This is a genomic window from Paraburkholderia sabiae (genome assembly GCF_030412785.1).
In the GTDB taxonomy this organism is placed as follows: domain Bacteria; phylum Pseudomonadota; class Gammaproteobacteria; order Burkholderiales; family Burkholderiaceae; genus Paraburkholderia; species Paraburkholderia sabiae.
This window is the reverse complement of record NZ_CP125296.1, coordinates 1,379,664-1,610,349: the sequence shown is the minus strand read 5'-3', so window position 1 is coordinate 1,610,349 and position 230,686 is coordinate 1,379,664. Positions and strand designations below refer to the sequence as shown.

At 60.3% G+C, this 230,686-nt stretch carries 195 protein-coding genes and 6 pseudogenes (1 of these 201 running past the window's edge); 129 read left to right on the top strand and 72 right to left on the bottom strand.

The genetic code is table 11. The features are described from left to right. The 5 genes from QEN71_RS36670 to QEN71_RS36650 all read left to right on the top strand — a co-directional run. On the top strand, nt 1-428 hold the end of the coding sequence (locus tag QEN71_RS36670) for a four-carbon acid sugar kinase family protein (RefSeq protein WP_201655105.1). It extends 832 nt beyond the left edge of the window; the window shows 428 of its 1,260 coding nt (coding positions 833-1,260); the start codon falls outside the window, past its left edge; it ends in the stop codon at nt 426-428. Nucleotides 429-466: 38 nt separating this feature from the next. Beyond that, complete coding sequence (gene pdxA, locus QEN71_RS36665; RefSeq protein ID WP_201655108.1) at nt 467-1,465, top strand: 4-hydroxythreonine-4-phosphate dehydrogenase PdxA; 999 nt, start codon at nt 467-469, stop codon at nt 1,463-1,465. Nucleotides 1,466-1,529: 64 nt separating this feature from the next. Beyond that, nucleotides 1,530-2,300 carry a DeoR/GlpR family DNA-binding transcription regulator gene (locus tag QEN71_RS36660; protein WP_201655111.1) on the top strand — a complete coding sequence of 257 codons (771 nt, stop codon included), beginning with the start codon at nt 1,530-1,532 and terminating at the stop codon, nt 2,298-2,300. Between the two features lie 141 nt (nt 2,301-2,441). Beyond that, nucleotides 2,442-3,416, top strand: coding sequence for a cysteine synthase A (locus QEN71_RS36655; RefSeq protein WP_201655114.1), 975 nt, complete (start codon nt 2,442-2,444; stop codon nt 3,414-3,416). Between the two features lie 111 nt (nt 3,417-3,527). After that, a complete protein-coding gene (locus QEN71_RS36650) occupies nt 3,528-4,013 on the top strand; it encodes an aminoacyl-tRNA deacylase (RefSeq protein WP_201655117.1) in 486 nt (161 codons plus the stop codon). A 14-nt stretch (nt 4,014-4,027) separates the two neighbouring features. Here the strand turns inward: QEN71_RS36650 and QEN71_RS36645 are convergent, their stop codons facing one another. Both QEN71_RS36645 and QEN71_RS36640 read right to left on the bottom strand, forming a co-directional pair. Beyond that, nucleotides 4,028-4,813 carry an aldolase gene (locus QEN71_RS36645; protein WP_201655120.1) on the bottom strand — a complete coding sequence of 262 codons (786 nt, stop codon included), beginning with the start codon at nt 4,811-4,813 and terminating at the stop codon, nt 4,028-4,030. A 19-nt stretch (nt 4,814-4,832) separates the two neighbouring features. Then, nucleotides 4,833-5,537 (bottom strand): haloacid dehalogenase type II, encoded by a 705-nt coding sequence (locus QEN71_RS36640; RefSeq protein ID WP_201655123.1) that lies wholly within the window; start codon nt 5,535-5,537, stop codon nt 4,833-4,835. 116 nt (nt 5,538-5,653) lie between these two features. On the opposite strand from QEN71_RS36640, the gene QEN71_RS36635 reads away from it, so the two are divergent. Then, a complete protein-coding gene (locus QEN71_RS36635; protein ID WP_201655126.1) occupies nt 5,654-6,502 on the top strand; it encodes a LysR substrate-binding domain-containing protein in 849 nt (282 codons plus the stop codon). On the opposite strand, the gene QEN71_RS36630 is transcribed toward QEN71_RS36635, so the two are convergent. Further along, complete coding sequence (locus QEN71_RS36630) at nt 6,499-7,839, bottom strand: LLM class flavin-dependent oxidoreductase (protein WP_201655130.1); 1,341 nt, start codon at nt 7,837-7,839, stop codon at nt 6,499-6,501. The two genes, QEN71_RS36635 and QEN71_RS36630, sit on opposite strands and share 4 nt — an antisense overlap. Before the next feature lie 342 nt (nt 7,840-8,181). Here QEN71_RS36630 and QEN71_RS36625 point away from each other — a divergent pair, with 342 nt between their 5' ends. The 3 genes from QEN71_RS36625 to QEN71_RS36615 all read left to right on the top strand — a co-directional run bounded on the left by QEN71_RS36625 (nt 8,182) and on the right by QEN71_RS36615 (nt 11,155). Next, entirely contained in the window at nt 8,182-8,451 is a 270-nt protein-coding gene (locus QEN71_RS36625) for a hypothetical protein (RefSeq protein ID WP_201655133.1), read from the top strand. Between the two features lie 208 nt (nt 8,452-8,659). Beyond that, nucleotides 8,660-9,634: a LysR family transcriptional regulator gene (locus tag QEN71_RS36620; RefSeq protein WP_201655137.1), complete on the top strand. Its 975-nt coding sequence runs from the start codon at nt 8,660-8,662 to the stop codon at nt 9,632-9,634. Nucleotides 9,635-9,784: 150 nt separating this feature from the next. Further along, nucleotides 9,785-11,155: an MFS transporter gene (locus QEN71_RS36615; protein WP_201655140.1), complete on the top strand. Its 1,371-nt coding sequence runs from the start codon at nt 9,785-9,787 to the stop codon at nt 11,153-11,155. 77 nt (nt 11,156-11,232) lie between these two features. Here the strand turns inward: QEN71_RS36615 and QEN71_RS36610 are convergent, their stop codons facing one another. The 6 genes from QEN71_RS36610 to QEN71_RS36585 all read right to left on the bottom strand — a co-directional run bounded on the left by QEN71_RS36610 (nt 11,233) and on the right by QEN71_RS36585 (nt 20,148). Beyond that, the gene (locus tag QEN71_RS36610) at nt 11,233-13,656 is read right to left on the bottom strand and encodes a beta-galactosidase (protein WP_201655143.1); all 2,424 of its coding nucleotides are present in this window, start codon (nt 13,654-13,656) and stop codon (nt 11,233-11,235) included. Then, nucleotides 13,653-15,626, bottom strand: a complete 1,974-nt coding sequence (locus QEN71_RS36605) for a beta-galactosidase (RefSeq protein WP_201655146.1) — start codon at nt 15,624-15,626, stop codon at nt 13,653-13,655. Before QEN71_RS36605 ends, QEN71_RS36610 begins: the two co-directional genes overlap by 4 nt. A 44-nt stretch (nt 15,627-15,670) precedes the next feature. Continuing rightward, nucleotides 15,671-16,522, bottom strand: a complete 852-nt coding sequence (locus QEN71_RS36600; protein WP_201655149.1) for a carbohydrate ABC transporter permease — start codon at nt 16,520-16,522, stop codon at nt 15,671-15,673. Nucleotides 16,523-16,551: 29 nt separating this feature from the next. Beyond that, nucleotides 16,552-17,454: a carbohydrate ABC transporter permease gene (locus tag QEN71_RS36595; RefSeq protein WP_201655152.1), complete on the bottom strand. Its 903-nt coding sequence runs from the start codon at nt 17,452-17,454 to the stop codon at nt 16,552-16,554. A gap of 116 nt (nt 17,455-17,570) precedes the next feature. Next, entirely contained in the window at nt 17,571-18,854 is a 1,284-nt protein-coding gene (locus tag QEN71_RS36590) for an ABC transporter substrate-binding protein (protein ID WP_201655155.1), read from the bottom strand. Between the two features lie 142 nt (nt 18,855-18,996). Then, nucleotides 18,997-20,148: an ABC transporter ATP-binding protein gene (locus tag QEN71_RS36585; RefSeq protein ID WP_201655158.1), complete on the bottom strand. Its 1,152-nt coding sequence runs from the start codon at nt 20,146-20,148 to the stop codon at nt 18,997-18,999. Nucleotides 20,149-20,377: 229 nt separating this feature from the next. Here QEN71_RS36585 and QEN71_RS36580 point away from each other — a divergent pair, with 229 nt between their 5' ends. The 3 genes from QEN71_RS36580 (at nt 20,378) to QEN71_RS36570 (ending at nt 22,554) form a co-directional block, all read left to right on the top strand. After that, nucleotides 20,378-21,382 carry a LacI family DNA-binding transcriptional regulator gene (locus QEN71_RS36580; protein ID WP_201655161.1) on the top strand — a complete coding sequence of 335 codons (1,005 nt, stop codon included), beginning with the start codon at nt 20,378-20,380 and terminating at the stop codon, nt 21,380-21,382. 67 nt (nt 21,383-21,449) lie between these two features. Next, nucleotides 21,450-21,839 carry a hypothetical protein gene (locus QEN71_RS36575; RefSeq protein WP_201655164.1) on the top strand — a complete coding sequence of 130 codons (390 nt, stop codon included), beginning with the start codon at nt 21,450-21,452 and terminating at the stop codon, nt 21,837-21,839. A 535-nt stretch (nt 21,840-22,374) separates the two neighbouring features. Continuing rightward, nucleotides 22,375-22,554, top strand: coding sequence for a hypothetical protein (locus QEN71_RS36570; protein ID WP_201655167.1), 180 nt, complete (start codon nt 22,375-22,377; stop codon nt 22,552-22,554). On the opposite strand, the gene QEN71_RS36565 is transcribed toward QEN71_RS36570, so the two are convergent. The 3 genes from QEN71_RS36565 to QEN71_RS36555 all read right to left on the bottom strand — a co-directional run bounded on the left by QEN71_RS36565 (nt 22,523) and on the right by QEN71_RS36555 (nt 25,434). After that, nucleotides 22,523-23,104, bottom strand: a complete 582-nt coding sequence (locus tag QEN71_RS36565; protein WP_201655170.1) for a hypothetical protein — start codon at nt 23,102-23,104, stop codon at nt 22,523-22,525. The genes QEN71_RS36570 and QEN71_RS36565 overlap by 32 nt on opposite strands. 45 nt (nt 23,105-23,149) lie before the next feature. Next, the gene (locus tag QEN71_RS36560; RefSeq protein ID WP_201655263.1) at nt 23,150-24,322 is read right to left on the bottom strand and encodes an MFS transporter; all 1,173 of its coding nucleotides are present in this window, start codon (nt 24,320-24,322) and stop codon (nt 23,150-23,152) included. Between the two features lie 185 nt (nt 24,323-24,507). After that, a complete protein-coding gene (locus QEN71_RS36555; RefSeq protein ID WP_201655266.1) occupies nt 24,508-25,434 on the bottom strand; it encodes an alpha/beta fold hydrolase in 927 nt (308 codons plus the stop codon). 467 nt (nt 25,435-25,901) lie between these two features. On the opposite strand from QEN71_RS36555, the gene QEN71_RS36550 reads away from it, so the two are divergent. Beyond that, nucleotides 25,902-27,215 (top strand): MFS transporter, encoded by a 1,314-nt coding sequence (locus QEN71_RS36550; RefSeq protein WP_201655173.1) that lies wholly within the window; start codon nt 25,902-25,904, stop codon nt 27,213-27,215. 12 nt (nt 27,216-27,227) lie between these two features. On the opposite strand, the gene gcvA is transcribed toward QEN71_RS36550, so the two are convergent. Further along, nucleotides 27,228-28,142 carry a transcriptional regulator GcvA gene (gene gcvA / locus QEN71_RS36545; RefSeq protein ID WP_201655176.1) on the bottom strand — a complete coding sequence of 305 codons (915 nt, stop codon included), beginning with the start codon at nt 28,140-28,142 and terminating at the stop codon, nt 27,228-27,230. A 148-nt stretch (nt 28,143-28,290) separates the two neighbouring features. Between gcvA and QEN71_RS36540 the strand changes: the two genes are divergently transcribed. Together QEN71_RS36540 and QEN71_RS36535 are read left to right on the top strand one after the other, a co-directional pair. Next, a complete protein-coding gene (locus QEN71_RS36540; protein ID WP_201655179.1) occupies nt 28,291-29,070 on the top strand; it encodes an SDR family NAD(P)-dependent oxidoreductase in 780 nt (259 codons plus the stop codon). A gap of 111 nt (nt 29,071-29,181) precedes the next feature. Further along, entirely contained in the window at nt 29,182-30,411 is a 1,230-nt protein-coding gene (locus QEN71_RS36535) for an MFS transporter (protein WP_201655182.1), read from the top strand. A gap of 20 nt (nt 30,412-30,431) precedes the next feature. Here the strand turns inward: QEN71_RS36535 and QEN71_RS36530 are convergent, their stop codons facing one another. Beyond that, nucleotides 30,432-30,725 carry an Lrp/AsnC ligand binding domain-containing protein gene (locus QEN71_RS36530; RefSeq protein WP_377791391.1) on the bottom strand — a complete coding sequence of 98 codons (294 nt, stop codon included), beginning with the start codon at nt 30,723-30,725 and terminating at the stop codon, nt 30,432-30,434. A gap of 84 nt (nt 30,726-30,809) precedes the next feature. Then, nucleotides 30,810-31,172, bottom strand: a pseudogene (locus QEN71_RS36525) (transposase); the annotation flags it as partial. 58 nt (nt 31,173-31,230) lie between these two features. Between QEN71_RS36525 and QEN71_RS36520 the strand changes: the two are divergent. After that, the gene (locus tag QEN71_RS36520; protein WP_322791187.1) at nt 31,231-31,821 is read left to right on the top strand and encodes an aminotransferase class I/II-fold pyridoxal phosphate-dependent enzyme; all 591 of its coding nucleotides are present in this window, start codon (nt 31,231-31,233) and stop codon (nt 31,819-31,821) included. Between the two features lie 100 nt (nt 31,822-31,921). On the opposite strand, the gene QEN71_RS36515 is transcribed toward QEN71_RS36520, so the two are convergent. Then, a complete protein-coding gene (locus QEN71_RS36515; RefSeq protein ID WP_201655189.1) occupies nt 31,922-33,031 on the bottom strand; it encodes a cis-3-hydroxy-L-proline dehydratase in 1,110 nt (369 codons plus the stop codon). A 109-nt stretch (nt 33,032-33,140) separates the two neighbouring features. Between QEN71_RS36515 and QEN71_RS36510 the strand changes: the two genes are divergently transcribed. The 4 genes from QEN71_RS36510 (at nt 33,141) to QEN71_RS36495 (ending at nt 37,789) form a co-directional block, all read left to right on the top strand. Further along, nucleotides 33,141-34,169: a GlxA family transcriptional regulator gene (locus QEN71_RS36510; RefSeq protein WP_201655192.1), complete on the top strand. Its 1,029-nt coding sequence runs from the start codon at nt 33,141-33,143 to the stop codon at nt 34,167-34,169. A gap of 542 nt (nt 34,170-34,711) precedes the next feature. Then, on the top strand, nt 34,712-35,686 hold the full coding sequence (locus tag QEN71_RS36505) for a LysR substrate-binding domain-containing protein (protein WP_201655195.1): 975 nt from the start codon (nt 34,712-34,714) through the stop codon (nt 35,684-35,686). Nucleotides 35,687-35,786: 100 nt separating this feature from the next. Further along, a complete protein-coding gene (locus QEN71_RS36500; RefSeq protein ID WP_201655198.1) occupies nt 35,787-36,845 on the top strand; it encodes a proline racemase family protein in 1,059 nt (352 codons plus the stop codon). Between the two features lie 11 nt (nt 36,846-36,856). Then, complete coding sequence (locus tag QEN71_RS36495; RefSeq protein ID WP_201655201.1) at nt 36,857-37,789, top strand: ornithine cyclodeaminase family protein; 933 nt, start codon at nt 36,857-36,859, stop codon at nt 37,787-37,789. 78 nt (nt 37,790-37,867) lie between these two features. On the opposite strand, the pseudogene QEN71_RS36490 reads toward QEN71_RS36495, so the two are convergent. Then, nucleotides 37,868-38,270: pseudogene (locus tag QEN71_RS36490) on the bottom strand (hypothetical protein); the annotation flags it as partial. Between the two features lie 228 nt (nt 38,271-38,498). Then, nucleotides 38,499-39,572 (bottom strand): NAD(P)/FAD-dependent oxidoreductase, encoded by a 1,074-nt coding sequence (locus QEN71_RS36485; RefSeq protein ID WP_201655204.1) that lies wholly within the window; start codon nt 39,570-39,572, stop codon nt 38,499-38,501. Between QEN71_RS36485 and QEN71_RS36480 the strand changes: the two genes are divergently transcribed. Then, complete coding sequence (locus QEN71_RS36480; RefSeq protein WP_290468261.1) at nt 39,537-41,108, top strand: oxidoreductase; 1,572 nt, start codon at nt 39,537-39,539, stop codon at nt 41,106-41,108. The genes QEN71_RS36485 and QEN71_RS36480 overlap by 36 nt on opposite strands. Before the next feature lie 193 nt (nt 41,109-41,301). Then, nucleotides 41,302-42,363, top strand: coding sequence for an ABC transporter substrate-binding protein (locus tag QEN71_RS36475; RefSeq protein ID WP_201655207.1), 1,062 nt, complete (start codon nt 41,302-41,304; stop codon nt 42,361-42,363). 81 nt (nt 42,364-42,444) lie between these two features. Here QEN71_RS36475 and QEN71_RS36470 read toward each other — a convergent pair whose 3' ends face one another. After that, nucleotides 42,445-43,215, bottom strand: coding sequence for a pyrroline-5-carboxylate reductase (locus QEN71_RS36470; protein ID WP_201655210.1), 771 nt, complete (start codon nt 43,213-43,215; stop codon nt 42,445-42,447). 265 nt (nt 43,216-43,480) lie between these two features. Between QEN71_RS36470 and QEN71_RS36465 the strand changes: the two genes are divergently transcribed. Continuing rightward, nucleotides 43,481-44,347, top strand: coding sequence for an N-formylglutamate amidohydrolase (locus tag QEN71_RS36465; protein WP_201655213.1), 867 nt, complete (start codon nt 43,481-43,483; stop codon nt 44,345-44,347). Nucleotides 44,348-44,396: 49 nt separating this feature from the next. Here QEN71_RS36465 and QEN71_RS36460 read toward each other — a convergent pair whose 3' ends face one another. Further along, on the bottom strand, nt 44,397-45,407 hold the full coding sequence (locus QEN71_RS36460; RefSeq protein WP_201655216.1) for a LysR family transcriptional regulator: 1,011 nt from the start codon (nt 45,405-45,407) through the stop codon (nt 44,397-44,399). A 45-nt stretch (nt 45,408-45,452) separates the two neighbouring features. Further along, nucleotides 45,453-46,115, bottom strand: a complete 663-nt coding sequence (locus QEN71_RS36455) for a TetR family transcriptional regulator C-terminal domain-containing protein (protein ID WP_201655219.1) — start codon at nt 46,113-46,115, stop codon at nt 45,453-45,455. A gap of 554 nt (nt 46,116-46,669) precedes the next feature. Between QEN71_RS36455 and pruA the strand changes: the two genes are divergently transcribed. From pruA to hutG, 6 genes are all read left to right on the top strand, one after another. Further along, the gene (pruA, locus tag QEN71_RS36450) at nt 46,670-48,280 is read left to right on the top strand and encodes an L-glutamate gamma-semialdehyde dehydrogenase (protein ID WP_201655222.1); all 1,611 of its coding nucleotides are present in this window, start codon (nt 46,670-46,672) and stop codon (nt 48,278-48,280) included. Between the two features lie 31 nt (nt 48,281-48,311). Further along, entirely contained in the window at nt 48,312-49,388 is a 1,077-nt protein-coding gene (locus tag QEN71_RS36445; RefSeq protein WP_028368915.1) for an ABC transporter ATP-binding protein, read from the top strand. 297 nt (nt 49,389-49,685) lie between these two features. Continuing rightward, nucleotides 49,686-50,918: an ABC transporter permease gene (locus tag QEN71_RS36440; RefSeq protein ID WP_233471998.1), complete on the top strand. Its 1,233-nt coding sequence runs from the start codon at nt 49,686-49,688 to the stop codon at nt 50,916-50,918. A 4-nt stretch (nt 50,919-50,922) separates the two neighbouring features. Next, nucleotides 50,923-51,759, top strand: a complete 837-nt coding sequence (locus tag QEN71_RS36435; protein WP_201655228.1) for an ABC transporter permease — start codon at nt 50,923-50,925, stop codon at nt 51,757-51,759. Between the two features lie 46 nt (nt 51,760-51,805). After that, nucleotides 51,806-55,573: a bifunctional proline dehydrogenase/L-glutamate gamma-semialdehyde dehydrogenase PutA gene (gene putA, locus QEN71_RS36430; protein WP_233471999.1), complete on the top strand. Its 3,768-nt coding sequence runs from the start codon at nt 51,806-51,808 to the stop codon at nt 55,571-55,573. A gap of 108 nt (nt 55,574-55,681) precedes the next feature. Further along, nucleotides 55,682-56,497 carry an N-formylglutamate deformylase gene (gene hutG, locus QEN71_RS36425; protein ID WP_233472000.1) on the top strand — a complete coding sequence of 272 codons (816 nt, stop codon included), beginning with the start codon at nt 55,682-55,684 and terminating at the stop codon, nt 56,495-56,497. An 80-nt stretch (nt 56,498-56,577) separates the two neighbouring features. On the opposite strand, the gene QEN71_RS36420 is transcribed toward hutG, so the two are convergent. Genes QEN71_RS36420 through QEN71_RS36405 form a run of 4 tightly spaced genes read right to left on the bottom strand, consistent with a single transcriptional unit; the run spans nt 56,578 to nt 60,065 of the window. Further along, the gene (locus tag QEN71_RS36420; protein WP_201655231.1) at nt 56,578-57,504 is read right to left on the bottom strand and encodes an electron transfer flavoprotein subunit alpha/FixB family protein; all 927 of its coding nucleotides are present in this window, start codon (nt 57,502-57,504) and stop codon (nt 56,578-56,580) included. Next, nucleotides 57,505-58,254 (bottom strand): electron transfer flavoprotein subunit beta/FixA family protein, encoded by a 750-nt coding sequence (locus QEN71_RS36415; RefSeq protein ID WP_201655234.1) that lies wholly within the window; start codon nt 58,252-58,254, stop codon nt 57,505-57,507. Nucleotides 58,255-58,279: 25 nt separating this feature from the next. Continuing rightward, a complete protein-coding gene (locus QEN71_RS36410; protein ID WP_201655237.1) occupies nt 58,280-58,867 on the bottom strand; it encodes a HutD/Ves family protein in 588 nt (195 codons plus the stop codon). 10 nt (nt 58,868-58,877) lie between these two features. Further along, on the bottom strand, nt 58,878-60,065 hold the full coding sequence (locus QEN71_RS36405; RefSeq protein ID WP_201655240.1) for an NAD(P)/FAD-dependent oxidoreductase: 1,188 nt from the start codon (nt 60,063-60,065) through the stop codon (nt 58,878-58,880). Nucleotides 60,066-60,346: 281 nt separating this feature from the next. Here QEN71_RS36405 and QEN71_RS36400 point away from each other — a divergent pair, with 281 nt between their 5' ends. Further along, nucleotides 60,347-62,020, top strand: a complete 1,674-nt coding sequence (locus QEN71_RS36400; protein WP_290468273.1) for an electron transfer flavoprotein-ubiquinone oxidoreductase — start codon at nt 60,347-60,349, stop codon at nt 62,018-62,020. A 7-nt stretch (nt 62,021-62,027) separates the two neighbouring features. On the opposite strand, the gene QEN71_RS36395 is transcribed toward QEN71_RS36400, so the two are convergent. After that, nucleotides 62,028-62,792, bottom strand: a complete 765-nt coding sequence (locus QEN71_RS36395) for a TetR family transcriptional regulator C-terminal domain-containing protein (protein ID WP_233472203.1) — start codon at nt 62,790-62,792, stop codon at nt 62,028-62,030. A 582-nt stretch (nt 62,793-63,374) separates the two neighbouring features. Here QEN71_RS36395 and QEN71_RS36390 point away from each other — a divergent pair. After that, a complete protein-coding gene (locus tag QEN71_RS36390; RefSeq protein WP_201662323.1) occupies nt 63,375-64,451 on the top strand; it encodes an ABC transporter substrate-binding protein in 1,077 nt (358 codons plus the stop codon). A gap of 99 nt (nt 64,452-64,550) precedes the next feature. Here the strand turns inward: QEN71_RS36390 and QEN71_RS36385 are convergent, their stop codons facing one another. Beyond that, the gene (locus QEN71_RS36385; protein WP_201662320.1) at nt 64,551-65,138 is read right to left on the bottom strand and encodes a dimethylsulfonioproprionate lyase family protein; all 588 of its coding nucleotides are present in this window, start codon (nt 65,136-65,138) and stop codon (nt 64,551-64,553) included. 605 nt (nt 65,139-65,743) lie between these two features. Here QEN71_RS36385 and QEN71_RS36380 point away from each other — a divergent pair. The 3 genes from QEN71_RS36380 (at nt 65,744) to QEN71_RS36370 (ending at nt 68,172) form a co-directional block, all read left to right on the top strand. Further along, a complete protein-coding gene (locus QEN71_RS36380; RefSeq protein ID WP_201662317.1) occupies nt 65,744-66,796 on the top strand; it encodes a proline racemase family protein in 1,053 nt (350 codons plus the stop codon). A gap of 82 nt (nt 66,797-66,878) precedes the next feature. Beyond that, entirely contained in the window at nt 66,879-67,859 is a 981-nt protein-coding gene (locus tag QEN71_RS36375) for an Ldh family oxidoreductase (protein ID WP_201662314.1), read from the top strand. Nucleotides 67,860-67,878: 19 nt separating this feature from the next. Next, nucleotides 67,879-68,172 carry a DUF1330 domain-containing protein gene (locus tag QEN71_RS36370; protein ID WP_201662311.1) on the top strand — a complete coding sequence of 98 codons (294 nt, stop codon included), beginning with the start codon at nt 67,879-67,881 and terminating at the stop codon, nt 68,170-68,172. 39 nt (nt 68,173-68,211) lie between these two features. On the opposite strand, the gene fdxA is transcribed toward QEN71_RS36370, so the two are convergent. Continuing rightward, on the bottom strand, nt 68,212-68,553 hold the full coding sequence (fdxA, locus tag QEN71_RS36365; protein WP_201662308.1) for a ferredoxin FdxA: 342 nt from the start codon (nt 68,551-68,553) through the stop codon (nt 68,212-68,214). Between the two features lie 62 nt (nt 68,554-68,615). Beyond that, nucleotides 68,616-70,022, bottom strand: coding sequence for a KamA family radical SAM protein (locus QEN71_RS36360; protein ID WP_201662331.1), 1,407 nt, complete (start codon nt 70,020-70,022; stop codon nt 68,616-68,618). Between the two features lie 192 nt (nt 70,023-70,214). On the opposite strand from QEN71_RS36360, the gene QEN71_RS36355 reads away from it, so the two are divergent. The 3 genes from QEN71_RS36355 (at nt 70,215) to QEN71_RS36345 (ending at nt 73,134) form a co-directional block, all read left to right on the top strand. After that, nucleotides 70,215-71,120, top strand: a complete 906-nt coding sequence (locus tag QEN71_RS36355; RefSeq protein WP_201662305.1) for a LysR family transcriptional regulator — start codon at nt 70,215-70,217, stop codon at nt 71,118-71,120. A 258-nt stretch (nt 71,121-71,378) separates the two neighbouring features. Further along, nucleotides 71,379-72,710: an NAD(P)/FAD-dependent oxidoreductase gene (locus tag QEN71_RS36350; RefSeq protein ID WP_201662302.1), complete on the top strand. Its 1,332-nt coding sequence runs from the start codon at nt 71,379-71,381 to the stop codon at nt 72,708-72,710. 34 nt (nt 72,711-72,744) lie between these two features. Continuing rightward, complete coding sequence (locus tag QEN71_RS36345) at nt 72,745-73,134, top strand: RidA family protein (RefSeq protein WP_201662299.1); 390 nt, start codon at nt 72,745-72,747, stop codon at nt 73,132-73,134. Nucleotides 73,135-73,193: 59 nt separating this feature from the next. On the opposite strand, the gene QEN71_RS36340 is transcribed toward QEN71_RS36345, so the two are convergent. Both QEN71_RS36340 and QEN71_RS36335 read right to left on the bottom strand, forming a co-directional pair. Continuing rightward, nucleotides 73,194-74,426 (bottom strand): M24 family metallopeptidase, encoded by a 1,233-nt coding sequence (locus tag QEN71_RS36340; RefSeq protein ID WP_201662296.1) that lies wholly within the window; start codon nt 74,424-74,426, stop codon nt 73,194-73,196. Between the two features lie 147 nt (nt 74,427-74,573). Next, on the bottom strand, nt 74,574-75,503 hold the full coding sequence (locus tag QEN71_RS36335; RefSeq protein WP_201662293.1) for a LysR substrate-binding domain-containing protein: 930 nt from the start codon (nt 75,501-75,503) through the stop codon (nt 74,574-74,576). Between the two features lie 250 nt (nt 75,504-75,753). Here QEN71_RS36335 and QEN71_RS36330 point away from each other — a divergent pair, with 250 nt between their 5' ends. The 3 genes from QEN71_RS36330 to QEN71_RS36320 all read left to right on the top strand — a co-directional run bounded on the left by QEN71_RS36330 (nt 75,754) and on the right by QEN71_RS36320 (nt 79,162). Beyond that, nucleotides 75,754-77,016, top strand: a complete 1,263-nt coding sequence (locus QEN71_RS36330) for an aromatic ring-hydroxylating oxygenase subunit alpha (RefSeq protein ID WP_201662290.1) — start codon at nt 75,754-75,756, stop codon at nt 77,014-77,016. 5 nt (nt 77,017-77,021) lie between these two features. Further along, nucleotides 77,022-78,164 (top strand): hybrid-cluster NAD(P)-dependent oxidoreductase, encoded by a 1,143-nt coding sequence (locus QEN71_RS36325; protein WP_201662328.1) that lies wholly within the window; start codon nt 77,022-77,024, stop codon nt 78,162-78,164. A 95-nt stretch (nt 78,165-78,259) separates the two neighbouring features. Then, nucleotides 78,260-79,162 (top strand): GlxA family transcriptional regulator, encoded by a 903-nt coding sequence (locus QEN71_RS36320; protein WP_201662287.1) that lies wholly within the window; start codon nt 78,260-78,262, stop codon nt 79,160-79,162. Between the two features lie 149 nt (nt 79,163-79,311). Here the strand turns inward: QEN71_RS36320 and QEN71_RS36315 are convergent. Continuing rightward, nucleotides 79,312-79,536 (bottom strand): annotated as a pseudogene (locus QEN71_RS36315) (SET domain-containing protein); the annotation flags it as partial. Between the two features lie 266 nt (nt 79,537-79,802). Here QEN71_RS36315 and istA point away from each other — a divergent pair. From istA to QEN71_RS36300, 3 genes are all read left to right on the top strand, one after another. Next, on the top strand, nt 79,803-81,326 hold the full coding sequence (gene istA, locus QEN71_RS36310) for an IS21 family transposase (protein WP_201662938.1): 1,524 nt from the start codon (nt 79,803-79,805) through the stop codon (nt 81,324-81,326). A 6-nt stretch (nt 81,327-81,332) separates the two neighbouring features. Then, entirely contained in the window at nt 81,333-82,121 is a 789-nt protein-coding gene (istB, locus tag QEN71_RS36305; RefSeq protein ID WP_201662941.1) for an IS21-like element helper ATPase IstB, read from the top strand. Between the two features lie 392 nt (nt 82,122-82,513). After that, complete coding sequence (locus QEN71_RS36300; protein ID WP_201656810.1) at nt 82,514-82,792, top strand: HU family DNA-binding protein; 279 nt, start codon at nt 82,514-82,516, stop codon at nt 82,790-82,792. Between the two features lie 116 nt (nt 82,793-82,908). On the opposite strand, the pseudogene QEN71_RS36295 reads toward QEN71_RS36300, so the two are convergent. Continuing rightward, a pseudogene (locus QEN71_RS36295) lies at nt 82,909-83,177 on the bottom strand (DUF1488 family protein). A gap of 114 nt (nt 83,178-83,291) precedes the next feature. Then, entirely contained in the window at nt 83,292-84,998 is a 1,707-nt protein-coding gene (locus tag QEN71_RS36290; RefSeq protein ID WP_201656807.1) for a site-specific integrase, read from the bottom strand. Nucleotides 84,999-85,224: 226 nt separating this feature from the next. On the opposite strand from QEN71_RS36290, the gene QEN71_RS36285 reads away from it, so the two are divergent. Further along, entirely contained in the window at nt 85,225-85,587 is a 363-nt protein-coding gene (locus tag QEN71_RS36285) for a translation initiation factor Sui1 (protein WP_201656804.1), read from the top strand. Nucleotides 85,588-86,025: 438 nt separating this feature from the next. Here the strand turns inward: QEN71_RS36285 and QEN71_RS36280 are convergent, their stop codons facing one another. After that, entirely contained in the window at nt 86,026-87,996 is a 1,971-nt protein-coding gene (locus QEN71_RS36280; RefSeq protein WP_201656801.1) for a lytic transglycosylase domain-containing protein, read from the bottom strand. A gap of 597 nt (nt 87,997-88,593) precedes the next feature. Between QEN71_RS36280 and QEN71_RS36275 the strand changes: the two genes are divergently transcribed. The 4 genes and pseudogenes from QEN71_RS36275 to QEN71_RS36260 all read left to right on the top strand — a co-directional run bounded on the left by QEN71_RS36275 (nt 88,594) and on the right by QEN71_RS36260 (nt 90,176). Continuing rightward, complete coding sequence (locus QEN71_RS36275; protein WP_201656850.1) at nt 88,594-88,797, top strand: cold-shock protein; 204 nt, start codon at nt 88,594-88,596, stop codon at nt 88,795-88,797. Between the two features lie 17 nt (nt 88,798-88,814). Continuing rightward, entirely contained in the window at nt 88,815-89,213 is a 399-nt protein-coding gene (locus tag QEN71_RS36270; protein WP_201656798.1) for a c-type cytochrome, read from the top strand. A gap of 148 nt (nt 89,214-89,361) precedes the next feature. After that, nucleotides 89,362-89,747: pseudogene (locus QEN71_RS36265) on the top strand (LysR family transcriptional regulator); the annotation flags it as partial. A gap of 111 nt (nt 89,748-89,858) precedes the next feature. Further along, nucleotides 89,859-90,176: a single-stranded DNA-binding protein gene (locus tag QEN71_RS36260; RefSeq protein WP_201656795.1), complete on the top strand. Its 318-nt coding sequence runs from the start codon at nt 89,859-89,861 to the stop codon at nt 90,174-90,176. A gap of 210 nt (nt 90,177-90,386) precedes the next feature. Here QEN71_RS36260 and QEN71_RS36255 read toward each other — a convergent pair whose 3' ends face one another. Continuing rightward, complete coding sequence (locus QEN71_RS36255; protein ID WP_342965387.1) at nt 90,387-90,905, bottom strand: hypothetical protein; 519 nt, start codon at nt 90,903-90,905, stop codon at nt 90,387-90,389. 175 nt (nt 90,906-91,080) lie between these two features. Between QEN71_RS36255 and QEN71_RS36250 the strand changes: the two genes are divergently transcribed. Continuing rightward, nucleotides 91,081-91,560, top strand: coding sequence for an Lrp/AsnC family transcriptional regulator (locus QEN71_RS36250; protein ID WP_201656788.1), 480 nt, complete (start codon nt 91,081-91,083; stop codon nt 91,558-91,560). A gap of 333 nt (nt 91,561-91,893) precedes the next feature. Here the strand turns inward: QEN71_RS36250 and QEN71_RS36245 are convergent, their stop codons facing one another. After that, the gene (locus tag QEN71_RS36245) at nt 91,894-92,031 is read right to left on the bottom strand and encodes a hypothetical protein (protein ID WP_201656785.1); all 138 of its coding nucleotides are present in this window, start codon (nt 92,029-92,031) and stop codon (nt 91,894-91,896) included. A gap of 136 nt (nt 92,032-92,167) precedes the next feature. On the opposite strand from QEN71_RS36245, the gene QEN71_RS36240 reads away from it, so the two are divergent. From QEN71_RS36240 to QEN71_RS36225, 4 genes are all read left to right on the top strand, one after another. Continuing rightward, nucleotides 92,168-93,343 (top strand): M20 aminoacylase family protein, encoded by a 1,176-nt coding sequence (locus tag QEN71_RS36240; RefSeq protein ID WP_201656782.1) that lies wholly within the window; start codon nt 92,168-92,170, stop codon nt 93,341-93,343. 51 nt (nt 93,344-93,394) lie between these two features. Beyond that, a complete protein-coding gene (locus QEN71_RS36235) occupies nt 93,395-94,612 on the top strand; it encodes a diaminopropionate ammonia-lyase (RefSeq protein WP_201656779.1) in 1,218 nt (405 codons plus the stop codon). Between the two features lie 123 nt (nt 94,613-94,735). Continuing rightward, the gene (locus QEN71_RS36230) at nt 94,736-95,305 is read left to right on the top strand and encodes a hypothetical protein (RefSeq protein ID WP_377791580.1); all 570 of its coding nucleotides are present in this window, start codon (nt 94,736-94,738) and stop codon (nt 95,303-95,305) included. Nucleotides 95,306-95,399: 94 nt separating this feature from the next. Continuing rightward, the gene (locus tag QEN71_RS36225) at nt 95,400-95,831 is read left to right on the top strand and encodes a hypothetical protein (RefSeq protein ID WP_201656776.1); all 432 of its coding nucleotides are present in this window, start codon (nt 95,400-95,402) and stop codon (nt 95,829-95,831) included. Nucleotides 95,832-95,852: 21 nt separating this feature from the next. On the opposite strand, the gene QEN71_RS36220 is transcribed toward QEN71_RS36225, so the two are convergent. Next, the gene (locus QEN71_RS36220; protein ID WP_233472027.1) at nt 95,853-96,542 is read right to left on the bottom strand and encodes a glycoside hydrolase family 19 protein; all 690 of its coding nucleotides are present in this window, start codon (nt 96,540-96,542) and stop codon (nt 95,853-95,855) included. A 132-nt stretch (nt 96,543-96,674) separates the two neighbouring features. Further along, nucleotides 96,675-97,217 carry a TetR/AcrR family transcriptional regulator gene (locus QEN71_RS36215; RefSeq protein ID WP_233472026.1) on the bottom strand — a complete coding sequence of 181 codons (543 nt, stop codon included), beginning with the start codon at nt 97,215-97,217 and terminating at the stop codon, nt 96,675-96,677. Between the two features lie 260 nt (nt 97,218-97,477). Between QEN71_RS36215 and QEN71_RS36210 the strand changes: the two genes are divergently transcribed. The 3 genes from QEN71_RS36210 to QEN71_RS36200 all read left to right on the top strand — a co-directional run bounded on the left by QEN71_RS36210 (nt 97,478) and on the right by QEN71_RS36200 (nt 99,240). After that, entirely contained in the window at nt 97,478-97,732 is a 255-nt protein-coding gene (locus tag QEN71_RS36210; RefSeq protein ID WP_201656770.1) for a hypothetical protein, read from the top strand. A gap of 230 nt (nt 97,733-97,962) precedes the next feature. After that, nucleotides 97,963-98,781, top strand: a complete 819-nt coding sequence (locus QEN71_RS36205; protein ID WP_201656761.1) for a flagellin domain-containing protein — start codon at nt 97,963-97,965, stop codon at nt 98,779-98,781. Nucleotides 98,782-99,102: 321 nt separating this feature from the next. Beyond that, on the top strand, nt 99,103-99,240 hold the full coding sequence (locus QEN71_RS36200; RefSeq protein ID WP_201656758.1) for a hypothetical protein: 138 nt from the start codon (nt 99,103-99,105) through the stop codon (nt 99,238-99,240). A gap of 12 nt (nt 99,241-99,252) precedes the next feature. On the opposite strand, the gene QEN71_RS36195 is transcribed toward QEN71_RS36200, so the two are convergent. Genes QEN71_RS36195 through QEN71_RS36185 form a run of 3 tightly spaced genes read right to left on the bottom strand, consistent with a single transcriptional unit; the run spans nt 99,253 to nt 102,245 of the window. Next, nucleotides 99,253-100,032, bottom strand: coding sequence for a class II aldolase/adducin family protein (locus QEN71_RS36195; protein ID WP_201656755.1), 780 nt, complete (start codon nt 100,030-100,032; stop codon nt 99,253-99,255). 31 nt (nt 100,033-100,063) lie between these two features. Continuing rightward, the gene (locus QEN71_RS36190; protein WP_201656752.1) at nt 100,064-100,933 is read right to left on the bottom strand and encodes an amidohydrolase family protein; all 870 of its coding nucleotides are present in this window, start codon (nt 100,931-100,933) and stop codon (nt 100,064-100,066) included. 25 nt (nt 100,934-100,958) lie between these two features. Next, nucleotides 100,959-102,245, bottom strand: a complete 1,287-nt coding sequence (locus QEN71_RS36185; RefSeq protein ID WP_201656749.1) for an MFS transporter — start codon at nt 102,243-102,245, stop codon at nt 100,959-100,961. 363 nt (nt 102,246-102,608) lie between these two features. Here QEN71_RS36185 and QEN71_RS36180 point away from each other — a divergent pair, with 363 nt between their 5' ends. The 11 genes from QEN71_RS36180 (at nt 102,609) to QEN71_RS36130 (ending at nt 113,320) form a co-directional block, all read left to right on the top strand. Then, nucleotides 102,609-103,340, top strand: coding sequence for an IclR family transcriptional regulator (locus QEN71_RS36180; protein WP_201656745.1), 732 nt, complete (start codon nt 102,609-102,611; stop codon nt 103,338-103,340). Then, the gene (locus QEN71_RS36175; RefSeq protein ID WP_201656742.1) at nt 103,340-104,161 is read left to right on the top strand and encodes an enoyl-CoA hydratase/isomerase family protein; all 822 of its coding nucleotides are present in this window, start codon (nt 103,340-103,342) and stop codon (nt 104,159-104,161) included. Before QEN71_RS36180 ends, QEN71_RS36175 begins: the two co-directional genes overlap by 1 nt. 18 nt (nt 104,162-104,179) lie before the next feature. Continuing rightward, a complete protein-coding gene (locus QEN71_RS36170; RefSeq protein WP_201656739.1) occupies nt 104,180-105,799 on the top strand; it encodes an acyl-CoA mutase large subunit family protein in 1,620 nt (539 codons plus the stop codon). Further along, complete coding sequence (locus QEN71_RS36165; RefSeq protein WP_201656736.1) at nt 105,796-106,239, top strand: cobalamin B12-binding domain-containing protein; 444 nt, start codon at nt 105,796-105,798, stop codon at nt 106,237-106,239. The genes QEN71_RS36170 and QEN71_RS36165 overlap by 4 nt, the downstream gene beginning before the upstream one ends. Continuing rightward, entirely contained in the window at nt 106,236-107,411 is a 1,176-nt protein-coding gene (locus tag QEN71_RS36160; RefSeq protein ID WP_201656733.1) for a CaiB/BaiF CoA transferase family protein, read from the top strand. The genes QEN71_RS36165 and QEN71_RS36160 overlap by 4 nt, the downstream gene beginning before the upstream one ends. Further along, entirely contained in the window at nt 107,408-108,322 is a 915-nt protein-coding gene (locus QEN71_RS36155) for a GTP-binding protein (protein ID WP_201656730.1), read from the top strand. The genes QEN71_RS36160 and QEN71_RS36155 overlap by 4 nt, the downstream gene beginning before the upstream one ends. A 58-nt stretch (nt 108,323-108,380) precedes the next feature. Next, nucleotides 108,381-109,400 carry a TRAP transporter substrate-binding protein DctP gene (dctP, locus tag QEN71_RS36150; protein WP_201656727.1) on the top strand — a complete coding sequence of 340 codons (1,020 nt, stop codon included), beginning with the start codon at nt 108,381-108,383 and terminating at the stop codon, nt 109,398-109,400. A gap of 9 nt (nt 109,401-109,409) precedes the next feature. Continuing rightward, entirely contained in the window at nt 109,410-109,958 is a 549-nt protein-coding gene (locus tag QEN71_RS36145) for a TRAP transporter small permease (protein ID WP_201656724.1), read from the top strand. After that, nucleotides 109,955-111,262 carry a TRAP transporter large permease gene (locus QEN71_RS36140; protein ID WP_201656721.1) on the top strand — a complete coding sequence of 436 codons (1,308 nt, stop codon included), beginning with the start codon at nt 109,955-109,957 and terminating at the stop codon, nt 111,260-111,262. Before QEN71_RS36145 ends, QEN71_RS36140 begins: the two co-directional genes overlap by 4 nt. An 85-nt stretch (nt 111,263-111,347) precedes the next feature. Next, complete coding sequence (locus QEN71_RS36135; protein WP_201656718.1) at nt 111,348-112,139, top strand: SDR family NAD(P)-dependent oxidoreductase; 792 nt, start codon at nt 111,348-111,350, stop codon at nt 112,137-112,139. Nucleotides 112,140-112,387: 248 nt separating this feature from the next. Next, nucleotides 112,388-113,320 (top strand): MBL fold metallo-hydrolase, encoded by a 933-nt coding sequence (locus QEN71_RS36130; RefSeq protein ID WP_201656715.1) that lies wholly within the window; start codon nt 112,388-112,390, stop codon nt 113,318-113,320. Here the strand turns inward: QEN71_RS36130 and QEN71_RS36125 are convergent. Further along, the gene (locus tag QEN71_RS36125) at nt 113,314-114,306 is read right to left on the bottom strand and encodes a helix-turn-helix domain-containing protein (protein ID WP_201656712.1); all 993 of its coding nucleotides are present in this window, start codon (nt 114,304-114,306) and stop codon (nt 113,314-113,316) included. The genes QEN71_RS36130 and QEN71_RS36125 overlap by 7 nt on opposite strands. A 93-nt stretch (nt 114,307-114,399) precedes the next feature. On the opposite strand from QEN71_RS36125, the gene QEN71_RS36120 reads away from it, so the two are divergent. The 16 genes from QEN71_RS36120 (at nt 114,400) to QEN71_RS36045 (ending at nt 138,962) form a co-directional block, all read left to right on the top strand. Beyond that, entirely contained in the window at nt 114,400-115,644 is a 1,245-nt protein-coding gene (locus QEN71_RS36120) for a DUF1479 domain-containing protein (RefSeq protein WP_201656709.1), read from the top strand. Between the two features lie 77 nt (nt 115,645-115,721). Continuing rightward, the gene (locus QEN71_RS36115; protein WP_201656706.1) at nt 115,722-116,969 is read left to right on the top strand and encodes an ABC transporter substrate-binding protein; all 1,248 of its coding nucleotides are present in this window, start codon (nt 115,722-115,724) and stop codon (nt 116,967-116,969) included. A 54-nt stretch (nt 116,970-117,023) separates the two neighbouring features. Beyond that, nucleotides 117,024-118,040, top strand: a complete 1,017-nt coding sequence (locus tag QEN71_RS36110; RefSeq protein ID WP_201656703.1) for an aldo/keto reductase — start codon at nt 117,024-117,026, stop codon at nt 118,038-118,040. 401 nt (nt 118,041-118,441) lie between these two features. Then, nucleotides 118,442-124,489: a hybrid sensor histidine kinase/response regulator gene (locus tag QEN71_RS36105; RefSeq protein WP_201656699.1), complete on the top strand. Its 6,048-nt coding sequence runs from the start codon at nt 118,442-118,444 to the stop codon at nt 124,487-124,489. Between the two features lie 9 nt (nt 124,490-124,498). Beyond that, complete coding sequence (locus tag QEN71_RS36100; protein ID WP_201656696.1) at nt 124,499-126,643, top strand: ATP-binding response regulator; 2,145 nt, start codon at nt 124,499-124,501, stop codon at nt 126,641-126,643. A 207-nt stretch (nt 126,644-126,850) separates the two neighbouring features. Continuing rightward, nucleotides 126,851-129,118, top strand: a complete 2,268-nt coding sequence (locus tag QEN71_RS36095; protein ID WP_201656692.1) for a two-partner secretion domain-containing protein — start codon at nt 126,851-126,853, stop codon at nt 129,116-129,118. A 271-nt stretch (nt 129,119-129,389) separates the two neighbouring features. Next, on the top strand, nt 129,390-129,584 hold the full coding sequence (locus QEN71_RS36090; protein WP_201656690.1) for a hypothetical protein: 195 nt from the start codon (nt 129,390-129,392) through the stop codon (nt 129,582-129,584). 88 nt (nt 129,585-129,672) lie between these two features. Continuing rightward, nucleotides 129,673-130,371, top strand: a complete 699-nt coding sequence (locus tag QEN71_RS36085) for a GntR family transcriptional regulator (protein WP_233472024.1) — start codon at nt 129,673-129,675, stop codon at nt 130,369-130,371. Nucleotides 130,372-130,399: 28 nt separating this feature from the next. Further along, complete coding sequence (gene mtnK, locus QEN71_RS36080; protein WP_201656683.1) at nt 130,400-131,668, top strand: S-methyl-5-thioribose kinase; 1,269 nt, start codon at nt 130,400-130,402, stop codon at nt 131,666-131,668. 38 nt (nt 131,669-131,706) lie between these two features. Continuing rightward, nucleotides 131,707-132,795, top strand: a complete 1,089-nt coding sequence (mtnA, locus tag QEN71_RS36075) for an S-methyl-5-thioribose-1-phosphate isomerase (protein WP_201656680.1) — start codon at nt 131,707-131,709, stop codon at nt 132,793-132,795. A gap of 2 nt (nt 132,796-132,797) precedes the next feature. Continuing rightward, nucleotides 132,798-133,472: a class II aldolase/adducin family protein gene (locus QEN71_RS36070; protein ID WP_201656841.1), complete on the top strand. Its 675-nt coding sequence runs from the start codon at nt 132,798-132,800 to the stop codon at nt 133,470-133,472. Nucleotides 133,473-133,566: 94 nt separating this feature from the next. After that, on the top strand, nt 133,567-134,676 hold the full coding sequence (locus tag QEN71_RS36065) for a sugar ABC transporter substrate-binding protein (RefSeq protein ID WP_201656678.1): 1,110 nt from the start codon (nt 133,567-133,569) through the stop codon (nt 134,674-134,676). Nucleotides 134,677-134,734: 58 nt separating this feature from the next. Next, nucleotides 134,735-136,297, top strand: coding sequence for a sugar ABC transporter ATP-binding protein (locus tag QEN71_RS36060; protein WP_201656675.1), 1,563 nt, complete (start codon nt 134,735-134,737; stop codon nt 136,295-136,297). Further along, nucleotides 136,294-137,295 carry an ABC transporter permease gene (locus tag QEN71_RS36055; RefSeq protein WP_201656672.1) on the top strand — a complete coding sequence of 334 codons (1,002 nt, stop codon included), beginning with the start codon at nt 136,294-136,296 and terminating at the stop codon, nt 137,293-137,295. The genes QEN71_RS36060 and QEN71_RS36055 overlap by 4 nt, the downstream gene beginning before the upstream one ends. Nucleotides 137,296-137,314: 19 nt before the next feature. Next, the gene (locus QEN71_RS36050) at nt 137,315-138,313 is read left to right on the top strand and encodes a dihydroxyacetone kinase subunit DhaK (RefSeq protein WP_201656660.1); all 999 of its coding nucleotides are present in this window, start codon (nt 137,315-137,317) and stop codon (nt 138,311-138,313) included. 25 nt (nt 138,314-138,338) lie between these two features. Beyond that, on the top strand, nt 138,339-138,962 hold the full coding sequence (locus QEN71_RS36045; RefSeq protein WP_201656656.1) for a DAK2 domain-containing protein: 624 nt from the start codon (nt 138,339-138,341) through the stop codon (nt 138,960-138,962). Between the two features lie 639 nt (nt 138,963-139,601). Here the strand turns inward: QEN71_RS36045 and QEN71_RS36040 are convergent. Further along, a complete protein-coding gene (locus QEN71_RS36040) occupies nt 139,602-140,537 on the bottom strand; it encodes a LysR substrate-binding domain-containing protein (protein ID WP_201656653.1) in 936 nt (311 codons plus the stop codon). A 157-nt stretch (nt 140,538-140,694) separates the two neighbouring features. Between QEN71_RS36040 and QEN71_RS36035 the strand changes: the two genes are divergently transcribed. Genes QEN71_RS36035 through QEN71_RS36020 form a run of 4 tightly spaced genes read left to right on the top strand, consistent with a single transcriptional unit; the run spans nt 140,695 to nt 144,858 of the window. Then, on the top strand, nt 140,695-141,951 hold the full coding sequence (locus QEN71_RS36035; protein WP_201656650.1) for a M24 family metallopeptidase: 1,257 nt from the start codon (nt 140,695-140,697) through the stop codon (nt 141,949-141,951). A gap of 55 nt (nt 141,952-142,006) precedes the next feature. Continuing rightward, a complete protein-coding gene (locus tag QEN71_RS36030) occupies nt 142,007-142,870 on the top strand; it encodes a glycine betaine ABC transporter substrate-binding protein (RefSeq protein ID WP_201656640.1) in 864 nt (287 codons plus the stop codon). A gap of 51 nt (nt 142,871-142,921) precedes the next feature. Next, nucleotides 142,922-143,221, top strand: coding sequence for a cupin domain-containing protein (locus QEN71_RS36025; RefSeq protein ID WP_223962479.1), 300 nt, complete (start codon nt 142,922-142,924; stop codon nt 143,219-143,221). A 2-nt stretch (nt 143,222-143,223) separates the two neighbouring features. Next, nucleotides 143,224-144,858: a choline dehydrogenase gene (locus QEN71_RS36020; protein ID WP_201656634.1), complete on the top strand. Its 1,635-nt coding sequence runs from the start codon at nt 143,224-143,226 to the stop codon at nt 144,856-144,858. Between the two features lie 94 nt (nt 144,859-144,952). Here the strand turns inward: QEN71_RS36020 and QEN71_RS36015 are convergent, their stop codons facing one another. The 7 genes from QEN71_RS36015 to QEN71_RS35985 all read right to left on the bottom strand — a co-directional run bounded on the left by QEN71_RS36015 (nt 144,953) and on the right by QEN71_RS35985 (nt 152,942). Further along, nucleotides 144,953-145,888, bottom strand: coding sequence for a LysR family transcriptional regulator (locus QEN71_RS36015; RefSeq protein ID WP_201656631.1), 936 nt, complete (start codon nt 145,886-145,888; stop codon nt 144,953-144,955). Between the two features lie 137 nt (nt 145,889-146,025). Beyond that, nucleotides 146,026-147,333, bottom strand: a complete 1,308-nt coding sequence (locus QEN71_RS36010) for an MFS transporter (protein WP_201656628.1) — start codon at nt 147,331-147,333, stop codon at nt 146,026-146,028. Between the two features lie 127 nt (nt 147,334-147,460). Next, a complete protein-coding gene (locus QEN71_RS36005) occupies nt 147,461-148,315 on the bottom strand; it encodes a class II aldolase/adducin family protein (RefSeq protein ID WP_201656838.1) in 855 nt (284 codons plus the stop codon). A gap of 148 nt (nt 148,316-148,463) precedes the next feature. Next, nucleotides 148,464-149,177, bottom strand: a complete 714-nt coding sequence (locus QEN71_RS36000; RefSeq protein ID WP_201656626.1) for a GntR family transcriptional regulator — start codon at nt 149,175-149,177, stop codon at nt 148,464-148,466. Nucleotides 149,178-149,256: 79 nt separating this feature from the next. Then, nucleotides 149,257-150,270, bottom strand: a complete 1,014-nt coding sequence (gene ilvC, locus QEN71_RS35995) for a ketol-acid reductoisomerase (RefSeq protein WP_201656623.1) — start codon at nt 150,268-150,270, stop codon at nt 149,257-149,259. A 23-nt stretch (nt 150,271-150,293) separates the two neighbouring features. Next, a complete protein-coding gene (locus tag QEN71_RS35990; protein ID WP_201656620.1) occupies nt 150,294-151,304 on the bottom strand; it encodes a PDR/VanB family oxidoreductase in 1,011 nt (336 codons plus the stop codon). A gap of 90 nt (nt 151,305-151,394) precedes the next feature. Continuing rightward, nucleotides 151,395-152,942, bottom strand: a complete 1,548-nt coding sequence (locus tag QEN71_RS35985) for a Rieske 2Fe-2S domain-containing protein (RefSeq protein ID WP_201656617.1) — start codon at nt 152,940-152,942, stop codon at nt 151,395-151,397. A 533-nt stretch (nt 152,943-153,475) separates the two neighbouring features. Here QEN71_RS35985 and QEN71_RS35980 point away from each other — a divergent pair. From QEN71_RS35980 to QEN71_RS35970, 3 genes are all read left to right on the top strand, one after another. Further along, nucleotides 153,476-154,027, top strand: coding sequence for a hypothetical protein (locus QEN71_RS35980; protein ID WP_201656614.1), 552 nt, complete (start codon nt 153,476-153,478; stop codon nt 154,025-154,027). A gap of 108 nt (nt 154,028-154,135) precedes the next feature. Beyond that, nucleotides 154,136-154,828 (top strand): GntR family transcriptional regulator, encoded by a 693-nt coding sequence (locus tag QEN71_RS35975; RefSeq protein ID WP_201656611.1) that lies wholly within the window; start codon nt 154,136-154,138, stop codon nt 154,826-154,828. Nucleotides 154,829-155,585: 757 nt separating this feature from the next. Further along, entirely contained in the window at nt 155,586-157,553 is a 1,968-nt protein-coding gene (locus tag QEN71_RS35970; protein ID WP_201656608.1) for a sensor domain-containing diguanylate cyclase, read from the top strand. Between the two features lie 7 nt (nt 157,554-157,560). Here QEN71_RS35970 and QEN71_RS35965 read toward each other — a convergent pair whose 3' ends face one another. Both QEN71_RS35965 and QEN71_RS35960 read right to left on the bottom strand, forming a co-directional pair. Then, nucleotides 157,561-160,506, bottom strand: coding sequence for a putative bifunctional diguanylate cyclase/phosphodiesterase (locus QEN71_RS35965; RefSeq protein WP_201656605.1), 2,946 nt, complete (start codon nt 160,504-160,506; stop codon nt 157,561-157,563). Nucleotides 160,507-160,631: 125 nt separating this feature from the next. After that, nucleotides 160,632-161,426 carry an N-acyl amino acid synthase FeeM domain-containing protein gene (locus tag QEN71_RS35960; protein WP_223962459.1) on the bottom strand — a complete coding sequence of 265 codons (795 nt, stop codon included), beginning with the start codon at nt 161,424-161,426 and terminating at the stop codon, nt 160,632-160,634. A 206-nt stretch (nt 161,427-161,632) separates the two neighbouring features. Here QEN71_RS35960 and QEN71_RS35955 point away from each other — a divergent pair, with 206 nt between their 5' ends. Together QEN71_RS35955 and QEN71_RS35950 are read left to right on the top strand one after the other, a co-directional pair. Next, complete coding sequence (locus tag QEN71_RS35955) at nt 161,633-162,931, top strand: porin (protein ID WP_233472023.1); 1,299 nt, start codon at nt 161,633-161,635, stop codon at nt 162,929-162,931. Between the two features lie 58 nt (nt 162,932-162,989). Further along, nucleotides 162,990-164,153 carry a GGDEF domain-containing protein gene (locus QEN71_RS35950; protein ID WP_201656602.1) on the top strand — a complete coding sequence of 388 codons (1,164 nt, stop codon included), beginning with the start codon at nt 162,990-162,992 and terminating at the stop codon, nt 164,151-164,153. Nucleotides 164,154-164,179: 26 nt separating this feature from the next. Here QEN71_RS35950 and QEN71_RS35945 read toward each other — a convergent pair whose 3' ends face one another. The 4 genes from QEN71_RS35945 to QEN71_RS35930 form a co-directional block, all read right to left on the bottom strand. Next, nucleotides 164,180-164,542 carry a hypothetical protein gene (locus tag QEN71_RS35945; protein ID WP_201656599.1) on the bottom strand — a complete coding sequence of 121 codons (363 nt, stop codon included), beginning with the start codon at nt 164,540-164,542 and terminating at the stop codon, nt 164,180-164,182. A gap of 1,330 nt (nt 164,543-165,872) precedes the next feature. Beyond that, entirely contained in the window at nt 165,873-166,331 is a 459-nt protein-coding gene (locus QEN71_RS35940) for a DUF3455 domain-containing protein (RefSeq protein WP_201656832.1), read from the bottom strand. A gap of 303 nt (nt 166,332-166,634) precedes the next feature. Beyond that, nucleotides 166,635-167,195 (bottom strand): ureidoglycolate lyase, encoded by a 561-nt coding sequence (locus tag QEN71_RS35935; protein ID WP_201656596.1) that lies wholly within the window; start codon nt 167,193-167,195, stop codon nt 166,635-166,637. A gap of 31 nt (nt 167,196-167,226) precedes the next feature. Beyond that, the gene (locus QEN71_RS35930) at nt 167,227-168,171 is read right to left on the bottom strand and encodes a LysR family transcriptional regulator (protein ID WP_201656593.1); all 945 of its coding nucleotides are present in this window, start codon (nt 168,169-168,171) and stop codon (nt 167,227-167,229) included. 186 nt (nt 168,172-168,357) lie between these two features. On the opposite strand from QEN71_RS35930, the gene QEN71_RS35925 reads away from it, so the two are divergent. The 3 genes from QEN71_RS35925 to QEN71_RS35915 all read left to right on the top strand — a co-directional run bounded on the left by QEN71_RS35925 (nt 168,358) and on the right by QEN71_RS35915 (nt 171,677). Continuing rightward, nucleotides 168,358-169,041, top strand: a complete 684-nt coding sequence (locus QEN71_RS35925) for a DUF2848 domain-containing protein (RefSeq protein ID WP_201656591.1) — start codon at nt 168,358-168,360, stop codon at nt 169,039-169,041. A 5-nt stretch (nt 169,042-169,046) separates the two neighbouring features. Then, entirely contained in the window at nt 169,047-170,402 is a 1,356-nt protein-coding gene (locus QEN71_RS35920; RefSeq protein WP_201656588.1) for an amidase, read from the top strand. Between the two features lie 177 nt (nt 170,403-170,579). Then, complete coding sequence (locus tag QEN71_RS35915; RefSeq protein WP_233472030.1) at nt 170,580-171,677, top strand: branched-chain amino acid ABC transporter substrate-binding protein; 1,098 nt, start codon at nt 170,580-170,582, stop codon at nt 171,675-171,677. 21 nt (nt 171,678-171,698) lie between these two features. On the opposite strand, the gene QEN71_RS35910 is transcribed toward QEN71_RS35915, so the two are convergent. Beyond that, nucleotides 171,699-172,778: a LacI family DNA-binding transcriptional regulator gene (locus tag QEN71_RS35910; RefSeq protein ID WP_201656582.1), complete on the bottom strand. Its 1,080-nt coding sequence runs from the start codon at nt 172,776-172,778 to the stop codon at nt 171,699-171,701. A 389-nt stretch (nt 172,779-173,167) separates the two neighbouring features. On the opposite strand from QEN71_RS35910, the gene rbsK reads away from it, so the two are divergent. From rbsK to QEN71_RS35895, 3 genes are all read left to right on the top strand, one after another. Next, entirely contained in the window at nt 173,168-174,106 is a 939-nt protein-coding gene (gene rbsK, locus QEN71_RS35905) for a ribokinase (RefSeq protein ID WP_201656579.1), read from the top strand. An 89-nt stretch (nt 174,107-174,195) separates the two neighbouring features. Further along, nucleotides 174,196-175,518 (top strand): MFS transporter, encoded by a 1,323-nt coding sequence (locus tag QEN71_RS35900; RefSeq protein WP_201656576.1) that lies wholly within the window; start codon nt 174,196-174,198, stop codon nt 175,516-175,518. A gap of 61 nt (nt 175,519-175,579) precedes the next feature. Then, nucleotides 175,580-176,527, top strand: coding sequence for a dihydrodipicolinate synthase family protein (locus QEN71_RS35895; protein ID WP_201656573.1), 948 nt, complete (start codon nt 175,580-175,582; stop codon nt 176,525-176,527). Nucleotides 176,528-176,659: 132 nt separating this feature from the next. On the opposite strand, the gene QEN71_RS35890 is transcribed toward QEN71_RS35895, so the two are convergent. The 3 genes from QEN71_RS35890 to QEN71_RS35880 all read right to left on the bottom strand — a co-directional run bounded on the left by QEN71_RS35890 (nt 176,660) and on the right by QEN71_RS35880 (nt 179,549). After that, nucleotides 176,660-177,934: a PAS domain S-box protein gene (locus QEN71_RS35890; RefSeq protein ID WP_233472028.1), complete on the bottom strand. Its 1,275-nt coding sequence runs from the start codon at nt 177,932-177,934 to the stop codon at nt 176,660-176,662. Between the two features lie 155 nt (nt 177,935-178,089). Then, complete coding sequence (locus QEN71_RS35885) at nt 178,090-178,518, bottom strand: hypothetical protein (RefSeq protein ID WP_201656567.1); 429 nt, start codon at nt 178,516-178,518, stop codon at nt 178,090-178,092. Next, nucleotides 178,518-179,549, bottom strand: a complete 1,032-nt coding sequence (locus QEN71_RS35880) for an ABC transporter substrate-binding protein (protein ID WP_233472022.1) — start codon at nt 179,547-179,549, stop codon at nt 178,518-178,520. The genes QEN71_RS35885 and QEN71_RS35880 overlap by 1 nt, the downstream gene beginning before the upstream one ends. Before the next feature lie 560 nt (nt 179,550-180,109). On the opposite strand from QEN71_RS35880, the gene QEN71_RS35875 reads away from it, so the two are divergent. After that, a complete protein-coding gene (locus QEN71_RS35875; RefSeq protein WP_036000361.1) occupies nt 180,110-180,313 on the top strand; it encodes a cold-shock protein in 204 nt (67 codons plus the stop codon). Between the two features lie 269 nt (nt 180,314-180,582). On the opposite strand, the pseudogene QEN71_RS35870 reads toward QEN71_RS35875, so the two are convergent. The 4 genes and pseudogenes from QEN71_RS35870 to QEN71_RS35855 form a co-directional block, all read right to left on the bottom strand. Continuing rightward, nucleotides 180,583-180,771 (bottom strand): annotated as a pseudogene (locus tag QEN71_RS35870) (ISNCY family transposase); the annotation flags it as partial. 1,103 nt (nt 180,772-181,874) lie between these two features. Further along, a complete protein-coding gene (locus QEN71_RS35865) occupies nt 181,875-182,747 on the bottom strand; it encodes an SDR family oxidoreductase (protein ID WP_201656564.1) in 873 nt (290 codons plus the stop codon). A gap of 61 nt (nt 182,748-182,808) precedes the next feature. After that, nucleotides 182,809-183,495, bottom strand: a complete 687-nt coding sequence (locus tag QEN71_RS35860; protein WP_201656561.1) for a Rossmann-fold NAD(P)-binding domain-containing protein — start codon at nt 183,493-183,495, stop codon at nt 182,809-182,811. Nucleotides 183,496-183,542: 47 nt separating this feature from the next. Next, nucleotides 183,543-184,109 carry a TetR/AcrR family transcriptional regulator gene (locus tag QEN71_RS35855; protein WP_233472021.1) on the bottom strand — a complete coding sequence of 189 codons (567 nt, stop codon included), beginning with the start codon at nt 184,107-184,109 and terminating at the stop codon, nt 183,543-183,545. Nucleotides 184,110-184,271: 162 nt separating this feature from the next. Here QEN71_RS35855 and QEN71_RS35850 point away from each other — a divergent pair, with 162 nt between their 5' ends. The 7 genes from QEN71_RS35850 to QEN71_RS35820 all read left to right on the top strand — a co-directional run bounded on the left by QEN71_RS35850 (nt 184,272) and on the right by QEN71_RS35820 (nt 191,327). Then, nucleotides 184,272-185,327, top strand: a complete 1,056-nt coding sequence (locus tag QEN71_RS35850; RefSeq protein WP_201656559.1) for a LacI family DNA-binding transcriptional regulator — start codon at nt 184,272-184,274, stop codon at nt 185,325-185,327. A gap of 290 nt (nt 185,328-185,617) precedes the next feature. Then, nucleotides 185,618-186,592 (top strand): dihydrodipicolinate synthase family protein, encoded by a 975-nt coding sequence (locus QEN71_RS35845; protein ID WP_201656556.1) that lies wholly within the window; start codon nt 185,618-185,620, stop codon nt 186,590-186,592. A gap of 7 nt (nt 186,593-186,599) precedes the next feature. Then, nucleotides 186,600-187,391, top strand: a complete 792-nt coding sequence (locus QEN71_RS35840; RefSeq protein ID WP_201656553.1) for an enoyl-CoA hydratase/isomerase family protein — start codon at nt 186,600-186,602, stop codon at nt 187,389-187,391. Between the two features lie 37 nt (nt 187,392-187,428). Continuing rightward, nucleotides 187,429-188,634, top strand: a complete 1,206-nt coding sequence (locus tag QEN71_RS35835; protein ID WP_201656550.1) for a CaiB/BaiF CoA transferase family protein — start codon at nt 187,429-187,431, stop codon at nt 188,632-188,634. A 1-nt stretch (nt 188,635) separates the two neighbouring features. Beyond that, on the top strand, nt 188,636-188,959 hold the full coding sequence (locus tag QEN71_RS35830) for a YciI family protein (RefSeq protein WP_201656547.1): 324 nt from the start codon (nt 188,636-188,638) through the stop codon (nt 188,957-188,959). A gap of 12 nt (nt 188,960-188,971) precedes the next feature. Then, complete coding sequence (locus QEN71_RS35825) at nt 188,972-189,787, top strand: shikimate dehydrogenase family protein (protein ID WP_201656544.1); 816 nt, start codon at nt 188,972-188,974, stop codon at nt 189,785-189,787. Nucleotides 189,788-190,049: 262 nt separating this feature from the next. Continuing rightward, nucleotides 190,050-191,327 (top strand): MFS transporter, encoded by a 1,278-nt coding sequence (locus tag QEN71_RS35820; protein ID WP_201656541.1) that lies wholly within the window; start codon nt 190,050-190,052, stop codon nt 191,325-191,327. A 185-nt stretch (nt 191,328-191,512) separates the two neighbouring features. Here QEN71_RS35820 and QEN71_RS35815 read toward each other — a convergent pair whose 3' ends face one another. Then, entirely contained in the window at nt 191,513-191,773 is a 261-nt protein-coding gene (locus QEN71_RS35815) for a hypothetical protein (RefSeq protein WP_201656538.1), read from the bottom strand. Nucleotides 191,774-191,938: 165 nt separating this feature from the next. Here QEN71_RS35815 and QEN71_RS35810 point away from each other — a divergent pair, with 165 nt between their 5' ends. The 4 genes from QEN71_RS35810 to QEN71_RS35795 are packed head-to-tail and all read left to right on the top strand — an operon-like array spanning nt 191,939 to nt 196,344. Further along, nucleotides 191,939-193,177 (top strand): CaiB/BaiF CoA transferase family protein, encoded by a 1,239-nt coding sequence (locus tag QEN71_RS35810; RefSeq protein WP_201656535.1) that lies wholly within the window; start codon nt 191,939-191,941, stop codon nt 193,175-193,177. Nucleotides 193,178-193,233: 56 nt separating this feature from the next. Next, nucleotides 193,234-194,178, top strand: a complete 945-nt coding sequence (locus QEN71_RS35805; protein WP_201656533.1) for a substrate-binding domain-containing protein — start codon at nt 193,234-193,236, stop codon at nt 194,176-194,178. 59 nt (nt 194,179-194,237) lie between these two features. Further along, the gene (locus QEN71_RS35800) at nt 194,238-194,693 is read left to right on the top strand and encodes a MaoC family dehydratase (protein ID WP_201656530.1); all 456 of its coding nucleotides are present in this window, start codon (nt 194,238-194,240) and stop codon (nt 194,691-194,693) included. 7 nt (nt 194,694-194,700) lie between these two features. Then, the gene (locus QEN71_RS35795; RefSeq protein ID WP_233472019.1) at nt 194,701-196,344 is read left to right on the top strand and encodes a GMC family oxidoreductase; all 1,644 of its coding nucleotides are present in this window, start codon (nt 194,701-194,703) and stop codon (nt 196,342-196,344) included. Nucleotides 196,345-196,527: 183 nt separating this feature from the next. On the opposite strand, the gene QEN71_RS35790 is transcribed toward QEN71_RS35795, so the two are convergent. Then, nucleotides 196,528-197,622 (bottom strand): LacI family DNA-binding transcriptional regulator, encoded by a 1,095-nt coding sequence (locus tag QEN71_RS35790; RefSeq protein ID WP_201656527.1) that lies wholly within the window; start codon nt 197,620-197,622, stop codon nt 196,528-196,530. Nucleotides 197,623-197,873: 251 nt separating this feature from the next. Between QEN71_RS35790 and QEN71_RS35785 the strand changes: the two genes are divergently transcribed. From QEN71_RS35785 to QEN71_RS35725, 13 genes are all read left to right on the top strand, one after another. Further along, the gene (locus QEN71_RS35785; protein ID WP_201656524.1) at nt 197,874-199,367 is read left to right on the top strand and encodes a sugar ABC transporter ATP-binding protein; all 1,494 of its coding nucleotides are present in this window, start codon (nt 197,874-197,876) and stop codon (nt 199,365-199,367) included. A 10-nt stretch (nt 199,368-199,377) separates the two neighbouring features. Next, nucleotides 199,378-200,862, top strand: coding sequence for an aldehyde dehydrogenase family protein (locus QEN71_RS35780; protein WP_201656521.1), 1,485 nt, complete (start codon nt 199,378-199,380; stop codon nt 200,860-200,862). Then, on the top strand, nt 200,859-201,677 hold the full coding sequence (locus QEN71_RS35775) for a Cof-type HAD-IIB family hydrolase (RefSeq protein ID WP_201656518.1): 819 nt from the start codon (nt 200,859-200,861) through the stop codon (nt 201,675-201,677). The genes QEN71_RS35780 and QEN71_RS35775 overlap by 4 nt, the downstream gene beginning before the upstream one ends. A gap of 30 nt (nt 201,678-201,707) precedes the next feature. Then, entirely contained in the window at nt 201,708-202,694 is a 987-nt protein-coding gene (locus QEN71_RS35770; RefSeq protein WP_201656515.1) for an ABC transporter permease, read from the top strand. Beyond that, nucleotides 202,691-203,965 carry a CaiB/BaiF CoA transferase family protein gene (locus QEN71_RS35765; protein ID WP_201656512.1) on the top strand — a complete coding sequence of 425 codons (1,275 nt, stop codon included), beginning with the start codon at nt 202,691-202,693 and terminating at the stop codon, nt 203,963-203,965. Before QEN71_RS35770 ends, QEN71_RS35765 begins: the two co-directional genes overlap by 4 nt. Before the next feature lie 17 nt (nt 203,966-203,982). Then, nucleotides 203,983-205,095, top strand: a complete 1,113-nt coding sequence (locus QEN71_RS35760) for a glycoside hydrolase family 88 protein (RefSeq protein ID WP_201656509.1) — start codon at nt 203,983-203,985, stop codon at nt 205,093-205,095. Between the two features lie 96 nt (nt 205,096-205,191). After that, complete coding sequence (locus QEN71_RS35755) at nt 205,192-206,148, top strand: sugar kinase (RefSeq protein WP_201656506.1); 957 nt, start codon at nt 205,192-205,194, stop codon at nt 206,146-206,148. 45 nt (nt 206,149-206,193) lie between these two features. After that, a complete protein-coding gene (locus QEN71_RS35750; protein WP_201656503.1) occupies nt 206,194-207,180 on the top strand; it encodes a Gfo/Idh/MocA family protein in 987 nt (328 codons plus the stop codon). Next, a complete protein-coding gene (locus QEN71_RS35745) occupies nt 207,177-207,863 on the top strand; it encodes an SDR family NAD(P)-dependent oxidoreductase (protein ID WP_201656500.1) in 687 nt (228 codons plus the stop codon). Before QEN71_RS35750 ends, QEN71_RS35745 begins: the two co-directional genes overlap by 4 nt. A 195-nt stretch (nt 207,864-208,058) precedes the next feature. Beyond that, nucleotides 208,059-209,336, top strand: coding sequence for an MFS transporter (locus QEN71_RS35740; protein WP_201656497.1), 1,278 nt, complete (start codon nt 208,059-208,061; stop codon nt 209,334-209,336). A 109-nt stretch (nt 209,337-209,445) separates the two neighbouring features. Beyond that, nucleotides 209,446-211,035, top strand: a complete 1,590-nt coding sequence (locus QEN71_RS35735) for an NADP-dependent glyceraldehyde-3-phosphate dehydrogenase (RefSeq protein ID WP_201656822.1) — start codon at nt 209,446-209,448, stop codon at nt 211,033-211,035. A gap of 151 nt (nt 211,036-211,186) precedes the next feature. Next, nucleotides 211,187-212,131, top strand: coding sequence for a substrate-binding domain-containing protein (locus QEN71_RS35730; protein ID WP_201656494.1), 945 nt, complete (start codon nt 211,187-211,189; stop codon nt 212,129-212,131). Nucleotides 212,132-212,250: 119 nt separating this feature from the next. Next, the gene (locus tag QEN71_RS35725) at nt 212,251-212,628 is read left to right on the top strand and encodes a hypothetical protein (RefSeq protein ID WP_201656491.1); all 378 of its coding nucleotides are present in this window, start codon (nt 212,251-212,253) and stop codon (nt 212,626-212,628) included. 39 nt (nt 212,629-212,667) lie between these two features. Here the strand turns inward: QEN71_RS35725 and QEN71_RS35720 are convergent, their stop codons facing one another. From QEN71_RS35720 to QEN71_RS35710, 3 genes are all read right to left on the bottom strand, one after another. Continuing rightward, nucleotides 212,668-213,750: a LacI family DNA-binding transcriptional regulator gene (locus QEN71_RS35720; protein WP_233472018.1), complete on the bottom strand. Its 1,083-nt coding sequence runs from the start codon at nt 213,748-213,750 to the stop codon at nt 212,668-212,670. 160 nt (nt 213,751-213,910) lie between these two features. Then, nucleotides 213,911-215,590, bottom strand: a complete 1,680-nt coding sequence (gene ilvD / locus QEN71_RS35715; protein WP_201656488.1) for a dihydroxy-acid dehydratase — start codon at nt 215,588-215,590, stop codon at nt 213,911-213,913. Between the two features lie 105 nt (nt 215,591-215,695). Further along, entirely contained in the window at nt 215,696-217,063 is a 1,368-nt protein-coding gene (locus QEN71_RS35710) for an FAD-dependent oxidoreductase (protein WP_201656485.1), read from the bottom strand. A 430-nt stretch (nt 217,064-217,493) separates the two neighbouring features. On the opposite strand from QEN71_RS35710, the gene QEN71_RS35705 reads away from it, so the two are divergent. The 3 genes from QEN71_RS35705 (at nt 217,494) to QEN71_RS35695 (ending at nt 221,987) form a co-directional block, all read left to right on the top strand. Next, nucleotides 217,494-219,023, top strand: coding sequence for a UxaA family hydrolase (locus tag QEN71_RS35705; protein WP_201656816.1), 1,530 nt, complete (start codon nt 217,494-217,496; stop codon nt 219,021-219,023). 199 nt (nt 219,024-219,222) lie between these two features. Next, nucleotides 219,223-220,623 carry an MFS transporter gene (locus tag QEN71_RS35700; protein WP_201656482.1) on the top strand — a complete coding sequence of 467 codons (1,401 nt, stop codon included), beginning with the start codon at nt 219,223-219,225 and terminating at the stop codon, nt 220,621-220,623. A gap of 260 nt (nt 220,624-220,883) precedes the next feature. Next, nucleotides 220,884-221,987, top strand: a complete 1,104-nt coding sequence (locus QEN71_RS35695) for a TauD/TfdA family dioxygenase (protein ID WP_201656479.1) — start codon at nt 220,884-220,886, stop codon at nt 221,985-221,987. Between the two features lie 91 nt (nt 221,988-222,078). Here the strand turns inward: QEN71_RS35695 and QEN71_RS35690 are convergent, their stop codons facing one another. Both QEN71_RS35690 and QEN71_RS35685 read right to left on the bottom strand, forming a co-directional pair. Continuing rightward, nucleotides 222,079-223,719: an acyl-CoA synthetase gene (locus QEN71_RS35690; RefSeq protein WP_201656475.1), complete on the bottom strand. Its 1,641-nt coding sequence runs from the start codon at nt 223,717-223,719 to the stop codon at nt 222,079-222,081. 460 nt (nt 223,720-224,179) lie between these two features. Continuing rightward, nucleotides 224,180-225,913 carry a CocE/NonD family hydrolase gene (locus tag QEN71_RS35685; RefSeq protein ID WP_233472017.1) on the bottom strand — a complete coding sequence of 578 codons (1,734 nt, stop codon included), beginning with the start codon at nt 225,911-225,913 and terminating at the stop codon, nt 224,180-224,182. 1,001 nt (nt 225,914-226,914) lie between these two features. On the opposite strand from QEN71_RS35685, the gene QEN71_RS35680 reads away from it, so the two are divergent. The 3 genes from QEN71_RS35680 (at nt 226,915) to QEN71_RS35670 (ending at nt 230,261) form a co-directional block, all read left to right on the top strand. Next, nucleotides 226,915-228,012: a porin gene (locus QEN71_RS35680; RefSeq protein ID WP_201656472.1), complete on the top strand. Its 1,098-nt coding sequence runs from the start codon at nt 226,915-226,917 to the stop codon at nt 228,010-228,012. A 152-nt stretch (nt 228,013-228,164) separates the two neighbouring features. Continuing rightward, nucleotides 228,165-229,409 (top strand): MFS transporter, encoded by a 1,245-nt coding sequence (locus QEN71_RS35675; RefSeq protein ID WP_267909734.1) that lies wholly within the window; start codon nt 228,165-228,167, stop codon nt 229,407-229,409. A gap of 147 nt (nt 229,410-229,556) precedes the next feature. Then, nucleotides 229,557-230,261 carry an alpha/beta hydrolase gene (locus QEN71_RS35670; RefSeq protein WP_201656466.1) on the top strand — a complete coding sequence of 235 codons (705 nt, stop codon included), beginning with the start codon at nt 229,557-229,559 and terminating at the stop codon, nt 230,259-230,261. The last annotated feature ends 425 nt before the right edge of the window (nt 230,262-230,686 follow it).

Here is a 230,686-nt window from a genome sequence, read left to right as displayed (position 1 = left end):
TCGTGTTGCGCGAAGGCGCGACACATCGCGACTGGCGTGCGTTGCAGGAACAGATCGGCGTATCGCTGAAGGCGGGTGTCGATCTGCTGCTGCGCATCGGCCGCGACGATGCGTTCGATCCCGCCGAAGGCGCGCAACTTTCAGCCGCGCTCGCCGCGCTCGTCGAACCGCACTTCACGAAGACGGGCGGCGTGATCGCGACGGGCGGCGAGACCGCGCGCGCGATGTTGTCGGCCGCGCGCATCGGCAATCTGCAATTGCTGGCCGAAGTGGAAGCGGGCGTCGCCGTCGCAAGGCCGCTTGACCCGACGCGCACGCATTGCCCCGGCGTCGTCACGAAGGCAGGCGCATTCGGCACCGATCACGCGTTGTACGCCGCATGGCTGACGCTGCGCAACGAAACTGAACGGGACGTCGTGTCGCACTGACGTCCGAGAATGAACAGCAGTATTCACGAGATCACATCATGAGCACCTACCTTCCCGTAATCGGCATCACGATGGGCGATGCAGCCGGCGTCGGCGCTGAAGTCGTCGTCAAGAGCCTCGCGCACGCATCCGTCTATGCGCAATGCCGTCCGCTCGTGATCGGCGATGCGAAGCGTCTCGAATGCGCGAACGAGATCGTCGGCGGTGCGATGACGATTCGCCGTATCGAAGATGCATCCGATGCGCGCTACGAGCAAGGCACGATCGACTGTATCGATCTCGGCCTGATCCCCGACGACCTGCCGTTCGGGCAATTGTCGGCTGTCGCGGGCGATGCCGCGTATCAGTACATCAAGCGCGCCGTCGAACTCGCGCAGTCGGGCAAGATCGACGCGATCTGCACGGCGCCCCTCAACAAGGAAGCGCTGCACGCGGGCGGCCACAAGTATCCGGGCCACACGGAAATGCTCGCGCATCTGACGGGCGTCGAAGAAGTGTCGATGATGCTCGTCGCGCCGCAACTGCGCGTGATCCACGTGACGACGCATATCGGCATCATCGACGCGATCCGCAAGATCGAGCCGGGTCTCGTGCAGCGCACCATCGAACGCGGCAACGCGACGCTCGTGAAGGCGGGCATCGAGCGTCCGCGTATCGGCGTGTGCGGGATCAATCCGCATGCGGGCGAAAACGGTCTGTTCGGCTATGGCGAAGAGGAAGAGAAGATCATCCCCGCTGTGAAGCTGCTGCAGGAACGCGGGCTTGACGTGACGGGTCCGCTGCCCGCCGATACGCTGTTCTTCCGCGCAGGTCGCGGCGACTTCGATCTGGTGGTCGCGATGTATCACGATCAGGGGCACGGTCCCGTGAAGGTGCTCGGTCTCGAAGCGGGCGTGAACGTGACGGTGGGTCTGGAAGTGATCCGCACTTCCGTCGATCACGGCACCGCGTTCGACATCGCGGGCAAGGGTGTCGTCGACGAAGGCAGCATGCTCGAAGCGCTGCGCCAGGGCGCGGAGCTGGCGACGCGCCGCTGATCGCCGATGTGGCCGGTGTAGGGGCTGGTGTAAGATCGAGCCCCATTCTCGGACTCGTGCAGACGTGAAAAAAACGATAGACCGGCATCAGGCGATTCTCGATCTCGTCCGTGCGCGCGATGCCAACGTCGAAGAGTTGTGCGCCGCACTGGGCGTGTCGGAAGCGACGATCCGCCGCGACCTGACTTCGCTCGCGAGACAGAAGCGCCTCGTGCGCACATACGGCGGCGCGACGGCTCTGGTTGGCGTGCATGAACCGGAAGCGTCGCTCGAAGAACGCAAGGCGGCGCAGCGCGAGCAGAAGGAATCGATCGCGCAGGCAGCCGCCGCGCATGTCAGCGACGGCGATACCGTATTGCTCGACGGCGGCACGACCTGCGCCGCGCTCGCGTGGCATCTGTCGACGCGCGAAGAATTGCACGTCGTCACGAATAATCTGCTCGCCGTTACGGCGCTCGCGAACGCGCCGGGCGTGCGGCTCACGCTGATCGGCGGGGAATTGCGCGGCTCCAGCATGAGCACGCTCGGGCCGCTCGCGGAACTGATCCTGAGCCGTCTGACCGTCGACCGCGCGTTTCTCGGCGCGGACGGCGTGGTCGCGGGCTTTGGTTTGTGCGAAGCGTCGGCACAACAGGCGTATCTGAAAGAGTGCATCGTCTCGCGTGCGGCGGAAATCGTCGTACTCGCCGATGCGGACAAACTCGGCCGCGCGCGTCAGCAGCACTGGACGCCGCTGCAGCGCGACTGGCGGCTCATCACATCGGCGAGTGCGGACGACGCGCTGCTCGCACCGTTTCGCGCACTCGACGAAGTGACCATCGAACTCGCGCCCTGAATCGCAATACCGCGCTGCAATCCAGCGCGACGCCCGCGAGCCGGGCGCGTGAAATGCTCCCCTGTTAGCGGTCAGGCCACAGGCCTATCCTTCGAATGTGGCAGCCGCGTTCGCTGCCCGGCACCGGAACGGGGGACGCTCATGCGCGTACACCAGGGTTTCACGGGATGCATCGGCGACACGCCGCTCATCAGGCTCGCAGCGCTCAGCAAGGAGACCGGCTGCGAGATTCTGGGCAAAGCCGAGTTCATGAATCCGGGCGGTTCTGTGAAGGATCGCGCGGCGCTCTACATCATCCTCGACGCGGAGCGGCGCGGCGCGCTCAAACCGGGCGGCACGGTCGTCGAAGGTACGGCGGGCAATACGGGCATCGGCCTCGCGCATCTATGCGCGGCGCGCGGCTATCGCTGCGTGATCGTGATTCCCGAAACGCAATCGCCCGCGAAGATGGAACTGCTGCGCGTGCTCGGCGCGGATGTGCGGCCCGTGCCCGCTGCGCCATACAAAGATCCGAACAACTATCAGAAGATCGCGGGCCGTCTCGCGGATGAACTCGACAACGCGATCTGGGCCAACCAGTTCGACAACGTCGTCAACCGGCAGGCGCATTACGAAACCACAGGTCCAGAAATCTGGCGCGATACTGCGGGCACGGTCGATGCGTTCGTCTGCGCGACGGGCACGGGCGGCACGCTTGCGGGCGTCAGCCGTTTTCTGAAGGAGCAGAAACCGGATGTGCGGATCGCGCTCGCGGACCCGCATGGCAGCGGCCTGTATAGCTACGTGAAAACAGGCGAGATCAAGGTGGAAGGCAGTTCGATTACCGAGGGCATCGGATCGAGCCGGATTACGGCCAATCTGGAAGGCACGGCAATCGACGACGCATTCCGCATCGACGATCAGGCTTGCGTGACGATGGTGTATCGCTTGCTGCGCGAAGAAGGGCTGTATGTCGGCGGATCGACGGGGATCAATGTGGCAGCCGCCGTCGAACTCGCGCGGCAGATGGGACCGGGTCACACGATCGTCACGCCGCTGTGCGATCGCGGCGAACTGTATCGCGCGCGGCTCTTCAATGAAGCGTGGTTGAAGGAAAAAGGCCTCGCTACAGCGTAAGCGATGCCGGCATTTATGCATGCGCGCATCACACCGATGTCTGCATGCGGATCATGCGCAGGCGACCTATCCTGAAGGGATCGCCTGCGACTTCCGACACGGAGGTGTGTCATGTCTATGTCTACAACGCTCCAGGAGTGCCTCACCGACAAGGGCTCCCGTTACGAAATCGTGCGTCATCCGTACAGCCATTCGAGCATGGAAACGGCAGCCGCCGCGCATGTGCCCGGCGATCGCCTCGCGAAGACCGTGCTGTTCGAAGACGAGCAGGGCTATGTGGCTGCCGTGCTGTCATCGACCTACGCGGTTCGCCTTGCCGAGCTGTCGTCGAAAACCGGACGGCATCTGGCGCTCGCGAAAGAAGTGGATTTACGCGAGCTGTTCAAGGACTGCGAATACGGCGCGTTGCCGCCCGTTTGCACCGCGTATGGCATGAAAACGTATCTGGACGACAGCCTCGTGCGTCAGCCGGACGTGTATTTCGAATCCGGCGATCACGAAGCGCTCGTGCATATGGACAGCGCGCAGTTTCTCGCGCTGATGGACGGCGCTGAGCGCGCACATTTCGGCCGAAGAATGCAGGGCATGTCCGTGTGATCCCTACGTGAGGGTTACGTCTCGAAGCGGTTGCCCGCGTTGCGCAGACGCCGCATGCCGCTGTCGAGATGTGCCCGCGCGCTTTCCGCATCGCCGAGCCGCATCTGTTCGTACGCGAGTTGCGCGACTTCGTGCGGCACGGGTTTGAGCGGGCGGTTGCTCTGCATCGCCTTGAGTTGCACTTCGGCCGCGCGTTCGAGGTAGTACAGATCGTCCCACGCTTCCGCGACGCTCGCGCCCGCGACCATCACGCCGTGATTCTTCAGGAACAGGATGTCCGCATCGCCCATGGCATTCGCGATGCGGTCGCCTTCCGAGTTATCGAGCGCGAGGCCGTTGTATTGCTCGTCGACGGCAGTGCGGCCATAGAACTTCAACGACGTTTGTCCGAGCCACAACAGCGGCGGTCCTTCGATCAGACATAGCGCAGTCGCGTTCGGCATGTGCGTGTGAAAAGCCGCCTTCACGCGCGGCATTGCCTTGTGCAAGCGCGCGTGAATGTAGAACGCTGTCGCTTCCGGCTTGCCTTCGCCTTCGATCACATTGCCGTCGAAATCGCAGATCAACAGGCGCGATGCCGTGATCTCCGAGAACGCATATCCATACGGATTGACGAAGAACAGATCGTCATGCCCCGGCACGACCGCCGAAAAATGATTGCACACACCTTCTTCAAACCCATGTTGCGCGGCCAGCTGAAAACACGCGGCCAGTTCGACGCGGGCGGTCCATACCGCGTCGGAATCGAGCGCATCGCGGCGCGATACGGTGCCAGTGTTGACGTTGAGCGTATGAGCCATCAATAGTCCTTTGCAGGTTTCACCAGCCAAGCGATGCGAACAACGGCGGCACCTTGTCCAGTGTCGCCAGTGTTGCGTCCGGTGTGTAGTCCGGCAACAGCGTGCGGCCCGTGCCGCGATCGATCCACACGCAGCGAAAGCCGATATCGCGCGCTGCCGCGTGGTCCAGATGCGGGCTTGCGCAAATATGCACGACGTCGTCGAGCGAAACGCCGATCTGTTCGTGAGCATAGTCGAAAAGCCGGCGGTCTGGTTTATACGCGCCCGCCTGCTGCGCGGTGATCACGCGGTCGATGTAGCCACCCAGTTGCGCGACGTTGCCGGCGATCACGTCATCGTCGGTATTCGACACGATGCACAGCTTGTAGCCCGCTTCCTTCAACGCACGCAACGTGCCCACCACTTCGGGGAAGGGCGGCATCGCCGAAATGCGCTCCGTGAGCATGCGGATGTCGTTGTCGTCCGCGTGCAGATTGAATTCGTCGAGCGCGATGCGCAGCGCCTCGCCCGCGACTTCGCGGAACGAGCGGTGCGGCGGCGTCTGTTCGAGCGCATGCTCGTGCCTGTCGTATACGGTGATGAACGCGCACGGATCAATCGCGGCAGCGTGCTTGCTGGCGAGAATCGCCGATACGGCTTTCTGCAGACCTTCGTCCCATTGAATCAGCGTGCCGTAGCAGTCGAAGGTCAGCCACGACGGGCGGCGTGTGTTGTCGAGTGACATGTTCGGTCCTTTCCTTGAAGCATCGATATGCAATTCAGGCTACGCCCCACCGCCGATATTCGGAAATTAAATTAAAATACGATGCTCGGTGAAAATACAAATATGAGGTGCCCGCCATGCTCGATCTCGAACTTCTGAAGACGCTGGTGTGCGTCGTCGACGAAGGCAGCTTCACGCGGGCGGGCGATCGCGTGCACCGCACGCAGTCCACTGTCAGCCAGCAGGTGCGGCGGCTCGAGGAACTGGTCGGGCGCACGCTGCTGACGCGCGACCGCACGGGCAATCAGGTGACGGCGACCGAGCATGGCGAGCTGCTCACGCACTATGCGCGCCGTTTGATTGCGTTGTCTCAGGAAGCGCAGGACGCGCTCGCCAGCGACATCTCGCGTACGCCGATCCGCATCGGTGTGCCGGAGGATTTCTGCGCGAAACGGATGGCGTCGATTCTGTCGGGCTTCGTCAAGGCGCGGCCGGACGCGCGGCTCGAAACCGTTGCGGGCATGAGCGGCGATCTGCAGCGCAAGCTGTCGGGCGGCGAGATCGAGATTGCGCTCGTCAAACGCGAACCGGGCAGCGGGCCAAGTCTTGCAGCATGGCCCGAATCGCTTGTGTGGGTACGCGGCCGTCAGATCGAAGTGCCATCCGAAGACGGCGAGCCTGTGCCGCTCGCGCTCTTCCCGCAAGGCTGCGTGTACCGCAAGCGTGCGATCCGCACGCTCGACCAGTCGAAGCGTAGCTGGCGCATCGCGTTCGGAAGTCACAGCCTGACGGGCATCCAGGCGGCTGTCGCTTCCGGCCTGGGCATCACCGTTCTGCCGACCACGGCCGTGTTGCCCGAGCACAGCCTGTGTTTCGATTTGCCGCGGCTGCCGCCCACGGAACTCGCGCTGATCGGCGCGGGCGGTCCGCTGAACGCGGTGCAATCCGCGCTGGTCGATTTTCTGCGCGACGCGGTGGCCGTCTAGTCGCCGCTACGACGCGCGAAGAAACGATTCTCCGGACGCGGCAAGCCGAGGTGATCGCGCAACGTCGTGCCTTCATAGGCGCGACGGAAAATGCCGCGACGCTGAAGCTCGGGCACGACCTTGTCGGCGAAATCGTCGAGGCCGCCGGGCAGATACGGAAACATCACGTTGAATCCGTCGGAGCCGCGCTCGATGAGCCATTGCTCCATCTCGTCGGCGATCGTCGTTGCCGTGCCGACCATCTCCAGCCCCGAATAGCCGCCTATGCGCTGTGCCAGTTGTCGAATCGTCAACTGCTCCGCACGCGCCCACTCGACCACGCGTTGCCGCGCGCTACGGCTCGCGTTGCTTTCCGGAATCTCGGGCAGCGGCGAATCGGGGTCGAGATGCGACACGTCATGACCGAGCGCGATCGACAGCGAGGCGATACCGCTGTCGTAGTGCACGAACGTATCGAGCAGGGCGCGCTTTTCTCGCGCTTCATCGAAGCTATCGCCGACCACGACGAACGCGCCGGGCAAGATCTTCAGATGATCCGGGTCGCGTCCCGCGCGCTCGACGCGGCTCTTCACGTCAGCATAGAAGCGCTTGCCTTCAGCGAGCGAGGGCGGCGCGGCGAACACGGCGTCTGCCGTTTCGGCGGCGATCTGGCGGCCCGCTTCCGACGATCCCGCCTGCACGACGACAGGCCAACCCTGCACCGGCCGCGCGATGTTGAGCGGTCCGCGCACGGACAATTGCTCGCCCTTGTGTGCGAGTACGTGCATGCGCTCGGGATTCACGTAGATACCGCTTTCGACGTCGCGCACAAACGCGTCGTCGGCCCAGCTGTCCCACAGGCCTGTGACGACATCGTAGAACTCGCGTGCTCGCCGATAGCGATCGCCATGCTCGACATGTTCGTCTAGGCCGAAGTTGAGCGCCGCGTCGGGATTAGACGTGGTGACGAGATTCCAGCCCGCGCGGCCGCCGCTCAGATGATCGAGCGAAGCAAAGCGCCGTGCGACGTGATACGGCTCGTCGAAAGTCGTCGACGATGTGGCGATCAGCCCGATGCGTTCCGTCACCGCCGACAGCGCGGCAAGCAGCGTCAACGGTTCGAACGACGTGACCGTGTGACTGCGCTTGAGCGCATCGGGCGGCATGTTGAGCACGGCGAGATGATCGGCCATGAAGAACGCGTCGAAGCACGCGCGTTCGAGCGTCTGTGCGAAGCGCTTCAGATGCGAGATGTTGAAGTTGGCATCGGGATACGCGCCGGGAAAGCGCCACGCGCCCGTGTGCAGGCTGACGGGTCGCATGAAGGCGCCGAGATGCAGTTGACGGGAACGGGTCATCGTGAAAGCCCTTGTCGAAGCGGTAAGCGTTGAGCGTTGCGCGTTGCGCGGAACAGCGAACATGCGCGAAATACGATACGACAGGTGCGCGAATCCGGCTGGCCGAATGCCACGCTTGCGTCAGCGTTGGTGTTGGCGGCACTCGAACAGCGGTCTACGAAAGGTTGGTGTTCGTCAGTCACTTCGCCCAGGCATCTCGCGCCGGATTGGATCGCGACTACGCGCCGAAGCCTTTATTTGCAGGCCTTTGGCCTCGCGCACACATGAGTCCGGTGCAATTGGCATAGCTCGTGCACAAGTCTCCACGGGTGTCTCGACGCCCACATCTGCAATGGAGACCACATGAATACGAAACTCATCGGCGCGCTGCTCGCGGCGTGCTTCGCATCGTTTGCGATGCCTGTCCTGGCCGGCGGTTATGACGCAGCTTCCGACGCTCGAACAGGCGGCGTCGTGAAAGCGTCGCACGTCGGGCATCACGCTCAGCACGACGGCGCGAATCCCGCTGCTGTGAAGAGTCACGGCGACGTTGGCGGGAGTGGGACGGGGAAATCGGAATCCGGCCGACGCGTGCCGACCGACACTATCGATCCGATGTATCGCGGCGGCTGACGCGTCTCTCGCTTGGGACACGACGCACCGAACCTGAGGCCATCGTCAGCTTTGCACGTATTTCGCCTTCAGATAAGCGCCATTTCCCATGCGATTCTGCTTCTTCGACGTGAAACTGTTCGCTAATTCCGGCTAATGAGGCAATTTGCTTGTTTTTGCCTTCCCCGACGTTCTATCCTCTTTGGTTTGGAAGCGTAAAGGGGAAAGCGTGGACCGCGTTCAGGCAATGGAAGTGTTCACCCGTGTGGTCGATGCAAACAGCTTCACGCGCGCCGCCGAGCAGCTCGGCATGCCGCGCGCGACGGTGACGACGACCATCCAGAATCTCGAAGCGGTGCTCGGCGTACGTCTGATGAACCGGACCACGCGACGTCTGTCGCTCACGCCGGAAGGCGCCGCGTATTACGAGCACTGCATTCGCATCATCACGGATATCGCGGAAACGGATGCGAGTTTTCAGGCGGGCAATCGCAAGCCGAGCGGCGCACTGCGGGTGCACATGCCGAATTCGCTCGGCCGTCATCTCGTGATTCCCGCGTTGCAGAGTTTTCATCAGCGCTATCCGGACATCGCGCTCGATCTCGGCCTGTCGGACCGTCCCGTCGATCCCGTCGAGGAAGGCATCGACTGCATGATCCGCGCGGGCGCGCTCGAAGATTCGTCGATGGTCGCCCGTCGTGTCGGCACGCTCAAGCGCGTGACGTGCGCGTCGCCCGACTATCTGGCGCGTTACGGCGAGCCGCAAAGCATCGACGATCTCGCGTTGCATCACGCGGTGAATTTCCGCGTCTCGCATGGCACGCGTCCGATGCCGTGGATCATCATTGTCGACGGCAAGCCGATCGAAGTGCGCATGAACGGCGTCGTCACGGTCAATGATTCGGAGGCCTACGTCAAGTGCGGAATGGAAGGCTTCGGCCTCATTCAGCCGATGTTGTTCATGGTCGCGCCGCAACTGCGCGACGGCTCGCTGAAGGAAGTGCTGCCCGCGTTCAAGCCGAAGCCCAAGCCGATTTCGATCGTTTATCCGAACAACCGGCATCTGTCCGCGAAGGTGCGCGTATTCGCCGACTGGGTTTCCGAGTTGTTCGAATCGACGCCGGCACTGGCGGGCGATGAAGAACGGCGCGTCGTCGTGGCCAGACGCGAGACGCAGCCGGATCATGGGCCGATTGCGGCTTAGATTGCGAATCAAGCGGCAGTGCGCGAGCGGGATCGTTTTATGCTCACGACGTGATAGAAAACATATCAGCGTTTTCCTTACTGCGGCGACTGGAACCACTCGTTGTGCATCGTGTCGGTAAACCATATCGCCCTTTATAGGGGGTGCGAAATGGTCACGGAACAGCCGGGGGCGACGCCCCTATCCGAAGAAGACGCACGCCGGCAATTGCGCCGCGCCGTCATCGCCAGCACGATCGGCACGACGATCGAATGGTACGACTTCTTCCTCTATAGCACCGTCACGGGTCTCGTATTCGCGAAGCTCTACTTTCCTGAATCGGACCCGCTCGTCGGCACCTTGCAGGCCTTCCTGATCTACGCCGTCGGCTTCATCGCGCGGCCGGTCGGCGCGGCGATTTTCGGGCACTACGGCGACCGCATCGGACGCAAGGCAACGCTGATCGTCACGCTGCTGCTGATGGGGCTCGCCACGTTTGCGGTGGCCTTTGTTCCGACCTATGCGACGATCGGAATCTGGGGTGCTGTCCTGCTCACTATTTTGCGTTTCATTCAGGGCGTAGGCGTGGGCGGCGAGTGGGGCGGTTCGGTGCTGATGTCGATGGAATGGGCGCGCACCAATGCGCATCGCGGTTTCGTCGCGTCGTGGCCGCAATTCGGCGTGCCCGCCGGGCTGTTCATCGCGAACCTCGCGGTGCTGGCGATCAGTCAGATATCCGGCAACGCGTTTCTCACGTGGGGCTGGCGCGTGCCGTTCTTTCTCAGCATCGTCCTCGTCGCGATTGGCCTATACATCCGACTGAATATTCTGGAAACACCGATCTTTGCGCGGCTGCTCGCAGAACGGAAGATCGAAAAGGCGCCGGCGCTCGAAGTGATCCGCCGTCAGCCGAAAGACATTCTGCTTTCCGCACTCGCGCGCATGGCCGAGCAGGCACCGTTCTACATCTTCACGGCCTTCGTGTTCACATACGGCGTCAGGACGCTCGGTGCCTCGCGCGATCTGTTGCTCACGGCTGTTCTCGCGGCTTCCTTGCTGGAGTTCGTCACGATTCCGCTGTTCGGTCACGTGTCCGATCTGATCGGGCGAAAGCGCATGTATATGATCGGCGCGGCGTTGGTCGGCATATTCGGTTTCGTTTACTTCGCGATGGTCGACACGAAGAATCCGGTATGGATATTCGCCGCGATCGTGCTCTCGCTGGTGCCGCACTCGATGCTGTATGGTCCGCAAGCCGCGTTGATCGCCGAGACGTTCACGGGGCGGCTGCGTTATAGCGGCGCGTCGCTGGGCTACCAGCTTGCGTCGGTGATCGCGGGCGGTCCCGCGCCGTTGATCGCGACTGCGCTGTTTGCGTATTACCACTCGGGCTATGCGATCGCGGTTTATATTTTTGTGTGCGCCGTGATTAGTTTGTTGGCCACTTCGCGTCTGGGCGATTACACGAACCGGGATATCTCGCGCGAATACGATGAAGCGCGAAGGATGGACGATCATGGACATCCGACGCCCGCCCGCTGACCTGTAGTGCGTTGCAGAACAAAAAGCTGGCGTACGCGCATCGGTTGCGCGTACGCCGTCAAGACGGTCCTCGACCGTCACCTTCTCGAAACGATCACTTCATACTCGGGCACGTAGCTCACGCTTTGCACTTCAGCGACCTGATCGTTGGAGTCGACGCGCGGATCGTAACGTGCGTCGAGATAGATGGGCGCGTCGGCGCGTAGCGGGAGCACGGTCAGTATCAGCGGCTGTCGCGGATCGATCGCCACGTTGCGCACGCCGACCTGCCACGGCAAGCCGTTGTAGTAGTGATCGTCGATCATGTCCGCCCCTGAAAACAGCCGGCCGATATCGCCTGTGTAGCGAATCGACAGATACGCGTTGCTCAGGCCAGGTGCGTTCAACGCTTCTTCCGGCAGATCGATACGCCACGCGGCGGCTTTGCCAAATGTCTCCGGTGTGGGCTCGACGGCGGCATGTGCTGTACCGCCCAGCACGATGGGTGGCATCTTTTGAGCCGTACGCAAAGGCGTGATACGTGCATCGAATGCGATGGGCGGCACGGTAATGGTGAAGCGCTGGAAGACGCCGTATCGCTGCGATTCGACCATTTGATGCGTCGATGAAGGCGTGTGCGTGAGCGGTGGATACACGGCGAAATCGAACGATGCAGAACCGGTCGAACGCAACACGAGTTCGCCATCGCGTTCGAATGTCAGCGCATCGGTGAGGATCAGTCGACGCTGGCCGTCGAACGTCAACGCGCTCAGTCGTTCGCTGTCTTCACGTGCGAGTGTGATGATCGTGATGCGTGTGCCGTCGCTGCAAGTCGCGATGAATGCTTCGCCGGGTGTCGCGTGCACGATGAGCGCATCGTCGCTTTCATGCACACCGAGCGTCGAGCGAGCATCGGCAGGCGTGACCTGTTTCACCGAGTCCGCTTCAAACGCGAACTCGGGTGCGATGCCTTCCGTCGCCGCGAACACATGCGTCTCCCCTTCAGAAGACGTGAGCCGCGTGACGGGCTGCGCCGTTGCATACCGCAAGCGCGCGTTGCCGAGCGGCAAACCGATCGGCCAGATGAACCACACGCCCGGTGCGATATCGATCGGCGTCGAAGGTAGCGTGATCGCGCGTGTCGCGAGCTTCACGGCGAACTGCACGCCGCGCTGCGCTGGCATCCGATGCTGCCGCACATGGTTATTGAAGAACAGGAAGCCACGATCGCCATCGGCGCGCACCGAATAGCGCGGCGTTTGCAGATCGTCGTGGCCTTGCGGGATGACGTCGGGCCGATACACATCGCACGTTGCCAGCGCGCGGCCCCATTGCTGAAGGAACAGATGCATCGGCCGCACTTTCCCGAGCACAGGATGCGCTTCGCCATTCGCGCCGAACGGCGCCTGAAAATCGTAGTGAATGATGGGCAGGTCGTTGTAGCCGCCCGTCGCCGTTGATTCCTGTCCGTCGAGATCGCCAGGCGGATTGCGCCCGCCGTGCAGCATGTAGTAGCCGTACAGGTTCACGCCGGAGCCCAGTTGCACGGGCAGCATTGCGGCGATGTCGTCGGCGTCCAGGACGGGGCGGCGCCGATACATCGTCGGTACGCCGCCGCCGTATTCCGCGCCGAGAAAAGGCGTTTCTTCGGCGACGGCATCGGCATCGCCCGGTCCATCGTTGTGCGTCTGCGCACCGAGATCGCCGCCGACGCGGCTCGTGAAGCGAAACCCATAGACTTCGTTGGGCGGCGACATCGCGGTCGACGTGCCCCACGGCAAGTCCGGATAGCCGCCGAATACGGGCGTCACGTCTCGGCGCGGAAACACCGCGTTGTCCCAGCCCGTCACGGTGTACAAGGGCACATCGAGTCCTGCTTCGAGTGCCAGACGCTTGAGCGTCGCGATATGCTCGCGTCCTTGCTGCGGCCCCGTCAGATTGTATTCGTTCTCTAGCTGAATACCGATGACGGGACCGCCATCCTTCCACAACAAGCCCTGCAACTGTATGGCGATCTCTGCGAAAAAACGCTGCACGTATTGCAGATACAGCGGATCGTCGCTGCGCGCAGGCACCTGATCGACGACCCACGCGGGAATGCCGCCATAGCGGACTTCCGCATGCACCCATGGACCAATGCGCACGAACGCGAGCAAGCCGCGTTGCGCGCTGGTTTCAACGAAGCGCCGCAGATCGTTACGCGCAGTCCAGTCGAACTGTCCGGGGCGCGGCTCGTGATAACGCCAGATCACATACGACGACACGATATCGACGCCCGCCGCCTTCACCTTGGCCAGTTGATCGTCCCATTGCGCTTCGGGCACACGCGAATAGTGCAACTCGCCCATCACGGGCAGCCACGGCTCGCCGTCGCGCGTCAGATAGCGGCTGTTGATGCCGATCGCGCTGCCATCGGGCGACGTGTTCGTGCCCATCTGCAGCATGCCCGTACGCGGCGTTACGGCAGGGCGGCTGGCGTCGACGGTCAGCAGCGTCGACGCGTGCGGCGAGCGGGCTGTCATGCGTCGATCCATGCGCACACATCGGCGGTGCCGAGCGTGCGTTGTCCCAGCACGAATTGCGCGTTCTCGGGTGCGGGCGCTTCGACGCTTTCCGCGCCGAAGTTGAACGCGAACGTGAATTCGCCGCGTCGACGCACACGCAGTCCTGCGGGCAAATGCGTTACCACGAGTCCGGCATCACGCGCCGCGCCTTCCATTAGCGCACGATGCAACGGCGCATCGAACCACGCGCTTGCATAGCGCACATGTCCACGCGCAACGACGGCGGGCCAGTTGTCATCGAAACGCGCGAGCACGTCGACGCCGTCGCGCGTTTCCAGATGTTCGCGCCAGTGCAATGCGATGCCCGTCACGCCGTCGAGTGTCGCTGACGGCTGAAGCGTCGGACGCAACGAATCGACTTCGAGCACCTTGAACGGCAGCGCGGTTTGCAATGCGCCTGGTGGCAACTGCGCGGGAATCGCGAAGTCGGCGGTCTTGGAACCTGTGCGCGGTCCGATGACCCATTGCGCCGACGACTGCTCGACTTTCGTTGCGAAGCCCGCCGGCAAGGCCGCAAGACCCGGCACGACGACCAGCTTGTAGCCGGAAAGATCGGCATGCGCGGACACGATATCGACGTCGAGCGCCATTTCACGCAGCGTGCGGTAGTACTCGAACGCGAGCGTCTGATAATCGAAGCCCTTCGCATGCCGCTGGATTTCGAACATCCATTGCGTCTCGTAGTCGAACACGAGCGCGACCTCAGCGCGCGGCGCAGCGCCGCTTTGCGCAAGCTTCGAAAGCGCCGCCGATTGCGCGATTTCCTGCGCAGCCCTCGCCACTTCGCGACCGCCTGGCGACAGAGTGTTGTCGGGCAGATTGAGGCCCGAATGCATCTGCTCCTGCGCGAACGGCGCCTGACGCCAGCGGAAGTACGACACCAGTTCGGCACCATGCGCAAAGGCCTCGTAGGCCCACAGACGCACCATGCCAGGCGCGGGAACAGGATTCCACGGCGCCCAGTTCACGGGGCCCGCTTCCTGTTCCATCACCCAGAAGCGGCCTTGTCCGATCGCACGATAGCGGTCGTGATCGAACGCCGACACATCGGGATGCCCGGTGCGTGCATAGCGCGCCTTGTCTTCCTCGCTCAACGCGATCACTTCGGTACGCGCAATCGGATAGCTGTCCCACGTCGCAACATCGATGCTGTTGTTCGCGGCGAAGCGATAGTGATCGAAGGTCGTGAAGAAGCCCATGAAGTTGTGCAGCATGTCCGCATTCGGCGCGTAACGGCGCAGCACATCGATCTGTTCGCGATGAAAGCTCGACACCTCGTCGGACATGAAGCGGCGGAAATCGAGCAGATGAATCGGATTCGCGTCGGTGGGCGTGAGGTTCGGCAATTCGATCGTATCGAACGACGGATACTCCATGCTCCAGAACACATTGCCCCAGCGCTGGTTCAGGTTGTCGACGGTTTCGTAACGACGCGCGAGCCACGCCTGAAAGCGCGCACGCGCAGCCTTCGAATAGCTCGGCACTGTTTCATGGCAGCCGAGTTCGTTATCCGTCTGCCACGCGACGACAGCGGGATGCGCGCCATAGCGTTGCGCCATCGCGTCGACGATACGCACGCATTCGCGTCGATACGGCTCGCTGCAAATGTCGTAGTGGCGGCGCGAACCGTAATTCCACGTCGTGCCGTCGGCGCGTACGGGCAGCATCTCCGGCATCGAATCGACGAGCCACTTCGGTGGCGACGCAGTGGGCGTGCCGAGCACGATCTTGAGGCCCGCGTCGGCGAGCGTCTTCACGGCGCGATCGAGCCATGTCCATTCGTACACGCCTGCGCGCGGTTCCATGCGGCTCCACGCGAACTCCGCGATCCGCACATGCGTGATGCCGAGTTCCACCATACGGCGCGCGTCGTCGGCCCACATCGTTTCCGGCCATTGTTCGGGGTAGTAGCAAACACCCAGTTGCATTGTCGATTTCTCCAGAGATCAGTAGTGGCTATTGGCTACGCGCGTCAGCCTTTGCTTGCGCCGAACGTAAGGCCGGCCACGAAATGTTTTTGCATCGCGAAGAACATCAGCACGGAAGGCAGTGCGGCGAGCACCGAACCGGCTGCGACGAGATTCCACGCGGTCGTCCATTGGCCCTTGAGCGCCGCGACGCCGACAGTGATGGGCGCCGCATCGTCGCCTTGCGTGAGGCACAACGCCCAGAAGTAGTCGTTCCACACGAACGTGAAGACGAGAATGCCGAGCGCGGCAAGTGCAGGGCGGATCAAGGGCAGCACAATGCGTGCATAGACGGTCCATTCGCTTGCGCCTTCGACGCGCGCCGCTTCGATCAGTTCGAAGGGCAACTGTTTGATGAAGTTGCGCAGAAACAGCGTGCAAAAGCCCGTCTGAAATGCGATGTGAAAAATGATCAGCGCCCATACCGTGTTGAACAGGCCCACTTTCAGCGCCATGTCACGCACGGGAATCATCAGGATCTGCACGGGCACGAAGTTACCCGCAACGAACGTGAACAGCACGATGATGTTGCCGCGAAAGCGATAGGTCGCGAGCGCGAAGCCCGCCATCGACGCCAGCAAAATCGCGCCGAGCACGGAAGGCACGGTGATCAGCACGCTATTGGCGAAGTAATGCAGCATCGGCGTTTGCGTGAGCGCAGTGCCGTAGTTGTCGAGCAACGCGAAGTGCTTCGGCCAGGTCCAGTAATCGCCTTGCGACAGTTCATCGGATGAACGGATCGACGTGATGAGCACGGCGAGCATCGGCAGCAGCCACACGAACAACGCGAGCGGCAGCGATGCCTTGTAGATCGCGCGATTCCAGGGTTTCCAGCGTTCGACGGGAAGCGGATACATGACAGTTCTCCTTGAGCAGGATGCGTGATTCAGCGTTCTTCGCGCAGCATCCGGCGCAGATGGAACACGATGTAGACGAGCATGATCGCGAACAGCACGACGGCAATCGCTGCCGAATAGCCTTCGCGGTAGTACTTGATGGCCTGGTCGTACATGTAATAGGCGAGCACGGTCGAACTGTCGAACGGACCACCGCCGCTCATCACGGCGATCAGGTCGAAGCTGCGCAGCGCGCCGATCACGGTCAGCACGACGGCCATGAACGTAGCGGGGCGCAGTTGCGGCAGGATCACGTGCCACAGCAGACGCCAGCCCTTCGCACCTTCCATGCGCGCGGCCTCGACCACTTCCGGATTGATCGACGTGAGGCCTGTGAGATAAAGCACCATGCAGTAGGGCGTTTGCGGCCAGAGTGCAGCGAACACGATGCCGAACGTGACGGTATGCGAATCGCCGAGCACGGGAATGCCATGACCGACGATCACCTTGAGCAAGCCGAAAGTCGGGTCGTAGAACCAGCTGAACACGAGACCGACCACCACACCCGACAGAACGAATGGCGCGAAGAACAGCGACTTCACGACACGCATGCCTTTAACCTGCTGGTTCAGATACAGCGCGAACATCAAGCCCAAAGGCGGCGCGAGCAGGAAGAACACGAGCCAGATGAGGTTGTTTTTCAGCGCGACATAGAACGTATCGGCCTGAAACAGCTCGACGTAGTTGGCGAGTCCGATGAAGGTCTTCGCCGTCATCCCGTCCCAGTTGTAGAAGCTGAGCGCGATGCTGCTGAGGATCGGATAGATCACGCACAGCGCGAACAACGCGCAGCCAGGCAGCAGAAAAAAGAACGCCGCGCGATTGCGTGCGCGCCCCGATGCGGACGTGCGGCGGCTGCGCGCCGAAGGCAGGCGTGCGATAGACGTGGACATGACGAAGACCTCGTTCGATACCGCTCGCGTAATGCGGCGAGCGGCAGATGATTCATGGGCGCATCACATGCGATGCGCCCCTGGCGGCTGCCGATAAAGCAGCCGCCTTCAGGACATCACTTGTGATAAATGCGCTTGCGGGTCGCTTCGAGACGCGCGAGCAGCGAATCGATCTGCGAAGGATCGTTGTAGAACTGCTGCATTGCCTTCATGCCTTCGTCGGCCATTTCTTTCGTCATGTCGCGATCGTAGAACTGCGCAATGCCGCCCGTCGTGCTGGCGAGCGTCTGGAAGCCGACCTTCGAAATGGGATCGTCAGGCTCGGTCGCTTTGCTGTTCGACGGCAACTGACCCCAGCCGCGCGCGAGATCCGCGTTGATTTCAGGCGTTTCCATGAAGGCGAGCAGGCGACGCGCGTCGGTCTTGTTCTTTGCCTTCGCGGGAACGAGCAGCACGTTGACGGGACCGTCTTCGGCCATCGGCACCTTCGGATCGATCACCGGGAAGCGCATGAAGCCGATCTGATCCTTCACGCTCGACGGAATGCCCGCCGAGAAGAACGTGCCCATCAGCATCATCGCGGCCTTGCCGTTCGCGAGGAACGGGCCGATCGAATCGAGATCGTAGGAGAGCGCGTTGTCGATGTAGTAGTGATCGTCCATCAGCGTCTTCCACGTCGTGTAGACCTTCTTCACGCGCGGATCGGTGTACGGCACTTCGCCCGCCATCAGCTTCTGATGGAACGCATTGCCGTTGATGCGCAGATCGAGATAATCGAACCATGCTGCAAGCGTCCAGCTGTCGCGCGCAGCGACGGCGATGGGTGCGACGCCGCTTGCCTTGAGCTTCTTGCACGCGTCGAGAAATTCTTCCCACGTCTTCGGCTCGCTCTTGATGCCAGCCTTCTCGAACAGATCCTTGCGATAGAAGAAGCCATATGCGTCGTAGCCGAGCGGCGCCGCATACTGCTTGCCGTTATACGTCGAGGCTTCCTTCACCGATGCATATTGCTGGCTCCAGCCGTTCTTCGTCCAGTCGCCGGAGAGGTCTTCGAGCAGGCCGCGCTTCGCGTAGTACGCCATGCGTTCGCCGTCGTGCCACGACACGACGTCAGGCGGATCGGTGGCGAGCCAGCCGCCCATCTGCACCTTGTACGCTTCTTCCGTGATGTAGGTGATCTTCAGATCGACATCGGGATTGGCCTTCTTGAACTTGTCGAATGCGTCCTGCCACGTCGAGCGCTGATTGCCGCGCGCCGACACGTTGACGTTCAGTTGACCGGCGTCGGCATCCGTGACGAGGCCCGACAGCAACGCCGCCGATACCGCGACGGCAGCCGTCACGGCGCGCGTGTTGAAAGAGGCGAGCCCGGCGATGCGGCTCAGGTGCTTGTTGATCATCGTGGTGTCTCCTTGAACTGCGTTGTTGGCCGCCCGCGTGATGCGGACGGCAGTCTTCGTGCCCACCGCGCCGGCTCTGTGGCCGGCTGCTGAGATCGGCGAACCCGGCAGGCGCGGTTCGCTTCGTTGGTTTGCTTCCCTGTTATGCCGTTTGCAGCGCGACGGATTGCGTTTCCATCGCGACCGTGCGTTCCAGTGCAATGCCTTCTTCGTCGAACAGATGGCAGGCGTCGGCAGGCAGACGCAACGCGAGCGGCTCGCCGTTGCGGATCGCGACATCGCCGGGCGCTTTGGCGATCAGCGTGCCGTCTGCGCATTCGACGTGCACGTAGCTGTGCTCGCCGAGCTGTTCGGTGATCAGCGACTTCACAGCGAGCGTTTGTGCGTCGCCGTCGAGCCGGATGTGTTCGGGACGAATGCCGAGCGTGACGGGCTGGCCGCGCTTCAAACGCGCACCATCGACCTGCACGCGCAACGTCGACGCACTCTTCTTGAGCTTCACATGCACGCCATCATGCGCAACCGCGTCGACGTCACCGTCGATGAAATTCATGCGCGGCGAACCGATGAAGCCCGCGACGAACTTCGAACGCGGCCGATGATAAAGCTCGAGCGGCGCGCCGATCTGCGCGATGCTGCCGAAGCGCTGCGTATCCGCGCCTGCATGCAGCAGCACGATCTTGTCGGCGAGCGTCATCGCTTCGATCTGATCGTGGGTCACATAGACGACGCTCGCCTGCGCAAAGCGCTGATGCAGCCGCGCGATTTCGATGCGTGTCTGACCGCGCAATGCGGCGTCGAGATTGGACAGCGGCTCGTCGAACAGGAACACGCCGGGTTCGCGCACGATCGCTCGGCCGATCGCAACGCGCTGACGCTGGCCGCCCGACAACTCGCGCGGTTTGCGTTCGAGCAGCGCGTCGAGTTGCAGCACGCGCGCCGCTTCGCGCACCTTGCGGTCGATCTCGGGCTTAGGCGTCTTCGCGAGCTTCAGGCCGAACGCCATGTTTTCGTAGACCGACATGTGCGGGAAGAGGGCGTAGCTCTGGAACACCATCGCGACGCCGCGCTCGGCAGCGGGGACGCCGTTCATCGAGTGACCGCCGATCGTCACGTCGCCGTCGCTCTGATCTTCGAGTCCCGCGACGATGCGCAGCAACGTGGACTTGCCGCAACCGGACGGACCGAGGAACACGCAGAACTCGTGTGCGCCGATGTCGAGGTTGAGGTCGCGGATGACGGGCGCATTCGCGCCGAACGTCTTCTGGATGTTTCTCAGGGAAATCGCAGACATGGTGTTTTCCCTGGATTTAAACGCTTAAATTCGCGTTGAAAAAAATCGCGCAGAGGCTTGCGCGGCGTGGATTTAAGCGTTTAAATTCGGGTGTGCTCGAAGGCGCAGTCATGTTCGTCTCCAATGTGCTTTCGGACAAAGTTATCAAAGCCTGCGTGAAGTGTGCAACATCTGATTCGCAGTCTCTCAATGTGGGATCTTTCTTTTTCTTTCGGGCAGTGCACGAAGCATGGCGACATTAAGCGACGTTGCGCGGCGCGCGCAGGTCACGGCGGCGACCGTATCGAACGTTCTGCGCAACCCGGACAAGGTGCGTCCGGAAACGGCCGAGCGTGTGATGCGTGCGATCCGCGAGCTTGGGTATCGGCCGAACCTCAATGCGCGGGCGTTGGCGGAAGGGCGTTCGCCGACGCTGGCGTTGATGCTGTCGAGCATCGCGAATCCGTTCTATCCGGAGTTCGTGCTTGCGGCGGAACGCGCTGCGCGGCGCGCAGGCTATTTCCTGATGGTCTGCAACACGGACGACGACGCGGAAATCGGCCGTGCGTACCTGACGCAGATTGCGGGCACGCTGGCGGAGGGCGTGCTCGTGCTCAACACGGATATCGCGATCAACGAGTTGTGCGCCTCGGCAGCGGTGGGCGCGCCGATCGTGCTGAGCTTGTGGGAGCATCCAGAGCGCTTGCCTGAACTGCCGTGCGTGGCTGTCGACTTCGCGCATGCGGGCGAACTGGCGGCGCGGCATCTGCTGGAACTGGGGCATCGCGACATCGGCATGCTGGTCGGCGATGGTTGTGGCGGCTTGCAGGACGCGCGCGCGACGGGCTTTCGCGAAGTGATGCGCGACGCGGGACTCGAACCGGACGATGCCGCCGTGCTGCAGATTCCGGATACGATCGACGCGGGCTTTGCGGCGTGCATGGAGTTGATGGAGCGCGAGCCGCATCTCAGCGCATTGTTTGCAACCAACGATCTTCTTGGCATTGGTGCGTTGCAGGCGTTGGCCACGTTGGGACGCAAGGTGCCCGACGATGTATCGGTGATCGGCATCACGGACATCCAGTTGGCGCATCAGGTGAGACCTTCGCTGACGACGGTGGCGATCAATACGGAAGCGATAGCGCAGGCGTCGATCGAATTGCTGATACGTCTGATACACGAGCCGCACGGAGACGGGCCGCCGCCCGCTGTGATTGCGCCGTTGCCGAAGCTGGTGAGGCGGCAGTCGACTTGAGGTTTGAGGTATAAGTGACGTTTGCGCCGTCACGGCGCACGGACACTACTCAAAGCAACAGAACATCATGACGCCATATGTGGATGCAGCCGCGCTCGTCGAACTCGCGATGCGTGCCGAAGAAAATGTCAATGGACCGTGCTCTTGCACAAAAACGCCGCTGGATGGGTGGCAATCGCAGCCGCTTTCTCTCGATGAAACGCAACTCGTCGAGGTTGCTACGTTGATGCGCTCAGATGACTCTGAGCCTACGTTTTCCGAGTATCGGCCGGATAATGTGCAGTACTGGTCGGCGGAGGCACCGATTGCGCCGCGGTATTTTCCTTATAACCGCTGCGGCGTGTGGGCCTGCTCGCAGTGTGGGCGCTTGTATCTGCGTTATACCGAGGGCGGGGGGTATTTTGTTGATCGAAGGATTCGGGCCTTGAAGGCCGCGTTGATTGTGGATGTTGAGTGAGGTTTTTGGTGGCCTCCGCGTTTTGGTTTTCTGCTTTTTGCTGCGCTGGCATCCGCGAATCGTTAGCGTTGTTCATGCGTTGCCCCTGTGCGGGGCGGCAGTTACTTTCTTTGCCGCCGCAAAGAAAGTAACCAAAGAAAGCGGCTTCTAACCTCCGGTGCCTGCCAGGATAACGCTACGGCACACGTTCCTTGAGCTGTCGCGCAGCGACGCGAACCTCCGTAGAAAGCCCGCAGTGAGGTGTGCGCGGCGTGAAGGGTTACATCCAGTTGGGGCACATCCGGTCGGCTTGTTTTTGCGCGTTTGCCGTCGGTCTGATTGCGGCGGTATGTGCCGAGACTGTGTGGGTTTTCGCATCGTGCGCGGTTGACTGCGGGCTTTCTACGGAGTGTTTGAGTTGCTGCGCGACAGATCAACTGCGGCATGCTGAAGCGCTATCCTGGCGGGCACCGGAGGTACAAAAGCGGCTTTCTTTTGCCTACTTTTCTTTGCCGCTGCAAAGAAAAGTAGGTGCCGCCCCGCACAGGGGCGACGCATGAAGCACGGATACGAAATCGCGGATGCCAGCAAAGGCGAAAGCAAAAAGCAAAAAGCAAAAAGCAAAAAGCAAAAAGCAAAAAGCAAAAAGCAAAAAGCAAAAAGCAAAAAGCAAAAAGCAAAAAGCAAAAAGCAAAAAGCAAAAGCTAATTCCCCACCCCTGGGGAAACAGAAATAGCCACAGCCTCTGACTTCACGATCTCCACCTGATCCCCAACCCGAATATCCTTCAACTGCTCGGGATCCACGAGCACATTCTCCTTACCCTGCGGGCCCCTGACCGCAATATGCTTCCCATTGGGATCGATCGCAACGACGTCGCCCACAATCGTCACCTCGCGGCGAATAGTCCCGCCCGGCTTGGCGCCGGAAGCAGCCGGCAACAATATCTGCCGCTCTTTCGAAGACCTCGGCCCACTAGTCTTCTTGAGACTCAAAGATCTCGCCTCGTGATACTCAGTCGTAACCACATCGCCGATCTTCAACTGATCGAAGTTACGAACCTGCTCGCCGGCCTTCAGTTCTTCCGTCCGTCCGTTCTTGTTCTTGACCGTAACAGTCCGCGTCGCGGGATCGATCGCGACGACCGTGGCGACCACCGTCGCCGTGCCCGTCACGGTCGTGCTGCCGTTTCCTTTTTCGACCTGCACGGATGTCTGCGCCTGACCAAAGGCCGCGCCCATCGTCATCGCGGCGACGGCTGCCGCAAGAAAATACCGGATCTTCATTATCGTTGCTCCCTTCTAATGGCGGCAGATCCTGCCATCGTCGGATTACGCCTTGAGCGTCAGCGCCGCGATGCGTCGTTTGTCGCGCAGGAACGCCAGCAGCAGCGCCGCCACGGCGCACGCCGCAATGACGCTCAGCAGCGCGCCTTTGCCGCTGTGAATCAACAACCAGCCCCCCACCGTCGGAAAGCCAAATGCGCCGATGAAATACGCGGTGACGTACCACGTCAGCACGGCTTTGTGATGTGTGACGTCGGAATCGTTGACGAGTTGCGCCTGCATCACGGGATAGACAAGTCCATATCCCGTTCCGAATAGCACTGCCGCCGTCAACTGAAAGAACACGTGATAGGGCACCGCGAACATCGATGCAATACCGAGCACCATCACGACCAGCAGAACCTTGGTCGCGGTTTCGGTGGAGACGTTCGCGACGAGCCGGGCAAGCAGCCAGCGCATCGATATGACGGTCAACGTATAGAGACTGAAGAACGTGCTCGCCTGCGCATGCGTGCCCTGAACCAGCGACATCTGGAACGTCATGATGCCCGAGAACACACATGCGCCCAGCGCGATCATAAGGATCGGATAAACGGCGCCCGTGCGGGTGATCGCGCCGAGATCGCTGAGCCATCGCTCCTTGAGTGCCTCCGCGGGCGCATGCGGCGAGAGCCGGCCGAACATCTCCAGCAGCACGGAGGCGATCACGCACAGACCCGCAATGATGCCGAGCGCGCCGTTGACGGACCAGTGCAGAAAGTGAATCGCGTAGGCCGCGAGCGCCGGGCATCCGCCGATTCCCGCCATCTGGAAGGTCCCGAAGCGCAGAAACCAGATGCCGCGATTGCCGCTGTCGGTGCGTTCCGATAACGCCAACGGTGCGGCAACGTAGAACGCGCCCCAACCCAGGCCCACGAGAAATCCGGCGATCACTTCCAGCGAGCTGTCGCGGATCGTCGGCGAAAAGCCCGCGATGCCGATGCCGACGCATAAAGCCGCAAGCGCCGCCACACGCGCCGTGCCGACGCGCGGCGCAAGCGAACGGACCATCGACACGCCGACGAAGGTTCCGAGCACGCCGCCCGCGAGCGCAATGCCCGTGTCGAATTCGTTTCCGCCGATAGTCCGGAAGCGCATTGAAAGCAGAAAAGTGGCGCCGTATCCCGCGCCCGTCAGCAGTGTACCGATGAGCAAAAGCAGCGCGCCCGCGGGGCGCAGGGTGGAGGTGAAAGTGGTTGGCACGGCGATCGGTTGGTCATCGTTAGACGAAACAGTATGTACTCGGACGACGTTTTCGCTCAAGGATGGGTCGCGCCGTCGACTACTTCGTCGCGAATACGGCCGAAAATGGGCCTGAAATCAGGCTACGCAGCAATCAACGTGCCGCAGTTGCCAGATGTCGTTCATGGCGTTGCGCCATGTGTCACGCGTCCGAGGAAGTTACGCATGATCCCCGCGATTTCGTTCGGTTTCTCGTCGAGTGCGAAGTGGCCGGCATCGAGCACGTGCACTTCGGCATTCGGCAGATCGCGCTGATAGGCCGCTACTTCCGCGACCTGAAAAGACGGATCGTATTTGCCCCAGACGATGAGCGTCGTGGGTTGATGCTTCTTGAGCCATGCCTGCCAGCTCGGATAGCTCGCGACGTTCGTTTGATAGGAATAGAAGAGATCGGTCTGGATCTCCGCTTGCCCCGGTCGACTCAGGAAAGCGAATTCGTCGGTCCACAGGTCGGGATTGATCGTCTCGGGGTGCGGATTCGTGCCGACGTGTCGCTGGCGCGCCGAGGCTAGCGAAAGAAAGTTCTCGCGCAACGCCGCTTCGTTCGGTGCGCGGTCTTTCCAGAATTTTCGCCGCGTGTCCCAAAGCGGACCAAGACCATCTTCATGCGATACCGCGTTCTGAATGATCAATGCGTCGAGCCGCTCGGGATGCTGAACGGCGAGACGCATGCCGATCGGTCCGCCGTAATCCTGCACGTAAAGCACGTAATGTCGAAGCCCCAATGCTTGCGTGAAATGACGGGTGACCTCGGCGAGATGATCGAACGTATAGGCAAAATCTTTCGCAGAAGGTGCGTCGCTGTGGCCGAAACCCGGATAGTCCGGCGCGATCAGATGGTACGAATCCGACAGCCGCGACAGCAGCGGATCGTACATCCGCGACGACGACGGAAAGCCGTGTAGCAGCAGGATCGTGGGCGCATCGGGCGGACCGGCTTCGCGATAGAAGATCGACAATCCGTCCACATTTACGGTGCGATAGACGACGGGCCGATCTGTCGCGCCAGCATGAGTCGCGGCGGGTGCCGCCGACGAAGGCGATGTCATCGCCACGCCGGCGCTTGCGACCAATGGGGCGAGAATCCAGGACTTGAACAATGGATGACTCCTTTGGAAAGGCACATTCGGACCGAATGATTCGCAAGCGCGCGCATGGAAAAAGTCTACGAGCGGGCAGGGCGATTCGCAGCGCAAGTCCGCGATCAGGTTTCGAACTTGACCGTTTGCCATCTAATCTGTTTATCGCGCGGTCGCGGCGAAGGCATCGGAGCGGGTGATGTGGCACCGTCCGAAATATCACGCCGTGAGCCTTCAACAGCCAGCCTCGACGATGAATTCCATGCGCCCGATCGCATGGCCGCGCTCGATCGTTGCCGCTATACGCGCCATTTCATATGGTTAACCCGACCTTCCAGACTCGCATGCAACTTCGATAGCGTGCGTCCCGAAAGACAGTTCGGCGCGCTGCCGCCGTATGTCGCGACTTTGCATTCAACTGGATCGAGAGGAAAAGGATGCGTCTGGGTTGGTACTCTAGTCTCACGTCTGTCGAGCGCCGCACGTTCTGGGCATGCTTTGCCGGCTTCGGCCTCGATTCGATGGACGCCACGATTTTTTCGCTCGTCATTCCGGCGCTTATCGCAACGTTGGGCTTGACGCATCCTCAGGTGGGTTATCTGGCTACGGCGGCGTTGCTGGGGACGGCCATCGGCGGCTGGGGCGCCGGCATTCTCGCCGACAAGATCGGCCGTGTGCGGATACTCCAGTTCACGATCCTGTGGGTCGCCGTATCCACCATTGCTGCCGCATTCGCGGACTCGTTTCCCGTGCTGTTCGGCATCCGGTTTCTGCAAGGTCTGGGCTATGGCGGCGAGGCGGCAGTCGGTGGCGTGCTGATCAGCGAGGTCATCCGGCCCGCCGTGCGCGGCCGGGTCGCGGCTGCCGTACAGAGCGGCTATGCGCTTGGCTACGCGATATCGGTTGCCTTGCTGCCCGTTATCGCTTCGATGTTTCCCGAACAGGTCGGCTGGCGCGTGTTCTTTGCGCTGGGCGTGGTGCCTGCGGGTCTCGTCTTCTTCATTCGACGGCTCGTGCCCGAGTCAGGTGTGTACGCCGACGCGAAGGCGGCTCGCAGCAACGGCGAGACGGCGACCCCGTTCTGGGAGATTTTCGCGCGCGCTCATCTGCGCCGCACGCTGGCGGCTGTGATCATGGCGACGGGCATCTTCGGCGGCGCATACGTGATGATCACGTGGCTGCCGACCTATCTGCGTACGGCGCTGCATCTTTCCGTTGGATCGAGCGCGGGTTATCTCGCCTGCAACATCCTCGGCTCGCTGGTGGGTCCGCTTCTTTACGGCTGGTTGTCGGACCGGCTCGGCCGACGGCCCGCGTTCATGACCTTCCTCGTTCTGCAGGCCTGCAACGTGGCGATCTATCTGCTTGCTCCGATCGGTGCAAGCGTGACTGTCGTGCTCAGCTTTTTTCTCGGTGCATTTCAGGGCGCATTGGCGTCAGGCATGCTTCCGACGTTCGCCGAACTGTTCCCGACCAACATTCGCGCAAGCGGTCAAGGTTTTTGCCTTGGCGGTGGACGTGGTTTCGGCTCGGTGGTTCCGGCGACCGTGGGCTTGCTCGCGGCGAATCTGCCGCTCGGTACGGCGATGGGCGCATGCGCATTGTGCGCTTACGGCGTGGCGTTCTGCGCGGCCGTCTTCCTGCCCGAGACCAGCGGTACGGATTTGCACGAGGCGTCGCGCAATCCCGCAGCGCATTCCGATGGCCGCGCTCCATCGCATGACGCACACTTCGGACGGGAGGGCGCGTAGCGCTATCGCATGTCAGCGGGCGGAAGCCTCGCTGACGAGCCAATCGCGAAACGCGACCAGCCTCGGCAACGCCGCACATTCCTTTCGATAGACCACGTAATAGGCGAGCACCGATGGCCGCGCGATGTCTGGAAGCAGCCGGACCAGACGCCCCGCGGCCAGATCGTCGTGCGCGAGAACGCTGCGCGCGAGCGCAATACCGCGTCCATCGATTGCCGCTTGCAACACGGCCGCGGAATTGTTGATCTTCAACGCGGGGCGTGCCTTGATGACTTTCTTGCTGACCGTTTCGAGCCACGCATCCCAGGTGACGAAACCGGTCTGACGATCGACGGAAAGATCGTCGATCAGCGTAAGCCCGGCAAGATCCACCGGAGTGCGCAAGCGTCGATGCTTCGCGAGAAACGCCGGCGAGCAGACGGGAAAAACCTCTTCGTCCATCAGCTTTTCGGCCTCTAATCCTGGCCAGTTGCCAGCGCCGTAACGAACGCCGATATCGATTCCCTGAGTCGCGAAATCCATCAGCTTGAGGCTGGTATCGAGGCGTACATCGGTTTCGGGCCAGGCACTCTGAAAGCGATCGATGCGCGGCAGCAGCCATTTCGCGGCAAACGCCGGACTGACGGTGACCGTCAGCACGCCGACGGCCGAACCTTCCTTGAGCCGCGCGAAGCCGAGATTCAGCCGGTCGAAGCCATCGCGGATATCGGGCAGCGCGCGTAGCGCTACGTCGGTGGGGACGAGGCGCGCGCGGCCGCCGCTGCCTCGATGGAACAGCGGCACACCCAGCCATTCTTCGAGACTGCGCACGAGTTGACCGACAGCCGCCGGCGTCACGTTCAATTCGAGTGCCGCAGCAGAAAAGCTCTGATGACGCGCGCTCGCTTCGAAGGCGCGCAATGCATTCAGGAAAATCGGAGCTGTCATCGGTGTAAAGATTTTCTTTCAATGTCGAACAGAATATCTGATTTGCGAGTGAGGCAGGCGGTAGTCAGAATACTTCCATGATTCGGCACATAACCGGGCACACATGCGTGGGTTCGGTTCCAGTGTCCCATCCTTTTGAGGAGCAATCGTGGGTAATAGTTTTTCTTCCAAAGTCGCAATCGTGACGGGCGGCGGCTCGGGCATCGGCAAAGAAGTGGCCGCCCGTCTCGTGAAAGCAGGTGCCAGCGTGGTCATTGGTGGTCGCGACGAGGCCAAGCTCAAGCAGGCAGCGGCGGATATCGATCCGTCCGGTACGCGAGTCCGTTTCCTTGCGGGCGACATCGCGCGGCCCGCTACGGCAGCGGCGCTGGTGGAACTGGCGACGCAGGCGTTCGGCGGCGTCGACATTCTCGTCAACAACGCGGGCGTGTTCCGCCCCAAGCCCTTCCTCGATATGAACGAGTCCGAGTACGACTGGTTTCTCGATACGATCCTCAAGGGCAAGTTCTTCATGGCGCAGGCCGCGGCGAAAGCGATGCAGCAGCGCGGCGGCGGCGCGATCGTGCAGACGGGTTCGCTCTGGGCCCTGCAGGCCATCGGCGCGACGCCTTCGGCTGCTTACTCGGCGGCGAACGGTGGGGTCCATGCGTTGACGCGCAACCTGGCCATCGAACTGGCGGCGTCGAACATCCGGGTCAATGCCGTGGCGCCCGCCGTCGTGGAAACGCCCGTCTACAACACGTTCATGACGGACGATCAGGTCAAGGAAACCTTGCCGTCGTTCAACGACTTCCACCCGCTAGGTCGCAACGGCCAACCGGCCGACGTCGCCGAGGCGATTCTGTTCCTCGCTTCGCCGAACGCATCGTGGATCACGGGCACCGTTCTTTCCGTCGATGGCGGCGTCATGGCGGGTCGCCACGCCTGATCGCGCGGGGCGCTATCCTGAGGGCATGCGATGCGTGGTGAATGCGGACTTTTCGCCGGGCCTGGCGCTGTCGGATAATGCATCGAGGCCGCACTCACCAACAACAATCGAATGACAGACATCAACGCAGACCCGATAACCGAAGCCGCAGCGTCGCCGCTTTACTCCCACGCGAAGGGCAATATCGCGCGCCTCACCGTCGCGCAGGCGCTCGCCGGCGCGAACTCGACCGTCGTCTACGCAACGGGCGCAATCGTCGGCAACATGCTGGCGCCCAGTCGTGCGCTGGCGACCCTGCCGATTTCGATCTTCGTCGTGGGCATGGCGGCCTGCTCACTGCCCGCCGGCGCTATCGCACAACGTCATGGCCGCCGCGCCGCCTTCCTGACGGGCACGGGACTCGGCGTTCTCGCCGGTTTACTCGCGGCGCTGGCGGCGGTGCTGGCTTCCTTCTGGCTGTTTTGCGTCGCGACGTTCTTTGGCGGTGCGTATGCCGCTGTGGTTCTGTCCTTCCGTTTTGCGGCGGCGGATTGCGTGCCGCCGGAGCGGCGTCCTCGCGCGCTGTCCCTTGTGATGGCGGGCGGCGTGCTCGCGGGAGTGATAGGGCCGCAACTCGTGACGCGCACGATGTATCTGTGGGCACCGTACACGTTTGCCGCGACCTTCGTTGCGCAAGCGGCTGTCGCTGCGTTGTCGGCGCTCATCCTGCTCGGTGTCCGTCTTCCGATGCCGTCGACGTCGGAGGCCGCGGGTGGCCGTCCGCTCGGCGTCATCGCTCGCCAGCCGCGCTTCGTGATCGCCGTGATCTGCGCGGTCGTCTCGTACCTGCTGATGAACTTCCTGATGACGGCGGCGCCGCTGGCCATGCAGATGTGCGGTCTGTCGCAGGCGTCGGCCAATCTCGGCATTCAGTGGCATGTCATCGCGATGTACGCGCCGGGTTTCTTCACCGGCCGGCTGATTACGCGATTCGGCGCGCAAAAGGTGGTCATGGTGGGCCTTGCGCTTACCGCGCTGTCGGCTACCGTCGGCATGCTGGGCGTCGATGTCGCGCATTTCTGGCTGACGCTGATCCTGCTCGGCATAGGCTGGAACTTCGGGTTCGTGGGCGCGTCGGCCCTCGTGCTCGAATGTCATTACCCGGAAGAAAAGGCCCGCGTGCAGTCCCTCAACGACTTCCTCGTGTTCGGGACGATGGCCTTTGGTTCATTCCTGTCGGGCGGGCTGTTGACGGCATATGGATGGGATACCGTGCTTCGGCTTTCATTCGTGCCGCTCGTGCTGGCTGTCGTCGTGCTCGCTGGTTCGTCGGCGGCGCGCAGCCGTGTTACCGCCGAGTGATCGATGCGTCGGCGACTGAATCACGTGTTCCCGGGAGCGAGAGGCACACCGAGTCCGACCTTCACGCTGCTCATGCTCACCAGCGTCTTGAAGCGTTTGACGTTGTTGTTCGAGAAGAACAGTTGCCGCGTAAGCGCGGTGTATTCCTCCATATTGCGCACTGTCAGGACCAGCACGAAGTCCCATTCGCCCGCGACGTAATAGCACTGCTGGATTTCCGGATACTGCGCAAAGCTGCGCTTCATCGAGTCGAGCGTTCCAGTATGGTTAATGGACACTAGTGCTACCGAGTGCATGACTGGCTGCAAGTGCATGCCGCTATTAGGAAAATGTCACGCTAGCAACCCACATTAAGATACGTTCTATCGGCAATACGTCACCCAAAGGTCGGCTTTAACCGTGTAGATGGTCTCGCGCGAGTCCCGCTGGGACGAATCATTCGGGTACATACGTTTGAGCGTACCCGATATCTGCTGAGGCGACCATTTCCAGTCCAGCAAGGTGAGGACGATGCGCCATGTAACCGCTTGCGGATCGAGCTTCGCGGGGCGTCGGGCAGTGGCACGTCGTGCGACGCTTAGTGCCTGGGCCGGCATTGATGCATAGTGCTCAGGCCCACAGTTGCGAGCCAGCTCGCGGCTCACAGTTGAAGATGAGCGTCGAGGTATGCGGGCCATGGCACGTATGCTTGACCCCTGCTGACGCAGGCTGGCGATCGTCAGCCTCTCTTCAGGCTGGAGTTGTTGGTATCGTTTTTCCATGGCAACACCGCAAACGAGTCAAGGTGTTGCACTTCAAACTTGAAAACTCGTCTCTAGAATTTCCGCTTCTTCAGCGTATAGGCGAACAACGCATATTGAATGTAAGGAAGCGCCGCAAAGCCTCTCGTTCGACAGTCAGGCCGTACATGCGGGAAATCTGGTTGACGCCACGACGGGAGCAATTCGCACGCCGATCGTCATGGCAAACTCGTACAGATTGCCTGATGATCCGTCCGCACTCGACTGGTCAGATTCTCAAACGCTCTTCTACACGCGGAACCTCGGCTTCAACCAGCTTTGTCTCGAGCGCAAGCTTGCGGCACTGGAAAACGGTGAGGAGGCCGTTGTTTTTGGAACCGGCGTGGCGGCGCTGCATGCGGTCTTCTTCACATTCCTGAAGAGCGGCGATCATGTTGTTGTGAGCGATGTGACGTATGAGGCCGTCTGGCGCCTTTTCAGTGAACTGCTTCCGCAACGGTACGGTATCGAGGCGACCTTTGTGGACATCAGCGATCTCGCTGCCGTACGCGCAGCCATACGCCCGAACACAAAGCTGATTCATGCCGAGACGATTGCGAATCCGACTACAAAGGTGGCGGATGTCGAAGCACACCTATCACAGCGCTCATCGGGGCACTTCCTCGTTTGATGCGGACGTCAAGTCGAAACGCTGCTTCTGTGCAGCGTCGGTGAGGGTGAGCGCCCGATGGTGAGGTGCATCGGGCGCGTTGCACGGTGCGCGGTCCGTATCAGGTTAATCGACCGACAACGGCGACGGGGTCCCCGAGCACATCCATATTGGGCGAGACGCCGAGACCCGGCTGAGCCGAGACCGACATATAGCCATCGTGCAGTTCCGGGCCGCCCGAAGCGACCGTGAGACTGTGGTACTCATGGAACGCCGACGACTGGAAGTGAAAACCGGAGGGCGTCGAGTGCGCGAGATGGCAAAGGGCGGCCGTCGCAATCTCTGCTCCCCACGAGTCTTCGATGGTGAGCGAAATGCCCATCGTCACCGCGAGATCCCGGAACTGCCTGGCCTTCGTCAGACCGCCTACACGGCTTATCTTGAGATTGACGACATCCATCGCTCGATCCTGACAGCCACGCATCAACAAGCGAATGTCTTCCATGCATTCATCGAGGATCATTGGATGATCCGTATGGTTCCTGACCGTGAGGCACTCCTCATAGCTCGGGCACGGCTGTTCGATGTAGATATCGATGTCCCGAATGGCTTTGACAACGCGTAGCGCCTCGTGTTGCCGCCACCCGGTGTTCGCATCTGCCGCCAGGACATTGCCGGGGCGCAGTTCAGCAGACACCTTGCGAATGCGCTCGATATCCGAATCTGCGCCCGCACCGACCTTCATCTGAAACTGTTTGAAGCCCTGGTTTTGATACTCGCGGATTTTTTTTGCCATCGCATCGGGGTCTTGCCGGCTCACCACCTTGAAGAGTCTGACTGCATCCTGCAGACGCCCGCCGAGCAGGTTGTAGACCGGCTGACTGGTCGCCTTGCCCAGGATATCCCAGCAGGCCATATCCAACGCTGACTTCACATACGGATGGCCTTTGAGAAGCTCGTCCATGCGGAAATTGATCCGGCCGATCTGGCAGGGGTCTTCGCCGATCAGACCTTCGGCAATCTTGACGAGGCCCGCGCGAGCGCCCTCGGCATAGGCGGGCAGGTAGGACGGTCCGAGAGGGCAAATCTCGCCGACACCGGAGAGTCCAGAGTCCGTTTCGACGACGATCACGGTCGAGTCGAACCACGCAAACGAAAACGTGGACCAGCTATAGGAACCCTCTTTGAGGGGCAGGTCCACCTGGTAGAGAGAAATTTTCGTGATCTTCAAGATGGCGCCTCCGTGCCGTTTGCGTGCCGATGTTGAAAACTATAATTGCCCAGGTTCTAAAAAAATTGTATGTTTCGGACAATCGGCGGCACGGCAAGGGAGGCGATAAATGCGGGGCGATTACTCTTTTCTGCGGCCGGGCAAGTCTGCGCCGGAGGTGGAGGCGCCGCTCAGAATCGGCATCGCGCCGACGCCGGACTTCACCCTGATGTCGCTTTCGTGCTTCGTCGAGTTTCTGCGACTGTCGGCCGATGAGGCGGATTTCAGCAGGCAAATCTACTGCTCATGGGATCTCCTGTCTCACGAGATGGCGCCCATCCGCTCGAGCTGCGGTTTCCCGATGCTGCCGACCAGACTCTTCGGCGACCCGACTGCCTATGACTACGTTGTGGTGCATGGCGGGTTGCTCCATAGTGCCGCGCCAATCCCCGACGAGCTCTACCGATTCGTACAATCCTGCGTGGAAGCGCGCGTCCCCGTCATCGGGCTATGCACCGGTCAATTCATTCTTGCCGAACTGGGATATCTGGCCGGAAAACGATGTGCTGTTCACTTCTCACTCGCGCATGCGATGCAGAGCAACTTTCCGGATGTCATCGCTGTGACGGACGCGCCTGTCGTCGTGGATGGTGGATTCATCACATGCCCCGGCGGTCTTGCGGCGATCAACCTTGCGATGCACCTGGTGACGACCAGCTGCGGTAATACGCGATCGCACAAGGCGCTTCACTATCTGATGGCCGACCGAGGATTCGAAGAAATTCAGGCCATGAAGGACGACTCGGAGATCGGTCTGCATTGCCCGGACCGGCGGGTCGTGAATGCAGTCGGGCTGATGAGGCAACGAACATTTGAGCCAGGCTCCATTGCCGGCATCGCGCAAGCGATCGGCACGACCGAGCGCGAGCTTACCCGCCTTTTCAGAAAGCATCTGCGTGTCGCCCCCCTTCAGTACTGGAGGGGCATGCGCCTGAACGCAGCGAAATGGATGGTGATAAACAGCGATCGGTCGATTACGCAGATCGCGTACGAGTGCGGCTTTACAGACAGCTCGCATCTCATACATTGGTTCAAACGCGAATTCAACGTCACGCCCTCGAAGCTGAGAAGACTTCAGTCAGACTTTGGCGTCCACTAAGCCGGCTTTGTCGCGCGAGCGCTTGCACATGCATCGGCATGGGCAGTCCTGCTGTTGCTGGCGATCATCGCCCACGTCAGCATCCGCAAGGTTGCGTCGTCGGCGTATCGCGCATGGCGCCCAGTGTCCGCGGCAGACACGGAGGTGTCCTCACGCCTCGACCGGATGTCGGCGAGACTGAGAAAACTGTCCTCCCGCAGGCAAGCGGTCAATCGTCTGCTGGGGGCGAACTGAGCCAAGAGCGTCAGCCAGATGTCGGCCAGAAGGAGAGCTTTATTTAATGCGTCGCCATGACATTGAACCGGCTGAACCGGCTGCTCCACTCGCAAGCGGCCACTCGATCGCCCTCAGCCGACGTCGTGACATTGACCAAAGCAGTCTTCCTGGCTATCCGCTCACAGGGTTTGCTGCAGTCTGACTCAGGCGCTGCTACTTGAAGACGGTCCGTTGGGATACGAGAATAGCGTCGTTGTCTCACGTGATCTCGGGCAAGTCCTTGCTTCGGACTCTGTCCCGATCCCTTCAGTCCGGTCGACATAATCATGGCGCCTCAATTCGAAATCAGCGAAACCCTGGTCGGCGCACTTTCGCTGCGCGCCATCAAGTCATTTCTCGCGGCCGCAAAGTTCAGCAGTTTTACGGGGGCTGCCAATGCACTCAGCGTGACCCCCGCAGCCGTCAGCAAGCAGGTTCGGGAGCTTGAGGACTACCTCGGGACGGCGCTGTTTGTTCGCTCGGGCAGAACCGTCGCACTGACGGCCGATGGCGAGATGTTCAAGGATGCCGCCCAGCTTTCGCTGATCAATATTCATCAGGCCGCCGAACGCCTGCGCAAGAGAATTCCCGCCAGGCAGACCCTGATCGTGTGCTGTTCGCCGGCGTTTTCGGCGCTGTGGCTCCATAGGCGGCTGCCCGAATTCCTTCAGGACGCGCCGGATATCGAACTCACCGTACTGGCCACGCAGAATTTCATCTCGATGGAAGCAGGCGTGCAGCCGGACGTGTACATCGCGAAACTGGCCAGCTTGCGCGAGGGATACGACAGTGAGCACCTGTTCGACGACGAGGTCTATCCGGTTTGCACTCCGCAGTATCTGCAGCGACATGGCCCGATCTCGGCACCCGAAGGGTTGCTCGACATGTCGTTGCTGGATCTCAGCGCCTACGGTCGCTCGCAGATTTCCGAGCATATCGACTGGAAGGTCTGGCTGGCGCTGCATGACGTGGATACCAGCTGGCGCGCCGATATCCCGCGGCAGCTATTCACCAGCAACGACTATCCGGCCATCGTGCAGCTGGCCCTCGCGCATCAGGGCGTGACCCTGGGCTGGCATCATCTCGTCGGGCATCTGGTCGACAGCGGCGACCTCGTGCGTCCGCTGCCGCACAAGACCATCATGAGGAATCGCGGCCATTACCTCTCCGTGCGTAGAGACAAGGCGGACGCCAGCGTGTGCAAGCGATTCTGCCAGTGGATCAGGCAGCAACTCGCCGTGCAATCGTCAACCAAAAGTTGAAGGAATACCGTAGGAAATGTCGCTTACGTTTGCGGCGAAACCGGCATAGATTTCTCTTCACGCCGCACAGGGGCGGCGGTACGTGAAAGGAAATCAGCACATGGGTTTCAAGCGAAGCATCCATGCGGTGGAGACCCATTCGGGTATTCCCATGCGCGTCGTGACGGGCGGCATCCCGCATATTCCCGGCGACACCGTCCAGGCCAAGATGAAATGGCTGGAGGCCAATGACGACGGACTGCGCAAGCTGCTGCTGCGCGAACCGCGCGGCTACCCGGCCCACTGTTGCAACATCGTCGTGCCGCCCTGTCACCCAGAGGCGGACGCCGGTTACATCATTCTGGAGCAGGTCGAATACCCGATGATGTCGGGCGGCAACACCATCTCCGTGGCCACCGTGCTGCTGGAAATGGGCATGCTGCCGATGCGGGAGCCGGTGACTGAGCTGACGCTGGAAGCGCCGGCCGGCCTTATCCGCATCACTGCCGAGTGCAAGGACGGCAAGGTCAAGAGCGTGAAGTTCAGGAACGTACCGGCGTTTGCCGCGCATCTGGATGCCGTCATCGACGTGCCGCATCTGGGCAAGGTGCGCGTGGATGTCGGCTGGGGCGGCATGTTCTACGCGATTGCCGACGTGCGCCAGTTTCCGGGACTCGAACTGAAGCCCGAACATGGCAAGGAGATCGCGCGGGTCTCGGCCATGATCCGGCAGGCCGCCATCGAGCAGTTGCCAGTTGCGCACCCCGATTATCCGGGCGTTGGCATCACGATTTCCCAGCTCTCCGGCCCTACAGACGACCCGCGGGCTGACTGGAAGAACGCGGTCACTATGCCCACCGGTCCGCTCTCGTGGGACGATCCGGCCACCTGGACGGGCGCGATCGACCGTTGCCCCTGCGGAACCGGCACCTGCGCCAAGATGGCCGTGTTGCACGCCAAGGGCGAGCTGCCACTGAACGAGGATTTCCGGCACCAGGGCATCCTGGGTACGGTCTTTACTGGCCGCCTGGAGAAGACGACCCGCATCGGCGAGCGAGCGGCCGTGGTGCCGACGCTGGCCGGCACCAGCTGGATCCATGGTTTTCACACCATCGTGCTGGATCACGATGACCCCTTTCCCGAGGGGTACACCCTTGGGGACATCTGGCCAAAACAGTAGGGGCGGTACGTATGCAGATCATTTCCGCGCAACAGATCCAGTCGGTACTCGACTGGTGCGGCGTTCTCGACGCGTTGCACCGCGGGCACGCGGGTACCCGGCCGAGCGGCGGCGGCTACTTCATCGGGGATTCGAGCTTCGGCCTGTTCAGCCGGGGTGTGATCCTGCCGGGCAGGGGTGCCGGGGTCAAGATCGCGTCGATCCATCCGGCCAATGGCGCTGCCGTCCCGCCGCTGCCGTCGGAGCAGGCCGCATTTCTGGTCCTGGACGAGCGCACCAAGGGGCTCGTCGCGATGCTGGACGGCCCCGAAATCACGCGATGGAAAACCGCCGCCGATTCCGCGCTAGCGGCCCGCATGCTGTGCAGCGAGCACAGTGAGGTCCTGCTCGTGCTGGGCGCGGGCCCGGTTGCGCGGTCTTTGACGGACGCATATCTGCACATCCGGCCCTCCATCCGAGAGGTGTTGTTATGGAATCGCACACCGTCGAGGCTGGAAGCCGCGCGCTCGGCGCTCGACGCAAGAAACATCCGTGTCAGCATTGTCGAGGACCTCGATGCCGCGGTCGCCCGCGCAGACATCATCACGGCCGCCACCAGCGCATCCACACCCGTGATCCGGGGCGAGTGCATTCGCCCCGGTACCCACGTCGATCTGGTGGGCGGATACCGAGCCGACATGCAGGAGGCCGATTGCGATGTGTTCCGTGGTGCGCGGATCTTCGTGGACGACCGCCAGAATGCCGTTCAGTCGGGGGATATTCAGAACCCGCTAAAAGCGGGCGTGATTCGGGAGAGTGATATCGAAGGCGATCTGTTCGATCTGTGCCGGATGCCGACGTTCCATCGTTCGGCCGGGGACCGCACGGTTTATAAGAATGCAGGCGGTGCGCACCTGGATCTGATCGTCAGCCAGTATGTGGTCGAGCAATTGAAATCACGCTAATCAGCAGGTTCTAGTGTGTTGCATCGACCGGTTGAATCCACCGTCGGCTTCGGTCCGTCGCCGTTCGGATACGGGTTAGAGTCCCGGTGGGTGTGGTTGTAGCGCATTGCCTTTTTGTGCGTCGTCGACCAGCATGATACGAAGCGCCTTTTGCACGATTGTCGCTTCAACATGGCGCAGCAGGATCGCCGCGCCGGTCGATCACGAACAGCCGGTCTTCAACCAGATTGCGCTCGTCGACGGCAGGGAAGCGCTCGACGAAATCCCAGTAGTGAAACCAGCTGACGCAGAAACGATATCCGGCCATGACGTTTGCGCGCATCAGTGCGAAAACATCCGTACAGATGCCGACAAGCGTCGCGGACGTCAGCAGATCGACAAAGCCCGAGAATGCGGCCAACGTGAAGTTCGGCAAGAGCACGATATCGAAGCGCAGGGGAGGTGAGGAGGATGTGTTGAAATCAGAAATGCCGTTCAAGATTGCACTGGCCGCGCGGAGCGCATTGATAGGGATTGCGCGCACTAGCGTATTGATAGTGCGCAACTGCGCACATTCGCGAGAAGGCAACTAATGCGAATATCCGGCCGCTGTTTCCGACAGGTTTTTTCCTTTGGTTTCGAGTCGCCCGATCAATGGCGGCTGGAGTGACGCGGCATGAGTCTCTCGCGGATGGGCGCTACGAGACGTAGACCGTCAAAAGCGCCCACGCTAACGCATCAGCAGTGACATCGAGTTGCTCAACTGCGTCGCCAGCGACTTTTCCCAAGCAGTTGAGGTGTTGGCGCGGCAAAGTTTCTCTTCCCAGGCAAAGGTCGACATGATGGCCTTCGACGTCAGCCAACGGATCGGTTCGGGTTCCCATGAGCGAAGGACCGCTCGCGGCGAAGTCCGATCGAAAACCCATGGCATCTGCGTCCGGTCCGTCTCCTGTCCCAGGATAAGATCGGCGAGCGTCCGCGCGAACAGATGAGACGGTCCAACACCTTGACCGCCGTATCCGCCGGCCATGCCGATGCCCGCGGACCTGTCGAAGACGACGTGCGGGGCGAAGCCTCGTGCCATGCCGAGCGATCCTCCCCAACCGTGGGTGATCCGTACTCCCTTGAGCATTGGGAAGAGGTCGTGGAGAAGTTCCTCGCGCAACCGGAATTCGGGCGCGCTGAGGTTGAATTCGCTGCGGGGCTTTCCTCCGAAAACATAACCGCCACGTGCGCCAAAAATCATCCGGCCATCGCGCGAGCGTTGTCCATAACTGATCATTCTGCTGCCGTCGCAAAACGCCGGTCGCTTCGCTAGCCCGATCTCGTCCCACTTCTCGTCGCTCAGAGGTTCCGTGGCAATGATGAGACTCTGAACGGGGATAACGTACCGTCCAAAGTTGGGAACCGTAGTGGAGTAGCCCTCCATCGCGGGCACAACGAAATTTGCCCTGACCGACCCGGATGCCGTCTTCACCAGACCTGGACTGATCGACGTAACTCTGCTCTGCTCGTAGATCTCCACGCCCTGACGTTCGACAGCGTTTGCGAGACCGCGCACCATTTTCGCGGGATTGATCGTTGCGCAATGGCGCTTGAAAATGCCGCCATATCCGTCTCTCAGATGCACCATGTCGGCAAGCGATCGCTTGTCGAGCCAGTAGCAATCCTCCTCCGTGTGACCCGCGGCATACAGCTGCTTGAGGACATCGCGTTGGCGCTGGATCTGCTCGGGGAATCGTGCGGCGCCATAGATGACGCCGCCTTTATGAAAGTCCGCGTCGATCGACTCGTCGGCGAGCACCTGCCCTACGGGCATCTGATGGACCAGTTCTGGTCGCCGCTGACGAATACACTCGAAGCACCCTATGGCGGATCCCTCGAAAATCGCATGCGCTTTTCATTTGACGTGCTGCGCGCCATCCGCGAGCGCGTGGGCGAGCGTTTTCTGGTTGGCATCCGATATGTCGCGGACGAGACGTTAGCTGGAGGAATTTCGGCGGAAGAGGGCGTCGAAATCTCGAAGCGCCTGAAGAATAGCGGGCTCGTGGACTTCCTGAACGTTATCCGTGGTCACGTCGACACGGATTCCGGTCTCGCAGACATGATTCCACTCATGGGCATGAAGAGCGCGGCGCACCTCGAATTCGCGGGTGAGATTCGCAAGACGACTGACTTCCCCACGTTCCACGCGGGTCGGATTCAGGACGTGGCGACGGCACGCTATGCCATCGAAGCCGGTAAGGTCGACATGGTTGGGATGACACGCGCTCATATGGCAGACCCGCATATCGTCCGCAAGATCATCGAGCGACGGGAAGAGGAAATTCGTCCGTGCGTCGGCGCTACTTACTGTCTCGATCGGATCTATCAAGGTGGTGCTGCCTTTTGCATCCACAACGCTGCGACGGGTCGCGAAGAGACCATGCCGCACATCATCAGGATGGCTGGGAAGAAGCGCAAGATTGTGATCGTCGGGGCGGGGCCGGGGGGACTCGAAGCAGCTCGGATCGCCGGCGAACGTGGGCACGATGTGCGGGTGTTCGAGGCCATGCATGTTCCGGGCGGCCAAATCCGTCTTACGGCACAGAACCCGCGACGCAAGGAGATGATTGGCATCGTTGACTGGAGAATGTCGCAATGCGAACGGCTCGGTGTTAACTTCTCGTTCAATACATGGGCCGACGTCGATACGGTCACCGCAGAGAACCCGGATGTCGTGATCGTCGCGACGGGGGGTATGCCAGACACCGAGGTGCTGTCGGAAGGAAACGAGCACGTCGTGTCATCGTGGGACATCATTTCTGGCGATGTGAAGCCGGGCAAGAACGTACTCATCTTCGACGACGCGGGAGATCACGCGGCGCTCCAGGCAGCGGAGACCATCGCGCAAACGGGAGCGAAGGTCGAGATCGTGACGCCGGACCGCGCGTTTGCGCCGGAAGTGATGGGGATGAACCTGGTTCCCTACATGCGTGCGCTGCAGAAGCTCGACGCAACGTTCACGGTGACCTATCGCCTGGAGTCGGTTCGACGTGACGGGACTGAACTCGTGGCGACCTTCGGTAGCGACTATGGCGGTGTGCACAAGGAGAAGCGCTACGATCAGGTGGTCGTGAATCACGGCATAGTTCCGATGGACGAGTTGTACTTTGAATTGCGTCCTCTCTCCACGAACGGTGGCGAAGTCAATTACGAACAGCTTCTGGAAGGCAAGCCGCAAACCGTCGAGCGCAACCCGGGCGGAAGGTTCAAGCTTTTCAGAATTGGCGACGCCGTCTCTTCGCGCAACACACATGCGGCGATCTATGACGCGCTGCGGATCATGAAAGATATTTGACCACGCAGAACGATACATTCGTCTGCCGTAGCCAACTCATAACGGCGTTCAATCCTCAACATAAGTTCTTCTCAAGCATTTCGGCCGATGACGGCATCGCCGCTAGTCTGCATGCAGTCTCGCCGGTTTTCGCGCTGGAGCATTAGCGATGGTGACTGATGGCGACTTTGGTCCACCATCTATGGAGTTGAAGATGAAGCCCGTTGTAAAGTTGGGATTGCTCGCGGCGTCTGTGTTTAGCGTTTCGGCGATGGCGTCACAGATCACCTTTGTTTCCTGGGGTGGTAACTACCAGGATGCACAGGAAAAGACTGCCGCGAAGCCCTTTATGTCGAAAGCCGGTATTCAGGTCAGAAGCGATTCATACAACGGCGGAATCGCACAGATTCGCAGTCAGGTGCAAACGAACAACGTGTCATGGGATGTCGTCGACATGCAACTCGCCGACATCACGCGAGCGTGCGACGAAGGTCTGCTCGAGAAGATCAATCCTGCCAGTCTGGTTCCCGCGCCCAACGGCACGCCGGCGAAGAATGACTATGTCGCCAACGGCGTCTCCGAATGCATGGCAGGCAATATCGCGTGGTCGTCACTGATCACTTACAACAAGGACAAGTTCAAGGGATCCGAGCCCGCGAAAGTCGCCGACTTCTTCGATCTGAAGAAGTACCCGGGCAAACGCGGGCTGCGCAAGTCGCCTGAGGGAGCGCTGGAGTGGGCGCTCCTCGCGGACGGCGTTGCTCCAGCGGACGTGTATAAAGTTTTGGGCACACCTGCCGGAGTGGATCGGGCTTTCCGAAAGCTCAATACGATCAAGTCGTCGATCGTCTGGTGGGAGACCGGTTCCCAGCCCGCTCAGTTACTCGCCGACGGCGAGGTGACGATGTCCAGCGCGTACAACGGCCGGATCTACGCGGCGATGATGCAGGACAAAAAGCCGTTCGCGTTCATCTGGGATGGTCAGGTCAAGTACATCGAGGGCTACGCCATCGTGAAGGGAACGAAAAACCTGCAAGCAGCCCAGGACTTCGTCAAGTTCGCCACTGAACCGGCCGTGCTCGCCAGGCTGGCGCCCCTGACGGCAAACGGTCCGGTCAGAAGCTCTGCAGTCGCGATGGTCGATCCGAAGGTGCTGCCCTATCTTCCCACTGCACCAGTTAACCAGAAGGGTGCCGTCGATTCTGACGTAGCATTCTGGGCGGACCACGCCGACGATCTCAATCAGAAGTTCGCGGTGTGGTTAGGGCAGAAGTAACTCGGCGTGGTCGTTAAAAGAACGTTCGCTTGCCTGCTCAACCGGGTCGCAAGCGAACGTTCAATCTACGGTGAGAGCGGTCTAATGAAAGCCCTTCAGCCACTCCAGCACACCGTCGAGTGCGCGCGGGTAGAGATCGAATGCGCTGGCAGACGACAGTTCGACGAGCACCTTTTCGTTCATGCCGCCCGGCGTGATCGAGTGCTTGATAAGTTCAGGAAACGAATAGTCCGTGTGTTCGGCGCGGTGCGCCATTCCTGCACAGTATGAGGACAGGAACGTGCGCGCTTTTTCAGGTGGCAGACCCTTGCCGATGAGCCAGTCCGCCTGACTTTGCATGAATGCAAAATAGCTGGCCATTGTCGCAGTGGCGGTATGCAGGCAGTCGAACTGATCTTCGCTTTCCACCTCGACGGCCGTTCCCACGCTGGAAAATAGCAGGCGCGCAACGTCGTCAGGTGGATAGACCGCCGTCGTGCCAATGCCCTGTTCGACGGCTGGCAAAGGAACCGCGCGGGTGATCGCAACTGCGTCAGGGATCAGCTTCGACAGCTCGTCCGTCCGTAAGCCGGGAATGAAGCTCATGACCCTGTGCGTCGGAGCGAAAGTAAGTTCACGAATGACGGCGCGCGCTATCGTAGGAAGAACCGCGAGGCAGACCACGTCCGAGGTGTCTAGCACCTGCTGATTTGATTCGCAAACGCGCACCTTCGGATGCAGCGCCGCGAGGTCGTTCGCGATCCGGGCTGTCCTGTTGGACAGAGCGATAGCTTCGACTTCCGCTTCCATCTTTAGAAGTCCGGTCACGATCGCACGGGTGATGCCGCCGGTACCAACAAAGCCAAGCCTCATTTTGGACTACCTCCTCACTGGGTCTGTTTGTTCGACGGAACAGTCCTCGATGTTCCGGAATACTTCCCGCCAGAACCGTCGAGTCGATCCCGCTGAGAAGTGGAGTATCCGCTGCAGAGTTGCTGGTGCCGAAGCTCATGAGGCGCGCTTATATATAGGGCAAGCAGTGCTTGGAGTCCCGTTGTCCCCGCGCAGGCGAGCTATGTTGTTCGTGGCTTCGTATATGCGTCTGGAAGCGCTAACGCCAGATCAGGAAGGGGGAACTATGGAATGCAAAGGCGCGGTCTTCCGCGGTAAGTCAGCGGTGATGGTGGTGACGCCTCACACCGGGACGGTGGTTCCTTCGGACCTCCTTGTTCATCCCGCGTGGGAAGCCGTCGCGGGCAGACTTTCGGACCCGGGCGGGAAGATCCTCGCGACGACTGCGCGCGAAAGCGAGATTACGAGCATATCCGCGACGCTTCACCCGTGCGTAATCGATCTGAACGTGGCGGCGAACAACACCGCGTTGTCTGAGCGATTGAACCGCCTGGGACTTTGTCGTACGCACACGTCACGAGGGGAAGCGCTCTATTTGCCCGGATTGGAGCCCCGCGACGCGGATGTGCAATGTCGGATCGAAGAGTACTGGAAGCCGTTCCATGCGGCGGTTCTGGAGGAATTGATCCGGCTACGCAGCATACACAACCACGTTCTGGTGCTGGTACCGCATGCTGGCGCGTGGTTATCTCCGTATCGGGATCAGATGGAGGCCGCCGACTGCAATTTCAGCACCAATCATGGAGCATCCAGCGAGAGGCTCATTGTGAGCGCGATCACCCAGGCGTCGCAGGCGCTGGACCGTTCGTGGGTGGTGAATGGAAAGATGATCGATACGTTCGCGGCCCAGCGCTATGGCCGGCCGGAGCGCGGTGTTCACGTGATCGAACTGGAGGTTGGCGGTCGCTGGCGGCGGGCAATAGAGGCTGCGACGGGAGACTCGGGCGACTCGGGTGACTCGGGTGACGAGGCCCGACCTGATACGGATATGGCGAAAATTCTGTGCGCTGCCGAGCAGGCAGTTGAGAGCCTTCCCGCAACGAGCGTCGCCGGCGACCTGATGCGGGAGCTTCGTGACTCTTGTCTGGAATAAGGGTTGCTGAAGACCCGCGGTCGCTTTCAATCAGGAAGCCGACGTCGATTTACTCTTCTTCGGAAACGAAAATATCCTCCGGTCGCAGCGCGAGCGCCTTGGCGATGTCTCGCGAGACCTGCCTTTCGAAGGATCGCTTCAGCAGATCATAAAGATCGGCCGGCAGATGTCCCAATTCATTCTCGCGATGTGCAAGGAAGAACGATCTGCTCAGAGGTTGATACGGGCGTCCCTGCCGGGAAAAGGCGGTCAGTGGCACGACGCGGATTTCGGGGAGATAGTGGCGGGACTGCCAGAGACACAAGGGCGTCGTGAGCGCGAATCCCAGCCCTGCGGCAACCAGACTCAGCATGGGATCCGTCGCGTCGAATTCGCACGTGCGATCGATGTCTTCGCCGTGTGACGCCAGATAAGCATCGACATGCTGGCCGATGACGGAGCGCGAGCTATAGCGGATGAACTGCAGATGACGGCTCAACTCGGCAAGGGTCGTGAGCCGGTCGATTTCAAAGCTCCTGGGCAAGACGGCGACGTACGGCTCCGTAAAAAGCTTTTGCCGCTTGATTCCGGCAGCGTTTGAGAAGCTGGTCGTCGTGACTGCCATGTCGACCTGTCTGGCCTCCAGTTGTGCGTCCAGTGTGGGTGTGATGCCCGACCACAACCGGATCTGGTGCGAGGTGCCGGACAGTGCACGGATGATGATGGGGCCGATGGTTGCGGCGAACGAGTCGACACAGCCAAGGCGCACGACGACGCGCTTTGCGCGAGTGACATTCCGAACGCTCTCGACCATCTGGTCCGCGCCCTGCAGGAGGACAGTCGCGTGTTCGAACAGACGTTGCCCGGCGGCCGTTGGGCGCGCCGGTCGGGTGGCGCGATCGAGAAGACTCGTGTCCAGTATCGATTCCAGAGCCTTGATGCGCAGAGAAACGCCCGCCTGCGAGATGGCGAGCCGGCTGGCGGCGTCAGAGATGGACCCGGCTTCGACAACGGCTACCCAGCTCGCGAGGAGCCCCCAATCCGGGAATTGCTCGGGAACGCTCTCTTTCGTAGTCGTCATGATGTTCGCCTGCCAGAAGTTTTTCGTCGGGTACACGCACGGCGTTCAGTGATTCGTGCCTGAGTGGCACAACATGCTCGCCTTCCATCCGCGATTGGTCGCATGGTCGATGACAGCGTGGAATACACCGAGAACTTCACTGATGCTCATGGTCGCGGCCACCCGGTGTTCGATCCACAATCCGTGCACCAGCGCCATCGCTTGCATCGCGTAGATGGTGGCCATCATCTGGTCGCAGCCGGCTTTGCGCAGATCCCAGATGAAGTTGGAGCGCAGCCGTCTCGAGAACGCGGTGCAAAGCCGCTGTACGTCCTTGTCGTAGGCCGATGAACTCCACATGTGAGGCCATACGTTCGCAGCACCCGGACTCATCACTTCGTCGCTGAAGCACATGTCGGCGGTGAACTTCATGCGTTCGACAGGATCGACGATGCCTCGACGTCCTGCCGTGAGCTGTTCCCGCACTCTTCGAATCAGGTAGACAAACGTCTTGTAGACGAGATTGCTCTTGTTCTCGAAGTGATGATGGACGAGCCCCACGGAAACGCCCGCGTGCTCGCTGACCTTTCTGATCGTGAGGTGTTCGAGCCCGACGTGGCCCACAACCTCGAGCGTCGAGTCGATCAACCGGTAACGCATCCCTTCGTACTGACTCGGGTCGTCCTTCCGGCTCTCGATCTCGGTGCCTCCTGGCTTCTGCGCTTGCATATCCCGCGTCCACAGGTGATTGAACGAAGTGTCGCGCGTGGTCTGAACATTTGTTCATTTGATCGTGACTGCTGCATCCTGACCGTACGCGCCGATCTGTTGAACAATTGTTCACGAAAAAAAGCCGGATTCAAGTAAGTAAAAACCCTGAAATCAATCAGGCTCGCCCTGAAAAATAAGCTGGGAAGCGGCTTTGAAAATGTTTTTTGATCAGTGTTAATGCGGATATATAGTCGCTGTGACACGACATATCCTGAACAAACGTTCAAACATGTGTGTCCGTTCACGAGGGGTCTGACCTGACTCAGTGAGGGGGTGACTGAACCGACGATCAGTTTCAATCGTCGTGGCGGCGCGCGTGATGCTCGATGTTTTTCATAACGACGGGCGAAAACAAAACATAACCATCGATTGAGCAGTAAGCCGGATTTCCTTTGAGGACTACGCTGGGCAGTGAGGTAAAGCGTCGAGGGATCAGATGGCCGACAGCTGATCGCGGTCAGCCCGGCACTTCCCGCAGTCCGTCCAAATCGTTTTTTTGTTAAGGAGTTAGCGTGATTTCAGGCCCACAATTTCCGTTGCCGGCGAATGAAACCGAAGTGAGCTTCCGGCCCGGCACTGCTGCCGCGGCAGAGCTTGCGAAAGCGCTGGAGCAGCGCGACGTAGTCGACATTCCGACGGTGATCGGCGGGAAGCGCTACTTCTCGAACGACACCGTCGAAGTGCGCGCCCCGCACGACACCCAGCGTGTGCTTGCGCGCATTCATCGTCCGACCGAAAGCCAGATCGCCGAAGCGATCAAGAGCTCGGCTTCCGTTGCGAAGGACTGGGCCAGCCTGACGCACGCCAGCCGCGCTACGATTCTCCATCGGGCCGCGGACATCGTGGCGACCCGTTCGCGTATGCGGATCAACGCTGCGACGATGCTCGGCCAAAGCAAGACGATCGATCAGGCCGAGCCCGACAGCGCGTGCGAACTGATCGATTTCCTGCGCTTCAACGCCTACAACGCTCAACGCGTGTATGCCGAGCAGCCGATGTCGGTGCCCACGGCTGTCAATCGCGCCGACTGGCGCCCGCTGGAAGGCTTTGTGTATGCCGTATCGCCGTTCAACTTCACGGCGATCGGTGGCAACCTGACGACGGCCCCGGCCATCATGGGCAATACGGTTCTCTGGAAGCCGTCGGAGAAGTCGGCGCTCGCGAACTGGATTTTCTACGAAGCACTGGAAGAAGCCGGCCTTCCGCCGGGCGTCATCAATTTCGTTCCCGGCGATGCCGAACTGACCACGCGTGTTGCACTGTCTTCGCCGGACCTGGCAGGCATCCACTTCACGGGTTCGTCAGCCGTGTTCCAGTCGCTGTGGAAAGGCGTTGCGTCGAAGGTCGACAGCTTCCGCACCATTCCGCGACTCGTCGGCGAGACGGGCGGCAAGGACTTCGTTCTGGCTCATCCGTCGGCCAATGCATCGGAAGTCGCCATCGCATTGATCCGCGGCGCGTTCGAGTATCAAGGCCAGAAGTGCAGCGCCGCGTCACGTGCCTATATTCCGCGCAACCTCTGGGCAGCCGTGAGCCAGGAAATGCGTGACCGTCTCGCGCAACTGAAGGTCGGCGATGTCGCGCAGTCGGACACGTTCATGGGCGCGGTGATCTCGCAGGCGTCGCATCAGAAACTGACGCGGGTGCTGGCGGCGGCGCGCGAAGATTCGGGCGTCAAGGTCGTGTCGGGCGGAAAGACGTGGTCGGACCCGGGTTATTTCGTCGAGCCGACGGTACTGGAAGTGAGCGACCCGCATCACGCGTTGTTGAAGGAAGAACTCTTCGGCCCCGTCCTTTCGGTCTTCGTGTACGACGACGCGAACTGGGAAGAGACGCTGCAACTGATCGATTCGACGAGCCCCTATGCATTGACGGGTTCGATCTTCTGCACCGATCGCTTCGCGCTGCATCGCGCAGAAGCAGCGTTGATCAACGCAGCAGGCAACCTCTATCTGAACGACAAGCCCACGGGTGCCATGATCGGTCAGCAACCGTTCGGCGGCGGTCGCGCCAGCGGCACAAACGACAAGGCAGGTTCCTACCTCAATCTGCTGCGTTGGGCGTCCCCGCGCGTGGTGAAGGAAACGTATCTGCCCCCGCGCGACTGGCAGTTCGGCGCTTAACCCTGATTCCGGCTTCTCCTGAGGAAATGTCATGTCCACCATTGTCTCTTTCAAGAATGTCCAGAAAACCTACGACGGCGAAACGCTCGTCGTCAAAAATCTCAACCTCGAAATTCAGGAGGGTGAGTTCCTGACGATGCTCGGGCCGTCGGGCTCTGGAAAGACGACGTGTCTCATGATGCTTGCGGGTTTCGAAACCGCAACGCATGGTGAAATCCTGCTTCAGGGGAGGCCGATCAACCGTATTCCGCCGGAGCGCCGCAACATCGGCATGGTGTTCCAGAGCTACGCGCTTTTCCCTCACAAGTCGGTTGCCGAGAATCTTGCGTTCCCGCTCAAGGTGCGGAAAGTACCGAAGGACGAGATTGCGAGAAAGGTAAAGCGCGCGCTCAACATGGTGAACATGGAAAAGTTCGCCAATCGCATGCCTGCACAGCTTTCGGGCGGGCAACAGCAACGTATTGCGGTCGCGCGTGCGCTCGTGTTCGAACCGGCGCTGGTGCTGATGGACGAGCCGCTTGGCGCGCTCGACAAACAGCTTCGCGAGCAGATGCAGTACGAGATCAAGCAGATTCACGAGCAAAGCGGCTTGACGGTCGTTTATGTGACGCACGACCAGGGGGAGGCGATGACGATGTCCGACCGGATCGCCGTGTTCAACAACGGCATCATCCAGCAGCTCGCGCCGCCTCCTGCACTCTATGAAAACCCTGAGAACGCGTTTGTCGCGCGATTCATCGGCGAGAGCAATGAATTGCTTGGAACCGTATCGTCGGTCGACAGGGAGCGGTGCACCGTCAAGCTGGAAAGCGGACAGAACATCCACGCGTATGCTGGCCCGAGCGTGCGCGGAACCGGCTCGGCCAGCATCTCATTGCGGCCGGAGCGGGTGACGGTCGGGGATCTGGCGAAGAACTGTGACAACGTGTTCCAGGGTGGCGTCAAGGATCTCATCTACTACGGCGATCACCTTCGCGTCGTCATGCAGGTATGCGGCAGAAATGACTTCATCGTGAAGCTGCCGAACAACGGCGTCGCGCGTCAGCTGCGCATTGGCGACTCGGTGCACGTCGGCTGGATGGCCGAATGCTGCCGCGCATTGCAGTGACAGGTTGAATGCCGCGTAGCGAATCTCACTGACGGACGCGGAAGCAAAACAAAAAGTTAGTAGAACTAGTGGAGACAAAATCCCGGTCAACGTAACCCGGGAGGATAGAGGCGCACGAAGCTTCAATCGCACGCCTGTGTCGCACTTCCACCCTGAAAGATTGCATCGGATGGCGAATGCACTTCCATCCGGATCGAAAGTTTGGTGTCGAATTGACGAGGAGGACGCGGCGCTAGCCGCTGGACGACGATGATACTTCCCCACGATATGACCGTGCCCGCGGACCAGTCACCGCAAATGACTGTGAACGACTCGAAGAGCCTCAAGGCAAAGCTCCGTAGCGCGGAGCGCACCGAGCGCGTGAAGGCTTTCATGCTGGTCGCGCCGCTGCTGATCTTCCTCCTTGTCACGTTCCTTGTTCCCATCGGAAGCCTGCTGATGAAGAGCTTCAGGGACCCGACGCTCTCGCAGGAAATGCCGCACGCTTCCGTGTTGCTTCGCGAATGGGATCCGAGCGGTGGCAAGCTGCCGGGTGAGCAGGTGTACGACGCGTTTGCGCGCGATCTCATCGCGGCAAAAGGGAGCGAGGGCGTCAGCCGGATTGCCTCGCGTCTGAACTACGACGAGGCGGGCATGCGAAGCCTGCTGATGAAGACGGCGCGTCGTCTGGGCGATGAAGGCACGGGGACGTGGCATGAACGTCTCACGGGAATCGACGCGCGGTGGAATGACATCGCCGCGTGGTCCACGCTCAAGTACGCTTCGTCGCCGTGGACCCTCGGCTACTACCTGAAAGCATTCGACTTCAAGCGCGACACGCATGGCGCGATCGTGCGCCAGGGCGAAGGCGAGCGGCTCTACGTCAGCGTTTTCATTCGCACGGCATGGGTGAGCATTGCGGTCAGTGCGCTCTGTCTGCTGTTCGGATATCCCGTCGCGTTCTTTCTCGCCAACATTCCGGCGCGTTACAGCAACCTGTTCATGATCATGGTGCTGTTGCCTTTCTGGACCTCGATCCTGGTTCGCACGACCGCGTGGGTCGTCGTGCTGCAAACCAACGGCGTGATCAATGACGTGCTCAAGCATCTCGGCTTGACCGATCACGGCTTGCCGCTGATCTACAACCGTTTCGGCGTGCTGGTTGCAATGACGCACATTCTTCTGCCGTACGCGATTTTGTCGCTCTATTCGGTGATGAAGGGCGTGCCGAACATCTACATGAAGGCGGCGCGCTCGCTCGGCGCAGGTCCGATCCGCTCGTTCTTTCAGGCGTATTTCCCGCAGACGCTTCCCGGCGTGGGCGCGGCTGGGATGCTGACATTCATTCTCGCCGTCGGCTACTACATCACGCCCGCGATCGTCGGCGGCCCGGACGATCAGCTGGCCAGCTACTACATCGCGAATCACGTCAACAACACGTTGAACTGGGGTCTCGCGAGTGCGCTTGCGTCGATCCTGCTCGGCGGCGTGCTGCTGATCTACGGCGTATTCGTCCGCATGACCGGCGGTGCCGGCGTCAAACTGGGGTGATCAAATGTTGAGTTTTCCCGCTTATGTGACGATCTGGGGACGCCTGGGACGCTGGGCTCACGTAGTCCTGTCGGTCGCCGTACTCGTGTTCCTGATTTCCCCGATCCTGGTGGTGATGCCGCTGTCGTTCAACTCGCAGCCGTATTTCACCTACCCGATGCCCGGCGTGAGCCTGCGCTGGTATCAGGATTTCCTCAACAGCCCCGAATGGATGCTGGCGTTGAAAAATACGCTGATCGTGGGCGTCGTCTCGACGCTGCTCGCGACCACGCTCGGCGTGATGGCTTCTCTCGGATTGACGCATCCGCGCCTGAAGGGAAGGGCGCTCATCACGGGCATTCTCGTTTCGCCGATGATCGTCCCGTTGATCATCACAGCCGTGGGCGTCTACTTTGCCTTCAGCCCCTTCGGTCTGGTCAACAGTCTGACGGGTCTGATTCTCGCGCACGCCGCGCTCGGTGTTCCCTTCGTCGTGGTCACGGTCACGGCGACGCTGGCGGGCTTCAACGAAACGCTGTCCCGTGCCGGCCGCAGTCTGGGCGCGTCGCCGATGCGCGTTTTCATGCAGGTGAAGCTGCCCATCATCGCGCCGGGTGTGATCTCGGGCGCGCTGTTCGCGTTCGCCACTTCGTTCGATGAAATCGTCGTCGCGCTGTTCCTGACGGGCACCGATCAACGGACCGTGCCCCGGCAAATGTGGGCAGGCATCCGCGAACAGCTCAGTCCGACGATTCTGGCCGTCGCGAGTGTGCTCGTCGTCATCTCGACGTTGCTGCTCGTCACGCTGGAACTTCTGCGGCGCAGAACCGAACGTCTGCGCGGAACGGCCAACCAGTTCTGATCAGTCAATCGATCAACCAATCAGGTATTCACCAGGTAACCTCATCATGCTGTCGGAAATCCAAACGATGCAAAGCAGCTCGGCAGATCTTCACACGCTGCGTCAGCGCATTCGCGACGCCTCGTCGCTCCCCGAGGATGTCGTCGTGCGTGGGTTGATGGACGAAGCGCGCATGGACGCGCCGACGCTCGCGAGAGCGCAGGATCTCGCCGCGCGGCTCGCGCAGGGCGTACGTGATGCACGCATCAACGCGGGCGGTGTCGATCTGCTTACGCAGGAGTTCTCGCTCGACAGTCGCGAGGGCATCGCGCTGATGTGTCTCGCCGAGGCGATGCTGCGGATTCCCGACACGGAGACGCGCAACCAGCTGATCCGGGACAAGATCGTCGATGCAGACTGGCGCGCGCATATCGGCAAATCGCCGTCGCTGTTTGTCAACGCGACAGCATGGGGGCTGCTTTTCACGGGGAAGCTTCTCAAGCAGCCGGATGAGAACGCGCTCGCGGAAGCGTTGTCGCGCGTCGTTCGCAAGGGTGGAGAGGCCGTGGTGCGCGCGGGTGTTGCCTACGCGATGCGGATGCTCGGCAAGCAGTTCGTTACCGGCCAGACGATTGAAGAGGCGATCGGCGTGGCCAGGGGACGAGAGTCGGGCGGATACCGGTACACCTACGACATGCTCGGCGAAGCAGCGCTGACGGATGAGGATGCGCAGGCCTATTTCGAGTCGTACCGCCATGCAATCGAAGCGATCGGTAAGGAAGCGAAGGGTCAAGGGCCGATTGATGGACCCGGCGTTTCCGTCAAGATATCGGGCCTGCATCCGCGATACGAGCTGGCGCAACGCGACAGGGTACTGAGCGAGATGTATCCGCGCCTGTTGCAACTCGCGCAGACGGCGAAGAAGTACGGCATCGGCTTTCACCTCGATCAGGAGGAGTCGGCGCGCTTCGACCTGACGCTGGAGATGCTCGAGCGTCTCTGCGCCGAGCCGAGCCTGAAAGGTTGGAACGGTATCGGCATTTCGTTGCAGGCGTACCAGAAGCGCGGCAGGGCCGTGGCGGACTGGATCATCGCGCTCGCTCGCGCTAACGGACGGAGGATCAATATCCGTCTCGTCAAGGGCGCGTACTGGGATACGGAAATCAAGCTCGCACAGGATGCGGGCGCCGTCGGCTATCCCGTCTTTACGCGGAAAGTGCATTCGGACGTCAGCTACATCGCATGCGCGAAGGCGCTGCTCAACGCACCGGACGCGATTTTCCCGCAGTTTGCTTCGCACAACGCGTTTACAGTCGCGGCGGTGCACACTCTGGCGGGTGACAAGGCTTACGAGTTCCAGTGTCTGCACGGCATGGGCGAGACCGTATATGACCAGGTCGTCGGCGCCACGAAACTGAATCGTCCGTGCCGCATCTATGCGCCCGTCGGGCCGCACGCGACCTTGCTTGCCTATCTTGTCCGTCGCCTGCTGGAGAACGGTGCGAATTCTTCGTTCGTCAATCAGATCGTCGATCCCGCCGTCAGTATTGCCGACATCGTCGAAGATCCCGTCGCGAAAGCTGCGCGAACGGGCGGTGCGCCACATGCCGGGATCGCGTCGCCACGCAACCTGCTGCCGGGACGTCTCAATGCGGTGTCGCTGAGCTTTGCCGGTGCGCCGGAATTCGAGCGTGCAGTGGCGGATATCCGTCAGAACCGGGTGAACGCGTATTCGCTGATTGCGGGTTCGGCAGATGCAAAGTCCGAATCGACGACCGTGGTGTATAGCGCGAGCAATCTCGTCGAGGCGATCGGAAGTTTCGCCAGCTGCAAGATGGACAGTGTGGCTGGCGCGCTGGACGCCGCGGCGCAGGCGATGGCGGCATGGGGCGGCAGAACGGCGGCCGATCGCTCAGACGTTCTGGAGCGGGTCGCCAGCGATCTGGAAACGCATGCGGCAAGACTCGGCGCGCTGCTATCGCTCGAAAATGGCGCCACGCTGTCGGAAGCTGCCGAGGAGGTCCGCACGGCCGTCAATCTGTGCCGGTTGTACGCGTTCCAGGTGAAAACCGACAAGGCGCTTGCCGACGCGCTGCCGCTAGGAACCGTCATCAGCGTGACGCCTTCGGCGAGTCCGCTGAGCACGTTCGTCGGGCAAGTATCGGCCGCCCTCGCTGCAGGCAACGCTGTGATTGCAAAGCCGTCGTCGGACGCGTCACTGATCGCGTTCGAAGCGACAAGAGTCTTCCACGGCGCCGGCGTGCCTCAAGACGTGCTTCAGCTTGCATTGGGCAACGGCGCGACGATGGCGAAAGCGCTCGTTTCGGATCAACGCGTCGCCGCTGTTCTTTTTGCGGGGTCGCGCGAGATCGCACGTGCAATCGCCGTACAACTCGCTGCTGCCGAACGACCGGCAAAACTGATCGCCACCTATGGCTCCGTCAACTCGATGATCGTCGACAGTTCGGCGTTGCCGGAGCAGGTCATCTCGGACGCGATCGTTTCCGCGTTCACATCGGCGGGTCAGGGTGCGTCGTCGCTACGCATTCTGTGTCTGCAGGACTCGACGGCAGACAAGGTGCTGCGCATGCTCAACGGCATGCTGAGCGAACGCAACACGGACGATCCGCTGAGCAGCGCAACGGATGTCGGGCCGGTAGCTACCCGCAAGGCGCGCGATGCCGCCGAGACATACATCGAGCAACTGAAACGTCGCGGTTTTGGGATCAGCCGTGGCAAGCTGGGCGCGGGATGCGGGAACGGCAACTTCGTTGCGCCGACGATCGCCGATATCGGCGACGTCGGATCGCTTGCGGCAATTGACCCGTCGGTGACAGGACCGATTCTGCATGTCGTGCGGTACGAAACGGGCAACATGGAAGCTCTGATCAGGGCGTTGAACGCGCTTGGCAGTGGTGTCCAGGGGTTGCACACGCGTATCAACGAGACAGCGGGCAATCTCCTTTCGTTCTCGGAGGCCAGCAGTATCTGCATCAACCGGGCGATGCACGCCGCGTTCCCCGGCATGCAACCGGCAGGCGGAAACGGTGTGTCCGGCACGGGATCGATGGTCGCGGGTCCGTTGACGCTGATCGGCCTGACGCGTTCTTCCGCCGGCACATACGCAGCGGACACGGGACCGTTCGCGCCGTCCCGGACGGCCGTGAGCGAAAAGTATCTCGAGTTTCCGGTTGCTTCCGCAGAAGGGCGTCTTGTCGGCCGGATGACGGCTCAGGCTCAAGCCAGCGCCAGCTACCGGCAGCGCGTCGAGGCGATCGCGAACACGTCTGCCGCACGACGCCTGGATCCTGGCGCACAGGCGCGGCTCGGTCGGTGTAAAGCGGAAGTTCTGCGACTTGCAGAGCGCTTCCGTCCATTGAGCTTGCCGGCTCTGACGGGTGAGGAGAACACCGTCGAGTTGCTGCCTCGCGGACAGGTTTTATGTGCAGCGCACTCCGTCGAATCGCTACTGGTTCAGGCAACAGCAGCTTGTGCGTTCGGTAACGACGTGCTGCTGCTGAAGTCCTCCGTAGCCGATGAAATTGCAGCTGCGCTCCGCACCGGTTGTCGTGTCGTCGATTCTGCCGATGCGGCTCGGGTGCTCGATGGCGAGGTGCCCGGCGTTCGCCCGAACGTGGTTCTGGTGACATCGGAGCAGCGCGGCGTCGGCAATCTGCGTCGGATGGCGGCATCACGAATGATCGACGTGGCGGTAACGCGCGATGACGGCACCTACGACTGGACGCAACTGGTCCGCGAACGCGTCACGACCGTCAACGCGAGCGCAGCGGGCGGCAATACGCAGCTGATGGTGATGAGCGAGGACGCTGTCTAGGCGAAGACGAAGGCAAAGGTGAAGCACGGGGCGGGTAAAAACCGCCCCGTTTGATTTGCGACGGACTGTACACGCGCCCGTTTCCATGGCCGACGAGGAGATTCTGCAGTGCAAGAAACGATGTTCACTTTCCATCAGGGACGGATTCCGCTGCTGATTTCGATTCCGCATCTGGGCACGGAGATCCCTGCGGATATCGCGCAGGATATGACCGACGCAGCGCATGCCGTCGCCGACACCGACTGGCATCTCGATCGCCTCTACAGCTTTGCAAAGTCCGCTGGCGCATCGATTCTCGGCGCCCGCTACTCCCGCTATGTCATCGACCTCAACAGGCCGCCTGGTGGCGAGAGCCTGTATCCGGGGCAAACGACGACGGGACTATGCCCGAGTGAAACGTTTCGCGGCGAACCGTTGTACGCCGAAGGAAGGGCGCCGTCGCAGGACGAGGTGGGAAGGCGCCTGGACAAATACTGGCGCCCGTATCACGAAAAGCTGCGCGCCGAACTGGACGCAATGAGAGAACAATTCGGACACGTGTTGCTGTGGGAAGCGCATTCGATTGCCAGTGTTCTGCCGCGCCTGTTCGAAGGCAAGCTTCCCGATCTCAACATCGGCACGAATGCAGGCGCCAGCTGTGATGCAAGCATCCTCGACGCGATTTCATCCGAACTGGTCCGGGAGCAGTCGTTCACGTGGGTCGCAAATGGCCGCTTCAAAGGCGGCTATATCACACGGGTATTCGGCCAACCGTCCGATGGGATCCACGCCGTGCAACTGGAGATGTGTCAGTCGACGTATATGGACGAACATGCGCCGTTCAGCTATCGGCAGGATCTTGCCGAACAGATTCAACCCGTAGTCGAGCGCATGATCTCCGCGGCTATCGACGCGACGCTTCAGCTGCGCGCGGGAATTCGCTGACTGTGAATCAAAAAAGGCCGACACCGCGTTGCGTTGCCGGCCAGCTACCCAAGGAGAGGGGAAATCGTGCTTCGTCGACGTTACAGCGACTGAGTGAGTTGCGGGACGGCTTCGAACAGATCGCCGACGAGCCCGTAGTCCGCGACGCCGAAGATCGGCGCTTCAGCGTCCTTGTTGATGGCGACTATGATTTTCGAGTCCTTCATACCCGCCAGATGCTGGATGGCCCCGGAAATGCCGACAGCGAGATAGAGTTCCGGCGCCACGATCTTTCCGGTCTGACCGACCTGCAAATCGTTGGCGGCATAGCCCGAATCCACGGCGGCGCGCGAAGCGCCGATCGCAGCACCCAGCTTCTCGGCGAGCGGGTCGAGGATCGCGAAGTTCTCCGCGCTGCCCAGGCCGCGTCCACCCGATACCACCACACGCGCAGACGTCAGATCCGGGCGATCGCTTTTCGCGATTTCGCGGCGCACGAACGTCGAAAGGCCGGTGTCGGCTGCTGCGGGCACTTCGGTGATGCTGGCGCTTCCGCCTTCCGCAGACGCGGCATCGAATGCCGTTGCACGGATCGTCGCGACCTTCACGGGATCGTTCGTCTGCACGGTCGCGATTGCGTTACCCGCATAGATGGGACGCTGGAAGATGTCGGGCGCATCGATCGCGATGACATCCGAGATCTGCGACGCATCCAGCTTTGCCGCGACGCGAGGCGCGATGTTCTTGCCGGCGGCCGTCGCAGGGAAGAACACGTGCGTAAAGTCTTTGGCGAGGCCGACGATCTGGGCCGCGACGTTTTCCGCGAGTCCATCGGCGAGATGCGGTGCGTCGACAAGGATGACCTTCTCAACGCCCGCAATCCGGCTTGCGGCTTCTGCTGCAGGACGCGCATTGCTGCCAGCGATCAGTACATGGACGCCGCCGATCTTCTGTGCTGCCGATACAGTGTGCAGCGTCGAGCTCTTCACCAGAGCATTGTCGTGTTCCGCGATAACAAGCGTCGTCATTTAAATCACCTTTGCTTCGGATTTGAGTTTCGCGACCAGCGTTGCGACATCGGGCACGGTCACGCCCGCCTTGCGCGCTGCTGGCTCCACAACCTTCAGCGTCCTGAGGCGGGGAGATGGGTCCACGCCGAGATCGGCAGGCTTCAGGATGTCGACGGGTTTTTTCTTCGCCTTCATGATGTTGGGCAGCGTCACGTAGCGAGGCTCATTCAGGCGCAGGTCCGTCGTGACGATTGCGGGAAAACGGATGGTGATCACTTCAAGCCCGCCATCCACTTCGCGCGTCACGGTAGCCGAACCGTCGCCGATCTCGATGTTGCTTGCGAACGTTGCCTGCGGCCAGTCGAGCAGCGCCGCGAGTAGCTGACCGGTCTGGCCGGCGTCGTCATCGATTGCCTGTTTGCCGAGGATGACGAGCTGCGGCTGTTCCCTGTCGATGACGGCTTTGAGCAGCTTGGCTACTGCAAGAGGCTGCAGTTCGGCGTCGGTTTCCACGAGGACGCCGCGGTCCGCACCGATAGCGAGGGCAGTGCGAAGCGTTTCCTGGCTTTGCAGCACACCGCACGACACAGCGACCACTTCGGTCGCCTTGCCTGCTTCCTTCAGTCGGGTAGCCGCTTCCGTCGCAATCTCGTCGAACGGATTCATCGACATCTTCACGTTGCCGATATCGACGCCGCTTTGATCCGCCTTGACGCGGACCTTCACGTTGTAGTCGACGACGCGCTTTACTGCAGTCAGTACCTTCATTTGTTGTTCCTCGAGTTCCTGTTCGTCATGCGGTCGCGGCTTCGACGGTCACCAGTTGCGGGACCAGCCCGAAGCCTCGATCTTTCCCATGGGACGTGTCGGGGATGATCCGAACCGGGTGTTCCAGATTTCGAAAGACCGCGAAGCTGTTTGCATCGATCCGCTGCGGTGCTGTCTCCGATAGAGCGGAGACATGACATGCACGTCCGACGGCCAGCACGATGGCGCTGGCGCCCGCCGGCACAATCGCTACACCCGTTAGCGCCCGAATGGTTGAGCGACAGACCGATCGTTTGCACATGACGTTGAGCGCGGTGACTGGCCCGTCTGTCAACGAAGCGTCCCACGCGATTGCGCCGTCATATTCGGCGGCAGCGAGCGGTGTCAGTGTCGTGATCAGATCGTCGGCACGCAGCACGACACCATTTCCGCGGAGAACGACGGATAGCCGCGTCATACCTTCGAACGTCGAATACGGACCGTCGCGTTCGACTTCTGCAATGCTGACGCGCCAGTTTGCACCGTCCATGGCGAGGGTTTTTGTTACGCCCTTGCCGTTTCGCCATTTTTCGGAGGGCACTGACGCGATCTCTCGCACGATCACCGCAGACATCGGCGCGTCCTCAGGAAACGGCGCCGAGGCCATACTTGCCCGTCAGGAGTTCGCCCGTTGCGAATCGTTCGATCGAATACGGCTTGAGCGATACATCCGTCGGCAGACCGAGCGCCTCTTGCGCGAGCACGCGGCCGACAGTCGGCGACAGCTTGAAGCCGTGACCCGAGAAACCATAGCCGACAATGAGGCCCTCGATTCCCGGCAACTTGCCGAGGACAGGGTTCCAGTCGGGTGTGACGTCGTAGACACCCGTCCACGACGAAGCGATGCCCGCCGTTTCATATTCGGGGAAACGTTCGGCGACCTGCGCGCCGACGTCGACGATGTAGTCCATCGGAATGTCGCCTTGCTCGGTGTCGGCCGCGTTCAGCTTCTCGCCGACGACGCCTTCGCTGACCAGCATCTGACTGCCGCCATAGCTGCGGTAGTACAGCATGCCGGGCGAGGCGAGATCCTTGAAGACAGGCATGTTGAACGTATATTTCGCCGCTTCGCATTCGAGCGCGAGCACGGCATGGCGCTCCGGCATGACAGGGAGTTCGCGGCCCGTCCACCCGGCAAGCTCCGGGGTCCAGATGTTTTGCGTACTGATCACCGTGGATGTGCTGAAGTCGCCAATGCTCGTCGATACGCCAACGACCTTGCCGTTCTCGAACAGAATCTTGTTGACGTTGACATTTTCCTTGACCGTCACCCCGCCGCGGCGCGCCGCGCGCGCAAAGCTCGTTGCGACGAGATAGGCATCCGCGAAACCCGCTTCCGGCTCGTAACCGATAAGGGCTGCATCGTCGAACCGCGCAATAGGCATCAACTCTCTGGCTTGTTGCCGGTTCAGCAATTCGAGCGGAATGCCTTGTTCTTTCTGCTGGTTCAGCGAAGCGCGCAAGGGTTCGATCTTGTCGCCCTCGCTGGCTACGATCATGTATCCGCACTTCACCAGGCCGCATGACGCTTCGTCGTCGCCCAGGTAGGAGGAGAAGTTGTTGAAGACCTCCCACGACTTCCTCGCGAGCTCGACGTTTTCCTTGACGGAGTAGTGCGTGCGCAGAATGCCGGACGACTGAGAGGTCGTTCCGGCGCCGATCAGTCCACGATCCAGCACGAGAACGTTCTTCGCTCCGAGCCTGGAAAGCTGAAACGCTACGGAGGTGCCGATCACGCCGGCGCCAATCACAACCACATCGAAATTGTTCACGGTCTGCGTCCTTCATTGAGCAAGGTGTGACGCAAGTGTGCGACCGGAAATAATGTGGCGTAGGAATATAAGCGCGCTCTATTTTTAGTTTAAGTATCGCGAAGAGGTGTGCTTTGCTTTCCGTGCGCGTCCAGTCGGTGTCGCACGACTGGACGCGCACGGCTAATTAAACGGATCTTGAAACTAGCATAAGCGCGGGTTATGTCCGGCGGTCCACAGATTCACCTGTTCTAGGATCCCGCTCGGTTGATCGTCGATATGCTGATATGAGTACGTTGAATATGAACGCGCAAAGTCTGGTTGAGCAATTCGGTCCACGGGAATCGATGGAGTACGACGTCGTGATCGTCGGCGGCGGCCCGGCCGGCCTGTCCGCGGCCATTCGCCTGAAGCAGCGCGCCGCCGAAAAAGGCGTCGAAATTGGCGTCTGCGTGCTCGAAAAAGGCTCGGAAATCGGGGCGCATATCCTCTCGGGCGCGGTGATGGACCCGCGCGCGCTGAACGAACTGATCCCGGACTGGAAGGAAAAAGGCGCGCCGCTCGACGTCGAAGTGACGGAAGACCGCTTCCTGTTCCTGAACGAAACGGGCGCGAAATCGGTGCCGAACTGGGCGTTGCCGGACAATTTCAAGAATCACGGCAACTACGTGATCAGCCTCGCGAACGTCACGCGCTGGCTGGGTCAGCAGGCGGAAGCGCTGGGCGTCGAGATTTTCCCGGGCTTTGCGGCGGCTGAAGTCCTGTACAACGACGACGGCTCGGTGAAAGGCGTCGCGACGGGCAATCTCGGTATCGGCAAGGACGGCGAGCCGACGGAAAATTTCCAGCTCGGCATGGAGTTGCACGCGAAATACACGCTGTTCTGCGAAGGCGCGCGCGGGCATCTCGGACGCCAGCTGTCGGACAAATTCAAGCTGCGTGACGGCGCCGATCCGCAGGTGTACGGCATCGGCATCAAGGAACTGTGGGAGATTGATCCCGCAAAGCACAAGCCGGGCCTCGTGATCCACACGGCCGGCTGGCCGCTCGATACGCAGACCTATGGCGGCTCGTTCCTCTATCACATCGACAACAATCAGGTGATGGTCGGGTTCGTGGTCGGCCTCGGCTATTCGAACCCGTATCTGTCGCCGTTCGAAGAATTCCAGCGCTACAAGACGCACCCGGAAATCCGCAAGTTCCTCGAAGGCGGCAAGCGTGTGTCGTACGGCGCGCGCGCGATCACGGCGGGCGGCCTGCTGTCGCTGCCGAAGCTCGTGTTCCCGGGCGGCGCGCTGGTCGGCGATGACGCGGGCTTCCTGAACGCGTCGCGGATCAAGGGCTCGCACGCGGCAATCAAGACAGGCATGCTCGCCGCCGACGCCGCTTTCGACGCCGTGCAAGCGGGACGTCAGAGCGACGAACTCGCGGCGTACCCCGAGTCGTTCAAGACCTCATGGCTGCACACCGAGCTTTATCGCGCACGTAACTTCAAGCAATGGATGAGCAAGGGCCTGTACCTCGGCACGCTGATGGTCGGCATCGAGCAGAAGCTGATGGGCGGCAACGTGCCCTGGACGCTGCATCATCAGCACTGGGACCACGAGATGCTGAAGCCGGCGTCGCAGTGCAAACCGATCGAGTATCCGAAGCCGGACGGCAAGCTGACGTTCGACCGTCTGTCGTCGGTGTTCATCTCGAACACGAACCACGAAGAGAACCAGCCCGCGCATTTGACGCTCAAGGATGCGAGCGTGCCCGTGAACGTGAATCTGCGAACCTACGCGGGACCGGAAGCGCGCTTCTGTCCGGCAGGTGTCTATGAATTCGTGAAAGCGGACAGTAACGAAGATCGTCTGCAAATCAACGCGCAGAACTGCGTCCACTGCAAGACGTGCGACATCAAGGACCCGACGCAGAACATCGTGTGGGTCACGCCCGAAGGCGGCGGCGGTCCGAACTATCCGAACATGTAGGCGATGTTCAACTGACGGTAGCGGATTTGGCGGCCCTGGACATGTTCAGTTTCCATATCTGTCTGGTCGCGTCGTCGATCATCCCGTGAAAGATCCCGATTACTTCGTCGATCGTCACGCTGGCGGCAACGCGATGTTCGATCCATAGTCCGTGAACAAGAGCAAGGGCCTGAATCGCGTGGATTCTTGCCATCGTGTGGTCACAGCCAGCCTGTCGCAGATCGAAAATGAAGTTGGATCTCAAGCGCTTCGAAAACGCCGCGCAGAGTCTCTGTACTTCCGCGTCATGAGCGGACGAGCTCCACATGTGCGGCCATACGTTGGCTGCGCCTGGACTCATCACTTCATCGCTGAAGCACAAGTCTGCCGTGAACTTCATTCGCTCGACGGGATTCGCGATGCCCCTGCGACCGGTCGTCAACTGGTCACGTACTCTGCGAATGAGATGCTCGAACGTCTTGTAGACCAGACTTTTCTTGTTATCAAAGTGATGATGAACAAGGCCGACCGACACGCCCGCGTGATCGCTGACCCGCCGGATGGTCAGGTTCTCGAGGCCGACATCGCCAACTACCGCCAGCGTCGACTCGATCAGTCTCAGCCTCATTCCATCGTAGGGGCCGGGATCTTCCTTCCTGTCGTCCTTCAGAGCGGTTGACGTCGTCGACGTTGTTTGCATTGTTTCCTTGTCTGTTCTTTGCACCCGACACCCCTGCGTTGAGTTTGTCAGTTTATCCCGAACGTGCATCCCGCCCTGAGCCGTTCCTTCCATCGGGAAGCTCCGGCGTTCCACCGACGATCAAAGCATACCCTTTTACTGAACAAGCGTTCACGAATACGGAGTCGATGTGCAATCGAATGCTGAACGATTGTTCACGGCATATCGCAATGAAACGTAGGTGAATACCCCGGTTTCCTCGAAAATCGGGCGATAACGCATTGAAAAAATATTTTTGACGACGAAAAATCGCGTATATATTGAACTTGTGTATGGATGAATTGAACCGATGTTCAGCTTAAAGGAGGCTGCACAGGACCTCGTAAGCAATTTTATGTTGGTCATCGGTTCAATCTTCGGAGGGCGCATGCTGACGTGATTCTGTCCGACGAGAGTCGACGGAGCTACGTTCGAGTTCTGCGTACAGAAGCGATATCCGTACTACTCCATCGCGTCCGACAAGTGGAAATTCGATGATGGATGCGTAGTAGTCCTTAAGTATTATCGAGAACCTTCCGACTTTGCAGTACTACGGGGTGGTGGTTCGAAGTGAGCAGTTTGCAAAGAGGTATTTCTTTTTAACCAAGACGATTGGCTTCACCAGTGCCACTGGACGTCGATACGAAGGAAGAGAGCATGAAACTGAAATTCAACCATTCAGCGAAGCTTGCGCTGCTGGTCGCCGCCGCGGTCGGAAGTGTCTCTGCTAGCGCGGCCGATATCGTATTTGCGAGCTGGGGCGGCTCATACCAGGATGCCCAGATCGCAACAGCAGCGAAGCCGTTCGCTGCGAAGGACGGCACGAACGTGAAGACCGACGTCTACAACGGCGGCATCGCCCAGATCCGAAGCCAGGTTCAGACCAACAACGTTACCTGGGACGTCGTCGATATCCAGATGGCCGATGCGATCCGGGCCTGCGACGAGGGGCTGCTCGAAAAGGTCAATGTCGCAGCGCTGCCCGCCGGCAAGAACGGCACAGCGGCGAAGGCGGATTTCCTGCCGGGAGGTGTGACGGACTGCATGGTCGGCAACGTAGCATGGTCGACCGTGATCACGTACAACAAGGACGCGTTCAAGAACGGAGAGCCGAAAACGGTCGCGGATTTTTTCGATCTGAAGAAATTCCCCGGCAAGCGAGGCCTGCGGAAGTCGCCCGAAGCCGCTCTGGAATGGGCCCTGCTGGCTGACGGCGTAAAGCCGGCTGACGTGTACAAGGTACTGGGCACTCCGGAAGGCGTCAACCGTGCATTCAAGAAGCTGGACACGATCAAGTCGTCGATCGTCTGGTGGGAAGCGGGCGCTCAACCGCCTCAACTGCTGGCTGACCGCGAAGTCTCGATGACGAGCGCTTACTGCAACCGGATCTGGACAGCGATCGCCCAGGACAAGAAGCCGTTCGGATTCGTATGGGATGGCGAGGTGAAGAACATCGAGGGTCTGGCGGTCGTGAAGGGAACGAAGAACCTGAAAGCAGCTCAGGACTTTCTTCATTTTTCGACGTCCACGGAACAACTCGCGAAACTGGGTTCCGCCACAGCATTGGGACCGATGCGCAAATCCTCGATCTCCCTGGTTGATCCTTCAGTCACTCCGTATCTCCCGACGAATCCAGCCAATCAGAAAACTGCCGTCGACGTCGACGTGGCATTCTGGGCAGATCATTCGGACGACCTGAATCAGAAATTCGCGGTGTGGCTCGGTGCGAAGTAGCGGGCAAACGAAGGTGTGAACGGAGCACCGCAGAACTGTCTGCGGTGCTCTGTGTTCTTGTTGGTTAGCGTCGCTGTGCAACCGTCCGATATGCCCGCTTCAGACGAGGAGGCACCACAGTGCGAGAAATGGAGACGCATCCGAGCGCATCGCGTGCACGATGTTTGGCGTGTTGAAGATGCCGCCGCCTAAACCCGGGTCAGCCCATTCATCATCGCCTTGCCGAAATTCGCCGGGACTCAGCAGCACGTATGCCTCTTCGGGAGGATGGCTGTGATCCGGATACCGCGTATGAGGAAGCATGATAGTGAGTCCAAGCTGAACGTCGTGTCGACTTTCCGCACCACCGGGCCCGCAAATGATGCCATTCACATGCTGCTCGACGTAGCCTGCACTGCCGTGGGGACCAGATGTCCTGCGGCGCCACCCGAGCAAGGGCGCAACCGCCTTCAACGCTTTTGCGATGTCACGGAATCTCGCGTCTTCATCAAGGGGAGCGAGCGATGCGTCGAGCCAGTCGCAAGCCGGATAGTGTGCACTCGCCCTTTGTCCGTCGTCTGACGGTTCGTCCAGTCTCGCGAACACTTGTTCAGCGATTCTTCGCCCTTCGAGGGGGATACGGTCAGATGCGAAAAGCAGTCGAACTACATGGATGAAATCGGTTAGGACTTCAGGGCGGGTCGTCATCAATACCCCTTTGTTAAAGGCGATTGGATAGTCGTTGTGGCAGTGTGACAACTCGAATGATGATGCGCAGCTTCCCGTCCGCCCTTTACCTAAACGCCGCTTATGATCAGTACAACGCGGATCAAACCTAATGGGTCGGCTACCTCACCGGCGTATGTTTGCTTCTGGGTTGGCAGGGTACAGAAGTCCCTGACGCCACTGTTCCGGCTGATGGTTCCCGAACGCGCGCGCATGCGCCGCATGTCTGATCTGGGTACGTCGTCCGTCTTAGCCTTACCGCAACTACAGTCTGAAGAGGTCAGAATCATGCGGCAGCAAAATCAAGCGGGCGAGACCCCGGTGACTCGAACGGAAACAATCGAACGCGCAAGGCTGGATCCGACGCGCCACGGAAGCTACTGGAGGCTGTTGAAAGCGCCGACGGCGAGTTTGATGCGGTGTACGGACGAGAATCCGCAGGTGACGTCCGCAGCCGTGCTCGGATATAACTAGTAAGGTGGATATCAGGCGAGAGCGGTAAGGAACGAAGCGTTCTGCTGAACGCGGTACTCGCGCGAGGTCGAGCAAGATCATTACTGGCACAGAATGTACGAAACGGAAAGATCATGACTTTCAAACGCACTTTTCATGCAGTCGAAACTCACTCCGGTGAGCCGATGCGCGTGATCACCGGCGGCGTTCCCCATATTCCGGGGAACACCGTTTACGAGCAGATGAAGTGGCTCGAAGAGAACGATGATCAGATTCGCATGCTGATGCTGCGCGAGCCGCGCGGCTATCCGCCGCTGTGCTGCAATCTGGTAGTGCCTGCGAAGCACCCCGATGCCGCGGCGGGCTACATCATCATGGAGCAGGTCGAGTATCCCGTGATGAGCGGGGGCAACACGATCTCTGTTGCAACGGTGCTGCTAGAAACCGGCATGATTCCGATGCAGGAGCCGGTCACGGAGTTTCAGCTCGAAGCACCCGCAGGTCTGATCGGTATCAGGGCAGAGTGCAGCAACGGAAAGGTGACGTCGGTCACGTTCCGGAACGTGCCGGCATTTGAGGCTCATCTCGAGAAGATTATCGACGTGCCTCACCTCGGCAAGATCACTGTCGATGTGGGTTGGGGCGGCATGTTCTACGTCATCGCCGACGTTCGCCAGTTCAAGGGACTCGAACTCAAGCCCGAGCACGGACGCGAGATCACACGAGTATCCGCGCTGATCCTGAAGGCAGCGCAGGAGCAATTACCCGTTGCGCATCCGCATTATCCTGGCTACGGCATCACGATTGCGCAGTTGTCCGGGCCGACCGACAGCCCGAATGCAGACTGGAAGAACGCGGTGACGGTCGCGAGCGGGGCGATCGACTTCGATAACCCGGCAACGTGGACGGGTGCTATCGACCGGTGCCCTTGCGGCACGGGCACGTCCGCGAAGATGGCCACGCTTCACGCAAAGGGCCAACTGGATATCAATCAGCCTTTCCGGCACGAAGGCGTGCTGGGAACAGTATTCACGGGCAACCTCGTCGAGCAGACGAAGATCGGCGACATTCCGGCCGTGGTTCCGACCATCTCCGGCCGTTCGTGGATCTATGGCTACAACACCTACGTGCTCGACCCCGACGACCCCTTCGTGAACGGCTTCACGATGGGCGATATCTGGGCCTGAAACACGGCAACCAACGATCCTCGCGGGCAGTAACAGGTGGGCGACGCGCGTCGTCCACCATTTGCATTCTGGTGATGAGACGATGAGATACGAGGCTGAAGCGGCACGGCGCATCGCGTTCGATGCGATCAAAGGTGCAGGTGCAAATGATGCGATTGCGCATTCACTCGCCGATGCGGTGATATCGGCTGAACTCGCCGGCAGCAAGGCGGTTGGTTTCGCCCATCTTCCGGATTACCTGGATGGCTTCGTCAAAGGCAGAATTGCTGCGCATGCCGAGCCGCAGATCTCGTTTCCAGCGCTGGCGGCCGTACGGATTGACGCGCGGGGCGGCATCGCGCAACTGGCATACGATCGGGTGTTCGACGAGATCGTAGAGAGGGCGAACACCTATGGTGTCGTCACACTGGCCGTGTCCAACAGCTTCACAGTTGGTGAGCTTGGCTACTACACCCGCCGGCTCGCGGAGGCAGGGCTCGTTGCGCTCGGAACCTGCAACGCGACCGCGCAGATGACCACGCTTGAAAGCGGGAAGGCCGTCTACGGAACCAACCCCGTGTCTTTTGGCGCACCAGTGGCAAACGCACGGCCTCTCGTTATCGATCAGGCGTCCAGCGCCACGGCATTTGTCAGTGTTCGAAGGGCAGCAGAGGCTGGCGAGACGATTCCCGAAGGCTGGGCAGTGGATGCGCAAGGCGCGCCGACTACGGACGCCAGGGCGGCCATTAAGGGCCTGCTGTTGGCATTCGGGGGCGCGCGGGGCGCCAACATCGCGATGATGATGGAAATTCTCGCGGCGGGCATGACGGGGGCGAACTGGTCAATGGACGCGCCTCACTATGCAGAAGGCGGCGAGACGCCAGGCATCGGGCTGTTCCTGGTGGCGCTGAAGGCCGATGTGTTTGCGCAAGATTTCGAAGCTCGCCTCGCGACGCAGCTCGAAAGGCTCGCAGGTGCCGGAGTCCGCATTCCTGGTAGTCACATTACGGTTCGCGAGATCGACGTTCCGGATGATGTGATGAACACGGTGCGCTCGTATGCATCAGGGAAGGCTTCGATCTGAGTCGACAGGAGATAAAGCAATGAAAGGTTATTGGCTCATTCTGGGCGAAGGTGTCAAGGATCAGGATGCGCAGAAGCGATATGGTGAGTTGTGGGCGCCCATCGCCGCCAGGTACGATGCCAAGGTCAAGGTGCTCGATACGCAAACCGTGCTCAGAGAAGCTCGGACAAGCTCGCGAGTCATCGTCGTCGAGTTTCCATCCTACGAACAGGCAAAGGCTTGCTACGAGGACGCGGAGTATCAGGAAGCCGCCAGGTTTGCGACGCAGGCATCGAGCCGGGAGCTTCTGATTCTCCAGGGCGAGCTGATTTAGCGGCTGCCTGCGTTTTCACGAGTGTTCTTTTACGGACGCTCAACCGGTCACAGAGTCGCGAGCGAGATGCGTTAGCTTGGATTTGACGTCCTTCCATTCTTCCGCGTCGGGTAGCGGCGACTGTCGGGTTGTGATCGTCGGCCATGCTTTGGCCAGCGACGCGTTGAGTTCGATGAAAACGTGCTGCTCTGTTCCAGCGATCTCCTCGGACGAGGAGATCGCATCAACCGGGCACTCTGGGGCACAGACTCCGCAATCGATGCACTCGTCCGGGTCAATGACCAGAAAATTCGGACCTTCACGGAAACAGTCGGTAGGACAGACCTCGACACAGTCCGTATAACGACACTGGATGCAGCTCTCGGTTACAACGTACGCCATGCGTCCTCCGGGGCGTTGAACGAATCCGGCAACGGCCCGTGTGAGCGGGCCGTCTCGTGAAGTTACGCTTCGACTGCGAGCGGTTGCGATGTCTCCGACGTCGCGCCCGGCACATATCTGCCTGTGTGTCGCGTGACGACTTGCAGGGATTTGTGCGGAGCTTCCGCGTCCGTTTCGAAGAAGAATTTCTTTTCCCCAAACGCGGGAACGAGATCGTTGAGCCAGGTCGCCTTGGGATCGAACTTCGCATAGAAGGGCCGGCGAACCCACTCGGGCTTACGCGCTTGCAGGAACTGCAACGCGAAAACCTTCTCGCCCGCAATTTCGACGATGCCGTCCACCACGACCTTGCCGGGGAACGCGCTCATCGACGGGCCGCGAACAGTGCGCGCCAGACCGGATACCGAACTGTACGCGGACTGGAATATCTCGTAGGCCCGGGCGAGCGGCAACTGGAAATAGTGGCTTGGGCCCGTGTCTCTCTCGACAAACATGTAGTACGGAATGGCACCCAGCCGTACGCCCGTTGTCCAGAGTTCGACCCAGCCCTTCGGATCTTCGTTGATATGGCGAATCAACGGTGCCTGCAATCGCAGCGTGGCGCCCGTCGACACGATGCGTTTCACCGCTCGTTGCGCGATCGGCGTGCGAATTTCAGCCGGATGATTGTAGTGGCCCATGATCGCCAGATTTTTGCCGGCCGCCACGACCTTTTCGAATAGACGGAGCAGATCATCCGAATCCTTGTCCGTCACGAAGCGCTGAGGCCAATACGCAACCGACTTGGTGCCGATACGGATATTCTGGATGTGCGCGAGTTCGGGGACGAGCAGCGGCTCGATGTAACCGGCGAGCGAACGTGTGTTCATGATGAGCGGGTCGCCCCCGGTGATCAGCACATCGGTCACTTCGGGATGCAGCTTCAGATAGGCGACCAGTTCGCTTGATTCACGCGCATCGAACTTCAGATCGTCCATTCCGACGAACTGCGGCCAACGGAAACAGAACGTGCAATATGCGTGACATGTCTGCCCGGCGCTGGGGAAGAAGAGGACCGTCTCTTTGTACTTGTGCTGGAGCCCGCTCACTGGCTGGCCGTTCATGAAAGGCACGTTGTGAGTCATCTGACCAGCTGGGTGGGGATTCATCGCCAGCCGGATACCGCGCACCGCATCTTCGATCGCGGCCTCGTCTTTCCGAACCAGCACAAGGTCTCTCAGTTTCGAGTAGTCGGACGGAGAAAGCATGTCCTGATGCGGGAAAGTCAGACGATAGATCGGATCGTCGGGAACATTGTTCCAGTCGATCAGTTCGTCCATCACGTACTGGTTGGTTCGGAACGGCATCACGCGAGAGACGACCTGCACTGCTTCGCGAAGCTCTTCCGGGAGCAACGACCATTGAGGCGCCTGGCTGATCGTTTGGCGGGTATAAGGCTTGAACTTTGCAGGAAGTGAATCGGAAGTCATGGAATCGTCCTCTGTAAAGTGGAGATAATCTAAATAGGAATACGAAATGAATGGCCGTGCGAACACATACGCCAGATATCTTGTGGCGCGTTGCCGGGCAATGTCGCTTGTGTTGTTGAAGCCATTGTTACTGCATGGCCGACGGGCAGCAAACGATATAAACTCGCAACGTTGTGCGTTTGAGGAATGAACGTGAGGCGAAGAATTCCGAGTATCGAAGCGCTGATCGCTTTCGAGGCGGCAGCGCGCCATCTGAGCTTCACCCGGAGCGCGGACGAGCTGGCGTTGACGCAGAGTGCAGTCGGTCGACAGGTAGCGAGCCTGGAGGAGTATCTGGGTGTTCCGCTTTTCAACCGCGTCAAGAAGAGACTCAGCCTGACGGAGATAGGCGAGGTGTATGCAAGACAGGTTCGAGACAATCTCGACCGCATAGAGCGGGATACGCTTTCGGCGATGGCTCACCGGAACGCTGGCGGCATCCTCGAGCTTGCCGTCATTCCGACGTTCGCCACGCGATGGCTGATCCCGCGACTTCCAGGCTTCTACGAAGAGCATGAACACATCACGGTGAATCTGACGACACGGGCCGAACCCTTTCTATTCACCGATACGCCCTTTGACGCAGCCATTCACTTCGGCGACCCGATATGGCCAGGGTCGATCACGAAGTATCTCTTCGGCGAAGATATGACTCCCGTATGCAGTCCGCGGCTCTTGAAGGGAAGGACACTGCTGGAGCCTCGGGAAGTCGCAGAGTTCACGTTGCTTCATCAGTCAGCGCGGCCTGATGCGTGGCGGCACTGGTTCACGCAAGCAGGTATCGACGATGTCGACTGCATGCGGGGGCAGCGGTACGAACTCTTCTCGATGCTTGTCGAGGCGGCGCGTGCCGGACTTGGTATTGCGCTCGTTCCTCGATTTTTTGTGTCGCACGAGGTGGCGACTGGCGAACTTGTCCTTCCATCCGGCATGTCGCTGCGTAGCGAGAAGGGGTACTACCTGGTCTATCCAGAATCCAGAGAAAACTCACCGCACCTACAAGCGCTCGCGCTCTGGCTGCTTGCGGAAGCAAATCGCTATGTCGAACGCGAGGAATGAAAGCGCAAGTGATCAATGTGCTTTCATTCGCTACGCAGTGCCTGATGAAAACAAACGGTACTTAAGCTCATCATTTGGCTAACTGATGTTAGCTGGACGCCAACGGTTCCTCGGCATCATGAGATCAGGTTAAATCATCGAGGAAGCCGGTCTCCTTTACTTCTACGGAAAGGTAGCGGGTTTCGACCACGGTCCGCTGTACGCTCGCAGGCGCTCGAGGCGCGAGCGCAATGATGTTCCGATGAGAGCGGTGACGCCATGCATACCCGACAAGGTCTCTCTACCGCCGACGTGACGGCCGGTAAGTACCCTACCTATCATCTTGGTTCAGGCTGGAATGCGATGCTGCACGAGCGCCAGAAACGTTCTGGCACGAGTGTTCGCAGATTCGGCACTGTCGTGATCGGCGGTGGATATACGGGCCTCGCTGCGGCACGGCGCATTGCGGAGATGCAGCCTGATCAGCAAGTGCTGGTGCTCGAAGCGTCGGCCATCGGCGAAGGCTCGTCCGGGCGGAACTCGGGTTTCGTTATCAATCTGCCGCACAATACAAAAATGGGTGGCCACACCAGTCCGCTGGAGGTGGCCCGCAAGCAGATTGGTTTGTACGATTCGGGTTTGCGTTGGCTTGCGCAGATCGTTCGAGAACATGAGATCGACTGCGGCTGGAACCCGGTCGGAAAATTCCATGCTGCGGCGAGCGAGTCCGGCATAGAGAATCTCAACGCATCCCTGGCGCAATATCGCGACTGGGGCGTGAACTTCGAAGAGTTCGACCGCGATGCGCTGCAGGAAAAGCTGGGTACCAGCTACTACCGCTACGGGTTTCACTCGCCTAATAACGTTTTCGTGCAGCCAGCCGCGCTGATCCGGGGGTTAGCGGACAGTCTGCCTCCTAACGTCGTTCTGGTCGAGAACGAGCCGGTCGTAGAACTCAGCGAATCATCCCCGTTTCGGATCACGACATCCGAAGCGGAGTACGTGGCTGATCGGATCATCCTGGCCAACAACGGCTTCGCGAAAGCCTTGGGCATTCTGCGCGACAGACTGATTACGATTTTTACCTACGCAGCCGTCACGCCGAAGCTCTGCGAGTCGGAGTTGAAGAAGCTCGGCAACTCCCTGGAGTGGGGTGTCATACCTGCCAATCGACTGGGCACGACATTGCGCCGCGTCCAGGACGGACGTTTTATGGTGCGCAGTGCCTATTCATACGAGCGCGAGCAGGCGCCCGCCGATACGCTAGCGCAACTGACAAGCTGCTATCAGCGTCGCTACCCGAATATGAAGTCACACGAGTTTGAGTATGTATGGGGAGGGACAACGGCGTTGACGCGCAATGGCGCCACGTTCTTTGGTGAATTGCGCCCGGGTCTATTTGCGTCGTTGGGCTGCAACGGCGCCGGCGTGCTGAAGGGCAGCACATACGGCAAGCTGCTGGGCGAGATGGCTATGGGCGCCCAGTCCTCGCAGTTGTCCGACGCACTGAGTCTTGAAGGCCCCAACTGGTTGCCCCCGGAACCGATCAGACGCATTGGCGTCGTTTCGTCGATCAAGTATCAGGCGGCACTTGCCGGGCCTGAGCGCTAGTTTCTGTCGATAAAGTAAATCTGGAGGAATCAAGATGCCTGAAATCAAGCGTAGCCATGTCGGCAAGCGTCTGTCCGAGGTCGCTATCCACCAGGGAACGATCTATCTTGCCGGGCAGGTGCCGGATGACATCAGCCAGGATATGGCCGGTCAAACGCGCCAGGTGTTGGCATCGATTGATGCGCTGCTCGCAGAACACGGCTCGGACAAATCCCGCATTCTTTCGTGCCAGATCTTCCTGTCCGACACGTCGCAAGCCGCGGCGATGAATGAAGTGTGGGATGCTTGGGTAACGCCAGGGCATGCGCCACCTCGTGCTACGGTGGGGGCGACGCTGGCCCAGCGAGAGAAGTTGATCGAGGTCGTGATCGTCGCGGCCGTCCAGGTGCACATGTCGGATATCGGATCGGTGTCAGCCGGATAGCGATCGTGCGATGGGGGCAGTCGCGGCTTCTAACCAGGCCGCGACTGTGCGGGTACCGATCAGAGCCAGTCGGTCTCGAAGGGGAATGTCGAAAGGGGCACGCAACCGTTTTCTGTCAGATGCACCTGCTGTTCGAGCTTCACGCCCTCGTTGCCGCCCTCGTCGCCGATGTAGCTTTCAATGCAAAGCGTCATGCCCGCTTCGAACATACCGTTATAACCGTGGTCCTGGAAGTACGAGATCGAAGGATACTCGTCGACCATCCCGATTCCGTGGGCCAGGCAGCTATACCGGTTCTTGAAGAACTTAGCCGGCATGGTCCAGCTGCGCTCGGCGAATTCATTGAACGTCATGCCTGGCTGGATGAGGTGCATGTTCGTATGCAACTGCTCGTGAGCTGCGGCGTAAAGGCGCCGCTGGTCATCGGTTGGGCGGACGTGCCCGACCGTCCATGTGCGAGAAATGTCGGCGCAGTAACCGAACGGCCCCACGAGATCCGTATCGAACGCGATCAGTTCACCCTTGCGCATGACCTTTGGACTACATTCCTGCATCCACGGATTTGTCCGATTGCCTGATGCCAGCAGGCGCGTCTCGATCCATTCGCCACCGAGCTTGATGTTCTCGAAGTGCAGATGTGCCCATAGTTCCTGTTCGGTCATGCCTGGCTGCAACACGTCGTGCATGCGCTGAATGCCGAGTTCGCACACGTCGATCGCTGCCTGCATGACGGCGAGTTCGTCGTCGGATTTGATGGTCCGTGCCAGCTCCATGATCGCTTGCCCATCGACGACCTGAATGCCTTGTTCGCGCAAGGCATGCAGACCTTCGGGGTCGAGCCGGTCGACTGCGACTTGATGCTCCGATGGCGCGTGTTGACGCAGCAGATCCGAGATTTCGCGCGACCATTGCCTGGCGTTCGATGCGGCTTCAGGACCGGCGTTGAAATAGTTCCAGCACACTGCGCTCCGGATTTCCGCTTTGACGGGCACGTTGTGCCACACATGCTCACAGTTATGGAATTCGAAGCCGACTACCGGACCGTCCGCGAAGACCATGACGTAGCGCGTCGGGTTGCGGCCAGTCCAGATCTGCATGTTCGACGTGTCGGTGGCGTACCGGATGTTGACGGGGTCATACAGGACGATTGCGGCTACCTGGCTCGTACGAAGCTGGCGGCGTAGGCGTTCCAGCCTGTAGTGACGTACACGATCGAGCAGACCTGGCGGCAAGCCGACGGTGCTTTCGTCTGTCCCAGGTGTTGCGGCGTGAAGCGTGGAAATCCCCGACATTGACTGTTCTCCTGACATGATCTGCAGGCAGTATCAGAACGTCGATAAAGCCGGTCAACGGCCTTTATTTTCCCGCTCGCATGAGTTTAAGTCATCCGTTCGCGTTAGCACGCAAAGGTCGAAGAGGCGTCAGGCAACGGCCTCCCGCTATCGGGTCGCTGGGTCGCCGCGCAGCCACTCGATGAGTTGCGTAATGACCGGCGAGATCGTGCGGCCGTGCGGGACGACGAGGAAGTAACATTCGGCGGGCGTGAAGGTGGCGACCTCGATCCGCACGAGTTCGCCCGTCATGAGCAGGTCATCGACCAGCCGGCTCCAGCCAAGTGCGATGCCCTGTCCATAGCGGGCGGCCTGCACAGCGTCTGTATATAGGCTGCATCGCAATACCTTGTTCAGCCGTGATGGACGATAGCCGACCGCGCGGAACCATTCAGTCCAGTCCATCCAGCCTTCGGCCGTCGAATCGGATTCAACGAGTGCCATGGACGCGAGTTGTTCGAGTGACGTCGGTACTCCGTTTTCTTCCAGAAACCGTGGCGAACAGACCGGGAAAATATCGACATCGAACAGTAACGTTGACGTGCCGTCAGTCCATTGACCATTGCCGTAGCGGACAGCGGCGTCGACTTCGACATGGCGCAAGTCAGCCGTAAACATTTGTGTGGTGAGGCGTAACTGGAGTGGCGGATTGAGTCTCTTCAGATTGGCGAGGCGAGGGAGCAGACGAAACTGGGAGAACGCGGCCGTGGAGGCGAGCACGAGTTCGCTTTGTTCGACGCCTGTCGTGGACAGACGGTCAAACACGCCAGCGATCTTTTGCATGGATTCAGCAACCACCTGGTACAGCGCTTCGCCCTCTGCGGTCAGCTTGATGGAGCGGTGTCCGCGCTGGAAAAGCCGGACATCCAGGGTTTCCTCCAGGAATCGGATCTGCCGGCTGACGGCCGATTGCGTCACACCGAGTTCAGTCGCCGCAAACGTGAAACTGCCCAGGCGACCCACCGCCTCGAATTCAACCAGCGCGGTAAGCGACGGGACGATTCTGCGGTAACCCTTCGTTCCTCTGGACGTCTTCATCCGTTGTCTCTGATTCTGATGTTGTTGTGACAGTCAGGCGCCGGGATGCGCAGCTGCTTATATGCCGATTGAAACATCGACCATGCGTTCAATCGCCCTGCAGCGTGCAATCGATCCCGTCGATATTTTCGCATGACTTAAAGGAATGTCAGGGGGTAAATAAAGCGCATTGACGGTCCGTATTGGCGATCCAATACTCAACGTAATGCTGCACATAACGTTGCGGCGAAGACCAATTAAAGAGGCACTCATGTCGACCGTCATCCCCATCAAGACACATCGCGAACTCCTCGATAGCCGGCAGCCAGGTCACGGCATGCCCGGCGAACTGTTTGGCCGCCATGACGTCTTCGAAACCGATGTCGAGGTGTTCTTCCACAAGCTCTGGATTCTCGTTGGCGTAACGGCCGATGTGCCGGAACCGGGTGATGTCCATACGGTCGACATCGGCAAGGCTTCAATCATCATTGTCCGGGACGATGATGAAAACATTCGCGCTTACCGCAATGTGTGCCGTCATCGTGGCTCACGCATCATGAAGCAGCCGGGCAAGGCGACTGTCGGCATGCTTGTGTGTCCGTACCACCAGTGGACGTACGATCTGGACGGCAGTCTGCGCCACACCTCCCACATGGGGCAGGATTTCGATCCTGCCTGTCACAGCCTGATTCCGGTTCATCTGAAGACGGTCGGCGCACACGTCTTCGTCTGCCTCGCCGATGAGCCGCCGGAGGACTTTTCGAAACTCGAGAAGGTGATGACACCGCGCTTCGCGCCGTACGATCTGACGCGCACGAAGATCGCACACGAGCTGGAGATCGTCGAGAACGGCAACTGGAAGCTGGTGATGGAGAACAACCGCGAGTGTTATCACTGCGCGGCCACGCATCCGGAACTCACGAATTCGTTTCTGGCTGAGGACTTCGGCTTCTGTCCGGACGGCCAGAGCGAGGATGCCCTGAAAGGGTACGACGAGTACGTCAAGCGAAATGCGGCCAGCCAGGCGGCATGGGAGCAGGACGGATGGATCTGCGAACGCTTCGAGTCGCTCGATGAGAGTGTGCATACCAACTTCCGTACGCAGCGGCTGGTGATTGCCGGCGCCAATGAATCGCAGACCATGGATACGAAAGTCGCCTGCACGAAGTTGTTGGGTTGCCTGGAGCGCCGGGATCTGGGTGACGTGCACATGTGGGGTCACCATTCGTGGACGCACGTCATGAGCGACCACGCAGTGATCGCCTATATCCTGCCGCTTGCGCCTGACAAGACGCTCGTGCGCACGCTCTGGCTCGTCCATGAAGATGCCGTCGAAGGCGTCGACTACGACCTCAAGCGACTGACGGAAGTCTGGATTGCCACGACCACCCAGGACGCCGAGCTGGTCGCGAATACGCACAACGGTACTCAGGATCCCGCCTACCGCCCGGGTCCGTTTTCGCAGTTCACGGAAGCGCCACTGGACGAATTCTCGCGCTGGTACAACGCGCGTCTGAAAGAACACGGTGTGTGAGCGATATGGAAAGCGTCCTCGAACCCTGCATCCTTCAACAGAGCCCCGAAGTGTCTGATCGCTTTAGTCTGTCGTCTACATGGGAACGCGCGGATGCGCAGTGGCCGAGCCACGAGCAGCGAACGCTGGTCTGTTGTCGGGTAACTGACGAAACCCATGACGTCCGCACGTTCGTGTTTGCGAGCGAGGCCGGCCAACCCTTCTCGTTCGAACCGGGACAGTTCATCACGATCAGCGCGGAGATCGACGGCCAGGCAGTCAGCCGCTGCTATACGATCTCGTCGCCACCGACCCGGCCGTACACGTTGTCGATCACGGTCAAGCGGACACCGGGCGGGGTAATGTCGAACTGGCTGCACGCAAACATGGCAGCCGGCAAAACGTTGTCCGCGTTCGGACCGGCGGGTATCTTTACGCCGTCGGCCGGCCCGTCACGGAAGACACTGTATCTCTCGGCGGGTTCTGGCGTCACGCCATTGATGGCGATGACACGCGCGGCGTTCGACCTCGGACAGAATCGCGATGTGGTGTTCGTGCATAGCGCGCGAACGCCCGAAGACATCATTTTTGCGAACGAGTTGGCAGCGCTCGAGCAGATATCCAGTGCTTTTCGAGTCGTCCATATCTGCGAGGCGCAATCCGAGGAAGGTAACTGGCAAGGTCCCATCGGACGCCTGAGTCTCGAACTGTTGAAAGCGCGCGTGCCCGACTATCGGGAGCGGGAGGTTTTCACATGCGGCCCAGCCGGTTATATGGATGCCGTCAGGAAGCTGCTGCTTGACGGACAACATGATCCGGACCGTTATCATCAGGAAAGCTTCAACTTCGCAGAGACCGTCGAGGTCGTCGAAGCTGCGCCGGAACAACGCCCGGGCGATCAAACGTCGTCCTTTACTGTACGTCTTTCGCGTTCCGGCAAGACCTTCACGATGGAGCCGTCAGAAACCGTGCTCGCGGCCGCGCGCAAAGCGGGTGTACCGATGCCATCGTCTTGTAGTCAGGGGATCTGCGGTACCTGCAAGACCAGGCTGCTCGAAGGCACAGTCGAGATGAAGCACAACGGCGGTATCCGGCCGCGCGAGATTGATAAGGGGCTTCGACTGATGTGTTGCAGCAAGCCGACTTCCGATCTGGTTCTGGATCTGTAGCGGAGCGGGAGGATAGGGTGAGGAGGGCAGATACAGCCTTGCCAGACTGCCGCGGCAAACGACATTTCGGATTTCTAACGCTGCCGTCATACTCGATGATCGCGTTTGCAAACGCGATCGAGGTCCTACGAATCGCAAACTATGTCGAGGGCCATGAGTGGTACCGATGGACGGTCTACACGGTCGACGGAAGCCTGGCTGTTCCGAGCAACGGTGTCGTGGCCAGGGCGGCTCAGCCCTTCGACCACCGAGGCGGGCTACCTGACGTATTAATCGTTTGCGGGGGCATGGACATCAGGCAGGCGGCGAATGCGTCGCTTGGCGCCATCCTGCGTAGCGCCGCGCAGCAAGGTGTTGTGCTGGGTGGAGTGTGTAGCGGCGTCTTCGCGCTGCTTGCGGCGGGCCTTATGGAAGGACACCGATGCGCCGTACACTGGGAAGACGTTGCGGCGCTGGCGGCCGAGTTCCCTCGTGTACAGATAACCGATGAAGTTTTTGTCCTCGATCGCGACCGGATAACCTGTGCGAGCGGTGCGGCGCCTGTGGACATGATGCTCAATCTGGTCGCGGGCGAGATCGGTGCAGCCTGCGCAGCGCAAGTATCACGCTATCTATGCGTCGATCGGATTCGGGCGCCGGACGAACGCCAGATCAGGCCTGTGTCGGCAAGGCTGGGTGGCGTAAGGTCTGAACTCGTCGAACTGGTGGAATTGATGGAGGCTAATGTCGAGGAGCCGCTATCTAGCATGGATCTGGCACGGCTCATAGGCGTGTCGGATCGGCATATGCAGCGGATGTTTCGCGAGCAGCTTGGCCGTTCACCTGCCGAATATTATCTGACGATCCGGCTCAAATGTGCTCGCTCGCTCCTGCTTACTAGCGCTGCGGAGATCAGGGCGATCTCTTCGAAATGCGGTTTCAAGTCAGCATGTTCGTTCAGCAAAGCCTACCGCCGGGAATTTGGCCACACGCCTTCAGCAGAGCGGCGTGGCACCTGAAGCAGACTTCGCTCCTGGCGCGATAACCGCGCTTATCGCGGCTATAAGCCCAGTACTTCGGATCTTGACCACGGACGTCCGAACGACGCCAGAAGCGGCCATCGATTCGTTGGCAGCCTGAGCGGCCGTTGAGGGTCCGACATCAGGCGCCCGTAATCGATGAAGAGGTCGTCGCCCGACTCGATGGCCTCGGAGTTTGGCTCGCATGCGTGGTTGATGAAGCGTGCGCTATTGCCACCGCGACTGCCGTCGATGACCCGTCCATCGGAAAGTCCAAATACGAAGGTGTGCCCGTTCCCGGATCGCTGACGGGCGGCGGCGCGACGCCAGTTGGTCACTTCGCCTGCGTACTCGATGAGCCGCTCGCCTGCCGCGTGTCACTGACCGGCATATTCGAGCCATTCCGGGATCGGCGTAATCGAGCCACCGGATGATCGCCGCAATCGAGCCAGTGCATGATCGGCGCAATCGGGCCACTCGATGATCGGCGTATTAGAGCCACCGCAGGATCGGCGTAATCGAGCCACGTAGCGGGCTCAGTGTTCTGTCGGGCGGCAGCCCGAAACGCATTTCGAATTTCCACAACCCGGTACCTTCAGGCTTTTTGCCCGGAGGGCCGATGAGTCGAAGGAGGTTCGAAGTGTTTGAGTATCGACAGGTTCTGGCGCGCATGCGTCAGGGCGATTCCGACCGTGACATTGCCAGCGCACGCCTGATGGGGCGTGGGAAGCTGAAGACCGTCAGGCAGGTCGCGCTCGCTCGGGGCTGGCTCGATCCCGGTCGGCCCTTGCCGGACGACGCCGAACTGGCAGCGATCTTCGGACGCAATCCGAAGCTGCCGCGTAGCTGCGTCTCCACGATTGAACCGTTTCGCGATCTGGTGCGCGGCTGGTATGACGCCGACGTGCAGGGCACGACGATCTTCAACGCGCTTCAGCGCAACCACGGCTATACGGGCAGCTATTCGGCAGTGCGGCGCTTCCTGCTGCACCTGAAGGCCGAGCGCGGCGCGAGAGCGACGACGATCCTGGAGTTCGCACCGGCCGAGGCCGCACAGGTCGACTTCGGCGCCGGTCCGGTGCTCACGCATGAGTCCGGGGTTCTGCTCAAGACATGGTTCTTCGTGATGACGCTGTGCTGGTCGCGTCATCAATACGCCGAGGTCGTGCTGGATCAGACGGTCGAGACGTGGCTGGCCTGTCACCGGCGCGCCTTCGAATGGTTCGGTGGCCGCGTCGAACGCGTGATCATCGACAACGCCAAGTGCGCGATCACAAAGGCGTGCATGTACGACCCCGAGGTACAGCGCTCGTACGCCGCGCTGGCCGAGGGGTACGGCTTCCGGATCGATGCATGCCCTCCACACGATCCTGCGAAGAAGGGCGTCGTTGAGGCCGGAGTCAAATACATCAAACGATCCTTCGTGCCGCTGCGCGAATTCCGCGATCTCGCCGACGCCAACCGTCAATTGCGCGACTGGGTGATGCAGCAGGCCGGCACGCGCGAGCACGGCACGACGCGCGAGCAGCCGCTTGCACGTTTCGCCATCGAGAAGCCACTGCTCGCCAGACTGCCCGATGTGCCGCCAGTGCTGGCCGTATGGTGCGAGGTCAAGGTCCATACCGACGGGCACGTCGTCTACAAGAAGGCACTGTATTCGGTGCCGTTCACGCTCGTTGGCAAGCAGCTGTGGCTGAAGGCGACCGACACGGTCGTGCAGGTGTTCCACCGCCATGAGCTCGTCGCGACCCATCCGCGCCTGCGCAAGCCCGGCGATCGCCACACGGTGCGTGACCACCAGCCGCCTGAAGCGCAAGCGTGGCTCGAGCACGATCCACAGTGGTGCCTGGCGCGGGCAAAGGATATCGGGCCAGCCTGCCACGCGCTCGTTCTCGCGATGTTCAACGACAAGGTGCTCGTCAACCTGCGCGGCGCGCAGGGCGTCTTGAGGCTTCGCGAGAAGGTCGGCGATCAACGGCTGGAGGCTGCGTGCGAGCGTGCGCTCGTGTTCGCCAGCCCCAAGTACCGCACTGTCAAGGCGATCCTCGACAAGGGGCTGGACAGCCAGCCCACCGCAGCACCAGCGCCGACGCCGGCGCCTGCCGACACCTATCTGAACGGCGGCCGCTTCGGCCGTGACCTCCATTCCCTTCTGATCCATTGAACGCCTATGCATCCCAGTCCAGAACTGAACACGATCCTCAAGCAGTTGCGCCTCTCGGGCATCCTCGACTCGCTCGAGCAACGCAACCGTCAAGCCATCGACGGGCAACTTGCCTACACGGAGTTCCTCGCCACGCTTCTGCACGACGAGGTCGCGCGGCGAGAGCAGAAGAAGCTCGGCGTGCGGCTCGCCCGCGCTGGCTTCTCCCTAGGCAAGACGCTCGAGAACTTCGACTTCGACCGCGTGCCCAAACTCAACCGCGCTCACATCTATGATCTCGCCGCCGGCCGCTATATCGACGAGAAGGTCTGCGTGCTGATGGTCGGCCAAACCGGCGTCGGCAAGTCGCATCTCGCGCAGGCCCTGGGCCACTGCGCCGCACGCCAGGGCCGCGATGTCCTGTTCATCACGCAAACCGAATTGCTCAAGAAGCTGCATGCAGCACGGGCGACTGAGCTCTATGAACGCAAGTTGCAGCAGTTCGTGCGCGTTCCGGTGCTGATCGTCGATGACTTTGCACTCAAACCCCTGCGTGCGCCCCACGACGAAGACTTCCACGACCTGATCGCCGCCAGGTATGAGCGCGCGGCAACTATCCTGACGTCGAATCTCGACTTCAGCGAATGGGGCGACGCATTCCCCGACAACCGCATCCTCGGTGCTGCCACGCTCGATCGGCTACGGCACGGCGCCTACCGTGTCGTCATTGAGGGTGAGAGCTTCCGCAAGCCGAAACCGATGCCCGAAAACGGCGAAAACGTGGTTGCAAAATCAGGCAAAAAAACGCATTCTTGAGTCCCTTCGAAATCGCGTTTCGGGGCCATTCCAGGTGGCCTCATTACGCCGATCATCCCCGGCTCGATTACGCCGATCCGTGACACCGCGATCGGCTGTAAGGCAAATACGCCCCTGCCGTGTACGGGGGAGCCTCGTGTAGTGATGCATCGTCGTTGCATTGAATCGTACCCGTCTGTAGTCCGTGCGCCCTGTTCATCCCGCGAGCTGCGAAGCATAGCTTTGCGATTGTCCGTGTTCAACTTGAGACGTCACAGGCATTGAAAGGGCGCGTGAGGGTGCAGGGCGCTAAAACGGATTCGCTTCTGGAGTTGCCGTGCCCTGTGGACATGCGTTAGGGTGTCCGCTCGTCCCGCGTCTGTGCGGGGCTTTAAACAGAGGAAGGTTCTTACATGAACAAGCAGGAACTCATCGACGCCATCGCTGCCAGCACGGGCGAAAGCAAATCCAGTACGGGCGAGGCTATTGACGCCATCCTCGAAGTTGTGACGGCTGCTGTCACGCGTGGCGACACCGTTCAGCTGATCGGTTTCGGTTCGTTTTCCACGGGTGCCCGGGCAGAGCGCGCGGGCCGTAATCCTGCGACGGGCGAGACGATCACGATACCCGCGGCGAAAACCGTCAAGTTCACCGCGGGCAAGGCGTTCAAGGACGCGGTGAACGCGGCATAACTGCAACAGCGTTCCGATTCTGGCGGCGCGCCAACAGGCGTCGTCAGATCAGGAGGCGGTTTTCCGGGCTGACGGGAACGGTGCGGTTCGTTCGCATTCCCTGCAGGCCCGGATGATCAGGCACGGGCAAAATCATCCGGCGTGAGTTCGAGCGCGGCCACGGGATGTGCCAGCAACTTGCGTTCGGCGATCGCCCGAATGCGCCCGTAGCCGTCCCGGAAAGTCTTCAGGGTCTGCGCTTCACTGGCTTGGGGCCCCAGCCAGAAAAAGTCTGAAGTGTCGTGACGGGTATCGTGCACTCCACCGTGCGATCCTTGAAAGGAATGGCGAAGGCGACACCGTGGCCGTTCGCGACGATGCGAGGTTCGAGATCTACTGCTTCCATGGCGAGGCGTGGGTCGAATCTATGTGTCGCGAATATTCTTGCACAGATCGCGCGCTTCCTGAATGCCTCGCTCCGGGTTGGCGCCGGTAGAAACGGCACGTTCAGGGCAGCGCATCATTTGCGTGTCGAGAAAGCGTCGCTCATCTGCCGCGCCCGCTTGACCTCGTCGCTGTGCAGGTAAATCGAGGTCGTGGACACCGACGCGTGCCGCAGGTTGTCGCGCACCGTGGTCAGCTCGGCGCCGCGCCCCAGCGCATGAGTCGCATGCGTGTGACGCATCCAGTGTGGGCTCGCACGACGTAGCTTGTCGGCGAGGGGCGGGTGGTCAGTCTCAATCGAGTCTGCAGCGAGCCGGAAGAAGCGCCTGAGTACACCCCACAGCCGTACGCCGCTGATCGCGGTACTGCTGTCCGCTTCCAGGCTGCCAATGACGGGCGTCTCGGGACGCCAGCGAACGGCGACGACGGGCAGCCCCCGATCGGCCAGATAGCGGCCGAGTGCGTCCCAGGCGAGCGGCGGCAGCGCCACCCGCGCGATCTTGCCGCCTTTGCCCGATACCTTCAGCCAGTGCTCATTGCGTGCGTCTGTCTCGACATGCCCGAGCGTCGCACCGATGAGTTCGCTCGCGCGCAACCCCGTCGCGTAACCAAAATCAAGCAGGAATCGCAGCCGCTGCGCAGCAGGTACCGACCAGCCGTGTGACCATTCGAGGCCGTCGGCCATCGTACGGACCAGCCCCCATTCGCCTTCGGTAAAGGCGTGCGACGCATCGAGCGTGGATGTCGCGGTGCCGCCGCGCACCTTCACGCCCGCGAACGGATTGGCGAGCACGTAACGCTGCTCGACGAGCCAGCGAAACAGGGCACCCAGAATCAACAGCGCGTGCGAGACCGAGCGTGCCGACAGGCTGCCGTTGAATGGCCGCCATTCGGGCGACGTGCGCGGCCGCACCGGACCGGTCCACCGTCCACGCGGCATTGGATGGCGCAGGAACGTGCGGTAGGCGATCGCGTCTTCTGTCGTAAGTGACGACAGCGCACGGCCGCGCTCGACGATCGCCCACAGGATCAGCCGCTCGGCTTCCTTGCGGTAGGTGCGCTGCGTGGCGGGTGATTCGTGCAGCGACAGCCAGGTCTGCACGGCTTCATAGTCGTTCGACGCATCGAGCGTACAGGTGGCGCGCGGCGCCCGGAACGTCCCTTCTGTGCCGTCGACTTTGTGCGGTAGCCGGATGGATTCCCACGGCACGATGTCGCCCTGCTGGGTCGCTACGATCAGTGCACGCGCCTTCTCGGTGAGAGCGGGCCACGCCGCGAAAAACGCCTCGATTGTGCGTGCACTTGCCGCACCGAGGCCCGGCACGGCTTTCCACCACTGACGCCGGCGCGGAATGCGCACGGTGAGATCGGCGAGCGTCCGGATGCCATGCGCGTGCAGCATGCGCACCGCGCGCGGGGTGAACCACTGCGCGATGTCGTCGGCGATTTGTGGTTCGGGTGGACGTGCGCTCCGCAACACGTTGATCGCGTGCGCAACGGTCTTCGCATGCTGTTCGCGCTCATTCGCAGGATGCGAGAGGAGGGCGGCCAGATCGTCGCGATGGGCCGCGCGCGCGACGTCCAGCAGCTTGCTTCGGATACGACCGGGGACGCCGCGCGCCGACTTTCCATTCCCGAGCGCAGAAGGCAGATAGCGCTCGACGGCTTGCCGGACGGGCAGGCCCGCGTACCAGGCGCGCAGCATGGCGAGTTCATCGGCATCGGGAAAGCCGGGCGGTTCTGCGTGGGAAGGCGCGGGGAGGCGGTCGTGACACGTTTTCATGCTGGCGAGTTTAGTGCAAAAATAGATGCGTTATGATAAGAAAACTTATCTTAATAGTATGACTCGCTGTCACTTTTTTATGGAAATTTGGTTGTCGCTCACGTGACGGGGCTGTGATATTTCATTGAGTTTGGCAATCGCACACTCTGGCCGAACGGGTTTGGCCGCCTAGGTGGGGTGTGCCCTTGGAGTAAACTCGCCCCAATTAATCTTTGAATGCCCAATCATGAAGAGTAGTTCAAAAGGCGGCCTTGTCTATTCCACCGATGGCGGCCGAATGTGTCCCGAATGCAGAAAGGTTCTCGCGGAATGTGTCTGCAAAGCGGTTGCTAACGCACAACTAGCAGGCGACGGTGTGGTACGGGTGACGCATGTGACCAAGGGCCGGGGCGGGAAAAGCGTGACGATCGTTAAAGGGCTCGCGCTCGATCCTCTTGCTTTGGCGTTGCTTGGCAAGCAGTTGCGTACGGTCTGCGGCTCTGGTGGAACGGTCAAGGATGGCGTGATTGAAATACAGGGTGACCATTGCGAGCGGGTCATTGAAGCGCTCAGGAAGGACGGCCACAGCGCGAAGCGGGCAGGGGGCTAGCTACTTCAACGAGTGGCGACACAAAGAGTTTGACGGATCGCGTGCGGGCCAGCAGTTGACGTTCGCGCAACACTCGAAACGAGCATTCCAGCAAATGGTTCACCACAGGAACCGGCCGGAAACTCGATGGAAGCAAATCGGCCGTATGGAAAGCTTCACATAAGGCCGATCAGCGGGCATATCAAAGGAAGAGGGGAGGTTAGCTTCGGCGAGTCCGGCGGGGGCGTTGGACATAAAACCCGACGTCGAACGTTGACATACATGCACAACGTCAGACTACGTACGTGTCGCTTTATCGCGGCTGGTGAAATCCAGTTTCGCCTTCCCGGTTCCGTGTTGAGAGCTCATCCAGAGCGAGAAGGATCGTTATACAGTGTCGCGTATGCAGCCGCACCGACTGCACCCGTGCGACCCGCAGATCCAACGTTGAGTGCGATGTCATCGGGGTTCGATCTGGCCAAGCCGCTCCGTCAGCGATTGCGGGTGGCCATCAAACAGCGCCGCGTAGTACACCGTGTTCGCCAATACATTCTTGACGTAGTCGCGGGTTTCGTTGAACGGAATCGTCTCCGCGAAAATCGCACCTTCCACCCGACGCGGCAGGTTCGCCTGCCACTTACGCGGGCGCCCAGGGCCCGCATTGTAGCCAGCCGTCGCGAGCACGGCAGAACGGTCGAGCTGGTTGTAGATCATCGATAGATAGTACGTGCCAAGCAGGATGTTCGTATCGATGTCGTTCATCTTGGCCCGCGAGAGCGTACCGAGCCCGATCTTCTTCGCGACCATCGTGGCTGTGTCCGGCATCACCTGCATCAGGCCGCCCGCGCCAACCTCGGAGCGTGCACTGATGATGAAGCGCGACTCCTGACGAATGAGGCCATACGCCCAGCCGACGTCGAACCCGGCGGACTGCGTATCGCGCTCGACAATCGTGCGGAAGGGCGCCAGGTAGCGCAGCGAAAAATCATGTTCCGTCTGCGTCCTGTCGGCGGTGCTCACAGCCCGGTCATAAAGCTCGATGCGGCGCGCGTACTCGGCGACCGCGAGCAGTTGTCGGTCGGTCATGCCGCGCAGCTGCCAGTTCCACTCACGGTTGCCTTCCGTGCGCAGGCACAGCGCGTAAAAACGCTTTGCCAGCTCGAAGCCTGGTGTCCGGCTGGCCCGCTCAACTTCTTCGTCGGTCACCCTGGTCTGCGGCGGGATCACGATGTGCCGGCCGAGCGCTTCGGAGGCCAACTGTCCATAGAAGGTGTAGTTACCCGCGATCGTTCGGAGTGTCTCGTCGGCTGTCGCCACCTCGCTGCTCTGCTTCAACGCGCGCGCGTACCAGTAGATCCATGCGGGCTGCGCGCGCAGCGCGGCCGGCATCTGCTCGATTGACCAGCGCACCATGGTCCAATCCCCGACCAGCAGCGCGCTGCGGGTGCGCCACTGGTAGGCCTGACTCGACAGGGGCGCGTTCGCCGACAGCCGGTACCAGTTCACCGCGCCCGGTAGCTGCCTGATCGCCGCCTGATAGGCAATCGTGCCCCAACCGATAGCCCGTTCCGCCAGGCTGAGCGACGGTGCGATGGCGGTAAAGGTGGCCTCGGCGGCCTGCGGATCGCCGACCGCCAACTGTGTGATGGCGAGCAGCGCGAGTTGATGGGAGGCCGCGTCAAGTTGGATGCCTTTCGCGAGCAATCGACCTGGCTGGTTCGTCGCCTGCTGGAAGAGCAGCGGATCCGGGCGCGCTGCGCCCAGCGCATCGACCAGTCTGCCGCCTGTCGTCCTCGCGCCCTGTTCATAGGCCTGGCGAATCAGCTGCCACACGTCGTCCGGCGTGAACTGCTGGTCACGGTCGAGCGCGGTGATCAGATCCACGCAGCCGTCACCGTACCAGTTCGGCTCGACAAGCAGCGCCCGCGCCGCGTCGGCGACATTCTCGCCCCGCGTGGCACGCGACTCGAGCGCATAGCATTTCACCTGCGTGTCGTCGTCCAGGACGAACTTTGCATATTGCGAATCGAAATCGTGCCAGTCGTGGCGCGCCCCGAGCACGCGAAGGTAGTCGTTGCGCAGACGGTCTGCAATCGCCTGTCCGTCGTAACGTTGCAGAAATGACAGCACCGGTGCGTCCGGCGCGTCGGGATTCGCATGCCCCGCGCCAGTGAACAGACGCGGCTTGATCTGGAAATAGCTGAGATAGGCCGTCGCCGGATAATTCGGAATCAGGCTGGCGAGGCGCGCGGCGCGCGCGGGATCGTTGTCGCGTGCCGCGTCACGTAACTTGATGAAAATCTGATCGTCAGCGGACAACGAGGTGGATGGGGTAGGTTGTCTGGCTAGCACCGTGCCAGACATGATAAGCGTCACGGCGGCAAGGGCAAGGCCGACCGTGCGATACACCCGGTGAAGTCGTGCGGACATCGCTGTTTTCTCGTTGTTTCGGTGCAGAACATTGGGCCAAAGCTTATGCCGCAACCCGGCGGAGCGAAGCCTCGAAAAACACAGGACTCAACCCCCAATTCAGCTCTTTGCGAGCCGGATGCCTCGGCCACATCGGCACTTGCGTGTCCGCTGTTTCATGGCGTGGGCCGGGAGGGATGCTTGCTTCTGGGTGGTTTTGGAGCGGAGGGTCGAGACTGTTGACTGACCGGCGCGACCAGGACTCACGAGTGCTGCGAGAAGGCGGGTGATGGACCCGACCGCGGTAGCCGGGCAGCGGGGGCGCGGCGGGAATTCGGGCACGGCACTGAGATTTTGGCCAGCATCTCGCCGATGGTCCGGGTACAAGCTTCGTTTCCTGCGCGTCAAGACGGACGTGACCCAGATTGCGACATTCACTCGAGCATCTGTTCCCGGCAGCATGTTCGTGCCTGTAACCCTGCCGGGTCCACGGAGATCGCGGTCATGCCGATTGGCAGGTGCCGGGCCGGCGTGATACAACGTTATCCGTCGCAGCCGGACACGGCCTGCGAAATCGCATCCACGGATGCAACTCTCAACGTTCACAGGATCAAGAAAATGGCAACGGGTACAGTTAAGTGGTTCAACGATGCGAAAGGCTTTGGCTTCATTTCTCCGGACGACGGTGGCGAAGACCTGTTCGCTCACTTTTCCGAGATCAAGACTGAAGGTTTCAAATCTCTGCAGGAAAACCAGAAGGTAAGCTTCGAAGTCAAGATGGGGCCGAAGGGCAAGCAGGCTGCGAATATCAAGCCTGTCTGACCGGTCGGGTGTGTCGCATGCCGGCATTGTCGACGATCGTGCCGAGGTGTTGCGCCGTTTTAGTCGTGATTGCAGTTGCAATGCCGGCCCGGGCCGATCCGGAAGCCGAACGGACACGTTCCCAACTGACCGATGATCCCATCGTCAGCACATGGCGTACCTTACGCGCCATCGATTGCGCCCGCTGCCATGGCAAGGACTATGAGGGGCTGACGGCACCTTCGATTATTGAGTATGCGCGCACTCAGAGCCGTGAGATGTTTGTCCGGAGGATCCTTGACGGCGAGCCGTCACGCGGAATGCCTGCATATCGCGACAACCCCTCGATTGCTGGGCGCATCGACGATATCTACCGGTTTTTTCTCGGCCGTGCCGACGGCACTATCCCCGCCGACCCGCGGCCTGCGCAGCGTTAGTCAAAAGTCGGTCGACTTGCGTCTCGCGCATCCGGTAGAGCACGCTCGAATGACTCGCCCACCAGCCTCTCATTCTCAATGACACGACCACACATCTTTCGCGCCTGACTCACTGCCGGAAGGCTGCACATTGACGACCATGCTCGGACCTCTGGCGCGCGTTGATGAACCGCTCGGGCGCGAGCAATTACGCGAGCATCGCGCGGTAGTCGTGGCCGATTCGTCATGTACGATAGCTGGGCTTGCTTACAGCGTGCTGGGTGGCCAGGCCTTGCGACCATGCAAGCGAAGATACTCACGCAGCGTGATGGCCCGGGCGTCGGCTGGTTGCAGCGTCAGCGCGTGGCGTCGATGCTGAAAAATGGCGAGCTGGTGGAGAAGCAGGCCGCCGATCCGGGCGAGCCGACCGTGTCGAGTGTCGCGTGGCGGGATGGTCGCGCGGGGCGCGCGTTGCAACGGTGGCTGGAGCAGTTACGGCAGCCGCGCCTGGCCAGGCGGTTAGTACGTGTGGTGAATATGGCGGCTGGGGCGTGACACATGAGTGCGCATGCGTTTGCGTGGGCGGCGCAGCGTACAGTAGGGGCATACGTGTCGCGCCAGGTGGTTGGGTTCCTTGCACGACATGGCATCACAGGGAGAATGACGATGATTGATGGACTGGTGGGTGGGCGCCTGTACGGCGAGGCGCAGATTCGCACGGGGCAGAATGGCAGGCGGTTCGTGACCTGCAAGGTCCGGGCGACCACCAATGATGGAGATACGATATTCGTCAACGTGATTGCGTTCGACGATGACGTGCAAACCGCATTGCTCGCGCTGACTGACGCGGATAGCGTCGCGCTGAGCGGGGCGTTGACCCCAAAAGTGTGGACGGACAAGAATGGCCTGATCAAGCCCGCCATGGATATGGTCGCCCACAGGGTCATCGCGGCTTATGAAGAGCGCCGCGAGGGCGATGATTGAGGTGCCTTGAGGCCCGGCACTCGCATCCTTGAGATAGTCGACATACCGCTCAGGGTCGAGGTCTGTCTTTCCCATTGAGTCGCCACCGTTTGGTGACTGGCTCGTCGGTATGGAAAGAGAGTTCGTCGTCTGACGGCGAGTGTCGTAGCCGACACGAGCAGTGCAGTGGTAGCTGGCAAGGCAAGGCAGATACCTGCGACGCGGAGACACTTACCCGCCGCGCGAAACGCTACCGCGGCCGCGGTCCGGCCATTGCAGTAAGCTCCTGCAGATTTGCGTGTGTCCCGGCGCATTCGCAGCGAGTCCCTCGCACGCATGCCTGTTATTGAGCAATGAGTTAGCGTAGCTGATCGACACACTGAGATGGAGATCGTCGACGCCATATCGGTCTTCGACATCGGTGACCTTCGCCTGAAGGGAGACGATTTCACGCCCCAGACGGTTAATCTGTTCTCGTGCTGCCTCCTCTTCGCCGCCTCGCGAAGCCGGCGCGGGCACCAGTTGCTCGGGTGGCGTGGCAAGCTTCATGGACTTCAGTGTCTCGTAGGTTGCGGTAGAGAAATTTCTGTCTGCGAGCAATGCAGCGGCATCACTACAGATGTCCGTGAGCAATCTGATCTTCGTCTTGACGGTCCGCCCATCAATGCCCAGCACGGCCGCGATGCGTTCTTGCGATACCCGGTGGCCAACCGCCTGCGCGATCATCCGCGCGTCCTGCCCCGCCGTCAGCCGGTTGACATAGCGGTTGTAGGTGCACGTCTCGTCTTCCGTTGCCAGAAGGCAAATTGCCGATTACTTGTCCAGCTGGCGCAGGGCCTCGAATGCATAGAAAGTGAACGAACTGCCGAGACGGCGCTGCATGTGATAGATTTTTTCCGGAATCTTACCTGGAGCCTGAAAATCGATGGTCTCTGCTTCGCTGGATAGTTTTGATCGAAAACTGCTCGAAGAAATTCAGAAAGACGCCAACACCCCGCAGAATGAACTGGGTAGTCGCGTTAGTCTTTCGACTGCCGCGGTCAACAGGCGACTCCGGCGGCTATCGGAGGAGGGCGTTATAGAGCGATTTACCGCGGTAGTTTCACCGGAGAAGGTGGGTTGTCCGCTCACGATCGTCGTCAACATAGAAGTGGAGAGTGAGCAGATTGACATTCTCGATTCAATGAAAGCCGCCTTTGCGCGCTGCTCGCATATTCAGCAGTGTTACTACACGGCGGGCGAATGGGACTTTGTTCTGATCGTCACCGTGGAAGACATGGAGCGGTACAACGCCCTGACTCGCGAGCTTTTCTTTGCCAACAATAATGTGAAGCGCTTCAAGACGCTTGTAAGTATGAGTAGAGTAAAGGTCGGGCTGACGATACCGATGACGGAACGCGAGTGAATTTGCAAGCCGCCGATGTGAGGGTTTCGCGATTAGTCTTGCATTCGAGTTCATTCGTGGACGTTGCACCAAGTTCCGACCTCATTGTCACCAGTCAACTCAAAGGCGTACGTGTGTCCAGCAGCAAATAGATTCCGTCGTATTGCTCGTCACGTACTCGAGCCAATCGCTCGCGTAATGCAAGGTTTTCAGACTGTAGTTTGGCCACGGCGAGGCGCAGCCGTGATCGAGATTTCGTTGGCATACTTTGGCGCCGTGTCGTGGGCTTGCCGGCGCTGGATTTCCTTTGCATCTTGAAACGGCCTCCGCAATCAGCCACCCTTGCCGGTCTGATCAAGCTTGCTCATCTTCCTGATTTCCATTTTCATCATCATCGCGGCTTTCAAGCAGGTAGCGCTGATCTTCGAGTCCTAATGCTCTCCGCGCCAACTCAGGGTATTTCTGGTGTAAGACCGCGTCTTGCCGTTTCATCTCTTCGCGTGATCAAAACAAAGATATTTTTGCACCGAAGGCCTCAATTCAGAGACTTTTTACAGCCGCTCAAACAATATTATTTCCATGGTCGATATGCGCATTTCCCGAACCTCACGAGCAAGGACATCCGGCTATGGAAAGCACGCTGCAGGGTCAACTGAATAACCAGTTGAAGAGCTGGCGCCGTTATTTGCATCAACATCCCGAAACCGGCTTCGAGGAAGTCAACACATCAGGCTATGTGGCGAACATCCTGAACACGCTGGGACTCGAGGTTCACCGTGGTATCGGCGGAACCGGGCTGGTTGCCAATCTGACGGTGGGCGAGGGCAAACGCGCGATCGGCCTGCGCGCCGATATGGACGCGCTGAACATCGCGGAGCAGGCGCCCGATCGTGAGCATGCTTCCCGCAACGCCGGAAAAATGCACGCGTGTGGGCACGATGGACATATGTCGATGATTCTCGGTGCAGCGCGACTCCTTGCCGAACGGCGCGATTTCAACGGCACGGTGCGCTTCATCTTTCAGCCTGCAGAAGAACATGGTCGCGGCGCGAAGGCGATGATCGCCGACGGACTGTTCGAACGCTTTCCCGTCGATGCGATCTTTGGCGCACACAACATGCCGGGCATGCGTGCGGGCACGTTCGCAACGCGTCCGGGCGGCATCATGGCAAGTGAAGACAACTTCGTGATTCACATCAAGGGACGCGGCACGCACGCTGCACGTCCGCATATGGGCGTGGACCCGATCGTCATTGCTTCGCAGATCGTGATGGCATTGCAAACCGTCGTGTCGCGCAATCTCGATCCGAGTCTGCAGGCTGTGATTTCCTGCACGGAGTTCATCACTGACGGACTGAGAAACGTCATTCCATCGAACGTCATCATCAAGGGCGATACGCGCAGCTATTCACGCGACGTGCAAGCGCTGTTGGAAACGCGCATGCGCGAAGTATGCGAAGGCATCTGCCGCACGCACGGTGCCGATTGCACGTTCGAATATACGCACGAATTCGCGCCGACCGTGAATTCGGCGCAGTTCGTCGACGTCGCGGTGAGAGTGGCGCGCAATGTGGCGGGCAGCGACAGCGTCGATGCCGATGTCCAGCCAATGATGATCTCGGAAGACTTCGGTGCATTCCTGCAGGTCGTTCCCGGCAACTTCGTTTTCATCGGCAACGGCGAGTCGGCGGAGAACGGTGGCGTTCCCCTTCATAACGCCACCTACGATTTCAACGACGAAATCCTTCTGACAGGCGCGCGTTATTTCGCTGAAATCGCGCGGCTCGAATTACCGGCGGCGTGAGCCGGACTTCGATCACCGATTCACCTCGTTCATTACTGGAGTATCCGGCTCATGCTGGCAGTCAATCCGCGCGCAACGCGCACGTCGTATCCCGCTGCGCTGAAGGAGATCCTCAGCATCGATAAGGCGCAGGAAAGCCGCGCATGGCTTTCCTGCTGGGACAAAATCGCGCCTGGAATGACGCCGTTGCGCGAGTTGCCTGGGCTCGCAGCGAGGCTCAAGGTCGGCAGCATCAGCATCAAGGACGAGTCGACGCGTTCCGTATTGGGCAGCTTCAAGGCGTTGGGTGCGCCCATCGCGCTGGTGCGCCTGATTCAGCGGCTGTGGCCCAATCATGGTCTCGATGCGCGCGGCCTTTTCGATGCGCGCTATCGCGATCTGCTGACGCATTTCACGGTTGTCAGCGCTACCGACGGTAATCACGGAAAAGGGCTGGCTGCTGCCGCGCAAACGCTCGGATGCCGTTGCGTGATCGTGCTGCACGCGAATGTCAGCGTCGAGCGTGAGCAGGCCATTGCCGCGTATGGCGCGGAAATCGTGCGGATAAAGGGAAACTACGACGAGTCGGTCGAGGAGGCCGCGCGTCTCGCTTCGTTGAACGGCTGGCACGTCGTGTCCGACACGTCTTATGACGGCTATGAAGACATCCCGCGCGATGTGATGCAGGGCTACGGCACGATTGCAGCGGAGATCGTCGAGCAGAGCGATAGCAAACCAGAACAGCCGGCTTACACGCATGTCTTTGTGCAGGGCGGTGTCGGTGGTCTTGCGGCAGGATTGGTCAGTTACCTGTGGGAGTTTCATGGCGAGCATCGTCCGCGATGTATCGTCGTCGAACCGCAGCAGGCCGATTGTCTCTATCAGAGCGCATTGGCAGGGCGCGCTGCGCGTGCAACGGGTTCGGTCGACTCGGTGATGGCCGGGCTCGCCTGTGGCGAAACTTCGCCGCTTGCATGGAAGTTTTTGCAGCATGCCGTCGACGACTTCATGACCATCGGCGACGACGATGCCGTCCACGCGATGCGCATCCTCGCGGCCGGCAGCGATATCGACGCACCGATCGTCGCGGGCGAGTCGGGCGTAGCGGGTCTCGCTGGTCTGATCGTGTTGCTGCAGAACCCGCAGTGGTCGAGACAGGTGGGCCTCGATGGCGCTTCCCGCATCTTGCTCGTCAATACGGAAGGCGCGACCGCGCCCGCGACCTATCGGGAACTGGTCGGAGAGTCCGCCGAATCCGTACTTCAGCGGCAACTCGCCTGGCGCGGTTAACGATTTCTACATGTTCTCTCGATGGCACACGCTCCCGGTTCTTTCCACTATGGATGTTGCGAGTGCGTGCGAGTCACATGCACCTGCGCAAACGCATGTGTGTTCGATGACAAGGAGATGAACGTGAAGAGCAAACCTTCGATCTGTGTGACGGCCATGGCAACCGTCCTCTTGTGGTGGAGCGGCAGCGCGCTGGCGAACGGCCCTACATGTTCCACCGAAACACTGAAAGGTCCCTACGGATTCAGCGCGCAAGGAGAAATCCTCGGCATCATCGGCACCGACGGGCTGGTTCACTACGCGAAGTCGCGGCTCCTGATCAACGATGTCGCGATCGTCGACTTCGATGGCCGTGGCAACTTTACGCGTAACGACGCGGGCAACATCGGCGGCCTGCCGAAATCGAACGGCGCGTTCAACAACGTGCAGTTCGGCACGTATAAGGTGAATTCAGACTGCACGGGCACGATGGTCATCAACTATGGAACGAAAGCGGCGCCGGCCGGCGTGACGCTCACGGTGCAGATAGCCGTTTCCGGCGACGGCACGGTCGTCATGGGAGAGATGTCGAGCGAAACCGTCCCGTTCGCCGCGGCACCGCCGACTGTCGACGGCACATGCGGCAATCCGTGCTCGGAAGCGGTGCAGATCGGCTTTGAAGGGAAGAAGGTACTTGTCTACGGTTTCCGATAGACGATGCGAACTATGGAGGCGATGCCCGCACACCGGGCATCGCTGCGGCGCGATTAAAATATCGTTCGAAGCGCCGCTCTCTCCAAAGGAAAACATGAAACGACTGTTCGTCGCAGCTCTCGTCACCTCCTGTTTCATGACTTGCGTTCGCGCGCAAAGCAATGCGCCGGGTCCGCTCGTCACGCCTTCGGGCGAACTGCAATTCGTGCGGTCCGATCGCGATTTCGTCGGCATGCTCGACAAGCAAAGTTTCGATCGCTTCAGCGCCGGCACGCTCACGCATTTCGACGATATCGGCAATACGAATCAGACTGTCGCGCGCATGCTGGTGCAGACGGATTCCGGCCTGACGCTATACGACTTTCGCCACCGTCCGCCACTTGTGCAACGCACGGGCACGCGTATCGCAGTGAAGCGCGTGTTCTGGCAAGACGATGAAGTCGTGATGCAAAGCTCGCAGGGCTGGTTCCGTTTCAAGGGTGGCGTGTTGACGAAGCTGCAGTCGTCGAAGACCACTTACCATTGAATGCGCGCTTGCCGCAGCCGTTCAGTGAATCACGGCGATCACCTGCTTGTACAACGCGAACCGGTCCTTGATGCCGATCGTTCCCCCATTGATGCGACGCGTGATTTCCGCAAAGTCTTCGAGGTCGTTATCGTCCGTGCGGTCGTCCGCCAGTTCGTTGAGGCCGCGGCTTTGCCAATACCACGCGGCGCTTGAACAGGCATAGTCGGGCTGCACGAGAAGATCCGGCTGTTCGAGAAGTTTTGCATCGATCACTTTTGCAACCGCTGCGTAATTGCTGCGCCCGGTGAGCTGGATGAGCCCTCGTCCGCGAAAGACATAGCCGTCATCGCTTTGCTCGTTGCCATTGCCCATCCGGTTGGCGTAGACGAAATCCGCCAGTTTTCTCGGATTGTTGATATAAGGCTGGGCCGCTGCTTCATTCGGAAAACGCTTCGGCCACGCCCGCATCAACGCGGCGGCGCTGTAGTTGAGGTTCTCTTCGAGGTTGTTGAACTGACCCGACTCGTAGCCCGTCTGCGCAAGAAAGCTGGCGATACGATCCGGCGTATTGATGCCGAACTTCGGCAGCGCGGTATTCAGACTGTTTGCCCATGCGTGAGGCGATTTGCAGCGCGGGAAGACACGCTTGATGGAATCAGCGTCTAACATAACTCCTCCGTTACCTATCGAGCACACTGCTCGCGCAACGCGCGAGCGATGCCGCAGCACGGATCGTTTCGGGTCGCGCAACCGAATGGCAGCCTGTTTCGACGACGGACCAGCGGCCATCTACTGGGTTAAACGAATCTGTGGCCGCTGTAATGCAAAAAAGCCTGGCGACGGACGATGCCGGACGTTTGCTCATTCATTGAAAGGAATCATCGCCAGCAATTGCGCAACGCCGGCACGCAGCTTGCGTTTGCTGGCGCCGTCGGCGGCCTGGACGGACAGGCCGCAGAACACCGACATGCACAAGGTTGCCAGCGCTACAGCGTCCGAGTGATGGACGAGTTCGCCTTGTTCGACGGCTTTTTTCAGGCGCTTTTCGACCGTCCGGGCAACCTTCAGCCGCAACTCCTGAAGGAAGTTGCGCAACTCGACGTGCTCCGCGCCGATCCCCGCGCCGCCGAGAAAAATCATGCAACCGCGAGAGCGCTGTCCTCCTGTGAAGAGATCGATGCTCGTCTCGAACATGGTCTCGAGGCTTTCGCGCAACGTAACGCCCGATTCGAACTTCCGGAGCGCCGCGCCGCCTTCGGCACGCACGTATAGCTCGATTGCCTCGCGATAGAGGCTTTCCTTGTTGCCGAACGCCGCGTAGATGCTGGGCGAGTTGACGCCCATGGCGTCGACGAGATCCGACATCGAGCACATGTCGAAGCCCTTTGCCCAGAAGAGATCCATCGCGCTCCTGAGCGCGGCGGTGCGTTCGAATGCTCTGGGCCTGCCACGTCCTTTCGCTTCGCCCAAACTGGCTGGCTCCATCTCCGCTCCCATCGACCGATTGTCGTCAAATCACGAAAACTGAATTCTATGTCGATCATAACAAAATTATGGACGCGACAATCCGGTCGTGCTTCAATATTTGTAATGGTCGTCACAGAAATAGCGCGGCGAACGATCGGATATCATGCGCGGCGCTTTAACGTCTAAAGGAGTGTGGAATGAAGCCGATTTTCTCGTCACTTTTTGCCGCCTTGCTGCTCGCCGCGCCGATGCTGTCGCACGCGCAAGCGGTTTCGGAGGCAAAGGCTGACTCGCCCGTGTTCACGGTTTATGTCGATACGCCCACGGGCTACACGTTCGTGAAGCTGCCCGACGGCTGGAAATACGTGGGCGCTGTGACGCAGGAAGATGCGCGTCTCGTGCAGAGCGGCGCGATGCCGAAAGCGACGTCATCGGCGAAACAGTCGAGTTAAGAAAAAGAAGGATTGGGTGAGCGCTGTGGCTTCTGCAAACAGCGCTCACAGCCGCAGAACGAGTGATTCTGTCCCCTCATTCTTCCGCTTGCGTCCCCAGAAATAAAAATGCAACGCAGCGGTAAAGGTACGGAGATTCCAGCCGTAATCCTTGAAGCAAGCTTGATCGTGCTATCGGATGGCACCGCTTGTTGCCGTCAAGTGGACGGCAATCTGAATTGGGGAAAGAAATGCTGAACATCAACACCAACATCGCTTCGCTGACCGCACAAAACAACCTGTCGGGTTCGCAAAGCGCACTGTCGCAAGCAATCAACCGTCTGTCGTCGGGCAAGCGTGTGAACACGGCTGCTGACGATGCAGCAGGTCTCGCGATTTCGACGACGCAAACGGCGTCGATCAACGCACTGACGCAAGGTGCCGCCAACGCCAACAACGGCATTTCGATGGTGCAAACCACGAACGGCGCACTGCAATCGGTCGTCGACAACCTGCAACGTATTCGCCAGCTGGCAGTGGAAGCAGGCGACGGCTCGCTCGACTCGAACGCACTGGCCAACCTCCAGTCGGAAGTGTCGACGCGTCTGAACGAAATCACGCGTGTTGCGCAACAAACGACGTTCAACGGCGCGCAAGTGCTGAACGGCATCGGCTCCGTCAACTTCCAGATCGGCGCGTTCAACGGCCAGCAGATCACGGCAAACTTCGGTTCGCAGAAGTGGGACGCGACGAGCCTCGGCGTCAACGGCGTGTCGGTTTCGACGGCTTCGGGCGCTCAGGCAGCAATGAGCACGATCGACACGGTTCTGACGAGCGTGAACACGTTCCAGGCAACGCTGGGCGCAACGCAGAACACGTTCCAGGCTGCAATCTCGACGACGAACACGCAAGCAACGAACATGAGCGCAGCACGTTCGCAGATCACCGACGCGGACTTCGCGACGGAAACGGCGAACCTGTCGAAGGCTCAGGTTCTGCAACAGGCTGGTATCTCGGTGCTCGCGCAAGCGAACTCGATGCCGCAGCAGGTTCTCAAGCTGCTCCAGTAATCGCGCTGGTTGATCGTTTGAACTGAGGCAGCGGCGTTCCGTACGTCGCCGCCTCAGTGTTGTGCCCGCCAGTGAAGGGGCTATCAGGCTTTCAGCAGCACTGCGCACACCGTTCCCGACGATCCTTTAGCGTCCTCGTAAGCCGTGGAGTCGGGACGGTTTTCCCCGGTCGTAGCCCTGAACGGCCGAGGGTTTTTGGGGGCAGGGCGCGCCCTCTTGCAGTCAGACTCGCAGTTTATTTTGCAATGCACCATGAACGGGTGTACTATAGGGTTAATACCTAGGCACTAACCCTTAATCAGTTTGCAAAAGGAGTCTGCAATGAACTACGCATCTGCCACGACGCCCGCCGCCAAAGGCGGTTTCTTTGCCCGCGTACGCGAATTTCTGGTCGACGCGTGGCGTGTTCACCTCGAAGTCTGCGAAATCGTCGCTGAATCGCATCGTCGGCCGTACTGATACTGCGCCGCGCTAGTTCCGATACGACGGATCCCGCCGGTCGAGAAAGCGCAGCATTGCAGGCCATTCCATTTCGCCATAAGGGCGGCGTGTTTCCGGCTTGTAGAGATGCGCGGTCTTGTCGATGACGTCCTGCGGCGGCAAATGAAGGTCGGTATTGCACGCCATCGCATCAACCTGCGCACGGCACGCGTTTTCGAGCCAGTAAATGGCATTGAAGGCTTGCGGAATCGACGCGCTCGCGACAAGCAATCCGTGATTTCGCAGGATCATCGCTTCGGCGTTACCGAGGTCTTCGGCGAGCGTCTTGCGCTCTTCGAGATCGATCGCGACGCCCTGATAGTCGTGATACGCGACGGGACTAAAACGCATCGCCGTTTGCGTAAGCGGCAGCAGTCCGCACGATAGCGCCGACACAGCAAGTCCGCCGCGGCTATGCGTGTGAATCACGCAATTCACGTCATGCCTCGCTGCATGCACCGCGCTGTGGATCACATAACCGGCGGCATTCACGCCATACGTGCCCTCGTTCGGATTGAACAGCACGTTGCCGTCGATATCGATCGTGATCAGGCTCGACGCCGTGATCTCCTCATACATAAAGCCATACGGGTTGATCAGCAACCGCGTGTCGTCGCCGGGAATACGTGCGGTGATGTGGTTGTACACGAGATCGCTCAAGCCGAAATACGGCATCAGCCGATAGCACGCGGCCAGATCGACGCGTGTGTTCCATTCCACGTCCGATACTGTCGACTTCACGTTGGACGGCATCTGTTGTTCCCTCAGCATGTTCGTCTCCAGATTCATTCGATAACAGGGCTCATGACGTGGCGAAGCCATAAAGCGCCGCGGGGTTATCCACGAGGATACGCTGCTGCGCATCGCGGGACGGCGCCCAGCGCATCAGCGCATCGAGCAGTTCGCCGTCGTCGGGGAGCGTACCTTCCAGGTTCGGGTGCGGCCAGTCCGTGCCCCACACGCAGCGCTCCGTCGCGACGCGCGCCAGCAACGTGGCAAGCGCATCGGTATCGCGAAACGGATAGCCCTCGTTCGAACATCGATACGCGCATAGCTTGAGCCACGCGCGTCCGCCATCGAGCAATGCACGCAACGCGGTGATAGCGGGATGCGCAGTGCCCCACGCAGCGGGTATCTGTCCCATGTGATCGATGACGACTTCGGTAGGCAAGCGGCGCAGAATCGGCAGCAGATCAGGCAGGTCCTCGCCGTTCGCGTAGATCTGCGTGTGCCAGCCAAACGGCGCGATTCTCTCCGCCAGTTGCGTCAGATGCGCGATGGGCGGACCGCCCGGTGTTACGAGGTTGACGCGCACGCCCCGCGCGCCGGCGTCGTGCATCTCACGTAAATTCCCATCGCTGATCTCCGGATCAATCACGACGATCGCGCGGCTGCGCTGCACACCGAAGTGCGCGACGGCATCGAGTGTGCAGCGGTTGTCGGTGCCATAGAAACTCGGCTGCACGATGACGACGCGCTGCGTGCCGAGCACTTCCTGTACATGCTCGTACTGGCGCAGCGACGCGTCGGCGGGCGTATAAGCGCGGCTTTCGCTCAACGGAAAGCGCTCGCGCGGCCCGACGATATGAATGTGGCAGTCGCACGCGCCGGGCGGCGCCTTGTTCTCGGGCGGCTTGATGATCTCGCTTGGTGGCTGGCAGCTTGCGGTCATAGGGCGTACGGGCTCAGGTAGGCGCTCAGGAAGGCGTATAGCTGTTGGCCGCGCCGCCTTCGGCCTGCAGCGACGGTTCGGCGTCGTCGGGCAGCGGTCTGCCGAGCGTTTCGGGCAACAGCAGCACGGCGAGCAACATCAGCGCATACGCGGCGATACCGAACGCGGCGATCGCGTTGCCGAGCCCCATCACGCTCGTCAGCTTGCCGACCAGCGCGGGAAAGAGCGCGCCGATGCCGCGCCCGAAGTTGTAGCAGAAGCCCTGGCCGGCCGCGCGGATACGCGTCGGGAAGAGTTCGGTCATGTACGGGCCCATCGGCGAAAACATCATGAACGCGCACAGGCCGAGCGGGAAGCCGAGCACGAGCATCGCGCCGTTGCCGATCGGCGCGAGCATGTAGGCGCCGAGGATGACGGCCGAGCCGATCGCGCTGACCATGAAGGTTTTCTTGCGGCCGATCGAGTCGGCCAGATACGCGCCGAGAATAAAGCCGACGAACGCGCCGAGAATCATCACCGTCGTATAGCCCGTTGTGCCAATGACGGAGAGGCCGCGCGACGTCTTCAGATACGTCGGCAGCCAGATCAGGAACGTGTACGAGCCGCCGATCGATGCCGTCGCAAGCGCGGACACCCTGAGTGTGGTCGCGAGATAGTCGAGGTGAAAGATGGCCAGCAACTGGCGCAGCACGCCGCGATTGCGCCGCTCGCGCCGTCCTTTCGTGAAGACACCCGATTCCGGCACGTGACGGCGCACCCAGAACACCAGCAGCGCGGGCGCGAGGCCGACCCAGAACAGCGCGCGCCACGCGAGTTGCTCGGGCATGATCGAGAAGAACAGGCCGAACAATAGCGCCGCGAGTCCCCATCCCACCGCCCATCCGCTCTGCACGATGCCGACCGCGCGTCCGCGATATACACCGCGCACGGTCTCGCCGATCAGCACGGCGCCCGCCGCCCATTCCCCGCCGAAGCCGAAGCCTTGCAGCGCCCGGCAGATGAAAAGCTGCTCGTAGCTCTGCGTGAAGCCGCAGGCGAAGGTGAAGACCGCGTACCAGAGGATCGTCGCCTGCAGCACTGCGACGCGACCGAAGCGATCGGCGGCCAGTCCGCTCAGCCATCCGCCGACGGCCGACGCGAGCAGCGTCACCGTGCCGAGCATGCCCGCTTCAGCCGCCGTGATGTGCCATCCGATCAGCAAGGTAGGTATGACGAAGCTGTAGACCTGTACGTCGAGCGCATCGAGCGTCCAGCCAAGAAAACAGCCGGCCATGGTGCGCCGCTCAGTCTTGTCGAGCTCCGACATCCACATGTCTGTCTCCTGATCGTGCGTCGACGCAGCAGTCGATCCGCTCACGCAAATGATTCGTCATCCGAATCGTTTGCGCGCCGTCTTCAGCGGGCCGGGTTTGTCCGGGCTCGCAAGTCGTCGACGTTTACTTTTCGCTATTTCGAAACTAATTTCGAATATATGGATCGACTATAGGAGCCGGTTTTTGACGTGTCAAGAAAGCGCAAAGCGCGTCGACCCATGTCAAAACCGCGTGCGGTAAGGGGCGGCAGCATCCTGGATGCGATTTCCCAGGGCTTTCCACTAGCACGCGACGCTGGCGCATCGGGCCGATTGGCCTATACTGAATTTCGAAATACCAAATTATTTTTCGAACATACGAAAATGAAACCAACCGATCGTGCACTGGGCATCTTCGAAGCATTCGAGGCCGAAGGGCGTCCGCTGACGCTCAGCGAACTCGCGGAAGCGGCGGGTTTGCCTGTGAGTACGAGTCACGGCATCGTGCGCGTGCTGCTCGAACGCGGCTATCTCTATCTGACCAGCCGCAGAAAAGACCTCTTTCCCACACGACGCCTGTACGACATGGCGGCGAAGATCATCGCCAACGACCCGTACCTCGAACGGATCGAGCCGCAACTTCAGACACTGCGCGACGCGACCCAGGAGACGGTGATCGTCGGCAAGCGGCAGCATGACGAGATCGTCTATCTGAGCGTGCTTGAAGGGCCACAGACGATTCGCTACAGCGCGGCGGCGGGCGCACTGAAACCGCTGCATTCGACCTCGATCGGCAAAGCGATGCTGAGCCGCGTCGACGCGAGCGAGTTACGGCGTTTTCTCGCGCAGGCCGCGTTGCCTAGCGTGACGGACAACACGCTGACCACGGCCGACGAACTTTTCGACGACATCGCGCACTCGCGGGAAAAAGGCTTTTTCGTCACGCGCGGCGAGAGCGTCAGCGACGTGTTCGCGATCGCGGTGCCCGTCGACGTGAATCGCGACGTGCTCGGCATTGCCGTCGCTGGGCCGCGTCACCGGATGGAAGAACAGATCGAGCGGATCGGTGCAGTGTTGCTGGAAGCGAAGCGCTCGATCGAAACGGGCGGGCATTGATGAAGGACGAAGCGCATCGCTCGGACTCAGCAGTGCTCACCGCCGTGCGTGAGGGTGTGCTGCACGTGACCATCAATCGCCCGGACAAGCGCAATGCACTCAACCGCGCGACGCTCGACGCTTTACGCACCGCCTTCACAGAAGCTAAACGCGATGACGCGTTGCACGCGGTCGTGCTGTCCGCAGCAGGCGAGCGCAGCTTCGCGGCGGGCGGCGACCTGCGCGAGTTCGACGCGCTGCGCAGCGAGGCCGATGCCGCCGCGCTGTTCGATCATGCAGCAGCGGCGCTCGACGCCATTCGCGCGACGTCCGTTCCCGTGATCGCCGCATTGAACGGCACGGCACTCGGTGGCGGCGCGGAACTGGCCGTCGCTTGCGACTACCGCGTGGCGGCCGCGCATGCGTGCATCGGCTTCGTGCAGGCCACGCTCGCTATCACCACTGGTTTCAGCGGCGGCGAAGATCTTTTCGCGCTGCTAGGCCCCGCGCGCGCAATGCGCGTGCTGGCGCAAGCGCGCGTGATCGACGCGCATGAAGCCCTCGCGCTCGGCCTCATCGACGATATCGCCGAACAAGGGCAACCACTCGAAGCACGCGTCGCGCAATTCGTGCAGCCGTTTGTCGATCGACCGCCGCACGTCGTGCGGGCGATGAAGCAGATTGCCGCCACGCATCGCCGTGCGTTATCGCAAGCTACGCGCGACGCCGAACGCGCCGCCTTCGTCGCGACGTGGAGTAATCCGGCGCACTGGGAACAGGCGCAAAAGTTTCTCGACCGGCAGCGCGCATCGACTGACGGTTCAAAGACAAAGCCCGCGTAACGAAAGGAGCCTCCGAGCATGAAGTCAAGTGCAGCCGAACTCGACGAATCGATAGCGATGCCGCATCCGGACCGCACGCCATCGGGATTGCATGTGCCCGTCGTGGTCGGTGGTCCTGGCGAAACGGAAGGCATCGGCGCGCCGGGGCAGTTTCCGTTCACGCGCGGCATCTTCCCGGACGGCTATCGCGGGCGTCTGTGGACGATGCGCCAGTACTCGGGCTTCGGCACGGCGGAAGAATCGAACGAACGCTATCGCTTTCTGCTGCAGCAGGGGCAAACGGGCCTGTCCGTCGCGCTCGATCTGCCGACGCAATGCGGCCTCGATCCCGACGACGCAATGGCGCGCTCGGAGATCGGCAAAGTCGGCGTTTCGCTGTCGAATCTGTCGGAGATGGAGCTGCTGTTCAAGGGCATCGATCTGAGCCGCATTTCGACGTCGTTCACGATCAACGGCACGGCGGCGATGATCTACGCGATGTATGTTGCGTGCGCGGACAAGCAGGGCGTGCCGCGCGACAAGCTGACGGGCACGATCCAGAACGACATCCTCAAGGAATACGTTGCGCGGGGCACGTGGATTTTCCCGGTGCGTCCGTCAATGCGCCTGATCGCCGATTCCATTCTGTACTCGAACGAAGTGTCGCCGCGCTTCAATCCGATTTCGATTGCGGGCGCGCACATGCGCGACGCGGGCTGCACGGCCGTCGAGGAAATGGCGTACACGCTCGCCAACGGACTTGCGTACGTCGACACGGTTGTTGCGCGCGGCGGCGACGTCGCGAAGTTCGCACGGCGTTTGAGCTTCTTCTTCTACGTGCACATGGACCTCTTCGAAGAGGTCGCGAAGTTTCGTGCTGGACGCCGCGTGTGGGCGCGACTCATCAAAGAGCGCTATGGCGTCGATGACGAGAAGGCGCAGATGTTCCGCTTCGGCGTCGTGTGCGGCGGCTCGTCGCTGACGTCCGCGCAGCCGTACAACAACGTTGTGCGCGTCGCGATCGAAACCTGCGCTGCCGTGATGGGCGGAGCGCAGTCGGTGTTCACCTGTGCGTACGACGAAGCGTTCCAGATTCCCACCGAATTTTCCGCCGAACTTGCGCTGCGCACGCAACAGATCATCGGCTATGAAAGCGGCATTGCGCGCACGGTCGATCCGCTTGGTGGCTCGTATTTCGTCGAAGAACTGACCGATCGTACCGAGGCGCGTATCCGCGAACTGATGAACGAGATCGACGCATACGGCGGCGCCGTGAAAGCGATCGAAGACGGCTGGCTGCAATTGCGCATCGCGAAGAGCGCGCTGCAGCGCAAGCGCGAAACGGACGATCACGAGCGGCTCGTCGTCGGACAGAACTGCTTCCGGCGCGAGAACCAGGTCGAGCAGCCGGGCGAACTGTTTCATCTGAATCCGCAGGCGAGTGCGACGGTCGTCGAACGCTTCGAGCGGCTGCGCGATACGCGCAATGAAGCGGACGCGCGCAAGTCGCTGGACGCGCTGAGCGCTGCCGCTGCGCGCGACGAGGGCAACCTGATGCCGTATCTCGTCGATTGCTGCCATGCGTACGCGACGATCGGCGAAATGGTCGCGCGGCTGAAAGATCAGTGGGGCGAATTCGAGGAGCCGGTCCATCTATGAACAGCACGAGCAGCAGTTCCGCCGCGCCTTCCCGCAACGTGCATGCGCCGCTCAAGGGCAAGCGCATTCTCGTCGCGAAGCCGGGGCTCGACGGACACGATATCGGCGCGAAGGTGATCGCGCTGGCGTTCCGCGATGCCGGCGCGAGCGTGATCTACACGGGCCTGCGCAAGAGCCCGGAATACATCGCGCGGATCGCCGTCGATGAAGACGTCGATGCCGTCGGCCTGTCGATCCTCTCCGGCAGCCACAACGAACTCGTCGCGCGCACGGTCGCGTTGCTCGCGGATCAGGGCGCGGGCGAGATTCCCGTGTTCGTCGGCGGCACGATTCCCGCCGACGATCGCGCGGCGTTCCTGAAAGCGGGCATTCGCGGCGTGTTCACGAGCGACATGCCGCTCGACGATGTGATCGACGCCGTCGCGAAGGTGCTGGGATGAACGCCCCCGGATTCGCCGCGCCCGATGAATCAAGGAAGCGCGCGACCCGTGGACCGCTCGACGGCATTCGCGTGATCGAGATCGGGCACATGCTGATGGGCCCGTACTGCGGCATGCTGCTCGCCGATCTTGGCGCCGAGGTCATCAAGATCGAGCCGCCGGAGGGCGACATCGGGCGCTCGATCAGCCCGCATGCGATCGGTCCGCACAATGCGTATTTCGCGAGCCTGAACCGCAACAAGCAGAGCGTCGTGCTCGACCTTGCAAGCGACCCCGGCAAGCAGGCGCTCGCGGCGATGGTGCGCGACGCGCATGCGTTGGTGACGAACCTGCGGCCGTCCGCGATCCGCAAGCTCGGTCTGACGTACGACAAGCTGCGTGAGCATAACGAGCGGATCGTCTGCGTTGCGTTGACGGGTTTCGGCCTCGACAGTCCGCACGCGGAACTGCCTGCCTACGACTACGTGATTCAGGCGCTCACGGGCATCATGCATCTGACGGGCGATCCCGACGGTCCGCCGACGAAGGCGGGCTTTTCCGCCGTCGACAACTCGACGGGCATCATGGGCGCCGTCGGGCTGCTCGCGAAGATCGTCGAAGGACGCGGCGGTCAGGTCGACGTCGCGATGTTCGACGTGATGGTCTCGCAGCTGAACTACGTCGCGGGCGCCGTGCTCAACGGCGGCGAGCAGCCGGCGCGACATGCGCTGTCGTCGCATCCGTATATCGTGCCCGCGCAGCTGTTCAAGACGCGCGACGACTGGCTGATGATCTTCATCACGCACGACAACTTCTGGCGCATCTTCACGCAGCGCGTCGGACATCCCGAGTGGATCACGCAACCCGAGTTCGCGACGATGGCCGCACGCCGCGCGCATCGCGCGACGGTGATCGACGCGCTGTCAGCGATGTTCGCGAGCGAGACCACGCAGCATTGGCTCGACTTGCTGGCGTCGTCGGGCGTGGTGGTGTCGCGGCTCGCGTCGATTGCCGAAGCACTCGACAGCGCGCAGGCGCAGGCGCGGGGGCTCGTCGTGGAGATCGAGTCGGAAGCGGGGCCGCTGAAGGTGGTCGGCAACCCGATTCATATCGACGGCGCGCATACGCGCTATGGCGTGCCGCCGCTGCTCGGCGAACATACGGCGGCGTGGTGCGGCGAGGTGTCGACATGAGCGACGCGTCAGAGACGGCGTCTGTCGTGGGCATCGGGCGTCGGCAGCTTGCACGCGATCTGTCGAAGATCGCGCGCGCGAGTGTCGCCGAGTCGTTGCAACTTCTGCGCGAAGCGGGCACGGTGCCCGCGCGTCGCATCGGCTTCACGGGGCCGCCGGGCGCGGGCAAGAGCACGCTGATCGGCCGCGTCGCGAAAGCGCGGGCGGCGCGCGACGAGTCGATCGCGATCATTGCGATCGACCCAAGTAGCCCGGCGACGTCGGGTGCGTTGCTCGGCGACCGCGTTCGCATGGATGCCGTGCTCGCCGACACCGATGTGTTCATCCGTTCGCTGCCGAGCGGCTGGTCCGCCGACGGTCTCTCGGACAACCTCGCGGACGTGCTCGCCGCTGTCGAAGCCGACGGCTTCGGCGAAATCCTGCTGGAATCGGTCGGCGTAGGGCAAGTCGAGAACGGTGCGCGCGCGCTCGTCGATACGCTCGTGCTGGCGCTCGGCCCGCAATCGGGCGATCAGATTCAGGCGATGAAAGCGGGTGTGCTGGAGACGGCCGATATCGTCGTCGTCAACAAATGCGATCTGCCGGGTGCCGAGCGGATGGCGCAGGACATCCGCAACGTGCTCGAACGCAATCGCGCGAACGGACGGCGCGTTGCGCCTGTGCTGCTGACGCGCGCGAACGATGAAGCGTCGATCGGCCAACTGTCGAACGCAATCGATGAACACACGCAATGGCGCGCGGCGCATCTCGACGTCGCACGCGTCGCGGAGACGCGCAAGCGCTTTCACGTGCGCAGCCTGCTTACACGCCGCGTGGCGGAACTGATCGACGCGTTGCCTGACGATGCGCCCACCGCGTCGGTGGCAGAACTCTATGCGCATATCGCTAAACAGATAAGCGGTTCGGGATGACGCCGATGTAGCAACGACCATCCCGCACAACGACAAACCAACATGGAAGGAGACGCGGATGAAACGGCTTGGAAATTGGCTGACGACGCTGTTCGCGGCGTCGGCGTGTGCGCTCGCGGCGCTGCCTGCCGCGCATGCCGACGACACGATCACGCTGAAAATGGCGCACCAGTGGCCCGACGATCCGAACGACTACGTGGTGCAGACGGGCAAGAAGTTCGCGCAGGAAGTGATGCAGCGCTCGGGCGGCAAGATTCATATCGACATCTTTCCGGCCGAGTCGCTGGTGAAGGCGCTCAACATGCACACCGCGTTGCGCAGCGGCAGCGTCGATCTGGCCATTTATCCGTACATCTACGCGGCGGGCGCGATTCCGCAGATGAACCTGATCCTGTTGCCGGGCCTGTGGAAGACGCCCGATGACGTCTACCGCTTCCGCACGTCCGCGCCGTGGCGCGAACTCGAAGCGAAGATGGAGGCATACGGCTTCAAGACCTTGTGCTGGATCCAGATATCGGGCGGCATGGCGTCGAAGGGAAAACCCGTCAACGTCCCCGCCGATCTCCAGAAAGCGAAGGTGCGCGGCGCGGGCAAGATGATGGAAGCCGCGTTGCAGAGCGCGGGCGCGAGCACGGTGTCGATGGCGTCGTCGGAAACGTATAACGCGATGCAACTGGGTCTGCTCGACGGCTTGTGGACATCGTCGGGGACATTCGGCTCCTATCGTCTTTACGAAGTGGCGAAGTACTACGATTCGCCCGAGCAGTACAGCATCTATTACACGATCGAGCCGATCGCGATCAGCATGAAGACGTGGAACAAGCTGACGCCCGCGCAACAGAAGATCATGACGGATGTCGGCCAGAGCCTCGAACAGAGCGCATTCGAAGGCGCAAAAGCCGACGACCGACGCGTCGCGCAACTCTTCGCGAGCCACGGCGTGCAGATCCACAAGATGACGCTCGACGAGTGGACTCAATGGCAGAAGCTGTTCCAGCAGGTCAGTTTCACGAAGTTCCGCAACGAAGTGCCCGACGGCGCGCGGCTGCTCGATCAGAGCGTCGCGATCTACAAGTAGGAGGCCTGCATGCGAGGGCCGCTCGATCGGGTCGTGCATCTGCTCGACGTGTTTTGCCGGGGCGTCGCGCTGTCGGCGGGCGTTGCGGTGATCGCGACGGTCGCAGTGATTTCATACGGCGTGCTGGCGCGCGAGGTATTGCATCTGTCGGACGTGTGGGTGACGGAAGTCACGACCTACCTGATGGCGTACATGACCTTCGTCGGCACGGCGGCGCTCGCGTGGCAATCGCGGCATCTGAAGATCGACGTGCTCGGTCATCATCTCGGCGAAGGCGGCAAGCGCGTGCTGGCGGCTTTCTCGACGCTCGTGATGTCGGCCGTTGCCGTGGTCATCGCGGCGCTTGCCGTGCAGTTCTGGTGGGACGCCTATACGAGCGGCGAGCGTTCATGGGGCATGTTCTCGTTGCCGCTGTGGATTCCGTATCTGTGCCTTGTAATCGGTGCGCTGCTGCTGACGCTCGTTCAACTCGTGCGGCTCGCGACGATTCTCTTCGCGCGCCGCGAGGCCTCGCATGATCTGTCCATCGACGAACTCGCGCTCGGGAGAGACAAGTGACACAGCTTTTCATCGGCGCCGGCATGTTCGGCGGATTGCTGGCTGTGTTGTCGGTGGGCGTGCCGATCGCGTTCGCGCTGCTGTTCATCGCGCTGGTGTCGCTGTTCGTGACGGGCGGCGGCTGGGACGCGTTGAGCCTGATTCCGAGCACCTACTGGGGATCGGTGGCGACGTTCACGCTGACGTCCGTGCCGATGTTCATGTTCATGGGCGCGATCGTGTCCGCGTCCGGCATGGGCGCGCGCCTCTATAGCGCGCTCGCGACGATACTCGACGGCGTGCCGGGCGGACTCGCCGTCGCGACGACGCTCGCGTGCGGCGTGATGGCGGCCGTGTCGGGTTCGAGCGTCGCGACGGCGGCGGCGATCGGCGGATTCGCCGTGTCCGAGATGCGGCGTCACGGCTTGCCCGCGGGACAGGCGTGCGGCTCGGTGGCAGCGGGCGGAACGCTCGGCATCCTGCTGCCGCCGAGTATCCCGCTCATCGTCTATAGCGTGATCGCCGAGCAGTCGATCGGCCGGTTGTTCATTGCCACGCTGGTACCGGGCGCGATCATGGCGCTGGCGTTCGGCCTCTTTCAGATGACGCTCGCGCTGCGCCGCAAGTCGCGCGGCGACGTGCGGACCCGGCCGCTCGCGCCGCTCAAGGCGCGTATCGTCGCGTTGAAGGATATCGGGCCGTTCGCGCTTCTCATCCTGATCATTCTCGGCTCGCTGTATCGCGGACTGGCGACACCGCAGGAAGCGGCATCGCTCGGCATCATCGCGAGCCTGATACTCGCGGGCGTCGTCTATCGCGAACTGAGCTGGCGCAAATTCCGCGAGATTCTCATCAACGCCGCGCAAAGCAGCGTGATGATTCTGGCCGTCATTTCATCGGCGATCGTGTTCGGCTATGTGATGACAACAAGCCAGGTCGCGTCGTCGTTGACGCAACTCGTCGCGGGCGCGCACGTTGCGCCGTGGGTGCTGTTCGTCAGCATCAACCTGTTGCTGATTTTTCTCGGCTGCTTCATGGAGACGATCGCGATCATCGTCGTAACGATGCCCGTGCTCGTCCCCGTCGTGCAGGCTTATCACTGGGACCTGATCTGGTTCGGCGTCGTCATCGTGATCAACATGGAGATGGCGCTGATTCATCCGCCTGTCGGGCTCAACCTCTTTGTCGTGCAAAGCGTCGCGCCTGATGTGCCGCTGCGGCGTATCGTGCTCGGCACACTGCCGTATGTGTTCATCATGGCGGGCGTGCTGGCGCTGATCGGCATTTTCCCGCAACTGACCATGCTGATTCCCGGCGCGAGGTGAACCGTTCCGCTCTGATGCACAATGAGCGTCCGAGGCCCATTACGGATACCGTCGGCCTCATTCACGACATGGAACGGAGACAAAAATGGATCTGAAACTGCGTGGCAAGGTCGCGGTGCTGACGGGCGCGAGCGTCGGCATTGGACTGGCGGTTGCGGAAGGGTTCGCTGCCGAAGGCGTGAATCTCGTGCTGGCAGCGCGTCAGCGGGAACGGCTCGAACAGGTCTCGGCGGACATCGCTGCGCGTCATGGCGTGCGTGTCGTTCCTGTTGCGTGCGACGTGGCGACGAAAGAGGGCGTGGACGCGCTGGTCGATGCCGCGAACCAGCAGTTCGACGGCGCCGACATCCTGTTCAACAACGCGGGAACGGGCAGCAACGAGACCATCATGGATGCGCCCGACGAGAAGTGGCAGGCGTACTGGGAACTGCATGTGATGGCGGCTGTGCGGCTTGCACGCGGACTCGTGCCGTCGATGAAGCGGCGCGGCGGCGGAGCGATCCTGCACAACGCGTCGATCTGCGCGGCGCAGCCGCTCGGTTACGAGCCGATCTACAACGTCACCAAAGCCGCGCTGATGATGTTCTCGAAGAATCTCGCGAACGAAGTGGTCAAGGACAACATCCGTGTGAACACGATCAATCCCGGCCTCGTGCTCACGCCCGACTGGATCAAGACTGCGAAAGAACTGACGCAGGACACGGGCGGCGATTGGGAAGGTCATCTGCAACAGGTGGCCGACGAGTTCGCGCCGATCAGGCGCTTCGCGACGCCAGCGGAACTGGCGGATTTCATCGTGTTTCTCTGCTCGGAGCGCGCGAGCTACAGCGTTGGCTCGACTTACTTTGTCGACGGCGGGATGTTGCGAACGGTTTGACTTCGCCAGGCCGCGCCACGCCTGTCGCTCGCGTTACCGCTTCATTACCTGTTCCTCTTCGATTGTTGCTGTCGGGACAACACGCTGCACGCATTTGCGATGCTTCTGGCGTTCGCTCGCCTTGACTAAGATCTGTCCCACGGTCGGGCGACACGCGAGCACAACGAAGCACACGAAATACGTGGTCGTCCTCGTGAATCGCGCCGCCCAGAACGGCTATCCCCATTCAACGAACAGGACGATCGAAGATGAACGAAACAACCCGCAATGTGCAGCCGGTGACTGCCCGCCTCGGCAAGGAAGGTTCAGGCGAACTCGTGTCTTCCCGCTACGCCGTGCGCGTGGGCGATGTCGACGTGGTGCTGATCAGCGACGGCATTCTGCCGCTGCCGACTTCCACGATGTCCACCAATGTGAGCGAAGCGGACCGTAACGACTGGTTCGATGGCCGCTTCCTGCAGCGCGACATGTTCGACTGGGCGTTGAATATCGCGCTCGTGCGCAGCGGCGACCGCCTGATCCTGATCGACTCGGGCGTGGGCGACGGTTTCGAATACTTCACGCGCGCCGGTCAATCGGTGATGCGTCTGGAAACGGCCGGCATCGACCTGGCTGCGATCACCGATATCGTGATCACGCATATGCACATGGATCACGTCGGCGGGCTGAACGTCGACGGCGTCAGGGCGAAGTTGCGCCCCGACGTGCGCATTCACGTGGCCGCCGCGGAAGTGGAGTTCTGGAAGAATCCGGACTTCAGCAAGACCGTGATGCCCGAAACGGTGCCGCCCGCGCTTCGCAAGGCCGCGGCAAAGTTCGTCGAACTCTACGGCGAAAACATCGTGCAGTTCGACCAGACCGTGGAAGTCGCAGCGGGCGTGTCGGCGCGCGTGACGGGCGGACACACGCCGGGGCACTGCGTCGTGGACGTGGCATCGAAGGGCGAGAAGCTGACGTTCGTCGGCGATGCGATCTTCGAAGTCGGCTTCGACCATCCCGATTGGCAAAACGGCTTCGAGCACGAACCCGAAGTGGCCGTCGACGTGCGTATCGCGCTGCTCAACGAAGCGGCTGAAACGGGCGCTATGCTGGCCGCCGCGCATGTGGCGTTCCCGTCGATCGGGCACATTGCGAAGAACGGTGAAGCCTTCCGTTTCGTGCCGGTTCAATGGGACTACTGATCGAGGTATGATCGAACGGCGTTTGCCTGGCCGCGCTTTTCGCGCGACGATCTTTGTTTTCCTTGAAGCGACGGAGATCGTTCGGTCAGGCGAGCCGTCTCATGCTGATCCGGCAAACCGGCGGCGAGGAAGTGTCGCCGGAATTCCGCGGGTGTCGTTTGCTTGGCGGCCTTGAACTGCCGGTTGAAATTGGCGACGTTCGCAAAACCCGAGCGGGCAGCGATGACGGCAACGGGCAAGGACGTGTCGGCCAGCATCCGGCACGCGTGCCCGATGCGGACGCGGGCGATATAGCGCCCCACGCTTTCGCCGATATGCTGCACGAAATAACGCGTGAGTGTGCGCTCCGACAGGCTGGCCGCCGCGCAGAGTTCCGATAGGCGCAGCGGCTCCGCGAAACGCGCGTCGATCATCGACAGCACGCGGTTGATCCGTTCAGGCTCGTGACCGGACGGGCCCGTGCTCGTCTGATTGAAGGCGCTCGGCGAGGCGAGCGGCTGGCCGGGCGCCTCGGCGAGCGTGCATAGAACGTCGAGTGCCGCGCTGAGGCGTTCGCGCGCCACATTCGACAGCAATTGCTCCAGACGGCCCCGCATCCACTCGCCGGCAGGCGGCTCGAATGCGAGCCCGCACGCGGCGCGGCGCAACAGCTTGCGCAGCGGTTCATATTCACGGCAGCAATCCGCCATACGTCGCGCCCAGTCGCCGTCGAACCATATGACGATCGCGACCTGCGGCGACGACGGATCGATCGACCGGTTCGATGCCCACGTATGCGGCAGGTCCGGCGGCACGAGGACGAGATCTTCGGCTTCGTAGTCGTTGACCGAGTCGCCGATGTAGCGCTTGCCGTGACTGTTCATCGTCAGCGTCAGTTCGTACTCGGGATGGTGATGCCATTCGAACGGGATGCGCGGAAGCCGCCGATGGTAAACCCGGACCGAACAATCCTCTCCGAACTCGACGTGTTCGTAGGCTGGTTTCATGGCCGAAAACGCAAATGAATTGCCTGAATAGTATCACCAAGGCCGATGTGCGCGGCATATTCTAGCGGACACGAAATTCATACGGAGACGATCATGGCGCTGAAAATCGATGACCTTCCGGGCGCGATCCGGCAGGCAAAAAAGGAACTGCGCGCGGCGTTGCCGAATTACCGCGAAGTGTTTGCTGAAGTCGAAGCGGCCATCAGCGAAGAAGCGAAACGAATCGCGGCGCAGCGCAATCGCGGCGAAGATGTCATTCCCGAGATTCAGTTTTCCGACATCGCCCAACGGCGCGTCACCGCGGAACAGATCGCGCTCGTCAAGGCACGCGGCGCCTGTGTGATCCGCAAGGTCTTCCCCAGCGAACTCGTGCAAGGCTGGGACGAAGACATCGCTCACTATGTCGAGCGAAATAATCTGGACAAGCGCCTCGAAAACCGCGCCGAAGACAAATACTTCGGCCAACTGGCTTCGAGCAAGCCGCAGATCTACGGCGTGTACTGGTCGAAGCCGCAAGTGCTGGCCCGCCAGTCGGCGTCGCTGACGGCGGCGCGTGTGTTCCTCAACAAGCTCTGGCGCAACGAAAGCGACGGACGCGTTCATTTCGATCCGGAGCATGTGCCTGTTTATGCCGACCGTCTGCGTCGGCGGCCGCCGGGTTCGGCGTCGCTGGGTTTGTCGGCGCATTGCGATGGCGGATCGGTCGAGCGCTGGATCGAAAGCAATTTCCGCAAGGTGTATCGCCACGTGTTTTCCGGCAACTGGCGCGACTACGATCCATTCGACGCCGCCTTCCGAACCGACGTCGAAGAGATCCCGTCACCCGCTGTCTGCTCGATGTTCCGCACCTTCCAGGGCTGGACGGCACTGACGCCGCAGGGACCCGGCGACGGCACGCTGCAACTCGTTCCTGTCGCGAACTCGATGGTGTACATCCTGCTGCGCGCACTGCAGGACGATGTTGCCGACGACGACCTGTGCGGCGCGATGCCGGGCCGCGCGCTCTCGATCAAACAGGATTTTCATGCGCCGCTGTTCGAAGCGTTGTCGTCGATTCCGAAGATGGAAGCGGGCGATACCGTCTTCTGGCACAGCGACGTGATCCATGCCGTCGAAGACGAACATAAAGGCGCGGGTTACAGCAACGTGATGTACATCGCCTCGGTGCCGGGTTGCGCGAAAAACGATGCCTATTTGAAGCGTCAATTGCCGAGCTTCCTCAAAGGCGAAAGCCCGCCTGACTTCCCGACCGACCATTTCGAAGTCGATTTCACCGGCCGCGCAACGGCCGACGACCTGACCGCGCTTGGTCAAGCGCAACTCGGGTTTGATCTGTAGTTGAAACGGGCACGCATGCGCGGTCGCGATGATTGCGTATGCGTCGCCACACCATAAAGAAAATTTCGGAGACTGCAATGAAACGATCACTGACCTCGGTCGCGACGGCTGTCGCGCTGCTTGTCGCAGGTACGCACGCGGCACTCGCTGCCGAACAGATTTCTGTCTTGCACTGGTGGACATCGGGTGGCGAATCGAAAGCCATCCGCGTGCTCAAGGACGACATGAGCAAGCAGGGCTATGAGTGGAAGGACTTCTCTATCGCGGGAGGCGCGGGAGCAGCGGCGATGACGGCGCTGAAAACGCAGGTAATTTCGGGCAACGCGCCGTCGGCTGCGCAGATCAAGGGGCCGCTGATTCAGGACTGGGCCGAGCAGGGCACGCTGGTCACGGTCGATCCCGCCGCGGCCGACTGGAAAGCGCATACACCGAAGCAGATCGACAGCGACGTGAAGTCGGGCGGTCACTATGTGGCCGCGCCTTTCTCCGTCCATCGGATCAACTGGCTGTGGATCAACAAGGCGGATCTCGACAAGGTCGGCGGTACGCCGCCTACCACATGGCCGGAGTTCTTCGCGCTCGCCGACAAGTTTCGCGCAGCGGGCATCACGCCCGTCGCGCACGGCGGTCAACCCTGGCAAGACATGACGATCTGGGAGACGGTCGTGCTGTCGCAGGGCGCGGACTTCTATCGCAAAGCGCTCGTCGATCTCGATCAGAAAACGCTGACGTCACCGCAGATGGTTCAGGTGTTCGAGACCGTGCAGAAGATCCGCACCTACTTCGATAAGGGCTATCACGGCCGCGACTGGAATCTCGCGACCGCGATGGTGATCTCCGGTTCGGGCGGCATGCAGTTCATGGGCGACTGGGCCAAGGGCGAGTTCGCCAACGCGAACAAGAAGGCGGACGTCGACTATATCTGCGCGGCCGCACCCGGCACGTCGAACGCATACACGTACACGGCCGATGCCTTCGTGTTCTTCCAGCAGAACGGCAAGGAGGACGCGACACCGGGACAGATCGCGCTTGCCAAAACCATCATGTCCGTCGATTTCCAACAGCAGTTCAGTCTTTACAAAGGCTCGATTCCGGTGAGGCTGGACGTCCCGATGGACAAGTTCGACAGCTGCGCCAAGAAATCGCGCGCCGACGAACAGGCGACTATCCAGTCCGGCGGATTCCTGCCTTCGCTGGCCTTCGGCGAACTTCAGTCGCCTGTCACTGCGGGAGCGATCACCGACGTCGTGACGAATTTTATGAACTCGAATCAGGATGCGAAGGAAGGCGTGCGTAAGCTCGCCGCTGCTGCCAAGGTCAAGTGAGGGCGCGTTCGCCATTCGAGAAACGCGCAACGTCACTCACGAGAGGAGATAAATATGGATCCGGCAGCAAAGCGTCGATGGCCGCGTTCGGGGCTCGAAACCACCATGATGGGTTTCGGCGCGGCACCGATCGGCAACATCTTCAAACCGATCAGTGAAGAAGATTCGGCTTCGTTGATCAAGGCGGCGTGGGATGCGGGCGTGCGCTACTTCGACACTGCTCCGATGTACGGCCACGGCTTGAGCGAAGCGCGCTGCGGGCAAGCGTTGCGCTGGTATCCGCGCGATCAGTTTGTGCTGTCCACCAAGGTCGGGCGCATTCTGAAGCCGCGCAAACGCGCGGAGATCAACTTTGCACCGTGGGTCGACGGGTTGCCGTTCGAACTCGTCTTCGACTACAGCTACGACGGCACGATGCGTTCGATCGAAGACAGCCTGCAACGTCTCGCGCTGGAGCACATCGATATCGCGTTGATCCACGACATCGATGTCTTCACGCACGGCGCGCGGCAGCCCGAGATGTTCGAGGCTGCAATGGCGGGCGCGTCGAAAGCGCTGCTGAAGCTGCGTGACGAAGGCGTCGTGAAGGCGGTGGGAGTCGGCGTCAACGGATGGCAGGTCGCGCATGAAGCGATTCGTCGGCAGGATTTCGACTGCCTGTTGCTGGCCGGCCGCTACACACTTCTGGAGCAGGACGCGCTGGACGGCTTTCTGCCGCTGTGCGAAGAGCAGCAGGTTTCGGTGATACTCGGCGGCGGCTACAACAGCGGCATTCTCGCGACGGGCGCAGTGCCCGGCGCGAAATACAATTACGCGCCTGCGCCGGAAGCCATTCTGGAACGCGTGCGAAAGATGGAGCAGGTGTGCCGGGAATATTCGGTGCCGCTGAAAGCCGCCGCGCTGCAGTTCACGCTGGGACATTCCGCGATCCCTACCAACATTCCAGGCGTGCGTACCGTTGAGCAACTCGAAGACAACCTTCGTACTTTCCGGACCGAAATTCCAGCCGAATTCTGGGCTGAATTGAAACGCCGCGAACTGATCCGGGAGGACGCGCCGACGCCTCGATAACATTTCGCGCTCTCCCGTCGCCTTAGCTTGCACTGACAACGGGGTCAATCTGAATCGCGCGGCCTTTTCGCCGCGCGATGCCTGGGCTGTACCCGCCAGGCCAATCAACTTCGCATGGCAAAAGAAAAAAATACATCATGTCCATTCGAAGTGGAAACAAATACCGGCTAAAAAGCCTCGCGCCGTCTAACGGATAAATCGCCCATTGCAAGCGGCGTACCGTAAATCCACCTATTTCGCGTTAGCGTGCTTTCACGGCAAATTAAACGGTTGACTGATAGATTGCATGCGCGCAGACGCGGCTAGACGTCTTCGCGTCCGTCAATTCGAAGGACGCGACCTCGTGTTTGCGTTAAAACCATAACCATACGCATCGCCTGCTTGTGACACGTGAGGAACGCATGGATACGTTCGAGGTCGAGTCGCCGCTGCAATCCAATGATCAGCTTGCCCATATCGCGGCCGCGTTGAATGCGCTGCGGCGAGGCGATACGTCATATCGTCTTCCTGAAGACTGGACGGGCGACGCTGGAAAGGTCGCAGCCGAATTCAACATGCTCTCCTCTCAAACGCGACACATCGGACAGGGGCTCGGCAGAATGTCGAGACATCTGTCGGGCCACGGGGTGTTGAAGAAAGACGTTGCAATCGAGAGCAGTGCATTGACGGGCGTCTGGCTCGACAGCGCATCTCACGTCAATCTTCTGTTCGACAGCGTGACAACGGCTCACGAATCCACGAAAACCGTGCTCGCCGCGCTGGCGTCGCTGCAGAAAGGCGAAGCCGTGTCGTTGCCTGCCGACTGGCCGGGCATACACGGCAAGGTTGCGCACGTCTTCAACGATGTGGTCGAGCAGAATGTCCGCATTGCCGAAGAACTCGGCCGACTCAGTAAAGTGGTCGGCAAGGAAGGACGGCTGAAAGAGCGCGCGGCACTGCCTTATGCGCGCGGTTTCTGGGGCGATTCGATCGATGCGGTGAACTCGCTGATCGCGGACCTCGTCCATCCGACGAGCGAAGTGGCGCGTGTGATCGGCGCCGTCGCGCAGGGCGATCTGTCGAAGAGCATGGCGCTGGAAGCAGATGGGCGGCCATTGCAAGGCGAGTTTCTGAGAACCGCCAAGACCATCAACACGATGGTCGAGCAGCTCGGCACGTTTGCGGTCGAAGTCACGCGTGTGGCGCGCGAAGTCGGCACGGAAGGGAAGCTCGGCGGGCAGGCCGATGTGCAGGGTGTGGCAGGAACATGGAAGGATCTGACGGACTCCGTCAACTCGATGGCGGGCAATCTGACGAGCCAGGTGCGCAACATCGCTGAAGTGACGATGGCGGTGGCGGCGGGCGATCTGTCGAAGAAGATCACCGTCGATGTGAAGGGCGAAATTCTCGAACTGAAGAACACCATCAACACGATGGTCGATCAGTTGCGCTCGTTTGCGTCCGAGGTGACGCGCGTCGCGCGTGAAGTCGGCACGGAAGGCAAGCTCGGCGGCCAGGCGGACGTGCAGGGCGTCGCGGGCACGTGGAAGGATCTGACCGACAACGTGAACTTCATGGCGGGCAATCTGACGAGTCAGGTTCGCAACATTGCTGAAGTCACAAAGGCCGTTGCGGCAGGCGATCTGTCGAAGAAGATCACCGTCGATGTGAAGGGCGAAATCCTCGAACTCAAGAACACAATCAATACGATGGTGGACCAGTTGCGCTCGTTCGCCTCCGAAGTGACACGCGTCGCGCGCGAAGTCGGCACGGAAGGGAAGCTCGGTGGACAGGCGGATGTGCAGGGTGTCGCAGGTACGTGGAAGGATCTGACCGACTCGGTCAACTCGATGGGCGGCAATCTGACGGCGCAGGTTCGCAATATCGCCGATGTGACGACCGCCGTTGCCGCGGGCGATCTGTCGAAGAAGATCACCGTCGATGTAAAAGGCGAAATCCTTGAGCTGAAGAACACGATCAACACGATGGTCGATCAGTTGCGCTCGTTTGCGTCCGAAGTGACGCGCGTGGCCCGTGAGGTGGGCACTGAAGGCAAGCTCGGCGGACAGGCGGACGTGCAGGGTGTCGCGGGCACGTGGAAAGATCTGACCGACTCGGTCAACTCGATGGCGGGCAACCTGACCGCGCAGGTGCGCAATATCGCCGACGTGACGACAGCCGTTGCCGCGGGCGATCTGTCGAAGAAGATCACCGTCGACGTGAAGGGCGAAATCCTCGAACTGAAGAACACGATCAATACCATGGTCGACCAGCTCGGTTCGTTTGCATCTGAAGTAACGCGTGTTGCTCGTGAAGTCGGCACAGAAGGCAAGCTCGGCGGCCAGGCGGATGTGCAGGGCGTCGCGGGCACGTGGAAGGATCTGACGGACTCGGTCAACTCGATGGGCGGCAATCTGACGGCGCAGGTGCGCAACATCGCGGAAGTGACGAAGGCCGTGGCCGCAGGCGACCTTTCGAAGAAAATCACCGTCGACGTAAAAGGCGAAATTCTCGAACTGAAGAACACGATCAACACGATGGTCGATCAGTTGCGCTCGTTTGCCTCCGAAGTGACGCGCGTTGCCCGTGAAGTCGGCACGGAAGGCAAGCTCGGCGGACAGGCGGACGTGCAGGGCGTCGCGGGCACGTGGAAAGATCTGACCGACAACGTGAACTTCATGGCGGGCAATCTGACGAGTCAGGTGCGCAATATCGCGGACGTGACGAAAGCCGTGGCCGCAGGCGACCTGTCGAAGAAAATCACCGTCGACGTGAAGGGCGAAATCCTCGAACTGAAGAACACGATCAACACGATGGTCGATCAGCTGGGTTCGTTTGCGTCGGAAGTGACGCGCGTGGCTCGCGAAGTCGGCACGGAAGGCAAGCTCGGCGGTCAGGCGGATGTGCAAGGCGTCGCCGGCACGTGGAAGGATCTGACCGACAACGTGAACTTCATGGCCGGCAATCTGACGAGCCAGGTGCGCAACATCGCCGACGTGACGAAGGCTGTGGCCGCAGGCGACCTGTCGAAGAAGATCACCGTCGATGTGAAAGGCGAAATTCTCGAACTGAAGAACACGATCAACACGATGGTCGATCAGTTGCGCTCGTTCGCCTCTGAAGTGACGCGCGTGGCTCGTGAAGTCGGCACGGAAGGCAAGCTCGGCGGCCAGGCCTACGTGCAGGGCGTCGCAGGCACGTGGAAGGATCTGACCGACAACGTGAACTTCATGGCCGGCAATCTGACGAGCCAGGTGCGCGGTATCGCGAAGGTGGTGACGGCCGTCGCGAACGGCGACCTTGCCCGCAAGCTGACCGTCGAGGCGAAAGGCGAAGTGGCGGCGCTCGCGGACACCATCAACAGCATGACTGAAACGCTCGCGACCTTCGCCGACCAGGTGACGACCGTCGCGCGCGAGGTCGGCGTGGAAGGCAAGCTCGGTGGACAGGCGAAGGTGCCGGGCGCGTCGGGCACGTGGAAGGGGCTGACGGAGAACGTCAACCAGCTCGCGGCGAATCTGACGACGCAGGTGCGGGCGATCGCCGAAGTGGCGACGGCCGTCACGCAGGGCGACCTGACGAGATCGATTACCGTCGTGGCACTTGGCGAAGTCGCGGCGCTGAAGGATACGATCAATGAAATGATCCGTAACCTCAAGGACACGACGCAGGTCAACACGGAACAGGACTGGCTGAAAACGAACCTCGCGAAGTTCAGCCGCATGCTGCAGGGGCAAAAGGATCTCGTCGCGGTCGGGCAACTGATCCTGTCGGAACTGGCGCCTGTCGTCGGCGTGCAACAGGCCGAATTCTTCGTGCTCGATTCGTCCGAACGTGCGTCCGAACGCGCTGCGTCGCTGATGCTGATGGCGAGCTATGCATCGAGCGGACATTCGTCGCATGGCAAGCGCGTGCAACTCGGAGAAGGGCTGATCGGCCAATGCGCGGTGGAGCGGCGCAAGATCCTGCTGGAGTCTTCCGTCGGCGAACGCGTTCGCATTACATCGGGGCTGATCAGCCTCGTGCCACACAACGTTCTCGTGTTGCCCGTGATCTTCGAAGGACAGGTGAAGGGCGTGATCGAGCTGGCTTCGTCCGAGTGCTTCAACCCGACACACCTCGCGTTCCTCGATCAGCTGACGGAAAGTATCGGCATCGTCATCAATACGATCGAGGCCAACACACGTACGGAAGATCTGCTCAAGCAGTCGCAGTCGCTCGCGCGCGAACTGCAGAGCCGTCAGGAAGAATTGCAGACGACCAACGAAGAACTGCAGGAGAAAGCGCGTCTGCTCGCGCATCAGAACCAGGAAGTCGAGCGCAAGAATACGGAAGTCGAGCAGGCGCGCCAGGCGCTCGAAGAAAAGGCGAAGCAGCTTGCGTTGACGTCGAAGTACAAGTCGGAGTTTCTGGCCAACATGTCCCACGAGCTTCGCACGCCGCTCAACAGCCTGCTGATTCTCTCCGATCAGCTATGCAAGAACTCGGAGGGCAATCTGTCGACGAAGCAGATCGAATTCTCAAGAACAATCCATTCGTCGGGCAACGAACTGCTCATGCTCATCAACGACATTCTCGATCTGTCGAAGATCGAGTCCGGTACGGTCGTGATGGATTTCGCGGAGCATCGTCTTGCCGATCTCACATCGTATGTGGAGCGTACGTTCCGGCATGTTGCCGAAGCGCGCAACGTCGACTTCGTCATCGAACTCGGCACGCATTTGCCCGCGTCGATTCGCACCGACATCAAGCGCCTGCAACAGATCCTCAAGAACCTGCTGTCGAATGCGTTCAAGTTCACGCATCGCGGTCACGTCACGTTGTCGGTCGACGAAGTATCGGCCGGCTGGACTGCGGATCACGAAGGACTCGACGGCGCGCCGGCCTGCATCGCGTTTTCGGTGTCGGACACGGGTATCGGCATTTCGGCCGACAAGCAGCAGATCATCTTCGAAGCGTTCCAGCAGGCAGATGGCAGCACGAGCCGAAAGTATGGCGGCACGGGTCTCGGTCTCGCGATCAGCCGCGAACTGTCGAAATTGCTCGGTGGAGAAATCCGCCTCGCCAGTTCGCCGAACAAGGGCAGCACGTTCACGCTCTACCTGCCGTTGGCGGGTGAAATGGGACGCGTCGCGCGCAAGACGCTTGCCGTATCCGGCGACGAGATACCCGCCGTCGCGCTCGACGGCGCCATCGGCAAGGCTGTCGATCTGGTTGCCGCGCATGAGTTCGTGGATAACGTCGTGAGCGAAACACACGATCTGGCAGGCACGCACGACGACGACCGCTTCAACATCACGGCCGAAGACCGCGTAGTGATGATTGTCGAAAACGATCTGGCGTTCGCGCATTTTCTGCTCGACGTCGCGCGAGAACAGGGATTCAAGGGGCTCGTCACGCCGCTCGGCGCACCCGCGTTGACGCTTGCGGACGAGTTCAAGCCCGATGTCATCACGCTCGATCTCTTCTTGCCCGACATGGATGGCTGGCGTGTGCTCGGCCGCCTGAAGAACGATATGGCGACACGCCACATTCCCGTCTGCATGATTTCGACGGACGAGTCGCGCGAGCGCGCGCTCAGGGCGGGCGCGTTCGCCTTTCTGCCCAAGCCGATCCAGTCGCGCGAAGTCCTCGACGATGCATTGGGCGTGCTCGCGCGCTATGCGAGTGCAGCGCCGCGAAAACTGCTCGTCGCACTGCCCGAATCGCCCGAACGCAAGCAGTTTGCCGCGCTGCTTTCCAGCGAGCGGATTACGCCGATATACGCAGAAACACGCGAACAGATACTGAATGCGCTGAGCGACGAACAGTTGTGCGGTGTCGTCGTCGATGAGCGAACGTTCGATGCTTCGCTCGACGACATGAAGGCCGCACTCGCGCATCGCGGTCTCTTCGCGCCGCTGCCGCTGATCGTTTTTGCGCCGGGTCAAACGGCGGGAGCGTGGACACGCGAAATCGAATGCTTCAATCCGTTCATCGCGCCCGATCTGAGCCGTCTGATTGATTTGTGCGTCGGGCGGCTGCATATCGACCGGAAATGGCTGCCGGATCAGGCGCTGGCGATCATCGAAAGCCTGCATGGATCGAGCGCGGATCTCGCGGGGCGCAAGGCGTTGATCGTGGACGACGACATGCGCAACATCTTTGCGCTCGCGACCGTGCTCGAAGATCATGGAATGCATCATGTGTGGGCCGACAACGGCAGGGACGCGATCCGGCTCGTCGAAACGGACGCCGACATCGACATCGTGCTGATGGACATCATGATGCCGGAAATGGATGGCCTCGTGACCACCAGCGAGATTCGCAAGCTGCCCGTCGGGCGCACGCTGCCGATCATCGCCGTGACTGCGAAAGCGATGAAGGGCGACCGCGAACGTTGCATCGAAGCGGGTGCGTGGGACTATCTGTCGAAGCCCGTCAATCGCGACGATCTGCTTGCCGTGCTGCTTGCGTGGCTGCACGGCTAGGAGACGGCGATGGACAACGCGGTCGTTTCCTCGCGGCAACCTCTCAACATCCTCGTGGTGGATGATCTGCCGCAACAGCACGTCGTGATGCGTACGATCCTCGAAGAACTCGGCGAGAACGTGATCACGGTCGCATCGGGCCGCGAGGCGTTGAAGGCGGTGCTCGAGCGGCCTTTCGCCGTCATTCTGCTCGACGTGAACATGCCGGGTATGGACGGTCTCGAAACGGCCTCGTTGTTGCGCACGTATCGACGCACGGCGAGAACCCCGATTATTTTCGTCACCGCATATATCGACGAATCGGAGATGGAGCGTGCCTATTCGCTCGGCGCCGTCGACTATATTTCGGCACCCGTCGTGCCCGAAGTGCTGCGCTCGAAAGTCAAGGTGTTCGTGGAAATGCACCGCATGCACCACGAGCTTCTGTCGCGAGCGGAGGAACGCGAAGCTATTGCGCGGGCCGAAGCGGGCAGAGCAGCAGCCGAGCGCGCACGCCAGCGCGCGGACTTTCTCGCAGCCGCAAGCCATGCATTGACGCGCTCGCTGGAAATCGACGCGACAGTGCAGCGGATCGCGGAGCTTGCAGCCAGCGAACTCGCCGATATGGCCTTTGTCGCCGTGCGAGGCATCGGCGAATTTTCGACGGGTCTTACCGTGAAGTCGACACGACGCGACGATGACGATGCGCCGGATTTCGATGCGTTTCAGTCCGGCGCGCTTGCACGCTTTTTTCCGGACGCGAGCCGCTTCGTGCATCGCTTGCTGCACGAAGACGACGCAGACGGCGAGCCCGCCGCGGATGAAAGCGTGAGCGAAGCGGTCGAAGAAGGACCGGTCGCGCAAGGCATTCGGCGCGTGAGCGCGTTTCCGTTGTTGACGGGCAACCAGAAGGGCGTGGTCGTGCTGTGCTCGTCACAAATAACCATTCAGCCTGAACAGATCACGTTGTGCCAGGAGTTCGTCAGCCGGGCTTCGATCGCGCTGGAAAATGCACTGCTTTTCTCGACGATCCGCGACGGCGACAGGCGCAAGAACGAGTTCCTCGCGATGCTCGCGCACGAGTTGCGCAATCCGCTTGCGCCCATCGCGAACGCGGCTGCCGTGATGCGCAGTGCAAAGGAGGGCGATGCGCAAGTGCTTCGTTGGGCCAGTGAGATTGTCGGCACGCAGGTCGAACACATGGTGCGCATCGTCGAAGATCTTCTCGACGTGTCGCGTATTGCAAGAGGCACTGTCGCGCTTCGTCAGGCGCCCGTGGCGCTTTCGATGGTGATCGGCCGCGCTGTCGAAACCAGCCGGCCTCATCTGATCCGTCGTTCGCAGACCTTGACCTGCGACGAAGAGGCCGTCGATATCATCGTCAACGGCGATGTCGTGCGGCTTGCGCAGATCGTCGCCAACCTGCTGAACAACTCGTCGAAATTCACCCCGCAAGGCGGGCATATTTCGCTGTCCACGCGCTTTGCGGACGGCACGGCCACCATTACCGTCGCCGACGACGGGCAAGGTATCGACGCCGACTTTCTGCCGCGCGTGTTCGATCTTTTCGCACAGGCCGACGGCTCGCTGCACCGGTCGCTGGGTGGGCTCGGCATCGGCCTGACGTTGGTGAGGCATCTGACTGAACTCCACGGCGGGTCCGTTCGATGCAGGAGCGAAGGTCTGGGCAAGGGTTCCGAATTTACCGTTCAGTTGCCGGGTACTGTGGCCGAACGTACCGCACCCGCGCTTGCCCCCGTCGTTCACCTGAACCGCAAGGCGGCGATGCGCGTGCTGGTGGTCGATGACCTCGTTGCTTCTGCCGAGAGTCTCGAAGCGCTGCTGACGATACATGGCTACATCGTCCGATGCGCAATGGATGGGGCATCGGCGCTGCGCGCGGCAGCCGACATGCGGCCCGATGTGGTGGTGCTCGATATCGGACTGCCCGACATGACGGGCTACGAACTGGCGGCGTATCTGAGGCAAGGCACCGCCTGTCGCGACGCACTGATCATTGCGCTCAGCGGCTACGGCCAGGAGGAGAACATTCGCCAGGCGATGGAGGCGGGTGTCGATCACTATCTCGTCAAACCCGCTGACCTGTCAGCATTGCTCGATCTGTTGACCTCGCACGACGATGGACAGAGCTATGACGGCATCGCATCGACGTGACGTTTAAGGGGCACGGCAAAAGGTGCTCACGCACCCAAAATTAAATTCGACCCCACGTAATAAGTCGCAAAACGCTGAGATAACGGCACGCTTCGTCGAAGAGAAAGACTATTCTTCAGACGCTAGCACTCGCGCGTTGCCCGTCGGCCGCGCCAGTCGCAAGCAGCCTGTTACAGCCAATACGCGCGTGCGCGCGAAGGGGGAGGCATGACACGTCCCGGACAAACTCGTTCTGCGCGATGCGTACTGCGTAAAAATCAATTGATACTCAAGTCAGGCGGCCGCCTCTGGATCGCCATCGGCATAACGCTATCCGAACTCGCAATGTCGCATGCTGCGTTTGCGGCAGGCGCGCTTCCTCAAGGCGGCAATTACGTCGCCGGCGCGGGCACGATTACGAATGCGAACAACGGACTGTTGATCACGCAACCCGGATCAACGCGCGGCGTGATCAACTGGAACAGCTTTTCGATCGGCAAGAGCAACCGCGTGACCTTCGACAACGGCTCGGGCGCGACCCTGAACCGCGTGACGGGCGGATCGCCATCCGCGATCCTCGGCAACCTGAATGCGACGGGCAGCGTGTATCTGATCAACCCGCAGGGGATCGTCGTCGGACCGTCGGGCGTGGTCAGCACGGGCGGCCGTTTCGTCGCGTCGACACTCGACGTCTGCAATTGCGCATTCATGAGCGGCAGCGACATGCTCAAGCTTTCCGGCGACTCGAATGCAAGCGTGATCAATCTCGGCAAGATCAGTTCGAGCGGCGGCGACGTCTTCCTGATCGCGCGACATGCCGTCGTCAATGCAGGCACGGTGAGCGCACCGAACGGCACGGCGGAACTGGCGGCGGGCGAGAGCGTGCTGTTGCAGGATTCGGCAGGCAGCAAACAGGTATTCGTGCAGACGGGCAGTCAGGGCACTGTAGCCAACAGGGGGCAAATAGAAGCCGCGCAGGTCAACCTGCAGGCGGCGGATGGCAACGTCTACGCGCTCGCCGGCGGCGGCGCGCGTATCCGCGCCACAGGAACCGCGACGCGCGATGGTCATGTGTGGCTGGTCGCCGACAGCGGTAAGGTCGACCAACGCGGCGCGATCGCTGCGACGAATGCGGACGGTAGCGGCGGAACGGTCGATACGCAGGCGGCGCAACTGGCGTTCGGCCCGGACGCGTCCGTACAGGCCGGGCGATGGAATCTTTCGACGCCCACTTTCACGATCGATGAAACCGCCGCGCGCGCGCTGCAAAGCAGCCTGAATGCAGGCACATCGGTCGATGTCGCCACGACGGGGGCGAATGGAACGACAGGCGACCTCGGCGTAGCGTCGAGTCTGCACTGGCAAGGACCTGCTTCGCTCACGCTTGCTGCGTATCACAACGTTTCGGTGACGAACGGCACGACGATAGCCAACGACGGTGCGGGCAATCTGACCTTGCGTGCCGACGCATCGGGAATCGACAACGGCGGTAGCGTCGTCAACGGCGGCACGATCGACTGGTCGAAGAGTACGGGCATCGTCAGCGCGCTCTATGACATGAACGGAAGTTACAGCGCCGGGACGCTCATCGCCAACGATGCGTGGACCGCGCCCACGTATAGCGGACTCGTCACGCAGATAACGGGGTATCGGCTCGTCAATTCGGTCGACGATCTTCAGAACATCGCAAACGACATGACGGGCAACTACGCGTTAGGCAAGGACATCGACGCGGGCAATGCCACATTCCAGACGCTTGGTCGTGCATCTTCGACGCCGTTCACAGGTCAGTTCGACGGAATGTGGCACACGATCTCCAACCTCGTACCGAACGCCAATGAAGTTTTCGGTGATATCGGAGCGACGGGCGTCGTGCGGGACGTCAATGTCGATTCTCACGTCAGTACGGCCATTTTTGCACCATCGGCGATTCTGGCCGCCAGCAATCACGGCACGATTGCGAATGTCTTTACTACCGGCAGCATTTCGGGAACCAGCGATGGAGGCAATTCTTTTGCGGGGCTGGTCGGCGTCAATTACGGGCTGATCGCGCGTTCGGGAAGCAGCGCCTCCGTTACGGCGGACGAGGGCGCCGCCGGGCTGGTCGTCGACAACCAGGGGACGATCACGCAGTCATACGCGAGCGGGCCTGTCTCCGCGATTTCCTCGCACGGCTTCGCCGGTGGACTGGTGGTGTCTAACACCGGAACGATAACGCAGTCGTTCGTGTCGTCGACTCCGATCTATTCCGTGTCGCGGTGGGTTGGCGGTGTCTGCTCCGGCTGCACGGGTCTCGGCAGCGACGTGTATTGGGACGTCGAGGCAACGAGACAACCGTCGAGCGGTGGCAACCTGCCGGCGTCGAATGGACTCACGACTGCGCAGATGAGCACGCCTTCGAGTTTCGCGGGTTGGGATTTTGGGCCGAATGGCGCGTGGGTGATGTTGCCGGGGGCCACGCATCCGGTTCTTGCCTGGCAGGTGGCGACGCATTAATTACATTAGAGACGGATTCCTTTCCGTCTCGTAGTCATTCGATCAATTTGCCAGCGAGCCGCCCGCATGCGGGTTTAGCTCGCTGGATCACATATTCTGTTGCGGTTATCTCTGGTTTCAGGTGGTGTCAAACTGGGTATATCCCAATAGATGTCATGCAGACGGATATACGTCCCGTCTGACGTACCTATCGATTCCGTCTGTTCGGATTTGAAACGGCCAGCATTATCTCGCCTAGATATATAGGGATACTAACTAACATGGCGAATGGATGATCGACCTAGCGGTTCCGGAGAACGGACGGAGCATCGACGTGCCCATTGGGCGGCCCAACACGCTGATCCAGCTGGTTTCGGGTCCGTCGACGCAGATACAGACGCCTGCGGGCGTGCGTTGGCTGACGGCCGGCTCGCCAGCCACGATATCGACACGCCAGATGCTCAAGAACCCCATTCACCCGGGTTAACACCAATAAAAACATCAGACGTCTGACCTATATTTCCTTCTACCTCCGCTTCCGAGACATTGGCATGCGCCTGAGCGTCGAACGTTCGATGAGCGACAAAATCCAGGAATCGTTGATGGTGATGATCCGGGAACGCGCGCTCAAGCCCGGCGACCAGATCCCCACAGAGATCGAGCTTTGTGAACTGCTGGGTGTGGGACGATCCAGTCTGCGAGAGGCGGTCGCCCAGATGATCTCGCATGGCTTGCTGTCTCGCATGCAGGGACGCGGCACCTTCATCAGACAAATTTCGTTGAAGCTCGAAGGCGGGCTCGATGATCTGATGTCTGTGACGGACATGATTCGCAGTGTCGGCGCCACGCCTTCGACGCGCCGTTTGCAGTTCGATCAGATCAAGGCATCGGAGAATCTTGCCGCGAAACTGCGGCTAGGCATTGGCGACGATTGCGTGCGCATCGAAAGGGTGCGATGCGCTGACGATGCAATCGCCGCGTATTGCATCGACATCGTGCCGAAGCACGTATTCGATGCGGCGCATGGGGACCTCGGCGGCGAGTCCCTGTTCGCGATGTTCGAGCGCACCGGCCGCCGGCTGTCGCATACGCACACGTCGATCCAGCCGACCATTCTCACGCCGCGCGATCTGCCGGAACTCGGCGACGGCTTCGGTCTGTTTCTGTTGCTCGACGAAGTCGATTTCGATCAAAGCGGCGAACCGATCTGTTACAGCAACGACTACTACAACACGAGCATCTTCAAGTTCGATCTGGTTCGCAAGAAGCGCTGAAGCCGGTTCGATCGCGGAGGAGACGTTGATGGAATTCGAAGCACTGAGTTCTTCGGAGCTGGCCGCGTATCTGCGAGGCGTGCCATCCGTGTATGCGTTGCTCAACGAACCGGGCGAACTCGATATCGCGGAAGTCGGCGACGGCAACCTCAATTACGTGTATTTCGTCAGCAACGCACGGACACCGGAGAAGAGTGTCGTCGTCAAACAGGCGCCACCGTTTTTGCGGCTCGTCGGCAAGTCGTGGCCGTTGACGCGGCATCGGATGGAACGTGAAGTGGCTGCGCTGCGCCGCTTTGGCGAGCTATGCCCGCAACACGTGCCGCGTGTGTATCACGCCGACACCGAACTGTATCTGATGGTGATGCAGCGGCTGTCGTCGCATGCGATCCTGCGACAGAAGCTGATGGACGGTCATGTCTATCCGAAGCTCACCGATCATCTGTCGACGTATCTCGCGCATACGCTGTTCTACGGCTCGGATTTCTTTCTTGCGCCCGAAGTGAAAAAGCAGGCCGTGAGCGCAGCAATCAACACGGAGTTGTGCAAGATCACGGAAGAACTCGTGTTCACGTTCCCGTTCGAAGATCATCCGTCGAACGTCTATAGCAATGTGTTTCCGAAGCGACTGCTCGAGCGTGTCTGGAGAACGCCTGCACTACGCGTGGCCGTGGCCGAGATGAAATGGTCGTTCATGAACGATGCGGAGACCTTGCTGCATGGCGATCTGCATACGGGCTCGATCATGGTGAACAAAGACGAAACCTATGTCATCGATCCCGAGTTCGCGTTTTACGGGCCGATGGGTTTCGATGTCGGCGCTGTGCTGGCGAATCTGTTGCTTGCGTATTTCTCGCGCGACTGGCACGACCGTCGTATCGAAGCAGAGCACGAAAATTATCGCGAGTGGCTGCTGGATCAGGTCACCGGTATCTGGTCGGCGTTCGAGAAGAAGTTTCAGAAGCTGTGGCGTGAACATGAAAGCCGCCGCAAGAGCCATTTCATCGGCGATGACCCGGGCGGCAACTGTGCGGACGCATATCGTGCGCGTTTCATGCAGCGATTGCTGGCAAGTTCGCTGGGTTTCGCCGGATGCAAGATGATTCGACGGATCGTCGGCATGGCGAAGGTCGCGGATATCACCAGCATTTCCGACGACACGGTCCGTGCAGCCATCGAAGTCAAATGCATCCAGTTCGCCGAGCGTTTGCTGATCGAGCGTCATGCGTTTGGATCGATTGCGGCGGTCGTCGACCTGGCGCGCGATATACAGGGCCGTGAACATCGCGCGCAGTAAGCGGAAAACGCACGCAATCAAATCGTAGTGGAGAACCTATGGTCTTGCCCAAGTTCGAAAGTCTGCCTGCTACCCTCGCGTGGGAACACGACAGTCTGCGAATCATCGATCAGACACGTTTGCCCCGCGAAACCGTGATCGAAACGCTGACGACAGCGTTCGAAGTCTGGCGGGCGATTCACGAACTTCGCGTACGCGGCGCGCCGGCGATTGGCGTGGCAGCGGCCTACGGGCTGTGCGTGGCGATGCAGCCTTCGCGCGATCTGCCTATCGATGCGTTTCGCGCCGCATTGATCGAGCAGGCCGCGTATCTGGATAGCGCCCGGCCCACGGCCGTCAATCTCAACTGGAGTCTGAAGCGCATGCTGCGCGCGGCGGACCGTTCGGGCGCGAGCGACTCTGCATCGCTGTATCGGGCGCTGGTCGATGAGGCGACGCAGATTCATCGCGAAGACCAGTTGCTATGCGAGCAGATCGGCCGGCACGGCATGCCGCTCATTACGCAGGGTTGCGGCGTGCTCACGCATTGCAACGCGGGCGCATTGGCGACGACGGGTCTCGGCACCGCAACCGCGCCGATCTACATGGCGCATCGGGAAGGCATCGCGTTTCGCGTGTATGCCGATGAAACGCGGCCCTTGCTGCAAGGCGCACGGTTGACGACGTACGAGTTGCAACAGGCGAAGGTCGACGTGACCTTGATCACCGACGGCATGGCGGCGTCGCTGATGGCGCGGCGCATGGTGGATGTCGTGATCGTCGGCGCGGATCGCGTGGCGGCGAACGGCGATTTCGCGAACAAGATCGGCACGTTGAGTCTTGCGATTGCATCGCGTCATTTCGGCGTGCCGTTTTATGTGGCGTGCCCGTCTTCGACACTCGATCTGCAGACGCCCGATGGCAGCAGGATCGTGATCGAGGAACGTCATGCCGACGAGGTCACGCATTTCGGCGGTCAGCAGGTCGCGCCCACAGGCATCAAGGTACTGAACCCCGCTTTCGATGTGACGCCGCACGATCTGGTCACGGGTTACATCACGGAGCGGGGCATCATCGCCGAACCGTTCGAAGCGAACCTTGCCGCGATGTTTCAGCCGCAGGCGGCTGCTGCGGGTGCGGCATCGTGAGCATGAACGGCACGGCGCTCACGGAAGACTCGCTGCGTGCGGGCATCGTGCACACGATGCGGGAAATGGTGCGCCTCGGCATCAACCAGGGCACCTCGGGCAATGTGAGCGCGCGCTGGCGGGACGGCTTTCTGATCACGCCGAGCGGCGTGCCGGCGGCGCAACTCGAAGCCGATACGATCGTCTGGTTGCCGCTCGATATCGATGCGTCCGCGCCCGTCTTCGACGAAAAACGGCCGTCGACCGAATGGCGCTTTCATCGCGACATCCTGCGTGCGCGGCCCGAAATCGAAGCAGTAGTCCACACGCATTCGAACGCGGCCACGGCGATGTCGATTCACGGCCGCGATATTCCCGCGCATCACTACATGGTTGCCGCGGCGGGCGGCAATTCGATTCGTTGCGCGCCGTATGCGACCTTCGGCAGCCAGGCGTTGTCCGATCACGCGGTGGCCGCGCTGCAAAACCGCACTGCGTGTCTGCTTGCGCATCATGGCGTGATTGCGTTGGGCGCCGATCTCACGCGGGCGTTGTGGCTCGCCAATGAAGTAGAAGTGCTGGCACAGCAATACCTGCTAGCGGCGACGCTCGGCGTGCCGCCCGTGCTGTCGGACGAGCAGATGGATGAAGTGGTTCACAGGTTCAGTCACTACGGCGTGCAACGCAAACGGCCCTAGTGTGCAGTGTGTCGAGTCTGACCCGTCGGATAGCGCGTTCGCGTACCCCGACGCCCGTATCCGATGTCTCACCATACAAACAATGGAGACGCTCATGGCCTGGTATTCAGCACGCTTTAACGGATGGACGTCACTCGCCGCCCCGGCGAGTGCAGGACTGTTGTGTATCGCCGCCGCGTTGAGCGGCTGTTCGAAGAGCGAGTCGCCGTCGTCCAGCACGGCGGCGAGCGATGCGAGCGCAAGCGGCGCCGCGGTCGCGAGCGCCGCGCCGGCGTCGTCGGCTGCGGGCGGCAAGACGAAGATCGGCTTTTCCATCGCGACGCTGAACAACGCGTTCTTCGTCGGCCTGAAGCTGGGTGTCGAGAAGGGCTCGAAGGATCAGGGGTTCGAACTCGTGCAGACCAACGCGAACGGCGACGCGCAGCAACAGGTCAACGACGCCAATAACCTGCTGAGTCAAGGCATCACCGCACTGGTGCTGAACCCGATCGATTCGAAGGCGATCATCCCCGTGGTTCAGAAAGCGAATCAGATGAATATCCCTGTTTTTACGCTCGATCGCGGGTCGGACGGCGGCAAGGTCACGTCGTTCGTCGCGTCGGATAACGTCGCGCTCGGCGCAACGGGCGCGAAATGGATTGCCGATCAGCTGACCAAACGCTACGGCTCCGCGAAGGGCAATGTCGTCGATCTGATCGGCCTGGTCGGCACGACGGCTGCTACAGATCGGGAGAAGGGCTTTAGCGACGAGATTGCGAAGTATCCCGACATCAAGGTCGTGGCGCGTCAGGAAGGCGCATTCGACCAGGAGAAGTCGCTCAACGCGATGACCAGCATCCTGCAGAAATTCCCGCAGATCGACGCGGTATTCGGCGCCAACGACGACAACACCGTCGGCGCGGAAAAAGCGATCGACAACGCGGGCCGCTACAAACCGGCGGGCGACAAGGATCACATTCTCGTGATCGGCGCGGACGGCACGGCGCAGGCACTATCGGCGATTCGCGCGGGCAAGCAGGACGCAACGATCTCGCAGAACCCGATCGAGATGGCCGCGAAGTCGTTGAGTTTCATCGCCGACAACGCGGCGGGCAAGTCCGTGCCCGCGACATACGCATGGCCGACCTTCCTGATCGATAAGGCGAATATCGATTCGGACGAAACGAAGAAATACGGCCTGTGGTCGTTGCAGGTCAGCCAGTAACGAATCGACGGGCGTCGTGCGCAATGCGCGCGCCCGTCATCGAATGCAGGATGAGCACATGAACGCGGGAACGAGTTCGCAGCCGCAGGACAACGTTCAGCCACACGCGCGTGCAGACATCGAAAGCACAGCGCCGCCGCTGCTTCGCATGGAAGGCATCGTCAAGAGCTTTCCTGGCGTGAAGGCGTTGCGCGGCGTGAGCCTGACGCTCGAAGCGGGGCGTGTGCTGGCCATCGTCGGCGAAAACGGCGCGGGTAAATCGTCGCTGATCAAGACGTTGTCGGGCGCTTATGAACCGGACGAAGGCACCATCGAGATCAACGGTGTGCCGCTCGGACGCGGCACGCACGCTGCCATCGATGCAGGCGTCGCCGTGATCTATCAGGAGTTGTCGCTGGTCAACGACATGACGGTGGCGGAGAACCTGTTTCTTGGGCGCATGCCGGCGCGACACGGCTTCGTTCAGCGTCGTGAGGCCGATCAGGATGCACGCCAGGCGCTCGCGCAAGTGGGCCTCGACGGCGTGTCGCCGTCCATGCGTCTCGGCGATCTGCCGCTGAACAAGCGACAACTGATTGAAGTGGCGAAAGCCATCGCGCGCGACGCACGCATTCTGGTGATGGACGAACCGACAGCCGCATTGCAGCACGACGACATCTCGCATCTGTATGCGGTCGTCAGACGTTTGCGTGCAGCAGGCATGGGCATCATTTTTATTTCGCACCATCTGGAAGAAGTGTTCGAGCTGGCCGATTCCGCCGTCGTGATGCGCGATGGCGCTACCGTCAGCGAGCGGCCGATGTCGGCGTGGACGGAACAGGATCTGGTGCAGGCGATGGTCGCGCGCAATCTCGATTCGTTCTATCCGTGGGAGCCGCGCGATTACGGCTCGGTCGTGCTCGAAGTGCGCGATCTCGCGAGTCCGCCCATCGTGCGGCATGCGAGTTTCAAGGTGCGCGCAGGCGAGATCGTCGGGATTGCTGGCATTGCGGGCGCGGGCCGCACGGAGTTGCTCAAGGCGATCTTCGGCGCGCAGAAGGTGACGGAAGGCGAGATCTTCATTCGTGGCAGCAAGACCGTGGTCCGCTCGCCCGCCGACGGCGTGCGCCAGGGTCTCGTCTATACCGCGGAAGATCGCAAGCTCGAAGGGCTCGTGCTAGACGCGAGCATCGAAGAAAACATCGTGCTGTCGAGTCTCAACGCCATCGCGACAGGCGGATTCGTACGCAATGGACGCAAGCGTTCGCTCGCGCAAAAGGCCAGTGCGCGCTTCGGCGTGCGTGCGCCGAGCGTTGCGCATATCACGGGCAATCTGTCGGGCGGCAATCAGCAGAAGGTGATTCTCGGTCGCGCGACGGCCACGCAGCCCGCCGTGATCATGCTCGACGAGCCGACGCGCGGCATCGATGTTGGCGCGAAGACGGAGATCTACGCACATATGGTCGCCATGGCGCGCGCGGGCGCGGCCGTGGTGATGGTCAGCTCGGAACTGCCGGAACTGCTCGGCATGTCCGACCGCGTGCTGGTGATGTATCGCGGCAGGATCGTGGCCGAACTGCCGCGTGACGAAGCCGATTCGGAGACGGTGATTCAATGGGCGACAACGGGAGCACGAGCATGACGTCGACGGCAGCGAAACAGTCTGATCCGGAAGCCCTTTCGAGTCGTGTGATCCGGCAATTGCGCAGCGGCGTCGGTCCGCTGCTGGCCGCGCTGATCGTGATCTGCGTGGTGCTGTCGATAGCGTCGCCCGAATTTCTCACCACCAGCACGCTGACCAACATACTCGTGCAGACATCCGTGGTCGGCATCGCGGCTGTGGGCGGCACGTTCGTGATCATCACGTCGGGCATCGATCTGTCGGTTGGCTCGCTGGTGGCGTTGAGCGGGATGGTCGCTGCGACCTTGATGGCCGGTTCGACGCCGGATGCCGTCGGCGTCGGCATCGCCGGTCTCGCGATTGCGCTCGCGGTCGGGGCGGGCGTGGGTGCGCTGAATGGTTTCTCGGTGATATGGCTCAGGCTCGTGCCGTTTATCGTGACGCTCGCGATGATGGCGATGGGCCGCGGCCTCACGCTCGCCATTTCCGATGGCCGCACCAAATTCGATTTTCCGAACGCATTCACGCTATTCGGCGCGAAGACTTTCGCCGGCTTGCCCGCGCCGATGATCGTGATGCTGATCGTGTTCGTGATCGGCCACATCCTTCTGCGCAAGACGACGTTCGGCCACCAGGTGTTTGCGGTCGGCGGCAATCAGGAAGCGGCGCGGCTCGCGGGCATTCCTGTGCGCCGCGTGATTTTTCTGACCTACACGCTCGCGGGCGTGACCTCGGCGATTGCGGGAATCGTGCTTGCGGGGCGGCTCAATTCCGCACTGCCGTCGGCGGCCAACGGGCTTGAGTTGCAGGTGATCGCGGGTGTCGTGATCGGCGGGACATCGCTGGCGGGCGGGCGCGGCTCGATTGTCGGGACGTTTATTGGCGTAGTGCTGATCGGCGTGATCAACGTCGGTCTGTCGCTGCTCGGCGTCAATCCATTCTGGACCCAGTTCATTCAGGGCGGCGTCATTTTCGCCGCCGTCATGCTCGATGCGCTCAGTCAGCGGCGCAAGAACTGATCATCACAAGGAGATTCGCGTGAAGAAGATCATCAACCAGCCGGATGATTTCGTCGATGAAGTGATTGATGCATTGTTCCTGGCGCATCCTGGCTGGATCAAGGCCGCGACGGCCGACCGTCGTGCGCTCGTGCGTGCCGATGCGCCGAAAGCGGGCCACGTCGGCATCGTCACGGGTGGCGGCTCGGGGCATCTGCCGGGCTTTCTCGGCTACGTCGGCGAAGGGCTGTGCAGCGGCGTGGCAGTGGGCAACGTGTTTTCGTCGCCGTCGGCGGAACAGATTTTCGAGGCCACCAAAGCGGTGAATGGCGGCGCGGGCGTGCTGTATGTGTACGGCAACTATGGCGGCGACGTGTTCAACTTCGATCTCGCCGCCGATCTCGCAGAGCCCGAAGGCATCGACATCAAGACGGTGCTGCTGACGGACGACGTCGCCTCGGCACCTGCCGAGCGCGCGAGCGAACGGCGCGGTGTGGCGGGCATGGCGTTCGTCTTCAAGTGCACGGGCGCAGCGGCGGAACGCGGCGATTCGCTCGATGAAGTCGCGCGAATCTGCGCGAAGGCGAACAGCCACTGCCGCACGATGGGCGTCGGGCTGTCGCCGACCATCCTGCCAGCTGCGGGCAAGCCCACCTTCACGCTGCCCGATGGCGAGATGGAGATTGGCATTGGTATTCACGGCGAACCGGGCACGCATCGCGGCAAGCTGGAATCCGCCGATGCGATTGCGGATCGTCTGATGGGCGAGATTCTCGGCGATCTGAACGCGCCGAAGGGCTCGCGTCTCGCGGTGCTGATCAACGGTCTGGGCGCGACGCCGCTGGAAGAACTGTATCTGCTGTTCAGGCGTACGGCGAAAGTGGTTGGCGACCACGGCCTGTCGATAGCGCGCTCGTATGTCGGCGAATATGTGACGAGCCTCGAAATGGCCGGTGCCTCGATCACGGTGATGCTGCTCGACGACGAACTCGAAACGCTGCTCGCAGCGCCCGCGCGTTCTCCGCTGTATCGCGACTAGTTGCTGGTTTGACGGAGCGAACATCATGAGCATGTCCTGCAACGACATACGCGCGCTGCTTTCCCGCGCGCTGGGGGCGCTGCCGGCGCACACCGAAGAATTGCGCGAACTCGATGCGGCGCTCGGCGACGGGGATCTCGGCATCACGGTGCAGAAGGGATCGGCGGCAGTCGTAAAAGCGCTGGCCGCATTGCCGGACGACGCAGCGATGAGCGACATCTTGCGTGCTGCCGGACAGGCATTTTCAACGGCCAATCCGTCGACATTCGCAGCGTTGATTGGCGGCGGATTGCTGGCGGCGGCGAAGACGATGCTGGATAAACATGACGTCGGCAAGGACGACGCACTCGCGATCGGACGCGCGGTGGCGGCACGCATCATCGAACGTGGCAAGAGCAAGGTCGGCGACAAGACGGTACTCGACGCGCTGGTGCCGAGCCTCGATGTGCTCGAAGCATCGGACGGCCGCGCGCAAGAGGTATTGGCTGCGATGATCGAGACCGCGCGGCATCGGATCGAAAGCACGGCCGCGCTGCAATCGCAGAAGGGGCGGGCGGCGTGGGTGCAGGAGCGCAGCATCGGTCACGCCGATCCGGGGGCGACGGCATATTTGCGGTTTCTCGAAGCGCTTCTTGCTGCGCTCGGTTGACGCAGCAGCGCTCTTACGCGGTGGCCTCAGCGGTTCGTCAACCAATGCCAGAAGTCGGGCTCAGCAAGTTCAGAATGCATTGATGCGCTCGAGCAGACGGTGCAGTCGCTGTCGCTGTTTCGGACCCAGTCCCTTCGTAGCAGATGCCTGAAGGATACGTTCTCGCCAGTATGCCGGCGAGAACAGCGATCTTGCGCCCTCGGTATCCAGCACCGTTTCCAGGTGGGAAATTGCCGCGTCGATATCGCGGAAAGTGTAGGGACTGGGACTGCCTTCTCTTCTATTGCCTGAAACCATAACCACGTTGATAGATTTATTTATAAGGAATGCGAAATAACGGCGATTTAATAGAACGCCGGTAAAAATGAAACGATCGTCCGTTCGTGAACAGCCTCAGACCTGCGTTATTGTGCGACCACCATGAAGCGCGTTCAGCAATCAATACGTCAGTTGATTGTTGCGACGCAGCAGTCTCTTCGATTCTAAGGAATGGCCTGGGATTGTCAAACGCTTTGACGTCCCCAGAGATGGGCGGAACAAGGGAAGGCGCGCGGCATTTTTCTCGCGAGCCTTTCAGGCGCGGGGTCTTGAGCCGTCAAACGTCCCGTAGCATCTGTTGGACGCACGCGACGGTGAAACTCACGCCCCTTCGCGAATCTCCTGATTCACACGATAACTCGCGATCCAGCGATGCAACTGTTCAACCTCGGCACTGAACGGACGCTGGTCGTTGCGCATCAGAAAGTAGCCGCGGCCAGGACGCACGCTCAACGACGACAGACGCGCCAGTTTCCCGCTACGGATTTCCGCATCGAGAAGATGACGCGTGCCCAACGTCACGCCTCTTCCGCGCGAGGCCGCATCGACGAGCACGTTGTAGTTGTTTCCATACTCGGTCGCTCTGACGCGGCGCGGGTCGACACCTAGCGACCTGAACCAGATCGCCCAGTTGATCCAGTTGGGCTGTATGAGTTCGTACTCGAGAAGCACCTGCGACAGCAGCGCTTCAGGCCCGTCGCCGACGAGCGGATGACTCTCGATATAGGCGGGACTCGCGACAGGGAATATCTCTTCCTCGAACAGTAACTGCGCCGTCCAGTTGATCCTCTCACCGGGGTCATACGCCACGACGAGATCGACGCTGTCGTCGAAGAGATCGGAAGGCTGATCGGACGTAATGGTGCGAATGCTCGCCGAGAAACCCGGATTGCGATCGCGGAAGTCCTTCATGACTTCACTCAGCCAGAAGTGCGAGATCGCCGTATTCGCGGCCAGCGTGACCATACTCGTGGTCCGCCTGACACTGATTTCGTCGACGGCATCAGCGAGGTAATTGAATGCCGCGCTGACCTTGCCATGCAGCTGCATTCCGCGCGGCGACAACTGCACGCGTCGCCCAACCCGTTCGAAGAGTGCAAATCCGAGCCGCTCCTCCAGTTGGCGGATCTGCTTGCTCACCGCTGCCTGCGAGACGTGAAGCTCTTCTGCGGCCCGCGTGAAATTCAGCGTCCGGGCGGCTGCCTCGAAAAACATCAGGCTCGTCAGCGGTGGAAGACGATGGCGCAGGCTCTTCATAACGCTCGGTTATCAACAGGCATGAGATTCCATCTGTGTACAGGGAATTTTTTGGCTCGTAAAGTCCTTTTCAAATAGTGAATCCGCAACTCGTACGGATCAAACAGCGACGATGCGGCTCATAACCGGTAGTTAGTGTTTTCCCCATGGACGTCTTATGACCACGCTAGACTGGCATCGCGAGCGGCACGATCTTTCGGATCTTCAGTCGCTCGATCGCTCTTCGCACGGCTCCGACATCGATCTCGTGTCGGTACGGGCGTATCGCCTTGGCAGAGTTCGCGCAGAAATGCGAAAGCGCGAAATCGCGGCCCTGATCGTCAGCGATCCGGTGAACATCCGCTACGCCACCGGCGCTCGCAACATGCAGGTTTTTTGCGCCCGGAACACGCCTTCGCGTTACCTCATCGTCACCGAAAGCCGGACGATCCTGTTCGAGTTCACCGGTTGCGAGCACCTGGCCAATGGTCTCGAGACCATCGACGAGGTCCGTCCATCGTCGACCGCGAGTTTCGTCGCCGCAGGTCCCGCCATCGCGGCGCGGGAAAAAGCATGGGCGGCCGATATGGCAGCCACGCTGACCGAACTCGTCGGTCCGAACGCCACGGTCGGTATCGAACGCATGAACGCCGGAGCGGCGATTGCGCTTGCAAGTCATGGCGTGCGTCTGGTGGATGCGCAGGAGCCGATCGAAATGGCGCGCGCGATCAAGTCCGCCGAGGAACTCAAGTGCGTCATCGCTTCACTGCGGGCGACGGAAGTCGCCGTCGGAAAGCTCCGCGATGCGATTCGACCCGGCATGTCGGAGAACGAGTTGTGGTCTGTGCTGCATCAATCGGTTATTGCGCAGGACGGCGACTACGTCGAGACGCGTCTGTTGAGTGCCGGGCGTCGAACCAACCCGTGGTTTCAGGAAACATCGAGTCATGTGATCGAGCCGAACCAGCTGATAGCGCTCGATACCGATGTCGTCGGCTGTCATGGCTACTACTCCGACTTCTCCCGTACCTTCCACGCCGGGCCGGACAAGCCGGGTGAAACGCAACGCACGCTTTACAAGCTCGCTCACGAGCAGGTGCATCACAACATCGGGATCATCCAGCCAGGCATGACGTTCAGGGAGTACAGCGACAAAGCCTGGAACATCCCGGACAAGTATCACGCGAATCGCTATTACCTGTCGGCACATGGGTGCGGCATGACGGGCGAATATCCGTACCTCTACCATCACGCGGACTTTCCAGCGTCGGGCTACGACGGCGAAATCCAGCCGGGGATGACGCTGTGCGTCGAGAGCTACATCGGCGAAGAGGGCGGACAGGAAGGCGTAAAGCTCGAACAGCAGTTACTCGTGACGGAGACGGGCACGCAGCTGCTTTCGCTTTTCCCGTTCGAAGAAACATTGCTGGGCTAAGCAGGACGGCGCCGCGCGTGCCGTACGGATTCAACCTCAATTGGAAGCATTGAAAATGATCAACTTGCTGAGATTGTTCACGCGGCTATTGCCCGTCGTGTTTCTGCTGACCGTCGCCACTGCGCGTGCCGAAGACAAATCGATCACGATCGGCGTGAACAACTGGGCGGAGAACATCGCCGTCGCGAACATGTGGAAAGTTCTTCTCGACGAGAAGGGCATCAAGGTTCAGTTGCAGAACGCGGACAAGGCGCTCATCTACAACAGCGTTGCGCAAGGAAAAATCGATCTGACCTTCGAAGTGTGGCTTCCGTCAGGCGACAAGCCTGCGTTCGACAAGGTCAAAGACAGGGTCGTGCAGATCGGACCGTGGTTCAAGGAAGCCAATCTGGGTCTGGTCGTTCCCGACTATGTCGCTGTCGACAGCATCGATCAGCTGAACGCGAACAAAACGCTGTTCGCATCCGCTGGCAGGCCGAAGATCGTCGGCATCGACTCCGGCAGCAGTCTGATGCAGCTGACGGAGAAAGCGAAGAAGGCTTATCAGCTCGACTATGACATTCAGTCGTCGTCCGAGTCTGCGATGGTGCTGTCGCTCGAGCGCGCGATCCAACGCAAGGAGCCTGTTGTCGTGACGCTCTGGAAACCGCACTGGATCTGGTCGAAGTACAAGCTCAAGTACCTGAAGGACCCGAAAGGCGCTTACGGTGCAACAGACTCGATCTACGGCATCGAAACCCAGGCGTTCAGGAACCAGCATCCCGATGTCGAGCGCTGGTTGCAGCAGTGGAAGATGGATGACAACTCGTTGGGCGGCCTGATGTCGGAGATCATCAGGCAAGGCGCGTCGACGCCCGAGAAAGGCGCGAAGGCATGGGTCGATGCGAACCGTCCGCTGGTTCAACAGTGGATGAAGTAGCGCGCATCGCAACGCGACGGCAAATCCTTCCTATCCGACATGAACGCTTCCATGACGACTCCATCCATCTCCAGGCAACGTGCGCCGCACGACATCGCGCGCACGACCGCCGATTGGGACACGTGGCATTGCGACAGCAGCACGTTTCAGCATCGCTATGTGCCGGGCGCGACGTTTTACGTCGTTGCAGGGCGCGCACGGTTGACCTTTGCACATGGCGCGCAACTCGATATCGAAGCAGGGGACTTTGTCTCGATCGGTGAGGGCGCGGAAGCGGTGTGGGAGATCTCGGCGCCGATCGAAACGCGCTACCGATATCACGTCGACAGTAGCGCAGCGACAGAGGCATGATCATGAGCGAGGCGCTGGAGTTCGACTATGTCATCGGCGGAGCGGGTTCGGCCGGCTGCGTACTCGCGCGCCGGCTCGCCGATGCCGGCAATCGGGTGCTGCTGATCGAAGCGGGACCGCGCGACAATTCGTGGGTAATCCGCATGCCCGCCGGCCTGAGATCGATTTTCAAGCCAAGCTCGCGATACAACTACTGGTTCGAGACCGAGCCGCAAAGGAACCTCGACAATCGCCGCATCCAGCAGCCGCGGGGTCGTGTTCTCGGCGGCTCGTCGTCGATCAACGGCATGACGTGGCTGCGCGGTCATCCGCTCGACTATGAGCGCTGGGAACGGGAAGGCGCGACGGGCTGGAGCTGGGCGGACTGCCTGCCGTACTTCAGGAAGATCGAGCGGAGCGACGTGAGCAGCGCTTATCGGGGAACCGATGGCTTCATTCATGCGCAGCGTCAGGAGCGTCTCTCTCCGCTCAACCAGGCCTTTCTCGATGCTGGAGTCGAAGCGGGTTTTCCACTCACCGACGACGTCAACGGATATCGTCAGGAAGGCGTGTCGCGCTTCGAGATGAGCGTCGATCGCGGTATACGCAACAGCGCCGCGTACGGCTACCTTCACTCGCGCAAGGAAGACGCTAATCTGACGATCTGGACGCAGAGCGCGCTCAAGCAGATCAATCTCATTGGGAATAGAGCCACGGGGTTCAAGGTACTGCGCGGCGATTCAGTCGTGAATGTCGTCGCGCGCAAGGAGACGCTGCTTTGCGCAGGTGTTTTCGGTTCTCCACAACTGCTGATGTTGTCGGGAATCGGGCCGGGCGATCATCTCCACGAGACAGGTATTGCTCCGCGAGTGGAGTTGCCTGGCGTCGGCGAGAATCTGCAGGATCATCTGGAATGTCATATCCAGATCGAAACGCGGGAACCTGTGTCGCTCAACCGCGAGTTGCAATTGCATCGGATGCTGTGGGCCGGTATGCAATGGTTTGGATTCAAGTCGGGCGTTGCGTCCGTCAACCAGTGTCACGTCGGCGCTTTTCTGAAGAGCGCTTCTCACATTCCTCATCCGGATATCCAGTTTCACTTCTTTCCTGTGTTCTTCAACAAGGACTGGATACCTACCCCGCAAACGAATGGATATCGTATTGGAGTGGGGCCGATGAGACCGACCAGTCGTGGGCGTGTCCGCTTGAAGTCGATGCGTGCCGAGGACCCGCTTTCGATCGATCCAAACTACATGAACACCGAGGAAGACTGGCGCGTGATGCGTGAGTCGGTGCGGCTCGGTTTGCTGTTTTCACGGCAAGCCGCCTTCCGTCGCTTTCACTACCGTGAAGACATGCCGGGCGTCGACGTGAGCGCAACGGCTGCCATCGATCAGTTCATCAGGCAGGATGCGTCGAGCGCCTATCATCCGTGCGGAACCTGCAAGATGGGAGCGAAGCACGATGCGACGGCTGTGGTCGGCCCAGACCTGAAAGTCAGGGGTGTGGAGCGGTTGCGGGTCATCGATGCTTCGGTCATGCCGTCGGTGCCAAGTGCAAACATCAACGCTGCGACTATCATGCTGGCCGAGCGTGCAAGTGATCTCGTGCTCGGACGAGCGACCATGCGAGCCGAACCTTTGCAGTTCGTTGCGTGATTCGGACTCGGTGAAGGACTCTCGTGCGCGCAGCGCCGAGTGCGCCTCATGCCCCTCGAATGAGCTGGTAATGCGCGGCTTCGAGGCGTGCATGTCAAGCTGCGTGCTCTCCAAGCAATCGGGCGTCTCGGGCAATAACCGTCGGGATAAGTTGACGTAGAAACTCAATCCATGTGCGGATTCGTGCGTCAATGTACCTGCGTGAAGGATGAAGAGCATAGATGTTCATCCTTTGCAAAGTGTATTCAGGAAGAACGCGAATCAGGCTGCCGTCCGCGAGACCTTCGAGCGCCGTATAAACCGGCACGACGCCGATTCCCATGCTCGCGCGCACGGCCTTGGCCACAGCCTCTGCCGTATTCAGTTCCACCGGGCCGGAAACTTTCATTGATTCAGAAAGACCGTGACGCTCGAGTAGCCACTCGAATGCAGGAAAGGCGGGCGTCCGCAGTGGGAGGCACTCGTGATTGACCAGTTCGGCCGGCGCTGACGGAATTCCTTTCTCGCGCGCGTACTCCGGCGATGCACAAAGAATGCTGAACGAACTCCCGAGCAGGTGTGAGACGAGGTCCGAGTCCGGCAGTGCCGAAGACGTGGCTACGATGGCGACGTCAGTCACCCCCTCGAAGAGTTCCGGCGCGCGTTGGGAAAGCGTCAGGTCGACTGAGACTTGCGGGTAGCGTGCGCGGTACTCCTTGATTGCTGGCAGGATGTACGACATGCCCACGCTTGCCAGGCTGTGGATGCGCAATTTGCCCATTGGCCGCGATTGTGCTTCGCTTGCTTCCTCATCCGCACGGCTGACGTCTTCAAGAATCTGCCTGCGTCTTTCAAGGTAGATTTCACCGGCTGGCGTAAGCGCGACCTTGCGAGTCGAGCGATTGAGAAGCCGTGTTTGTAATCGTTCCTCAAGGTCGGCGATGGCTCGTGACATTGCGCCCGGGCTGGTGTTTAGCGTATTGGCTGCGGCCGTGAAGCTTCCACATTCAACGATGCGCACCAAGACGCGCATCTGACTGAACGTATCCATCCTGTTCCTTCCATGTGAGGCGGGGCTGACGGATTGCTTGTTGCACTACCCATGAGACGAACTCTTCCGATCGGCTTGATGACAAGGAAGCCGGCACGAGTGTCTGCTCGTGCCGGCTTTTCAGCGTAACGCCGGTGCTATCGGCGACGATTGTTCACGAGGGTAGGCGGAACGAAGAGGACAAGCAGTCCTCCGATGACGAGACTCACTGCCAGCGCGAGCACCCCAGCACCTGCCGAGCCGGATGCCTGCTTGATGACACCAATCAGCGACGGACTGACCACGCCGGAAATGCTTCCGACCGAGTTGGCGAGTGCCAATCCTGCAGCCGCGGCTGCGCCACCGAGGAAGGCGGGAGGAATAACCCAGAACTGTGAGATGGTGGTCATCACGCCCATGGTGCCGATGGTCAGCGCAATCATCGCCGCGAGGGTTGAGCCCGAGAACCATACGCTCATCGCGAGACCGAATGCACCAACGAGTCCCGGGACGATCAGATGCCAACGACGTTCGCCGGTGCGGTCTGAGTTGTGACTCACGAACACCATCGCCAGTGCGCCAGCGGCGTAGGGGACCGCGGTCAGTAGCCCGACATGGAACGGGTCGGACACGCCGCTCGATTTAATCAGAGTGGGAAGCCAGAAGCTGACGCCATACAGGCCCATTGTGTAGAAGAAGTAGATGGCGCTGACCAGAAGGACCTTCGGGCTCAGCAAACCGTCCTTCAGGGAATGCAACGCGCTCGCGGGAGCTTCTTCTTTAAGCTTCTCCTCAATCAAATCCTTCTGTTCTTCGCTCAGCCACTTCGCGTCGCGTACCTTGTCATCAAGGTAGAAAAAAGCGGCGATACCCAGCAGCGCAGTCGGAACGCCCTCGACGAGGAAAAGCCATTGCCAGCCGGCAAAGCCGTTTGAACCGTTGAATGCCGTCATAATCCAGCCGGACAGCGGACCGCCAATGACGCCAGACATAGGAATGCCGGTGAGAAAAAGCGCGGTGACTTTCGAACGCCGCGACGCCGGAAACCAGTACGTCAGGTAAAGCACAATCGCGGGAAAGAAGCCCGCTTCGGCGACGCCAAGCAGAAACCGCATGACGTAGAACATCGTCGGCGTTCTGACGAACATCATCGCGGCGGAGATAAGACCCCATGTAACCATGATTCGCGCAATCCAGCGCCGTGGCCCGACACGCAAAAGCAGCAGGTTGCTTGGAACCTCAAAGAGCAGATAGCCGACGAAAAAGACGCTTGCGCCAAATCCGTAGACCGCCTCGCTGAAGCCAAGGTCACCAAGCATCTGAAGTTTGGCGAATGCGACGTTGATACGGTCAAGATAGGCAAACAGGTAACAGACAAACAGGAACGGTAGTAGGCGCCACGTCGCTTTCGTAAAAGCGGACGTGTCCGCGCTTTCCACGTAGGTGGCAGGGATGTGGGAACTCACGGTATGTCTCCTAGGGGGCCTTCGTGTAAGCGGCGGGCGTCTGTTTTTTGACTCTTCTCCGCCGACGTCTGATTCGTGCGCGCGCTTCAGACCAACGGCGCGCACGAACTTGCACTGCGCTCTCTGATTAGTCGAACATATCCTGCTGTGTATTGACCAGGTCGCTCCAGATGGTCTGGAAGTGCAACCAGCCAATGTAGTCGCTGCCCACGTGTTCACGGCTGTAACGGGCGCGTTCCGGCGTGACTTCCTTCGGCGTAATGCCGGTGGCTTCGATCATCAACTGCTGCTGGCAGCAGCGCTCGAGTGCGATGAACCAGAACGCTGCCGAGTCGATGCTGTGACGGCTTGCGGTCAGGAGCCCATGATTCTGGTGGATGGCAGCCTTGACGCCTGCGAACGCATTCGCGACCTTGTTGCCGCCCTTGACTTCCACCGCGACCTTGCCGGCTTCGTCGCCAATGACGACGTGGTCTTCGTAGAATGCCGCCGCGTCTTGCGAGATCGGCGCCAGCGGCTTGCCGAGCGAGGCGAATGCAGTTCCGTACGTCGTGTGCGCATGGCACATGGCGACGATGTCCTGATGCTGCTCGTGGACTGCTGCGTGCAGGACGAAGCCTGCGCGATTGATGGCGTATTCGCCTTCGACGACGTTGCCCTGATGGTCGGCACAGATGAGATTGGACATCTTCACCTGCGAGAAGTGGACGGCCATCGGGTTTGTCCAGTACAGGCCCGGGTTCTCCGGGTCACGAACCGTCAGGTGACCGGCGAAGCCATAGTCAAAACCCTGGAGTGCGAACGCACGGCACGCGGCAACCAGACGCTCCTTCAGGTAGGTGCGATGCTCCTGCACGCTCTTGAATTCGGGCATCGTGGGGAAAATCAGCCCTTCCTGGTCCGGCTCGTAAATCGAGATTTTTCCCGGCTTGAGAATCGAGTCCTGCCTGGTTTCCGATTGCGCTTCAGCGACTGTTGACATCAGATGCTCCTTTATCAAGTGGGGGAACGCATAGACAAACGATGGTTGTTCAGACTGCACGCATGAGATGCATGTCCATTTATTTCGTAGTACATATTTAAAAGAATTCGTTTTCGTCAAACGACGCAAAAATGTTGCTACTTAAAAATCAGGTCAACACCTCCTCGGCTGGCGCCTTCACGTCGGCCATTAGCGTTTGGGCTTGCAGTAGCACCTCGAACTCGCCAATCAGATGCCGGTGAGCTCGTTTGGCGTGAAGCTCCGACAGGTTCATCGCAAGGGATGCATCGCCCCGTTCAATCGCTCTTGCGATGGCGGCATGCTCCTCCCAGATAGACTCTCGCTGCGCGGACACCTGCAGGATTGCCCCCATGACGCGCCTTAGATGCACCCAATGCCCTCGTGCTGTCTCGCCGATGAGCCGGTTTCCTGAAGCGCCATAGACGGCAAAATGGAAGTCCATATCTGCGTCTATCATTGCGCGAACATTGCCCGAGGTAGATGCGGCGCGACCGCGGTCAAAGAGTTCAGGTTCCAATCGCGCTCTTTTCCCGGCGGCGAGCTTCGCAGCGAGTGCATCGAGCGTGCCGCGGATTTCGTAGACGTCGCTCAGGTACTGCGCGTCTAGCGGTGCGACCAGCACCCCTCTGCCTGGCGCATCCTGAACCAGCCCGTCCTTCTTGAGCAGTCGCAGCGCTTGATGGACAGGGGAGCGGGACACCGCAAGTTGCTCAGCGATGTCTTCCTGAGTCAATCGCGCGCCAGGACTTAGCGCCCCCTCGCAGATGGCATCGACGAGGGAGTTGTAGACCTCTTCGACGTAATCGGTGCGTGACTGAATCTTGAGCAACTTCGATGTCATCGTGTATCCCGTTGCTGTTGTGTCAGCGACCACGCTCGGAAGTTGCTAGAGACATCCTTGCGTGACAAGGTCAGAAAGCCTAATTCTTCGAGCGGTCGACGAGTGCGTCCTTGCTAATCCACGGCATCATCGCGCGCAGCTTCGAACCCACGACTTCAATCTGGTGCGAAGACGTGATGCGTCGGCGGGCCTGAAGTGTTGGAGCGCCAGCCTTGTTTTCAAGAATGAAGCTCTTCGCGTATTCACCCGTCTGGATGTCGCGAAGGACCGCTTTCATTGCATTCTTCGTTTCTGCCGTCACGATTCGAGGACTGGTGACGTACTCACCGAACTCGGCATTGTTCGAGATACCGTAGTTCATGTTGCTGATGCCGCCTTCGTAGATGAGGTCCACGATAAGCTTCACTTCGTGCAGACATTCGAAGTACGCCATCTCGGCAGAGTAGCCGGCTTCCACGAGGACTTCGAAACCGGCTTTAATAAGGTCGACAAGGCCGCCGCAGAGGACCGCCTGCTCACCGAAGAGGTCGGTCTCGGTTTCTTCAAGGAAGCTGGTTTCGATGATGCCTGCACGGCCGCCGCCGTTCGCCGCTGCGTATGCCAAGGCGATATCACGAGCTGAGCCGGATTTGTCCTGCGCAACAGCGATGAGATGCGGGACTCCACCGCCTGCGGCGTAGGTGCTTCGAACGGTGTGTCCCGGTGCTTTCGGGGCGACCATCATCACGTCAAGGTCAGCGCGCGGGTTGACCTGACCGTAATGGATGTTGAAACCATGCGCGAAACCAAGAACCGCCCCTTTGCGGGCGTTCGGTTCGACCTCCGCGCGATAGACGTCGGCGATTTGCTCGTCGGGCAACAGCATCATGACGATATCGGCTTCTTTGACTGCGTCGGCGATGCTCTTTACAGTCAGACCCGCGGCTTTTGCCTTCTCCCAGGATGGGCCTTTGCGCAAACCGACGCAGACGTTGATGCCGCTGTCCTTCAGGTTGAGCGCGTGAGCGTGACCTTGCGAACCGTAGCCGATGATTGCGACGCTTCGGCTTTTCAGAAGAGCGAGGTCGGCATCCTTATCGTAGAAGACTTTCATGCTATTTCCAGGTTTGTTCGTGGTTAAAGATCCAGCACCAAGGTCTTGCTCAGCGGTCTGGAGACGCAGATCGTGAGGAATTCCTTTCGGTCGTCGTCACCCAGGATGAAATCGTTGTGCTCGACTTCGCCTTCGAGGTAGCGAACCTTGCAGGTCGCGCACAAGCCGGCGCAGCATGAGGTCGGAACCTCGATACCCGCCTCATTCAGCGCTTCGCTGAAGTTCTGGTTGGGTCCGACATGTACGACCTGGCCCGTGCTGGCGATCGTGACGTCACATCCGTCCTGAGTGTCAGTGCCGGTGGACTCTCGCTTTGGCTGCTCCGGTGCCTTGAAATGCTCGAAGTGCACGGTGCCTTTCGGCCAATGACTTGCGGCGTCAGCACAAGCCGCCATGAATCCGCCCGGGCCGCAGTAATAAACATGCGTGCCCGGCGTGGGCTCGCTCAACAGTGCGCGCAAGTCGAACTGGTTCGCTGCTTCGCCGTCGTCGAAGTGATAGCGAAGCTTGCCCGTGCGCTGCATGCGTTCCAGCTCGGGGCCAAAGGCCGCCGCTTCTGCGCTTCGGGCGCAGTAGTGCATGACAAAATCGACATCGCGCTCTTCCAGTTCGTGTGCCATCGCCTTCAACGGCGTGACGCCGATGCCGCCCGCAATCAGGATGACCTTTTTCGCGTCTTCGGAAAGCGCAAAATGATTCCGTGGCTTGCTGATGGTGACAATGTCCCCAGCCGAAATGCTTTCGTGAACAGCGCGCGAGCCACCGCGGCCGTTTTCGTCCTTGAGTACGGCGATGACATAGCGATTGCGCTCGGCGGGCGAGTTGCAGAGCGAATACTGTCTGATGGTGCCGTTCTTCAGATGGATGTCGATGTGCGAACCGGCTTCGAAGCGGGGTAGCGTCTTTCCGTTCGGACTTATGAGCTCGTACGAATTGATGCCTTTGCCTTCGTAACGAATCTGCTTCACACGAACATCGAGCGTAGCGGCTTCGATATCTTCAACCGCTTCTTCTCTTTCCAATACTGTGTCCATGGTCGTTTCCTTCCTGGCGAGTAGCCGGCCGCAGGTGCTTGCGGCTGGTACCGGTGCGCACCGACTCGTCAGAGTGGCGCGCCCGCCGTGTTAGCCCTTGAGCGACTGCTCGAGTTCTTCGAACCTGTTGCGGACGAACTCGCCGCGTTCTTCACCCTTCATGCTGTCGCTTTCCGTCAGGATCTGGACGACCGTCTTCAGAACCTTGCGACGACGCGCAACTTCTTCTTCGACGGTTGCGCCCTCGGCGATTTCGAAGACGTTGCCCGAGCAGAAGCTGTTGGGGGAGCCGCCCAGTGCGCGGAACCATTCAGCGAAACCTTGTGCCGATGCTGCTGCATTCGTGCCGCGGACTGCATCGCGCAGCATCTTGCGGAACTGATAGAGGCCCGCATCGAACTTCGTCGGGTTTTCCAGCGCGTGGACCGCGATGGGGCGCTGGCTGATGATGGCTTCGTAGTCGCCCGGTGCGTATTGAGCCTGCTTGTAAATCGCGCGCTCGCGATGATTCCGCGGAATCGGCGGCATGTCTTCGAGCTTGTATTGTCCGAAGCGCTCCGGTCGGCGCATCGCGACCTGACCTTCGAGGAAGTCGATGGTCTCGTAGCCGACCATTTCCTTATTGCCTACTCCGCGGGTGTCGATGCCCGGGCCCATCACGCGCCAGCCGATCATCTTGCTGTTTTCGTCATCGACGGGCACCGTCCAGCGGATGATGTGGAAGCGGCTGAAGTACTTCTTCTTCGAGCCATCTTCCGACGTGTATGCGTGCAGGCTCAGATTCGGAAGGACCTGATGCTGGACGCGTACGAAGAGACGGTCCTTGTTGACACGACGCGCACCGGCGCACGCCAGACTGCGGCCGCCTTGGACCGGCACGAAATTCATGTCGGGAGCCACTTCCATCGACGCAGCACCCACTTCGTCGAACGTCGTGCCTTGATAGTTACCGTCGACAACGTTCTTGCCGGCGTGCAGCGCCGTCGGGTGATAGTTGTCCGCTGCGTTGTCCTGAACCTGCAGCCAGTTGCAGTGCTGGAAGTTGCTGTACGGGACCAGTTCGTCGCCCGGCATCACCGTGTAATCGCCTTCCCATTCCGGGAACGGCGGCTCTTCTTCCGGCGGGCCCATGTAGGCAAAGACGAGACCGTTGCGCTCGACGGCCTTGTAAGCCCCCTGGCGAATCGAGCATGCATACCTCTCGGCTTCCTTCTCTTCACCCTTCGGGAACGGCACATGGAGGCATGCGCCGTCCACATCGAACACCATGCCGTGATAGCAGCACATGATGCCGCGCTCCTGGATGGCGCCGTATTCGAGCGACGCGCCACGGTGCACGCAATGCGCATGCAGCACGCCGACGCGGCCGCTCTTGTCACGGAACGCAACGAGTTCTTCGTTCATGATTTTGAGGAAGCGGGGCGTGTCGGTCAGTTCCATCGACATACACACCGGATGCCAGAACCGGCGCATGAATTCGCCCGTCGGGGTGCCTGGCCCCGTTTCCGTGAGTTCGGGATCGTGCTCGGGTGTGCGGTTCGCGTAATAACCGCCGAACGGAATCAGCTTCCTGGCGACGGGAGCCGAACCTCCTCCGGTGCGCTTCTGTTCATCCACCTTGTCCGATTTGACGCTCATGACTTCCTGCCTCCAAGAATTGATAGGGACCACACTCAGGTGTTATGGCCAGAACCGTCTACCGCCTACCGTGTTCTGAACTCTGTATCCAAAGATTAAGCGCGCACTGCACTGATGTCTCTATGGGTAAACACCCAGGCGTGGGATTTTTGCGGCTCATGGAGGCGCGCTGCAGCGTCATCACGGAAGGAGCGCCCTCAGCGGAGTGACGGCGGCAACGTATTGAATTTATGTCTTTTTTTTAAGAGGCTTTTCGCGTCGTTGCGTCGTGCTACGAGGCCGTTATGCTGCTGGCTGAAACGGTCCTTCCGTTTCTGAGCACAAGTGCGCGCTCGGATTTCAGCCGACATTCGAGGTTCGGCGTCTCGACCTTGAACAGCTTAGGTGGACTGCAATGCGTCTCGGTGTTTGTACCGATATGCCGGCCATCTTCGATGACCGTACGCTTTCTGTATACAGTAGTCGGTAGTCGGAATGCATCTATTCGAGCAAACATCGACTGCTTCAATCTGGAGACTAAAGGGACACACGCGATGAAAATGCCTGATTACCTGATGGTGTCAGAAGGCGCAGCGGCTGCACGGATGGCATACCCGATTGGCGAGACGGGCTTTTCATTCAGAGAAAGCGAACGGCCCAACTCGGCGCTTACTGCGTGGATAGACGCAGATGCGATTCCGCCGGCGGCTCGTGCAGTCCTGCAAGCAAAGGGGCAGTTTGAAGGACTGACAGGTCTGATACGCGTGCTGACCGACGTTGACGCATTCGGTCGGTTTTGCGCCGGGTGGGTTCTGGGTCGGACGACCGGTGGGCTCGTGTCGATTGTCGTGCGGGATGCAAATCGCTGCAGCGCGAAAGGCCTGCTCGATGATGCCGCCTTCAGCGTCAGACAAGCCGAGCGGTACTGCGCGACTTCTGCTGTCGTTCTTGTTCAGCAAAGTGACGCGAAGGATGGTCGCGACGCACGGGAGGCGCTTGAAAGCGCGTTCATGGCGAGCTATGTGCAACCGGATCTGTTGTACGAATCCAGGCTCCATTCGGAAATCCCGCTCTGGTTCGCGTGCTTGTCCCCGGTCATCCGTTGATATCGAATGGACCACGAGTCAAAACTGTCCCCTTTGATTCCAGACAACCCATCGCGCCTGGCAATGCTGGTAAGCTGACAGTATTCTGTATTCACAGCGCTCGTCATCATGCCAGCAAAACTCTTGAAATTGCAGTCGCGACCAGACTATGTAGACGAGGTCTACAGAGTGCTGCTTGACGCCATTAGCGAGGGCTCGCTTGCTCCGGGAACGCGCATCGTTCAGGAGGAAATCGCGGAGCAACTCGCCGTATCTCGCTCCCCCGTTCTGCAGGCATTCCGGCTCCTGAAGAAGGACGGTCTGGTCGAGGACGCACCCGGACGCGGGCTGCAGGTTGCGCCGCTCGATGCCCGTCGGGTCGGTCACCTCTATGAATTGAGAGGCGCGTTGGACGCACTTGCTGCCCGTCTTGCCGCGAAGCAGCGGGTGAAATTAGACAAGTCGTTAATTGCTAACGGCCGCAAGGCATCGAAGGGTGGCGACATCAAGGCCATGATCGAGGCTGACATGGCTTTCCACACTGCAATCTATTCGGCGTCCGGAAATCCGTTGATAGTCGAGAATGCGCGCCTCCACTGGATTCATCTGCGACGGGTGATGGGAGCCGTGCACCAGGTAGTTGGCCAGCGAAAGACAGTCTGGGACGAACACGCGGCGATAGCTGACGCTATCGCAAACGGCAACGAAGCGCTTGCCGCTGAACTGAGCATGCGGCACACAGAGTTTGCGCGAGAGAATCTGGTTCAGCACATGACCGCTTCGGCTGCTGCCGAAGGTGGTGCTCAGCGTTCGGTAACCTGAAACTTTACAGCCAGGCTTCGCGCTAGAAGGCGCAAAGCCTCGCGCCGTAGTTCGCCTCCAATTACGCCGCATGGCGATTCCTGGCGGCCTCTCGGTTCGGGGATGTGCCTTGATTCGCCCTAAAGGCAGATATCGGCCTGCCTCGGACTTCGGCTCACATCCCGAGCCGGCGATTCCCACGTCTCAAGATTTCAAATTATCGAACGTTCGCAGAGCGGCGCCTACTGGATCAGTGGAGCTGCTAAGGCCACGTGAAGTTTTCGCCATTCAGGCCTGCGCATTGTCGACATAACGAGAGGCCAAAGCAGGATTGCCGATGACCCATTGGACATGCCACTTTCCTCGATGCGCGCGACGCTGAACGGTGCCGCCGTGCATTGCAAACTCGACAGGCCGCAATGGTGTCTAGCTGGCGATCAGCTCCCCCGCCAACCCCGGAGAAGAATGCATCACGCATGAAACTCAATCCCAATCGCCAAGCTTCAGCGATTTGTTGATTCTTAAAGTTTTGCAAATACTTTAGCGCGCGATTTTCCGTAAAATCGCGCGATTTACGGACGAGCAGGAAAGGGCGCTATTAGGGGGCGAGCCAATAAGTCTCATCCAGACAAACCGTGAATTAATGCGAGACCGTTGTTGCCGGCGACCCTGAGTGAGATTCGAATCTCCCGTGAACCTGCTTAAGTCTAACGGTCTGCGGCCGATATACCGTATTGCCGTGGTTTCAACTATCAACCAGCAATGTAAGGTAGCTCAGATGGCGGAAGCAGCGAAAAAAGTGCGCGCCACGAAGTCTTTCACCGCCAGGATGATTCTCGCGCTCGTCGCGGTTCGAGGCGCGCTATCACGCGGGGAATCGTGGCGGCTCGCGCGCACCGGTCTCATCGGGATGATTGCCGGCTTCGTGCTTCTCGTCGTCAGCGGGCAGCTGAAAACCATGACCCACGAGATCGTGGCAATCTGGATTACGGATGGCTGCCTCCTGGGGCACATGATGCTGCTCAGGCGCCGCTACAAACCTGTCTTTCTGACAGGCGCTTCGATCGGTCTTCTGCTTGCCAACATGATGGGCGACGAGACCTTCTACGTCGCATTTTCATTCACGCTGGCCGGCATGGTGGAAACGTGTGCCGCAGCGTTGATGTTGCCGGGCGTCAAATCGGCCCGGGAACTCATCCAGCCGAAGGTATTCATCCGGTTCGTGGTCGGTGCCTGCATGATTGCGCCGACGCTCTCCGGAATAGTCGCCGTTATTCTGCTGCAGGGTATTTTTACCAGTCACCCGTTTTCATCGTTTTCGAATTGGGTGATCTCCGATGCGCTAGGTTTCCTGATATTCACCCCCGTCACACTCGTCATCCTTTCGGGAGAGTGGCGATCGCTGCGTGAGCCGGGCAATCGCATCGAGTCGATTCTGCTTCTCGCGTTGATCGGAACCGTGTCGGTCACAGTCTTTTCGCAGACGTCGTACGGCGACCTCTACTGGATGCTTCCACCACTCGCCTTGCTGGCGTTCCGCGCCGAACTGTCGACGGTGCTGCTTGGAACGTTACTGTTCATCTCCATCGCCGTTCCACTGACGATTCACGGCACAGGCCCGTTGTGGCTCTCGCCGTTTGCCTCGATGCAGGAGAGGGTGCTGGCGCTACAACTATTTACGGTGGCAGCATTGTCGATCGTCCTGCCGATTACGGTATTGCAGACCCAGCGCAACGCGCTCATGAATGCATTGTCCGAAGGGCAGCGGCGTTTCAAGAATCTGGCGGAGCGGTCTGAAGAGGTGGTGATGGAGTTGTCGGCCGACGGAAGGTGCCAATATATTTCGCCGCGCGCGAAAGTGGTGTTGGGTTATGAGCCAGCCGCACTGTCTGGAACGTCGATTCTCGACCTGGCCCACCAGAGCGACCGGCCGGAACTTCATCGGGCACTGGTCCACACGCAAACGACAGCGGAAGAAGGATCGGTTCAGTACAGATTTCGCCGTGCTGACGGCACTTACCTCTGGGTACGCAGCTTTATCGCCGCCATGCCTGCGGGCCTGCCTGGCGATCGATCGGCGTTGGCATTCACCGTGCGGGATGTCGACATCTACGTCGTTGCCGAACAACGGCGTCTTGCGGAAGAGCAGCGGCTGCGCGATATGGTGTTTATCGACAGTCTGACGGGGCTACCCAACCGCCGGTATCTCGACACGCGGGTGAACGAGCTTTTGAGTTCACATGCTGATGAAGCACCCGGCCGGCCGGTGGCTGTGCTGTTCGCAGACGTGGATTATTTCAAGAACTTCAATGACGAGTATGGTCACCAGGCGGGTGACGAATGCCTCAGGAGCGTGGGGCAGTGCATCGCGACAACGGTATCAGACCGCGATTCCGTCGCGCGTTACGGCGGAGAAGAGTTCGTTGTTTTACTCGAGGATTGCGAGCATGAGGAAGCGTTGCGCACGGCAGAACTTATCAGGGTGGCTGTCGAGTCCCGTGCGCTAAAGCACCGGGGCAGTCCATTGGGAGTCGTCACGCTCAGTATCGGTGTGGCACAGCGAGACATATGTCGACCCGTCGATGCAGCCAGGCTGTTCGAACTGGCGGACTCGGCTGTGTACATGGCGAAGCGTCTGGGCCGGAATCGTGTCGGCGAAGTGCAGGACACGGTATCGCCGGGTGCCGCAAATGTCTCGACGGAGTGGGAGCCAACAGCGATGCCGCAGGGAGCGACATCGCCATAGCGCGGCGTCAGACCGCGTTTTCCCGTTCCACACTCGGTTGCCCGGCGCCTCGCTGCTGCGCTCGCTCAACCTGGAGATAGTGCACGATCTCGGCGTTCGTCACGAAGCTTGCAGCCGAGGACGCCGCAAGAATGGCCGTCGTCTCCTGCGGCTTCGCGATCCCGAATCCCTGCACGTAGTCGACGCCGAGTTCATTCAACGCACGCAAGGTCTCGAGGTCTTCCACCCATTCCGCGATGCTGCGCATGCCGAGATTGTGCGCGAGGCTGATGATCGCCTCGACGATCGCGATGTCGGCCGGATGGTTGCACATCGTGCGCACAAACTCGCCGTCGATCTTGAGCGCATCGGCCGACAGCTTCTTCAGGTAGCGCAACGACGTGTGGCCCGCGCCGAAATCGTCGATCGCGATCTTCGCGCCCATATCGTGCACGCGCGCGATAAAGCGTTCCGTATGCTCGAGATCGTGTAGCGCAACGCTTTCGGTAATTTCGATGCACAGGTAATGGACGACGTCCTCATAACGCGAGAGGAGGGCGAACAGTTCGTCGAGGAAGTGCTCGTCGTTGAGCGAGCCACCGCTCAGGTTCACGCACACGAAGCGGGTGTTGACGAGCGACGCGCGGTGCTCGCTGAGCCACGCAAGCGTCGTCGAAAGCACCCAGCGGTCGATTTCCACGATGGTGCCGGAGTCCTCCGCAGCCGCGATGAGCTTCCCGGCCGTCGCTACTGCGCCGTCCGGCGAGCGCATGCGCAGCAGCACTTCGAAGTCGAGTGCCTTCGTCGGTTCGCGCATCGACATGATCGGTTGCATCACCAGGAACAACCCGTCAGGCAGACGGCTTTGGCCGAGTGCTTCGATGAGATTGATCTCGGCGGTGCGCTCCTCGAATGCCGGTGCGCCCTTGCGCAGTGCGACGAGCCGCGCACTGCCGCCACGCTTCGCAGCGCGACACGCGCGGTCCGCATACGCGAGGGCATCGCGCACCCGTTCCCCTTGTGCACATTCGACCACGCCGATGGATCCCCTGACCTGGAACGCACGCGTGTCGACGGGAACGGGAGCGGAGTTCAACGCCTCGACGATTTCGCGACACCGCGCAATGGCTTCGTCGATCGTCATGTTCGAGAGCACGCAGACGAACTCGTCACCGCCGATCCGCCCGATCGCGACGTCGGGGCCGAGCCGTTCAACGATGCGCGCGGCAACCTGTCGCAAGATTTCATCGCCTGTCCCGTGTCCGAACAGGTCGTTGAACACCTTGAACCGGTCGAGATCGAGGTACGCCAGTGCCCACGGCCCATTCTCGGCACATTGACGCTCGATGGCGTGCTCGATGCCAAGACGGTTCAGCAGGCCGGTGAGGGGATCATGCTCGGCGAGGAAATGCAGTCGCGCCACCGCTTTCGAGCGGTCCGTCACATCCTCCAGCGAGCCTTCGATGAACCCGTTCGCGCGAATCGCCCGCAGCGAATAGCGTCGGGCGTCCGTCCTCGTGCCGGCCGCACCGTCGATTTCGATCGATGCCGAATCGTCGCGCTCGAGCAGCGCATACATGTCGCGCTCGGCGCCCGAAGAGAAATAGTCGGCCCAGCGATGCGTGGCGTAATGCTCAAGAGGCAGGCCCAGCATCGTATGCAGAGCGGGGTTCGCGCGAACGAAACAGTTGTCCGAGTTCAGCGTGAAGAGACCGATCGGGGTGACGTCGTACGTGTTGCGCAATTCGATCTGCATCTGCCGACGACGCTCCCGCTCTTCGCGCATCCGTTCGGCAATGGCGAATGCGCACAGCATGCTCGACGACAGCGCCGTCACGACGGGGCTCAGCGTGCCTTCCAGTGCCTTGAGCCCGAACGCCGCGGCGAGCACTTCTGAGAGCGTTGCAATCAGAACGATGCCCATTGACGCGACATACCAGAGCACGGTTCGCGAGCGGCCCTTGATGACCAGCTGGACCATGAAATAGGTCAACACCAATATGCAAAAACTGGCGCTCGACCACAGCACCGGGATGAAGTGCCGGTAATCCAGTACGAATGCGGCGGCCATGAGCAGGCAGCCGCCGTAACGGACGGCGTGCAGGCTCCAGCGCAGGCCGATCGCTTTCAGTTCGCGGCGAAACAGCTCCACGAAAAGCGTCGTGGTCAGCACGTAGTAGGCAGCGAACGTAAATTCCCGCAGGAAAGCGATATGGTTAGGCGGGATGAGCCGGCCGAGCCACTCGGTATCGAAGCCCATCGCGTTGGCGCTCAGCCGAAGGTTGCCGACAAGCCATGCGGCAAAAATGACGTACGTCCATTCGCGGTTGATGATGGCCGTCACGAACACGAAGATCGCGAGCGTCAGCAGGCCGCCCGTGATCAGCGACGCGCTCTGCTGGAAATCGAGCGTCGTTACCTCGAGCTTTTCCTCGCTGGTGACGGATGCCGAGATATAGGCGGGTCCCGAGAACGTCCCCTTGCACAGGATCGGCGCATGGGGAGCGCGTTCATCGAGCCTGAGCACAAAGCCGGCCTTGTTGGAACTGATCAGACCGCTCGTGCCAAGCCGGTCGCCTGTGCCAAGCAGGGTAAGGTCGGGGCCCGCACGCCAGCAGGACAGCGTCTGCGCATGCCTCGACGGCAGGTCGATGTAGGTGGCGCCCTCACTGGCCACATCGGGCGCATTGAGCAGGAACCAGAATGGCGTTTCCGCGAGATGCGTCTTGAAACGCGCAGTGGGCTCGGCATCGCGCAGGCGGGCGAGCGCGCTGGCGGGCGAGAGGTCCGCAGACGGATCTGCGACGACAGGGAAGCTGAGCCGGACGGTCCCCGTCGTATCGAACTGACGCGGTGCCCACAGCATGACGGCGATGCTGCCAAGTGCAATCACAAACGGCGCAATGAAGACCGAGAACCGGTGGAAGGCCCAGCCGGTCAGCCGATCCCGAAACGCCCCTCTAACGCCTGTCATGTGACGCTCTTCCCCAATGACATTCAATTTGCCTGCAATCCTGTGATAGCCGGCGGCGAAAGCGCAACCGCGCCGACGCCGCCGACCTCCGGCCCGCCCGACTTAGGGCGGGCAGACATTCTTACTTACGCTTCGCTCAGCAATTGCAGCTGGTCTGCGACGTTGCTGTGCAGTCCGCTGCCATCACAAAAGGCGTCGGTTGCGCTCTGCTTCGATGCGACGCTGACGTCGATGTCCACGTGATCGGTTTCAAAAAAGAACCCGAGGAACGGATGGTTGACCTTCGCCCAGCGCTGGCGAACCAGTGCAACCGGCTTCGCCATCACCCGATGCGGCAACCCGCCCACGTGAGTCATCGGCAGAAATTCATTCTGTCCGAATACATCTTCAAACAGCATCGCTTCATATTCACGATCGAGCGGTGAGCGGGCCGTAATCAACATCCAGTCGATCCCGTTCTGCGCGCAATACATGTAATAGGCCTTGCACAACGCCACCTTCACCATCCGACCGATCGCGCCGCGTGCGACGCCGAGCCGTGTTGCCTCGGCAAGGCCCGACAGGCGCAGCCAGTCCGGCAGGCTGACCGATCGCTCGACGGCAAGCGGCCCACATGCGTTCGTCTGCACCCGCATGGTACCGAGCGGGCCACCATCCAGCCGCGACTGCGCGAGTAGCACGACCGTGCCGGGCGAGGAGTCAAGCGCCTCGACGCCCATGGTTTCGGCGAACTCCGGCAGGTGTCGTCCGTAGGCGGCGCGGCGCATCTCGACCGCCTGGTCGAGCTCCGCCGGATTGCTTACCACCTTAATCGTAAACGGCAGTCTCTCCGTTTTCTTGACGGCGCTTTGTGAGAGGGCCTCTCCGAGCGACGTGTACCCCGTATTTTGCGTCAAAAGGACTGAATCGATGCGGTCCATTTCTAACCCCATTAGTGATTGAGAAAAAAGTGCGTCGCGTTCGAAGTCGCAAAATCGCTTTGAACGCGACGAACTAGATTCTCATGAACCTAAATGGGCGATATGGATACGGTCGAAAATTGGAGCGTGAAGTCCAGAACGCAAATTGGCAATGTCGGGCAAATACTGCACGCGAATTCCAGCAGCGGCTCCCAATAGCGGAGTGAATGCCGCACGTTGCGCCGGGTTCACTCGCCGCAACATTTCCAGTCTTTACGGCTGCATTGCTGGTAGTCTGCACCCTTTGCCTGACGGGCTACGTGACACGCATAGATTCCGGGTCCGGCTTGATTAACCGCAAAAGACGGTATTTCGCTTCTCAATACGGGGAAACAATGAAATCTGGTATCAGGCGCGCACCGTTATCGCCGGCGGTGCTTCTCGCCGGCCTCGCGCTGCACAGTGCAACCGTGCAGGCTCAGTCATCCGTGACACTGTATGGACTGGTCGACACGGCGGTGCGCTACACGACGCACGCGGATAAGGCCGGCAATGACCGCACGCAGCTTTCAAACGGTGGCCTGAGCGAGAGCCAGTGGGGTTTGCTCGGTTCGGAAGACCTCGGCGGGGGTAACAGCGTCGTGTTCCAGCTGGAGGATCGCTTCTTCGCAAACAGCGGCGCGAACGATCCGGCCTATCCGTTCTTCAACACGGCGTTTGTCGGCCTCAGGTCGTCGACGTTCGGGCGCCTGACGCTGGGACGGCAGCTCAATCCGCTATCGGACGCTGTTGTGCGAACCTATGTCAGCAACGCATGGCTGCCGACCGTCTACACGTTCCGTCCGGAGTTCGGCATGGCGCAGGGCGCCTGGACAAGCAACATGGCCAAGTACGCAGCGCGCTGGCAGGATGTGACGCTGGAGCTTTCGTACGTGTTCGGCGGAGTGGCGGGGGCATTCGGGGCGGGCAGCCAGATTGGCGCATCGCTCACGTACCTTCCTGGCTGGCCGCTGCGTATGGCTGCCGGCTATCTCGACACGCGGGACGCGGTGAACACCTCGGCGCACTTCAAGACGTGGACGGCAGGAGGCGCTTATACGTTTGGCGATACGACGATGAGTGCGGGCTGGATCGTGAACCGTGAAGATCGCGCGTATGTGGGTAATGCGCCAAACGGCCCCTTCACGCCGGCCCAGCTGACAGCGCTGGGCTTCACGCAGTTCTCGTCGCGCGAGATGTTCTTCGGCGGCATTACGCAACTGGTCGGAACCTGGACGCACCTGTCAGCCAACGTCTGGCGAACGCTCCAGACAGGTAAAAATGCAAGCGGGAACGGAAACGCCACCCAGTTCCAGCTCGTCGCTGACTATGGCATCTCGCGTCGCACAGACGTCTATCTCGAAGCCGATTATTCGATGTATAGCGGTGGCCTCATCGGGGCGCAGCTACAAGGCGTCAACGGCACGAGTTCGGCGGGCGGCTCCAATCAGCTCGGACTCATGGCGGGCTTGCGACATAGCTTCTGACGACGATTCGTCAGGTGCGGGGTTTCTGATTCTCAAGCGTAATAACGTAACGCAAACAATGTCCACCACTGACGTCCTGCTTCTCGTGGCAATGGTGTCATGCATCGCAAGCGCGGCCGTGCTTGCCAGCCTCGCGCGTCATCGCATTGCGGGTCTTGACCGATGGCTCACCGCTCACTGCCTGCTTCTTGTCGCATTCGGTGTACTGGTTTCGAGACGCGGCAACTACACCCCGCCGATCATCCTTACTGCGTGCTTCTGCGTACTCGCCGCGGCGGTGCTCATCTTGCACGGGTGTCGTCGCTTCGCCGGGCACCCATCGGGAAGAAAAATTGAGTGCCTGGGCCTGGTGGTGACCGCGGCCGCCATACTTTACTGGACCATCATCGCACCCGACGAGAACGCGAGGGCGGCAGTGATGTCAGTCGTGCTCGCCTATACGAGAATAGCCATTGGCTGGACCATCTGGAATTCCCGCGGTTTGCGTCAGCGTCGGTACGGTCACTGGCTCGTCATTCTGGCGGCGGCTGCGGGAACCGTGTTGTATGTATCGAGAGCAGTCGAGTGCATATTCTTTGCAAATCCAAACGCCAGGGCTCTGGAACCGACAGCGTGGAATATAGCCTTCATTTCCGCAGGCATTCTTTCGCTGCTTCTGCTGTCGATCGGCCTCGTCATGCTGGCGAACGACAGGCTCGTCGACCATGCACAGCGTCTTGCAGCCGTTGACGAACTGACCGGCCTGACGGCAAGGCGTGAGCTCCTGCTACGCGCCGAGCAGCTTTTGAAGGAAGCGCGCGCTTCCCGTTCGAGGCTCTCGGTTGCCATCATCGACCTCGATGACTTCAAGTCCATTAACGACCGGTTTGGGCACCCAGCCGGTGATCGGGTGCTTCAGGACTTTGCCAGGGAGGTATCGCTGCGCCTGCGACCTATGGATCTTTTCGGAAGGCTCGGCGGCGAAGAGTTTGCAATTTTCTTTCCGCGCACCGAAAGCCAGCACGCAGCCGCGCTTATCAACTCCATTCTGTCGTCAGGCTGCGTCAGTTCAACTGGAGAACATCGGCCTCGCTGCACCTTCAGTGCGGGTATCGACGAGTGCGAGCCTGACGATACGCTGGGCGATTTGATGAGTCGAGCGGACGTGGCATTGTATCGAGCGAAACGCAACGGGAAAGCACGAGTCGAAGTGGCAAGCACCGATGCGATAAGCGTTGCATGAAGGTCCCCTGTCGGATAACCGCTGCGTCAAGATCGAACTTGACCAGTTGCGTTGCTGTTTAGCGGCAATGGATCTCGCGCGCCCCATACCGGGAATCCGGCAAGCAGGGCCATCGTGAGGAGATCCTTTCCAAAGCGTTTCTTCTTCGCCTGCACTTTCTGCACCGTTAATCGCCAATTGGCCTGACAGCTGACGAAAATATATATTGATATCCTAACTAAATGAGTTGGGAAAATCTCACGCAGGTGATTCGCTGCGTGTTGTTGATCGTCCCGTGTGGTGCGCAAATTGGTGGATGAGGGCCGATATCCGACGATGTGAATATACGATGCGGGGTTGACGATGGGCTCGCGCTGCTTGATATTGAACCAGCGCTTCGTTTGCGTCATCCAGGAAGCGATTACCTGTGCCCATCACATTCCGCACATTTTTCAGGTCTGACATATTACGTCCCTAGAGCAGGAGCTTAACAGTGAGCGATCAAGCCGCTCGTGGCCCGATTTTTTCTGCAACTTGTGCGCGTTGCGGCGGCAGCGTGTCAGGGTCGGTTTCTTTTTGTCCCCACTGCGGATCGCCTGCACGGCTTGCATTCGGTGGTCGCGCGGCGACAGTGAAAGCCGACGTCGCACCGTCGGGCGCAGTGAACGGGCGTGCCAAAGCTTCGCGTCACGAGCGGCTATGGCCGTGGCGGCAGACACTGTCTTTCCTGTCGGCGGGTGTCAGCCAACGATATCGCGACGTGCTTTCGTCATCGCCCGGTGGCACCGACGGTCGGGGCTTCAAGAGGGGCGCGACGCTGATGTCACTCGCGATTGTCCTCCTGGTCGGAGGAGCGTTACTTTTGCGGCGGACTGACGATTCTGACGTACGCGAACAACGCGCGAAATCGAGTACCGTGCAGGGTATCGTCAGGTCGAACGATATGAGTCCATCGACCCCTCCTGGGCGAAGCACGACAATGACAGCCGATGTCGCGCCCGCGATTGTCGCTTCGCCAGCGATACCTGCTTCGACTGCTTCCACTGTAGTGCCGCGACCGGCACAGTCATCGTTCTCCGATTCGGAGAATGGAGAAGTTCCATCACAGAGCTCGACGTTGAGTGACAAGGGATCTGGAGACAAACCTCACAGACTGATGTCACTCGCGCTTGCGCGAGCGCACGATGGTCTCGACAGAAATGACTTGCATACAGCCCGATCGGGAGTCTATTGGGCGCTTTCGCTGCAGCCGGACAATCGCGATGCACTCCTGCTGAAGCAGGATCTGGTTTCGCGGGAAAGGGCTCGTGATGCGGCATTGAAGGCAGCACACAGTTGTAGCGGGGAGGACCTTCGTCAGTGTGTCGGGCAGTATGCCAGCAACGCACTCTCAATCGATTCGAGCAGCAAGGAAGCCAGGATACTTGCTAAACGCTCGAACATTGATTCGGCCCAGGCTGTGAAGCAGTCAGGATACTGATCAACATTCGACAGTGTGCGACACGCAACTGCCGACGAGAGGATGTCTTTGGGAGGCGGGGAGCGATCGATGCTGCGGGCGTTGGCAACAAGCGAGCACATCGCCGTTCCGGCTGGCGCGTGTGTCATCCATGCCAGGCGCCGACATCAACCAGTACGCGGCCGATCTGTGCACACAGCTTTCGGCCGTGGGCGGTCTGGCTCCTCGGGTTTGCGTCCATCGAACCCGATGAGAGTCGCATCGGGTTTTATATCAAATCGCTACTTGAAGAATACATAGCGCGCGAAGTAAGGGGAGCTACCGGTTTGATGTTCTTCGACGCAAGGTTCGGCGGGAGCGGTGCCGCCTGCGGTGTCGAGTCGTTGCACGAAACGCACGGCAGAAAGGCTGCCTTGAGCCGTAGCGTGAGTTTCGAGTAGCAGTTGCGGAATGCTGTTCGGATTGGTACTCGGTGCCTGGGCAAGCACACGCCCAACAATCCGGCTGCCATCGACGGCTTCCCAGGACGGGCCGGCATCATGCTGAATGGACGCTCGACCCGCTGCATCGTAGAGCGTGGCTTTCGGATGCTGGAACACCCAGCCAAGATGACGGCTGCTGTCGAATTCGCAGCTGTATATCTGTACGCCCGTGGCCGTTGTGACAGCGAAGGGCTTAACGTCTGTAGGCAAGAGGGCCGATGGGGAGGGATCTCCCGCCTTCGCTGCGACGGGCAACATCAGCGCAACACAGGCCAGTACCGCCGCTCCAGCGGCGGGTTTTCGTGCGCCGCCAGCGCATAGCGAGCCAATGGCGGTAATCGCGCAAAGCTGAAAAGGGAACATGATGACCATCCTGGTTGGGGCGACGCAAGTGGGCGACGTCTCTGTGGTTCGCTTTACCAGAACAGCCAGGCGGCGTGATCTATTCCATCGCTGCTATCCGCCGCTGAGTTTGGCAAAGTTCGAGCGAATCTCCGTTCCTGGCGGGAGGTTATACCGGCAAAGTTGGTCGCTCGACGGTCGGACGTGGCTTTGAGGCGTTCAGGATTGGTACATTCCGGAATCAGAGCCTGCGTCTAGCACGCGAGTCTCGATCGGCCGGATCGCACTTTCGCAGGCGGGTGCGCCTGTGTTGAGATGAACCACGAGATCGTAAGTCGTGGAAGGGCGAGTCAGCATCAGGCAGGTCGACTCGGCATTCGCGACACGCGTTGCATGCCAGATGTTCGGACGCATGCAAAGGCCTTTGCCAACGGGGATCTCGAACGCACGCAGCGAAGCAAGGTCGGGTTCGCCGTCTTCCAGCGAAGTCGCGACGATATGCAAGACAGGCGCGGTCAACGGCACAATCGCCTGCTGCGTCAAACGATGCAATTCGAGCGAGGCGATTTCCGCGTTGCGATTGCGGTACACAACCCACAACATCTCGGTTTCCCCCGCGGTGCCCGTGTCGAACAGATGTTCGCGCCAGAAATCCGATGCCGGACTGACAAACGCGGGCGCGTCGCCATCCATACGCACGGGCTTACCCAGCATCCAGCCATAGGGTTCACAGCGATGTGCTTCGAGCGGTTCGACGGGGATGGAAAGAGCGGTCAGCATGTCAGCGTACTCGTATCGATGAGTGGATCGGTCAGGCATTTGCGATGACGTCGTCCGATGGCGGGAACAACGCGAATTCGGGCCCGTGTTTCAGGCTGAAATCGAGCACGACGTTCAACGCGAGCCGCGTAATCGACTCGGCGAGCAGACTGTCAGGCGTGCGCCGGTAGGCAGCGACGAGCGGCAATGCAGGCACACGATGCGTGACCTGCAGCAGTTGCAACTGGCCGGCTTCGAGTTCGCGCATGACGAACGCGGGCGGCAACACGGCGATGCCAAATCCGTCGACGACCAGCCGGATAATTGCCGCCACAGACGAAAGACAGTTGATCTGCACCTGCACGTCGCCGCTGGCTGCGAACAGGCCAGCGAGAAATTCATGCGGTGGCGAATGGCGCGCGAAGCTGATGACGGGATACGCCGAGAGTTCCGTCTCGGTCAGCGCCTGCGCGGACAGATTGAGCGCGGGGCTCGCCATCCAGCGCATGGGCAAACTCCCGAGCGGCACGTTCGTCATATCCGCGCCCGCGACGCTCGTCGTCTGAAACGATACGTCGATATGACCGTTCGCAAGTTGCGCGGACAGATTCGCGGACGTATCGCTCGTCAACTCGATCACGAGGTTCGGATACTCGTCGCGGATGCGCTTGAGCAGATCGGGCAACCACGTATGCACGATCGACTCGATCGCACCGAGTCGCAGTAAACCCGACACCTTCGAGCGATCGCCGACGCTCGCGAGCATCGCCTGATTCACCTTCAGCATCTGTTCAGCGAACGGCAGCGCCTTTGTGCCGTCCTGCGTGAGCGTCGCTTCCTTCGGGCCGCGCTCGAATAGCCGTACGCCGAGTTCCTGTTCGAGCGCAGAAATGCGGCTCGAAATGGCTGCCTGGGTCGCATGCAGGCGTTCGGCCGTGAGCCGGAAACTGCGCAGCCGCGCCAGCCAGACAAACGTTTCCAGAAAGCGCAGATTCATTCATAACCCTGTCGAGGCAAGCACGAATGGCTCAGTGTAGCGCTGCGTCCTGCAGCAGGTGACAAGAAAATTTTCAGCCGGGCGACAACTTTAATTTGTTGGACACGCCTGCGGCGCGCGCCAAAACTTTGCAACGGATGCCCGCCGGTGAAAGGGCGCACCTTGTCAAAACAGAGGGATGCTGCAATGAAGAAAGTGTCATGCGAAGTAGAGGGCGGGTTGCCGGTAGAAATCAGCGCGAGCCGTCTCGTGATTGCGGGCTGGGCGGGACGCGACTCCTCCGAGGTCGAGCATCATATTCGCGAACTGGAAGCGATCGGCGTGCGCAGGCCGTCGAGCGTGCCGTGCTTTTATGAAGTCGCGCCCGCCTTGCTGACGACGTCAGACAGGATCGAAGTGATCGGCGAGCATTCGTCGGGCGAAGTGGAAGTCGTGCTGCTGCAGACGGAAGCGGACGGTTTGCTGGTCGGCATCGGTTCGGATCACACCGACCGCAAGGTCGAAGGCTACGACGTCGCCGTGTCGAAGCAGATGTGCGCGAAGCCGATCGGCAAGACGCTCTGGCGCTATGCGGACGTTGTCGCGCATTGGGATGCGCTGATTGCGCGCAGCTGGCGTATCGATGCGAGCGGCGAGCGCATCCGCTATCAGGAAGGCACGCTTGCGCGGCTGATGCATCCCGAGCCGCTGATCTGCCGCGCGTTCGGTTCGACGTCGATGATTCCCGAGACGGTGCTTTTCTGCGGCACGCAGGCGGTGCTAGGCGCACTGACGCCCGCGAACGCGTACGAACTGGAACTGCATGATCCCGTCCTCGGACGCAGCTTGCGGCATCGCTATTGTGTCGATGCGCTTGCGCATATGGAGTGACGGCGATGCGCACCATTCGTGAATCTGGAAAGTCGCTCGCGACAAAAGGCCTGTCGGCGGGCGAACTGCTCGACGCAAGCCTTGCGGCCATCGACGCCGACCTTGCGCGCGGCGGCGCGACCTACACACATATTGACCGGCTGGCGGCGCGCGAAGCGGCGGACGCCAGCGACGCCTTTCGCGAGCGCGGCTACGTGCCTTCGGCGTTGGCGGGCGTGCCTGTTTCGGTGAAGGATCTGTTCGACATCAAAGGGCAGGTGACGACAGCCGGCTCGCGAATACTGCGCGACGCCGCGCCCGCCGTACGCGATGCGGCTGCCGTGGCGCGTCTGCGCGAAGCGGGTGCCGTGTTCGTCGGTCGCACCAACATGAGCGAGTTCGCGTTTTCCGGGCTCGGGCTGAATCCGCACTACGGCACGCCGCTGAATCCCGTTGATGCGCTGCGTCTCGCAGGCGGTTCGAGTTCTGGCGCGGCCGTGTCGGTCGCGCTCGGCCATGTGGCTGCCGCGCTGGGCACCGACACGGGCGGCTCAATCCGCATTCCCGCTGCGTTCTGCGGCCTGGTTGGATTCAAGCCGACCGCGCGCCGCGTGCCGCTCGAAGGCACCGTGCCGCTCTCATCATCCTTCGATTCAGTCGGACCGATCGCGTGCAGCGTCGACTGTTGTGCGCTGATCGACGGCATCGTGTCCGGGCAAGCGCTGGATACGTCGTCACGCGCGCTGGCAGGACTTCGCCTGGGCGTCACATCGGATTACGTCGCCGACGATCTCGACGAAACCGTGAGTACCGCGTTCAACCGCGCGATCGGCATGTTGCGGCGCGCGGGCGCGTCGGTCGAGCGTTTTGCGTTTCCCGAATTGCATGAAGTGACGGGACGTTATCCGCTCGCAGGCATCACGGCTGCGCAGGCGTGGGCGCAGCATCGCGCGCACGTCGCGCGCGATGCCGACGCGTACGACCCGCGCGTGCTGAAGCGTTTGCGGGCGGGGGAAGGGCGCAGCGCCGCCGACTATATCGACCTGCTTGCCGCTCGCGAACGCTTCGTGCGCGATGCGCGGACGAGGCTCGCGCGCTTCGATGCCTGGCTGATGCCGACCGTCGCAGTCGTGCCGCCTGCCATCGCACAAGTAGAAAGCGACGACGACGGGTTCTTCGCGATCAACGCAAAGGTGCTGCGCAATCCGGTTGTCGTGAACTTCATGGACGGTTGTGCGTTGACGTTGCCATGTCATCGCGAAGGCGAGCTGCCCGTGGGTCTGTCGATATGCGGCCCGGCGCTCGCCGATGCATCGATTCTTGCGATCGGTCGCAGCGTTGAAGCGCTGCTGCGTGAAAGCACGGACGTCGCGACGGCATAACGTTTGTTTATCGCCGGCAAAAAGAATTTCTCGTTGGACGCGCAATTACGGCGAACGAATACTGGATTTCAGGCGCGATCAAAATCCAGAGCGCGCTCATTCAACTTCATAACCGATGTGAGGCAGCCCGTGAATCAAAACTCTCGCTATCTGGCCGGTGTCGTCGCGCTGGCCGTCATGCAGGCATCCGCACACGCCGCCGATGCCACGCCCGCCGTCGTGCTGATCGGTCACGCCGCGCCGCTCACGGGACAACTCGCGAACATGGGCAAGGACAGCGAAAACGCTGCGCGCCTCGCAATCGACGAGATCAACAGTCAGCATCCTGTGATCGGCGGCAAGCCCGTGCGTCTGCAACTGGATTCGCAGGACGATGCAGCCGATCCGCGCACAGGCACCCAGGTCGCACAGAAACTTGTCGACGAGGGCGTGGTGGCCGTGGTCGGCGATATCAATTCGGGCGTATCGATTCCCGCTTCACGTATCTATAACGAGGCACAGGTCGTGCAGATTTCTCAAGGCTCGACGAACCCCGCCTATACGCAGCAGGGCTACAAGACGACGTTCCGCGTCGTGGCGACGGATGCACTGCAAGGGCCCGCGCTCGCGCGCTATGCGCTCAATTCTTTGCACGCGAAGCGAATTGCCGTGATCGACGATTCGACGGCCTACGGGCAAGGCCTTGCCGATGAGTTCACGAAAGCGGCGAAGGCCAACGGCGGCACGATCGTCACGCGCGAAGCGACCAACGACAAGGCAACCGACTTCCGCGCGATTCTCACGAAGATCAAGGGCATGCGGCCCGACGTGATCATGTATGGCGGCTCCGATGCGACGGCCGGGCCGCTGGTGAAGCAGGCGGCGAATCTCGGCATGACGGCGAGCGTGCTTGGCGGCGACGGTGCATGCACGGAGAAGATGGTGAGCCTCGCGGGCGACGCGATCGGCAACGTGGTGTGCTCGGAAGCAGGCCTCGCGCTGTCGAAGATGCCGAAGGGGCAGGAGTTCGACCGTCGCTACACGGCGCGCTACAAGGTGCCGATCGATGCCTATGCGCCGTTTGCCTACGATGCCGTGTACGTGATTTACGAAGCCATGAAGCGCGCTGATTCGACGGAGCGCGCGAAGATTCTTGCCGCGATGCCCGTCACGCAGTATGACGGCGTCATCGGCCGGATCGCATTCGATCCACACGGCGACCTGAAGGATGCGGCTATCACCATCTATCAGTTCAAGGACAAGAAGAAGACGGTGATGGATGTGATGCGGATGTAATGCGCGTTAGGGCGAAGCCGGTCACCCGGAAAGCGGGACGCTCGCGGTCGATTCCCTGGCCATCAGCACGGGTTGCACGACGCCCGACTCCGTGTTGTTCTTCCCATCGAGCACATCGAGCAGATACTGCGCCGCGCGTCGACCGATTTCCGCCGTGTCGACGCGCACTGTAGTGAGCGACGGATGGATCTGCTGTGCGATGGCGACATCATCGAAACCTGTTACGGACAGTTGCTGCGGCACCTTGATTCCCAACTCCGCAGCTTCCAGAAGCACGCCAATCGCGAGTTGATCGTTGCCGCAAATAATCGCAGTAGGGCGCTTATCCGAGCCCTGCCAGATCGCACGCAAGCTTTCGCGCCCGAATGCAATGGTCGCCGGCCCTTCATGCATATGCGACGGGCGCACCGCGATGCCATGCCGCGCCAACGCTTCCCGGATACCTGTCACACGTGCCTGGACGCGATCGTTGTCGCGCGCGGGTTGAATGACGGCGGCAAACGAGCGATGCCCCAGTTCGATCAGGTGCTCGGCGATCTCGACATACGCCGCGCGATTGTCGAAGCCGATGCAGTGATGCGGACTGCCTTCGCGATACGCATAGGTAATCACATAGGGTACGCGCGTCTGTCTGAGCGCGTCGAAAAGTTCAGGCGGATGCGCTTCGCCGACGATCGCAATCACTTCGACGCCACGCGCCAGCATCGCCTGCACCTGGGTCAACGCCTGCGCCGGATCGTAGTTCGAGCAGCCGAGAAATAGCGTGATGCCACGGCTGGCAAATACCGCCTGCATGCCAGCGACTTGCGACGCGAATACCTGATCGTCGAGTGTCGGAATGATTGCGCCGGCGATGTGCGTGCGCGTCGATGCGAGCGCGCGGCCCGCTGCGTTCGGAATCCAGTTGAGCGTGGTCGCCGCCTGCAGCACGCGTTCACGCACGCCTGGCGAGACCCTGTCCGGCTCGTTGTAGACCCGCGATACCGTAGCTGTCGACACACCCGCGAGCCGCGCCACGTCGCCGAGAACGGCACGCCCGCTGTTGCGGCGGGTGCGCACGGCGGGCGTATCGGGTGTCGCGGACTCGTGCGAACTGCTCATGGTCGTGGTGTCTGTCGTGTGCGAAATGTTGGGCGCGCGTCTTGTGCCGCCGCCATCTTACAGGGCGATATGCGCTTCGGCTTGCTTCAGGCCACTGCTGCAGCACGGTGCGCTGGTCGTCCTCGCGAGGCGGGCGCGCGTTTACCCTCGGCCCACATTATCTTGCTTGCAATTCTCGCGCAAATCAGTCGAAAATGTAAGCGCTAACATGACGTGTCCGCGCTTCTCAAGATTGCAAATCAATCTGGCGTGGCGTTCCGTATGTCATGGCAGAAGCATGGGTTCCCATGAATATTTTACCGAAATGTAAGCGCTAACATTGAGGCGGGTTCGGCTAAGACCGCCTTTCGGACCGTCTCGCCCGTCAATTGAAAACACTCGCATCAACCATGAGTTCATCCACCGTTGCACCCCTGATCGTCGTTGTCGGAAGCGCCAATATGGACCTCGTGGTCCACGCTTCGCGTTTGCCGTCGCGAGGCGAGACGCTGCTCGGCGACCGCTTCGAGACCGTCAACGGCGGCAAGGGCGCGAACCAGGCTGTCGCCGCCGCGCGTCTTGGCGCAAACGTCGCGATGGTCGGCTGTGTCGGGGACGATGCATTCGGTGCGTCGCTGCGCGACGCGTTACAACGCGAGCGCATCGACGGTGCTCACGTGCATACGATCGCGGGCCAGCCGAGCGGCATCGCGTCGATCACGGTGGGCCGCGACGGCGCGAACAGCATCGTCGTTGCGCCGGGTGCGAATGCCTGCGTGAGCACGGCGCATGTCGATGCCGCTGCCGACCTGATCGCGCGCGCCGACATGCTGATCTGCCAGCTGGAAGTCCCGCTCGCAACCGTCGCGCGCGCAATCGACATCGCCGCGCGCAATGGCACGCCTGTCCTGCTCAATCCGGCGCCGGCACAACCCTTGCACGACACGTTGTATCGGCAGATCGACTATTTGCTCGTCAACGAAACGGAAGCCGCGCTGCTGACGGGTCTCCACGTGAACGGCGTGCCGTGCGCCCGCTTTGCCGCCGATGCCTTGCTCGGCAAGGGCGCGCGCAACGTGATCGTCACGCTGGGCGCACAAGGCGCGATCTGGGCCGGTGCGCAAGGCAGCGGCTACATGGCAGCGCCCGCCGTGCGCGTCGTCGATACGACGGCGGCGGGCGACACGTTTGCCGGTGGTTTTGCAGTCGAACGCGCGCGCGGCGCATCGATGCAGCAGTCGATTGCTTTCGGTCAGCGCGCGGCTGCGGCGAGCGTGACGCGCGCGGGTGCGCAGACGTCCATTCCGTTTCGCGCGGAACTGGAAGAAGACAGCGTCAGCGAGGTTTGATGCGGCTCTCGATGCTCCGCATTGAAATCAGCTAGCGCAGCAGGCAGTGAACAACGACAGCATTCCTACAACAGACGGAGACAGCAAACGTGGACACAACCTCTGAACGCCCGAGCGCGCCACCGCGCATCCGACGCGCGCAGACCATCGCGCTTACGCTGCTGATGGTGAGCGGTATCGTCAATTATCTGGACCGCGGCACGCTCGCGGTGGCGAACCAGTTGATCCGCGAAGACCTCGGTCTATCGCTGGGGCAGATGGGACTGCTGCTATCCGCCTTCTCGTGGAGCTATGCGCTGTGCCAGTTGCCCGTGGGCGGCCTCGTCGACCGGATCGGGCCGCGCCGGTTACTGGGCGCGGGGTTGATCGTGTGGTCGTTCGCGCAGATCGCGGGCGGCCTCGTATCGACGTTCGGCTTCTTCGTGCTTGCGCGGATCGTGCTGGGTATCGGCGAGGCGCCGCAGTTTCCGTCGGCGGCGCGTGTCGTGAGCAACTGGTTTCCGTTGAAGTCGCGCGGCACGCCGACGGGCATCTTCAACTCGGCATCGCCGCTCGGCAGCGCGCTCGCGCCGCTATGCCTGTCGGTGCTGATCGTCTCATTCAACTGGCGCTGGGCGTTCGTCGTGACGGGCGCGCTCGGTCTCGTGGTCGCCGCCGTGTGGTTCGCGCTGTATCGCGATCCGAATGCGCAAACGCTGAGTCGCGAAGAGCGCGACTACCTCGACGCCGATGCCGAACCCGCAGCCGGCCCCGCGCCGAAGCTGACGTTCGCCGAATGGCGCGCGCTGTTTTCTTACGGCACGACCTGGGGCATGCTCATCGGCTTCTTCGGTTCCGTGTACCTGAACTGGGTCTATCTGACGTGGCTGCCCGGCTATCTGACGATGGAGCGCCATATGAGCCTCGCGCGCACGGGCGTCGCCGCGTCGGTGCCATTCCTGTGCGGCTTCGTCGGTGCGTTGCTTGCAGGATGGTTCTCCGATCTGATCACGAAGCGCAGCAGTTCGCCCGTTGTCAGCCGCCGCAATGCCGTCGTGATCGCGATGCTCGGCATGGTCGCCTTCACGATTCCCGCTGCGCTCGTGCAGAGCAATACGATCGCGATCGCTTGCATCTCCGTCGTGATCTTTCTGGCGAATGCGGCGTCCGCTGCATCATGGGCGCTGGCGACGGCGGCCGCGCCGCCCAGCCGGATCGCATCGCTCGGCGCGATGCAGAACTTCGGCGGATTTCTGGGCGGTGCGCTCGCGCCGATCGTGACGGGCTTCATCGCGCAGGCGACGTCGTTCGTTCCCGCGCTGCTGACGGCCGCGGGTATTGCGTTCGTCGGCGCGATGGCCTATCTGCTGCTGGTCAAAAAACCCATTCCCGAGCATCACACGTCGAGCGTGGGCGCTGAGCTTCCTGTGTGAGGGCAATCCCGCGAGCGCGTTAGTGCCGTGCAATCGGCTATTCAAGGAAAAGGCAAACACAATGAGCGAAAAAACGAAAATGAACGGCCCGATCGAGGGCATCGTGCCTGTGATGCTGACGCCGTTTCACGACGACGGCACGATCGACTACGCGGGTCTCGAACGGCTGATCGAGTGGTATCTGGCGAAAGGCTCGGACGCGCTGTTCGCCGTCGCGCAGTCGAGCGAGATGCAGTTTCTGAGTCTCGCCGAGCGCGGCGCGCTCGCGCGCTTCGTCGTCGAGAAAGTGGCGGGGCGGGTGCCCGTCGTCGCGTCCGGCCATATCAGCGATGACCTCGATGCGCAGGCCGAAGAACTGCGTGTTGCGGCGGATTCGGGCGCGCAGGGTGTCGTGCTGGTGACGAATCACCTGGACCCGAAGCGCGAAGGCTCGCAGACGTTTCTCGCGAGCCTGAACCGGCTGTTGTCGAAACTGCCTTCGGATATACCGCTGGGCTTGTATGAATGTCCGGCGCCGTATCGACGGCTGCTCACCGATGACGAACTGAAGGCCTGTATCGATACAGGCCGCTTCGTGATGCTCAAAGACGTGAGCTGCGACCTCGCGACGGTGAAGCGACGCGTCGCGCTGGCGCAAGGCTCGCCGCTGAAAATTCTCAACGCGAACGCGGCGATCGCGTGGGACGCGATGAAAGCGGGCTCGGCCGGCTTCAACGGTGTGTTCACGAACTTCCACCCCGATCTGTATCAATGGCTGCGCAGCCGAAGCGCGGAAGATCCCGTGCTGGCCGACGAACTGTCGACGTTCCTCGTCGTCGCGGCCGTGTCCGAAGCGCTCGGCTATCCGGCGCTCGCGAAGATGTACCATCAGCGCATCGGCACATTCGATTCGATCCGCTGCCGCGTGATCGACTATGACGTGCGCGAACGGTTCTGGGCGCTCGATGCCGTGCTGGACAAGATCGTCGCGGGAACTGAGCGTTTCCGGCAGCGGATCGCGGCGCTTTGAGTCTTGCGCTGCGGCTTCGAAATGCCGCGAGCGAATCACGAAATGCGCGCAATCACCGAGCCGCTCGCCGGTCGAACTCGAGCGCAGCCATGTTCCAAAACGGACAGAGGCGGGCAACAGGTGCCTGGATGTTCACCTTCCCTCATCCGACCAAACGAATGGGTTCGGTTTTTCAGCAATGTCGCGGATGCTCAGGCGCACCGTCGATCCGACATCGTTTTCGCTCGTAACCTGCAGTTGCGCACCGATCATGCGGGCGCGCTCGCGCATTCCCTGCAGACCGTACGAGCCACCCTCCATCGCGCGCGTTACGTCGAAACCGATGCCGTCGTCATTCACCGTCACATCGAAACCCTCATCGCCGCCGTGCAGAACGACGTCCACGTGTGACGCCTGGGCGTGACGGCTCACATTGGTCAACGCCTCCTGGACGATGCGGAACACCGCCGTTGCATGGTCGTCGCTCAGGGTCGGTTCGCGCCCTTCGAGACGGAACTGGCAGGTGATCGCGCTGTGACGCGAATAGTCCTGCATCAGCCACTCGAGCGCGGATACCAGTCCGAAATTCAGCGCGGCGGGACGCAAATGACTCGCGACGTTCCGCACGATGTGGATGGTCCGCTCGACGAGTTCGCCCATCTCGGCGAGCTTGCCGGTCCATCCTGTCCCCTGACTCAACAGCAGCCTGAGCAGCGATACGTCTATCTTGATCGCCGTGAGAAGCTGGCCGAGTTCATCGTGGATGGTCATCGCCATCTGCTTGCGCTCCTCCTCGCGGATCGACTCCTGGTGCGCCGACAACTGCCGCAGCTTCTCGCGCGAGTCGCGCAATTCGGCTTCTGTGCGCTCACGCTCGCGGATCTGTTGCTCAAGCTGATCGCGATGTTGCGTGAGCGTTTCCATTGCATGCTTACGCGCGGTCACATCCGTCAGTTGTCCCTCCAGCAACGCCGCACTCACACCACGCCGGCGAGTATCACGTGCGTTGAGCAGACACCATGCCGTCGTGCCATCGGTTCGCGTGATCTCGACTTCAAGCCCGGCTATCTTTCCTTCGGCCTCCAGAAGCGCGAACAGACGGGCAACCTCGTCGTCGGATAACGGCAAGCGCTTTGCGTCCTGACTTGACGATGGCGCCGCTTGCGCCGCCATCAGGCTGTCGACGCTGTCGAATCCCAACAACCGCGCCATCGCAGGATTCGCTTCGCGCAATGCGCCGCATCGGTCGAGTACGAATATGCCCTCCAGCGAATTTTCGATGATGCCGCGATATTTGCGCTCGCTCTCTCTCAGCGATGCCGTCGAATCGCCGAGACGCTCCGCCATCACGTTGACGCGAGCGGCGAGACGTCCGAGTTCATCGCTCGACTCGGCCGTGCAGCGCGCGTCGAGATCGCCGCTGGCCATGCGATCGACCATGTCCTCCAGACGCCCGATGGGTCCGCGAACCAGGTGACGGATCAAAAGAAAGGTAGCGATATAGAGTACGGCCAGCATCAGCGCGAGCGTTGCAAGAACGGCTGTACGCGCGACCGCAAAGTTTCGCTGGGTGAGGGCTTTGGTCAGGACGACACGCACTTCGCCGATCTGCTCGCGCGGGCGTCGCCTTGCGGCGTGTACTCGATGGGCCGCACCCGTACGATCGTCTCCGGCAGTGGTGGTTGCGGCGCATTGCTGACGTCGGCCAGCACGCCATAGCGAGTCGCCGTCACGGTGAAACGCACCACCTCCGGGTTCGGCGCGAGCGCTTTGAGCTGACGTACGATCGCGTCGCGGTCGACATTCCACAGCGGCTGCGCAAGCGACTGACCGAACAGGTCGGCGATGCGATTCGCCCGCTCTTCGACTTCCATGAGTCGGCGGGTCTGTGCTCGCTCGAACAACAGGAAGGCCGAACTGCCCGCGACCAGCGAAATCAGCAGCACCAGCGAGAGCATCAGCTTTGCGTGCAGCGTGCGAAGCCACCAGGGTAGACGTAGGGTGCCGCGCATCAGGCCGCCTTCGATGCCGGGTCGAGCAGCACCTGCAGATTGAAGTCGTAGCGGGCCGCTCGCCGCCGGTAGCGCGAAAAGCCGCTGAAATCGGGAGCTGTGCCTTGATCGAAAGCGATCTTGTAGCAACGCGAGGCGTTGTCGCGGGAGAGCACCGTCAGATAGTCGAGCTTCAGACGTGGGCCGTCCGGTTGTGCAAAATCGACGCCGTGATGGTAGTCGTATAGTGCGACCATCGCGCAGGCACCGATGAACTGATCGCCCGCGACGATGGCTGCAAGGTCTCCTCGCATCACGGTTGCAACCGCTTCCGGCAACGCCCCGAGTCCTCCGACGACGACGGGCGCGCGATGCTCGCGCACGGCAGCGAGGGCGCCGAGCGTCATGGAATCGTTCGCGGCCCAGACGATGTTCGCGTTCGGGTAGCGCGCCAGCAATACGCGGGCCTTATCCCGGCCGTCGGCGAAGCTCCAGTCGCCATATACGAGCTGTTCGACGCGATCCTCCGGCTTACGTGAGAGCGCAGCCGCCACGCCCTGCGCACGGGCTTTCGAGACGGGGGTGATAGGATCGCCGGTGATGCCAATCACGCGGGCAGGGCGGTCCCCGATCTGACGGCACAGGTAGTCCATCAATCTGAAGCTACCCTGGAACGCGTCGGCCGTAACCGTGCCTATCCAGTTTTTGATGGTTCCGCGCTCGTTGCCGGTTTCGGCGCGCTGCGCGTCGGTGAGGTCGTTGTGAATCAGTAGAACTTTCGCCGGCGAGTGCGCAAGTGCATGCAGCATCTGCTGCGCGGCCATCTTCTCGTTGACGATCACGACATAGTCGGGAGGATCGTTTCGGGCTGCCACTGCCTCCGCCTGGCGCAGCATGAGCAGGTGGTCGCGCTCGGCATACAGCACCTCGAGCTGCATGCCAAAACGCGCGGCCGTCGCCGCCATGAACCGGGACACGAGTTGCCAGTGCTGGCCCGTGCCGCGCTCGACCTCCTCACCCGGATTGAGAAACACAATCCGCGGCGTGCTCACGCTGGCGACCGTCGCACGCGCGGTCCACGCTGTGGCGAGACACGCACCGGCGCTCACGCAGCCAGCCAACATCTGTCTTCGGTTCATTCCAACGTTCGCAGCAAGCGGTTGACAATTCGGGTTGTGACGCCGGGACGCCGACAGTCCGGCCCGGGACGCGGGGGCCCGAAATGGGCTGAACGGAGGAGCAGGCGACAAGGTGCAATCCACTCGTGCCGCAGCAGGGTTATCCGCGAAACATGCGCGCAGCATAACCCGCAGGTATTGCACTGACAATCCGACGTCTCCTCGACCGCTATTCCCGAACCGGAGGCCGTTCAGACGAAAAGATCGGCGAGGATCTTGCGATCAGAGAGGTTCGGAGAAACGGATCGTTGCAACAAATTAACGACGATGAGGGTGGCCAAACAGCTTCCCCACAACGACGGAGTGTGACGGACAGATGTAAAACCCCTTCGCGCAATTGCTTATTGTGAGCGAAGCCGAGCTCGTGATAAAAGAGAAACGCGTGTCCGGCATGGCGCCGCACGCGTCACACATCAATTCAGGAAATTTTGCAAATGGCAACGGGTACAGTGAAGTGGTTCAATGACGCAAAGGGTTTTGGTTTTATCACGCCGGACGGCGGCGGCGAAGATCTGTTCGCGCATTTCTCGGAAATCCAGTCGAGCGGCTTCAAATCGCTCCAGGAAAACCAGAAGGTGACGTTTGAAGTGAAGCAGGGCCCGAAGGGCAAGCAGGCTGCCAACATCCAGCCGCAATAAACTGTTCAGTCGTGGTAGGTGAACCAAATGGCCTGTCGAGGCCATTTGTTTTTTTCACGCGCCCGGCGCTGCCGTCTGCGGATGACGAGATCGATCGACGAGCGACGGGCAGACGATCCAACGCGCCCTCGATACAGTCCTGTTTGTCTTTCGGCAGTCCGACCGACGGGCCAATCGGCTGCCACAACCTCGACTGCTAGTTGTCCTGCCTCGATCGACTCCATCACCTCGGCCCACATCGCGTGCGTCGCATGTTGTAGCAACCCGATGTCACGCAGCGGCCGGTGCGCATCGAACGCGCTCCGCGGCGGCTTCGCGAAGCGTGCGTTGTAGGCCTCGATGAAGGCGAGCGCATACGCGTTGGCCTGCGCGATCGTGCTGATGCCCTTCAGGCGCAGTTCCTTGACGAGGCGATCCTGCAGCGTCAGGTGCGCGCGCTCCACGCGTCCCTTGGCCGAACTAGCCCCGGAGCAGGAAACCAGACATTTCTAATGAGCTAGAACCCGACATTCTCATATTGCCGCTACATCCAGAATGTTGATAATTTATCTTATGTAAAATTTAGCGTGCGACCTCCCGGATAAAGCTTGCCCGATAATCATAGTGCATTAACAGAAATCGTTGTGAAAACTTAACGGAAATCGCTTTGAAATAGCGTCGGCGTTATTTTCAAACGGTTCAAGTCAAAAAAAGACCCCCCAAATGATGGTGTGGATTTCCGAGGGAATTACGTTAATGTCGCGCAACGCCGCGCCAGCAAAGGCTCCGAGGACTGACGGCGCCGGGCCGCGCTTCCAATCGTCGCTGCCGTATGGAAACCCGCGCGAAGGCAACCTGAATCAAAACATCCGCTTCGCACTGACCGACGGGGTCCGTCCGGGACAACCGGGAACGAGGGATTGCCTTTATTTGCCTTACAGCACAACCGGGTCTCGTCGGGTAACCCTCGACGGACGACGAGAGCGTCGTGATATCACTGCGATACTGGGGATGTTTCACGTACGTTGCCGGTACCGATGACAGCAACGAAATGGACGGGAGAAAATCGAGGCTCAGGCTGCTCGAATTGGACTCGATCGAGCTGGCCGGCACAGCCAGGCCATGCCGATCATAAACCGCCCGCAGCGCCGTACATGGGAGACGTTCGCGAAGGGCATCAACCACGGATCCGCAATGGCGCCACACTCAACGCTTCAGACATCCGCGACGAACGCGTCGGTGCTGATGTCGCGCCGTGGGCTCTGGGTGGTTCCGACGAATGGCGGACGGCGTTAGGGAAGCTGTAAGATATCTCCCGAATCGGAGTTCGGGAGATATCGAGTTGACGTGACAGTTCCTTCCGTTCAGGACCTCCCCCGGCGGCAGCCGGCAGGACACAATCGCATGGCGCAGCAACTCGTAGACCTGAGCCGTTTTCGGAAGGCGCTGGGGTTGCGCTGGACGAAGCCAGTCCAATTCTGCGAGGACAAACCCCAAGGTGGCGGACGACTGGCCCTCTGATCGGTTAGGAACCTCCGGCGATGCTTCCGCCACCCGACGGGAAGACTCGAAGAGGTTCACATCAGGTCGATGACAACGCCTTTACGCAGAGAGATTCACTCGTCACCCAGAGCTGTGCAGCGAGGTCGGGATCTCGGGCCTGCTGGGCGGGAACTGTCGGTCGGCGTTGAGAGACGTATTGTCCCATCAGTTCACGTGCTTCCGGAGACGTTGCGAGCCAGATCAGGGAATCGGCCCCCTGCTCAGGGGTCTTCGCGAACGGTCGGGCCATTAGGTAAACAAGATTTAGAAGAAATCCCAAATCCGTACCGAATCCGCCAAATTGCGTACGCACCATGCCCGGCTCGAAGCAGTTAGCGGTCGCCGTCGACCCAGCCAAACGGCGTTGCAGTTCTGTTGTGAACAGGATCATCGCAAGCTTTGCCGTAGCGTACGCGCGCCAACCAGTCGGGGCCAGGGACGTCGGTGTTGTTCTGAGATCAAGTGCGCCGCGCGCCTGCATCGCACTCGACGTGGATATCACGCGAGCATTCTTCGTTCCGCGGATAAGGTCAAGCAGGGACGATGTCAGCAGGAAGTGCGATAGGTAGTTCAGGGCGAACGTCAATTCGATCCCGTCTGGACCAAGCATAGGTTCTCTTAGAGTTGCGCCTGCATTGTTCACCAGCACGTCAAGTCGATTATGACGAAGCCGGAAGTCGTCTGCGACTCGCTTCACATCTGCCATGCGGGACAGGTCGCAAAGAAGATAGCTGACCCGCTCATTACCGGTCTTTTTCCTTAGTTCGGATACAACACGCTCTGCCTTCGCCTCGTTGCGGGCAACGATCGTCAGGTCAGCGCCCCTGCTCGCGAACTCCGTCGCCGCCGCCTTTCCGATACCCTCTGTTCCGCCTGTGAGAAGGAAAACTTTCTCTGAAATATCCGGTTTCATTTTGTAGTCCTCTGTATGATACGTTGACCATTGCTGGAAACCAGCTTGCGACGCAACGCATTTAAAGAATGTGGGTCGCCTGGATCGAATTGCCGAGCCGATTAATATCGGCAGACTCAAGCACGAACTGCTTCGCCTTTCCCTCGACGACACGCAACATCGCGCGACCCAATATCTCCGACGTCGTGAACAGGAAGGGGAAGTGACGCACCAGAAGCGGAAACAGTGGATATGTCGGCATGAGCAGCATGGCTACAACCTGGTAAGCGCGCGTACGGCTCCGAATGCCGGGGCCGGGACGGATGAAACCTGGACGGACCGCCCCGACGAATCTGAATGGCATCAATTGCAGAGCGCTCTCGAGTCGCTGCCGCACCCTCGCCCACATTCCCGGACCATCCGCCCCTCCGGCAGAGCAATAGCAGAATGACATATCAGGATTGAGGCGCAGAAGCGCGCGCGCCCATACCAGCGTTAGTTCCTCGGTAACGCGTGCGTACGTCGCCTCGTTCAGTCCGACCGAACTGAGGCCGATTGCCCAGATGCACGTGTCGTAGCCGACAAGTTGCTGTTCTATTTCTGCGAAGCTGAACAGATCCGCGAGAAGCAACTCTCTAAGCTTGGGATGCTGCACGCCGCAGGAGTGTCGTCCAATACAAAGCACGCTCCCAACGCGTGCCTCCGCGAGCGCTTCGCGAAGCGCGCTGGCGCCCACCATGCCTGTGGCACCAAATAGGATGAGCTTCATACGCAGGTACTCCTCGTTGGAGTATTGCAAGGCGCAAGCATTGGCATTTAGCTGCCCTCCTTCTGATCCGGGGTCGGCTGAACGAACCGATTACACAGGATTTGAACTCGTTGCGACAAGAGTTCTGCTCCCGGCCGGTCGGCCAGCAACCCATCGAGTGCAAGCAGGAAGACCTCAGCGGCCGGTTCATCTGAAAGAACTTCCGCCACGCATTGATGTGCTATCCGATGATGTGTCGCGGTGGTTTCAGGATCCACACGTTCACATGCATCGAAGAAGTCGTCGCCCATCGCCGCGCCAACCATATCGGTCCACGGTTCAATCACCAACAGGCGGCATACCTCGAACAAGCGCTGAAACGGCGTTCCTGACTCTCGTGAGGCCGCGATCGCCGCTGGCTGACGCGCCACGAGCCAGTGCACGAATACGGCCGCAAAGATATCGTCCTTGTCCCGGAATGTCTTGTACAGCAACGTACGCGAAATGGATGCACGCTTCGCGATGTCATCGAGCGAAGTCTTGCTGAATCCAAAGTTGAGAAAACACCACCGCGCAGCCAGCAAGATTCCCTCCCTTCTTGCTGCTGCTGCCTCATCTGAAATTTTCGTAGCCATATGCACATCGTGACAATAATTATTTTATTTGTCAAGATGTCACGCTGATGCCCCGTCTGCAACCGATTGCAGACATGTGCCAGTGGTTGTTGCTAATATGCATTGGACTCGCGACGAGAAGAAGGCTCGCGAGCGTTCGCACCTCACGAAATGGCCACTCGATTGGATAAGTCCAGCACTAACAAAAACATCAAACTGAGCGATGTCGCGCGGCTAGCGGGGTGCGCGACCGGCACCGCCTCACGCGCCCTGAGCCGGCCGGACATGGTAAGCAAGGACGTCATCAAGCGCGTACAGGCGGCGGTCGAAAAGCTCGGATACACGCCCAACAACGCGGCCAAATCACTTCGTTCGCGACGCAGCAACCTCATAGGCATCGTGATTCCGACCATAGATCACTCGATCTTTGCGCAGGCCGTCAACGCGCTCGAGAACCGGCTGTCACAACTGGGCTATTCGCTCCTGGTCACCACGTCGCAGTTCGACCTTAAGCGAGAGCTCCAGCAAACGCAGATGCTCGTCGAACGCGGATCTGAAGGTGTCGTGCTGGTTGGACGCATGCACGATCCTGAACTGTATGAGTTCCTGCGCATCAGAGGCATTCCTTACATCAATACCTATGCCTACCGCCCTTCGGAGGGGCATCCGTTCGTTGGTTTCGATAACAGTAAGGCTACCGCCCAGATCGCCGAATACCTCTTCACCCTTGGCCATGCCGATATCGGGGTGATATCGGGCGCCACGAAAGATAACGACCGGGCTACTGACCGTGTGGCTGGTGTGAAGGAAGCCTACCGCGCCCGCGGCAAGGAACTCCCTCCCGATCGCATTACCGAACAACCCTACACAATCAGCGGCGGGCGCGAAGGACTGCGGTATCTGCTCTCCAAAGGGAAACGCCCTACTGCAGTTGTATGCAGTAGCGACATTCTAGCGTTCGGGGCTCTGTCAGAATGCAACGCCCTCGGTCTGCACGTACCGGAGGACATCTCGATCATTGGCTTCGATGATCACGAACTGGCAGCCCATCTCCGTCTTACGACAATGCAGGTGCCAGCAGTGGAAATCGGTCAGCGGGCAGCCGAATACCTTGTTGCAAAGTTAAACGGCGACCCGGTGCCGGACCATGCTGAACTGGAAGTGCGCCTGATCGCGCGAGGAACTGCGGGTCCGCCAAGCCGGAAGACCGCTTCCGCACGAACAGAAAAAGCTCGATAGAGTCTGTCGGCCGACCGGCCACTGCATCAATTCCCTCCCAATCATCCGCCTTCTGCATTCGATTGCATTAGGCGCGCCCCGCTTCGTCGCTCGAAATTCCCCTATTTTTCCGTGTTTTCCCTGGATCGTTTCATCGGGGGAAGGTGGCTTATCATGGCCTCAATGCAATCGATTGCAGTAAATCAACGACGGCGTGGGCAACACGCCATCAAGCTCGGTAAAACGTTAAAGCCTTCGGCGAGTCGGGAACCGAAACCCGGTCGCCTTTACATCAACTCAAGGATCAGTACATGTCAAAGCACCCGGCTTTCCTTGCTGGAGGCGTGATTCCCGCCTGCCTGCTGCCGTTCAACGACGATCTCACCATCGACGAGCCGAGCTTGCGACGGCACCTGGACGACGTAGCCCGTGCGCCAGGGGTCACGGCCATCACGGTCAATGGTCACGCATCCGAGGTTTCTTCGTGCACATTCGACGAGCAGCAACGCGTCCTCGAAATCGCTGTCGATGAGATAGGAGAACGGGTCCCGCTCATAAACGGCGTCTACACGGAAAGCGGGCTCGAAGCCATGCGCATCGCCCAGATGTCGCGTCGCGCCGGCGCGTCCGCTCTGCTCGTCTTTCCGCCTGCGGTGATCTCCATCGGACAGCGAGCCAGCATGCTGGTCGATTTCTTCAGGCGCATTGAAGAAGCCAGCGATGGCCTGCCGATCGTGCTGTACCAGTTTCCCGTCAAGAGCGGCCTGTCCTACCCACTGCCGACGCTGCTGAAAATCATCGACGAGGTGAGCAGTGTGAAGGCTATCAAGGACAACTGCGGCGACGTCCAGCTACATGAACGCCAGTTGCGTCTGCTGCATGCGCGTACTCCGAGGGTCGCCGTCTTCACCACGCACAGTGCCTGGCTGATGGCGTCGTTGGCGGTCGGTGCCGATGGCCTGTTGTCCGGTATGGGTAGCGTCGCAGCAGAGTTGCAGTCGAACATGCATGACGCCGTGAAGTCTGATGATCTCAAGGCGGCCCGGCAACTGCAGGAACGCATGTTCCCGCTCACGGAAGCGTTTTATTCAGAGCCCTGGGTTGATATGCATAACCGGATGAAGGAAGCGCTCGTGATGCTCGGAAAACTCCCGCGTGCGACTGTGCGGCCGCCATTGATGAAGCTCGACGAAACGGAGCTTCGTAAGGTCCGCGATGCCTTGATCCGTGCAGGGTTGCTCGGCAGCGAACGAGCCACCGAAGCAGCGCAACTCACCAGTGCCTGAAAACGATATGACCTCGACTGCATCCGACAACGATCCGATCCTGCTGACGTCGACGCCCGCTCCAGGCGTGATGCTTCTACAGTTAAACCGGCCGCACAAGCTGAACGCGCTTAGCCTTGAACTGCTAGGCGCGCTGCAACGCGCACTCACGTCGGCGGAACGCAACGACGACATCAAATGCGTGATTCTGACAGGCAGCGGCCGGGCGTTTTGTGCTGGCGCCGATATCTCGGACATGGGCCGAGGCATTGGCGCCTACGAGGATCCACGACGACTAGCCGCACAAGACGCCATCTCCGCGTTTTCCAAACCGCTGATCGCCGCGATCAACGGATACGTGCTGGGCGGCGGACTCGAACTCGCTATGACGTGCGACATCGCGATCGCCGCAGAAGACGCGAAGCTGGGGCTTCCTGAAATCAATCTTGGTGCATTCCCGGGCGATGGCGGTACGCAGCGGCTGCCCCGGATCATCGGAAAGTCCCTCGCCATGCAGATGATTCTTACCGGCGAAGCGATCAGTGCCAGCGAAGCCAGGCGCATCGGTCTGGTTAGCGAGGTCACGGCTTCCGACGAATTGCTTCCGCGGGCACTGGGTCTTGCGACCATCATCGCCGGCAAATCACCCCAGGCCGTGCGCATAGCAAAGCAGGCGGTGCTGAATGCTTTTGACATGCCGCTTTCTGCCGGACTGAAGTTTGAACGCACAGCCACCGCAGCAGTTTTCGCAACGGAAGACCGCGCAGAGGCGATCCGCGCTTTCACGGAAAAGCGTGCGCCCGTCTTCAAGGGCCGCTGAACTGCCCGCTTCCTTCACGTTAATTCACGGGACAAAAATGCAATTCCTCAAAGGCATACGCGTCGTCAGCTTCAACCATTTCGTCATGGGGCCGCTGGGCATCCAGATCCTGGCCGACCTTGGCGCCGACGTGATTGCCGTCGAGTCACTGGACGGCGCTTTCCAGCGTCACTGGAGCTCCGGCAACAAATTCATCGATGGCGACTCGCTGACTTTCGCGTTCGCCAATCGCAACAAGCGCAGCCTGGCACTGGATCTGAAGAGTGAGTCAGGCAAAGACGTAGCGCGCAAACTGATCGCGTCGGCCGATGTGCTCGCCGAGAACTTTCGTCCTGGCGTCATGGACCGGCTCGGACTGGGATACGAGCAGGCCAAAAAGCTCAACCCCAAGTTGATCTACGCCGCGGCAACCGGCTATGGCGCGCACGGCCCCTACAAGGATCGGCCCGGACAGGACCTTTTGCTTCAGGCGATGTCAGGCATTGCGGCTATCACTGGCCGCGAGCCTGATGAATCGCGCGCCGTGGGCGTCTCGGTAGTGGACCATCACGGCGCAGCCCTCTTTGCACTGGGAATCATGGCCGCGTTGCTCGGCAGAGCACAAAGCGAAGAAGGATGCCGGGTGGACGTGAGCTTGCTCGGCGCAGCGCTCGACCTGCAGCAGGAAGGCATCACCAGTTTCCTCAACGGCAAAAGGCCAGCATCCATCCGACAGCCGGGCGCAACAGCGGGTTGGTCAGCGCCAGGTGGATACGGCGTGTTCGCTGCCAAGGGCGGGAGCGTGGCTATCTCGCTATCGACGCCCGCCATGCTGGCGCGTGCGCTGGATTGCCCCGCTCTCAGCGAGTTCACGGAGGGCGACGTGTTCGCGAAAACAAGAGAGATATCCGCCCTGGTTGAACAGCACTGCCTTCGGTTTTCCGTCAATGAGCTGCTCGCGCGGCTCGCCGAACTGGATATCTGGCACACCCGCGTGAACGATTACGCGATGATGTCCGAAGACCCACAAGTCAAGCACAACGGCCATCTGATCGAAACGGCATTGCCGAGCGCCGGCACGCCGGTGCGGGTGCTATCGCACCCGGTACGCTATAACGATCAGGCGCCGCCTGTGTATCTTCCCCCTCAAAAACTTGGCGCACAGTCCCGCGAGATCCTGACCGAACTCGGCTATCCGGACGACGCGATCGACGCTCTCATCGAGCAACGCGTGGTTGGCGTGCCCGATCATGCAGAGGCCTGACATGGTGTTCCATATCGTCATCACCCGATATCTCCGCCCTTTCCCGGAGATGGACGCGGCAATGCAGGATCATCAGGCATACCTTGACGCCTGTTACCGGCGCGGCGTCTTTGTACTCTCCGGACCACGTCATCCGCGCGACGGTGGCATCATCCTCGCCCGGACAGACACACGGGAGGACCTTCTTGAGATCCTGCAGGAAGATCCGTTCTCGGCTCGCGGCCTGATCGAATATGACGTCATCGGATGGGACCTGAACAGGCGTGCCTCAGCCCTTCCTGAGGCGTTGTTCCCGGGAAGCCGGACGGCGCTCCCTCTCCAGTAAAAGGCGACATTCATGATCGACGGAAACACACGGCTGTACTTTATTGTCGGCGACCCGATTGCGCAGGTGAAGTCGCCCGGGGCGTTCAACAGCGTGTTCTCGCAACTCGGCGTCAATGCCGCATTGCTGCCTCTCAATGTTGATACGGACGGAGTCGATGCGTTTCTCGATGGCCTTAAACACGCACACAACGTCGATGGGGTTGTGCTGACCGTGCCGCACAAATTCGCGGGCTATCGGCATAGCGACACTGCGTCGGACCGTTCGCATTTTTTGCAGGTAGCAAACGTCATGCGGCGCAACGCCAACGGCACCTGGCACGGAGATATGGTGGACGGCTGCGGCTATACCGCCGCCTTGCGCAAAGCAGGCTGCGCTATAGAGCACCGCCGGGTGCTTCTGGTCGGCGCAGGCGGTGCCGGGTGCGCAATAGGCGAAGCCCTCTTGCAGGAGGGCATAGCTGAACTGTGCGTGCACGATCGGGATCCCCGACGCGCGGAAAGGCTGGCCGAGATGCTCACGCGCCTGGACAAGGCCCCTGTCACAGTCGGACCAGCCGATCCGACCGACATGGACCTCGTCATCAACGCAACTCCAATGGGTATGCGTGAGGAAGATCCCCTGCCGGTACTCGCCGATCGCCTGAAACCGACAACGTTTGTGGGCGATGTCATCACGGTGCCCGTGGTATCGCCGCTGCTCAAAGCCGCTCACGCTCGCGGCTGTGACACGATGACCGGCGCACAAATGTTCGATGGCGTGCTCGATCTCATGGTGGAATTTTTCGGCATTCGGCCGCGAACATTGTCCTGGAGTATGCCCGCGTAGCCTCACGCTTCTCGACGCGCTGCCAGAACGCGTCGGGACGCGAAACAACGTTTCGGTGAGAGGTCAGCCGCAAGCGAAAGATCAGGAGGTGGCGCCAGCATGGAATTTAAACAACATCATAAATTCATATTAATTAGTACCCCTAATTCAATTGGTCAATAAACAGTAACCTGAGAGATGAGCAAACAGGCGACGCGAAGTAGTCAGGGATCGCCTGGGAACGGAAAACCTTGCTGCTGCACAAATGAATAGGAGACGATGTATGAACGGAAAAACGCTTCCCGCGAAACGGTGGTGGATCATCCTGCCGATCGCTTTCATCACCTACAGCCTCGCGTATCTGGATCGTGCAAATTACGGTTTCGCTGCGGCCGCTGGCATCGACCACGATCTGGGCATCAGTCGCTCCACATCGTCGCTGATCGGTTCCCTCTTTTTCCTCGGCTACTTCTTTTTTCAGGTGCCGGGCGGTATCTATGCCGAAAGGCGGAGCGTGCGCCGGCTGATCTTCGTCAGCCTCATCGCCTGGGGCGGCCTGGCCGCACTCACTGGCGTCGTCTCGAATATCCCCGCGCTCATGGCAGTACGGTTCGGACTCGGGATCGTGGAAGCCGCGGTGTTCCCCTGCATGATCGTCTATCTGACCAACTGGTTCTCCAGGAAAGAGCGATCCCGCGCTAACACCGTCTTCCTGCTTGGCAACCCGGCGACCGTCCTGTGGATGTCGGTTGTCTCCGGCTACCTGGTGCAGGAGTGGGGATGGCGCGCCATGTTCATCGCTCAGGGCCTGCCGGCCGTACTGTGGGCATTCGTGTGGCTCGCCGTCGTGCGCGACAAGCCTTCGCAGGTTAGCTGGCTTACGGCAGAAGAGAAGCTGCATATCGAAACGACGCTTGCTGACGAACAGCGCTCGCTGGCTCCAGTGAAAAACTATCGCGAGGCGTTTCGAAGCAGGACGGTCTGGAAGCTCACGGGCACGCTGTTTTTCCAAAGCCTCGGCTTCTATGGTTTTCTGCTGTGGCTGCCCTCGATTCTCCGGCACGGGGCATCGCTGAGTATGGTCAACACGGGATGGCTCTCCGCTATCCCTTACTTCGGTGCGGTCCTTTGCATGCTGCCGTGCTCCTGGCTGTCCGATCGGCTGCAGAACCGCAGGCTGTTTGTCGCAGTGCCCTTGTCGATTGCTGCTGCTGCCTTCTTCCTGCTGTACGTCGTGGGCACGTCGAATTTCTGGCTGTCGTTCAGTCTGCTGACGGTCGCTGGAATCTCGATGTACGTGATGTTCGCACCGTTTTTCTCGATTGCTCCCGAGGTGCTGCCTCGTGAAGTGGCAGGCGGCGCCATCGCGCTCATCAATAGCATCGGCGCGCTTGGCTCGTTTCTCGGCTCCTATGCCGTCGGCTACCTGACCGGATTGACCGGAGATCCCGCCTCTTCGTACCTCTTCATGGGGGCAGCGCTCGTTGTGTCCGCACTATTCGCCTCCAGTGTGAAGCGCACTGAGCGCGCACGGATCATGCCGCTGGCGACAGCTGACTGAAGTTCAGATCTCGCACCTCAGCGCTTCGACCGGTCGAGCCGGTCGAAGCCTTTGCCGTGAAGCGGCCGACATGCAAGTCTGGAAAGTTGCATCAGATGCATTGCCCCAGGCGTCCTGCCTGCACTTCTCGCTTTTTGACCCGTGCATGCTGGACGCCAGGAAGTGCAGCGGCACTCCGCCGCCCCTCAGACAACGTTCGCTTCAGTAATGCGACGCTGCAAGCGAAGAATTCCGCTCAAATCGAAGTCCTCAATCGTGGGCGGTTGCCTGCTTTGAGCGATGGCGACCTCATGTGCGATGCGAAACGCGCGAGATCGCTCCTCCAGAAGCGCGCCTAGCGCTGCGACCAGCAGTTCCCGATCCGCATCGCAGATCGCTCCCCAACCGCCCGAAAACGCGTGCGTCAATGCTGCCTGCCGCTCGGCGCCCAGAAACTCCTTCTGCATACCCCCTCCTCTCGTCAGTCCGGCGTTCGTCAAATATAGAAACTTCTGAAAACGTTATCTTCCTAGGGAAAACACCGTCTGTTCCGTCATTGACTGGCTCCATGGCGATGCCTACACTCCGAGAAAACGTTATCACACATCCTTTCACGAATTTTGGAGACTGGAATGTCGGACCAATCGGGCGCAACCGCCGCTCTTCCCCTGCATGGAAAGCGAATTGTCAGCTTTTGCCATTTCCTTCAGGGGCCTGCCGCCGTGCAGTACCTCGCCGATCTCGGCGCAGAGGTGGTCAAGGTCGAACCGATCTCGGGCGCTTACGAGCGTCACTGGTCCGGCGCCGATCTTTATGTAGACGAAACCAGCGTGTTCTTCCTCGCCGCGAACCGGAACTGCCGCAGCCTCGCAGTCGATCTGAAATCGGCTGAAGGCAGGCAGGTTGTCGAAAAGCTCATCGCGAACGCGGACGTTGTCATCCAGAATTACCGACCTGGCGTGCTCGAGCGGCTTGGGTTTGGGTTCGAGGACTGCAAACGCCTGAAGGCAGACATCATCTATGCCGCAGCGACCGGTTTCGGCTCGTCGGGCCCGCTCGTCGAGAAGCCGGGACAGGACCTGCTCATTCAGGCTCGATGCGGGCTTGCGGCCGCTACCGGTTCGTCGCCGACACCCGTCGGCGGCGCCGTAATCGACCAGCACGGGGCAGCGTTGCTCGCGATGGGCGTGCTGGCGGCACTCGTCAAGCGCGCCGCTACCGGCCAGGGCGGTCTTGTCGAAGGCAACCTGCTGAACGCGGGGATCGACCTCCAGATGGAAGGCATCACCAGCTTCCTTACCGGCAAATTCGATACCGACCGCTTCACCCGCCACCCCCGACTCGCGACGTGGCTGCATCAGGCTCCCTATGGCCTGTATCAGCTCGCCGACAGCGCGATCGTTCTCCCGTTGACGGATGCGAAGGTGCTGGCAGAGGCGCTCGATAGTGAGCCGCTGCGACAGCTATCGGATATCGATCTGTATTCCGAACGTGACCGTTATGCCGATGCGCTTCAGGAGGTGCTTCGCACCCGCTCCTTCGACGAAGTTGCCGGGCCGCTTGACGCGCACGGCGTGTGGTTCGCAAAGGTCCAGACGTATGGTGACCTGCGCAATGATCCGCAGATCCAGCACAACCGCGTTTTCCGAAGCGTCGACATCAACGGCTCCGAAGTCGTGCTCGTCAATCACCCCGTTCGTTACGACGGTCAGGTCCTTCCCTTGCGCCGCCTCGCGCTGCGCCCCGGTCAGGACACTCGCGAAATTCTCAGCGAGCTGGGATATGACGAGGCAGACGTCGTGACGCTCGAAGCGCATAAGGCGATCAGGTCGGGAGAACGACGCGACTGGCAAGAGCAGTCCGGGCAGTAACCAGCGAAATAAACCAACAGCAGCCATACGGGCTGCAGTCCATACGGAGGAGCACCATGAAGTTGAAGACAGCAATTCGCAGCGCCGCGACGATCGTCGCAGCCGCCGCAGTCGCGGCCTACGCGCTGAACGCATCAGCCGACGACAAGATCGTCATCGGTTTCAGCCAGTCGACGCTGAACCACCCGTGGCGCGTTGCCCAGACGGAGGGCAACAAGAAGTACGCTGCGGAACATTATCCTGACGTCAAGCTGATCGTCACTGACGGCCAGAACAACGCGTCGAAGCAGACGTCCGACGTCGAGGCTCTGATGGCGCAAGGCATCAAGGTTCTGATGATCAGCCCGCTGACGAGCCAGGCCCTGACGCCGGTGGTCAAAGAGGCGATGAATCACGGCATCAAGGTCGTCACGCTCGACCGCCGTGTGAATACGCCCGTGACCTCGCACGTCGGCCCCGAAGATCTGCCGATCGGACGCCAGGCAGGTGAACTGATCGCGAAAAAGTTGAACGGGAAAGGGCAGATCGTCGAACTCGGTGGCACGGCCGGTGCGTCGGTCGCAATCGACCGTGACAAGGGCTTCCGTGAAGCCATCTCGAAGTATCCTGGCATCAAGGTGATCGCGTTCCAGAACTGCGACTTCCTGCGCGAACCGGCGATGAAGTTCATGGAAGACCAGATCCAGCGCTTCAAACCGGGTGAAATCAACGCCGTCTACGCGCACAACGATGAGATGGCCCTGGGTGCCATCCAGGCACTCGAAGCGGCGGGCCGACTGAAAGACGTGGTTGTCGTCGGTATCGACGGACAGAACAACGCGATCCAGTCGGTCGCCGACGGGAAGCTGACGGCAACATTCATCTATCCGTTCGTCGCGCCGGAAGGCATCCAGACGGCATACAAGGTCGCCAAGGGCGAGAGCGTACCCAAGGACATCAAGCTTCAGTCGACGATGATCACGAAGGACAACGCTTCGCAGTATATCGGCAAGGGCTTCTAATCCCGTCCGGTCACGGTGCTTGCGGGCACCGTGACCCTCCCGACTATCACGAGCACATCATGCAAGAAGACTTCTATCTTTCCGTGGGCGATAGCGTCGAATTCAGCAAGACTGTTTCCGAGGCCGATGTCTATCTCTTCGCGGGCATTACCGGCGACTTTGCACCGATCCATACCAATGCGGAATACATGAGCAAGTCGGCCTACGGCCAGCGACTCGCACATGGCGCGCTGATGGTCGGGTTCATGTCGACGGCATCAACCGCAATGGTCGCGCGTGCAAAGCAGATTCCTGGGCTCGACGAGACGCCCGTGGCGCTGGGTTACGATCGTATCCGCTTCCTGCGCCCCGTGTTGTTCGGAGATACGGTCACGGTGCGATATCGCATTGAAGAAGTCGACACGGTGAAACGCCGGACGAGCGCGTCGATCGAAGTAACGAATCAGCGGTCTGAGCAAGTCTGTGTTGCGACGGGTCTGCTGAAGTGGGCAAACGCAAACAAGGTCAACAAGTAGGTTCGATATGTATGACTTCGTCATTGCTGGCGGTGGCTCGGCTGGATGTGTTCTTGCTGCGCGCTTAAGCGAAAATCCTGATGCCAAGGTCCTGCTCCTCGAAGCCGGGCCAAGCGACTGGAACCCTTACATCCACATGCCGGTCACGTATTACAAGACCGCCAAGGGTTCCCTGACCTGGGGTCTCGAGACTGCGCCTAGCCGCGCCCAGAACAATATCGTCACCCCATACACGCAAGCGCGTGTCCTTGGCGGAGGCAGTTCGATCAATGCGCAGGTGTACACGCGCGGCGTTCCCTCGGATTATGACCGTTGGGAGCGCGACTTCGGGTGTACCGGATGGTCGTATCGCGACGTATTGCCGTATTTCAGGAAGGCAGAGCGCAACGAGCGGTTTGCCGATGAATTCCACGGCATCGATGGTCCGCTCGGCGTCTCTGACCAACGGTACACCAGCCCGCTGACTAAGGCCTGGGTTCAGGCTTGCCAGCAGGCTGGCATTTACTACAACGCCGATTTCAATGGCGCGTCACAGGCGGGCTCCGGGCTTTACCAGATCACCAACCTGGATGGGCGCCGTTGCAGTGCCGCGGTCGGCTATTTGCGCCCGGCGCGCAAGCGCCCGAATCTGACCGTCATCACAGGCGCCGTTGCAACGCGCGTCGTGATGGAAGGTACCCGCGCTGTAGGTGTCGAGTATCTGCGCGGTGGCAAGCGCGAAGTCGCACGCGCCCAGACTGAAGTCATCGTGTCGTCCGGCACGATCGGCTCCCCCAAGCTGTTGATGCTCTCCGGCATAGGCCCGGCCGACCATCTGACTCAACTCGGTATCAAGGTGCAACACGCGCTTCCGGGTGTCGGCCAGAACTTCCACGACCACCTTGACGTGTTCATGATCTACGAGCTCACGGGCGCGCACAGCTACGACAAGTACAAGAAGTTCCACTGGCAGGTTGCGGCGGGTTTGCAATATGCGCTTTTCCGGTCAGGCCCTGTCACATCGAACGTCGTCGAAGGCGGTGCGTTCTGGTGGGCAGACAAGACACAATCCGATCCCGATCTGCAGTTCCACTTTCTTGCTGGCGCCGGCATCGAGGCGGGGATCCCTGACGTACCGGGCGGCAATGGCTGCACCCTCAACGCCTATCTGACGCGGCCAAGGTCGCGGGGCAGCGTGACTTTGCGCTCAGCTGATCCGCTCGCACAAGCCGTCGTCGATCCGAATTTCCTGGACGATCCGTACGACCTCACCTACACCGTGGAGAGCGTCAAGGTGGGCCAGGAAATCATGCGACAAGGCGCGCTGTCCAGGTACATCAAACGGGAACACTTCCCAGGCTCGGCGATCAAGGGCCCAGGTGACTACGAGCGGTTTGTGCGCGAACAGGCACGGACCGGCTACCATCCGGCAGGAACATGCCGCATGGGGATGGATGACGGCGCGGTAGTGGACGTCGACCTTCGCGTCCGTGGCATTGATGGACTCCGGGTCGCGGACTGCTCCGTGATGCCCCAGTTGAACTCCGGCAACACCAATGCCCCAACCATCATGATTGCCGAGCGGCTGGCCGCGAAGCTGAACGGCACGGATCAAGCCGTGCAATCGACAGTTCGCGCGTCGGAGCGCGTCACGGAAATACACCACTCCTGAAGCAGGAGCGAGCCCGCTTTCCGGGCTCGCTCGTCTCTTCCCACACGCACTTCGCTCTCAGCGTCCACAGCGGCCTCGTCAAAAAGCGTGGCCGGCCTCCCCAATCATCGAATCACTTTCGTTTCGTAGAAGGCCCGGACGGCCCGATGATGCGTGGCGCGCGATTTCGCGCGCCACGCATTTTTATGACTTGTCTTTGATGACGGGACCAGTGCTGTGGCGCACGATCAATGGCGTTTCCAGCTTGACGTGCACTCGCTCGCTACCACCAGCCAACAGTTGCGAAACGGCATTCGCCGTCAGCCTGCCCATCTCAACGCCGGAAACATCCACCGTCGTAAGGCTCGGTTTCAGGTACTCCCCGAACTCGAGATTGTCGAAGCCAACCAGAGAAATGTCCTCAGGACAGTTGAGTCCAGCATCGTCACAGGCCTTGAGCGCGCCAGCCGCGAGAACGTCCGTTCCGCAGAAAACGGCGGTGAATTCGCGACCGGCCTCAAGCTGTCGCTGCATTGCCGCGTAGCCTGCTGCCATCGAATACTCTTCTTCGACGACGATCACATCGCTCGACGGGACGCCAAGGGCGCCGAGTTGCGTGAGAAAGCCGAGTTTGCGATCGCGCACCCGGTCATTGTGCCGGGACATGCCGGAAATCATGAGGAACTTTCGATGACCCAGCGAATGCAGATACCGCCCTACCTCGCCGGCAGCCTCAGCGTTATTGAAACCGATGGAGGGAACGGAAGGATCCTCAGAGTTGCTGTAGGTGAGTACGCAGCTTATTCCCTGCTCTCGTAGTAGCGTCAGCGTATCGTGACGCTGAACATCGCCCACGAGCACCACCACCTCAACGCCTCGCTCCGCCAGCAGCCGCGCCTCACGGTACTCCGTCTCGATCGAATACCCAGACGAATTCAGAATGAGTGAAATCCCCTGGTCTGACAGCCGTTGCTGGAGGGACTCCACCATCCTGGCGTAAATCGCGTAATTGAGTGTAGGGATGATGGCGCCGACAAGTCTCGCCTTGGTTGAACGCAACGCACGCGCTGCGCCATTGGGGACGAACCCCAATCTGCGAATCGCTGCCTCCACGCGCGTTCGTATGTCTGGTGTCACCTTGTCCGGGTTATTCAGGACACGGGAAACAGACGCTATCGACACCTCGGCCAGACGCGCCACGTCCACCAGCGTGACATTGCCCTCCGGCCGACCTGCGCGACTCCTGGTCTGACGAGGCTTGCTTACGACGCTCTCTTCAACATCCGCCACCTTGCTCATCTTTCTCTCGCTGAAAACGTTATCGAAATTTTACTTCGATGCCCTTCGCGCGTCATGCCTCCAAAACCCTGCCTTGCCCATTATAGAAGGAGAGCAAGCGAAATGTAATGACTATCCGCCAGGGTTCATCCTGATTGAGAAAACGTTATCAGCAGCGCATTCTGTCACTACTGGCTGCATTCAACCGCTCGTTTGCCGTGGCAGATACCACGGTCGGGCCCAGATCGCGATCAGGCGAACCGGGAGTCATTGTGTCGGAAAATCTGTTGGAAATGCGGGACATCCGCAAGCACTTTGGTGGCGTCCACGCCCTGCGCGGCGTGTCCTTCACTGTCCGTCGTGGCGAGATCCACGGGCTTGTCGGCGAGAACGGCGCCGGGAAATCGACGCTGATGAAAGTGCTTGCGGGTGCCTATGTCGCTGACCATGGCGAAGTGTCGATCGATGGCGAGGCCGTGTCGCATCCGACGACCCACGCGATGCGCGAGAAGGGCCTCGCTGTGATCTATCAGGAGCTGGCGCAAGCGCCCCATCTCAGCGTCGCTGAAAACGTATTCTTGGGTCGTGCGCCCAAGAACCGGCTCGGCGGCATCGACTGGAAGACGCTCAACGCCAACGCTGCGGAAGTCATCACGCGAATCGGCTTCGATCTGAATCCCCGAGCGCGGGTCGCCGATCTGAGCGTTGCCCAGCGGCAGATCGTCGAGATCGCCAAGGCAATCTCTCAAAATGCGCGGCTGGTCGTCCTGGACGAACCTTCAGCCGTGCTGGCCGACAGCGAACTCCAGACCCTTTTTAGCGTCATGCGTAAGCTTGCGCACGATCGCGGCGTGTCGTTCATTTACATTTCGCACCGCCTCAACGAAATCTTTGACATCTGCCAACGCGTCACAGTCCTCCGCGACGGCGCCGTCATCGATACGCAGCCTATCGAAGCGGTGACCTCGGCCGACCTGATCCGGAAAATGGTTGGCCGCGAACTGAAGGATATCTTCCCCAAAAAGGATCGCGAAGCGGGCAAGGTCGTGATGTCGGTGAAGGGGCTCACCCGCGAGGGCGTGCTCGATGACATCTCGTTTGATGTGCGTGCCGGCGAAATCGTGGGTCTCTGCGGACTGGCTGGCTCCGGACGCACGGAAGTCCTGCGCGCCATCGCCGCGGCAGATCCGATCGACGGCGGGCAGATCGAGCTCTTCGGAAAGACCGTCTCGATTCGTTCCCCTCGTCACGCCAAATCGTTAGGCGTTGGCCTTCTGTCTGAGGACCGCAAGGTCGACGGCCTCTTCCTCGACCAGAGCGTCGCCTTCAACGTCACGATCGGGAAGCTGTCGACGGTCGGGGGGCCGGGTGCCATCAAAAAACGCGAAGAGAAAGAGCTTGTTGGCGGCTATGTACGCAAGCTCAGTATCAAGACCCCGTCGGTGAACGCGGACGTTCGACACCTTTCCGGCGGCAACCAGCAGAAATGCGCGATCGCGCGCCAGCTTAACGCGGGCACAAAGATTTTCCTGATCGACGAACCGACGCGCGGCGTCGACGTCGGCGCCCGCCGCGACATCTACGAAGTGCTCATCGAGGTACTGAAGTCGGAAGACCGGGCAATCCTCATGGTCTCGTCAGAACTGCCCGAGATCCTCGGTATGTGCGACCGCATCCTTGTAATGCGGGAAGGGAAACTGACCGCTGAGTTGACGCGGCAAGGCGCAACCGAAGAAATCATCATGCACCACGCAACGCACCACTAAGGAGCTTCAATTGACCAGGTCATACGGACATTTCATCGCTAACCAGTTCACGAACGCCGATTCGCCGAATTTCATCACGCGCGTGTCGCCGGTGAATGGTGAGGCGGTCGCGCGGTTTGCCGAAGGATCGACCAGCGATATTGACGCAGCAGTGCGCGCTGCACGCCAGGCATTCGACACGGGCCCCTGGCCCAAAATGGACGCGGGCGCACGTGCAGCACTGCTGCACAAGTGGTCGGCGAAGATTGCTGAAAATCGCGAGAAGCTGGCTCGCATTGAAGTCGAGGAAGTCGGCAAGCCGATCCGCTACGCTCGCGCTGACATGGACACCGTCTGCGCGCTGATCGACTACGCTGCCGGGCTCGGTATGCACTCGCATGGCCTCGCCTACTCATCCATCGGCCCCAATCGCACGGGCGTCGTGCTCCGTGAACCTGTCGGCGTCGTCGGCGTCATCGTGCCGTGGAACTTCCCGGCCGAGACGTTCGCCAAGAAGGTGCCGTTCGCCCTGGCGGCGGGCTGCACCTGCGTGGTCAAGCCCTCGGAGTTCACCTCCGGCACCGCGCTGGAACTGGCACGCCTGGCCGCAGAAGTCGGCATTCCCGAAGGCGTCGTAAATGTGGTCACTGGCTACGGCCACGCCGTTGGCAATGCGCTGTCGGGCCACAACGGGGTCGACCTGGTGTCATTCACGGGCTCGACGCGCGTAGGCAAGCAGATCATCGCCAGTGCTGGAGAACACACGGCGCGTGCTGCGGTAGAACTCGGCGGCAAGGGTGCCACGATCGTCTTCGACGATGCTGACATCTCCGATGCTGTCAGTGGCGCGCTGATGAGTATCAGCTTCAACCAGGGCGAATGCTGCGTGGCCGGGTCCCGCCTGCTGGTTCACTCCAGCATTGCTGACACGTTCCTCAAGAAGCTGGTGGAGGCAATGGCAGGGCTGCGGATCGGCGACCCGTTCGATGAATCGACCGACATCGGCTCGATGATTCACGGCGACCATTTCCGAAGCGTCATCGGCCACATCGAGACCGCTCAGAAGGAAGGCGCGGCGGTTTTGTGCGGAGGACTGTCGGGCACGAAAGAAGATGGGTTGCTCATTACGCCGACCGTGCTCGACGGGGTGAGCCCTTCGATGTCCGTGTTCCGCCAGGAAGTCTTTGGTCCGGTGCTCGCGGTGACGCGCTTCGACTCCATCGAAGAAGCGATCGCCCTTGCCAACGATACCGAATACGGTCTCGCCAATAGCGTGTGGTCGAAAAACATCGACACCGTAATGACGGTTGCGAAGGCGCTTCGCTCGGGCATCGTGTGGGCGAACACTGCGCTCGACGGCGCACTGCAACTGCCGTTCGGCGGCAATGGAAAGTCGGGATTTGGACGGGAACTGGGTGAAGCCGGTCTCGAAGAATTCACTTCGCTCAAGTCAATTCTGATTCACACCGGCAAACGCACAACCGGTTTTGGTGTCGCCCCGGCGGTGTCCGAATGATTCGCGTGCTTTTCAGCGACGTTGACCGGACGCTGCTTACCCATACCTATGAACTCCTTCCGGCGGTTCGCGATGCGGTGGGTGCAGCGAAGGAATCGGGTATCGACGTGATCCTCGCAACCGCGCGCCCGCCGATGGCGGTCCTGCCGTATGCAGAAGAGCTGGGTGTCACCGACCTGTGCATCTGCCTGAACGGAGCCTGGGTCGGTGATCTCCGCGGCGGTGACGCGACGGTTCTCGGCCAGGTGCGGCCCGATGTGGTCGACCATGTGGTGGAGACCTGTGCAGCGGACGGCATCGAGCTGCTCTACTACACCGCGAACGAAATCTTCGTCACCCGTATCACGCCCACGGTCGTTACGCATTGCAGTCGGACCGGCGAAGTGCCGAAGGAAGTACAGAGCGTGCGCAACATCGCCGCTCCCGTACTGAAAGTGCTTTGCATCAGCACCCTTCCTAATACCAATGCGGTATTCCGAGGCATCGCGGAATCGATAGGTAACCGGGCGGTATGCGCGATGTCGCGTGCGGACCTGCTCGAAATCACTGCTTCAGATGTATCGAAGGGCCGCGCAGTGGCAGAGATTGCGCGGCAACGCGGTTTGATGAGGTCGGAGTGTGCCGCCATTGGCGACAGTGACAACGATCTTTCTCTGCTGACTTGGGCTGACGTCAAGTTGACGGTCGACAACGCGATGCCGGCCATCAAGAGAATCGCCCCGCTTCATTTTGCGTCCTGCGATGTGGGCGGAATGGCCCAGGCCATCGCTTATCTACAGGCTCGCAACAGGTTTGAGCAGCATTGCTCGGTCTGATCGCAGCTAAAAGTGTTTTAGGAGACAACCATGACCACCACGGTTCAGAACCAGCCCACAACGCCCACGCATCGTCGGGACTTCCTAGCAGTACTTAAGAGCTACGGCCTCGTATGGGTGCTGTTGGGCTTGTGCGCCATTGCCACATGGCTTTCGCCGAGTTTCCTTGGCGTCATGAATCTGGTCAACGTACTTCGACAGATCGCCCTGCTCGGCATCGTGGGCATAGGCATGACTTTCGTGATTCTCGCACGCGGCATTGACCTGTCGGTCGGTTCGATAGTCGGGCTCATCGCGGTGGTCACCGCGCTCATGCTGACGCAAGGCTATCCCGTCTACCTGTGCGTGCTCGCGGCGATCGCTCTCGGGCTGGTGCTGGGTGCCATCAATGGACTTGGCATCGCAATCGGCCGCCTGCCGGCGTTCATCATGACGCTCGGATCGATGGTGATGTTCCGCGGCATGGCGCTGTCCATTGCGAACGGGCAGCCGATCAATGTCGGAGACGCGCCTGGCTTCGACTTCATCGGCTCGGGCGACTTTCTGCAGATTCCGGTGGTCGTGTGGCTGTTCGCCGCAATCGCACTTCTCGCCTTCCTCGTCTTGCGATACACGTCGTTCGGCCGATACGTCTACGCGGTCGGCAGCAACACGGAAGCTGCTCACCTTGCCGGTATCAACACGCGCGTCATCAGCTTCATCGTGTACGTGATTTCCGGGCTAGCCGCCGCCATCACCGCCATCGTGTACGTGTCACGTCTGACGGTGGGCGAACCCACCGCGGGTACAGGGCTTGAGCTCGAAGCGATCGCAGTCACGGTCATCGGCGGAACGAGTCTGTTCGGTGGCGAAGGTGGCGTCATGGGCACCGTGCTTGGCGCAGCGATTATTGCGGTCCTCGCGAACGTGATGAATCTGCTCGGCATCAGCCCCTTCACGCAGCAGATCATCAAAGGCGCCATCATCATCGTCGCCGTTCTCTTCGAAATGTATCGCGGCAAGGGGAAGAAGGCATGAACACCCCGAACGAATCTGCAAGCGGCGCCGCAGAATCCGGCGGGCGGCTTCCGCTGCAAGGCATCAAGGTCGTGAGCCTCTGCCACTATCTTCAGGGGCCTGCCGCTGTGCAGTACCTGGCCGATATGGGTGCAGAGGTGACCAAGATTGAACCACGCCACGGCGCCTTCGAGCGCCACTGGTCTGGCGCCAACGTGTTCATCGACGGCGTCAGTGGTTTCTACCTCGCGGCGAACCGTAATTGCCGCAGTGTCGCGCTCGACCTGAAAACGGCGCGGGGCCGGGAAATCGTCCTGAAGCTGGTCGCCCAGGCCGATGTCGTCGTTGACAACTTTCGCACCGGCGTCATGGAGCGACTGGGGTTGGGTGAGGCGGAGCTGCGTGCAGCTAACCCCGGCCTCATCATCGCGTCGGCCACGGGCTTCGGCGCTTCGGGACCGCTGCGGGATAGCCCGGGTCAGGACTTGCTGGTTCAGGCTCGCACAGGCCTGATCGCGGCAACGGGTCACTATTCCACGCACCCCTCCCCTGTCGGCTGTGCGCCTGTCGACCAGCACGGAGCCTCGCTACTCGCAATGGGTATCCTGGGCGCTTACATCCACAAGCTGCGCACTGGTGAAGGCACCCGGGTGGAATCGAGCCTCTTCAACGCGGGGATCGATCTGCAGCAGGAGGCGCTCGCGAACTATTACTCCGGTGGATTCCAGAAATCCAAGCTCGACCGGGCTCACCAGTTGGGCACATGGTTCCATGCTGCTCCTTACGGTGTCTACCGCCTCGCCGATGGCAAGCTGATCGCGATTTCCAATGTCGATCCCGTCAAATTTGCCAAGGCACTCGAGAGTGAGGATCTGATGGCGATCGCCTCGATTGACCGTCACGTCGAGCGGGATCGATACGCTGCGACGACCGCGCGCGTCCTGTCGCGACTGAAATATTCAGAGGTGTCGGCTCGGTTCGACGAGTACTCGATCTGGTATGCGCCGGTCAATACCTACGATGAGCTTTTCGAAGATCCGCAGGCCAGGCATAACGAGGTGTTCGAGTCGACTGTGGTCAAAGAGAACGTCGCGACCCTCGTCAGGCACCCGATCTCCTACAACGGTACCAAGCCCGGCATGCGGTTTGTCGCGCTGTCGTGCGGCGAGCATACCGAGCAGGTGCTGCATGAGCTTGGCTACAGCAACGAAGACATTTCGGCGTTGAGCCAGCAAGAGGTCGTCGCCCTTGGCGCACCGCAGATCATCCAATCCAACGAACTTCACGCCTAATTCAGGCACAACGAGTCATGACGAACGCACAAGACAACTCTTTCATCGAACCGACGATCCAGTTTGTTATCGACCGGATCGATCGGCAACGCGCAAGGCAAGCTGATTTTCCGCACATCACGAAGGGCGGCAAATGGGTCTACACCGAAGACGGCGTGTGGACGGGCGGCTTCTGGACCGGGCTTCAGTGGCTGGCGTACAAGGAAACGAAAGACGAGAAATTTCTCCTCGAGGCAGAGCGTCTAACGCAGCGTCTTCTGCCGCGCGCGAGTGATGAAGTTAATCACGACCTCGGCTTCATGTTCTATCCAACCGCCGTGGTCGGTTGGCGACTGACGGGCAAGGACGAATATCGCGCCGCTGCCGTGCGCGCGGCCGAAAGCCTCGCAAAACAGTTCAACAAGGACGCCGGCTTCATTCCCGGCTGGGGATTCTTCGGCGGACAGAACTGGGCCGGCTCGGTGCTCATCGACACGTTGATGAATCTGCCCCTGCTCGTATGGGCCGCCCAGAACGGTGGTAGCAACGAACTGCTCGATGTCGTGTACAGGCACACTGAAACCGCCCTTCGCAACCATCAGCGCAAGGACGGGTCCGTCTATCACGTCTATGTGTTCGACGAGAAGACCGGAGCACCGATGCGTGGCGACACCTATCAGGGCAAGGCTCCCGAAAGTGCGTGGTCGCGCGGCCAGGGCTGGGCGGTAGCAGGTCTCTCCATGCTCGCGGACATGACGGGTCGGGCCGAATACGTTGCAGCAGCCGAGCGGGTTGCGGCTTTCATCGAGTCGCAACTGAAGGATAGCTTCATTCCGAAATGGGATTACGCGGTGACCGGAGACGATGAGCCGCTTGACTCCTCCGCTGGCGCGATTTCGGCGTACGGCCTGATCCGACTCGCAGGCGTGACGAAAAACGACCGCTATCTGCAGCTGGCCCGTTCCATTCTCGACGCGCTGTCGGCGCAATGCCTTGCCTCGTCGGAAGCCGAATCGATCCTCGCACACGCCACGGCGGACCTGCCGCATGGGCTAGGCATCGACGAGTCGACCGGATACGGGGACTACTACTTCCTGAAGGCGCTGCTGGCACTTCGCGACGCGACGTCGGGTAAAAGCAATACCCACTGAACACGCTGTCTCTCTGGCTTGCCGTCGTTCTGTCCGCTGGGCAGACGGCGGTATCTGCTGTCGAATCAACCCCATCTGCAAATGCGAGATTCCGAAATGCCTACCCCGCTCGACGTAGTGACCATCGGCGAAGCGATGGCACTTTTCGCTGCATCCGAAAGTGGGCCTCTGGCCAACGTGAGCCGGTTCGTCAAGCGTGCCGCCGGCGCCGAACTCAACGTTGCGATCGGGCTGTCACGGCTGGGCCATAAGGTGGGCTGGGTCAGTCGCGTGGGCAATGATTCCTTTGGACAGTTTGTGCTGGATACGCTGTCAGCGGAAGGGATTGACGCCACGTGCGTAGAGGTTGATCCGTCGCGCCCGACAGGCATGATGCTCAAAACGAAGAGCGACGACGGAAGCGACCCGAAAACAGAGTATTTCAGGAGGGGATCCGCCGCCAGTGCGCTGTCTGTCTCGGACTTCGTTCCGTCCTATTTCACTCGTGCGCGGCACCTTCATCTGACGGGAATTAACCCTGCGCTCTCAAGCGAGACGCGAGCACTGTCGTTCCACGCTGCGCGCGAGATGCGCGCGGCAGGTAAGACGATCTCCTTCGACCCCAATCTGCGACCGGCATTGTGGGCAAGCCGCGCCGAGATGGCCGACACTCTCAACGATCTGGCGTCGCATGCCGACATCGTTATGCCAGGACTTGGTGAAGGGGCAATTCTCACGGGAAAGGAGTCGCCGGAGGACATCGCTGCGTTCTACCTCGATCGCGGCGCCAAACTGGTGATTATCAAACTCGGCGAACGCGGCGCGTACTTCCAGAATGCCGAAGATGCGGGCGTCGTGCCGGCCTGTCCCGTCAGCAGAGTCGTTGACACCGTCGGCGCTGGTGACGGCTTCGCTGTTGGTGTCATCAGTGCGCTGCTGGAGAGGCGATCCGTCACGAAAGCAATCGCGCGGGGTAACTGGATCGGATCTCTCGCTATCCAGGTGATTGGAGATTCGGAAGGCCTGCCGTCGCGCGCGAAGCTGGAACAGCACGAGGCGGCGACACAAGCTTAATTGCAGCATCTCAACCCTGAAAGATTGCTCGCTGGAGAAAGTGCAATGCTGAAATTCGGAATTCTAGGGGCGGCGAGAATTGTTCCCTGGGCTCTGCTTGAACCAGCAACCCGTCGTAACGACGTTAATATTGCGGCAGTGGCAGCGCGTCGGCCCGGCGTAGCCGCGGCATTCGCACAGGCGCATGGGATAGCGCGATCGTACGACAGCTATGAAGCTCTGCTGGACGATTCCTCAATTGACGTCATCTACAATCCGCTGCCGCCACACCTGCACGCCGAGTTTTCGATCAAAGCCCTCGAGGCCGGAAAACACGTGCTGTGCGAAAAGCCTTTTGCCATGAATGCGCAGGAAGCACGCGCGATGCAAAGCGCTGCGCACCGTGCTAACCGTCGCATCGTCGAGGCCTTTCACGACCGATATCATCCCGTGTTCGGTCATCTGCTGAATCTCGTCGAGTCGGGACGGCTAGGATCGTTGAAGTCGCTTCGCGCGGTCTTCAATCACACGATTCCCGAAGCGCCCGAGGAGTTCCGGCGCAATCCCGAAATGGGCGGTGGCGCCCTCATTGAACTGGGCTGCTATCCGGTCCATTGGTGCCGTTCGTTGTTGCGGACAGAGCCCGAAGTGATTAGCGCGGAGGCGCTGGTCACCTCAAACGGCTGCGACGAAGAGATGCGAGCGCGATTGCGGTTTCCGGCCGGAGTTGAAGCGAGTGTGGAAGCGTGCATGACACCGGGCTGGCAGTACCACGCGCGTTTCACGATTGAGGGTGAACGCGGTACCGTCGTTGCGGAAAACAGCCTCTTGCCTCATCTTGGTCACTCGATCATTGAGCGAGTCGACGGCGTTACGCGCCAATACACTGTCGCAGGATCGACAACATTCGACTACCAGATCGAAGCGTTCGTTGGGGCCATTGTTGACGGAAACTCTCTGCCGACTGAAGGTCAGGACTCGCTGGGCAACATGATGACAATCGACGCTATCTATGCGAAGGCAGGCGTCAGCCGTGTGGGAGGTCATCGATGAAGACAATCGCCATCACGGGAGCGGAACAAGGTTTGGGATTGGAACTCGCGCGCCTCTACGCGTGCGAAGGGCATTCTGTTCTGGCCGGTTGTCTGAATCCCGGCAAGGCCGAGATCAACCAGATTGCTACGGAGTTTCGAGGCGTGACCGTGCTACCGCTCGATGTTACGCGCGACGGCTCGGTCGCTGCCTTCGCGGACGCAGTACGGGGCAAGTCGCTCGATATTCTGGTCAACAACGCCGGTGTGCATTTCCGCAAATGGTCACCTCCAGATCTCGTATCCTTCGACGACTGGGAAACAACGCTTCGTGTCAACACGCTCGGGCCCGCCCGAATGTCGTTCGCGCTTCGCCAAAGCCTCGTTGCAGCGGGAAGCAGCAAGCTCATCACGATCTCGAGTGACTGGGGCTCCGTCTCCCGTCACCCGGGGACTGCTTACGACTATTGCTCGTCAAAGGCAGCCGTCAATAGCGTGATGCGTGGAATCGCGCAGAACTGGGAGAAAGACGGAATTACCGTTCTCCTCATTCACCCGGGATGGATGCGTACATCGATGGGGGGCTCCGACGCGCCGAATCTGGCGAACGACAGCGCCCGGCTCGTCAAGCTTGCCATCGACGGTGCAACCATCAAGGACACCGGGCGCTACATCGACACGGACAGAAACGATATGCCGTGGTGACGGCTCTAGATTGCCCGCCTCGCCCAGTCTCAGAACAAGACTGGCGAATGTATCTGCGTTGTCACGTAACGTGAAATGCCATCCAAAGCATCGGCGGGGCGCCCGACAGGGTGATCTCGTCTGCACCGGTATTTCCGTGCCGACCGCAGCCGCGCTTTTTACGTTCGCAAAACCTAGAATCACAGGAGATTGACGATGTCTGGCGCAAGCCTGCCCGCAAAGAGATGGTGGATCATCCTTCCGCTCGCCTTCATCACATATAGCCTCGCCTACCTGGACAGGGCAAATTACGGCTTTGCAGCCGCAGCAGGAATCGACCGTGACCTTGGTATCAGTCACGCTACGTCATCGCTGATTGGGTCTCTCTTCTTTCTCGGCTACTTCTTTTTTCAGATTCCCGGGGGCATCTACGCCGAACGGCGCAGCGTCCGAAAGCTGATTTTCGTGAGTCTGATCGCATGGGGCGCGCTTGCCGCGCTGACAGGCGTTGTCTCGAGCATTCCGACTCTCATGGCGGTACGATTTGCGCTCGGCATTGTCGAAGCGGCCGTGCTTCCCTGCATGCTCGTATACGTGACTAACTGGTTTTCGCGCAAGGAGCGCTCGCGCGCCAACACAGTATTTCTGCTTGGGAATCCCGCCACCGTGCTCTGGATGTCTGTCGTGTCCGGATACATGACGCAGGAGTGGGGATGGCGTGCAATGTTCATCGCGCAAGGTCTGCCCGCAGTGGTGTGGGCATTCGTCTGGCTCGCCGCGGCACGAGACAAACCCTCACAGGTCTCGTGGCTGACGGCTGATGAAAAGCTGCGGATCGAGACTACGCTTGCGGATGAGCAGAAGAGTCTCGCGCCCGTGCGCAACTATCGCGAAGCGTTCCGCACGGTCACAGTGTGGAAGCTCGCCGGCACGTTGTTTTTCCACAGCCTCGGCTTTTATGGATTTCTTCTGTGGTTGCCGTCGATTCTCCGGCATGGTGCAACGCTGAGTATGGTTCACACCGGTTGGCTGTCTGCGGTTCCCTACCTGGGTGCGGTGATCTTCATGCTGCCATGCGCCTGGATGTCCGATCGCCTCCAGAACCGGAAGCTCTTCGTCATGGCGCCGTTATTTGTCGCCGCCATCGCGTTCTTCCTGCTTTATTTCGTGGGTGCGTCGAATTTCTATCTGTCGTTCAGCCTGCTCACGGTCGCCGGCATTCTGATGTATGTGGTCTTCCCGCCGTTTTTCTCGATCGCGCCGGAAGTCCTGCCGCGCACGGTCGCAGGTGGCGCACTCGCATTGATCAACAGCGTCGGCGCGCTCGGCTCGTTTCTGGGCTCCTACGCCGTCGGCTATCTGACTGGACTCACCGGCGACCCCACTTCTTCCTACCTGTTCATGGGAGCGTCGCTTCTCGTATCCGTTTGTCTCGCATCGAGCGTCAAGCGCGCGCCGCAGGCGCGAAGCGTGCCGCTTGCGCCTGCGCGCTGATCTTCAACCCTAAAGACGACCTGCACGTGCGGGTCACCTCGTGATGTTCGAGTAAGGAGCAATCGTGGCAGTAGTTGACATCCAGAATCTGCAGCAACTGTTTCCACGCATGGTCGACATTCCGGAAGCGGCCCGGCTCGGTGAGCCGATCCATCAGCGCGTATCCTTGATCGACGGAGAATTGAAGGGATGGGACGGGACCTGCAAGACCGTCCTCTCCCCGGTTTGCGTCCGCGTGGAGTCGGGCGAAGTGGAGCAGCTTACCATCGGCAGTTATCCTGTCATGGGCGAAACGGAAAGCGATGCTGCGCTAGATGCGGCGGTACGCGCTTACGATCACGGCCGTGGCGAATGGCCAACCATGACAGTTGCCCAGCGCATCGGCTGCATGCAAGACTTCATCCGCTGTATGGTGGCCAGGCGGGACCAGATCGTAAAGCTGATCATGTGGGAAATCGGCAAAAGCCTTGCCGACTCTCAAAAGGAGTTTGACCGAACGGTCAGCTACATGCAGGACACTATCTCGGCGCTGAAAGAACTGGATAACAGCAATTCGCGCTTCACCCTTGCCGAGGGCACTATCGGCCAGGTCCGACGTACACCCCTTGGCGTCGTATTGTGCATGGGTCCATACAACTATCCGTTGAACGAGACCTTCGCCACGCTCATTCCGGCTTTGCTAATGGGCAACACGGTGGTGTTCAAGCCGCCACAGTACGGAACGCTGCTCTTTTACCCGCTACTTGAAGCGTTTCGCACGGCGTTCCCGAGAGGTGTCATCAACACGATCTACGCCCCGGGCGCCGTCGTGGTGCCGCATATGCTGGCCTCAGGAAAAGTGAACGTGCTAGCCCTCATCGGGTCCAGCAAGGTCGCAGATCATCTGAAAAAACAACACCCGAAGTCACATCGGCTCCGGGCTATTCTTGGGCTGGATGCCAAAAATGCTGCAATCGTGCTGCCAGACGCCGACATCGATCTTGCCGTGAAGGAGTGCCTGCTCGGAGCATTGTCGTTCAACGGGCAGAGATGCACCGCTCTCAAGATGCTGATTGTGCACCGGTCGATCGTCGATACGTTCCTTGAACGCTTCACCGCAGCGCTCGAGACGCTCAAGGTCGGGATGCCGTGGGAGCCGGGCGTGTCGATTACGCCGCTACCGGGCATGCATCGCACGACCTACATGACCGAGGCGATCAACGATGCGAGAGCAAGAGGCGCAGACGTCGTGAACAAGGGCGGTGGCATTTTTTGCAAGACGCTCTTCTACCCAGCCGTGGTGTACCCGGTCGAAGAAGGAATGATGCTCTATCGCGAAGAGCAGTTTGGACCGATTATTCCGGTCATGCCATTCGAGGACATCGCGACTCCGCTTGAGTATGTCATCACATCCGATCATGGACAGCAGGTCAGCATTTTCGGAAATGACCCCGCTCAGATCGGCGCGCTCGTCGATCCCTTGGTCAATCAGGTATGTCGGGTCAACATCAACTCCCAATGCCAGCGTGGCCCGGACGTCTTTCCCTTCGCGGGCCGCAAAGACTCCGCAGAAGGGACGCTTTCAGTGACCGATGCGCTCCGGGCATTCTCAATTCGCGCGATGGTTGCCACCAAAGAAACAGACGATAACAAGGCGCTGCTAAATGCAATTGTTTCAGATCATCACTCGAAATTCTTGAACACCGGTTTCATTTTCTAATCTCTCTATGAGCGCTGCAACATCAGTTGCAGCGCACAGTTTTGGATTTCATCAACCCGGCAATAAAACGAGAGCATGACGACGCATGTCAATGGAAGTACGTTGTACTAATTATAGTTGACATTATACGACGCAACTTTGGAGGAGCATCATGGACCTGAAGGCAGTCACACGACGCGTTTTAACGATAGTGGCCACAGCCACAGTCGCTACATATTCGTTGTGCGCTATGGCAGATGACAAAATTGTTATCGGCTTTAGCCAGTCGACGCTTAACCATCCTTGGCGCATAGCGCAAACCGAAGGTAACAAGAAGTACGCGGCGAGCCACTATCCAGACGTAAAGCTGATCGTCACGGACGGCCAAAACAACGCGACCAGACAAACAGCAGATGTCGAAAGCCTGATGGCGCAAGGCGTCAAGGTTTTGATGATCAGTCCGCTAACCCAACAGGCGCTGACACCCGTCGTCAAACAGGCAATGGATCATGGCATCAAGGTCGTTACGCTTGATCGGCGTGTCAATACGCCCGTGACGGTGCATGTGGGACCCGAAGACCTTCCTATCGGACGTCAGGCCGGCGAGCTGATCGCCAAAAAGCTGAACGGCCAAGGCGCGATCATCGAGATCGGAGGAACGGCCGGCGCGTCAGTTTCTATCGATCGCGACAAGGGCTTCCGCGAGGCGATCGCAAAATATCCGGGCTTGAGAATTGTCGCCTTCCAAAACTGCGACTTTTTGCGCGAACAGTCGATGAAGTTCATGGAAGACCAGATCCAACGTTTCAAACCGGGCGAGATCAAGGCGGTGTATGCGCACGATGACGAGATGGCGCTTGGGGCAATCCAGGCACTTGAGGCAGCCGGCCGTCTGAACGGTATCATCGTCGTTGGTATTAACGGGGCGAACAACGCAATCCAGTCCGTCGCTGAAGGGAAGCTAACGGCGACTTTCATCTATCCGTTCGTCGCTCCTGAGGGAATCCAGACAGCGTACAAGGTTGCGAGAGGCGAACCGGTTCCCAAAGACATCAAGCTGCAATCGACCTTGATCACGAAAGATAACGCGGCCCAGTACATCGGCAAAGGGTTCTGATACATCCTAACGGCGTAGCGTGAAAAAACGTTACGCCCTTTTCCGCCTGTAACATCTCGGGACCGAAGGTCCGCGATCTCTCGAAGCCACCTCTGCATTCGCGCATTGCGCCTAATGCCATGAAAATCCGTTCCAGCACGCTGCCCGGTCTTACCACCAATCTCATCGCAACCCGGTGCCATCTCGCACTGCATGCAATGAGAACGGCAAACGGGACTGCCTCGACGGCGAAGACTCTGCTGGAGGTGGTTATAGTATCGGGCCTGCTCGCGGAGCTTGGCTACGGGCAGATGTCTGAGACGACGGGTCGAGCTGCGGAGGCTACGATCCGTCGGGTGGTCATATCCGGGTTGGAGCGAGGCAACTGGAACTTCGAAGAGGACGAGGTGCAGGCGATCTGCCGTATCGTTGCCGCATTCGAACGACAACTTGAAGCAACACCCGCGGACGAAATCGAAGCCGCCTTCGAAGCTGCTGCAAAGCTGGGGCTGAGTTGAATCTCATATCAGTCACAGACACGACGAGATGCAGCAGAATCACGAATTGGAAAGCGTGGTTTGCTCAGATTTTTCAGCACGCTCACTCAGCTGCGTCGGATCGGGCCACGCATGGTTTGCGGTGGAGCCTCTCACCACGAGGACGGAAGGCAGCACGATGTGCGCGGGTGCTGCCTCCTGCGTCGCGTTTGCCAGCCTGCCCAACAACGTACTTGTTGCGAGTTCGGCCATTTTTTGCAGGGGCTGCGCGATCGTGGTGAGGTCGAACGAAGACCATCGTGACATGGCCACGTCATCGTAGCCCACGACCCACACGTCTTCAGGAATTCGCAGCCCGTGGCTCCGAAGGCCGTCCATGCAGCCCAACGCGATGACATCATTGACACAGAAAATCGCGTCGCACGACGACTCCGAGACAAGTTCCCGGGCGACGCGGAAGCCCTCTTCATAGGACGCGAAGCTTACTCGCACGCGTGGGTGGGACGCTCGACCGGCGTTTTGCATCGCGGCGAGAAACCCATCCTCTCGGGACCGTACAGTGTTGATCGTGCGGTCGCCTGCGATGATTGCCGGTCGCTGCCTGCCGGCTCGCAAGAAATACTCGGCTACGAGACGCCCGCCGTCGAAGTTGTCCACTTCGATCTGGTCGACGTCCAACGATTCGATCCCCCTGTGAACCAACACCACGGGAACTAGCCGGGCCATCCCGACGATGCAGCGCACCGATGCTGCGGTTGCAGCTGCAAAGATGACCCCGTCGACAAGACCTTGGGACGCCGCGTTCAAAGCCGCTTCCTCGCCGCCGGACTCAGAGTGCCACACCACCATCTGCTGGCCCGCCGCGCGCAGCGCCGAGCCAAGATGCTGAAGAAGTTCAGGATAAAGGGGGTTCGATAGTCTGGCCACCACGACGCCCACTATGCCAAGCTGGCTAGTACGCATCGCGCGCGCAGCAAGGTTGGGGCGATAGCCAATTTTCTCCATCGCCTTCAACACGCGTTCACGCGTCTCAGGGTTGACCGCGTGATTGGACAGTACGCGCGACACCGTCGCCTGCGACACCCCAGCAACTCGAGCGACGTCCTTGCTCGTCGGCAAGGGGCTTCTGGCATCTGTATTCATGTGGCTCCAAGCGCGCCTATCCACGATCTGCCGCTGGCAGCGCAGCGACCCATCCGGTGCCCTAGGGAAAGGCCCGATTCCGACGCCATCTGACGACGGCGTCGACCCGAAAATTATACATTGAGGGGCGAGCCCCTCCCCATGATGCGCCGCGAAGACGTCACTCCGGCGTCAGCGTGCTCCCCTTATATATGGGCTTGGCGAGTCGTTGATAGATCGAAAGCCAGCCACGCTCCGAGTTCGGCACCCAGGGTTTGAGTTCCTCGCGCCGTCGGGCCAGCTCCGCTTCTTCGACCAGCAGCGTGATTGAACGTTGACCGACGTCGATCTCGATGGTGTCGCCGTTTTCGATCAGGGCCAGCGGGCCGCCCTCGGCTGCCTCCGGCGCGATCTGTCCGCACGCGATCCCCCGGTTCAGGCCGGACAGTTGGCCGTCAGTCACCACCGCAACCTTCTCACTCAGTGGCGAACCTTCGAGCGCGGCTACGAACCAGGACGCATAGGCCAGGCCTGGCCCCCCCTTCGGACCCAGATACCGGAGCACGGCAACATCGCCTTCCTGCAGACGTCCGTCGCCAAGTGCGGTGATCGCATCGTCCTGGGTGTGGAATACGCGCGCCGGACCTTTGAAGTGCAGTTTGTTGGCTGATCCGGTGCCCAGCTTGAGCAGGGCGCCCAAGGGAGCCAGCGAGCCCCGCATCACCACGAGAGCGGCCTGGCGCGACAGCGGCGCGTCAAGCGGTCGGATAATGCTGCCCGTCGGCAGACTATAGGCTTCCAGATCGTCCTTCAATGTTCCGCCGGTTGCGGTGTGAGCCTCCGTGTGCAGCAGCGGCTGCAGCCGTTTGAGTAGACCGCGCGCTCCGCCGCCTGCCTCCAGCGCCTCGACCCTGTCTGTGCCGTTCGGACGAATCGCCACCAGCAGCGGTACCTCTTTGCCAAGGCGATTGACGATTTCATATAAGTCCACGTCAGCTAGCCCCGCTTCGTCGGCGATCGCCTGGAGGTGCCTGACACAGTTGATGGAGGTGCTCGCCGCGAGCATGAGAGCAACAGCATTCTCGAATGCCGCTGGCGTCATGATGTCGCGCGGCTTCAGATCCTCGTGCACCATGCCGACGATCCGCTCGCCGGCGCGACGGGCATATTCGAACATCGACTGGCTGTTAGCCCTGACGGGCGCGTTACCGGGCAAGCACATGCCCAACGCCTCGCAGACCATGTGCATGGAGTTGGCCGTGCCCATTCCTGAGCAGACGCCGGGCCCAGACACCGACACGTCGCACATGCCCGTGAGGTCTTCGAGCGACATTCCCCCCGACGCCAGCTTGCCAACACTCTCAAACACTTCCTCGATATCGACCTCGTGATCCTTGTAGACACCATGCCCCTGGTAACCGCAGATCACAAACAGGCTCGGAATGTTGATCCGCGCGGCGGCCATCAGTTGCCCAGGAGCGGTCTTGTCACAGGAGGCAAGGCAGATCATTCCGTCGAGCAGAGCTCCTTCAACCGCCACCTCGATGTCATTGGCGACAAGATCGCGGCTGGGAAGGATATAGCGCGCACCCTTCCCCGCCGCAGTGATGAAGTCGCTCGGCGCCGCGGTGCGAATCTCGAACGGTACGCCGCCCGCTTTTCTGATGGCTTCCTTGATGACTGGCGTGATGCCGTCGAGATGGCTGAAGCAACTGGACAGCTCCGAGGACGTATTAACGATTGCGATCTTGGGCTTTTCGAAGTCCTCGTCGCTCAACCCCAAGGCTTTCCATTGGGCACGCCGGACAGCCCAGCGGGTGCTGCCGGGCGCGAAAATGCTTCTGAGTGGTGATTTGGTCATGATCGTCTTTCAGTGGGTGGTTGCTTCGTTGGAACTGCCTGGCGCCGACCGGGAGACGCGCTTTCGATGTTCAAGTCGCGACATTCCGGCCCCGCATCCCGGCTGCTATTCACAGCACGATGTCGCTGCGGTACGGGCCGGGTCCGCATCAAGCAGGCACCCCTGCGCGACCAACGACTCGCGCAGGATCTGATAGTCAAGTGCGCGTATATCGCTGAGCTGGCCAGCGGCGGCCAATGCCGCCGCCGTTCCTGCGGCCTGGCCCATCGCCATGCAAGTGGCAGTGACCCGCACCGAGCCATGGGCATCATGAGTGGCGCTCAGACAACGACCCGCCACAATTACGTTGGCCAGCCCGCGCGGCAGCAGGCAGCGCCACGGCAGTTGATAGAAGACGCCCGGCGGCAACCAGTCCCAGCGGGTCTGGGTGCCTGACTCGTGCACTTCCACTGGCCACGAACACAGGGCGATGGGATCCTCAAAGCGTCGCCCATCCTGAACGTCGCTGAGAGTCAACTGGTAGTCACCGATGACGCGGCGACTCTCCCTCACTCCGATATGAATACCGGAATCGACGACAAACGCGTCCGTATAACCCGGCACAAATTCGCGAAAGGCCTTGTGATAGGCAAGCACCTGTCGGCGCCCTTCGAACTCGGCGTCCGAAAGTTCGAAGGTGTCGAGCGGATTCGGCGGATTGCCGTTTCGCGTGATGCGCGTGAGATTCAGGTGAGGCGTACCTGGCGTCTGGAAATAGACGCCGCCGCAAGTGCGCGGCAAACCCGCGCCGCGCTCATTGGCAACCTCTAGCATCTCCTTCAGCTGATCCCGGCCGACGCTCCGTGCAACGGCCTCACTCACGCCTCCCAGGCGGAACGTTGTTGTCGGCAGTTGCAGCGTGCTCAGGTCGTATTCGAAGGCTCCGCCTGCAGCATGAACGACGTCGGCATCGCCCGTCGCGTCAATGATCATCGGCGCGCGGGCGGCCCATCGGCCGCTTTTGTCTTCGATGAAAACCGCTTCCACTCTCCCGTGTGCGCTGCTGACGGCCACAAACTGCGCATGCAGCGCTACCCGCACGCCAGCCTCACGCAGCAACTCGTCGAACGCAACTTTCAGAAGAAACAGGTCATAAGGTACGGTGACGGCCCCGACCCAACGCTTCGGCGCTGCGGCGCCGCCCAAGGCGTGAAGTCTCTCGACTACCTCAGCCGGGATGCCGCCTACCAGCGAATATGGCTCGTCGTTTGCGTCGATCCCATACAGACCGCAGATCGTGCCGAGACTGCACGCGCTCATGATGCCGCCAACAAACCCGTGCCGCTCAATCAGCAGAACCCGGGCACCCTGTCGAGCCGCAGCCAACGCGGCCGCAGCGCCCGCGGAACCGGCCCCGAGGACGATCACGTCGCAGTCGTACCGGACGGGGGTCCGGCGGGCGGCTTCCTCGACAACAGAAAAAACTTGGTTCATTTGTTCCCTTTTATGAATACGTATTCATAGGCGCAATTTAGACAGAATGGTGGCAGGTCGTCACTACGGGAAATCCCTCGGTGGCTAGTGTGATTACCAGCCGATGACGTGACGAAACACTGGACGTAAATCCGTCTGGCGGCGACTCTCAGCCCCGCGCCGGTCCGCGTCCAGGTGATAGCTATCTGCAAATACAGGGATTTTTGACACTGCCTACGCCGCTTCGTCTCTAAACAGCCAGCGGGCCTCTCCGCGGCAACGCAGACAAGAGAGCCTGCGGGCAATCGAGACTTCCGCCAACGAGTGAAGTTGAATTCTCGAACTTGCAACCGGTGCTTGACCTTACCAAAATGACGTGCTTGTATACGTATTCATGAGCACGCAGATTGCGTTGAGCGTGACGATTCCCAAAGTAAGGAAGATAAGCAATATGGAGACAACAGCACTTTCCCCGCTTCGCCTACATGCGCACGACAACGTCGCAATCGCGCGCAGCCCGTTGCGGGCCGGCCAGCAACTTGCCGAGTTCGAAGGCCTGACGGTCGCTGATGAAATCCCTGCGGCACACAAGCTCGCCTTGGTCCCGCTCAGGCGAGGCGATGCCGTGCGCCGCTACGGTCAGGTCATCGGCTACGTGAAAAAAGACATCGATCCAGGGCAGCACGTGCACACGCACAATCTCGAAATCGGCGCTGTCGATAAGGAATACTTATTTTGTAGCGATGCAAAATATCCTTCTGCGCCGGTCGATCCCGAAACGTTTATGGGCTACGTCAGGCCTGACGGACGAGTCGGAACGCGCAACTACATCGGGGTTGTCAGTACCGTAAATTGCTCCTCCACGGTCGCGAAAATGGTGGTCGAGCATTTCGCCCGTAGCGACTGCCTCGCTTCGTATCCGAACGTTGATGGCGTCGTTCCCATCACGCACAGCTTCGGCTGCTGTATCGACCATCACGGCGAAGGCGTCAACCAGCTGCGGCGTACGCTGGGCGGCTATGTCACCCATGCCAACTTCGCGGGCGTCATCGTCGTTGGCCTCGGTTGTGAGGCAAATCAGATGGGCGCCATGTTCCTCGCACAGGGCATTGCTCCAACCGGAATGATCGTTCCTCTGGTAATCCAGGATCAGGGGGGAACGCAGAAGACCGTGGACGCCGCCATCAAGGCGATATCCGAAATGCTGTCTGTCGCCAATGAGGCAACGCGAGAGCGTGTCTCAGCGGCCCACCTCACGGTTGCGTTGCAGTGCGGAGGGTCGGACGGGTATTCAGGCATCACAGCGAATCCGGCCCTCGGCGCCGCCGTCGATCTGCTCGTCGCACACGGCGGAACGGCAATCTTGAGCGAGACCCCCGAAATCTACGGCGCCGAACATCTCCTGACGCGCCGTGCCAGTACCGTCGAAGTCGGCCAGAAGATCGTTGATCTGATCCGCTGGTGGGAAGACTATGCGGTGCGTGAGAAAGGAAGCATTGACAACAACCCCACGCCGGGAAACAAGGCAGGCGGGCTCACAACGATCCTGGAAAAGTCGCTGGGGGCTGTCGCCAAAAGCGGATCGACCGCATTGACGGGCGTTTACCGATATGCCGAGCCAATTCAGTCACGGGGTCTTGTATTCATGGACGCGCCGGGATACGACCCGATGGGCGCTACCGGACAGATTGCCAGCGGTGCCAATCTCGTGGCCTTCACCACTGGCCGCGGCTCGTGTTTCGGCTCGAAGCCAGCACCATCGATCAAACTGGCCACCAACAGTGCGATGTTCTCGCGTATGCGAGACGACATGGACATCAACTGCGGTGACATCATGGATGGAAGCAGTACGGTGGAGGAAAAAGGCCGCGAAATCTTCCGGAAAATGCTTGCCGTCGCATCGGGTGAAAAGTCCAAGAGTGAACTCTTGGGCATCGGCAACGAAGAAACCGTTCCCTGGATGATCGGTGCACAGATGTAGCGCCAAATCCGCGTCGCTATCAGCAAGGGGCAGCAACATTGGTTGTCCTCCAGGTGATGCAGACGAAAAAGGAGCAATGGTTTTCGTAGGGTCTATCGGCTGAAAGTCACCACAAGAGTGTAGCCAGCGCATCCCTGCCTTGCACGCTGAGACGCGAGTCGTAACAGATATCAGAGAAGCAGACTAAATGGAGACGCATATGAGTACGAGTGCAGAGTCGAACCTTCACCATCCCCGAGACTTGAAGAGGATCGTCATCGGCGCAATGATCGGGACGGTGGCCGAGTGGTACGACTTCCTGATCTACGCAGCCGCAGCAACTGTAGCTTTCGGCAAGATCTTCTTTCCGCCAAGCAGCGACCCGATGAGTGGTGTCATCGGCGCGTTGCTGATCTACGCGGTCGGCTTCATCGCCCGACCTCTTGGCGCGATCGTTTTCGGGTATCTCGGGGATCGGTATGGACGCAAGCCGATGCTCCAGTGGAGCATCCTCATTACCGGTATTGCGACCTTCGCCATCGGGTGTCTTCCCACCATCGCCACAGCTGGATACTGGGCGCCGGGCCTTCTCGTTGTTTGCCGCCTCGTCCAGGGTTTCGCCGCTGGTGGCGAATGGGGTGGAGCGGTTCTTATCGTTGCAGAGCATGCGCCTGATAATCGACGCGCATCGTGGACGAGTTGGCCACAGGCTGCCCTCCCCTTGGGTAATCTCCTGGCGACGCTCGTGCTCGGATTGCTGTCTGCGGCGCTGCCCGGTGACGACTTTCTTTCCTGGGGATGGCGTTGCGCATTCTGGCTGGCTGCCGTGATCGCCCTGGTTGGCGCCTACATCCGCAAGAACGTGGAAGATGCGCCGATCGCCAAAGAACTGTTGATGAAGGAGGAGCGTGGTCGTGACGAGCGGCCGAAGATCACCGATATTTTTCGTCAACACCCCCGTGCGCTGATCGTTGCGATGGGCTTGCGACTGACGGAAAACATCTTCTATCAGGTGGTCGTGACCTTCACCATCACGTATCTGCTGTATAAGCACGCGAGCAATGTCAACACGATTCTGTCGCTCATGATGGTCGCCAATGTGATTCATTTCGCGATCGTCCCACTGGTTGGCAGGTTGTCCGATAAACTCGGCAGAAAGCCGGTATTCCTGAGCGGCGCAGCGCTGGTCATTGTTTGGTCGTTCGTCAGTTTCCCCGCGATGGAGTCGGGCTCAACGATCCTCATTTTTATTTCGATCGTGCTGGGACTCGCCGTCGATTCACTGATGTACGCACCCTATTCGGCAATGCTTCCGGAGATGTTCCCCACGCGCGTACGTTATCTGGGTGTTTCGTTCGCTAATCAGTTGACGTCCATCGTGGCCGGCGGTTTGGCCCCCTTCATCTGTGCGACGTTGCTTCGTTCGTATGGTACGTACGTCCCGATCGCCATCTACCTGACAGGGGCAGCTTCAATCTCTTTCATTGCCGCGCTTGCTTACCGTGAAACGCGTGGCGTCTCGCTGAGATCCATCGACCGGGCCGACGAGCTCGCACGGGCGAACGAGACGCGGCAGTCCGACACGGGACGACTGGTGAGCTCCGGCACCGACAGCCGTTGATACCGGCAGATTAGAAGCTCGACAGTACCCAGCGCCACGTCCTAGGTCCCCGCCCGCTCGCCGAAGATTGGAGACGCATTCAACCCTGAAAGAGCCGCCGTTCGCGGCGACTCCTCCCGGAGGCGACGGTCGACAAACCGTCAAGCGCGCCGTAGCCGGTCAATTTTGCCAACGGGCTAGGCGGTATCGCGAAGCGATGACGTGCCCGTATTTGCGCCGTTTCAACGCGATGCGACGCCACTCACCACCACGGAGTATCAATGTCATCAGCGGCTTTTCCTCTGATTTCAGATCCAACGGTCTGGAGCGGATCCAAGATCGCCAACCATCCCGAAAGCTGGACGGTGACCGTTAGTGAGGATCAACGGACCGAATTGCTGGCCGCATTACAGCGGCTGAGACACGAAAACCTCACATTAAATGAAGTTGAGCAGCCGCACTTTCCTGCAGGCAACGGGATGCAACGTTTGATCACGACAATAACCGAAGCTGTAACTACGGGTCCGGGCTTCGTCGTGGTGCGCGGCTTTCCCGTCGGAGGTCTTTCCGATCATGACGTGCGGCTGATGTACCTTGGCCTATCGCGACATCTCGGAACATGCGTGAGTCAGGACAGCCAGTGTGCCTTGATCGCCGATGTCAGAGAGAAGGGTATTGCCGTCAATGCACTCACCCGTGCATACGGCAACAAGCACGGCACACTACTGCACGTTGACCTTGCAGACGTTGTAGGTCTGCTCGGCGTTCGCCAGGCCAACAACGGTGCCATAAGCACCCTTGCCAGCTCGTCGATGGTGTACAACGAGTTCGTTCGCCAGCGTCCTGAGTTGCTTGAAACAGCCTTTGAAGGTTTTTTTTGGGACCGCTTCGGCGAGCAGAAAGACTGGGAAGAACCCATGACACCGAGAAAGATCCCCGTCTTCTCGATCTCAAACGGCACGCTAAGCTCCCGCTACAACCGTAACTGGATCAATGCTGCGTCCGTGCGAAGGGGCGTGCCGTTCACCGAACGCGAGGCGGCTGTCCTGGATTTCTTCGATGAAATGGCTCACAAACATGAGCTACCGCTGCAGATGCGACCAGGCGATCTGTACTTCGCGAGCAACTATACAGTGCTGCACGGACGACACGCCTACGATGAGAATGAGCAGACACCGGCGGATCAGAAACGACTGTTTCTGCGGGTGTGGCTCAACATTCCAGAAATCAGATCGTTCGACGACGAATCGTTGGTTCGATATGGATTGACCAGCCACGGCAATATTGGTTGGACAAGCCGCGAGCTTCTGGAAAACAAACATCTGGTTCCTGATATGGAACGGACGCGCCTCGAACTCAGAGAGCCTTCAGGCTCGACCCCCTGACAACGAACCCGGCAGCCACCTCGTCGTGCATCCCGCCCCATGTACGACGAGTGGCCATTGCGCGTTTTCCAAACACGATCGAAGGGTGCTGCTATCCGTCGGCTCGTCCGAGCTCTTGCTTGAGCATAGTACGCAACGTGCCTTTCTGAATCTTCCCCGTCGATGTCTTCGGCAACACACCGAAGCGGATCGATTTGGGAAGTTTGAAACTTGCCAGAAACAACCGGCAATGCGCGACAAGCTCGTCCACGCTTACATTAGCCCCGTCTTTCAGTTCGAGAAATGCGCAAGGCACCTCACCCCATTTTTCGTCGGGCATTGCAACAACCGCGGCGACTTCGACAGCGGGATGCCTGTATAACGTGTCTTCGATCTCGATGCTGGAGATATTCTCTCCGCCTGAGATGATGATGTCCTTGCTCCGATCTTTGATTTGGATATATCCGTCCGGCATCATTACACCTAGGTCACCGGTGTGGAACCAGCCGCCGCGGAAGGCATCTTCGGTCGCGTACTCGTTCTTGAGATAGCCCTTCATGCAAATATTGCCTCGAAACATGATTTCGCCGACCGTTTCTCCATCGTTCGCTACCGGTGCCAGCGTATCAGGATCCATTACGCTGACCGAGCGCTGTAAGTGGTAACGCACGCCTTGTCGCGCATTCAACTGCGCAATCTCTTGTTGACTGAACGTAGCCCAGCGCTCCTGCCTCGCACACACCGCAGCTGGACCGTACACTTCCGTCAAGCCGTAGACGTGCGTTAGGTCGAATCCGATTTCCTCCATTCTCGCAATGACGGTTGGTGACGGTGCAGCACCCGCCACCATCGTCGATACCCGGTGCGTAATTCCTTTTCGCCACTCCTCCGGAGCGTTCGCGAGAGCGCCTTGAACGATCGGCGCACCACAATAATGGGTGACATTTTCTTCGCGAATCAGGTCGTAGACCATTTTCGCGTCGAACCTTCGCAGACAGACGTTGACGCCAGCGCGGGCGGCGATCGTCCACGGGAAGCACCAGCCGTTGCAATGAAACATTGGCAGGGTCCATAAATATATGGCGTGCTTCGCCATATCCCATTCGAGAATGTTGCTGATGGCGTTCAAATACGCCCCTCGATGATGATAAACAACGCCCTTGGGGTCTCCTGTCGTCCCGGAGGTGTAGTTCAGAGCGATCGCTTCCCACTCGTCCGTCGGCGGCGACCACATGTATTTCGGATCGCCGGATGCTATTAGATCCTCGTAGTCAATCGCGCGAGGAAAGCGGTGCAGTTCCGCTGGGGTGACGTCGCTTACGCAGACAACTTTTAATTCTGGCAATTCCGCGCTCGCGCGACGCGCGACATCGCTGAATTCGCTATCAACGACGAAGACCTTCGCCTCGCCATGACGCAGCATGAACACTAGCGACGATGCGTCGAGCCGCGTGTTCAGCGTGTTGAGTACAGCACCCAACATTGGCACGCCGTAGTGGACTTCCACCATCGCCGGGATGTTGGGCAAGAGTACCGCGACGGTGTCGCCCCTACCCACGCCTGTCTGCTCCAACGCACTCGCGAGACGCACGGCCCGCTCATATGTTTCCTCCCACGTCCGTCGGAGGTCTCCATACACAATCGCGAGGCGGTCCCCGTATACCTGCGCCGCTCGCGCAACGAAGTCCACCGGCGTTAACGAAACGTGATTCGCCTCACGTCGTTCAAGGCCTTCGTCAAACATACTCACCATTGGTTGTCTCCAGATATGCGCAAGGACGACCGACTCATTTGAATTGTTTCCCTTCGAAGATCAGCTCGACCGAATCCGCCAGGTCTGTCATCGCAGAGAGTCCACAGATTGAAATAAACGTAGGACTCGCCAAATCGTAGCGTCGTCAAATGTGTCTCATGCCTGCGGACCGCATGAATGGATTCGCTTAGATCAGTGCGGTGAGGTGAGCGAGCATACCAGGTAGATCTTCGCGCCCGGTCAAGATATCGACTTCGGGCGCACCCGCACGCAGCTCGGCAGTGAGTTACACGCGATCGACGGTTGGCAGCGCGCCCTCGAACGCTTCGTCATGCCTGAAGCTCATTGCATCCTCTCCAGCACGTCCTTGCGAGGTCGCTTACGAACACGCGATTTACTGGTCCCTCGCTGATGTTTCGCACACTGCGCAATGTCGCGCAGAATGCGATCGCCGCGTAGACTAGCCGCGGATCACCGGCAGGAGCAGATGCGACGGGTACTGCGTCCCAGTGTAGATCTTCGTTGTGCCTCCAAACAGGGCACTCGGACGATCCTCATCATGGTTGTGGAGAAATACCGAGCTCCCGCGCTGTGACCGACCGTAGATCTGCGGCATAGGTTCCGGGAGTCCGTGATCGAAATCGTGACCCGCTACCGTGAGTGCCAGCCTGTGCCCGGCCGGTACGATAATCGATGTGGGCCAAAGTTCTATTGCCAGCTCATAGACTTGCCCCGGGACGATGGGCTCGGTGGATTTGTGCGCACGCCATGGCCGCCACGGCGTGCTCTTCTCCAAATCGAGCTCCCGATGGGAAGCGCGAAGCCAGCCCTGCGTAACTGGTGCGTTCGGTTCGACGGCGGCGGCGAAAAGTACTTCCTTCCCTTCCGGGTCGAACAACCGCAAGGTAAGGAAGAGATCCATGTCTTCCGTCGTCGAAGAAACGTAGAGCGTTGCTGCGAGCGGACCCGTGATCTCGGTTTCAGTGTCACACGGCGCTGCGTTGAACGTAACTACATCTCTCATCGCAACGAACGAAGTGTTTGATTCCTCGCTGCGAACCTGGTCTTCCAGCGTAAAGGCCGCCGCGTCGAGGTAGTGTTTCGTCCATTGGGTGCGAGCCAGGGGCCATTCATGCTCGTGCCGCTGGATGAAACCAGTCGTTGTGCGCAACTGAAGTTGGAGCTGTGGTTGAAGATCCCAACCATTCTCGGCGCCCTTCAGGAAATGGTCGAAGAAGCGCTTCTGAAGCGAGACACCATAGTCGGTATAGAATTCGGTCCAGTGCTCCAGCCCGTGCATCTCAAGCCACTTCTGCTGCGATCCCGCACGGACAAAGCCCTCGACGTTACCTCGAAGATGCAAGCCCTGCCCACCCCAGTTCCCGCATGAAAGTAGTGGCACCTCGATGCGCGACAAATCAGGGACCCGACGCTCAAACCATTCGTCAAGCAACGGATGACTCAATTGATCGTGCTCAAGATCGGTTCGGTTGGCGCGAAGTGTCTCCGCATCGAACGTTTCATCGCCGGCGACTGGCTGACCCGTGACACGGCTTCGCGGTCCATTCTCGCCCAACCCATACTGGACGCTCTCAACCTGCCGTGGGTACCATTGCAACTGAAAGGTGGAAAGGATACCGCCGTGACGGATGGCGTCGCGGTAGAGATCAGCGGCCCCTTCGAATGGACAGATTGCAGCCAGGTGTGGTGGCCGGAGTGCAGCGACCTGCCACTGATTTTGTGCGAAGTACGAGACGCCCAGCAAGCCAACTTTTCCCGAAGACCACGGTTGTACGCCAGCCCATTCGATACAGTCGAAGTAATCCTTGGTTTCGCGTTCCGAGAATGGGTCAACAAAGCCCGGGGATTGCCCGGACCCGCGAGAATCGACGCGAATGCAGACGTATCCATGCGGAACCCAACGCTCCGGGTCGACCGTCTCCCAGTTGGCGTGACGGGAACTTGTATCACGCATCACCTCGGGGTGATTTTTGGTCAGCATGTTCCACTGAAACGGGAAGCCGTCTTCGAAGTGCAACCCCTTCGCATAGGGACCATAGGTCATAAGAACGGGATAGCACCCGTCGCGGTCGGGCCGAAATACGTCGGCGCGTAGGACGATGCCGTCATCCATTGTGATCGCGACATCACGCTCGACGACCATCCCTTCCTCACGCTGAACTGCGTAGACCATGCTTTCTCTCCTCGTCTCCTGGCGCCCTTCTTCCGCACCGGATTGATATGACAGTTGGTGGTATGCCGCTTCGGCTCTCAACTTTTGCGACCACGCCTTTCCTGCGGCGTACGACCGCATCACATATACCTTGCAGACACCTTCGGAGCGCCAGCGCCGCTACGGCAGCCTCCTTCGACGCCACGGAAAGCGCCAGCGCCGCGGCATGTCCAGCGTGCACCGCCCTTTGTCTGCCTGCTCTACTCGCCATCTGGATACTGTACGTACGTGCAGTCAAGTCAATTGTACGCATCCGTGATTTGTGCAGTCAAGAATCGTTTGAGATGGCCCTACATGGAAAAACGTGACGCTATCGGCCGCGAAGGTACCGGCCATACGGAAGCATCGACCTGAGCGCCGTGAGACGCCCCTTCGAATTCGGTAACCGACCATCAGGGCTTGATCAACGTCGAGATCATTCCGGGGCCGCAGAGCATCCGCACCTGACCAGGAATGCTACCTACGGGAAAGCCACAATTTGACGCTCCAAACTAGACACACGTACAGTCAGTTCCGAAATTAAAATTCCTGCGACGGTGAGAGAAGTGGAGCGAGTCTATTAACCGGTCTTGAGTCAAGAAGTGCCCGCGCACGCGCGACGGACGGAGACGTGAGCGGCGACACAATTCGCCCGGGCATTGCGGGCTGCTTGAAACGATTGAGCATTCGCTTGACGACCAAGCGAGTCATATCGCTCGGATTTGCGATCGTCAATGGTTGGACGAAGCGTGCTTCGTCCTTTGATTCTAGCGTTGGTATCTGTCTGAGACTTTTAAGCTACCCCCGGTAGATCACTAGACCAAGATCGCGACAAGATTTACGCCATTTACTAAGTATACCTATATATCTAAAAACATATCTTACTCAATAATCGCAGGACCAGACGGTAGCCAGTCGAAAGTTTTTCATTCGATTGATTCACATATTTTAATCAAATCCAGAGACCACCAAAGGATCACACCATGAGCATCGTGCGAAAAAGTATCGTTAGCCGCAAAAACGTTATCGGAATTCTTATCGCTGGCGGTTTTTCTCTCTCACATGCCGTGGCCTACGCACAAGGCAGCATAACCCTTTATGGCTTGACGGACGCTGCCCTTCTGTACACCAGCAAGACGCTCAACGAAACTACCGGCCAAAACGCCGGCCATCAGTTCTCGGCAATCAGCACCGGAATGTCGCCGTCGAACTTCGGAATAACGGGCACGGAGGAGCTTGGTGGAAACACAAAGGTGAAATTCAAGCTCGAAAGCGGTATCAGTATGATGACCGGTCGATTAAACGACTCAAACGGCAACTTCTTTGGCCGTCAGGCATACGTCGGACTGGATAGCGATTACGGCTCCGTAGCCGCCGGCTTGCAGTTCTCGCCATTTTTCATCGCGCTCTATGAGACTGATGCGCGCCGCTTAAGCGAGTTCGGAAGCGGAGTGATCCATTACGCCGATCAAGTTCTAGTTACCGGCATGTTCAATTCGAACGCGATCACGTATACGAGCCCGACGTTATATGGCTTTCAAGGCAGCGTTCTGTTTGCATTCGGTGGCGAGCCAGGCAATTTCCAGGCCGGTCGGCAGTATTCGGCTAGCTTGAAATACGAGAATGGCAGCCTTTTGGTCAACGCCGCCGTGTACTCTGGCAAGGGTGGTGGTACGGCACAGACTCCCGTTCCCTCAACGGTCGAATTCTGGGGTCGCACGATTGGATTGACGTACAACTTCGGCGTCGTGACTGCGAAAGTGCAGTTTGTAAACTACAAGGTCGCGGGATCGTTCAATGAGAATGTATATAGCGGCGGCTTGGATTCCTATGTGACGCCCGCGTTGAACATTAACGGTGGAGTGTACTATGCGAGCGATCGCAATCACACCACCAATCACTCGATCATGGGAGCGGTAGGGACAACATACAACCTCTCGAAGCGAACGGCACTTTACTCGCAGTTCGCCGCCGTGAACAACCACGGTGCCATGAACACCGGCCTCTCTATCAACGGCGCGTTCTACGGCGTGCAAGGAACCACGCTCGGTGCGACTGTCGGGATTCGCCACGTCTTCTGACAGGCCTTCTCGTTCATCCGCTCGCCTCCCCGACGTGTACGCGATCGCTAGAGGCGAAGGAACAGCAGGATGTTACCGAGGCCATCCCGGTGCAACCGAAAGGTGGCACGGGGCCGGTGCTTTCGACCCGAAATTGCAATGGGAGGTAATGTATGGAGCGCGCGGTAAGCAAGCTAGCAGAATTTCGTCGTGGGTGGTCGTTGCTGTTAACAGCTACCGTCGGGAGCGCAGTGGGCCTGGTTCCAATCATGTTTTACAGTCTCGGCAGTTTTATTGGGCCGCTGCATTCTGAATTTGGTTGGAACCGCGGCGAGATATCAATGGCGTATTTATTGGCGACCGTCGTCCTGTCGGTCGCGGCGCCAGGGCTTGGAGTATTGATCGACCGTTACGGCGTTAGGAAGCTGGCGCTCCTCTCGATTCCCCTTCTGGCGGCCGTACTGTTCGCAATAAGCCGCTGCGAAAGATCCGTTCTGGCTTTCCAGAGCCTCTACGGACTTGCCGCACTTCTCGGGCTGGGCGCTACTCCGGTCGTATATACGCACATTGTGGCGGGCGCTTTCGATAAAGCGAGAGGCTTGGCGCTGGGCATTGCCATGTCCGGTGTCGCCGTCACCACCGCTGGATTGCCGTTGCTTTTGGCCACCATCATTCAAGCTTACGGTTGGCGCGGCGGGTACGTAACACTTGCAATATTGGTGCTGGTCGCGTGGCCGTTTGTCCTGCATTTCACCCGTGGACTAAAAGTTTCTGCCGCTCGCAAGCAAACGATAATGGTAGATACCAGCGTCTTTCGGTTGCCTGTGTTCTGGATTATCGGAATCGCGTTCACAGCTGTCGCTATCGCTGTAGGCGCCGTCATCGTTCACTTGGTGCCGATGCTTCGCGACGCTGGACTGAGCGCGCTCGCCGCCGCGAGCGTGGCTGGATTCGTCGGGATCGGGGCTATCGTTGGGCGCCTGGCGACCGGCTATCTCGTCGACCATCTGTTCGCGCCTTACGTTGCGGCATGCATGTTCTTGCTAACTTCCATTTCGTTCGTATTACTACTCTTCACTGGAACTACCACGGCTCCTCTCGCCGCCGCTTTGACCGGACTTTCCTTAGGAGTCGAAATCGATCTGATGGCCTACTTGACGGCCCGTTATTTCGGAATGTTACGGTACGGGTTCGTGTACTCCGTCATTTATTCGATGTTCGCAATCGGCGGCGCAATTGGACCCGCCGCCGCAGGCAGGGCATTTGATATGTCAGGAAACTACAGAACTACGTTATGGGCTGCGGCCGCATTGCGTGCAATCAGTGCTATCACAATACTTCGGCTACCGCGGTTCGGGCGCATTGACCAGCAGGACTCGGAAATGCTTGCTGGACCCATCGCGACGGGGAAAGGATAGAGGCTGCACCCGCGCCCGATTAGCTGTGCATTCAGCTTACTCATTGCGAGGATAGCCCGAATCGCCAGGGCCGACCGGGACCAGTGGCGCATCTCTGCACGATCCATTTTTCTTTTTCACCCGTTCAAAAAAGTCAGGAGAATTCGAATGAGTTCGTATGTATTAGTTCACGGCGCATGGGGCGGCGCAAATGGCTTCCGTCATGTTCGTCGGCTGCTCCGCGCTGAGCAACATGAAGTGTCGACCCCCAATCTGACCGGCGTTGGTGAGCGCGTACACCTCTCTAGTCCCCAGGTCGGTCTTGGAACGCACGTCCGTGACGTGGTCAACCACATACTGTACGAGGACCTGGACAACATCATCCTCGTGGGCTTCTCTTACGGGGGCTTCGTCGTGACTGGCGCGCTCGAGCACATCGCAGCGCGTGTTTCCCACTTGGTCTATCTTGATGCATTCGTCCCGAGTAGTGGAGAAACGGTCAGTTCACACATCGGGCGCGAGGGCCGTACAAAGGTCGAACTCGGGCAGGATTGGCTTTTGAATGGTCCCACTCGCGAATTTGACAGCCCCGCCGAAGCTGAATGGATGAACGCCCGGCGAACGACGCAACCAATCGGGACGTTCACGGAGCCGGTTTTCCTTTCACAGGCCCTTGAGTCATTTCCGTTCAAAAGAACTTACATTAAGGCGAAACTGGCGCCGGAAGGGGATATCGGAAACGAAGCGTTTTGGCGGGCCGCCCGGCACGCTAAGGATTCTCCGGCATGGCGGTATCTCGAGATAGATACCAATCACATGGTCGCGAACAACAGGCCCGATGAATTGGCCAGGATACTCGCAGAGATGGCTTAGTTCACAGGCAAACTGCCGGCCGGCAGCGGGCGACTGCAAGGCTCCAAAGTACGCACGGTGCAACGTGCGTCGCCTCCGCGAATGCCGGAGCCCATTTCGACAAAGATATCTCGTCGTAAGAAGTTCTCGCCGCACTGCGCAAAGTTGTTCCAGCTGGCAGGGGCATCGCCAACAACGAAGTGCTGGGCCGTCGATTCGACGGACTCACCGCATACCAACACAACCAAAATAATCCCGGTCAGTAGCGTCGTGGGCTAAAAGCCCGACCACTCCTCTTGAACCCGTTCTGGAAGTGATGACGTTGAAGTAGGTGGAGAGGGACAATGGAAAGAGAAGGACGATCGTTAAGGGCAATGGTCCATTATTGGTTGTCGCCGGACCCTGAGCGGGGTTTCAGAGTCAGACACTATGGGCGATCCGCGATT

Excerpts from the sequence above, each read along its gene's own strand:
- pdxA (WP_201655108.1), top strand. The coding sequence starts at position 467 with ATGAGCACCTACCTTCCCGTAATCGGCATCACGATGGGCGATGCAGCC.
- QEN71_RS36655 (WP_201655114.1), top strand. The coding sequence starts at position 2,442 with ATGCGCGTACACCAGGGTTTCACGGGATGCATCGGCGACACGCCGCTC.
- QEN71_RS36650 (WP_201655117.1), top strand. The coding sequence starts at position 3,528 with ATGTCTATGTCTACAACGCTCCAGGAGTGCCTCACCGACAAGGGCTCC.
- QEN71_RS36645 (WP_201655120.1), bottom strand. The coding sequence starts at position 4,813 with ATGGCTCATACGCTCAACGTCAACACTGGCACCGTATCGCGCCGCGAT.
- QEN71_RS36640 (WP_201655123.1), bottom strand. The coding sequence starts at position 5,537 with ATGTCACTCGACAACACACGCCGCCCGTCGTGGCTGACCTTCGACTGC.
- QEN71_RS36635 (WP_201655126.1), top strand. The coding sequence starts at position 5,654 with ATGCTCGATCTCGAACTTCTGAAGACGCTGGTGTGCGTCGTCGACGAA.
- QEN71_RS36630 (WP_201655130.1), bottom strand. The coding sequence starts at position 7,839 with ATGACCCGTTCCCGTCAACTGCATCTCGGCGCCTTCATGCGACCCGTC.
- QEN71_RS36625 (WP_201655133.1), top strand. The coding sequence starts at position 8,182 with ATGAATACGAAACTCATCGGCGCGCTGCTCGCGGCGTGCTTCGCATCG.
- QEN71_RS36615 (WP_201655140.1), top strand. The coding sequence starts at position 9,785 with ATGGTCACGGAACAGCCGGGGGCGACGCCCCTATCCGAAGAAGACGCA.
- QEN71_RS36610 (WP_201655143.1), bottom strand. The coding sequence starts at position 13,656 with ATGACAGCCCGCTCGCCGCACGCGTCGACGCTGCTGACCGTCGACGCC.
- QEN71_RS36605 (WP_201655146.1), bottom strand. The coding sequence starts at position 15,626 with ATGCAACTGGGTGTTTGCTACTACCCCGAACAATGGCCGGAAACGATG.
- QEN71_RS36600 (WP_201655149.1), bottom strand. The coding sequence starts at position 16,522 with ATGTATCCGCTTCCCGTCGAACGCTGGAAACCCTGGAATCGCGCGATC.
- QEN71_RS36595 (WP_201655152.1), bottom strand. The coding sequence starts at position 17,454 with ATGTCCACGTCTATCGCACGCCTGCCTTCGGCGCGCAGCCGCCGCACG.
- QEN71_RS36590 (WP_201655155.1), bottom strand. The coding sequence starts at position 18,854 with ATGATCAACAAGCACCTGAGCCGCATCGCCGGGCTCGCCTCTTTCAAC.
- QEN71_RS36585 (WP_201655158.1), bottom strand. The coding sequence starts at position 20,148 with ATGTCTGCGATTTCCCTGAGAAACATCCAGAAGACGTTCGGCGCGAAT.
- QEN71_RS36580 (WP_201655161.1), top strand. The coding sequence starts at position 20,378 with ATGGCGACATTAAGCGACGTTGCGCGGCGCGCGCAGGTCACGGCGGCG.
- QEN71_RS36575 (WP_201655164.1), top strand. The coding sequence starts at position 21,450 with ATGACGCCATATGTGGATGCAGCCGCGCTCGTCGAACTCGCGATGCGT.
- QEN71_RS36570 (WP_201655167.1), top strand. The coding sequence starts at position 22,375 with ATGAAGCACGGATACGAAATCGCGGATGCCAGCAAAGGCGAAAGCAAA.
- QEN71_RS36565 (WP_201655170.1), bottom strand. The coding sequence starts at position 23,104 with ATGAAGATCCGGTATTTTCTTGCGGCAGCCGTCGCCGCGATGACGATG.
- QEN71_RS36555 (WP_201655266.1), bottom strand. The coding sequence starts at position 25,434 with ATGACATCGCCTTCGTCGGCGGCACCCGCCGCGACTCATGCTGGCGCG.
- QEN71_RS36550 (WP_201655173.1), top strand. The coding sequence starts at position 25,902 with ATGCGTCTGGGTTGGTACTCTAGTCTCACGTCTGTCGAGCGCCGCACG.
- gcvA (WP_201655176.1), bottom strand. The coding sequence starts at position 28,142 with ATGACAGCTCCGATTTTCCTGAATGCATTGCGCGCCTTCGAAGCGAGC.
- QEN71_RS36535 (WP_201655182.1), top strand. The coding sequence starts at position 29,182 with ATGACAGACATCAACGCAGACCCGATAACCGAAGCCGCAGCGTCGCCG.
- QEN71_RS36530 (WP_377791391.1), bottom strand. The coding sequence starts at position 30,725 with ATGCACTTGCAGCCAGTCATGCACTCGGTAGCACTAGTGTCCATTAAC.
- QEN71_RS36510 (WP_201655192.1), top strand. The coding sequence starts at position 33,141 with ATGCGGGGCGATTACTCTTTTCTGCGGCCGGGCAAGTCTGCGCCGGAG.
- QEN71_RS36505 (WP_201655195.1), top strand. The coding sequence starts at position 34,712 with ATGGCGCCTCAATTCGAAATCAGCGAAACCCTGGTCGGCGCACTTTCG.
- QEN71_RS36500 (WP_201655198.1), top strand. The coding sequence starts at position 35,787 with ATGGGTTTCAAGCGAAGCATCCATGCGGTGGAGACCCATTCGGGTATT.
- QEN71_RS36495 (WP_201655201.1), top strand. The coding sequence starts at position 36,857 with ATGCAGATCATTTCCGCGCAACAGATCCAGTCGGTACTCGACTGGTGC.
- QEN71_RS36480 (WP_290468261.1), top strand. The coding sequence starts at position 39,537 with ATGAAAGTCCGCGTCGATCGACTCGTCGGCGAGCACCTGCCCTACGGG.
- QEN71_RS36475 (WP_201655207.1), top strand. The coding sequence starts at position 41,302 with ATGAAGCCCGTTGTAAAGTTGGGATTGCTCGCGGCGTCTGTGTTTAGC.
- QEN71_RS36470 (WP_201655210.1), bottom strand. The coding sequence starts at position 43,215 with ATGAGGCTTGGCTTTGTTGGTACCGGCGGCATCACCCGTGCGATCGTG.
- QEN71_RS36465 (WP_201655213.1), top strand. The coding sequence starts at position 43,481 with ATGGAATGCAAAGGCGCGGTCTTCCGCGGTAAGTCAGCGGTGATGGTG.
- QEN71_RS36460 (WP_201655216.1), bottom strand. The coding sequence starts at position 45,407 with ATGACGACTACGAAAGAGAGCGTTCCCGAGCAATTCCCGGATTGGGGG.
- QEN71_RS36455 (WP_201655219.1), bottom strand. The coding sequence starts at position 46,115 with ATGCAAGCGCAGAAGCCAGGAGGCACCGAGATCGAGAGCCGGAAGGAC.
- QEN71_RS36445 (WP_028368915.1), top strand. The coding sequence starts at position 48,312 with ATGTCCACCATTGTCTCTTTCAAGAATGTCCAGAAAACCTACGACGGC.
- QEN71_RS36440 (WP_233471998.1), top strand. The coding sequence starts at position 49,686 with ATGACTGTGAACGACTCGAAGAGCCTCAAGGCAAAGCTCCGTAGCGCG.
- QEN71_RS36435 (WP_201655228.1), top strand. The coding sequence starts at position 50,923 with ATGTTGAGTTTTCCCGCTTATGTGACGATCTGGGGACGCCTGGGACGC.
- putA (WP_233471999.1), top strand. The coding sequence starts at position 51,806 with ATGCTGTCGGAAATCCAAACGATGCAAAGCAGCTCGGCAGATCTTCAC.
- QEN71_RS36420 (WP_201655231.1), bottom strand. The coding sequence starts at position 57,504 with ATGACGACGCTTGTTATCGCGGAACACGACAATGCTCTGGTGAAGAGC.
- QEN71_RS36415 (WP_201655234.1), bottom strand. The coding sequence starts at position 58,254 with ATGAAGGTACTGACTGCAGTAAAGCGCGTCGTCGACTACAACGTGAAG.
- QEN71_RS36410 (WP_201655237.1), bottom strand. The coding sequence starts at position 58,867 with ATGTCTGCGGTGATCGTGCGAGAGATCGCGTCAGTGCCCTCCGAAAAA.
- QEN71_RS36400 (WP_290468273.1), top strand. The coding sequence starts at position 60,347 with ATGAACGCGCAAAGTCTGGTTGAGCAATTCGGTCCACGGGAATCGATG.
- QEN71_RS36395 (WP_233472203.1), bottom strand. The coding sequence starts at position 62,792 with ATGGAAGGAACGGCTCAGGGCGGGATGCACGTTCGGGATAAACTGACA.
- QEN71_RS36390 (WP_201662323.1), top strand. The coding sequence starts at position 63,375 with ATGAAACTGAAATTCAACCATTCAGCGAAGCTTGCGCTGCTGGTCGCC.
- QEN71_RS36385 (WP_201662320.1), bottom strand. The coding sequence starts at position 65,138 with ATGACGACCCGCCCTGAAGTCCTAACCGATTTCATCCATGTAGTTCGA.
- QEN71_RS36380 (WP_201662317.1), top strand. The coding sequence starts at position 65,744 with ATGACTTTCAAACGCACTTTTCATGCAGTCGAAACTCACTCCGGTGAG.
- QEN71_RS36375 (WP_201662314.1), top strand. The coding sequence starts at position 66,879 with ATGAGATACGAGGCTGAAGCGGCACGGCGCATCGCGTTCGATGCGATC.
- QEN71_RS36370 (WP_201662311.1), top strand. The coding sequence starts at position 67,879 with ATGAAAGGTTATTGGCTCATTCTGGGCGAAGGTGTCAAGGATCAGGAT.
- fdxA (WP_201662308.1), bottom strand. The coding sequence starts at position 68,553 with ATGGCGTACGTTGTAACCGAGAGCTGCATCCAGTGTCGTTATACGGAC.
- QEN71_RS36360 (WP_201662331.1), bottom strand. The coding sequence starts at position 70,022 with ATGACTTCCGATTCACTTCCTGCAAAGTTCAAGCCTTATACCCGCCAA.
- QEN71_RS36350 (WP_201662302.1), top strand. The coding sequence starts at position 71,379 with ATGCATACCCGACAAGGTCTCTCTACCGCCGACGTGACGGCCGGTAAG.
- QEN71_RS36345 (WP_201662299.1), top strand. The coding sequence starts at position 72,745 with ATGCCTGAAATCAAGCGTAGCCATGTCGGCAAGCGTCTGTCCGAGGTC.
- QEN71_RS36340 (WP_201662296.1), bottom strand. The coding sequence starts at position 74,426 with ATGTCGGGGATTTCCACGCTTCACGCCGCAACACCTGGGACAGACGAA.
- QEN71_RS36335 (WP_201662293.1), bottom strand. The coding sequence starts at position 75,503 with ATGAAGACGTCCAGAGGAACGAAGGGTTACCGCAGAATCGTCCCGTCG.
- QEN71_RS36330 (WP_201662290.1), top strand. The coding sequence starts at position 75,754 with ATGTCGACCGTCATCCCCATCAAGACACATCGCGAACTCCTCGATAGC.
- QEN71_RS36325 (WP_201662328.1), top strand. The coding sequence starts at position 77,022 with ATGGAAAGCGTCCTCGAACCCTGCATCCTTCAACAGAGCCCCGAAGTG.
- QEN71_RS36320 (WP_201662287.1), top strand. The coding sequence starts at position 78,260 with ATGATCGCGTTTGCAAACGCGATCGAGGTCCTACGAATCGCAAACTAT.
- istB (WP_201662941.1), top strand. The coding sequence starts at position 81,333 with ATGCATCCCAGTCCAGAACTGAACACGATCCTCAAGCAGTTGCGCCTC.
- QEN71_RS36300 (WP_201656810.1), top strand. The coding sequence starts at position 82,514 with ATGAACAAGCAGGAACTCATCGACGCCATCGCTGCCAGCACGGGCGAA.
- QEN71_RS36290 (WP_201656807.1), bottom strand. The coding sequence starts at position 84,998 with ATGAAAACGTGTCACGACCGCCTCCCCGCGCCTTCCCACGCAGAACCG.
- QEN71_RS36285 (WP_201656804.1), top strand. The coding sequence starts at position 85,225 with ATGAAGAGTAGTTCAAAAGGCGGCCTTGTCTATTCCACCGATGGCGGC.
- QEN71_RS36280 (WP_201656801.1), bottom strand. The coding sequence starts at position 87,996 with ATGTCCGCACGACTTCACCGGGTGTATCGCACGGTCGGCCTTGCCCTT.
- QEN71_RS36275 (WP_201656850.1), top strand. The coding sequence starts at position 88,594 with ATGGCAACGGGTACAGTTAAGTGGTTCAACGATGCGAAAGGCTTTGGC.
- QEN71_RS36270 (WP_201656798.1), top strand. The coding sequence starts at position 88,815 with ATGCCGGCATTGTCGACGATCGTGCCGAGGTGTTGCGCCGTTTTAGTC.
- QEN71_RS36260 (WP_201656795.1), top strand. The coding sequence starts at position 89,859 with ATGATTGATGGACTGGTGGGTGGGCGCCTGTACGGCGAGGCGCAGATT.
- QEN71_RS36250 (WP_201656788.1), top strand. The coding sequence starts at position 91,081 with ATGGTCTCTGCTTCGCTGGATAGTTTTGATCGAAAACTGCTCGAAGAA.
- QEN71_RS36245 (WP_201656785.1), bottom strand. The coding sequence starts at position 92,031 with ATGAAACGGCAAGACGCGGTCTTACACCAGAAATACCCTGAGTTGGCG.
- QEN71_RS36240 (WP_201656782.1), top strand. The coding sequence starts at position 92,168 with ATGGAAAGCACGCTGCAGGGTCAACTGAATAACCAGTTGAAGAGCTGG.
- QEN71_RS36235 (WP_201656779.1), top strand. The coding sequence starts at position 93,395 with ATGCTGGCAGTCAATCCGCGCGCAACGCGCACGTCGTATCCCGCTGCG.
- QEN71_RS36225 (WP_201656776.1), top strand. The coding sequence starts at position 95,400 with ATGAAACGACTGTTCGTCGCAGCTCTCGTCACCTCCTGTTTCATGACT.
- QEN71_RS36215 (WP_233472026.1), bottom strand. The coding sequence starts at position 97,217 with ATGGATCTCTTCTGGGCAAAGGGCTTCGACATGTGCTCGATGTCGGAT.
- QEN71_RS36210 (WP_201656770.1), top strand. The coding sequence starts at position 97,478 with ATGAAGCCGATTTTCTCGTCACTTTTTGCCGCCTTGCTGCTCGCCGCG.
- QEN71_RS36205 (WP_201656761.1), top strand. The coding sequence starts at position 97,963 with ATGCTGAACATCAACACCAACATCGCTTCGCTGACCGCACAAAACAAC.
- QEN71_RS36200 (WP_201656758.1), top strand. The coding sequence starts at position 99,103 with ATGAACTACGCATCTGCCACGACGCCCGCCGCCAAAGGCGGTTTCTTT.
- QEN71_RS36195 (WP_201656755.1), bottom strand. The coding sequence starts at position 100,032 with ATGCTGAGGGAACAACAGATGCCGTCCAACGTGAAGTCGACAGTATCG.
- QEN71_RS36190 (WP_201656752.1), bottom strand. The coding sequence starts at position 100,933 with ATGACCGCAAGCTGCCAGCCACCAAGCGAGATCATCAAGCCGCCCGAG.
- QEN71_RS36185 (WP_201656749.1), bottom strand. The coding sequence starts at position 102,245 with ATGTGGATGTCGGAGCTCGACAAGACTGAGCGGCGCACCATGGCCGGC.
- QEN71_RS36180 (WP_201656745.1), top strand. The coding sequence starts at position 102,609 with ATGAAACCAACCGATCGTGCACTGGGCATCTTCGAAGCATTCGAGGCC.
- QEN71_RS36175 (WP_201656742.1), top strand. The coding sequence starts at position 103,340 with ATGAAGGACGAAGCGCATCGCTCGGACTCAGCAGTGCTCACCGCCGTG.
- QEN71_RS36170 (WP_201656739.1), top strand. The coding sequence starts at position 104,180 with ATGAAGTCAAGTGCAGCCGAACTCGACGAATCGATAGCGATGCCGCAT.
- QEN71_RS36165 (WP_201656736.1), top strand. The coding sequence starts at position 105,796 with ATGAACAGCACGAGCAGCAGTTCCGCCGCGCCTTCCCGCAACGTGCAT.
- QEN71_RS36160 (WP_201656733.1), top strand. The coding sequence starts at position 106,236 with ATGAACGCCCCCGGATTCGCCGCGCCCGATGAATCAAGGAAGCGCGCG.
- QEN71_RS36155 (WP_201656730.1), top strand. The coding sequence starts at position 107,408 with ATGAGCGACGCGTCAGAGACGGCGTCTGTCGTGGGCATCGGGCGTCGG.
- dctP (WP_201656727.1), top strand. The coding sequence starts at position 108,381 with ATGAAACGGCTTGGAAATTGGCTGACGACGCTGTTCGCGGCGTCGGCG.
- QEN71_RS36145 (WP_201656724.1), top strand. The coding sequence starts at position 109,410 with ATGCGAGGGCCGCTCGATCGGGTCGTGCATCTGCTCGACGTGTTTTGC.
- QEN71_RS36135 (WP_201656718.1), top strand. The coding sequence starts at position 111,348 with ATGGATCTGAAACTGCGTGGCAAGGTCGCGGTGCTGACGGGCGCGAGC.
- QEN71_RS36130 (WP_201656715.1), top strand. The coding sequence starts at position 112,388 with ATGAACGAAACAACCCGCAATGTGCAGCCGGTGACTGCCCGCCTCGGC.
- QEN71_RS36125 (WP_201656712.1), bottom strand. The coding sequence starts at position 114,306 with ATGAAACCAGCCTACGAACACGTCGAGTTCGGAGAGGATTGTTCGGTC.
- QEN71_RS36120 (WP_201656709.1), top strand. The coding sequence starts at position 114,400 with ATGGCGCTGAAAATCGATGACCTTCCGGGCGCGATCCGGCAGGCAAAA.
- QEN71_RS36115 (WP_201656706.1), top strand. The coding sequence starts at position 115,722 with ATGAAACGATCACTGACCTCGGTCGCGACGGCTGTCGCGCTGCTTGTC.
- QEN71_RS36110 (WP_201656703.1), top strand. The coding sequence starts at position 117,024 with ATGGATCCGGCAGCAAAGCGTCGATGGCCGCGTTCGGGGCTCGAAACC.
- QEN71_RS36105 (WP_201656699.1), top strand. The coding sequence starts at position 118,442 with ATGGATACGTTCGAGGTCGAGTCGCCGCTGCAATCCAATGATCAGCTT.
- QEN71_RS36100 (WP_201656696.1), top strand. The coding sequence starts at position 124,499 with ATGGACAACGCGGTCGTTTCCTCGCGGCAACCTCTCAACATCCTCGTG.
- QEN71_RS36095 (WP_201656692.1), top strand. The coding sequence starts at position 126,851 with ATGACACGTCCCGGACAAACTCGTTCTGCGCGATGCGTACTGCGTAAA.
- QEN71_RS36090 (WP_201656690.1), top strand. The coding sequence starts at position 129,390 with ATGATCGACCTAGCGGTTCCGGAGAACGGACGGAGCATCGACGTGCCC.
- QEN71_RS36085 (WP_233472024.1), top strand. The coding sequence starts at position 129,673 with ATGAGCGACAAAATCCAGGAATCGTTGATGGTGATGATCCGGGAACGC.
- mtnK (WP_201656683.1), top strand. The coding sequence starts at position 130,400 with ATGGAATTCGAAGCACTGAGTTCTTCGGAGCTGGCCGCGTATCTGCGA.
- mtnA (WP_201656680.1), top strand. The coding sequence starts at position 131,707 with ATGGTCTTGCCCAAGTTCGAAAGTCTGCCTGCTACCCTCGCGTGGGAA.
- QEN71_RS36070 (WP_201656841.1), top strand. The coding sequence starts at position 132,798 with ATGAACGGCACGGCGCTCACGGAAGACTCGCTGCGTGCGGGCATCGTG.
- QEN71_RS36065 (WP_201656678.1), top strand. The coding sequence starts at position 133,567 with ATGGCCTGGTATTCAGCACGCTTTAACGGATGGACGTCACTCGCCGCC.
- QEN71_RS36060 (WP_201656675.1), top strand. The coding sequence starts at position 134,735 with ATGAACGCGGGAACGAGTTCGCAGCCGCAGGACAACGTTCAGCCACAC.
- QEN71_RS36055 (WP_201656672.1), top strand. The coding sequence starts at position 136,294 with ATGACGTCGACGGCAGCGAAACAGTCTGATCCGGAAGCCCTTTCGAGT.
- QEN71_RS36045 (WP_201656656.1), top strand. The coding sequence starts at position 138,339 with ATGAGCATGTCCTGCAACGACATACGCGCGCTGCTTTCCCGCGCGCTG.
- QEN71_RS36040 (WP_201656653.1), bottom strand. The coding sequence starts at position 140,537 with ATGAAGAGCCTGCGCCATCGTCTTCCACCGCTGACGAGCCTGATGTTT.
- QEN71_RS36035 (WP_201656650.1), top strand. The coding sequence starts at position 140,695 with ATGACCACGCTAGACTGGCATCGCGAGCGGCACGATCTTTCGGATCTT.
- QEN71_RS36030 (WP_201656640.1), top strand. The coding sequence starts at position 142,007 with ATGATCAACTTGCTGAGATTGTTCACGCGGCTATTGCCCGTCGTGTTT.
- QEN71_RS36025 (WP_223962479.1), top strand. The coding sequence starts at position 142,922 with ATGACGACTCCATCCATCTCCAGGCAACGTGCGCCGCACGACATCGCG.
- QEN71_RS36020 (WP_201656634.1), top strand. The coding sequence starts at position 143,224 with ATGAGCGAGGCGCTGGAGTTCGACTATGTCATCGGCGGAGCGGGTTCG.
- QEN71_RS36015 (WP_201656631.1), bottom strand. The coding sequence starts at position 145,888 with ATGGATACGTTCAGTCAGATGCGCGTCTTGGTGCGCATCGTTGAATGT.
- QEN71_RS36005 (WP_201656838.1), bottom strand. The coding sequence starts at position 148,315 with ATGTCAACAGTCGCTGAAGCGCAATCGGAAACCAGGCAGGACTCGATT.
- QEN71_RS36000 (WP_201656626.1), bottom strand. The coding sequence starts at position 149,177 with ATGACATCGAAGTTGCTCAAGATTCAGTCACGCACCGATTACGTCGAA.
- ilvC (WP_201656623.1), bottom strand. The coding sequence starts at position 150,270 with ATGAAAGTCTTCTACGATAAGGATGCCGACCTCGCTCTTCTGAAAAGC.
- QEN71_RS35990 (WP_201656620.1), bottom strand. The coding sequence starts at position 151,304 with ATGGACACAGTATTGGAAAGAGAAGAAGCGGTTGAAGATATCGAAGCC.
- QEN71_RS35985 (WP_201656617.1), bottom strand. The coding sequence starts at position 152,942 with ATGAGCGTCAAATCGGACAAGGTGGATGAACAGAAGCGCACCGGAGGA.
- QEN71_RS35980 (WP_201656614.1), top strand. The coding sequence starts at position 153,476 with ATGAAAATGCCTGATTACCTGATGGTGTCAGAAGGCGCAGCGGCTGCA.
- QEN71_RS35975 (WP_201656611.1), top strand. The coding sequence starts at position 154,136 with ATGCCAGCAAAACTCTTGAAATTGCAGTCGCGACCAGACTATGTAGAC.
- QEN71_RS35970 (WP_201656608.1), top strand. The coding sequence starts at position 155,586 with ATGGCGGAAGCAGCGAAAAAAGTGCGCGCCACGAAGTCTTTCACCGCC.
- QEN71_RS35965 (WP_201656605.1), bottom strand. The coding sequence starts at position 160,506 with ATGACAGGCGTTAGAGGGGCGTTTCGGGATCGGCTGACCGGCTGGGCC.
- QEN71_RS35960 (WP_223962459.1), bottom strand. The coding sequence starts at position 161,426 with ATGGACCGCATCGATTCAGTCCTTTTGACGCAAAATACGGGGTACACG.
- QEN71_RS35955 (WP_233472023.1), top strand. The coding sequence starts at position 161,633 with ATGCCGCACGTTGCGCCGGGTTCACTCGCCGCAACATTTCCAGTCTTT.
- QEN71_RS35950 (WP_201656602.1), top strand. The coding sequence starts at position 162,990 with ATGTCCACCACTGACGTCCTGCTTCTCGTGGCAATGGTGTCATGCATC.
- QEN71_RS35945 (WP_201656599.1), bottom strand. The coding sequence starts at position 164,542 with ATGACGCAAACGAAGCGCTGGTTCAATATCAAGCAGCGCGAGCCCATC.
- QEN71_RS35940 (WP_201656832.1), bottom strand. The coding sequence starts at position 166,331 with ATGTTGCCCGTCGCAGCGAAGGCGGGAGATCCCTCCCCATCGGCCCTC.
- QEN71_RS35935 (WP_201656596.1), bottom strand. The coding sequence starts at position 167,195 with ATGCTGACCGCTCTTTCCATCCCCGTCGAACCGCTCGAAGCACATCGC.
- QEN71_RS35930 (WP_201656593.1), bottom strand. The coding sequence starts at position 168,171 with ATGAATCTGCGCTTTCTGGAAACGTTTGTCTGGCTGGCGCGGCTGCGC.
- QEN71_RS35925 (WP_201656591.1), top strand. The coding sequence starts at position 168,358 with ATGAAGAAAGTGTCATGCGAAGTAGAGGGCGGGTTGCCGGTAGAAATC.
- QEN71_RS35920 (WP_201656588.1), top strand. The coding sequence starts at position 169,047 with ATGCGCACCATTCGTGAATCTGGAAAGTCGCTCGCGACAAAAGGCCTG.
- QEN71_RS35915 (WP_233472030.1), top strand. The coding sequence starts at position 170,580 with ATGCAGGCATCCGCACACGCCGCCGATGCCACGCCCGCCGTCGTGCTG.
- QEN71_RS35910 (WP_201656582.1), bottom strand. The coding sequence starts at position 172,778 with ATGAGCAGTTCGCACGAGTCCGCGACACCCGATACGCCCGCCGTGCGC.
- rbsK (WP_201656579.1), top strand. The coding sequence starts at position 173,168 with ATGAGTTCATCCACCGTTGCACCCCTGATCGTCGTTGTCGGAAGCGCC.
- QEN71_RS35895 (WP_201656573.1), top strand. The coding sequence starts at position 175,580 with ATGAGCGAAAAAACGAAAATGAACGGCCCGATCGAGGGCATCGTGCCT.
- QEN71_RS35890 (WP_233472028.1), bottom strand. The coding sequence starts at position 177,934 with ATGGCCAGCGGCGATCTCGACGCGCGCTGCACGGCCGAGTCGAGCGAT.
- QEN71_RS35885 (WP_201656567.1), bottom strand. The coding sequence starts at position 178,518 with ATGCGCGGCACCCTACGTCTACCCTGGTGGCTTCGCACGCTGCACGCA.
- QEN71_RS35875 (WP_036000361.1), top strand. The coding sequence starts at position 180,110 with ATGGCAACGGGTACAGTGAAGTGGTTCAATGACGCAAAGGGTTTTGGT.
- QEN71_RS35865 (WP_201656564.1), bottom strand. The coding sequence starts at position 182,747 with ATGAAACCGGATATTTCAGAGAAAGTTTTCCTTCTCACAGGCGGAACA.
- QEN71_RS35860 (WP_201656561.1), bottom strand. The coding sequence starts at position 183,495 with ATGAAGCTCATCCTATTTGGTGCCACAGGCATGGTGGGCGCCAGCGCG.
- QEN71_RS35855 (WP_233472021.1), bottom strand. The coding sequence starts at position 184,109 with ATGGCTACGAAAATTTCAGATGAGGCAGCAGCAGCAAGAAGGGAGGGA.
- QEN71_RS35845 (WP_201656556.1), top strand. The coding sequence starts at position 185,618 with ATGTCAAAGCACCCGGCTTTCCTTGCTGGAGGCGTGATTCCCGCCTGC.
- QEN71_RS35840 (WP_201656553.1), top strand. The coding sequence starts at position 186,600 with ATGACCTCGACTGCATCCGACAACGATCCGATCCTGCTGACGTCGACG.
- QEN71_RS35835 (WP_201656550.1), top strand. The coding sequence starts at position 187,429 with ATGCAATTCCTCAAAGGCATACGCGTCGTCAGCTTCAACCATTTCGTC.
- QEN71_RS35830 (WP_201656547.1), top strand. The coding sequence starts at position 188,636 with ATGGTGTTCCATATCGTCATCACCCGATATCTCCGCCCTTTCCCGGAG.
- QEN71_RS35825 (WP_201656544.1), top strand. The coding sequence starts at position 188,972 with ATGATCGACGGAAACACACGGCTGTACTTTATTGTCGGCGACCCGATT.
- QEN71_RS35820 (WP_201656541.1), top strand. The coding sequence starts at position 190,050 with ATGAACGGAAAAACGCTTCCCGCGAAACGGTGGTGGATCATCCTGCCG.
- QEN71_RS35815 (WP_201656538.1), bottom strand. The coding sequence starts at position 191,773 with ATGCAGAAGGAGTTTCTGGGCGCCGAGCGGCAGGCAGCATTGACGCAC.
- QEN71_RS35810 (WP_201656535.1), top strand. The coding sequence starts at position 191,939 with ATGTCGGACCAATCGGGCGCAACCGCCGCTCTTCCCCTGCATGGAAAG.
- QEN71_RS35805 (WP_201656533.1), top strand. The coding sequence starts at position 193,234 with ATGAAGTTGAAGACAGCAATTCGCAGCGCCGCGACGATCGTCGCAGCC.
- QEN71_RS35800 (WP_201656530.1), top strand. The coding sequence starts at position 194,238 with ATGCAAGAAGACTTCTATCTTTCCGTGGGCGATAGCGTCGAATTCAGC.
- QEN71_RS35795 (WP_233472019.1), top strand. The coding sequence starts at position 194,701 with ATGTATGACTTCGTCATTGCTGGCGGTGGCTCGGCTGGATGTGTTCTT.
- QEN71_RS35790 (WP_201656527.1), bottom strand. The coding sequence starts at position 197,622 with ATGAGCAAGGTGGCGGATGTTGAAGAGAGCGTCGTAAGCAAGCCTCGT.
- QEN71_RS35775 (WP_201656518.1), top strand. The coding sequence starts at position 200,859 with ATGATTCGCGTGCTTTTCAGCGACGTTGACCGGACGCTGCTTACCCAT.
- QEN71_RS35770 (WP_201656515.1), top strand. The coding sequence starts at position 201,708 with ATGACCACCACGGTTCAGAACCAGCCCACAACGCCCACGCATCGTCGG.
- QEN71_RS35765 (WP_201656512.1), top strand. The coding sequence starts at position 202,691 with ATGAACACCCCGAACGAATCTGCAAGCGGCGCCGCAGAATCCGGCGGG.
- QEN71_RS35760 (WP_201656509.1), top strand. The coding sequence starts at position 203,983 with ATGACGAACGCACAAGACAACTCTTTCATCGAACCGACGATCCAGTTT.
- QEN71_RS35755 (WP_201656506.1), top strand. The coding sequence starts at position 205,192 with ATGCCTACCCCGCTCGACGTAGTGACCATCGGCGAAGCGATGGCACTT.
- QEN71_RS35750 (WP_201656503.1), top strand. The coding sequence starts at position 206,194 with ATGCTGAAATTCGGAATTCTAGGGGCGGCGAGAATTGTTCCCTGGGCT.
- QEN71_RS35745 (WP_201656500.1), top strand. The coding sequence starts at position 207,177 with ATGAAGACAATCGCCATCACGGGAGCGGAACAAGGTTTGGGATTGGAA.
- QEN71_RS35740 (WP_201656497.1), top strand. The coding sequence starts at position 208,059 with ATGTCTGGCGCAAGCCTGCCCGCAAAGAGATGGTGGATCATCCTTCCG.
- QEN71_RS35735 (WP_201656822.1), top strand. The coding sequence starts at position 209,446 with ATGGTCGACATTCCGGAAGCGGCCCGGCTCGGTGAGCCGATCCATCAG.
- QEN71_RS35730 (WP_201656494.1), top strand. The coding sequence starts at position 211,187 with ATGGACCTGAAGGCAGTCACACGACGCGTTTTAACGATAGTGGCCACA.
- QEN71_RS35725 (WP_201656491.1), top strand. The coding sequence starts at position 212,251 with ATGAAAATCCGTTCCAGCACGCTGCCCGGTCTTACCACCAATCTCATC.
- QEN71_RS35720 (WP_233472018.1), bottom strand. The coding sequence starts at position 213,750 with ATGAATACAGATGCCAGAAGCCCCTTGCCGACGAGCAAGGACGTCGCT.
- ilvD (WP_201656488.1), bottom strand. The coding sequence starts at position 215,590 with ATGACCAAATCACCACTCAGAAGCATTTTCGCGCCCGGCAGCACCCGC.
- QEN71_RS35710 (WP_201656485.1), bottom strand. The coding sequence starts at position 217,063 with ATGAACCAAGTTTTTTCTGTTGTCGAGGAAGCCGCCCGCCGGACCCCC.
- QEN71_RS35705 (WP_201656816.1), top strand. The coding sequence starts at position 217,494 with ATGGAGACAACAGCACTTTCCCCGCTTCGCCTACATGCGCACGACAAC.
- QEN71_RS35700 (WP_201656482.1), top strand. The coding sequence starts at position 219,223 with ATGAGTACGAGTGCAGAGTCGAACCTTCACCATCCCCGAGACTTGAAG.
- QEN71_RS35695 (WP_201656479.1), top strand. The coding sequence starts at position 220,884 with ATGTCATCAGCGGCTTTTCCTCTGATTTCAGATCCAACGGTCTGGAGC.
- QEN71_RS35690 (WP_201656475.1), bottom strand. The coding sequence starts at position 223,719 with ATGGTGAGTATGTTTGACGAAGGCCTTGAACGACGTGAGGCGAATCAC.
- QEN71_RS35685 (WP_233472017.1), bottom strand. The coding sequence starts at position 225,913 with ATGGTCTACGCAGTTCAGCGTGAGGAAGGGATGGTCGTCGAGCGTGAT.
- QEN71_RS35680 (WP_201656472.1), top strand. The coding sequence starts at position 226,915 with ATGAGCATCGTGCGAAAAAGTATCGTTAGCCGCAAAAACGTTATCGGA.
- QEN71_RS35675 (WP_267909734.1), top strand. The coding sequence starts at position 228,165 with ATGGAGCGCGCGGTAAGCAAGCTAGCAGAATTTCGTCGTGGGTGGTCG.
- QEN71_RS35670 (WP_201656466.1), top strand. The coding sequence starts at position 229,557 with ATGAGTTCGTATGTATTAGTTCACGGCGCATGGGGCGGCGCAAATGGC.